Consider the following 203785-nt stretch of genomic DNA (forward strand, 5'->3'; position numbering starts at 1 on the left):
CCTGACCACCGAAGAAGGCACGATTTTCTGGTGTAACGGCCTGGCCCAGCAAATGCTGGCGCTGCGCTGGCCGGAGGATAACGGCCAGAATATCCTTAACCTGCTGCGTTATCCTGAATTTACCCGCTATCTTCGCCAGCGTGATTTCAGCCGCCCGCTGACGCTGGTGCTGAATAACCATCGCCATATTGAGTTCCGCGTGATGCCCTACAGCGAAGGGCAGTGGCTGATGGTGGCGAGGGACGTCACCCAGATGCATCAGCTGGAGGGCGCACGGCGTAACTTCTTTGCCAACGTCAGCCATGAACTGCGCACGCCGCTCACCGTGCTGCAGGGCTATCTGGAAATGATGAATGATTCGGTGCTGGAAGGCGGAGTGCGCGACAAGGCGCTGCACACTATGCAGGAACAGACGCGAAGGATGGACAGCCTGGTGAAACAGCTGCTGACGCTGTCGCGTATTGAAGCCGCTCCGGCATTGGATCTGCAGGAGAAAGTGGATGTGCCGAGAATGCTGCGCATTCTGCAGCGCGAGGCGGAAACTCTCAGCAACGGTCGCCATGAGATCCACTTCCATACCGACCCCCATCTGCGCGTGTACGGCAACGATGAGCAGCTGCACAGTGCCATTTCTAATCTGGTGTATAACGCGGTGAACCACACGCCGGACGGAACACGTATTGATATCAGCTGGCTGCGCAACACCCACGGCGCGCAGTTTAAGGTGCGGGATAATGGACCGGGCATTGCCGCCGAACATATTCCGCGCCTCACCGAGCGCTTCTATCGAGTGGATAAGGCGCGTTCACGTCAGACCGGCGGCAGCGGACTGGGGCTGGCGATTGTGAAGCATGCGCTGAGCCATCATAACGCCCGGCTGGATATCACCAGCGAGCCGAATAAAGAAACCTGTTTCAGCTTCCAGCTGCCGCCAAGGTTGATTGTGAGCGCCGAACTGGTTGAGAATGCGGTTCGTTAATCTGACGGGTTTGTTGCTATGAAAAAGCTGATGGCGCTGGCGCTGTTGCTGTTTACCTCTGTTTCCCCGGCACGCGAAGGCATGCTGGCGGGGAATTTATCCAGCGTCGGCTCCGACACCCTGGGCAATCTGATGGCGCTATGGGGTGAGAGCTTTAACCGTCAGTACCCGGGGATCAACGTGCAGATCCAGGCGGCGGGATCGTCCACGGCGCCTACCGCGCTGGCGGCCGGAGCCGCGCAGCTCGGGGCGATGAGCCGCCCGATGCAGGCGCCGGAGCGCCAGCTGTTTGAGGACAGCTACGGCTATCCGCCGCTGGCGGTGCCGGTGGCGATGGATGCGCTGGTGGTGGTGGTTAACCAGGATAATCCGCTGCCCGGGCTGAACGTGCAGCAGCTGGACGCCATTTTTTCCATTACCCGCCGCTGCGGCGCGCTCAATGTGCCTGTGACCTGGGGCGATTTAAAGCTGACGCAGCCGGGCTGGCCCGATCGCGGCCTGCAGCGCTTTGGCCGCAACTCTGCCTCCGGGACCTGGGGTTTCTTTAAGCAGCAGGCGCTGTGCAACGGCGATTTCCGCAAGGATGTCGGCGAGTATCCCGGCTCGGCGGCGGTGGTGCAGGCGGTAGCCGGTACGTTGAACAGCATTGGCTATGCCAGCGCGGGCTTTCATATCAGCGGGGTGAAAACCGTGCCGGTGGCCCGCAGCGGCAGCGACTGGATCGCCCCGACGCCGGAAAATATCCGTAGCGGACTCTATCCCTATGCTCGCCCGCTGTATATCTACGTCAATAAAGCCCCTGGTAAGCCGCTGGAGCCGCTGACGGCCGCATTCCTGCGCCTGGCGCTGTCGCCGGACGGCCAGAAGCTGGTCAGCCAGGCCGGTTATCTGCCGCTGTCACAGCAGCAGCGCGACCGCGCAATGAACCTGCTGGCGCCGTAATCCCCTCTCGGCCTGCCTTATCGCAGTTGATCCTCATCTGGAAGATGAATTTTTTTCAACTGCGATGAATTTTCCTCGTTTGCCGCTGCCCGTTTCTCATGACACTCTTACAACCAGACATATAGACATCCAGATGTCCAAAAATAACCAGTGGTAATTATTACTACCCTAAATTATGTGCCGGATGGCAGGCCAGGAGTAACCGACTATGACAACATCTACCCATTATCGCGCCGAAGTGGTTGGCAGCTTTCTGCGTCCGGCCGCGATCAAGCAGGCACGTAAACAGTTTGAAGCGGGTGAGATTGACGCCGCTGCGCTGCGTCAGATCGAAGATGCTGAAATCCGCAAGGTTGTAGAACTGCAGCGCGAAGCGGGCCTGAAGGTGGTGACCGACGGTGAGTTCCGTCGCGCCTGGTGGCATTTTGATTTCTTTGACGGTCTGGACGGCGTAGAGCGTTACGAAGCCGAGCAGGGCATTCAGTTCAACGGCGTACAGACCAAAGCGCGCGGCGTGAAGGTCACCGGTAAACTGGGCTTCAGCAACCACCCGATGCTGGAAGATTTTCGCTTCCTGCAAAGCATCAGCGGCGATGCCGTGGCGAAAATGACCATTCCCAGCCCGAGCGTGCTGCACTTCCGTGGCGGTCGTAAAGTGATTGATGCCACCGTGTATCCCGATCTTAAAGACTACTTTGACGATCTGGCGCAGACCTATAAAGATGCGATCAAAGCCTTCTACGATGCCGGATGCCGCTACTTACAGCTGGATGATACCGTTTGGGCCTACCTGTGCTCCGACGATCAGAAGCGTGAAATCCGCGAGCGCGGCGATAATCCGGAAGAACTGGCGCAGACCTATGCCCGCGTGCTGAACAAGGCGCTGGAAGGCAAGCCGGACGACCTGACTGTCGGGCTGCATGTCTGCCGTGGAAACTTCCGCTCAACCTGGATCTCGGAAGGCGGCTATGAACCGGTGGCGGAGATCCTGTTCGGCGGCGTAAATATTGATGCCTTCTTCCTGGAGTACGATAATGAGCGCTCCGGTGGCTTTGAGCCGCTGCGCTTTATCAAACCGGGCAATCAGCAGGTGGTACTGGGTCTGATTACCACTAAAACCGGTGAGCTGGAAGAGGCGGCCACGGTGGAGCAGCGGATTAAGGAAGCGACGCAGTACATTAGCCTGGATCAGATCTGCCTGAGCCCGCAGTGCGGTTTCGCCTCCACCGAGGAGGGCAACAGTCTGACGGAAGCGCAGCAGTGGGCCAAGCTTCGTCTGGTGGTGGATATCGCTAACCGCGTCTGGTAACGCTTTCTCCCCTGTCATTTTGTGTATAAGGCGCGTTTTTACGCGCCTTTTGTGCATCATGTAAGGAAAAAATGCAGAAATTAACGCCGGGTCGGATAAAAAAGATACAAATCATGTAACGCGATATTCACGTTAACTAATGATATACGCTGCCTGTTGTTATTTTTACGCTATATACTACTGCTTTTTGGATCCCGTATTGCCTTTCTCCGCTATAAACGTTTTACTTACCTCCGTTTTTTCATCATCCCCCTGCATATAGAAAATAAACAGCTCTGATTCGCTGCCCGTTCGGCTCATATACGGTGGTTTCCACTGCACTGGCTTGATTTTGCAACGTTTACCGGGCGACACAGGGGATAAACCTGACATCACGATTCAATACCAGTACAGGCAGCACCGTTCCTTATGACACATCGTTTAACTCCAAAAGATATTCTGGCGCTGGGCTTTATGACTTTTGCCCTGTTCGTAGGTGCCGGAAACATTATTTTTCCGCCGATGGTGGGTATTCAGTCCGGCGAATTTGTCTGGACCGCAGCTATCGGCTTCCTGATCACCGCGGTAGGTCTGCCGGTGATTACCGTTATTGCGCTGGCACGCGTGGGTGGGGGGATTGATGCCCTCAGCTCGCCAATCGGTAAAGCGGCCGGCGTGGTGCTGGCAACGGTCTGCTATCTTGCCGTAGGCCCACTGTTCGCCACCCCGCGTACCGCGACCGTTTCTTTCGAAGTGGGCATTGCTCCGCTGACCGGCGATGGCGCTCTGCCGCTGCTGGTGTACAGCCTGATCTACTTTGCGCTGGTGATCGGCATCTCTCTGTATCCGGGCAAACTGCTGGATACCGTCGGCCACGTGCTGGCACCGCTGAAAATCGTCGCGCTGACCATCCTGGGACTTGCGGCGCTGCTGTGGCCCGCCGGTGGCCTGGCTCCGGCCACCCACGACTATCAGCGTGCGGCATTCTCCAGCGGCTTCGTTAACGGCTATCTGACCATGGATACGCTGGGCGCGTTGGTGTTCGGTATTGTTATCGTCAACGCCGCGCGTTCACGCGGTATCGACAACGCGAAGCTGCTGACGCGCTATACGGTGATTGCCGGTCTGATCGCCGGTGTCGGCCTGACGCTGGTTTATCTCAGCCTGTTCAAGCTGGGTTCAGACAGCGCATCGATTGTCGATCAGCAGGCGAACGGTGCCGCTATTCTACATGCCTACGTGCAGCACACCTTCGGCGGTATGGGCAGCTTCTTCCTTGCCGCGCTGATTTTTGTAGCCTGTATGGTCACTGCGGTTGGCCTGACCTGCGCCTGTGCGGAATTCTTTGAAGGCCTGCTGCCTTTAACCTATCGCCAGCTGGTGTTCATCCTCGGTCTGTTCTCGATGGTGGTGTCAAACCTGGGTCTGAGCCATCTGATCCAGTTCTCTATTCCGGTGCTGACGGCGATTTATCCGCCATGCATTGTGCTGGTGTTGTTGAGTTTCACCCTGAAATGGTGGCACAAAAGCAGCCGAATCATCGCTTTACCGATGTTAGTTAGCCTGATTTTCGGTATTATTGACGCTATCAAAACCACGGAATTTAAGGCCTTGCTGCCTGGGTTTGCCCAAAATCTGCCGCTGGCGGATCAGGGACTGGCATGGTTGCCACCTTCACTGGTGATGCTGGTACTGGTAGCCGTATACGATCGCGTGTCAGGCCACCAGTCGGTTACTGCGCATCAGCAATAAGCGTTGTAAAACTTCCCCTTGCCCGATCGGGTAAGGGGTCGACAGGTATAGAGATGACAAGTTCGACACTTAAAAAGGGACTGAGCACCCGCCATATTCGGTTTATGGCCCTGGGCTCGGCAATCGGTACCGGCCTGTTCTACGGCTCGGCCGATGCCATCAAAATGGCCGGTCCCAGCGTGATTCTGGCCTATCTGATCGGCGGTGCGGTGGCGTATATTATTATGCGTGCGCTGGGCGAAATGTCGGTCAACAATCCTCAGGCCAGCTCCTTCTCGCGCTACGCGCAGGACTACCTTGGCCCGCTGGCAGGCTATATCACCGGCTGGACCTACTGTTTTGAAATCCTCATTGTTGCCATAGCCGACGTGACTGCCTTCGGTATCTATATGGGCTTCTGGTTCCCGGACGTTCCACACTGGATCTGGGTCCTGAGCGTGGTGCTGATTATCGGTGCCATTAACCTCGCCACGGTAAAAGTGTTTGGTGAGGTGGAGTTCTGGCTGTCGCTGTTCAAAGTCGCCACCATCATCATCATGATTGTGGCGGGTCTCGGCATTATTTTCTGGGGGCTGGGCAACGGCGGGCAGGCAACCGGTATCAGCAATCTGTGGACCAACGGTGGATTCTTCCCGAACGGTTGGATTGGCACCATGCTGTCGCTGCAGGTGGTGATGTTTGCCTACGGCGGGATTGAGATTATTGGTATTACCGCCGGTGAAGCGAAGGATCCACAGACATCGATTCCGCGTGCAATTAACACCGTACCGATGCGTATTCTGGTGTTCTACGTGGGCACGCTGTTTGTCATTATGTCGATTTACCCGTGGAACCAGGTAGGCACCAACGGCAGTCCGTTCGTGCTGACCTTCCAGCATATGGGTATTGCCGCCGCTGCAGCCATCCTCAACTTTGTGGTCGTCACCGCCTCGCTGTCGGCGATTAACAGCGATGTTTTCGGCGTTGGACGCATGCTGCACGGTATGGCAGAGCAGGGACATGCACCGAAAGCTTTCTCTAACGTTTCGCGCAAAGGCGTGCCGTGGGTGACGGTCATGGCCATGATGGTTGCCATGCTGTTGGCGGTGTATCTGAACTATCTGATGCCTGAGAAAGTCTTCCTGGTGATTGCTTCGCTGGCGACGTTCGCGACCGTTTGGGTGTGGATTATGATCCTGTTTTCTCAGATTGGCTTCCGTCGTACGCTGAGCGCCGAGCAGAAGAAGGCACTGGCGTTTGCGCTGCCGGGCGGGCCGTTTACCGCAACGGTTGGCATCCTGTTCCTCGTCTTTATTATCGGTTTGATCGGCTACTTCCCGGATACTCGCGTATCGCTTTACGTCGGTATTGCGTGGATCCTGCTGCTGCTGGTGAGTTGGCAGTGGGTTAAACGTCGTAATATCTGACGCGGACAAGCCGCACGAGACTTGTCGCTTAAGCGTATAAAAGCCGTTGTCCGTGAGGATGGCGGCTTTTTTATCTCTGAAAGAACGCCGACCTGTAATTGCAGGCAAAAAAAAACTCGCCGAAGCGAGTTTTTTGCAGAGCTGAAATTACAGCTTAGCGGCGTTTTCAGACAGGTATTTCGCTACGCCTTCTGGCGATGCGCCCATACCTTCTTTGCCTTTTTCCCACTGAGCTGGGCACACTTCGCCGTGCTCTTCGTGGAACTGCAGCGCGTCAACCATACGCAGCATTTCATCTACGTTACGGCCCAACGGCAGATCGTTAACTACCTGGTGGCGAACCACACCGGCTTTGTCGATCAGGAAAGAGCCACGCAGGGCAACGCCCGCGTCCGGATGCTCAATACCGTAGGCTTTCTGAATTTCACGTTTGATATCAGCAACCATGGCGTACTGCACTTCGCCGATGCCGCCTTTATCAACCGGAGTTTTACGCCATGCGTTGTGAACGAACTCTGAGTCGAATGAAACACCGACGACTTCAACGCCACGCTTCTGGAACTCAGCATAACGCTTGTCGAAAGCGATCAGCTCAGAAGGGCAGACGAAGGTGAAGTCCATTGGCCAAAAGAACACAACGGTGGCTTTACCAGCGGTGTGTTTTTTAAAGTTGAAGTTCTCTACGATCTCACCGTTGCCCAGTACGGCTGCGGCGGTAAAATCAGGGGCTGGACGAGTTACCAGGACCATATTCACTCCTGTAAAAGTAAGTTGGAAGAAGGTGACAAGATGCGGGAAGTATAAAGTGTGCATCCTGCCGCAAGCCAGCGTAATACGCCGATTATTCAGATAGGTTACGCCTATCAAAAGGTAGGGTAATACTAAAACAGTATCATACAATAACCTTTTTATTGAAAAGGGCAACCGCTAAGTGATTTATGGACTTTTTCACAATGTCTGCAGGCGCGCGCGATCCATCATCTGCGGATAAAGCTGCCAGAAAAGGTTTTCAAGTTGTTGATAATTTTCTTCAAAATCGTAATAGCTTTCGCTCAGGGCCGCCAGGCGCGGGCGTCGGCTGGCCATTCCGCGTAGGACATTTTGCAAGTAGGGCGCGGCGGCGTAACGCTCCATCCAGCGGTCGCGCCATAAGTAATGGTTAAGGGTTTGAAACCCTTCCGGCGTACCCGGCAATTGTGGCTCGATCACACTTTTAACCTGAGCCAAAAAAACTGGCAGGGAAATTTCCGGTACCAGTTTAGCCCAGTGATGTGACAGAAAATGATCCCAGATAACGTCCAGCGTAATCGGTGCCACGCGCTTCGTTTCGGCGCGAAACAGCTGCCGCGCCGCACGGACCTCGGGCAGCGAATCGGTCAGCGCATCAATGCGTCGGTGCAGGGCAATGCCCTCGGCAATCTCGGCAGGAAACTGCTGCTGCGGATTGCCGCGGATGTAATCAGCCATCAGATTGCCCAGCAGCGAGCTGTTGGCAAGCGTGGCGAGATGGAGGTGAGCGAGATAGTTCATGCCGCTACTATATCTCATTTTTACGAACCGCTACGCAACGGCGGCAGGAAAGATCAAGGGCAGGTTTAGAAGTTGCCGTTTTTCAGCTAGAATATGCGCCCTGATTTCCCTGAATGTGAATGACCATGCGCGTTGCCGATTTTTCTTTTGAGTTACCAGAATCTTTGATTGCCCACTATCCGCAGGCTCAGCGCAGCGGGTGCCGCCTGCTGTCGTTAAACGGTGAGGATGGCGCGCTGACGCACGGGGTGTTCACCGACTTACTGGATAAACTTAATCCCGGTGACCTGCTGGTATTCAACAATACGCGGGTTATCCCGGCGCGCATTTTTGGCCGCAAGGCCAGCGGCGGCAAAATTGAAGTGCTGATTGAGCGCATGCTGGATGATAAGCGCGTGCTGGCCCACGTGCGCTCGTCCAAGTCGCCGAAACCGGGCAGCGCGCTGCTGCTGGGCGAGGATGAAAGCGTGCAGGCAACCATGACCGCGCGCCACGACACGCTGTTTGAAATTGAATTTAACGACCCGCGTGCGGTGCTGGATATTCTGAACGACATCGGCCACATGCCGCTGCCGCCTTATATCGACCGCCCGGACGAGGACGTGGACCGCGAGCTATATCAGACGGTTTACAGCCAGAAACCGGGTGCCGTCGCGGCACCGACCGCCGGTTTGCATTTCGACGAGCCTCTGCTGGCCGCACTGCGCGAGAAGGGCGTGGAAACCGCATTTGTTACCCTGCACGTTGGCGCAGGAACCTTCCAGCCGGTGCGGGTGGACAGCATTGAAGACCACATTATGCATGCCGAATATGCCGAAGTGCCGCAGGATGTGGTGGATGCGGTGCTGGCCTGTAAGGCACGCGGCAATCGGGTGATCGCCGTCGGCACCACTTCGGTACGATCGCTGGAAAGCGCGGCGCAGGCCGCTGATGATGCGCTGATTGCGCCGTTCTTTGGCGATACCAAAATCTTTATTTATCCTGGCTACAACTATCAGGTGATCGACGCGCTGGTGACCAATTTCCACCTGCCGGAGTCCACGCTGATTATGCTGGTTTCCGCCTTTGCCGGTTATAAAAATACGATGCACGCCTATCAGCAGGCGGTGGCGCAGGAATATCGCTTCTTCAGCTATGGCGATGCGATGTTTATTACCCGTAATTTGCAGGCCTGCCACGAGATCCCAGGGCAGGGCTGATTTTTCCCGAGGGCAGCATCGGCTGTCCCTCTTATCACCATTAACATCGGACTGTTTCTCCGGTGGAGGCAATGTGAAGTTTGAATTAGATACTACCGACGGCCGCGCCCGTCGCGGCCGCCTGGTCTTTGACCGTGGCGTGGTGGAGACCCCGGCCTTTATGCCCGTGGGGACTTACGGCACGGTAAAAGGCATGACGCCGGAAGAAGTGCAGGATACCGGTGCGCAGATCATTCTGGGCAACACCTTCCATTTATGGCTGCGTCCTGGCCAGGAAATCATGAAGCTGCACGGCGATCTGCATGATTTCATGCAGTGGAAGGGGCCGATTCTGACCGACTCCGGCGGCTTCCAGGTTTTCAGTCTGGGTGATATTCGTAAAATCACCGAGAAGGGCGTGCATTTCCGTAACCCAATCAACGGCGACGCGATCTTCCTCGATCCTGAAAAATCGATGGAAATTCAGTACGATCTCGGTTCTGATATCGTGATGATTTTCGATGAATGTACGCCGTATCCGGCCGACTGGGATTACGCTAAGCGTTCAATGGAAATGTCCCTGCGCTGGGCGCAGCGCAGCCGCGATCGCTTTGATTCGCTTGGTAATAAAAACGCGCTGTTCGGTATCATTCAGGGTAGTGTTTACGAAGATTTACGCGATGTCTCGGTTAAAGGACTGGTGGAGATCGGCTTTGATGGGTACGCTGTGGGCGGCCTGGCGGTCGGTGAGCCAAAAGACGACATGCACCGCATTCTGGAGCACGTTTGCCCGCAGCTTCCTGAAGATAAACCGCGCTACTTAATGGGCGTCGGTAAGCCGCAGGATCTGGTTGAAGGCGTTCGTCGTGGTATTGATATGTTCGACTGCGTGATGCCTACCCGTAATGCGCGTAACGGACATTTGTTCGTCACCGATGGTGTGGTGAAAATCCGTAACGCGAAGTATAAAGATGATACGTCTCCGCTGGATGCCGAGTGTGATTGCTACACCTGTCGCAATTACAGCCGTGCCTATTTGTACCATCTCGATCGCTGTAATGAGATTTTAGGAGCGCGTCTGAATACCATTCATAATCTGCGTTACTACCAGCGCCTGATGGCGGGTTTACGTAAGGCTATTGAAGAAGGTAAATTAGAGCACTTCGTGACTGAATTTTACCAACGGACGGGGACGGCGGTTCCGCCATTAACGTCTGATAATTAAACAATGAGGGAATTTTAATGAGCTTGTTCATTTCTGATGCCGTGGCAGCTGCAGCACCATCACAGGGAAGTCCTTACTCTCTGGTGATTATGCTGGTTGTATTTGGTCTGATTTTCTACTTCATGATCCTGCGCCCTCAGCAGAAACGTGCGAAAGAGCACAAAAAACTGATGGACTCAATCTCTAAGGGTGATGAAGTACTGACCACCGGTGGCCTGGTTGGTCGCGTAACCAAAGTAGCGGAAACGGGTTATGTTGCTATCGCCCTGAACGAAACCACTGAAGTTGTGGTCAAACGTGACTTCGTAGCTGCCGTTCTGCCGAAAGGTTCGATGAAGGCGCTGTAATTTTTGATGTCCCTAAGGGAACTGCCGTGTTAAACCGTTATCCTTTATGGAAGTACATCATGCTGGTCGTCGTATTACTCGTCGGCCTGCTGTATGCACTGCCTAACCTTTATGGTGAGGATCCGGCTGTTCAGGTCACTGGCGCGCGCGGAAGCGCCGCCAGTGAGCAAACGCTGGTTCAGATCCAAAACGCATTAAAAGAAGATAATATCCAGAGCAAATCTATTGCCCTGGAAAACGGCGCTATCATGGCGCGTTTTGCTAACACCGACGTGCAGCTGCGCGGCCGTGAAGCAATTATGAAGGCTCTTGGCGAGAATTACGTTGTGGCGCTTAATCTTGCGCCGGCTACTCCGACATGGCTGACCCTGCTGAATGCCGAGCCGATGAAACTCGGTCTTGATCTGCGCGGCGGCGTTCACTTCCTGATGGAAGTCGATATGGATACCGCTCTGGGTAAACTCCAGGAGCAGAATATCGATAACCTGCGTAGCGATCTGCGTGATAAAAATATTCCTTACGTTAACGTTCGCAAAACCGATAACTACGGCATGGAAATTCGTTTCCGCGATGCGGATGCGCGTAATCAGGCAGTCAGCTATCTGACGGGTCGTCATCGTGACCTGGTTATTAGCAATAGCGGCAGCAATGCGCTGACCGCCGTGATGAGTGACGAACGTCTGCGTGAAGCCCGTGAATATGCGGTACAGCAGAACATCAACATCCTGCGTAACCGCGTTAACCAACTGGGTGTTGCTGAGCCGCTGGTACAGCGTCAGGGTGCGGACCGCATCGTGGTTGAACTGCCGGGTATTCAGGATACGGCGCGTGCGAAAGAGATCCTCGGTGCTACGGCAACGCTGGAATTCCGTCTGGTTAACACCAGCGTGGATGCCACCGCCGCCGCAAACGGCCGCGTACCGGGCGACTCTGAAGTGAAGGAAACGCGCGATGGCCAGCCGGTCGTGCTGTACAAACGCGTGATCCTCACCGGTGACCACATTACCGACTCCACCTCCAGCATGGATGAGTACAACCAGCCTCAGGTTAATATTTCCCTGGACAGCGCTGGTGGTAACATCATGTCCAACTTCACCAAAGACAGCGTCGGTAAGGCGATGGCTACCCTGTTTGTTGAATACAAAGACAGCGGGAAGAAAGACGCCAACGGCCGTTCGATTCTGGTGAAGCAGGAAGAAGTGATCAACGTTGCGAACATCCAGTCTCGCCTGGGTAACAGCTTCCGTATCACCGGCATCAATAACCCGAACGAAGCCCGTCAGCTGTCGCTGCTGCTGCGTGCCGGTGCGTTGATTGCGCCAATCCAGATTGTCGAAGAACGTACCATCGGTCCAACCATGGGTGCACAGAACATCACTCAGGGTCTGGAAGCCTGCCTGTGGGGTCTGATCGCTTCGATCATCTTCATGGTGGTGTGGTACAAGAAATTCGGTCTGGTGGCGACCAGCGCACTGCTGGCAAACCTGGTGCTGATTGTGGGTATCATGTCCCTGCTGCCGGGCGCGACGCTGACGATGCCGGGAATTGCCGGTATCGTCCTGACGCTGGCGGTGGCGGTCGATGCTAACGTACTGATAAATGAGCGAATAAAGGAAGAGCTGCGCAACGGGCGTTCCGTTCAGCAGGCGATCCATGAAGGCTATAAAGGTGCGTTCTCCAGTATCGTTGATGCCAACGTTACTACGCTGATTAAAGTTATCATTCTGTACGCAGTGGGTACCGGCTCGATTAAAGGGTTTGCTATCACCACCGCGATCGGTGTGGCAACGTCCATGTTTACCGCGATTATCGGCACCCGTGCCATCGTTAATCTGATGTACGGCGGCAAACGCATCAACAAGTTGTCTATCTGAGGAGTGCGTTGTGTCACAGGAACATAGTGTTGAACAAATGAATCACGGGCGTAAAGTCGTCGACTTTATGCGCTGGGATACGCTGGCGTTCATCATCTCTGGTCTGCTGCTGATTATCTCGGTAGCGATTATCGGTGTGCGTGGGTTTAACTGGGGGCTTGATTTCACCGGTGGTACGGTGATTGAGATCAACCTGGAAAACCCAACCGATCTGGACGTGATGCGCGAAAGCCTGGTGAAAGCCGGGTTCGCAGAACCGCAGGTGCAGAACTTTGGCAGCAGCCGTGATGTGATGGTGCGTATGTCACCGAACGAAGGCAATGCGGGCCAGGAGCTGGGCAGCAAGGTGCTGGCGGTGATTAATGACACCACCCAGCAGCATGCGACCGTAAAGCGTATTGAGTTCGTTGGGCCGACCGTGGGTAGCGATCTGGCAACGGCAGGCGGCATGGCGCTGCTTTCCGCGCTGATTGCCATCCTGTTTTATATCGGTTTCCGCTTCGAATGGCGTCTGGCGCTGGGCACCGTGCTGGCGCTGGCGCACGACGTGGTGATCACTATGGGGCTGCTTTCGCTGTTCCATGTTGAGATCGACCTGACAATCGTGGCCTCACTGATGTCGGTTATCGGTTACTCGCTGAACGATAAGATCGTGGTATCGGACCGTATTCGTGAGAACTTCCGCAAAATCCGTCGCGGATCGTCTTACGATATCACCAACGTCTCCCTGACGCAGACGCTGAGCCGTACCATTATCACCTCGGCAACGACGCTGGCGATGGTCATGATCCTGTTCGTTTTCGGCGGCGAGTTGCTGAAAGGCTTCTCCCTGACCATGCTGATCGGTATCACCATCGGTACTATCTCGTCGATTTATGTCTCTTCAGCGCTGGCGCTGAAACTGGGCATGAAGCGCGAGCATATGATCCAGCAAAAAGTGGAGAAAGAGGGCGCAGATCAGCCTTCGATTCTGCCTTAATGGTTGAACAGCCATATGGTTGAACAGCCATAAAACGAAGGGCCACATTGCGTGGCCCTTTTTTTATGGCGTACTTTCCGCCGTGGCTGACGGCGTCAGCACCACATCGTGTATCCGCACGTAGCCCAGCCGTTCCGGCGACAGACTGCTCAGCCGCAGCGACACGCTGACCTGGCCGCGCGGTAACAGCGCGCTGGTGACCTCAATTTTTTGCGACAGGCTGCTGATACTCAACGGTTGACCGGTGGCACTATCCAATTCGCCCCATTCAACCTCTGCACTGAACGGCGGCAGTGGCGCATCGCCAGTGGCATGAATATCCAGGGTGGCACGGGTGCCGTTGGCTTCAGACTGAATGTGGCTTAGCGACAGCTTCAGATCGCCCGCCTGGCTTTTGAGTATCACCCCGGTATTCGCCAGAGGCAGCAGCCAGGCACCCTGAGCGGCACCGCTGTTAAGATGCCCCTGCTGTTCCAGCGCGCTGGCCTGTCGGGTGAGCTGACGCATTTCCTTGCTCAGTTTGCCGACTTCGTTATGTAGCTGGCTGATTTTCGGCTGCGACGGTGCGCTGGAGCAACCGGCCAGCGCCAGCAGCGACGCGATCAGTGACAGTTTCAGATAACCCGTTGTCATTATTCATTTCCTTCCGATGAACATTTGCTTTTATCTTAGAGCAAAGCGGTCTGAATAGCCTGCCCCGAAAAGCTGTCTTTTGCGGTGCGGGCCGCATAAAGTCATGCAGTTTTGCGCGGCGTGGCTTTGGCAGGCGGCCTGGTTCGCGTTACACTAACCGTCAATTTCAAGGATTATCAGGACGCATCATGCATTGCCCATTCTGTTCCGCCGTGGATACCAAAGTGATCGACTCCCGTCTGGTGGGGGAAGGGACGTCGGTGCGTCGCCGCCGCCAGTGTCTGGTGTGTCATGAGCGCTTTACGACTTTCGAAGTCGCCGAACTGGTAATGCCACGCGTGGTGAAAAGCAACGACGTGCGTGAACCGTTTAATGAAGACAAGCTGCGCAGCGGCCTGATGAAAGCGCTGGAGAAGCGCCCGGTTAACTCCGACGCGGTTGAAACCGCACTCAGCCATATCAAAAGCCAGCTGCGCGCGACCGGCGAGCGAGAAGTGGCCAGCAAGTTGATTGGCAGCCTGGTGATGGACGAGCTGAAAAAGCTGGATAAAGTCGCTTATATCCGCTTCGCCTCGGTCTATCGCAGCTTTGAAGACATTCGGGAATTTGGCGAAGAGATCGCCCGCTTACAGGACTGATGCGATGCGTGATGAATTCTATATGGCGCGGGCGCTTGAGCTGGCGCGCCTAGGCTGCTTTACCACCACACCCAACCCAAACGTGGGCTGCGTTATTGTCCGTGACGGCGAAATCGTCGGTGAGGGCTATCATCGGCGCGCCGGTGGGCCACATGCGGAAGTGCATGCGCTGCGGATGGCGGGAGATAAAACCCGCGGTGCCACAGCCTATGTCACCCTCGAACCCTGCAGCCATCACGGCCGTACGCCGCCCTGCTGCGACGCGCTGATTGCCGCAGGCGTCAGCCGGGTGGTGGCGGCGATGCAGGATCCCAACCCGGAAGTGGCGGGGCGCGGGCTTTATCGTCTGCAGCAGGCCGGTATCGAGGTCAGTCACGGCTTGATGATGCAGGAAGCGGAAGCGCTGAACCGGGGTTTCCTCAAGCGCATGCGTACCGGTTTCCCCTGGGTGCAGCTAAAGCTCGGGGCTTCGCTGGACGGCCGCACGGCCATGGCCAGCGGTGAAAGCCAGTGGATCACCTCGCCTGAAGCACGACGCGACGTGCAGCGATTGCGGGCGCAAAGTTCCGCCATTCTCAGCACCAGCGCGACCGTGCTGGCCGATAACCCGTCGCTGACGGTGCGTTACGATGAGCTGGATGCCTGCACTCGTTCGCGCTATGCCGCAGAGGATTTGCGCCAGCCGGTGAGAATTATCGTCGACAGCCAGAATCGCGTCATGCCGCAGCACCGACTTATTGCACAATCCGGGGAAACCTGGCTGGCGCGTAATGAAATCGATGCGCAGTCCTGGCCGGAAAATGTCACCCAGTTTAGCGTGCCGCGCCACAATGACCGGCTCGATCTGGTCTCGATGTTTATGCTGCTGGGTAAAAAACAAATTAACAGCGTCTGGGTGGAAGCCGGGGCACAGTTTGCCGGTGCGCTGTTACAGGCTGGCGTGGTGGATGAGCTGATCGTCTATCTGGCACCGAAGCTGCTGGGGGATGCGGGCCGCGGGCTGTGCCAGCTGCCCGGGCTGGAGCGGCTGGCCGATGCGCCGGAGTTTGTCTTCAGCGACGTTCGCCAGGTGGGCCCGGATGTGCGCCTGACGCTGACGCCGCGATACCGTTGAGCTGACGGTCATCCTCCGCTGATGATTTTGCCTGCGCTTCCGTTTGCGCAAAAGCAAGCAGACGGATAAAGAGTGTGATAGAATCCGCCCCCCTGCGGGGCCAAACAGAACCCTGAAAGGAAGATTTATGAACGTTATTGAAGCTGCTGTTGCTACTCCTGATGCGCGCGTTGCCCTGGTTATTGCGCGCTTCAACAACTTTATCAACGACAGCCTGCTGAGCGGCGCGATTGATGCCCTGAAACGTATTGGCCAGGTGAAAGATGAAAATATCACCGTGGTCTGGGTTCCGGGTGCCTACGAGCTGCCAATGACCGCACGCGCGCTGGCAAATGCCGGTAAGCACGATGCCGTTGTGGCGCTGGGTACCGTTATCCGTGGCGGCACCGCTCACTTCGAATATGTGGCAGGTGAGGCCAGCTCTGGCCTGGCCAGCGTTGCCATGAACAGCGATATCCCGGTTGCCTTTGGCGTGCTGACGACTGAAAACATCGAGCAGGCCATTGAACGTGCCGGAACCAAAGCGGGTAATAAAGGTGCTGAAGCAGCCCTGACCGCACTGGAAATGATTAACGTATTAAAAGCCATCAAAGCCTGATTTAAGGGGAATTTCGTGAAACCTGCTGCTCGTCGCCGCGCCCGTGAATGTGCTGTTCAGGCACTTTACTCGTGGCAGATCTCCAAAAACGACATCGCTGATGTCGAATACCAGTTTCTGGCGGAACAGGACGTTAAAGACGTCGATATCAATTATTTCCGTGAGCTGGTCGGCGGCGTTGCAACTAACAGTGCATACCTCGACGGCCTGATGAAACCCTATTTGTCACGCCAGCTGGAAGAGCTGGGACAGGTAGAAAAGGCAATCCTGCGTATTTCTCTGTTTGAACTGAGCAAGCGTTCAGATGTTCCCTACAAAGTGGCCATCAATGAAGGGATCGAGCTGGCGAAAGTGTTCGGTGCTGAAGACAGCCATAAGTTTGTCAACGGCGTGCTGGATAAAGCCGCTCCGCAGATCCGTCCTAACCGCAAATAATCTCTCAAGAGGCCGCTAACCCGGCCTCTTATTTTTACTCCCGGAATGCACTATGGCTTGTGGCGAATTTGAACTGATAGCACGTTACTTTGATCGTGTAACAAGCTCCCGTCGCGATGTCGAAAAAGGTATTGGCGACGACTGCGCCCTGCTGAGCGTACCTGAAAAACAGTCTCTGGCGATTAGTACCGATACGCTGGTAGCTGGCATCCATTTCCTTACCGATATCCATCCGGCCGACCTCGGCTACAAAGCGCTGGCGGTGAATCTTAGCGACCTTGCTGCAATGGGCGCCGATCCCGCGTGGCTGACCCTTGCCCTGACGTTGCCGAATGTGGATGAAAGCTGGCTGGAAAGCTTCAGCGACAGCCTGTTTGAGCTGCTCGACTATTACGATATGCAGCTGATCGGCGGCGATACCACGCGTGGCCCGCTCAGCATGACGCTGGGGATCCATGGCCTTGTGCCGCAGGGCAGGGCGTTGCGTCGTTCCGGCGCGCGCATCGGTGACTGGATTTACGTCACCGGCACGCTCGGTGACAGTGCCGCCGGTCTGGCGCTGCTGCTGGGGCAGGCTGAATTGAGCGATCCCTCGGCGCATGAGGCCTTACTCAAGCGGCACCTGCGCCCGATCCCGCGTATTTTGCAGGGCCAGGCCCTGCGGGATCTGGCAACGTCGGCGATCGACATTTCCGACGGGCTGATTTCCGATCTTGGCCACGTGTTGAAGGCCAGCGACTGCGGTGCGCGGATCAATCTGGATGCGCTGCCGCTGTCAGCATCGCTGAAGCAGCACTTCAGCCCCGAGCAGTGCCTGCACTGGGCACTGAGCGGCGGCGAAGATTACGAGCTGTGCTTCACCGTGCCGGAAATCAATCGCGGCGCGCTGGATGTGGCGCTCGGCTATCTTGGCGTACCGTTTACCTGTATCGGTCAGATGGGCCCGCAGTCAGAGGGACTGGTTCTGTTGCAGAACGACAAAGTCGTGGAGTTTAACCATAAAGGATTTGACCATTTTGGCGCGTGAAAAAGATGTGGCGAAAAGCCGCCTGAAGATGAGTAACCCCTGGCATCTGCTGGCGACCGGTTTTGGCAGCGGCCTCAGCCCGTGGATGCCCGGCACCATGGGCTCGATTGCGGCGATCCCCTTCTGGTATCTGCTGAACCTGCTACCGCAGGATCTTTACGTGCTGGTGCTGCTGCTGGGGATCAGTATCGGCGTCTATCTCTGCCATCGCACCGCGAAGGATATGGGCATTCACGATCACGGCAGCATCGTCTGGGACGAGTTCATCGGCATGTGGATCACGCTGATGGCGATCCCGGTCAATAGCTGGCAGTGGGTGCTGGCGGGCTTCCTGGTGTTCCGCCTGTTTGATATCTGGAAGCCGTGGCCGATCCGCTGGTTTGACCGTAACGTCCACGGCGGCATGGGGATCATGGTGGATGACATCGTAGCCGGGATTGTTTCTGCCGCGATCCTCTACCTGGCCGGTCAATACTGGCTGATGTAATTCACCGATCGGGATGAATGTAATCCCGATTGGAAAGCCTGCCCGAAACAGGACGAAAAGATTATCGTCCTGTTTCAATACTCCTGCTATTTGTTAAATCATCACGCCATCACGCCAACAGATTAAGCTGACATCCACCTCAGACGCAGCAGGGCATGCTTACTCGAACCCAACAACCGGGTGCGGCTGATAAACGCTTTCCAGCTCGATAATCTCTTCCTGAGTCAGTTCCACTGCCGTTGCCTTAACCAGATCGGCCAGCTGTTCGCTGCGCGATGCGCCAATAATCGGCGCGCTGACCGCCGGTTTGCTCAGCAGCCAGGCCAGCGCGATCTGCGCGCGGCTGACGCCTTTGCTGTGGGCAATCGCTTCAACGCGGGCGGAAATTGCGGCGTCGTTATCTTCATTGCTGGTATACAGCGTCTGGCCGTATTTATCTGAGACTGAACGTGCGGTGGTTTCACCCCATGGTCGGGTCAGTCGTCCTCGCGCCAGCGGGCTCCACGGCAGCACAGCGATATTCTCTGCGAGGCACAGCGGATGCATTTCCCGCTCCTCTTCACGCTGGATCAGATTGTACTGGTCCTGCATGCTGACGAAGCGCGTCCAGCCGTAGCGATCGGCGGTATATAGCGCTTTGGCAAACTGCCAGGCGTACATGGAAGAGGCACCGATATAGCGTGCTTTACCCGCTTTCACCACGTCGTGCAGCGCCTCCAGCGTCTCTTCCAGCGGCGTATCGTAGTCCCAGCGATGGATTTGCAGCAGATCGACGTATTCCATGCCCAGCCGGTTCAGGCTGTCATCAATTGACTGCAAAATGTTTTTCCGCGACAGGCCGCCGGAAATATTGCTCATCGGGAAATACACTTTGGTGGCGACCACGACTTCATCGCGGCGAGCGAAGTCGCGCAGAGCACGACCGACGATCTCTTCGCTGCTGCCGTCAGAATAGCTGTTGGCGGTATCAAAGAAGTTAATGCCTGCTTCCAGCGCCTGTTTGATTAGCGGGCGGCTGCTCTCTTCCGGCAGCGTCCAGGCATGGTTGCCGCGATCGGGTTCACCATAGGTCATGCAGCCCATGCTCAGGCGTGAAACGGTCAGGTCGGTGTTCGCTAACTGAATGGTTTTCATGGCGACTCCTGCTATTTATCGTTGCGTAAGCATAGCAGGTGAGGAACTCCCCCGAAGGACGGGGGAGCACAGGATGTTTACTGCTGCAGCCATCCGGCGATTTGCTGCTGGATCCCGGCGGCATCCAGCTGGAAGTCGGTGCGGATCTCTTCCTGAGTGCCCTGGGGAATAAACACGTCCGGCAGGCCGAGGTTCAGTACCGGCACCGGTTTGCGCTTCGCCATTAGTAGTTCGTTCACGCCGCTGCCCGCACCGCCTTTAATCGCGCCTTCTTCCAGCGTAATCAGGGCATCGTGAGTCGCTGCCAGTTCCAGAATCAGCGCATCATCCAGCGGCTTAACGAAGCGCATATCCACCAGCGTGGCGTTTAACGCTTCAGCGGCAGCGGCAGCTTCCGGTAACAGGGTGCCGAAGTTGAGGATCGCCAGCTTCTCGCCCTGACGTTTCACCACTCCTTTGCCCAGCGGCAGGGAAGCCAGCGGCTCGATGGTGGCGCCGGTTCCGGTTCCGCGCGGGTAGCGCACCGCACTCGGGCCGTCCTGATAGTGATAGCCGGTGTAGAACATCTGGCGGCACTCGTTTTCATCGCTTGGCGTCATGATCACCAGGTTCGGGATGCAGCGCATAAAGGCGATATCGAATGCACCCTGATGCGTCTGACCGTCGGCACCAACGATGCCGCCGCGATCGATGGCAAACAGCACCGGCAGCTTCTGAATCGCCACATCATGGATCAGCTGATCGTAAGCGCGCTGCAGGAATGTCGAGTAGATCGCCACGACCGGGTTGTAGCCTCCAATGGCCAGACCGGCCGCAAACGTCACCGCGTGCTGCTCGGCGATTGCCACGTCGAAATACTGTTTCGGGTATTCGCGTGAAAAGGTCACCATGCCCGATCCTTCGCGCATTGCTGGGGTCACCGCCATCAGCTTTTCGTCCTGAGCGGCGGTTTCACACAGCCATTGGCCGAAGATTTTTGAATAGGACGGCAGACCTTCGGCGCTTTTAGGCAGCAGGCCGCTGGCCGGATCGAATTTCGGTACCGCGTGCCAGGTAATCGGATCCTGCTCGGCCGGGGCGTAGCCCTTGCCCTTTTTGGTCATGATGTGCAGGAACTGCGGCCCTTTCAGGGCACGCATATTGCGCAGGGTCTGCACCAGTGCCAGCACGTCGTGGCCGTCTACCGGGCCAATATAGTTAAAGCCCAGCTCTTCAAACAGCGTGCCGGGAACCACCATGCCTTTCAGGTGCTCTTCTGTGCGTTTCACCAGCTCTTTAATCGGCGGCAGGCCGGTCAGCACTTTTTTGCCGCCTTCACGCAGGCGCGCGTAGGTTTTGCCGGAAAGCAGCTGCGCCAGGCGGTTATTCAGTGCGCCAACGTTTTCGGAAATCGACATTTCGTTGTCGTTGAGGATCACCAGCAGATCGGCTTTGATATCGCCCGCATGGTTCATCGCTTCAAACGCCATACCGGCGGTAATCGCCCCGTCGCCAATAATGCAGGCGGTACGACGATCCTTGCCTTCTTTCCCAGCGGCAACGGCCATGCCCAGCCCGGCGCTGATAGACGTTGAAGAGTGGCCGACGTTCAGCACGTCGTACTCACTTTCATCGCGCCACGGGAACGGGTGCAGACCGCCTTTTTGACGAATCGTCCCGATGCGATCGCGTCGCCCGGTCAGGATTTTATGCGGATAGGCCTGATGGCCAACGTCCCACACTAACTGGTCGAAAGGCGTGTTGTAGACGTAGTGCAGCGCAACGGTCAGCTCAACAACGCCCAAACCCGAAGCAAAGTGGCCGCTGGAGCGGCTCACGCTGTCGAGCAGATACTGGCGCAGCTCATCACAGAGTTTGGGCAGGCTTTCTTTCGGTAGCAGACGTAATTCTTGCACCGTGCATGCCAGCGCCAGCGTCGGGTATTTTCCAGGTTCAAAACTCATCAGTGACTCATTATGGCTATTTATCGCGTTCAATTATGAAGCCGGCCAGCGCCCGTAACGGGGTGGTATTATAGGATTGCGCGGCCAGCGTTTCTAATGCGCTGAGAGACTCCTGATAGAGATCCCATGCTTTTGTCCGTGCTCCCTCCAGCCCCAACAGTGCCGGGTACGTGCTCTTGCCCAACTGCTGATCGGCTCCCTGCTGTTTGCCGAGCACGGCGGTATCACCTATCACATCCAGAATATCGTCCTGAACCTGGAATGCCAGCCCGATGGCACTGGCATAGCGATCGAGTGCAGGCAGAGCGCTACGGCCCCTTTCACCTGCGGCCAGCGCGCCCAGGCGCGCGGCCGAACGGATCAACGCACCGGTTTTATGGCGGTGGATCTGCTCAAGTGCAGCTAAATCACTTCGCTTACCTTCTGCGGCGAGATCCAGCGCCTGTCCACCGCACATCCCCGCGACGCCGCTGGCCTGCGCCAGTTCGGAAAGCATCGCAATGCGGAACTCTGCAGTCACGCCGGGCATTGGGGCATCGGCCAGAATGGAAAAGGCCAGCGTTTGCAGGGCATCGCCCGCCAGGATCGCCGTATCCTCACCAAATTTAATGTGGCAGGTCGGTTGCCCACGGCGCAGACTGTCGTCATCCATGGCGGGTAAATCATCGTGAATCAGGGAATAGGCATGAATGCATTCAACGGCCGCTGCAGGCGCATCCAGGGCGCTGTCATCGGCGTGCAGCATCTGTCCGGTGGCGTAAACCAGGAAAGGACGCAGCCTTTTCCCTCCTAATAATGCGCCATATTCTATGGCATTTACCAGCGGAGTGCTCTGAAAAGGCAGGGCGGCGATGAATCCCTGCAGAGCGGTATTCACGCGCTGATGGTGCGCCTGCTGTAATGCGATGAAATCCATCAGTCATTTTCCGGGGTAAAAGGCGTCAGATCGGCGTTTTTATCGTCGCTCAGCAGGATTTGTACCCGCTGTTCGGCCTGCTGCAGGGTTTGCTGGCCGGTGCGCGCCAGCTGGACGCCGCGCTCGAATTCATTCAGCGCCTCTTCCAGCGGAAGATTGCCGCTTTCGAGGCGGGTGACGATCTGTTCCAGCTGCTGCAGTGAGCTTTCAAAGCTGGCAGGCTGTTCGGATTTTTTCGGCATGTGTGATCCTGACTTGTCATAGCTATCAACGGATAATGACGTATGGTATCCGACTCGAAATGATTAGCAAAATATACCCGTCATCTTTCCATTGACCATCACGCGATATGTGCGCGGGAACAGAATAATTTTACGGTTGAGTAGCAGGCAGGCAGCAGATGAATAAGCACCTGTCGGGCAAAGATGATATACTGCTGCGCCTGAATGCAAAGGCCATGAGCCCTTTTGCAAGACCCTGATTTTACCAGCTAAGTGCCATTCGTTTCAGCACTTAATTGCCTAGCGAACCCATGCCACCATGAAGTTTATCATTAAGTTATTCCCAGAAATCACCATCAAAAGCCAGTCCGTACGCCTGCGTTTTATCAAAATCCTGACCGGAAACATTCGCAATGTACTTAAACACTACGATGAAAACCTTGCCGTGGTGCGCCACTGGGACCATATCGAAGTGCGTGCGCGCGACGAAAGCCAGCGCCCGATCATCATCGGTGAGCTGACGCGCATTCCGGGTATCCACCATATTCTGGAAGTTGAAGATCGCCCCTACACCGATGTGCATAACATCTTTGAGCAGACGCTGGAACTGAACCGCGAACGCATCGAAGGGAAATCTTTCTGCGTACGCGTTAAGCGCCGCGGCAAGCATGAATTCAGCTCGCAGGACGTAGAACGCTATGTTGGCGGCGGCCTGAACCAGCACGTGGCTTCCGCCCGCGTGCAGCTGAACCGCCCGGACGTGACGGTTAATCTGGAAATTGAAGACGACCGCCTGCTGCTAATCACCGGCCGCTTTGAAGGTATCGGTGGTTTCCCAATCGGCACCCAGGAAGATGTGCTGTCGCTGATTTCCGGTGGTTTCGACTCCGGCGTTTCCAGCTACATGCTGATGCGCCGCGGCTGCCGCGTTCACTACTGCTTCTTCAACCTGGGCGGGGCCGCTCATGAGATCGGCGTGCGCCAGGTGGCCCACTATCTGTGGAAACGCTACGGCAGTTCGCATCGCGTGCGCTTTGTGGCGATCAACTTTGAGCCGGTGGTCGGCGAAATCCTGGAAAAAGTGGACGATGGCCAGATGGGCGTGGTGCTGAAGCGCATGATGGTGCGTGCGGCCTCGAAAGTGGCCGAACGCTACGACGTACAGGCGCTGGTCACCGGCGAAGCGCTGGGCCAGGTTTCCAGCCAGACACTGACCAACCTGCGTTTAATTGATAACGCCAGCGATACCCTGATCCTGCGCCCGCTGATTTCGCACGATAAAGAGCACATCATTAATCTGGCGCGTGAAATCGGGACGGAAGACTTTGCCCGCACCATGCCGGAATACTGTGGCGTGATCTCGAAGAGCCCGACGGTGAAGGCGGTGAAGGCGAAAATTGAAGCGGAAGAACAGAACTTCGATTTCGCTATTCTTGACCGCATGGTGGAAGAAGCAACTAACGTCGATATCCGCCAGATCGCCGAGAAGACTCAGGAAGAAGTCGTGGAAGTGGAAACCGTGGCGTCGTTGGGTGCCAATGACGCGGTACTGGATATCCGCTCCAACGACGAGCAGGAAGCCCGGCCGCTTGAGGTTGAAGGCGTTGAGGTGAAATCCCTGCCGTTTTACAAGCTGGGCACCCAGTTTGGCGATCTCGATCAGACCAAAACCTGGCTGCTGTACTGCGAGCGCGGCGTAATGAGCCGTCTGCAGGCGCTGTATCTGCACGAACAGGGCTTCACTAACGTTAAGATCTATCGTCCTTAAAATACGGGATGGCAGCACGCTGTTGCCAAATCCCATCTGTCCAGCTGCGGATATCCAGATCTCTCAGAAGAATCTCGGATATCCGCGCTGCAATAAAATCACGTTCGCCAGCGTTGTTTACGCTTGATGAGTGTCATTTTGCAGTCGTATCGCCAGTCACTCAGCGAGTTGACATCAACGGATGTTGATTAATCTTTATAGTCGTAAATTCCCGCTGCCAGCACCATCTGTTCGCCAACCTCACGCGCTTTATCTTTACCTACCAGTAAATCAATCAGCTTAAGGGCGAAATCAATGGTGGTGCCCGGTGCCTGGCTGGTCAGCAGATTCACTCTTCGATCCCAGACGACGCGGCGATCCATCCATTTTCCTTCGGGAATGGTCTCTTTCAGACCCGGGAAGCCGGTCATATTGCCTACCGGGAACAGATCGTGTGGGATCAGTACGGTTCCCGGTGAGGCACACATGGCGGCTACGATGCGGCCGGACAGGTGAAACTGCCGTACCGCCTCGACCAGCAGCGGGCTGTCGCGAAAACACTCGGCGCCTTTTAAGCCACCGGGCAGAACGATGGCGTCGAACTCGTCGTCGGCCACCTGTACCAGTGGCGCATCCGCCAGCAGGCGGACTCCGCGTGAACAGACAATTTCACGATCGCCATTTTCGGCCACGCTGGCGGTGACGACGCGAATACCCGCGCGCACCAGCAGATCGATGGTGGTAACGGCTTCGGTTTCTTCACTCCCAGGTGCCAGGCAAACCAGCACCGATGCGTTCGCGGTCATAATCTTGTTCCTTTCGCTTAATAAATTCAAAAAGACGGTTGTTCTCCGGCGTTGTCAGGCCCTGGGCGCGGGCACGACGGATCACGTAGCCGTTAATATAGTCAATTTCCGTACGGCGCTGGGCGCGGATATCCTGCAGCATCGAGGAGGTGTTACCTGCGGTGCTGCGGATCACATCCATCACGTAGTCGATAAGCCATTCACGTGAGATATGCTGGCCCTCGCGTTCCATTACGGCGGCCACTTCGTTGCTGAGTGCGTCAATCTCTTCGCGGTGATCCACCAGCTCGCCGTTAGTGCAGTCGTAGTATACGGTCAGCGGATTAATCACGCAGTTCACCGCCAGCTTCTGCCACGCCGCCGAGGCAACGTTGTTGTGCCAGGCCACATCCGGCAGCGCGGCGTGCAGCGTTTCCGCAAGATCGCTCATTGCTACGGCGTCAGGGGAAATCGGACCAACGTGGGTGATCCCGGAGGCAACGTGGACCACTACCGTGCCGTCGTGCCTTGCCGCGTGTGTAGTAACGCCGCGCAGCAGCGGCTGGCGCAGCGTTTTTAGTTCATCAAGCGTACCCATACCGTTGTGCAGCAGCAGTACCGGGCAGTTCTCCGGCAGGATAAACTGCAGGTTCTTTACGGCCTCAGACACCTGCCACGCCTTTAACGTCACCAGCAGCAGATCGCTTTTGGCGAGGAAGGTCGGATCGTTAGCGATCAGTGTTTTATTGATAGTGGAGCCGTGCAAATCAATCACGTTTACAGAACAGTAAGGTTGTGGAACCCTTAACCAGCCCTGAACTTCATGTCCCTGTTGTTCAAGAGCAGCAAGCCAGATCTGCCCTAAAGCTCCGCATCCCAGTACGGTAATTTTCATTGTTCCTCCCCGCGGCGGGGTGAGTTAAACAGTTTACCCGCGCATCTGTTGATTATTATAGCTTTCAGCGTCCGCAGTTTTATTTACCCGTGGCAAGCAGGTATTATGCCTGTCACTTTAGTCTCAGGAGAATAGATCATGCCATCTTTCGATATCGTTTCCGAAATTGACATGCAGGAAGTGCGTAATGCCGTTGAAAACGCCAACCGCGAAATCGCCACCCGCTTTGATTTCCGTAACGTCCAGGCCAGCTTTGAGCTGAACGAGAAGAACGAGTCCATCAAGGTTGCCAGCGAGTCAGACTTCCAGGTGAAGCAGCTGCTGGATATCCTGCAGGAAAAACTGCTGAAACGCGGCATTGAAAATGCGGCGCTGGATGTGCCGGATGAAATCGAACACAGCGGTAAAAACTGGAGCGTCGATGCCAAAATGAAAAAAGGCATTGAGAGCGACGTGGCGAAAAAGCTGGTGAAGCTGATTAAAGACAGCAAGCTGAAGGTACAAACCCAGATTCAGGGCGATGAAGTGCGCGTTACCGGTAAGTCACGTGATGACCTGCAGGGCGCCATGGCGCTGGTGCGTAAGGGCGAACTGGGTCAGCCGTTCCAGTTTAAAAACTTCCGCGACTGATTGGCTCGCCGTTTGATGACGGCGTGATGTGCCTGCCCGCGTTCCCCACTCAGAGGGGCGGACGCGGAATAGCAAGCCGGCCCCTGTTACCGAGCCGGTTTGCGTGTAACGGCTCAAGCTTAAATCCGCACTCGAAGCGGCGTGCGGGCCTTAAGGCTGGCACCGACCCGGTGGCAGGATGGTGCATTTCGTGGTTTTGGGGCGTGTTTACGTCGCTGAAACTATCAGTTTTTCCAGCGTGGCGCGGCTGGTGACCTTACTGTCGATTTTAACGTAGGCACTTTGCTCTTCCGGCACGATAAACACCGCCGTGACGCCCGGTTCCGTTTTCAGCTTCTGCTCCAGTTCATTTTTCTCTAATGTGCAGGCGTCCAGCGTAATACGTAGGCTGCTGACGTAAGGCGGTTCCTGCATGGTGATGCTGACCACCAGCCAGATAGCGGCGATCACCGCACCCACCACAAACACGCTCTGCGCGTCGAAGTGACCGAATACCCATCCGCCCATGCTGCCCCCGATCGCCACACCGATAAACTGGCTGGTTGAGTACAACCCCATGGCGGTCCCTTTGAAGCCGGGAGGGGACTCTTTGCTGACAAGCGACGGCAGAATGGCTTCCATCAGATTAAAGCCGACAAAGAACAGCTGCACGCCGATAACCAACGTCCAGAAATGGCCGCCTGCCAGCCAGAGGACGACTTCCGCCACCAGCATCAGCGCCACGCAGAAGATAAACACGCGCTTCATCCGGCGTTTCACTTCGGCGTAAATAATAAAGGGCACTACGCTGACAAAGGCGATGAGCATGGTCACCAGGTACACTTTCCAGTGTTCGGCGGCCGGTAAGCCCGCGCGTTCAAACTGGCCCGGCAGTGCGACGAAGCTCGACATCAGTAAAATATGCAGGCAGAGAATGCCGAAATTCAGTTTTACCAGCCGGCTGTTTGCCAGCACGTCGCGGAAGCTGCCTTTCACCATGCCCGACTCGCGGTTGAGCACGTGACTGGACGCGGAAGGCACCACCAGCAGGGTGATCACAATGCCAGAGCTTGCCAGCACGGCAATCATCCAGAACAGCGCATGCAGGCCGAACGCATTGGTAATGACAGGACCCAACACCATAGCAATCGCGAAGGTGATGCCAAAGCTGATGCCGATAAAGGCCATCGCCTTGGTGCGGTTCTGTTCACGCGTCAGATCGGAGAGCAGGGCCATCACCGCGGCGGCTATCGCGCCCGAGCCCTGCAGCGCACGGCCGAGGATCACGCCCCAGATTGACGTGCTTAACGCGGCAATCACGCTACCCAGTACAAAGATGAGCAGCCCGCCCACAATCAGTGGCTTGCGGCCAATACGATCGGAAAGCAGACCGAAGGGGATCTGGAACACGGCCTGGGCTAAACCGTAGATGCCGATGGCCAGCCCGATTAACGCCTCGCTGGCGCCCTGTAAAGCCATGCCGTAAGTAGTGAGGACCGGTAAGACCATAAACATACCCAGCATACGCAGGGAAAAAACCGTCCCCAGGCCCCAGGTAGCACGAAGCTCGACCGGGGTCATTTTATTATCGTTCATTACTACCTCATGCATTTAGTGCGCATAGTTTATGTGCGAGGGGAGGGCGGGTAAAACATTACTTGCGAAGAAGTCGTAACAAAAAGAAAGGGCGCGAAATCGCGCCCTTATATCGTGATGCAGCTTTGCTTACCGGACGTAAGTCAGCAGATCTTTAGAGGCTGGGGTCATGAAATCGACGGACATCATCACGCTCAGCGCGGTGATGGCAACGATTGAAAACACGAACAGCTTACGTGCCCAAACGCGGTCGTTTGAGGTTTTGTAACCTGACAGTGCCATACCCAGCCACCAGACGCTTACCGCCGCAGCGACAACCAGATATTTATATCCGGCATAGCCACCCAGCGTCAGCATCAGTGTGGCAATCATAAACGCCAGGATATACAGCGTAATATGGTTTTTCGCCACGGAAATGCCTTTCACCACCGGCAGAACCGGAATGTTGGCTGCCTGGTAATCTTTAAAGCGGAAGATAGCAATCGCATAGGAATGCGGCATCTGCCACAGGCTAAAGATAGCCAGTAGGATCAACGCGCCGGCGTCGAACTGATTGGAAACCGCACAGTAGCCGATCACCGGAGGTGCCGCGCCGGACAGGCTGCCAATCAGGGTGCCGTAGACGGAGTTGCGCTTCATGTACAGGCTGTAAACGCCGACATAAACCACGAAACCCATCACCGCCAGCCACATGGCCAGCGGATTTGCTCCGAAATACAGCATCGCAAAGCCAGCAATACCTAAAACGGTCGCATAAACCAGACTCAGTTTCGGCGAGATGAGGCCTTTGACCATCACCCGATTCTTGGTTCTCTCCATCTTTTTGTCGATGTCGCGGTCGATGTAGTTGTTATAAACACAACCCGATGCCACCACCAGCGAAACGCCGACAAGGGTGAAGAGAAACAGGGAGTAATCAATGCTGCCTTTAGAAGCCAGCAGGAATCCCCCGATAACAGAAATTAAATTCCCGAAAATAATCCCTGGTTTTGTTACTTGCAGGTATCGCTTAATCATCACAGTAGCTCTGTTAGTGGGTCATCATGTTGTAGTTGAGGTTCCACATGATCCAGAGAGAGCCGACAACAACAATCAGGATGATGATCGCCGCGAAGACGATAGCAACCATGTTCCAGCCGCCCTCGGACTTGCTGTCCAGGTGCAGGAAGTACACCAGGTGAACCAGCAGCTGAACAACCGCACACACCAGAACCACAGTCAGCGTAACCGCTTTAGAAGCACCGCCGTCCATGACCATCCAGAACGGGATACCGGTCAGAATGATCGACAGGATAAAGCCGATCATGTATGACTTCACGCTACCGTGAGACGCGCCGCCATGTTCGTTTACAGAATGACTCATTACATGGCTCCCATCAGGTAAACAATGGTGAACACGCAGATCCAAACCACATCCAGGAAGTGCCAGAACAGGCTCAGACACATGATACGTGCGCGGTTAGTATCGTTCAGGCCACGCTTGGACACCTGGAACATCAGTACCAGCATCCAGATCAGGCCAGAGGTCACGTGCAGACCGTGGGTACCAACCAGCGTGAAGAATGCCGACAGGAAGCCACTACGATCCGGGCCGAAGCCCTCTTTGATCAGGTGATGGAATTCATAGATTTCCATCCCGATGAAGCCCACACCGAACAGGAAGGTCATGAACAGCCAGCCGAGAACGGCGCCTTTCTGACCTTTGTTCATGTTGATGACTGCAAAACCGTAGGTAATGGAGCTCAACAGAAGCAGTGCGGTTTCAACCAGTACGAACGGCAGTTCAAAGATATCTTTGCCTGCCGGGCCACCGGCGGTGTTGTTTACCATCACACCATACGTCGCAAACAGGGTTGCGAAGATGATGCAGTCGCTCATCAGATAGATCCAGAAGCCAAAGATCTTGTTGGCGCCCGCATCGTGATGCCCATGGTCCCCATGGGCGTCGTCGTGGTGTTTAGCCAGAGTTTCAGTTGACATTTTTCAGACCTGCTTTGCTAATTTCGTCAAAGTGCTGATTCTCGATTTTTTCGATTTCGGCAACAGGAACGTAGTAATCCACGTCTTCGTCAAAGCTCTTCACGATCCAGGTCACGATCATGCCCAGGAAGGACAGACCCACCAGCCACCAGATGTGCCAGATTGCGGCAAAACCAAACAGGGTAGCGAACAGAGCAATGATGATACCGGCGCCGCTGTTTTTCGGCATATGAATTTCTTCATAGTGCGTCGGCTGTTTATAAGCTTCACCTTTTTCCTTCATTTCCCAGAACGCATCGCGCTCGTGAACGTGAGGAACAACGGCGAAGTTATAGAACGGCGGTGGTGAAGAGGTTGCCCACTCCAGCGTACGCGCGCCCCATGGGTCACCGGTCAGGTCACGGTTCTGTTCACGGTCGCGAACGGAAACGTAGAACTGAGTCAGCTGGCAGGCAACACCACAGGCAATCAGCGCAGCACCGAAGGCAGCCACAACCAGCAGCGTGTGGAACTGAGGATCGATATCCTGGCTGATACGACGCGTCATACCCATGAAGCCCAGTGCGTACAGCGGCATAAAGGCAACAAAGAAGCCGATAATCCAGAACCAGAACGCACGGATACCCCATTTTTCATTCAGCGTGAAGCCGAACGCTTTAGGGAACCAGTAGGTCACCCCGGCGAAGCAACCGAATACCACACCACCGATAATCACGTTATGGAAGTGAGCAATCAGGAACAGACTGTTGTGCAGAACGAAGTCAGCACCCGGCACGGCCAGCAGAACCCCGGTCATACCACCTACGGAGAAGGTGACCAGGAAGCCAACGGTCCACAGCATCGCAGAGTGCATCTGAATGCGGCCCTGATACATGGTGAACAGCCAGTTGAAGATTTTAACACCGGTCGGGATGGCGATGATCATCGTCATAATACCGAAGAAGGCGTTAACGTTCGCACCCGCACCCATGGTGAAGAAGTGGTGCAGCCAAACGATGAAGGACAGAATGGTAATAACTACCGTTGCCCACACCAGAGAGGTGTAACCAAACAGACGCTTTTTAGAGAAGGTAGCAACGATTTCGGAGAACACACCAAAGACTGGCAGAACCAGGATGTAAACTTCCGGATGACCCCAAACCCAAATCAGGTTGACGTACATCATCATGTTGCCGCCCATATCATTGGTAAAGAAATGGAAACCAAGATAACGGTCAAGCGTCAGCAGTGCCAGGGTCACGGTCAGAACCGGGAACGCGGCGATAATCAATACGTTAGTACAGAGTGAAGCCCAGGTGAACACCGGCATTTTGAACATGGTCATGCCAGGCGCACGCATCTTCAGGATAGTAACGAAGAAGTTAATACCTGTTAATGTCGTACCAATACCGGATAACTGTAGACTCCATATCCAGTAGTCAACCCCGACTCCCGGACTGTACTCCGCGCCGGACAGTGGTGGGTAAGCCAGCCAGCCGGTCTGAGCGAATTCGCCCACGCCCAGTGACAGGTTAACCAGTACCACACCGACAACGGTGAACCAGAAGCTCAGGTTGTTCAGGAACGGGAAGGCCACGTCGCGTGCGCCGATCTGCAGAGGAACAGCAATGTTCATCAGACCAACAACAAACGGCATCGCTACGAAGAAGATCATGATCACGCCGTGAGCGGTGAAGATCTGGTCGTAGTGGTGCGGTGGCAGGAATCCGGCTTCACCGGCAGAGGCAAGCACCTGCTGGCTACGCATCATCACCGCATCGGCAAAGCCACGCAGTAGCATGACGAAGGCCAGGATGATGTACATGATACCGAGTTTTTTGTGGTCGACAGAGGTCAGCCACTCGCTCCAAAGATAGTTCCACTTACCGAAGTAAGTGATTGCAGCCACAAGCGCCATACCACCAAGAATGATGGCAGCTACCGTAATAACGATAATCGGCTCGTGAAGGGGCACTGCATCCAGTGTTAATTTACCTAACATTGTATTATTCCTCTGCTCCCGCGTGAGCGGAATGGCTCATATCCATACCTTCATGCGATGACATGTCCATGCTTCCGCCGTGATTCATCTGGAACTGATTGATCACATCCAGGAACAGACCAGGTTTCACACTTGAGAAGAATTCAACAGGGTGATTTTCGCTAGGCGCTGCCAGCTTGTTAAAATCATCCATTGTCGCGAGTGTAGAGGTTGACTCTTTCGCTTTTGCCACCCACTGCTCGAAGGTTGCTTCGTCAGGAGTCGCGATCGCTTTAAACTTCATACCAGAGAAACCACGACCACTGAAGTTCGAGGAGATACCGTTAAAGGTGCCTGGCTCATTCGCAATCAGGTGAAGCTTCGTCTGCATTCCGGCCATCGAGTAGATCTGGCTACCGAGAGTAGGAATAAAGAAGGAGTTCATCACTGAGTTAGAGGTGATTTTGAAGTTCACTGGGCGATTAGCGGGGAACGCAATCTGGTTGACGGTTGCAATACCCTGTTCCGGGTAAATAAACAGCCACTTCCAGTCAAGCGAAACAACCTGAATCTCAACGGGCTTCTTGTCAGAAACCAGCGGCTTGCTCGGTTCCAGCGCGTGGGTAGACTTCCACGTCAGAATACCAAGGAAAACAATGATTAAGATTGGAACAGTCCAGACAACGGCTTCCACTTTGTTAGAGTGTGACCAGTTTGGGCTGTATTTCGCGTTGGTGTTTGATGCCCGATATTTCCAGGCGAACACCACGGCCATCAAGACGGCGGGGATAACGACGATCATCATCAGGCCAAAAGCCGTCAGTATCAGCGAACGTTGCTCCAACGCAATCTGTCCTTTGGGATTTAACAATGCACTATCACAACCACTTAACAAAATGGTGCCTGCGATTAATGACAAAATCCCCAAACTTTTATTGTATTTACTGAGTCTCATTTAACGACCTCAATGACAAGGGCTCTATTGTCGTTTAAGTGTGGCGGCATTTTACGGGAAGGTTTCAGTACTGTAAACCTGCAACAGGTTGTGTCAGTGAGGTGTTGACGCCTTTTGCCAGGGCTGTCACATATGTTGCTGGTGGTGACAAAATATTAATGCCAGCAAGGGGTTGGAGGCAATATAACAAAATTCTATGAAAAAAACGCGGCTCAAAATCCATACGCTATAACCAGACGTTTATTGATCCAATTATTTAACAAGTCCTTATCAATTGTGTGATAATAAACGGGATAAAACTAATTACGCACCGGGTTTTAATACCTTTTATTTTAAATTATTTTGAGGATAAAACTTTTCCGCTTTGCCCTGAAAAGCTAAAAAATTTTATTTTTAATCAACTGGCAGTTGTAGTCGTAATCTGTTACATGAGGCATATCCAGGCAGGCATAACAACTGCCTGGATTTTTGTTAGTAATTTGTTATTGAAATAATTTACTTAACAAATCAAATTCACCCCTGCAAACGGCGATTTAATCGGCACTATTTGACACCCTGCGGCCCGCCAAAAAATCAAGTAACGTTCCCGCAGCAATACCTGCCAGCATCAGTAAAATCGCTATTTTTAACAACCCGGAAACAAAAGAGTCCAGCGCGGTTAAACCCGATGCGTTCAGTGCCAGACCGACCAGCCAGAGTATTAACAGCAGCAATCCCAGCAGCAGACTGCGCAGCGCCCAGCGGTAGCCGGCGGGAAAGGCGGTGCGCGGCAGGAAGTCTGGATGATTCTGTGCGTATTCAAGCGTTGAGCGGCAGCCCGCCAGCAGCAGCAGTCCGGGCAGCGCCGCCACAACCGAGAAGGCATAAAAGGTCGGCCAACCCCAGCCATCAACGAACCAGCCCGCGACCGGCCCGACATACACCCGGCCCACGGCGGACAGGGCAGAAAGCAGAGCGAACTGGGTGGCCGAAAACGATCGGTTGCACAGCGTCATCAGCAGGGCGACAAACGCCGCCGTACCCATGCCGCCGCAGAGGTTTTCCACGGTAACCGCCGCGGCCATGCTGTAGAGGTGTTTATCCGTCACCGACAGGATCCAGTAACCCAGATTGGACACCGCCTGCAAAATGCCGAACAGCATCAGCGCACGGAACAGGCTGAGGCGCTGCATTAACACCCCACCGACCAGCGCACCGACGATCGTTGCCAGTAATCCCAGCGTTTTATTGACCAGCCCAACATCGCCTGCGTCAAAGCCCACGCCGCGGATCAGGAATATGGTGGTCAGGCTGGCCGCAAAGGCATCGCCCAGCTTGTAAAGGACAATCAGCGACAGGATCAGCCACGCATTGTTGCGGTTAAAGAAGTCGCGCAGCGGCGCAACCACCGCCTGTTCCAGGTTCCTTGGCACATCAATCGTGTTATCCGGTTCCTTTGCCAGCAGGGTGGCAATGACGCCGGGCACCATCATCAGCGCCATCAGCCACCAGATTGCCTGCCAGCCGAGGTAGCGATCGGCCAGCCACAGCGCGAGTCCGCCGGAAACCAGCATCGCCAGCCGGTAACCCAGTACGCTGATGGCGGCACCGTTACCGCGTTCGGCCGCGCTGAGCACGTCGGTTTTCCACGCGTCGAAAACAATATCCTGCGAAGCCGAGCAGAAAGCGATCAGCACCGCCAGCGCCGCCAGCAGTGTCAGATCGCGTGAGGGCTGCATAAAGCCCATCATGGCGATGCCGACAATCAGCAGCAGTTGGGTGATCAGCAACCAGCCGCGTCGACGGCCAAGAAACGGTGGCGTATAGCGGTCCATCAGCGGCGACCAGAGAAACTTAAAAACGTAGGCCTGGCCGACCAGAGAGAAGAAGCCAATGGTTTTGATATCGACATTTTCTACCGCCATCCACGCCTGCAGGGTGCCGGAGGTTAATGCCAGGGGAAGGCCGGATGCGAAACCAAGTAATAAAAGGAGGGCGGAGTTGCGCCGGGTGAAGATCTGCAAATAGTGATTGGGCATACGGACCTTAAAGTCAGGCCCGCTATCCTGGCGGGCCTGCAATGATTAACGAGCGTTTTGCTTAATGAACTCGCTGACCGACGTATCCTGAGCCATATCAGAAATCACGTCACCCAGAGTGGCGTTAACCGCGTTGGTGATTTTCTCGTTGCTGGCGTTGAAGGCACCTTCCACGCTGTAGACCTGACGATAGTTTTTCACCTGCTTGTTGCCGTTTTTAGCGGTCGCAATGATCGAAATATCGGCCTTGGTAGTAATGCTGTAGCGCACGTTGCCTTGAGTCACGTCGGCATACAGATTATTCACCACGATCTGCAGGTCAACGGCACCGCTTGGGCCAACCATATAGCCACGGGCGGTCATTTGTTTCTCCAGGCTTTCCTGCAGCAGGAAGCGCAGATCGCGTGAAGGGGTCAGCGTGATTAGCTGGCCGTCACGGTTCACTTTTGCCAGCGCCTGATCGCTACGCTGGTCGGCACCGTTGATACTGATGGTGACGCCCATCAGACCTGGATCCTGCTGAGGTAATTTGATTTTTGGTGAAATATCAAGCGTATTGCTGCTTGTCGCACAGCCAGCCAGCATGAACATGGCCAGCAGAGGGAACAGTAATTTTTTTAACATGCTTATTTTCTCGATAACGTGAGTTGTATTGCTGACAAAACTCCGGCCATCATAACATCGCCTGTAGTCAGGGGAAGCCCCGATAGCGCGTAAATTCATCGCGTTGTCGCTTTTTCGGACGACTGAACGCTTGAGGCTTGGACTGCATTCAGGCTCGAGTGTTGCATGTTCGATAAGTAAAAATGTTGGCTGATTTGAAAATTTCGTTAAAGTGCGTCGGCATTGCATAAAAAACGACTAACATTTAAAGAGATGGGGCGCAGTTCTCTGCTGGAGAGGAGTTCGGGTATGATCCGTGAACAAATAGAAGAAAAGTTACGTACGGCATTTTCACCGGTGCACCTTGAGGTCCATGACGAAAGCTATCGTCACAATGTCCCTGCGGGGGCGGAAAGTCACTTCAAGGTGGTGATCGTCAGTGACAGTTTTATCGACCAGCGCTTTCTGGTGCGGCACCGTGCAATTTACGGCGTGCTGGCGGATGAGCTGGCCGGGAGTGTTCATGCACTGGCGCTGCACAGCTACACGGTGAAAGAGTGGGAAAGCCTGCAGGATACCGTACCCGCCTCGCCAAACTGTCGAGGTGCCGGTACGCTGGCCTGACCCCGCATTACCCTTCAATACCAAACGGCCTCTGGGCCGTTTTTTCGTGATAAAGCCTGAGAAAAGCCGCTTCACTCATCAATTTCTTGCGGTTTCATCGCAAAAATGTAAAAAGTAGCGTGCGTCGGGGGAGTGTGCAGCCTCGACTCGCTTAGACGTTGCCGCTATAATGCGGCGTCTATTTTTTACAGAATGTCTTCGGGACGCTTCTGTTAACAGGGAATGCGGTTCTGGCATCAGAAGCCGTCCCGGTTCTTAGATTCATTCGGTTATCGGTGTTTCCACCATAGCAGGGTGCATCTGAAGTTGACCGAGCACGTGATTTTTTGAGGTAATAAGATGCAAGCTTCAGTAGAAACAACTCAGGGCCTGGGCCGTCGCGTAACGATTACCGTTCCTAAAGACGTGATCGAAACTGCGGTTAAAAACGAGCTGGTTAGCGTAGCCAAGAAAGTACGCATCGACGGTTTCCGTAAAGGAAAAGTACCGATGACCGTTGTTGCACAGCGTTACGGCGCCTCCGTTCGTCAGGACGTGCTGGGCGAATTGATGCAGCGCAACTTCGTTGATGCGATCATCAAAGAAAAAATCAATCCGGCCGGTTCGCCAAACTACGTACCGGGCGATTACAAAATCGGTGAAGACTTCACGTTCTCTGCTGAATTTGAAGTGTATCCGGAAGTCGAGCTGCAGGGTCTGGAAGCAATCGAAGTTGAAAAACCGGTTGTAGAAGTCACTGACGAAGACGTTGACGCGATGCTGGATACCCTGCGTAAGCAGCAGGCGACCTGGAAAGAAACCGAGGCAGCAGCGGGCGCAGAAGATCGTGCAACCATCGATTTCACCGGTTCTGTAGACGGTGAAGAATTCGAAGGCGGCAAAGCCTCTGATTTCGTCCTGGCCATGGGCCAGGGTCGTATGATCCCAGGCTTCGAAGAAGGCGTTGTTGGCCATAAAGCCGGCGAAACCTTCACTATCGACGTTAACTTCCCGGAAGATTACCACGCTGAAAACCTGAAAGGGAAAGCAGCGAAGTTTGAAATCGTGCTGAAGAAAGTTGAAGAGCGTGAGCTGCCAGAATTCACCGAAGAGTTCATCAAGCGTTTCGGCGTGGCTGATGGTTCTCTGGCGGGTCTGCGTACCGAAGTGCGTAAGAACATGCAGCGTGAGCTGAAAGGCGCCGTGCGTAACCGCGTGAAGTCTCAGGCTATCGACGGTCTGGTTGCGGCTAACGACATCGACGTTCCTGCGGCCCTGATCGACGGCGAAATCGACGTGCTGAAGCGTCAGGCTGCACAGCGCTTTGGCGGTAACGAGAAGCAGGCTCTTGAGCTGCCTCGTGAACTGTTCGAAGAGCAGGCAAAACGCCGCGTAGTGGTTGGCCTGCTGCTGGGCGAAGTGATTCGTACCCACGAGCTGAAAGCTGACGAAGACCGCGTTAAAGCACTGATCGAAGAAATGGCTTCTGCCTACGAAGATCCGTCAGAAGTGATTGAGTTCTACAGCAAAAATAACGAGCTGATGAACAACATGCGTAACGTAGCGCTGGAAGAGCAGGCTGTTGAAGTCGTGCTGGAAAAAGCGAAAGTGACTGAGAAAGCCACTAACTTCCAGGAACTGATGAACCAGACCGCTCAGGCCTGATTTAGTTTTACTGGTTGTTCAACAAAAGCCCGCGGCCCTTGGCTGCGGGCTTTTGCTATTTAACGACCCGGAATCGCCTGCTTTTGCTAACAATTTGTTTATTTATTCCGCAAATTGTCGCCTGAGCCGATATTCCTGGTTAGCAGTTGATAAAAACGTTGTTATGCTTGAAATAGCGGGGCAATATCCCCAGATTGTTATCACTGGCATACGCGTTCTTCAGAGTATGCAACGATGCTATCAGGCTGATTGAGTGCTTGAGTAGCTTCGGCGGAAAGGACCGGAATCATAGTGTTCCCGATCGCTCTCAAGTAGAATCGCTGCGGAGTGTGGCCAAATGAAATGTATCAGGAGACGATAATGTCATACAGTGGCGAACGTGAATTAACTGCACCTCAGATGGCTTTAGTGCCAATGGTTGTTGAACAGACCTCTCGCGGAGAGCGCTCTTACGACATCTACTCGCGCCTGCTCAAAGAACGCATCATTTTCCTGACCGGTCAGGTTGAAGACCATATGGCTAATCTGATCGTGGCCCAGATGCTGTTCCTGGAAGCAGAGAACCCGGAAAAAGACATTCACCTGTACATTAATTCTCCTGGTGGCGTCATTACCGCAGGCATGTCAATTTACGACACCATGCAGTTTATCAAGCCGGACGTCAGCACCATCTGTATGGGACAGGCCTGCTCAATGGGCGCATTCCTGCTGACCGCAGGCGCAAAAGGCAAACGTTATTGCCTGCCAAACTCACGCGTCATGATCCACCAGCCGCTGGGCGGCTTCCAGGGCCAGGCTTCTGACATCGATATTCACGCGCGTGAAATTATCAAAACGAAACAGATGATGAATCAACTGATGGCGAAGCACACCGGCCAGAGCGTGGAAACGATTGAGCGTGATACTAACCGCGATCGCTTCCTGTCGGCGGCTGAAGCCGTAGAGTATGGGTTAGTCGATTCCGTACTGGCTCAGCGTAACTGATCTGTTTTGCCATGTATCCGTCGCCTTGCAGGCCAGACATCGTGCTGGCCTGCCGTCGCTGACCCGCCAGGGCAGTGAGTGCGACAATGAGGGGGAGTGAATGACCGATAAACGCAAAGACGGTTCGGGAAAGCTGTTGTACTGCTCTTTTTGCGGCAAAAGCCAGCATGAAGTCCGCAAGCTGATCGCCGGCCCGTCAGTGTATATCTGCGATGAGTGCGTTGATTTATGCAACGACATCATTCGCGAAGAGATTAAAGAAGTTGCGCCGCACCGCGAGCGCAGTTCCTTGCCTACGCCGCACGAAATTCGCCATCACCTGGATGACTACGTCATCGGCCAGGAGCGGGCGAAGAAAGTGCTGTCTGTGGCGGTGTATAACCACTACAAACGCCTGCGCAACGGCGATACCAGCAACGGTATCGAACTGGGTAAAAGTAACATCCTGCTGATCGGCCCGACCGGCAGCGGTAAAACCCTGCTGGCCGAAACGCTGGCGCGCCTGCTGGACGTGCCGTTTACCATGGCCGATGCCACCACACTGACCGAAGCCGGTTACGTGGGGGAAGATGTGGAAAACATCATCCAGAAGCTGCTGCAGAAATGTGATTACGACGTGCAGAAGGCGCAGCGCGGGATTGTCTATATCGATGAAATCGACAAGATTTCCCGCAAGTCGGATAACCCGTCGATTACCCGCGACGTGTCCGGTGAAGGCGTGCAGCAGGCGCTGTTGAAGCTGATCGAAGGGACGGTTGCCGCCGTGCCGCCGCAGGGGGGCCGTAAGCATCCGCAGCAGGAGTTCTTGCAGGTCGATACCTCGAAGATCCTGTTTATCTGCGGAGGTGCATTTGCCGGGCTGGATAAGGTGATTTCCCAGCGCGTTGATACCGGCACCGGCATCGGTTTTGGCGCCACGGTAAAAGGCAAAGCGGAGAAGGCGACCGAAGGCCAGCTGCTGGCGCAGGTGGAGCCGGAAGATCTGATCAAATTTGGTCTGATCCCGGAGTTCATCGGGCGTCTGCCGGTGGTGGCGACGCTGACCGAGCTGAGCGAAGATGCGCTGATCCAGATCCTGTGCGAGCCGAAGAACGCGCTGACCAAGCAGTATCAGGCGCTGTTTAACCTCGAAGGCGTGGATCTGGAGTTCCGTGATGAAGCGCTGACGGCGATTGCCAAAAAAGCGCTGTCGCGTAAAACCGGTGCGCGTGGACTGCGTTCCATCGTTGAAGGCGTACTGCTGGATACGATGTACGATCTGCCTTCCATGGAAGACGTGGAGAAAGTGGTGGTTGACGCCTCGGTAATTGAAAACAACGGCGAACCTAAACTGATTTACGGCAAGCCGGAAGCGCAGCAGGCGTCTGGCGAATAACATCAACGCCCGTCTGATAATAAAAAATGGCCCGCAGCGAAAACTGCGGGCCATTTTTACATCAGTCTTTCAGCGGAGAAATCAGACCTTGAGTTCATCCCACTGGCCGATCACGTGCGTGGCGATGCCGTAGTCGATAGCCTGTTCCGGGCTCATCCAGTAGTTGCTGTCGGTGTCTTTTTCGACTTTCTCCAGCGGCTGTCCGGTGGCTTTGCTGATCAGCTTGTTGATGCGCTCACGGGCGCGCAGCAGCTCTTTCGCTTCGATTTCAATATCTGAAACCTTACCGCGCACGCCGCCCAGCGGCTGGTGGATCATAAAGCGGGTATTCGGCAGCGAGTAGCGATTCTCTTTATCGGCCGCCAGGAAAATGGTGATCCCAGCGCTGGCAACCCAGCCTGTACCAATCACCACCACTTTTGGCTTCACGAATTTAATCATGTCATGGATGGTGTCGCCGGCTTCCACATGGCCGCCCTGGCTGTTGATAAACAGCTTGATCGGCTCATCGCCCATCTCCTGCAGGATCAGCAGCTGGGCCGTTACTTTCTCAGCCAGTTCCTGATTAATCTCGCCGGAAATGATAATAGAGCGTGACTGCAGCAGCTTATTGACTGCCAGCGCTGAGTTCTTCTCTTCCTGGCCTTTTTCTTCTTTCTTTGGCTCTTGAGGCATGCTTTACACTCCATCGGGATCTGATTAGTCACGAGAGTTTAGCATAATCAAACAGGTAGCTAAATCAACAGTCATTGCTGTGAATATTTGCGCGGCAAAACCGCGGGCCGGTGCGGACTTTTACTCCCTGTTTTGCCCTAAAATGGGCTATATTATCTGCTGATACGCGTAAATTTAGACAGCCCACTTCAGGTCTGTTTACCAAGACATGAGGTTACTGATGACAGACAAACGCAAAGACGGTTCAGGAAAGCTGCTGTACTGCTCTTTTTGCGGCAAAAGCCAGCATGAAGTCCGCAAGCTGATTGCCGGCCCGTCAGTGTATATCTGCGATGAGTGCGTTGATTTGTGCAACGACATCATCCGCGAAGAGATTAAAGAAGTTGCGCCGCACCGCGAGCGCAACTCGCTGCCTACGCCGCACGAAATTCGCCACCATCTGGATGACTACGTCATCGGCCAGGAGCGGGCGAAGAAGGTGCTGTCGGTGGCGGTGTATAACCACTACAAGCGCCTGCGCAACGGCGATACCAGCAACGGTATCGAACTGGGTAAAAGTAACATCCTGCTGATCGGTCCGACCGGTAGCGGTAAAACCCTGCTGGCCGAAACGCTGGCGCGCCTGCTGGACGTGCCGTTCACCATGGCGGATGCCACCACGCTGACCGAGGCCGGTTACGTGGGGGAAGATGTGGAAAACATCATCCAGAAGCTGCTGCAGAAATGCGACTACGACGTGCAGAAGGCGCAGCGCGGGATTGTCTATATCGATGAGATCGACAAGATCTCCCGCAAGTCGGACAATCCGTCGATTACCCGTGACGTGTCCGGTGAAGGCGTACAGCAGGCGCTGCTGAAGCTGATCGAAGGGACGGTTGCCGCCGTGCCGCCGCAGGGTGGCCGTAAGCATCCGCAGCAGGAGTTCCTGCAGGTCGATACCTCGAAGATCCTGTTTATCTGCGGCGGCGCGTTTGCCGGCCTGGATAAGGTGATTTCCCAGCGCGTAGATACCGGCACCGGCATCGGTTTTGGCGCCACGGTGAAAGGCAAAGCGGAGAAGGCGACCGAAGGCCAGCTGCTGGCGCAGGTGGAGCCGGAAGATCTGATTAAATTCGGTCTGATCCCGGAATTCATCGGGCGTCTGCCGGTGGTGGCGACGCTGACCGAGCTGAGCGAAGATGCGCTGATCCAGATCCTGTGCGAGCCAAAGAACGCGCTGACCAAGCAGTATCAGGCGCTGTTTAACCTGGAAGGCGTGGATCTGGAGTTCCGCGATGAAGCGCTGACGGCGATTGCCAAAAAAGCGCTGTCGCGTAAAACCGGTGCGCGTGGACTGCGTTCCATCGTTGAAGGCGTGCTGCTGGATACGATGTACGATCTGCCTTCAATGGAAGACGTAGAGAAAGTGGTGGTTGACGCCTCGGTAATTGAAAACAACGGCGAACCTAAACTGATTTACGGCAAACCGGAAGCGCAGCAGGCATCTGGCGAATAAATAAACAAATCTTTCCAGTCAGTTATCCGAAAAGGGGGAAATTCTTCCCCCTTTAACATTTCTGGTAACCCCAACGTTGAATCTATTCCATTCATCCCCATATACTCAAATACCTGTGGGTAAACCGCTTCTGTTAAGGATGATGCGGTTCCCCTTACCTGGCGGAAATTAAACTAAGAGAGAGCTCTATGAATCCTGAGCGTTCTGAACGCATTGAAATCCCTGTGTTGCCGTTGCGTGACGTAGTGGTTTATCCGCACATGGTCATTCCGTTGTTTGTTGGTCGCGAAAAATCCATTCGCTGCCTTGAAGCCGCCATGGATCATGACAAAAAGATCATGCTGGTCGCTCAGAAAGAAGCTTCAACGGATGAACCGGGCATTAACGACCTCTTCTCAGTCGGGACCATCGCCTCCATTTTACAGATGCTGAAACTCCCGGACGGCACGGTGAAAGTGCTGGTAGAGGGTTTACAGCGTGCTCATATCACGACTTTATCCGACAACGGTGACCATTTTGCCGCGCAGGCAGAGTACCTTGAGTCGCCGGAAATTGAAGAGCGTGAGCAGGAAGTGCTGGTACGCACGGCGATCAATCAGTTTGAAGGCTACATCAAGCTGAACAAAAAGATCCCACCTGAAGTGCTGACTTCACTCAATAGCATTGATGATGCTGCGCGCCTGGCCGATACCGTCGCGGCGCACATGCCGCTTAAGCTGGCTGACAAACAGTCCGTGCTGGAAATGTCCGACGTTAACGAACGTCTGGAATATCTGATGGCGATGATGGAATCGGAAATCGACCTCCTACAGGTTGAGAAACGCATCCGTAACCGCGTGAAAAAACAGATGGAAAAAAGCCAGCGTGAGTACTATCTGAATGAGCAGATGAAGGCCATTCAGAAAGAGCTGGGCGAGATGGACGATGCGCCTGACGAAAATGAAGCGCTGAAGCGTAAGATTGACGCGGCCAAAATGCCGAAAGAGGCAAAGGACAAAACCGAAGCCGAACTGCAGAAGCTGAAAATGATGTCGCCGATGTCGGCTGAAGCCACCGTGGTTCGCGGATACATCGACTGGATGGTTCAGGTTCCGTGGAATGCGCGCAGTAAAGTGAAGAAAGATCTGCTTAAGGCGCAGGAAACGCTGGATACCGACCACTTCGGTCTTGAGCGAGTGAAAGACCGCATCCTCGAGTATTTAGCCGTACAGAGCCGCGTCAGCAAAATCAAAGGCCCGATTCTGTGCCTGGTAGGACCTCCGGGCGTGGGCAAAACCTCGCTGGGGCAGTCCATTGCCAAAGCCACCGGACGTAAATACGTGCGTATGGCGCTGGGTGGCGTGCGTGACGAAGCGGAAATTCGCGGTCACCGCCGTACCTATATCGGTTCGATGCCGGGCAAACTGATCCAGAAAATGGCGAAAGTCGGGGTGAAAAACCCGCTGTTCCTGCTGGATGAGATCGACAAGATGTCTTCGGACATGCGAGGCGATCCGGCTTCCGCGCTGCTGGAAGTGCTCGATCCCGAGCAGAACATTGCCTTTAACGATCACTATCTGGAAGTGGATTACGATCTCTCCGATGTGATGTTCGTGGCAACGTCTAACTCAATGAACATTCCGGCTCCGCTGCTGGACCGTATGGAAGTGATCCGTCTTTCCGGTTATACCGAAGATGAAAAACTGAACATCGCCAAACAGCATCTGCTGCCGAAGCAGATTGAACGTAATGCGCTGAAGAAAAATGAAATTTCAGTCGATGACAGTGCGATCGTGGGCATTATCCGCTACTACACGCGTGAAGCGGGTGTGCGTAGCCTTGAGCGCGAACTGTCCAAGCTGTGCCGTAAAGCGGTGAAATCGCTGCTGATGGATAAATCCCTGAAGCATATCGAAATTAACGGCGATAACCTGAAAGACTTCCTCGGCGTGCAGCGCTTTGACTATGGCCGTGCTGAGAGCGAAAACCGCGTCGGTCAGGTTACCGGTCTGGCGTGGACGGAAGTGGGCGGCGATCTGCTGACCATTGAAACCGCCTGTGTGCCTGGCAAAGGCAAGCTGACCTACACCGGTTCTCTGGGTGAAGTGATGCAGGAGTCAATCCAGGCTGCACTGACCGTGGTACGTGCGCGTGCCGACAAGCTGGGCATCAACGGTGACTTCTACGAGAAGCGTGACATCCACGTTCACGTTCCTGAAGGCGCAACGCCGAAAGATGGCCCAAGTGCCGGTATTGCGATGTGTACCGCGCTGGTTTCCTGTCTGACGGGTAACCCGGTGCGTGCCAATGTGGCGATGACCGGTGAGATCACGCTGCGTGGCCAGGTTCTGCCGATCGGGGGTCTGAAAGAGAAACTGCTGGCAGCGCATCGCGGCGGAATCAAAACGGTCTTAATTCCGGACGAGAACAAGCGCGATCTGGAAGAGATCCCGGACAACGTGATTGCCGATCTTAAGATTTATCCGGTTAAGCGTATCGAAGAAGTTCTGGAGCTGGCCCTGCAAAATGCCCCAGCCGGCATGCAGGTCGTCACCGAAAAATAGTGATTTAAGATAAATCGCCATAAAACGAGGGCTGGCAGGTGAATTGTTACTTGCCAGCTTTTTTTTGTCCCGCTAAGTTAGGATGCTGTTAAGCCAGTCACCGCAACGATTGCCGATGATGCTGGCTCAACATGTTAGGTTCGCGGTCATAATAAACGACTGCACATACGTTGCTGGCAGGGTGCCAGTCACGGTGTGAAAAAATAAAAGAGGGGATGATTAGGTGAACAAGTCACAGTTGATCGACAAAATTGCTGCAAATGCAGATATTTCCAAAGCTGCAGCCGGACGCGTACTGGATGCGTTTATTGCCTCGGTTACCGATTCTCTGCAGGCTGGCGACGAAGTGGCGCTGGTAGGATTCGGCACCTTCTCCGTGCGTGAGCGTTCAGAGCGTACCGGTCGTAACCCGCAAACAGGTAAAGAAATCACTATCCCTGCGGGCAAAGTACCGGGTTTCCGTGCCGGTAAAGCGCTGAAAGACGCCGTTAACTAAGCAATATGCTGCCGTTGAAACAGATTTCTTCGGCGGAGTGAGGATCGCCAGGGCGTTCTCATGTAACATACTGGCACATCATCAGAATGATGTGCCTTTTTTTTAAGATTCAGTGACATTCGTATAATGCGGTTGTCTACAGGATGTAACTCCCTGGCGTCACTGGAGTTGCAGCAATGCATGGCGTTGCACGTCCTCGGGAACGCGGGACGATGGCGCAAGGTTTTACATTCACACTACAGCGGAGTGTTGTCACACCATGATGGACAATTTACGCGCGGCCTCGAACCATGTCGTGCTCAAAATTATACTGGGTCTGATCATCCTGTCCTTTGTTCTTACCGGCGTGGGCGGATACCTGACTGGCGGCAGTGGGGATTATGCGGCTAAGGTGAACGGTCAGGAAATCAGTCGTGCTCAGCTTGAGCGGGCATTCAGCAACGAGCGTGCGCGTCAGCAGCAGATGCTGGGCGAACAATTCTCCGCGCTGGCAGGTAACGAAGGCTACATGCAGCAGATCCGTCAGCAGGCGCTTTCGCAGCTGACCGATGAAATCCTGCTGGACCAGTATGCGAAAACAATTGGCCTCGCCATCAGCGACGATCAAATCAAGCAGGCAATCTTCACCCAGCCCGCATTCCAGACTGACGGTAAATTTGATAACGCCAAATATCTGGGCATCATTGGCAACATGGGCTTTACGGCCGATCAGTATGCGGAAGCGCTGCGCAAACAGCTGACCACCCAGCAGCTGATTAAGTCCGTAACCGGCACCGACTTTGTGCTGGGCAGCGAAAGCGATGCGCTGGCCGCGTTAATTTCCCAGCAGCGCCTGGTGCGTGAAGTGACAATTAACGTCGGTGACCTGGCGGCTAAACAGGCCGTGACGCCGGAAGAAATTGATAGCTACTACCAGCAGAACAAAAACAACTTCATGTCTCCTGAGCAGTTCCGCGTCAGCTACATCAAGCTGGATGCGGCGAGCATGCAGGGGCAGGTTAGCGAGAGTGAAATCCAGGGCTGGTATGATGAGCACCAGCAGGACTACACCCAGCCACAGCGCAATCGCTACAGCATCATTCAGACCAAAACCGAAGCGGAAGCGCAGTCGGTGCTGGATGCGCTGAAGAACGGCGGTGATTTTGCCGCGCTGGCAAAAGAAAAATCAGCCGATCCGATCTCTGCGCGTCAGGGAGGCGATATGGGCTGGCTGGAGCCGGAAACGACCCCTGACGAGTTGAAAAACTCAGGTCTGAAAGACAAAGGCCAGCTGTCAGGGATCATCAAATCCTCCGTCGGCTTTATCGTCGCTCGTCTGGATGACATTCAGCCGCAGCAGGTTAAAGCGCTGGCCGACGTTCATGATGATATTGCAGCGAAAGTGAAGCAGGAAAAAGCCGTTGATGCTTACTATAAGCTGCAGCAGAAAGTCAGCGATGCGGCTAGCAACGACACTGAGTCACTGGCGAGTGCAGAAGAAGCGGCCGGCGTTAAAGCCGTGCAAACGGGCTGGTTCAGCCATGACAGCCTGCCAGCCGAGCTGAACTTTAAGCCGGTACAGGAAGCGATCTTCAACGGCGGTCTTGCCGGGGATAACGGTGCACCTGGCCGTAACTCAGACATTATCACCGTCGATGGCGATCGTGCCTTCGTGCTGCGCATCAGCGAGCACAAGCCTGAAGCCGTTAAGCCACTGGCCGAAGTGACCGCGCAGATTACCGACACTCTGAAGCAGCAGAAAGCGCAGGCGGCAGCGAAGTCGCAGGCTGATAAGCTGCTGGCGGATCTGAAAGCCGGTAAAGGTGATGAGGCGCTGAAAGCGGCTGGCCTGAGCTTTGGTGAAACCAAGACGCTGGCGCGTACCGGGCAGGATGCGCTGACGCAGTCTGCCTTTACGCTGCCGCTGCCTGCTGCAGGAAAAGCCTCTTACGGCGTGGGTGAAGATATGCAGGGCAATGTTGTGCTGCTGGCGCTGGATAAAGTGCAGAGCGGTGAAATGCCGGCTGAACAGAAAACCGCGCTGGTTCAGGGCGTGACGCAGAATAACGCACAGATTGCCTTTGAGGCGCTGATGACTAACCTGCGTAAGGAAGCCAAAATCAAGTACGGTGCGGCGGCTCAGGCGCAGTAAGCCTCGCAAACCCACTGCAACTGATTGCAACACGAAAGGCCGCTTATGCGGCCTTTTCCATTTCTGAAATCTGCCATTTGCCGCCCTTAAAGCACTGTCGTAGGTTGGTGATGCTGTCAAACACATGGAGGAAAACAGCATGTTTAAATCAACGCTTCAGGCTCTTTCACTGGCATTTGGTATGGCGCTTATCACCCCCGCGCTGGCAGCAGGCAACGCGGAGACACCGAAGGACGTGAAGGCTGAAACCCGAACGGAAGTGAAAACGCTGGCGCCGCAGGGGGTTGGCAAGAGCGGCGAGGATGCGGGTGGGCAGGTAAGCATTAACAGTGCCAACGCACAGGAGCTGGCGGCAGCGATGAACGGCGTGGGGCTAAAAAAAGCGGAATCGATCGTCAGCTATCGTGACAAATATGGCCCTTTCAGCCAGTTGGATCAGCTCACGGAAGTTCCGGGGATTGGCAAGGCACTGGTCGAACGTAATTTAACACGAATTAAATTGTGATCCGTTTCGCGAGTCGGGCACGTCGGATGCAAAGCAGACGCTCCGGCTGCTAACCTGTTGGAGGTCATACCAGTTGGTGTGGCCTTTTTTACTCGGAGAGCGGAAGCAATGCAGACCACCATAAAAGTTCGTGGCTACCATCTTGATGTTTATCAACACGTGAATAACGCACGCTATCTGGAATTTCTCGAAGAAGCCCGCTGGGCCTGGCTCGAGGAAACCGAAGCCTTCCACTGGATGTCGACGAATCATCTGGCGTTTATCGTGGTCAATATCAACATCAACTATCGTCGGCCCGCGGTGCTCGGCGATGTCCTGCTGGTCAACAGCAAGGTACAGCAGTTGAACGGTAAAAGCGGCGTGATTGCGCAAACGGTCACGCTGCAGCCCGACGGTGAGACGGTGGCCGATGCGCTGTTAACCTTTGTCTGTATCGATCTGCGGACTCAAAAGGCGCAGCCGATGGAAGGGGAACTGCGCCAGAGGATGGAGGCGATGCTGGCGCTGAGTGAATAGAGTACGATGTTTTTACTTATTCAATTAAGCGGGATCATCTTAACTTCATCATTATTCGTTTCTTCGGCCTGTTGGCAGGGTTCACCGGGCGGGGAGCCCGGTTGACACCGCCCGTTAGACCAGGCCGGTTTTTGTTTTCATTGCCTGCATTACGGCGGTGGCATTGTGCTGGTATTCCTGCAGGCCGTTAGCCCGCAGATGGCAGGCCGCACACTCACCACAGCCGTCGCCCTGAATGCCGTTGTAGCAGGTTAGGGTTTGCTCGCGGACCAGTTTGAGCTGTTGCCAGTAGTCGGCCAGCGCCCAGGTTTCCGCCTTGTTTAGCCACATCAGCGGCGTTTCGAAGCGGATATCACGCGCCATGCCCAGTGAGACGGCCTGGTTGAGCGCTTTTACAAACTCATCTCGGCAGTCAGGGTAGCCCGAAAAATCGGTTTCACACACACCGGTAATCACCGCTTCGGCTTCCACCTGGTAGGCATAAATTGCCGCCAGCGTCAGGAAGAGGATATTGCGCCCCGGTACAAAGGTACTCGGCAGGCCGCTGCTGGCAGGATCCCACGTGGGAACCGGGATGTTATCGCGGGTCAGGCTGCTGACGGCCAGCTCATTTAGCAGGGTGACATCCAGAACCTTGTGCGCGCGGGCACCCAGCGACACTGACAGCTGCTGAGCAACGTCAATTTCCGCCCGATGCCGCTGACCATAATCAAAGGTGACACAGTGGACTTCGTCATACTGCTTGAGGGCCTGGATCAGACAGGTTGTTGAGTCCTGACCCCCGCTGAATACTACGACTGCACGTTTCATACTTGCTCTTCCTGATAATGTTCTGCCCGCTATGGTACTGCCTGCACTGGCAGAAAGGTAGTTTCACTCAGTCAATGGCAACCGGTGGCGGGATCCACGCGCGGGAAAAATCAAACCACCCCCACGCATTCAGACGGATCCCCTCGACGTCCGGCGGCGCGCTGACCTGATAGCGATAGTTGAACAACGGCGTAATGGTGGCCTGGCGCATCAGTTTCTGAAACACCGCCTGCATTGCATCGTGCCGACTGGCCGCCTCGCCGTGTTGCTGGAGTTCATTCAGCGATGCCAGCAGGTTTTGCCAGCACGGCTGGCCGATAATCGCTGGCCATAGCGGATCCAGCCGTAGCCAGCTTTCGAGGGTAAACACCGGTGCCTCACCGATCAGGCGATCGCCCATCACCAGGTCGGCCTCCGGCAGCAAGTGATAATCCTGCCAATTTTTCGCCGGGTGAAAGTGCAGCGTCAACCGACAGCCCTGTGCGGCCAGCAGCTGCTGAAGGCGAATAGCCATCGCATGCAGTTCTACCGGCAGATGATAGTGCAGGCTGAGCGTCGCGGGCAGTGCCATGTGCCTGTCGGGCTCCCACTGCGGAATTTGCCAGCCTGGCAGCATCTCACCGCTGGGCGAAATCAGCCCTTCCTCCAGCGGCAGCTGCTCTACCAGCCCCGACTGATGCACCAGCGCCATAATATGCTGTGCCTGAGCGGGGCTGAGCCCGGAGCGCTGGCCAATCGCCAGGTAACAGAATCCCAGACTGATGCGCTGGCTCACCGGCTGCAACTGGGCGAGATCCTGCTGTGCGCCTATCGCTATCTGAACTGGATGGCGGCAGCTGGTGCCGAGCTCCCGGTCAAAAAGCTGCGGTGCAATCCAGTATTCAACCGCCTGCATCAGGGGGTGGACGCCGTGATACCAGCCGTGACTTTCCAGCCTGACCAGCATCGTTGAATTGGCGACCAGCCGCCACGGGCCGGTACCGATATCCGGATTATCGGGATGGGGTAAAAGGCAGCAGACGCTGGCCAGACGGTGAGCCAGCCAGTAGTCCGCAAAGTGCAGATCGATGCGCAGGCACAGCGCATGCGCCTGCGACACGCTCTTCACGCTGGCGAGCATCCGCTCCCCGGTCGGGCTGGCAAGGATAGTTAACAGCGACTGCTGCAGCTGGTGGGCATTGACCGCTTCACCGTGATGCCAGCGCAGTTGAGGGCGCAGGAAGAAAAACCAGCTCAGTCCATCGTCGCTAATCTGCCAGTGATGGGCGAGGTCGGGAATGGCGTCGTCACCGGCCAGACGGCTCAGTCCGGAGAACACCTGCTGGGCAAGGTGCTGCTCCGCACGCCCGGCCAGCACCAGCGGCCGCAGGGGATCCAGCTTGCGGTAGTAGGGGATACGCAGGGTCGGCTGGTTATTCTGCCACTGGCCGCCAAGAAACGGCTGCAGAAGCTGGCTGAGCTGCTCGGTGGCCAGCGGCACCAGCTGCAGGGCATGCTGCGGCTGCCCCCTGTCCAACTGCTGCAGCATCATTTCGCTACGCAGCTCTTCAGGCGAACGAAAAAAGGTTACGGTTCCACGCTTGCCGCGCCCTGCGCGTGCTTCCCATCGCAGCCAGCCAGCATCCTGCCACTGATTAAGCAGTGTACGAACGTGGCGCTCACTACAAAAACAGCCGTTGGCTATTTCACTAACGCTGGACGACAGCGGCAGGCCTTCGCTGCGCTGCCAAAGCCGCTGGTATTGATTTAACCGGTTAATTACACGCATCAGCCTAAACCCGGAACAGTTTTAGAAAAGTATTCACTATTTGTTCCGTAAATACCAGGGGATACTTGCTGACAGATTAACCACCGTTGCCGGAGTGATTATGGTTCGCCTTGCCGCATTTGATATGGATGGAACGTTGCTTTTACCGACTCATGAGTTTGGGGAACAAACCTTGTTGAGCCTGAGATCGCTACAGGCGCATCCGGTACAGCTGGCCTTTGCTACCGGGCGTCACTTCCTGGAAATGCAGCCACTGATGCAGCAGCACAATCTTCCCGCCTGGTTAATCAGCGGCAACGGAACCCGGGTTCACGATGCGGCGGGGGGCCTGCTGTTCGGTTCCGATCTGCCACCGTCAGTGGCCCGACAGGTGATCCACAGCCACTGGCAGACCGAAGCCAGCCTGCACGTTTTCAACGACGACGGCTGGTTTACCGAATTTGATGAACCTGAAATTTTAGACGCGCATCAGCTGAGTGGTTTTCGCTATCAGGTTGCCGATCCGCGCACCCTGGCGGAGCATCAGGTAACCAAAATCTGCTTTCTCGGCGAGCATGAAGATTTGTGCCAGCTGCTGATCCAGCTGCGTGAAGCCCTTGGAGACAGCGCTCACCTTTGCTTCTCCGCCAGCCACTGCCTGGAGGTGCTGCCGCTGGGCTGTAATAAAGGATCGGCACTCACCCGCCTTACCGGCCATCTGCAGATTGAGATGGCGGCCTGCATGGCCTTCGGTGACGCGATGAACGATGTGGAAATGCTGAATCAGGTTGGATATGGCTTTGTAATGCAAAATGCGATGGCGCAACTGAAAGCACAGCTGCCGCATTTACCCGTTATTGGACATTGCGCGACGCAGGGAGTGTCGCATTACCTCAATCACTGGCTTAACACACCACATCTCGACTATTCCCCCGAATACTGAGACCCGTTTTCCAGTGTGCCGGACATGATGTCCGGCTTTTTTGTTTTTATTTACTGACGCAATGCTGCGGGCAAAGCCGATTCTTGTTTACGCTGTGCGCCGCGATACAGAGTCAGTAAAATCCCCATCAGGAACGGTAACAGCAGCAGTAAGGATTCGCGGCTGATACTGCTGCCGTTGAGCCAGTTTTCCAGCGCGATAGCGATCAGCGGGAATACCAGAAACACCAGCGAGGCCTGGAACGGGCGCGCAACCTGCTGCAGGGCAAAGTAGCACAGGATCCCCCCCACGCCTGCAACGAATCCCAGATAAGCGATAGCCATCAGTGCCTCAGGAGCAAACGCGTGAAAATCCGGTGATTCTCCAAGACCGGTCAGCGTCAACAGCACCCCGGCACCCAGGCAGGGAAGGGCGTTGTAGCTCAGCACGGAAATCCCGGCGCAGCGCTTTTTACACTGAACGTACATCAATGCGTGGATCAGCACCGCCGCGACCAGCGCCAGAATCCCCTTTAGCTGGCTCACCCCGTTGGCCTGGGTTTCATGCCAGAGAATGGTGCTCAGTGCGCCAAGACTGATTGCAAGCCCCAGCAGTTGCTGTAGTGACGTTTTCTCCCGCAGAAACAGCAACGACGCCGCCAGCACCGCCGCAGGCATGGTGGCGAAGATAATCGCCGCCAGGCTGGAAGAGGTGTAGCGTTCGCCGTAGATCATCAGCGTAAACGGAATCGCAAAGTAAAACAGCATGACGCACAGCTGGAAACCACGCTGCCCGACGGGAAACAGCAGCGGAGCACGGCGATAGCGGGCCAGTAGTAAGAGCAGCGGGGCGGCACAGAGGAAGCGCAGCCCGGTTGCGAAAACAGGAGGAACGGTGGCAACGGTGATTTTCATCGCCATCCACGTCGTCCCCCATGTCAGTGCGACGGCGGTAAAAAGCCCGGCAATGAGCAGGTTGCGGTAAATATTTTTGTTTATCATCATCATCCCTGAAATGGACTGGAGAGGTGTCAGATTAACTAAACCGCTGGGGAAAAGGTTGCTATAATCATGCTGCACAAACGACCAGTGAGAGAAAATTTTGCTACAAAACCCGCTTGATAAAAAAGACCGAATGCTGCTTAACCTGCTACAGCAGGACTGTATGCTTTCGCTGCAGGCGCTGGCCGACGCGGTCAGCCTGACCACCACGCCCTGCTGGAAGCGCTTGAAAAGGCTTGAGGATGAGGGCTATATTCGCGGCCGGGTGGCACTGCTTGACGGCGAAAAGCTGGGGCTGGGGCTGACGGCGTTTGTGCTGATAAAAACCCAGCAGCACAGCAGCAGCTGGTTCCAGCAGTTTGTCGCCTTAGTGCAGGCGATGCCTGAAGTGATGGGGTTTTACCGCATGGCCGGGGAATATGACTACCTGCTGAAGGTGCAGGTGGCCGATATGAAAAGCTACGACGGCTTTTACAAACGGCTGGTCAACGGCATTCCGGGCCTGATCGATGTCACTTCGAGTTTTGCCATGGAAGAGATAAAATACACCACCGCTTTGCCGGTTGCCCCCTGAACGGCAGCCGTCTTTTTTCCGGTCGATAACCAGGATATTTTGTGCGACTTTTCAGCCAGCTAAGTTGGTACTTCCTTCGCGAATGGCGGCGCTACGTGGGCGCCGTTCTGCTGCTCATCGTCATTGCGCTGCTGCAGCTTCTACCGCCCCATATTGTTGGCACAATCGTTGACGGTGTCAGCCAGCAGCAGATGAGCCATCAGCGGCTGCTGGTGTGGGTTGGCGTGATGTTGCTCACCGCCGTGGTGGTCTATTTACTGCGCTACGTCTGGCGCGTGCTGCTGTTTGGTGCGTCCTATCAGCTGGCGGTGGAGCTGCGTGAAGATTTTTATCGCCAGCTTAGTCGGCAGCATCCCGAATTCTATTTGCGTCACCGTACCGGTGACCTGATCGCCCGTGCAACGAACGACGTTGACCGCGTGGTCTTTGCCGCCGGGGAAGGCGTGTTGACCCTGGTGGACTCGCTGGTGATGGGCTGCGCCGTGCTGATTGTGATGAGCACGCAGATCAGCTGGGAGCTGACGCTGCTGGCGCTGCTGCCGATGCCGGTGATGGCGCTGGTGATTAAACGCTACGGCGATCAGCTGCATAACCGCTTCAAACTGGCGCAGGCGGCGTTCTCATCGTTAAACGATCAGACCCAGGAGAGCCTGACCAGCATACGCATGATCAAAGCCTTTGGTCTGGAAGATCGCCAGTCGGCGCAGTTTGCCGACATTGCCCGCGATACCGGCGAAAAAAACCTGCGCGTCGCCCGGGTTGATGCCCGCTTTGATCCGACGATTTACGTGGCGATTGGTCTGTCGAATCTGCTGGCGATCGGCGGCGGCAGCTGGATGGTGTGGCACGGCGAGATAAGCCTGGGCCAGCTGACCAGTTTTGTGATGTACCTCGGCCTGATGATCTGGCCAATGCTGGCGCTGGCGTGGATGTTTAACATCGTTGAGCGCGGTAGCGCGGCGTGGAGCCGCATCAAGGTGCTGCTGTCGGAAGCACCGACGGTCACCGATGGCGAGACCGTCCTGCCGGAAGGGCGCGGTGAGCTCCAGGTGGCGATCGGCGAGTTCCGCTATCCGGCAGCCGCCCAGCCGGCCCTGTCGGACATTCATCTCCGCCTGGCACCCGGCCAGATGCTGGGGCTGTGCGGCCCAACCGGATCGGGGAAAAGCACCGTGCTGAGCCTGATCCAGCGCCATTTCGATATCGGCAGCGGGGACATTCTCTATCACGATATTCCGCTCACCCAACTGCAGCTGGACAGCTGGCGCAGCCGCCTGGCGGTGGTCAGCCAGACGCCGTTCCTGTTTTCCGACACCATTGCCAACAATATTTCCCTCGGCAATCCGGGGGCCACGCAGGATGAGATCGAGCGGGCGGCGATGCTGGCATCCGTGCACGACGACATCCTGCGCCTGCCTGAGGGCTACGATACGGAAGTCGGGGAACGCGGAGTGATGCTGTCCGGCGGGCAAAAGCAGCGTATTTCTATAGCCCGCGCGCTGCTGCTCAATGCCGAAATTCTGGTGCTGGATGATGCGCTGTCGGCGGTCGATGGCCGCACCGAGCACCAGATCCTGCACAATCTGCGCAGCTGGGGCGAAGGGCGTACCATTATCATCAGCGCGCATCGGCTTTCCGCCCTGACCGAAGCCAGCGAAATTCTGGTATTGCAGCATGGCAAAATCGCCCAGCGCGGCAGCCATGAACAGCTGGCCGCAGCCAGCGGATGGTATCGCGATATGTACCGCTATCAGCAGCTGGAAGCGGCGCTGGACGAGGATGAATCAGAACAGGAGGTGCCGCATGGCGAATGACAACCGGCGGCTGTGGCCAACGCTTAAACGCCTGCTCTCCTATGGCGCGCCGTGGCGCAAATCGCTGAGTCTTGCGGTGCTGATGCTGTGGGTGGCGGCCGCGGCCGAAGTGCTGGGGCCGGTGCTGATTAGCTATTTCATCGACAATATGGTGGCGAAACATTATATGCCGCTGGGGCTGGCGGCCGGTCTGATAACCAGCTTCCTGCTGCTGCAGTTGCTGGCTGCGGCGCTGCACTACTGGCAGTCACTGCTGTTTAACGAGGCCGCCGTAGGCGTGGTGCAGCGCCTGCGTACCGACGTCATGGACGCCGCCCTGCGCCAGCCGCTCAGCGCATTTGATACCCAGCCGGTGGGGCAGATTATTTCTCGCGTCACCAACGATACCGAAGTGGTGCGCGATCTTTACGTCACCGTGGTGGCGACCGTGCTGCGCAGCGCAGCGCTGGTGGGGGCAATGCTGGTGGCGATGTTCAGCCTCGACTGGCGCATGGCGCTGATCGCCATTGCTATCTTCCCGGCGGTGCTGATCGTGATGCTGATTTATCAGCGTTACAGCACGCCGATTGTTCGCCGGGTGCGCAGCTATCTGGCAGACATCAACAACGGCTTTAATGAAGCGATCAACGGCATGAGCGTTATCCAGCAGTTTCGCCAGCAGGCGCGCTTCGGTGAGCGCATGGGTGCCGCCAGCCGCTCGCATTATCTGGCGCGGATGCAGACGCTGCGGCTGGATGGTTTTCTGCTGCGGCCGCTGCTCAGCCTGTTTTCCGCGATGATTCTGTGCGGCCTGATGCTGCTGTTTGGTTTTTCGTCGGTGGGAGCGATAGAGGTTGGGGTACTTTACGCCTTTATTAACTATCTGGGCCGCCTTAACGAGCCGCTTATCGAGCTGACCACGCAGCAGTCGATGTTACAGCAGGCGGTGGTCGCCGGTGAGCGCATTTTTGAGCTGATGGATGCACCGCGCCAGCCCTATGGCGAAGACGCACAGCCGCTGTCCAGCGGCAGCATCGCGATTCGCAATCTGACCTTTGCCTATCGCACCGGCAAGCCGGTTCTGACCGATATCAATCTGGACGTGGCCCCGCGCGATTTCGTCGCGCTGGTTGGCCATACGGGCAGCGGCAAAAGCACGCTGGCCAATTTGCTGATGGGCTACTATCCGCTCAGCAAGGGCGAGATCCTGCTGGATGGCCGCCCGCTGGAATCGCTCAGCCACGCCTCGCTGCGCCAGAGCGTGGCGATGGTGCAGCAGGATCCGGTAGTGTTGGCCGATACCTTCTTTGCCAACGTCACGCTGGGGCGGGATATTAGCGAACAGGCGGTCTGGCAGGCGCTGGAAACCGTGCAGCTGGCTTCCCTGGCGCGAAGCATGTGCAACGGAATCTACACCCGGTTGGGCGAGCAGGGGAATAACCTGTCCGTTGGGCAAAAACAGCTGCTGGCGATGGCGCGGGTTCTGGTGGCAACGCCGAAGATCCTGATCCTGGATGAAGCCACCGCCAATATTGACTCGGGTACCGAACAGGCAATCCAGAAGGCGCTGCGGGCCATACGCCAGCAGACCACGCTGGTGGTCATTGCCCATCGCCTTTCTACCATCACCGAAGCCGATACGATCCTGGTTCTGCACCGCGGGCAGGCAGTGGAGCGTGGCAATCATCAGCAGTTGCTGGCCGCGCAGGGCCGCTACTGGCAAATGTACCAGCTACAGCTGGCGGGTGAAGAGTTGGCTGCTGCAGAGAGCTGATCATTATGCAGCAGAGAATGCACCAAATTCAGGCGAAAAAATAACCATTGCCCCTGATTAATGCACTGAACCCACGCAAAACGCACCGTTAAGGTGCGTTTTTTCTATACTCCTCTTACAGGCTTTCTGTTCGCAGCATCCCATCCCAGGCTGCACCTCAGATCAACACTGACTAATCACCTGAAAACAGCCTGTTTTTCATTTCTGGCACAGCCTTTGCTTTAGTAAATCCGTGTTCGTGAAACAACCGTATTCAATACTGGAGGGGATCGTATGAAGCTGGTTACCGTGGTAATCAAACCGTTCAAACTGGAAGACGTGCGTGAAGCACTGTCATCTATCGGCATTCAGGGTCTGACCGTGACAGAAGTTAAAGGTTTTGGCAGACAAAAAGGGCATGCAGAACTTTATCGCGGAGCTGAGTACAGCGTTAACTTCCTGCCAAAAGTAAAAATTGATATTGCGATTGCAGACGACCAGATCGATGAAGTGGTTGATGTAATTAGCAAAGCCGCCTACACCGGCAAAATTGGTGACGGGAAAATCTTTGTTGCAGAACTGCAGCGGGTGATCCGTATTCGCACCGGCGAAACTGACGAAGCAGCACTGTAATTCGGGGCTAAGAATTGTGATGGGATGGGATAAAATGAAGAAACTCGCTAAGTTTGGCCTTGCCAGCATTGCTCTGTTACCGTCGCTTGCCATGGCTGCCGCTCCGGCAGTAGCGGATAAAGCCGACAACGCCTTTATGATGATCTGCACCGCGCTGGTGCTGTTTATGACAATCCCGGGCATCGCACTGTTCTACGGCGGCCTGATCCGCGGTAAGAACGTGCTGTCCATGCTGACCCAGGTGGCAATGACCTTCGCCATGGTCTGCGTTGTCTGGATGGTTTACGGTTATTCTCTGGCCTTCAGCGAAGGCAACGCGTTCTTCGGCAGCTTTGACTGGGCGATGCTGAAAGGCATTGCGCCAACGACGCTGATGGGTTCCTTCTACCAGTATATTCACGTGGCGTTCCAGGCTTCCTTTGCCTGTATCACCGTGGGCCTGATTGTTGGGGCTATTGCTGAGCGTATTCGCTTCGCAGCGGTGCTGATCTTCGTACTGATCTGGCTGACCTTTGCCTATCTGCCGATTGCACACATGGTCTGGGCGGGTGGTTTCCTGGCTCAGGATGGCGCGCTGGACTTCGCGGGCGGTACCGTTGTTCACATCAACGCCGCGGTAGCGGGTCTGGTGGGGGCTTACCTGCTGGGCAAACGTGCGGGCTTTGGTAAAGAAGCCTTCAAACCTCATAACCTGCCGATGGTCTTCACCGGCACTGCGATCCTGTACTTCGGCTGGTTTGGCTTCAACGCCGGTTCAGCAGGGACTGCGAACGAAATCGCCGGTCTGGCCTTCCTGAACACCGTCGTGGCAACGGCCGGCGCAATGCTGACCTGGACCTTCGGCGAGTGGGCACTGCGCGGTAAGCCTTCACTGCTGGGCGTCAGTTCCGGTGCGATTGCCGGTCTGGTTGCGATTACCCCAGCCTGCGGTTACGTTGGCGTCGGTGGTGCTCTGATTATCGGTCTGGTGGGCGGTCTGGCTGGCCTGTGGGGTGTGACCACCCTGAAGAAATGGCTGCGCGTTGATGACCCATGTGATGTGTTCGGTGTTCACGGCGTCTGCGGTATCGTTGGCTGTATCCTGACCGGCGTGTTCGCTTCATCTTCACTGGGCGGCGTAGGTTATGCAGAAGGCGTGACGATGGGCCATCAGGTCTGGGTACAGCTGGAAAGCGTTGCACTGACCATCGTCTGGACTGCCGTTGTCGCGTTCATCGGTTTCAAAGTGGCGGATATGATTGTTGGCCTGCGTGTTCCTGAAGACCAGGAGCGTGAAGGTCTGGACGTCAACAGCCACGGCGAGAATGCTTACAACCAGTAATCTGGTCGGGTAAGCAAAAAGAAAAGTAGTGCGCTAAAAATAAAAAAACGTGCGGGCCAATATGGCCCGCTTTTTTATTGTCTGACACTAATTTATTCGCGCTGACGAATAACGCCTTCCTGCACCGTTGAAGCCACCAGCGTTCCCTGCTGGGTATAGAACTCACCGCGAACAAAGCCACGCGCGCTGGAAGCCGATGTGCTCTCCACGCTGTACAGCAGCCATTCGCTGAGGTCGAACGGACGGTGGAACCACATAGAGTGGTCGATGGTAGCGACCTGCATCCCCGGCTCAAGGAAGCCTTTACCGTGCGGCTGAAGCGAGACCGGCAGGAAATTGAAGTCGGATACGTAACCGAGCAGATACTGATGAATGCGCTTATCTTCCGGCATGGTTCCGTTCGCGCGGATCCACAGGTGGCGATACGGCTCATCCACATGGCCTCTCAGCGGGTTGTGAAACTTCACCGGACGGATTTCAAACGGCTTTTCCGACAGGAACTTGTCGCGATAGGGCGCGGGGATATGCTGCGCGAGTTTTTGCGCGATATCATGCTCGGAGGGCAAATCGTCCGGGCCGGGAACCACCGGCATGGTTTTCTGATGCTCAAAGCCGCTTTCCGGGCCCTGGAATGAGGCGGTCATGTAAAAAATCGGTTTGCCGTTTTGAACGGCTTTAACCCTGCGGGCGCTGAAGCTGTTGCCATCCCTCAGATTTTCCACATCGTAAATAATCGCCTTCTGGCTGTCGCCGGGGCGTAGAAAGTAGCTGTGAAAGGAGTGGATAATGCGTTCGCTGGGCACGGTCTGTTTGGCTGCATAGAGCGCCTGGCCGACAACCTGGCCGCCAAAGACCTGGCGCAGGCCAAGATCTTCACTTTGCCCACGGAATAACCCCTCTTCCAGGCTTTCCAAATCGAGCAGATTTAATAAATTTTGCAGCGCCTGGCTCATGTGCGGCATCCTCTTGAAAATTTCAGTCCTCAGTTTGCGAGATCCGACCAGTTAGCGTCAACGCCTGTTTGTGGGATCTGCGCAGTTTATGCGGAAAGAATGAAAATAGCTGGTTACAGGAAAAATCCAGCAACATGTGCCAGAATTAAAGCCTGACGGGCAGTAAAGCTCTGCCCATGAACGGCATTATCGCGCCGTAGGGATTAAAAAGGAGAAGACATCCATGAAACTCTGGCTTGTATTAAGCAGTGCCGCACTTGCGGTGGCAATCTCTGGCTGTGCGGATAAAAGCAAAGATGTGCCAACACCGACACTGGGTTCGCAGGTGCAGGGTCAGCAGGCCGTGATCCAGCAGCCAAACGTGAGCGGTACGGTGTGGATACGCCAGAAAATAGCGCTGCCGCCGGATGCGGTACTGACGGTGACGCTCTCAGACGCCTCACTGGCCGATGCGCCGTCGAAAGTATTGTCACAGCGGGTGACGCGTACCGAAGGCAAGCAGGCACCGTTCCAGTTCGTTCTGCCGTTTAATCCGGCCGATGTTCAGCCCGGTGCGCGCATTCTGCTCAGTGCAGCCGTAACGGTCGATGGCAAAATGCTGTTTATTACCGATTCGGTGAAGCAGGTGGTGACCACGGGCGGCACGCGACAGGATCTGACGCTGGTCCCGGTGCCATCAATGCCGTTACAGACCCAAAGCGGCGCAGCGACCTCGGTGCCGTCAACGTCGCCAACGCAGGTGACACCTTCCTCAGCAGTTCCTGCACCGACCGCATATTGATCGGTTCTCCGAACGATGTAACGCCCCTGCGGGGGCGTTATTACGGCTTCCAGCGATAGCGCTTCAAATCGACTTTACCTTCCGGCGAAACCTCAACTCCCTCTGCTTCCAGCGCCTGTCGCTGTCGACTTAAATCATCGCCGATCAGTGATATTTCGCCCAGTCGGTTAATCACCCGATGCCAGGGAAGCTTGCTGCCCTCCGGCAGGCGTTTCAGTACGCCGCCGACCTGACGCGCAGCTCTCGGTGAGCCCGCCAGATTGGCAATCTCTCCGTACGTTGTGACGGAGCCGTAAGGAATGGCCGCGAGGATCTGAAAGATGCGCTGTCGAAAATTGTCGTGTTCTGAGTTCAGATGTTCCTCCTGAGCATAACCGTTAGCAGGTTCCTGCCACGAGTAAGGCGTCCTGCAACAGGGTGAGTATAAAGGAGGGGCGAGGATTTGTGGGTAGATTAATGGACGCTATATGGCCTCCGATGAAGGAATATCCGCCGTATTGTGCAAGAAACAAACGGTCATCGGGGGCTGGCTTGCAATTGCCCTGGGGTTCATTGATAATGCGCCTGCGCTTCGGTTATCCGAGGCCGTCAATGGGGGCCCTGTTGGTTCTCCCGCAATGCTAATTTGTGAATTCGGTCAGGTCCGGAAGGAAGCAGCCGTAACAAATGACGCGTGTGCCGGGATGTAGCTGGCAGGGCCCCCACCCAATTCTGCCGTCCAAACGCCTCCATTATATTCAGCCACGCCGATAAACCTCTGAGACAAACGTTGCAATACCCGTGTAGAACGGCATAGTTTCTCCTGTGTGATGTCATTACTAAGGAGATAAAAATGCAAAAGATACTGTTAACAGGCCTGGTGCTGTGTTCATTATCCCTTCCTGCTCTCGCGGAGGATAATGTGGGTAAAGCGTTAGACAGCAAGCTGCAAACGTGTACGGCGAATGCGGAAAATACCCTGGCATCGGTTGAATGTTACAAGGTGGGACTGGCAGGGTGGGATGCGGAACTCAATAACCAGTACCGACTGCTGTTAGCCGATCAATCAGCGGAGTTTAAGGCTGCGATGAAAACCTCGCAGGTTGCCTGGATCGCGTATCGGAATGCTTACATTAAGGCAATGCAAAGTTACTACCGACAGCAGCAGGGTACTATCTGGGGAATTATCATGTCTGAGGCACAGCTACGCATCACGCGCGATAAAGCGATTGAACTCTACAAATTACGTAAGAGTACAAACCTCGAAGGTTAATTGTGAAGCGCTGGGATTAATTAGAGTTTCAGTTCGATGCCCTGCGTATAGCAGACATCCTTTCCGTGCATTGACGGTTGATTCCAGTGAATTCTGATAGCATCTTTTCCGACGTTCTGCTGGCTGGACGTCGCCCGTTACGCCCAAACCAGCTCTGCCCACGCTACTCTATTAAAATCAAAACCATTTAAATGTCAGCGGACAAATTTCCACACGGCAACAGGGACTTTGTCATAAAGTTTATTCATGGTGAGTTCTGCAAGACGATGGTCGGCTGCTGAATAAAATATAGCCAGTTCATCATCAGATAATTCGTACTTGTTCTTTTCAATCACGCGCTCAAGAGTGTCGATAGAACGACAGCGTCTGAGGCGCATCAGATAATCAGTTTTAGTTAAAAGTTTCTCAGTCATCATTAAACCGTAAGGAGTAGTGGGTTACTAAAAGGAATGGCTGGCCTGAATTTGGCCGGGCGCACACTCTTCTGCAAAAATGTTGAACAGGCGTTTTGCTGATTTTTGCCAACGCTGAAGGTCCTGTGCATTAATGCCGTAGTTGCTGAATAACATAAAAGTATCATCGAGATAATCGTCAATCTGTCCAATCAGATCGGTATCATCAACGTGCTTGATTTTGTAATTCATAGTAAAAGCAGCAATGTGCTCAATCAGGTCATTAAGCTGCAGGTTGATGGCTGAAGTAGGGTCGTTAACCCAGCCGTGATGGCTGTCGCCTAACGTTGCCATACTTTCATCATACAGGTTTTCACACAAGAATTTCAGCTGTGCAATATCATGCCTTCTCGGTGAGTATTCGTCCATCTTTTTCCCCTCCATCGCTAGAAAAACATGCTGATTAACAGCACTTTTATACTCGGTAGGCCAGGAAGTGATAATTACTCTTCAAATGAAACATCTATTTAAAATATAACTTAGTTTCATTTTTTTGTTAACTGATTGACTGATTATTACAATTCTTCCGACATGGAGTCCTGTTCGTTGTCAATGAAATCAAACACCAATGCGCCATCTGCCAGGACAAAATTGACCGAGTTATTACTGGTTTCGTCTGAATCAATATCAAGGCAGGCATTGAAGACGTTCCAGAGGAAACTATAGTTCATTTTATAACGTGATTGCCCCAGCTCTTCCAGGGAAATAACATTCAGAGTATTCGGAACATAACGGGCATTCGGGGAATACCACATCAAGTTGCCGACCAGATCTTCCTCTATTTTCGGAATGTTCTGTTTAATTTCCTCAATTAATTCTAGTGGAGTAATGTCACTTTGACGATTTTTTAATGGTAAAGTTCTGTGCATTTTTTACTCCGAAGTTAATTATTGCTAATAAAGATGACGCATTTTTACAGCAAAACCCTAGCCTGTGTCATTCTGGTTTAGTCTATCGTTATGATTTGTCAATTGATTGTTATTTCATATTGCGCATCTTTTCTTTGAGTCGCTTCACGCTTGTTGAATTTTCTTTATATAAATCATCGCACAGTTCGTCACGGCATAATGTAATACTTAGATACATTTTAATCTTATCAATTCGCCAATTTTAGCAGTAGATTGTTGTTATGTTATAACATATTGAATGATGCTATGCGCTACCCTTCCTCTTCTTTTTCTCGATTTGGCACCCTGTTCAGCTGGCCAGCATGGTTACGAATGGCGTTAACACTCGCGCTAGTCGTGCTGCTGATGCTGATGACTGAATGGGCGGCCGCCTGATGATAACCCTGAATAAGTTAATTGTCGGCTACCAGCAGCGCGCAGTGACGCCTGAGCTGGTCGGCGAGTTTACCCAGGGCAGTATGACGGCGCTGGTTGGCGACAACGGCAGCGGCAAATCAACGCTGCTGAAAACCCTGTGTGGGATGATCCCACCGGTGAGCGGCAGTATCAGCCTGCCGACACCGCGCCCGACGATTGCCTGGCTACCGCAGCATGCTGAACTTGAAAAAACCTTTCCCCTGACCGTATTCGATCTGGTGGCGATGGGCTTCTGGCGCCAGTGCGGCTGGTTTGGCGGGATTAATCGCCAGCAGCGCAGGCAGGTGCTTGAAGCACTGGAGCGCGTCCGCATGCTGCCGTTTGTCGATGCGTCACCGGGTACGCTGTCCGGCGGCCAGTTGCAGCGCGTGCTGTTTGCCCGGCTGCTGATTCAGGATGCCGAATTACTGCTGCTGGATGAGCCGTTTAGCGGCGTCGACAGCGACACCATCGCTCTGCTGATCGAGCTACTGGCGGAGCGCCACCGCGCAGGCTGCACGCTGATTGTCGTGCTGCACGATATGGCGACGGTCGCGAATCATTTTCCTCAGGTACTGCGTTTGAAAGCGAACCACAGCGAATGGTCCTGCCGCACCTGCGGCGTCACCGGACTGAATTTTTCCCGCAGCGGGGAGGCACGAGCATGATGCTGATTGAGCCGTTTATAGAATTTGGTTTCATGCGTCGTGCGTTGGTGGCCTGTGTCGCTCTCTCACTGAGTGCAACGCCGCTCGGGGTGTTTTTACTGCTACGGCGTATGAGCCTGGTTGGCGACGCGTTATCGCACGCCGTTCTGCCGGGGGCGGCAATTGGCTATCTGATTTCAGGGCTGTCGCTGGTGGCGATGGGGATCGGCGGCGCGATTGCCGGGCTGACGGTGGCCTTGCTCTCCGGTGCGGTCAGCCGCTACACGCCGCTGCGGGAGGATGCCAGCTTTGCCGGCTTCTATCTTGGGTCGCTGGCATTAGGGGTGACGCTGGTGTCGCTGCGCGGTTCCAGCGTCGACCTGCTGCACGTGCTGTTTGGCTCCCTGCTGGCCGTTGATGCCCCCTCCATTCTACTGGTCAGCAGTATCAGCGGCATCTCTCTGCTGGTACTGGCATTAATTTATCGCCCGCTGGTGATCGATGCGTTTGACCCGACGTTTCTGGCGGCGCAGAACCGCTGGACCTCACCGCTGGTCCACGGAATTTTTCTGGTGCTGGTGGTGATTAATCTGGTTGCCGGTTTCCAGGTGCTGGGGACGTTAATGAGCGTTGGCCTGATGATGCTGCCTGCTGCCAGCGCCCGCTTCTGGAGCCGGCATCTCTCCGGCACCCTCGCAGCAGCCATGCTGCTGGCGACATTCGCAAGTTTCATCGGCCTTTGCGCCTCATTTTACCTCTCGCTGCCTGCCGGGCCTGCGGTGGTTCTGAGTGCGGCGGTGCTGTTCTTTATCTCAATTTTATTTGGACCCTGCGGCGGTATTTTTTCCGGACGCAGAATATTGTCTATGGCGAAGGAGTAAAAATATGCAGAAGTTACCTTTGGTGCTGGCCCTGTCAGCCCTCTTAACCGCCCCGGCGGTGATGGCAAAAACGGTACAGGCCGTTGCCAGCTTTAGCGTGCTGGCCGATATCGTGCAAAACGTCGGCGGTGAGCACGTAGTGGTGAAAAGTCTGGTCGGGCCGAATGGCGATCCGCACAGCTTTGAACCGACGCCAAAGGACAGTCAGTCGCTGGCTCATGCCGATTTGGTATTCGTCAGCGGCCTGGGGATGGAAGGATGGATGGATCGCCTGATTACCTCTTCTGGTTATAAAGGCCAGACCGTTGTCGCTTCCAGTGGAATCAATACGCGAAAAATGGAAGAGGATGGCAAAACGATCACCGATCCTCATGCGTGGAACAGCATGCAGAACGGCGTCGTCTACGCCACTAACGTGATGAACGCGCTGATCGCCGCCGACCCGGCCGATGCCGCCTATTTCCGCCAGCAGGGCGGTGCCTACATCGAGCAGTTGAAAAAGCTGGATAGCTGGGCGCAGCAGGAGTTTGCGCAGATCCCGCAATCCAGGCGTAAGGTCTTAACCAGTCATGATGCCTTTGGCTATTTCGGCCAGCGCTACGGCGTCAGCTTCCTCTCGCCTGTAGGATTCTCAACGGAGTCTGAGGCCAGTGCATCGGATGTGGCCGCGCTGATTACGCAGCTGAAAAAAGAGAAGATTAACGCCTGGTTTATTGAAAACCAGACCGATCCTCGTCTGGTTAAACAGATCGCCTCTGCCACCGGCGCTAAGCAGGGTGGAGAACTGTATCCGGAAGCATTAACGGAGAAGGGCGGAGAAGCGGACAGCTACGTCGCCGCATTTAAGCATAACGTCACGGCAATCGTTGCCAGCATGAAGTAAATAGCGAAGCGGATCGCCTGACGATCCGCCTTACTCCCATCGATCAGAATGTACGATGGTAGTTGATCAGCGGCAGTACCGGAACGGTAGCATTGGTCGCAATATTGATCACCCCAATCTGCAGTCCTTCAAGATGTTTGGTGGCATTAACCAGGCCAATCTGGAACGAGGTGCTGTCGGAGTAGTTGAAGGCACCAATATCCGCGTTGGTGAACCCCGTCGAGGCGTTGACGGCACCAACGTTCATACCGTTGACGTTATGGGCTACGTTAACCACGCCGATGTTTCCTCCCTGCACATCGTTTGTCCTGTTGACCAGGCCAATGTTGGCACCCTGCACGTTATGTGACATGTTGAAGGCAGCGAAGTTAACCCCCACCGTATCCTGAGACAGATTATACAGCGGCGCCAGGTTCAAACCGGTCACGTTGCCTGAGACGTTGACCAGGCCGAGGTTAATCCCCTCGATATCACCTTCACTCCAGTTGCCGAGTGCGCCAATATTGACACCTTTAGTATTGCCGCTATGGTTCAGCGCGGTGAGGTTAATCCCGGTACTGTCTTTTTGCGTCCAGTTAACCGTCGCGACGTTTATCCCATCTCTGTTTTCTGCGGTATAGTTCCCCAACAGGCCGATATTCAACCCTTTCATACTTCCCGTCTGGGTAATGATGCCGAAGTTTGCCCCCGTAACGCTTTTTGCCGCACTGTACAGACCAAGGTTAACCCCGCTCAGATCGCCCACCTTGTTTCCCAGGCCGATGTTAACACCGTTATCCCATCCGCCATGCCAGTTAAACAGACCGATAGCCATACCATTCATGCCGTTGCGAATATGCGAACCGGCAACGGCACCGAGCTGCAACCCGTTTAGCTGCTCCAGTTCACCGTATCCCAGGATCGGCAGATCAAAGCCGTTGACGGTCCCGGTATCACTGTAGAGGAAGCTTCCGTGAAAACCGTTTACCTCGTTATCATCTGGCAAATTATTGAAGGAGGAGAGTTGAATGGGGGTCGATGCCATGCTGGCCGCGGAAAACATAACGCATGACAAGGCTAATGCTAATGTTGAACGTTTCATTGTGATATCCCTATTTAATTATGATGCGTAACATTTTGAATGACAGGGTTTTATAGATTCTGTGCCACTACACAGCAGCAATCATCAAATATCGACGTTATCGTCGTGATAAGGCGATTGGATGATGATGAGCTTTATATAACTTACTGTTTTTATAGTGAATTCTTTGACATAAAATGCGGGGGGATACCGTCTTGATAAAAGGTTTTTTCACGATTAAAGCGGGTTAAATAAATGTATTTACAAGATAATTTTATTCTTGTGCAATGATATTGCTTACCAATAAAAATAAACGCATACAAAAAAGGCGAATCAATGAATGATTCGCCTCGGCATAGTACGATTATTATTAACGTTTTTTCTTTCTGCCCTGCACGGCTTTGAAGCGCGGGTTGCTTTTACATATGACAAACACCCGGCCATGGCGGCGCACGACTTTGCAATCTTTATGGCGTTTCTTGGCTGATGCCAGTGAGCTCAATACCTGCATTGGGATCCCTTACTTTTTCATGACGTTAAGAATGCCGCCAAAGCGCTGACTGAAGCGCGCTGCGCTGCCTTCTTTAGAGAAGTCTTTCTGTTTACCGGTGTAGTAAACGTGTGAGGCTGAAGACACATCCAGCGTCACGTAAGGCATGACTTTTCCTTCATGCTCGATGGTACGGTCGGTTTTGATGGTGGACCCTACCACAAAGTAAGTATCGGCCGTGGTGTCATGGAACACCACCTGACGGTAGGCAGGATGAATACCCTGTTTCATCGTTCACTCCATTTGTTATGTTATACTATAACATTAGTATGCGCCGACGCTTTTCAAATTGCAACTGCAAAAAAAAGAGGCCGCACAGGGCGGCCTCTTAATCGTTTTCGACGGATGTCGATTATTTGTGATGCTCAACCGGGTGGCTGTGCTCCAGTTCCTCTTTGTTCTTACTGAAGCGGCGACGAACCACCACGAAGAACACCGGAACGAAGAAGATAGCCAGAACGGTTGCTGTCACCATGCCGCCCATTACGCCAGTACCTACGGCGTTTTGCGCGCCGGAACCGGCACCGGAGCTGATAGCCAGCGGCAGTACGCCGAGGATAAATGCCAGTGACGTCATCAGAATTGGACGTAAACGCATACGTACCGCTTCCAGAGTCGACTCCACCAGGCCTTTTCCTTCCTTCTCCATCAGGTCCTTAGCGAACTCAACGATCAGGATGGCGTTTTTCGCCGACAGTCCTATGGTGGTTAACAGCCCCACCACGAAGTAAACGTCGTTACTCAGCCCGCGCAGGGTGGTGAAAATCAGCGCACCGACCACACCGAGCGGAACAACCAGCATCACCGAGAACGGAATTGACCAGCTCTCGTACAGTGCCGCCAGACAGAGGAAGACCACAATCAGCGAGATCGCATACAGGGCAGGGGCCTGGTTTCCTGACAGACGCTCCTGATAGGACATGCCGGTCCACTCGTAGCCGATACCGGTTGGGAGTTTTCCTGCCAGATCTTCCATCAGGTTCATGGCTTCACCCGAGCTTTTGCCCGGAGCCGGTTGGCCTAACAGCTCCATAGAAGGCAGGCCGTTATAGCGTTCCAGACGCGGTGAACCGTAGATCCACTGACCGGTGGTGAAAGTGCTGAATGGCACCATTTCACCGCTGGTGGAACGGACATACCAGTTGCCGATATCGCTTGGAAGCATACGGTAAGGGGCTTCACCCATCACGTACACTTTCTTCACGCGGCCGCGGTCGATGAAGTCATTTACGTAGGAACCGCCCCAGGTTGCAGCCAGCGTGGTGTTGATATCAGAGAGTGATACCCCCATCGCCTGCGCTTTTTCCTGGTCGATAGTCAGTTTGTACTGCGGCGTATCTTCCAGACCGTTAGGGCGCACACCGACCAGCGTATCCGAATGCTGAGCGATCATGCCCAACAGTTGGTTACGGGCTTCCGTCAGTTTTTCATGGCCCAGGCCAGCTTTATCGGTCAGCTGGAAGTCGAAACCGGTTGCGGTACCCAGCTCCACAATCGCAGGCAGGTTGAATGGAATTACCATCGCATCTTTAATAGATGACAATGCGCCCATCGCCCTGGCGGCAATCGCCGGAACTTTGTTTTCCGAACTGGCTCGCTCATCCCAGTCTTTCAGACTGACAAACGCAATACCGGTATTCTGCCCACGTCCTGCAAAGCCAAAGCCGTTTACGGTAAACACCGAGTTCACGTTGTCTTTTTCTTTGGTCAGATAGTAGTCAGTCACCTGATCCAGCACTTTCTGAGTACGTTCCTGAGTGGCACCGGCAGGCAGCTGCGCCATGGTCAGTAACACACCCTGATCCTCTTCCGGCAGGAACGAGGTTGGCAGGCGCAGGAACAGGAAAGCCATGCCGACAACAATCAGCAGGTAGATCACCAGATAACGACCGGTGCTGCGAACGATATGACCCACGCTGTCGGTATAGTGCTGGGTGCTCTTGTCGAACAGACGGTTGAACCAGCCAAAGAAGCCGGTGGTTTTACCGTGATCGCCTTTGGCAATCGGCTTCAGCATGGTGGCGCACAGAGCCGGAGTCAGGATCAGAGCCACAATTACCGACAGCACCATCGCAGACACGATGGTAATCGAGAACTGACGATAAATAACCCCGGTTGACCCACCAAAGAAGGCCATCGGAATAAATACCGCAGACAGCACCAGGGCGATACCCACCAGGGCACCCTGAATCTGCTCCATCGATTTCCGCGTGGCTTCCTTCGGCGGCAGGCCCTCTTCGGCCATCACGCGCTCAACGTTCTCCACCACCACGATGGCGTCATCCACCAACAGCCCTATCGCCAACACCATACCGAACATCGTCAGGGTGTTAATCGAATAGCCGAAGGCGCTGATGATGGCAAACGTACCCAGCAGGACGACCGGCACGGCGATTGTTGGGATCAGCGTGGCGCGGAAGTTCTGCAGGAACAGATACATCACCAGGAAGACCAGCACGATCGCTTCGACCAGCGTTTTTACCACTTCGTTAATAGAGATCTTAACGAACGGCGTGGTGTCGTACGGATAAACCACTTTCAGACCGGATGGGAAGAACGGCTCCAGTTTGGCAAGTTCGGCTTTAACGGCAGCCGCGGTGTCCAGCGCGTTAGCGCCGGTCGCCAGCTTAATCCCCAGGCCAGAAGCCGGTTTGCCGTTGAAGCGGGCGATGATCTCATAGTTCTCACCGCCCAGTTCAATCTGCGCAACATCCTTCAGGCGAACCTGCGAGCCATCGGTATTGACCTTCAGCAAAATTTTACCGAACTCATCCGCAGAGGTCAGACGCGTTTGCGCGATGATTGAGGCGTTCAGCTGCTGTCCCTTCACCGGCGGTGAACCACCCAACTGGCCTGCCGCCACCTGGGAGTTCTGCGTGTTGATAGCGCTAATCACATCCACCGGCGTCAGCTGGTAGTTGTTGAGCTTGTGCGGGTCCATCCAGACGCGCATCGCGTACTGCGCACCGAACAGCTGCGTATCGCCCACGCCCGCGACGCGACTGATTGGGTCTTTAACGTTTGACCCAATATAGTCGGAGATGTCGTTTTGCGTCATGGTGCCGTCATCATTAATGAAGCCGGCGACCATCAGGAAGCTGCTGGAGGATTTCTGAACGCGAATACCCTGCTGCTGAACTTCCTGGGGCAGCAGTGGCATGGCCAGCTGCAGCTTGTTCTGAACCTGAACCTGAGCGATATCGGCATTGGTGCCGGACTCAAAGGTCAGCGTTAGCTGCAACGTACCCGTTGAGTCACTGCTTGAGCCCATATACATCAGGCCGTCAATGCCGTTCATATTTTGTTCGATAACCTGCGTGACGGAGTCCTGCAAGGTTTTCGCATCGGCGCCAGGGTAGGTCGCGGAGATCTCGATTGCCGGAGGTGCAACGTTAGGATATTGCTCAATCGGCAGTTTCAGGATCGACAGTACGCCCGCCAGCATAATAATGATGGCGATAACCCAGGCGAAGATCGGGCGATCGATAAAAAACTTAGCCATGAATCAGTGGCTCCTGTTAAGACTTGCTTTGTTCAGACTGCGCCTGAGGCTGTGCTGCGGCTTTGGAGCTGTCTTCGCTTACTTCCTGTGGCGTTACTGCCGCACCGGGTTTGACACGCTGTAGTCCGGTGATAATAACTTTGTCACCTTCTTTCAGCCCGCCGGTCACCAGCCACTTGTCGCCGATGGCCTGGTCGGCAGTCAGATTGCGCACTTCAACCTTATTGTCTGCACCCACCACCATAGCCGTAGCCTGGCCGGTTGGGGTACGGGTCACGCCCTGCTGTGGAACCAGCAGCGCATTCGGGTTGGTGCCTTCATCCAGACGCGCACGAACAAACATGCCAGGCAGCAGGCTGTGATCCTGATTAGGGAACACGGCGCGCAGCGTGATGGAACCGGTGGTTTCATCGACGGTGACATCAGAGAATTCTAATGTACCCTTCTGCGCGTACTCGCTACCATTCTGCATTAACAGCTTAACTTCGGCCTTACCGTCGGTTTGCTGCAGCGTACCAGCGTTCAGTTCATTACGCAGACGGATAAAGTCTTCGCTTGACTGAGTGACATCGACATAAATCGGGTCCAGCTGCTGAACGGTAGCCAGAGCGGTTGTCTGGCCACTGGTCACCAGCGCACCTTCGGTAACGGAAGATTTACCAATACGCCCGCTGATAGGCGAGGTGACTTTGGTGTAAGCAAGGTTGATGCGTGCGCTTTCCACCGCGGCCTGCGCGGCCTGAACCGCTGCTGCGGTCTGGCTTTGCGTGGCAACCGCCTGGTCATAGTCCTGCTGGCTGATGTACTTGGTACCCAGTAAAGGCTTGTAGCGCTTAACGGTCAGGCTGGCAATTTGTGCATTAGCCTGGGCCTGTGCAAGATCGCCCTTCGCGCTGTCCCATGCGGCTTTGTAGGTCGCCGGGTCAATCTGATAAAGGGATTCACCCGCCTTGATGTCGCTACCTTCAACAAAATTGCGCTTCAGAATAATGCCAGAAACCTGCGGGCGAACTTCTGCGATACGGAAAGATGAGGTACGACCCGGCAGGTCGGTGGTAATTTTAAGTGGGGCACTTTTCAGCGTGACGATACCCACTTCAGGAGCCTGTTGTTGCCCGGCCTGCTGTTGCTCTTTGTTATCACATCCTGCCAGTACCAGGCTGCCTGAAAGCATCAGAACGGCCGCCAGAGGCGTTAGCCCTCTGTTTTTGTTCATAAATAAACCTCGAATGTCCGGTATCGATTGTTCAATGGATCACAAACCCATAAACCCATTGCTGCGTTTAAATTATGGTCGTGCTATGGTACATACATTCGGAAATGTATGTAAATCTACCATTTTGTAAAAACCCCACTATGGCACGAAATACCAAACAGCAGGCGCAGGAAACGCGCAATCACATTATCAATGCAGCGATCGAACGCTTTTCAGAAGTCGGCGTTTCCAAAACGTCGCTGGCTGACATTGCCGCTGCCGCTGGTGTTACGCGCGGGGCAATCTACTGGCATTTTAAAAATAAAACCGATTTGCTGAACGAAATCTGGGCACAGTCCGACTCCGTTATGGCGGATCTGGAAATTGAGTATCAATCAAAATACCCTACGGATCCACTGTCTGTTATGCGTGCAATGATACTCTATGTCTTTGACGCGACAACCAGTGACCCAAGAAGACGGGCATTGATGGAGATTATCTATCACAAATGTGAATTTGTCGGTGAAATGGCAACGCTGCAGATGATGCAGCAGAACCTCTATCTGGAATGTTATGAAAAGATAGAGGATGTTTTAAAACAGTGCATCGTGGCAAAACAGCTGCCGGATAACCTTAACACTTCACGTGCGGCCATCATCATCCGTGGCTACATCAGCGGAATTATCGAAAACTGGCTGTTTATGCCCGATAGCTTTAACCTCGCCGAAGATGCGCCACAGCTGGTCGATACGCTGATGGAAATGCTGATGTTTTGCCCCACGCTGCGCCACCCGACGCCCGACCGCTAGGCTTTTTCAGCGATTTTACGCTCGAAGTCCCGCTGAACGATCGCCAGCGCGGCCAGCACCGTTTGCGGATCCAGCCGATTTTCCTCCAGCAACATGATCAAATCGACGGCCAGCTTGACCTCTTCGGGGGCGTTTTCCAGCGACATACCATTTCCTTTTTTCAGATGCGCAAAATCTTAATCACCACGCCCATCACCAGTGCGCCAGCCAGCGCAATCAGTTCTGAGCGCACATCCATCAGCGCCAGCGAGCCAAAACCAAAATAGCTGCTGATATAGCCGCCAATCAGTGCACCTATCGTGGTCAGGACCAGCGTTGCCGTTCGTCCGCCGGGGCGGCCGGGGAAGTAGCGCCGAATAAATATACCAACCAGTAACCCAATGATTATCCAGGAAAGCAGCCCCATTTTACCTCTCCAGCCAGATTGTGCTGTTAGTATAGTTCGCCATTGCGACTAACGATCGCGCTCGCGGTTTTCAATACTGCGTTCAATGCGTTTCAGCGCCTGCAGACATCGTTGCAGGCGGCCCTCCAATGCGGCCAGTTCGCGCTGGAGCTGCTGCTGTTGCGCCAGCGTCTCCTGAACCGAAAGCAGGCTTTCGCGATCGGCAATCATCGCGCGTAGGCGGCGCTCAAATTCCTGATGCTGGGAGAGTTTCTCGTAAAGATTCTCCTTTTCCACCACCGGTTCGGCTTCGCGGCTGCGCAGCGTCTGGGTGGCCAGCTCGCGCTGTAATGCGCCCATTTGCAACACCACGCGTTCGGCCATCCAAGCGACGCGATCCGCGCGATTGTCCTGCACGCTTTGCTTGAGTTGCATCATCGTCTGCTGCACTTCCAGCAGATAATCCCCCAGCCGGGTGGAATGGCCGTGAAACAGCTGATGGTCGAAACGCGCCTTAGCCGTACGCTGGTTGGCGTGTGGCTCCACGGCGCGCGCTAACTGTGCCAGCTGAGTATCCAGCTGCTGCAGTAACCCTGCACTTTTCATGTTCTTCTCCGTGGTCGCGATTGCGATATGATAACCTGTTTACGACCTGTTTTTACGGATACGCCATGCAACGTTATATTTTATTGATTCTCGGCTGGCTGGCGATGGTGCTGGCCACCCTCGGTGTTATCCTGCCGCTGTTGCCGACCACACCTTTTCTTTTGCTGGCCGCCTGGTGTTTCGCCCGATCGTCCCCGCGTTTTCATCACTGGCTGCTTCATCGTTCGGTATTTGGTCGCTACCTGCGGCACTGGCAGCAGCATCGCGCCATGCCCCCGGGGGCAAAAAGCAGGGCGATCGTTTTTATTCTGCTGACCTTTGCTTTTTCACTGTGGATGGTGAAAATTCTTTGGGTTCGCCTGATGTTACTGGCGATCCTGTGCTGTCTGCTGGTGTTTATGGCCCGGCTGCCGGTGGTTGAGGAAGAGCAAGAAAATCGCTGATTTTCTCAAACACGGTTGCAATTGCCGGTCAGTTTGCATAGATTTGGTCGTTTTCGTGCGCGGCTTCCCTTTCTCGTTTGAATTTCACCCGACCGATCCACGGCCTGGGGAATGGAAGCTGTGCGAGTCAGATTTGTATTTACCAGGCATAACATTATGACCGCGACTGCGCAGCAGCTAGATTTTCTTAAAAACAGTATCAAAAGCATCCCGGACTACCCAAAACCGGGCATCCTGTTTCGTGATGTCACCAGCCTGCTGGAAGACCCGAAAGCGTATGCGCTGAGCATTGAGCTGTTAGTTGAACGCTACCGTAATGCGGGTATCACGAAGGTTGTGGGTACTGAAGCGCGTGGCTTCCTGTTCGGTGCACCCGTTGCGCTGGGTCTGGGAGTGGGTTTTATTCCCGTGCGTAAACCGGGCAAACTGCCGCGTCAGACTTTCTCCGAAAGTTACGAGCTGGAATACGGCACCGACCGTTTAGAGCTGCACTGCGATGCCATCCAGCCGGGTGATGTGGTGCTGGTGGTGGACGATCTGCTGGCGACCGGCGGGACGATTGAAGCGACCGTTAAGCTGATCCATCGCGCGGGCGGCACGGTGAAAGACGCTGCGTTTATTATCAATCTGTTTGATCTGACGGGCGAATCGCGCCTGAAGGCGCTGGGTCTGGACGTTTACAGCCTGGTGAACTTCCCGGGTCACTGATGATATCCGGTGGGCGGCCGTCGCTGACCCACCGTCATCCCTTCTGCCTTCTGCGCTGTTATCGTTAGCGGCTTTAGCGCTACTTATCCATTAATCCGCCGCTGAAGTATTGGAAGATCGTTTTGTACCTTCTGACTCCGTCGCTTGCCCTGCAACTCCGTCCGTTTGCGTTCCCATCGTGGCCGTAGCCGCTGCAGAACGTTTTTGTTGCCGATCGTTCGTGTCGTTTGGTTCGGTCACTTCAGGTACAGTGGTTTTCTCGTCCGCTTTTTTCTTAGCAAACGGTGAAACGGGTGCGATTGCTGGCGGCTGGTTAATCTGCAACACCGGGAGGTCCGCAAAGGTGATTTGCCGTTGGTCAACCGTGGCCAGTATTTCATCGGTACAGTCCAGTTGCCGATCGCTGCTCACCAGCGCCAGTTGAGCTGGGAAGATGGCGCCAACGTCATGTTGCTTACGCCACTTTTCTGCTTCCTCATAAATAATCTTTTTTAGCGCATCACTCACGCGGCGCTCTTCCACGCTGAACTGCCCGACCAGCGTTTCTTCTGCATGGCTCATTACGCGCTGCTGTTCTTCCTCCGATGCGTTTCGATAGCTGTTAAGTAAATCTTCCATGCCCTTCTGGAAGCCCCGGTCGATAATGTTAAGGTGCTCACGGCCGGCCTTACCTGGCGCGGACTCGGCGATGATTCGTTCCACATCCAGTAGGGCAATCTTTTCCGGCGCTCCCTGATGCTGAAGAAAAATATAGCCAAGAGCCACGAGCAGCAGAACGCTCAGTACCGCGCAAAGTATTTTCATTCGGTGTTCTCACTTAATTAAAAATTGACCAGCGGCAGGGCTGGCAGGAGTAAACGGCAGGTAGCACTGAAACCCGGTGCAGAATGCTGCTCCGGGTGAATGATGGAATGGGTGTTCAGGGGGAAGGTCATAGTCAATTTCCTTTTGACGTTATGGGTCGTATCCGATCCTTAAAAGAAGGCTAAATTCTTTAGCGAGAAGACTTCTCCGCAATATCTGGCGCTATCTTGCATATTATTTTTGTTTTTTTTTGGCTTTTAGTGTGGTGGGGTTTTTATTAAGTGGATTTAATGAAAAATAAAGGTCACCGGCGAAGGTGACCTTTTTTTACTCTATAACAACGATGGTGAGGAGTTTGCTCATAACCCTTTCACGATCGAATAATAACATTCATCTGAGTAATGAATCTGTCAAAGATAAATATGATCGGGTAATGTTTTTGTAATTTTCTACAATTAAAATATCGCCGATCACCATGTTTTACCAATATTGAACTGGAACTGCTCCGATTTATCACCGTCATACTTTTTCAGCGGCAGCGCATAGGAGAAGACCAGCGGCCCCAGCGGTGACTGCCACTGCACGGCCAGACCGGAAGAGACGCGAACCTGCGAAGGATCGCCGTAATCCGGGATCCCTGCCGCTTCGGTCTGCTCGGTGTTTTGCCACTGTGTATCCCACACCGTTCCGGCGTCGACGAACAGCGAGGTGCGCAGCGAACTGGCATAGCGATCGCCGATAAACGGCGTCGGCAGGATCAGCTCGGCGCTGACGATAGCCATCGCATCGCCGCCCACAGCATCGGTTGATTTTTCCACCGGGCAGGCTCCGTAGCTGCTTTCGCTGCCGTTGCAGCGGTAATACGCCGCCTTCGGGCCGATAGTGTTCGACGAGAAGCCACGGACGGTGCTGGAGCCACCGGCGTAGAAATTGTCATAGAAGGGCACATCGCTGCCGCCCAGTCCACCTGCATAGCCCAGTTTGGTGCGGGTTAACAGCACCCAGTTATGGCTGTCGCTGAGCGGCAGGTAGGCGCTGGCGTTCAGGGTATTTTTAAAGTAGCTGTTGCTGGATCCCGGCAGGGTGATTTTGCTGGTGAAGCTGGCACTCACGCCGGAAGTGGGGAAGAAGCCCCGGTCCAGCGAGTTATAGCTCCAGCCGATGCTGGCGAAGACATCGTTGGCGACAAAATCGGAGTCGCTGTCGCCGTCCTTAGTGACCACCGCCGGGTCGATCCCGCGCGAAGCCAGATAGCGCCAGGTGGCCAGCTGTGGCTCCATATCGGTCAGGCTGTTGTAAACATAGTCCAGCCCCAGATTCATCATGCTGTGTTCGCTGACCGGCAGGCCAAGGTTGCTGCCGAAGCCGAAGCTTTTCAGGTTATATTCCGCCAGCGAGTTATCTTCGGCGCTGTAATCGTTATAGAAAAACTTGCCGCCGAGGCTGACACCGTCCACGGTGAAATAAGGATCGGTGGCGGAGACTTCAACATAGGTCTGATAGTCGTTTTTGGTGCCGCTAAAGCTGACGCTGTTGCCGGTGCCCAGCCAGTTATCCTGCGTCACGCCGACCTGGAAACTGATACCGCTGTCGGTGCCGTAGCCGATACCGAAGTTCAGGGTGCCGGTATTGCGCTCCTTCACCTTATACACCACATCAACCTGGTCGCTGCTGCCGGGAATGCGCTGCGTTTCGGTTTCCACGCTCTCAAAATAGCCCAGTCGGTTAAGCCGCTCTTTCCCCTGTTCCACCAGATCGCTGCCCAGCCAGGCCCCTTCCATCTGGCGCATTTCGCGCCGCAGCACCGTATCACGCGAGGTGTCATTGCCGTTAAAGATAATATGGCGCACGGTAAAGCGATTACCAGCATCGACGTTGATGCGCAGCTTGACGGTTTTCGTCGCGTCATCGATCTCCGGCTGAGTCTGCACCCGAGGCCAGGCGTAGCCGTAGCGTCCCAGCAGCTTTTTGATATCATTCTCAATGCGCGTTACCTGAGCCGCGCTGTAGGTTTCACCCGGCTTGATGCGAGCAAGCTCTTCGATCTGCGCGGAATAGCCGGCCAGATTACCGCTGACTTCTGCCGACGACAGGGTATAGCGCTGGCCTTCGGTAAGATTGACGGTAATAAATAAGCTCTTTTTATCCGGCGTCATGCTGATTTGCGTGGAGTCGACGGAAAAACGGGCGTAGCCGCGATCGAGATAGAAGCTGCGCAGCGTTTCGATATCGCCCGCCAGTTTTTGCTTTTGATATTTCCGATCGCCGACCAGATTCCACCAGGGCACCTCATCGCGCAGCTGGAACTGAGAAAGCAGTTCGTCAGAGCTGAAGGACTGGTTACCGATCAGGTTAATTTGCTGGATTTTGGCGGAAACCCCTTCAGTAAACACCAGCTTGAGATCGACGCGGTTGCGCGGCAGCGGCGTGACAACCGCCTTAACGTTGGCGCTGTATTTGCCCACGCTGAAGTAGAAATCCTCCAGCCCTTTTTCGATGGAGGTTATCGTTGTGCGATCCAGCGCTTCCCCCACGCGAACGCCGGATGCCTCCAGGTTTTGCGTCAGCATGTCATCTTTTATCGCTTTATTACCGGCGAAGGTGATGCTGGCGATGGTGGGCCGCTCTTTGACCTGCACGATCAACGTCGTGCCGTCGCGAAGTACCTGCACATCCTCAAAGTTACCGCTGGCAAACAGGGCGCGTACCGTCTCGCTGAGATCCTGCGCGGAAACCGTATCACCGGTTCGTACCGGCATATTCAGCAAAACGGCACCGGGCGTAACGCGCTGCAGGCCACTAAAGGTAATATTATTTACCTTAAAGTCATCGGCACCATAGGCAGCCAGGCTACTTAATAAAAGCAATCCAGGAAAATTCTTTTTCATCGGGTTTCTGTCAGGAACCTGTATTGAACGATGGGGAACACAATAAAATTAAATCGTGTCAGTAAGTGGCGGTTGCGTTTGCCAAGCCGACTCTGTTGATAACTGACTGTATTTTATTTTTTTGATTCCCTTGTGTTTGGCTATTTTCAAAAAAATTACATCTTGCTGGGGCTTCTTTTACAGAAGGCGGGATAGCGTATTTTTTAAATTATGAGCTGACGAAAAAATAACTCTGTGAGTTTTTCATCATTAAAGCGTAAATAAACTGCCTGATTAAAATTGACTGAAAAAACATCTTTTTCCCGCTGGCGTTTTCAACAAATTTGTCGTGCGCGCTCCGCAGGGGGAACGATCCGACAGGAACCGCGACGGGCAGGAGAGGATTCTGTTATAGTATCTTCTTTTGATTCAGAACAATGATGAAGTCCGAATGAGCTATCAGGTACTGGCCCGTAAGTGGCGTCCACAAGCGTTTACTGAAGTCGTTGGGCAGGAGCATGTCCTGACCGCGCTGGCTAACGGTCTTTCGCTGGGCCGTATCCATCACGCTTATCTTTTTTCCGGCACCCGCGGCGTTGGGAAAACCTCGATCGCCCGTCTGCTGGCCAAGGGGTTGAACTGCGAGACCGGCATCACCGCCACCCCGTGCGGGCAGTGTGATAACTGCCGTGAGATCGAACAGGGCCGTTTTGTTGATCTGATTGAGATCGATGCCGCTTCGCGGACCAAAGTCGAAGACACCCGTGACCTGCTGGATAACGTGCAGTACGCACCGGCGCGCGGGCGCTTTAAAGTCTATCTGATCGATGAAGTCCACATGCTCTCGCGCCACAGCTTCAACGCCCTGTTGAAGACGCTGGAAGAGCCGCCCGAACACGTCAAATTCCTGTTAGCGACCACCGATCCGCAGAAGCTGCCGGTGACCATCCTGTCGCGCTGCCTGCAGTTTCATCTGAAAGCCTTAGATCAGGATCAGATCCGCGGTCAGCTGGAGCACATCCTGCAGGTTGAGCAGATTTCCGCCGAAACGCGGGCGCTGCAGCTGCTGGCGCGCGCCGCCGACGGCAGTATGCGTGATGCGCTCAGCCTGACCGATCAGGCTATCGCCATGGGGCAGGGCGCGGTCACCACCGTGACGGTGAACGATATGCTCGGCACGCTGGACGATGAACAGCCGCTGGCGCTGATTGAAGCGCTGGTCAGCGCGGACGGTGCGCAGGTGATGGCGCTGCTCAACCAGGCGGCCTCGCGCGGCGTGGAGTGGGAAGCGCTGCTGGTTGAAATGCTGACGCTGCTGCACCGCATCGCGATGGTTCAGCTGCTGCCCTCGGCGCTCGGCGAGGACATGGCTGTCATTGAACAGCGTCTGCGCGAGCTGGCGAGAGTGCTGCCGCCTGCTGACGTGCAGCTTTACTACCAGACGCTGCTGGTGGGGCGTAAAGAGCTGCCGCTGGCACCGGATCGCCGCATGGGCGTTGAGATGACGCTGCTGCGTGCGCTGGCTTTTCATCCTAAAGCGGTGATTGCCGAACCGGCTGCCCGCCCGGCGATCGTTGCCCAGGCCGTGCCCCAGCCTGCACCCCAGGCACCGCTGACTCCGCCGTCCGCACCGGCCGCCGCGCATACCATCCCGGATGCGCCGCCGCCTCAGGGACTTCCCGACAGCACCAGCCAGCTGCTGCAGGCGCGTACCCAGCTAATGCGGCAGCAGGGAGCGACCAAACCAAAAAAGAGTGAGCCGGCAGCGCAGGGTGCGCGGCCGGCCAGCTCTGCACTGGAGCGTCTGGCTGCCGCAACCGAACGTGGGCAGAATCGCCCGCGACAGGATGCTGCCCCCGCCGCACCGGTAAAAGAGGAAGCGTACCGCTGGAAGGCGCAGACCCCGAAGGTTGAGGTAAAAGCCGAACCGGTAGCGACGCCGAAAGCGCTGCGCAGCGCGCTGGAGCATGAAAAAACGCCGGAGTTGATCGTCAAACTGACGGAGGAGTCGCTGGAGCGCGATGCCTGGGCGGCAGAAATTGCTACCCTGACCATGCCGCGCCTGGTGCAGCAGCTGGCACTGAACGCGTGGAAAGAGGTGACGGACGGCGGCGTTTGTCTGCATCTGCGATCCAGCCAGCGGCATCTGAATTCCCCTTCTGCGCAGAAGGCGCTGAGTGACGCACTGAACAACGCCGCCGGTCATCCCATTGAATTAACCGTGGTGGAAGATGATAATCCGGCAGTGCTGACGCCGCTGGAGTGGCGGCAAAAAATTTATGAAGAGAAACTGGCGCAGGCGCGTCAGTCGATTATCGCGGATACTAATATTCAGACGCTGCGACGCTTTTTTGACGCCGACGTGGATGAAGAGAGTATCCGCCCTGTGTAACCCGCCGCATCACCGTGTTGTTGGTGTGGCCTGAGCGAAAGAGAGAGAACTTATGTTTGGTAAAGCCGGATTGGGTAACCTGATGAAGCAGGCCCAGCAAATGCAGGACAAAATGGCGCAGGTTCAGGAAGAGATCGCCAAAATGGAAGTGACCGGTGAATCCGGTGCCGGCCTGGTGAAAGTGACCATCAACGGCGCGCACAACTGCCGTCGCGTGGAAGTGGATCCAAGCCTGCTGGAAGACGATAAAGACATGCTGGAAGATCTGGTTGCTGCGGCATTCAACGATGCGGCCCGCCGCGTTGCTGAAACGCAGAAAGAGAAAATGGCCGCCGTGTCCTCCGGTATGCAGCTGCCGCCTGGCTTCAAGATGCCGTTCTGATGCAAACCAGCCCGCTCCTTGAAGCATTAATGGAGTCGCTGCGCTGCCTGCCGGGCGTTGGGCCAAAATCGGCCCAACGCATGGCTTTTCAGCTGCTACAGCGCGATCGCAGCGGCGGTATGCGTCTGGCGCAGGCGTTGACCCGCGCGATGTCCGAAATCGGACACTGTGCGGACTGCCGGACTTTCACCGAGCAGGAGATCTGCACCATCTGCGCGAACCCGCGTCGCCAGCAGAACGGCCAGATCTGCGTGGTGGAGAGCCCGGCGGATATCCATGCCATCGAACAGACCGGGCAGTTTTCCGGCCGTTACTTTGTGCTGATGGGCCACCTTTCCCCGCTGGACGGTATCGGACCGGGAGATATCGGCCTGGATCGTCTGGAGCAGCGACTGGAAAAAGAAACCATTCAGGAAGTGATCCTCGCCACCAATCCGACGGTAGAAGGCGAGGCCACCGCCAACTACATTGCCAGCCTGTGTGAACAGTATGGCGTGGAGGCCAGCCGCATCGCTCACGGCGTGCCGGTCGGCGGTGAACTGGAAATGGTGGACGGTACCACGCTGTCCCACTCCCTGGCCGGACGCCACAAGATTAAATTCTGACCATTCAAACGGCACGAATTTTCGTGCCGCCTTGAAAATCCTGCGCTTCTCCCCCATCTCTACCCTCAACGTTCATCAACCTGTTTTAGTTGAGGTAGCAATGACCATGAAAGGACAAGAGACGCGTGGCTTCCAGTCAGAGGTGAAACAGCTTCTGCACCTGATGATCCACTCACTCTATTCAAACAAAGAAATCTTCCTGCGCGAGCTGATCTCTAACGCCTCGGACGCCGCCGATAAGCTGCGTTTCCGTGCATTATCGACCCCCGATCTGTACGAGGGTGACGGCGAACTGCGCGTGCGTGTTTCTGTCGACAAGGAAAACCGTACCCTGACGCTGAGCGATAACGGCATCGGTATGCGTCGTGACGAAGTCATTGAAAACCTGGGCACCATTGCCAAGTCCGGTACCAAATCCTTCCTTGAATCGCTGGGTTCTGACCAGGCGAAAGACAGCCAGCTGATCGGCCAGTTTGGCGTGGGCTTCTACTCGGCGTTTATCGTCGCCGATAAAGTTTCCGTGCGCACCCGCGCTGCCGGTGCCGCCGCCGATGAAGGCGTATTCTGGGAGTCCGCTGGCGAAGGTGAATACACCATCGCGGACATCACTAAAGAGGATCGCGGTACCGAAATTACCCTGCACCTGCGTGAAGGCGAAGACGAGTTCCTGGATGCGTGGCGCGTGCGCAGCATCATCAGCAAATACTCCGACCATATCGCCCTGCCGGTTGAGATTGAATCCCACAACGAAGAAGACGACACCACCAGCTGGGAAAAAATCAACAAGGCCCAGGCGCTGTGGACCCGCAGCAAGTCTGAAATCAGCGAAGACGAATACAAAGAGTTCTACAAGCACGTTGCCCACGACTTCACCGACCCGCTGACCTGGAGCCACAACCACGTGGAAGGTAAGCAGGAATACACCAGCCTGCTGTACATTCCAGCCCAGGCGCCGTGGGATATGTGGAACCGCGATCACAAGCACGGCCTGAAGCTGTACGTACAGCGCGTATTCATCATGGATGACGCCGAGCAGTTTATGCCGAACTATCTGCGCTTCGTGAAGGGGCTGATCGACTCCAACGATCTGCCGCTGAACGTCTCCCGTGAGATCCTGCAGGACAGCCGCATCACGCAGACCCTGCGCAGTGCGCTGACTAAGCGTTCCCTGCAGATGCTGGAGAAAGTGGCGAAGGATGACGAAGAGAAGTATCAGAAATTCTGGCAGCAGTTCGGTCTGGCACTGAAAGAAGGCCCGGCGGAAGACAGCGCCAACATCGAGACCATCGCGAAACTGCTGCGCTTTGCTTCAACCAGCAGCGAAGGCCCGGCGCAAACCGTGTCGCTGGAAGACTACATCAGCCGCATGGTGGAAGGTCAGGAGAAGATTTACTTCATTACCGCCGACAGCTATGCCGCGGCGAAGAGCAGCCCGCACCTGGAACTGTTCCGTAAAAAAGGTATTGAAGTCCTGCTGCTCTCCGATCGCATCGACGAATGGATGATGAGCTACCTGACCGAGTTCGACGGCAAGCCGTTCCAGTCCGTCAGCAAAGCCGACGATGCGCTGAGCAAACTGGCCGACGAAGAAACCGAAGAGCAGAAGGAAGCCGAGAAGGCGCTGGAGCCGTTCGTTGAACGTGTGAAAACGCTGCTGGGCGAGCGTGTGAAAGAAGTCCGTCTGACCCACCGTCTGACCGATACTCCGGCTATCGTCACCACCGATGCCAACGAAATGAGCACGCAGATGGCCAAGCTGTTTGCCGCTGCGGGCCAGGACGTGCCGGACGTGAAGTACCTGTTCGAGCTGAACCCGGATCACGCGCTGGTTAAACGCGCCGCCGATACCCAGGACGAAGCACGCTTCGCCGAGTGGATCGAGCTGCTGCTGGATCAGGCGCTGCTGGCCGAAAAAGGCTCGCTGGAGGATCCAAACCAGTTTATCCGCCGCATGAACCAGCTGCTGCTGGGCTAATTACCGACGCGTAAGCTGAAAAGGGCCAGATAATCTGGCCCTTTTTTATGCCTCAATATCCCGCCCGGTTCAGACGCCGCCGGATGCTTCTTCCAGCAGCCAGCGGCGGAACAGAGCGATCTCCTGCTCCTCGCGGCGGGTCTCTTTCACCATCATCCAGGTGGCGCGATCCACCTCGGCAAAGCCCAGCGGCGCAATCAGCGATCCTTCCTGAATCTCTTTTCTCACCAGAATTTGCGGCGTCATGATAATGCCCATGCCGCTGCGTGCGGCCTGGATTGCCAGCGTCAGATTATCGAAGTGGCGTCCGGCCCAGAAATCGCCGCGTGCCCCGGTCTTTTTTGCCCACTCAGCCCAGGCGTGCAGCTTGGTATCGGCATGCAGCAGCGGCAGGGTGGCGAAGTCAGTTTCATAGGTGAAGCGGTTGGCGAACTCCGGCGAACAGACCGGACCAATGTAATCAACGGTGATCAGCGTGGCGGCGATATCGTCGCCAACCGGCTGCTCATGGCTGACGATCAGCAGATCGCAGTGTTCGTTACGTACGCGCTCAATGTCGACATGGGTCTGGAAGGTCAGGGCGATCTCGGCGTGGCGGCTGGTAAAACGGCTGATCCGCGGGATCAGCCACTGGGCAAGAAAACTGGGGGCGCAGGAAATCGTCAGGCTGTGCAGATTGCGCGCGCGGATCTTTTCACAGGTTGATTCAATCTCGCCGAAGGTTTGTATACAGCAGACCTTCAGCCGCTCGCCGTCCGAGGTCAACTGGACCCGGCCGCCAACCCGCAGAAACAACGGCTTATCTAACCACTCTTCCAGAAGTTTGATTTGATGGCTGACCGCGCTATGCGTCACGTGCAGTGATTGTGCAGCAAGGCTAAAGCTTTGATGCAGCGCTGCCTGATGGAAATAGCGCAGGGCGCGCAGTGAAGGTAGTCCGGACATGGCCCCATCCGTTAGAAAATCTCACATCCAGTGTCTGTTTATATCATTTTAAAGTCCAGCCGAATTTACCTACTCTGACCCCGGAGTCATCAACAGGCCCGTTGCCCTGTGAGGATATTTTCTCTTTTAACTCCATAGGCATACAGCATATTTTTTTCTTGTCAGCCCACGATTACGTACAACAGCTATGTGAAGGAAAGGAAAATGACAACTCAGTATTCCGTAAAACCACAGCTCGTAATGTTTACCGGTGGTCGCGATAGTACGCTGGCAGCGTGTTATCTGATGTTACAGGGTATCCCTGTGCACCTCTGGTCAGGAAACAGCGGATGTTCACTGCATCGTGGAATTTTAGCGCATCGCGTTGATGAATTAAGAAACCGCTTCGGTGATTTGGTCGTCGATCATACCGTTGCCGACATCAGCGGGGCGTTCCGCTCAATCGCTATTGAAAACCTGGAAAGTGACATCCTTAAGTACCGAAAAAATCTGGTGCTTTTAGGGGAAAAGCTAGCCATTCACGCACACCTTGTCGATTTCTGCCACCGCAACGGTATTAACACCATTAACGATGGTATCACCCACTATCAGATGGAATTCCCGGAGCAGCGTCAGGTGGCGAAGGCGTTTCTGGTGGAGATGATGGCTCAGTACGACATCAACTATCAGTCACCCGTCTATGAATTCGCCCAGTCGGCGGACGATGTGAAATACCGTCTGCTGCAGCTGGGCATTTCCACCAAATCGCTGGAAGGCATTAGCATTTTCGCCGATAGCTTCTCCACGCCGTCGGACGAAGTGATCCTCGCCTATCTGCGTGAAAAAGCCCCGCTGGCGCAGAACATCGTGCGTTTCCTGTCCGGTGAAACCCTGCTGACCCCGGTGCTGAAAGCCAGCGCCGTTGCCTGAGTTAAACCGCTAATCGTGGCGTAACCGGCGGGTTACGCCACGCGGAGTTTGCCATGAAAGTTATCGTTAAATGCGCAGCCATTATCATCAATCAACGCTCGCTGTTGCTGACGCGTAAACGCGGTACCAGCATCTTTATTTCCCCCGGCGGCAAGCCGATGGCTGGGGAAGATCACCTCAGCTGTCTGAAAAGAGAACTTCAGGAAGAGCTGGGCGTCCAGGTCAAAGCCTTCCGCCCGTTTGGCCTGTTCCACGGCCGGGCCGAATTTGAACAAACGGCGATTGAAAATCACGTTTATCACGTCGAAATCAGCGGGCAGCCGCGCGCGGGTTCTGAGATTGAAGAAATTGCCTGGGTGAACTACCGCCTGCCTCCCTGCGAGATCGCCGTGGGTTCAATATTCCGCGATAACGTGATGCCGCTTCTTTTCCAGCAAGAGTTAATTAATTAATGGATACCTCCTCACTCTCCCTTCAGTTACAGCAGGTCCACGGCGACCAGTTTTATAAGCGAGCGCGTATGCTGAGAGATGAACTCCGCGAAGAACTGACCCACGTCTACGGACTGGAAAAGTACGAGTTATTCTTTATCCAGTCGGTGCGGGTCGGGCTGGTGATCCTGTCCCATCTGTTTCACAAGCAGGAAACCACCCTGTGCCTGGCGCGGCATTCCCACTATCAGCCGGTCAGCGAGCTGTTTAACTTCCCCAATACCCATTTTACCGGGCCGGGAGCGGTGCCGATTATCACCCACGTCAATCCCTACACCGCCGAAGTTAACGCCCTGAAGGGCAGTAAGGGCAAAGGCGTTGTCGATGCCTCCCACAGCTTCGCGACCTGCCGCCATGCGGAACTGATCGCCGACAGCTCGATATTCGTTGCCCCGCTGCACAAGCATGCCTCTTTGACTATCGGGCTGGCGATCATTGCCCTGCGTCCGGAAGACTTCAGCACTCTGATGCGCAGTGAACTGCTGCTGTTTGAGGAATCCACCGCGTCGGATAAACCGCTGACCGAGGCGCTGGACAATCTCCGCAGCCCCGACTGGCAGCCGTTTAATATGGCCAGCGTCGGCGCCATCAGCCTGAAAGACGTGGGCGGGATGGATTTTGATTCGATCGGTGAGGCGGGTGGACCGTTTAGCTGCTTTAACGTGCCGCCACTCAGCGAAGCCCTGAAGCAGCAGGTGAAAGCGGCCGGTGCGAGCTATTTCGAGCAGACCGGCACGCTGCGGCTCTCCAGCTGGGCGCGCGGTGATGGCAGCCAGTCGATCGATATGACGGATGAAACAGAACAACAACTACGCGCCCTGTGGGAGGGGAAATGAAAAACGCACTGCCGGTGAATGGCAACCTGATTGGCATTATGGGTGGCATTATTCTCAGCACCGATTCGGTGTTTATCCGCATGATGGGCATCGAAAATTCGTGGCTGATCGTTGTGCTGCGCGGCATCTTTATGTGGGGCACGTGTCTGCTGGTCTGGCTACTATGGCGGAAAAGTCGTTCAACGTTAGGCACCCCCTGGCTGACCCAGGATAATGCGCTGTCGACGCTGTTTTTCTGCATTTCCTCGGCCTGTTTCGTCAATGCGCTGAACCGCGGCAGCGTGGCGACGGTGCTGGTGATCATCTCCTCTACGCCGTTTATTTCGTCGCTGATTTCCCGTCTGTTCTTTAAGATGCGCATCGACCGCAGCGTGATGCTGGCATCGCTGGCGGGCATTATCGGCGTGGCGGTGGTGATGTCCGGCCGCAGTGAGGGCCATAGCGGCATTGCCAACCTTTACGCGCTGGGGACGGCATTCTCCATGGCACTGGCCTTTATTTTTACCTCGCGCGTGAGCGGCGGGACGGCCGGGCTGCCTTCGCTGGGAGCGATACTGGCTTCGGTGGTGATTGCGCTGTGGTCCGGCACCGATCTCCTCGAAAGTCTGAAAATGCTGACGCCCGCGCAGTATGGCTGGTCGGTTGCCGAAGGCGCGCTGATTATGCCGCTGGCAATGGGATTGATCACATTATCGACCCGTTTTGTTTCTCCGGCCAATGCCGGGCTGTTTCTCCTGCTTGAGACGGCATTGGCTCCGCTATGGATGTATCTGTTTATGGATGAAATCCCTACTATTCATGCAGTTATTGGCGGGGCGGTCATTATTATGGCGGTGGTGTCCCAGACCGTTTATGCCCGTCGCCGGGTGGATGTACAACGCTACGCGGATGCAGGATAGCCGCGCGCTTCCTTGTGGTGGGCGGGCCATTAATGGTATGTTCATACACTTGGATAAAGTAAACATATAAGCAATTCGCAAGGGGATTTACGCAATGCGTATTATTCTGCTCGGGGCTCCGGGTGCAGGTAAGGGGACTCAGGCTCAGTTTATTATGGAGAAATACGGTATTCCGCAAATCTCCACGGGTGACATGCTGCGTGCCGCTGTTAAAGCCGGTTCGGAGTTAGGTCTTCAAGCCAAAGAGATTATGGATGCGGGTAAACTGGTGACTGATGAACTGGTTATCGCGCTGGTCAAAGAGCGTATCGCTCAGGAAGACTGCCGTAACGGTTTCCTGCTTGACGGTTTCCCGCGCACTATCCCTCAGGCTGATGCCATGAAGGAAGCGGGCATCAAAGTCGACAACGTGCTGGAGTTCGCTGTTCCAGACGAACTGATCGTTGAGCGTATTATCGGTCGTCGCGTTCACGCACCATCCGGCCGCGTTTATCACGTAACCTTCAATCCACCTAAAGTGGAAGGCAAAGACGACGTGACCGGCGAAGAGCTGACCACGCGTAAAGATGACCAGGAAGAAACCGTACGTAAACGTCTGGTTGAGTACCATCAGATGACCGCGCCGCTGATTGCTTACTACAGCAAAGAAGCCGAAGCGGGCAACACCGCGTACAACAAGATCGACGGCACGCGTAAAGTGGCCGAAGTCAGCGCTGAGCTGGCTAAAATCCTCGGTTAAGTCTGAAAGGGGTCGGATAATTCTGGTCCCCTTTTACAGCAATTGGTTTTTCCCCCGCTATTTTCCGTTAGAATGAGTCTCGTTTTCATCTCCGCTGATGCCATCAAAAGGAATAACAATGAGGCAAGATAAGCCAGGCGTACTGCTGGTCAATTTAGGCACACCAGATGCTCCGACCACATCCGCAGTAAAACGATATCTTAAGCAGTTCCTCAGTGATAAACGCGTGGTTGATACGCCGCGCTGGCTGTGGTGGCCGATTCTGAATCTGGGTATCCTGCCGATTCGATCGCCGCGCGTAGCAAAACTTTATGCTTCCGTCTGGACCGACGAAGGCTCGCCGCTGCTGGTGTTCAGCAAGCGTCAGCGCGATGCGCTGGCGGCGAAACTCGATATTCCGGTCGCGCTGGGGATGAGCTACGGCAATCCCAGCCTGAAAAGCGCCGTTGACGATCTGATGGCGCAGGGCGTGAATAAGCTGATCGTTCTGCCGCTGTATCCGCAGTTCTCCTGCTCGACGGTGGCCTCGGTGTGGGACGGCCTCAGCAGCGTGTTTGCCGGCTACCGCAGCCTGCCAACGGTGCATTTTATTCGCGACTATGCCGATCATCCGGCCTATATCGCCGCGCTGAAGGCGTCAGTCGAGCGTTCTTTCGCGCAGCACGGTAAGCCGGATTTGCTGGTCACTTCGTTCCACGGCATTCCGCAGCGCTTTGCGGATGAAGGTGACGACTATCCGCAGCGCTGCTACGACACCTTTAACGGGCTGAAAGCCTCGTTGGGTCTGAGTGACAGCGAAGCCATGCTGACCTTCCAGTCGCGCTTTGGCCGCGAGCCCTGGCTGACGCCGTACACCGATGAAACCATGCAAGGTCTGCCCGCCAAGGGCGTGAAGCACGTGCAGGTGATGAGCCCGGGCTTCTCTGCCGACTGCCTTGAAACGCTGGAAGAGATCAACGAACAGAACCGTGAATTCTTCCTGCACGCGGGCGGCACGCGGTTTGAGTACATCCCTGCGCTGAACGACGATGAAGCGCATATCGCCATGATGCTGGAACTGGTTAATCAGTACCGCTAACTGAGCAGGCGATCGGCCGTTCAGTGCCGATCGCCTCGTTGCGCAAATATGCTATGATTGCGGCCTGCTTCCCCTTCTGGTCCTGCAATTATGAAATTCCCCGGTAAACGTAAATCCAAACACTATTTCCCCGTCAGCGCGCGCGATCCGCTGTTACAGGTCGCTGAGCCGGAAAATGAGGCGGCAAATAGCTGGATAGTGGGCATTGACCAGATCCTTGTCGATATTGAAGCCAAAGTGGATGATGACTTTGTGCACCGCTACGGCCTCAGCGTCGGTCATTCGCTGGTGATTGAAGATGATGTGGCGCAGTCGCTGTATGAAGAGCTGATGCGCGATAATCTGATCACCCATCAGTTTGCCGGTGGCACCATTGGCAACACGCTGCACAACTATTCCGTTCTGGCCGACGACCGCTCCGTGCTGCTGGGCGTGATGTGCAACCACATCCAGATTGGCAGCTATGCTTACCGCTACCTGTGCCATACCTCCAGCCGCACCGACCTGAACTATCTGCAGGGCGTTGACGGCGCGATTGGCCGCTGCTTCACGCTGGTGGGCGATAACGGCGAACGCACCTTTGCCATCAGTCCGGGCATGATGAACCAACTGCGTGCGGAAAGCGTGCCGGAAGAGGTGATTGCGGGCTCATCGGCGCTGGTGCTGACCTCCTATCTGGTGCGCTGTAAGCCGGGTGAGCCGATGCCGGAAGCGACCATGCAGGCCATCCACTATGCCAAAAAGCATAACGTGCCGGTGGTGCTGACGCTGGGTACCAAATACGTCATTGCCGATAATCCGCAGTTCTGGCGCGACTTTATGCGCGATCACGTGTCGATCGTGGCGATGAATGAAGACGAGGCCTTTGAGCTGACCGGCGAGAGCGATCCGCTCCAGGCCTCGAATATTGCCCTTGACTGGGTGGATCTGGTGCTGTGCACAGCCGGACCGAACGGTCTGTATATGGCCGGGTTCACGGAGGAAGAGGGCAAGCGCACCACCCGCCATCCGCTGCTGCCCGGTGCTATCCCGGAATTTAACCAGTACGAGTTCAGCCGCGCCATGCGCCATCAGGACTGCACCGTCCCGCTGCGGATTTTCTCCCATATCGCACCTTATATGGGTGGGCCGGAAAAAATCATGAACACTAACGGTGCGGGTGACGGCGCGCTGGCGGCGCTGCTGCACGATATTACCGCCAACAACTTCCACCGCAGCAACGTGCCCAACTCCAGTAAACACGGGCGCAGCTATCTGACCTACTCCTCGCTGGCGCAGGTGTGTAAGTACGCTAACCGCGTCAGCTATCAGGTGCTGAACCAGCATTCACCGCGCCTGTCGCGTGGTCTGCCGGAGCGGGAAGACAGCCTGGAAGAGTCTTACTGGGAACGTTGATGCGGGGATAGGAAAAGCAGGGAAGGTTAAATCAGCCGATCTGCCCTCTCTGGCGTTGAGCCGATGGGATAAAAAAGGGACGATGTGAATCGTCCCTTATTACGGGCATCAGATCGGGCACTCTGCCGGCGCTTCAACCGGGTTGAGCAGGATCAGATTGAGCATGCTGTTGGCGATCTCACGCTCGCCCATCACCACGCGGTCAGCTCCGCGCTCCATAATGTAATCCACTTCATCGTCGTAGTGGGCGCGGGCGATAATTTCAATGTTAGGGCGCTTTTCACGGGCGGCGGTGACGATCTCTCCGGCCTCGTAGCCGTTCGGGATGGTCAGCAGCATCCAGCGCGCGCAGTCGAGGCGCGCCAGGTCCATGATATCGCTCCGGGCGGCGTTGCCTAATACCGCCTTAATTCCCTGCTCGCGCAGCGCTTCGACGCGCGGGCGGCTGTTTTCAACGACCACAATTGGAATACCGGCTTCCATCAGGCGGCTGCCCAGCAGGCTGCCAACGCGGCCAAAACCGACCACAACGGCGTGATTGCACAGGTCCACCGGGATCTGCTTCTCTTCTTCAATCGCCTCTTCCATGGTCTGTTCTTCAATGGTTTCGGTTTTTTCCAGATAGCGCTCGAGCACGGCAAACAGGATGGGGTTCAGCATAATCGACAGAATGGCGCTCGCCAGCACCAGATTACGACCGGTTTCCGGCAGCAGGTTCAGGGATACGCCCAGTCCGGCCAGGATAAAGGCAAATTCACCGATCTGCGCCAGGCTGACCGAAATGGTCAGCGCGGTGCGTTTCGAGTGACCGAACAGCCGCACCAGGAACAGCGCGGCAAGGGATTTACCGAAGACGATAATCGCCAGCGCGCCCAGCACCGCCAGCGGCTGCTGCACCAGAATCATCGGGTCAAACAGCATGCCGACCGACACGAAGAACAGCACCGCAAAGGCGTCGCGCAGCGGCAGCGTATCGTGGGCGGCGCGGTGGCTCAGCTCGGACTCGTTAAGCACCATACCGGCAAAGAAGGCACCCAGCGCGAAGGAGACATCAAAGAACTCGACCGCGCCGAAAGCGATACCCAGCGCCAGCGCCAGCACCGCCAGGGTAAACAGCTCGCGTGAGCCGGTTGCGGCGCTGCGGGCGAGGATCCACGGCACCACGCGGCGGCCAACCACCATCATCAGCACCATAAAGGCCACCACTTTACCGATGGTGATCACCAGATCGAGCAGCAGCAGGCCAATGCTGGCATTACCCTCTTCAAACATCCCGGCGATGGCAGGCAGCAGCACCAGCGCCAGCACCATCACCAGGTCTTCTACAATCAGCCAGCCAATCGCAATCTGCCCGCGCTGGCTGTCAATCAGCTGACGCTCTTCCAGTGCACGGAGCAGCACCACCGTACTCGCGGTGGAAAGGCACAGCCCGAACACTAATCCGGTCAGCATTGACCAGCCCATCGCCCACGAAAGCCCCATTCCCAGCAGCGTCGCCACGGCTATCTGCGCGATAGCGCCGGGAATGGCGATCGACTTTACCGCCATCAGGTCTTTCAGCGAGAAGTGCAGACCCACGCCGAACATCAGCAGGATCACGCCCAGTTCAGCCAGTTCGGGAGCAAGATTGGTATCGGCGACGAAGCCAGGGGTAAAAGGACCAGCAAGAACGCCAGCCAGCAGGTAACCAACAAGGGGAGAGATGCGCAGGCGGTTAGCCAGCATACCGAGGAGGAAGGCGAGAACTAAGCCTCCTACTATGGTGGTGATAAGCGGTGTGGTGTGGTGCATGCCTGTCTCCTTATGTATGCCTGCTCGTCATACTTCAAGTGGCAGATGCCCTGTTTGTTGCCCTGGTCACTGTGCGATCCGTGCGCCGGGCTGGGGGGCCTTCCGCTGTACTGCAACTCGAATTAATTAGAGTATAAATGTGTCCAGTTGTAAGTTTTCAGTGTATGGCATAATCCGCCCTCGCGCTTGTGTTTATTGAGACTAAGGGAAAAAAATATGAGCCATACGGTGAAATTTGTCAGTAAGTGCGATTTTACACACTTATCAGATTACAGTGCTGGTGTTACCGGAGCGTGAACCGGTGCAAAAATCAGACAATTGCACCGGTAAGGGACTATTTACGCCGGTTATCAGGCAGGAAAGCCGTAAGAATACCGAGAAGCGGCAGATAAGCGCAGATTTGGTAGACCAGTTCGATGCTGGTGTGGTCCGCCAGCAGCCCGAGCAGGGCGGCACCCAGTCCACCCATACCGAAGGCAAAACCAAAAAACAGTCCGGAAACCATACCGATACGTCCCGGCATCAGCTCCTGGGCATAGACCAGAATGGCGGAAAACGCCGAGGCCAGCACGAAGCCGATAATCACCGACAGCACGCCCGTCCACAATAAGTTCATATGCGGCAGCAGCAGCGTAAAGGGGGCCACGCCGAGAATAGAGGCCCAAATCACCCGCTTACGACCAATCTTATCGCCGATCGGGCCACCGATCACCGTTCCTGCCGCCACGGCAAACAGGAAAATAAACAGGTGGAGCTGCGCGCTTTGTACCGACAGGCCGAATTTCTGCATCAGATAAAAGGTGTAGTAGCTGCTCAGGCTGGTGAGATAGAAATATTTGGAGAAAATCAGCACTAGCAAAATGCTAATCGCAAAGGCCACCTGACGGCGCGGCAGCGAGCTGTCGGCTGGCACGGTGCTTTTTTTCGCCATGCGATTCTGCGTCTGATACCAGCGGCTGATTTGCAGCAGCACCACAATCGCCAGCAGCGCCGCCAGCGAGAACCACGCAACGTTGCCGCGACCGTAGGGCGCAATCACCAGCGCGGCCAGCAGCGGGCCAAGCGAGCTGCCAAAATTACCGCCGACCTGGAACAGCGACTGCGCCAGACCATGACGCCCGCCTGATGCCATCCGCGCGACGCGTGAGGATTCCGGGTGAAATACCGACGAACCGGTGCCGACCAGCGCGGCGGCCAGCAGAACGGTGGTGAAGCTTCCGGCCAGCGCCAGCAGGATCAGGCCAGAAAGCGTAAAGCCCATGCCGATGGGCAACGACCACGGCTGCGGATGCTTATCGGTGTAATGTCCAATCAGCGGCTGTAACAGAGACGCGGTGAGCTGATAGGTCAGGGTGATCAGGCCTATCTGCACGAAGCTGAGCGAGAAATCCGCACGCAGCAGCGGGTAGATCGCCAGAATCAGCGACTGGATCATATCGTTCAGTAGATGGGCAACGCTGATGGCACCGAGAATGCCAAAAGCCGTGCGCCGGAGGGGCGATGTCGGAGAAGAGAGCGGGGATTCACTTGCCATTAAATTAACCTGTCATCCAATTATGTTTTTATGAGTGCAGAGAAGCAAAATCACTGCAAAGCCCTCTTTTATAGCGAACAACCTTCGCGCGAGTAATTACCATTTAGAGCTATTTCGGCGCTACGGTTGCGGGGCTGTCACAAAAAGTGAATACTTTTGCTGATTATTTTGGCAGAGCTGCATTTATGCGGTTTTGTTTGCGGTTGATGAAACAAGGAGAAGTGCAGTGCCGGTATTCAATAAACGTATCTTGAGTTTGCTGACCGTGGGGCTGCTCAGCGCGCCGCTGATGGCGCAGGCATGGGTAAAAGACCGTACCTATAAATTCACCGTGTTGCATACCAACGATCATCACGGTCGCTTCTGGAACAATGAGCACGGTGAATACGGGCTGGCGGCGCAGAAAACCATGATGGATAAGATCCGTCTGGACGTGCAGTCACACGGTGGGGCGGTGCTGATCCTGTCAGGTGGCGATATTAATACCGGCGTACCGGAATCCGATCTGCAGGATGCCGAGCCTGATTTCCGCGGGATGAACCTGATTGGCTACGACGCCATGGCGATTGGTAATCACGAGTTTGATAATCCGCTGCCGGTGCTTCGCCAGCAGCAGAAGTGGGCGAAGTTCCCACTGCTCTCCGCCAATATCTATCAAAAAAGTACCGGCCAGCGCCTGTTCCAGCCCTATGCGCTGTTTAACCGTAAGGGACTGAAAATCGCGGTTATCGGCCTGACCACCGACGACACGGCCAAGATTGGCAACCCGGAAAACTTCACCGATATCGTCTTCCATAAACCGGCAACCGAAGCGAAAGCGGTGGTGGAAGCTCTGCGGGCGAAAGAAAAACCGGATGTGATTATTGCCGCGACCCATATGGGGCACTATGACAACGGTAATCACGGATCGAATGCGCCGGGCGATGTGGAAATGGCCCGCGAGCTGCCTGCAGGCTACCTGGATATGATTGTGGGTGGGCACTCACAGGATCCGGTCTGTATGGCGCAGGAGAACGTCAAGCAGGCGGACTACGTGCCGGGCACACCCTGTACGCCGGATCGCCAGAACGGCACCTGGATCGTGCAGGCCCACGAGTGGGGCAAGTACATTGGCCGCGCCGACTTCACCTTCCGCAACGGCCAGCTGAAGCTGGAACATTACGAACTGGTGCCGATCAACCTGAAGCATAAAGTCACCAACGCCGACGGCGGCACCAGCTGGGTGAACTACACGGCTGAAATCGACAAAAATCCGGCGATGATGAAACTGCTGACGCCGTTCCAGAAAAAGGGTGAAGCGCAGCTTGGGGTGAAAATTGGCAGCGTTAACGGCCACCTTGAAGGCGATCGCAGCAAGGTACGCTTCGTGCAGACCAATATGGCGCGGCTGATCCTGGAAGGACAGATTGAACGCACCAACGCCGATTTTGCGGTGATGAGTGGCGGCGGCGTACGCGACTCGATCGAAGCCGGAGACATTACTTATAAAGACGTGCTTAAGGTGCAGCCGTTTGGCAATACTCTGGTTTACGTGGATATGAAAGGCAGCGAAGTGCGCGATTATCTGGCGGTGGTGGCGAATAAGCAGGTGGATTCCGGCGCCTATGCGCAGTTTGCCCGCGTCAGCCTGATTGCCGACGGCAGCGGAGTGAGCGAGGTGAAAATTAACGGCGAACCGCTGCAGGACGATAAGGTTTACCGCATGGCCACCCTGAGCTTCAACGCCACCGGTGGCGACGGTTATCCGCAGGTCGATAAGCAGGCCAGTTATGTAAACACCGGTTTTGTCGATGCAGAGGTGCTGAAGCAATACATTCAGGGCCACTCGCCGCTGGATGCGGCGAAGTATCAGCCTGCTGGAGAAATCGTCTACAAAAAAGCAGAGTAAAGTCGGCTGCGGCAGTGGATATGGAGCACACGAGTGCTCCATATCCACACCATCAGGAAGAGGTATGAGCCTGACGGCGCTGTTCGCGCGAACGGATCAGGCGCTCGCGGAGCTTATCGTAGGCCCAGTTATAGACCACCGTGTAGGGCAGGAAGAACAGGAAAAAGCCCAGCTCAACCAGAAATGCCTGCCACAGCGTCACACCCAGCATCCAGGCCGCCAGCGGCAGACCAATCAGAATAAAGCCACCTTCAAAGCCCAGCGCATGCATCACGCGCAGCGCCAGCCCGCGCTTCACCCGCTCACGCGGGAACAGGCGATCGAACCCGGCGTTGTAAATCATGTTCCAGATCATCGCCACCGTGGAAAGCATAATAGCCAGTGCGCCCATCTGAAAAAGCGGTTTGTTCATAAGCCAGGCGGCAACGGGAGAAACGATCGCGATGGCCACCAGTTCAAAGCCTGCAGCATGATAAAAACGTTCTTTCAGTGTACGAGTGGACATATGTCCTCCAGAGTGATTAGAAAGCGTATTTTCTATCCTTTTGCTGCTAAGATAAAATGATTATCCATCGATAAAAGCGATACATCAGCGATGCGTTATTCACCGGAATCCCTTGAGGCCTTTGTACAAACTGTAGAAAGCGGTTCGTTCTCCGCTGCGGCGCGGGCGCTGCGCAAAAGTCAGTCGACGGTCAGCACCGCAGTGGCTAACCTGGAAAGCGATCTCGGGCTGATTTTGTTCAATCGTGAAGCCCGCACACCGGTACTGACCGAAAACGGCCAGCGGGTGCTGACGCAGGTCAATGCGATTCTGAATGCCGCCGCGCAGCTGGACGAACTGGCCATGCGGCTGGCGGGTGATGTCGAGCCCTGTCTACGCCTGGCGATCTCCGATTTCTGGCAGGCCGATCATCACGAGCATCTGCTGAAACGCTTTGCCAGCCGTTACCCGGATATTGAGTTTGAATGCATGATTGCCGAGGACGGCGACGTGATCGATCTGCTGCAAAGCGGCAGGGCGCATATCGGCGTGATCCGCGTGCAGGATCGCTATCCGGCGAATATCAGCCTTCGCCGGCTACAGGTGGAGGCGAAAATGGCGATTTACCTGCATAAGGATCATCCGCTGGCGCAGCAGGACAGCGTGACGGAAGCCGAGCTGCAGGGAGTCAGGCAGCTGCGGCTGAATACCTGGACTGAACAGGAACCGGTGCCGGGAGGCAAAATCTGGCTGGCGCCGTCGTATCTGCTGCTGCTGGAGATGGCGGAGCAGGGATTTGGCTGGAGCGTGCTGCCGCGCTGGCTGACCGAACAGTTTGGCCACCGGCTATTGCGCGAACTGCCGGTGGCGGGCTGGCCGCAGAATATCCGTGTGGACGTTGCCTGGTCACGGCTTTCACCGCCCGGCCCGGCGGGGCGCTGGATGATCGATCAGCTGATTAATCAGCGGCCGGATTAATCGCGTTTGGCGATATCGGCAAACGTCGCGCTCAGCAATTTTGCCAGGTCGCCTGGTGCCAGTTCGAGATCCAGCCCGCGCCTGCCGCCGGAAACATAGATCGTTGCGAAATGCTGCGCCAGATGGTCGATTACCGTCGGCAGGCGTTTTTTCTGCCCCAGCGGGCTGATGCCGCCCAGTAGATAACCGGTACTGCGCTGGGCAAACTGCGGGTCGGCCATCTCGACCTTTTTCGCCCCTAGCGCTTTCGCCACTTTTTTCAGATCGAGCTGCCCGGCCACCGGCGTGACGGCAACCGCGAGGGTTTTATTGTCGCCGTTAAGCGCTACCAGCAGCGTTTTATAGACCCGCTCGGCGTCAAGATTGAGCTTGCGCACCGCCTCGTCACCGAAGTTGGTTTCGTTGCTGTCGTGCTCGTAAGGATGCAGCGTAAAGCTTACTTTCTGTTTTTCTAAAAGTTTTACCGCCGGAGTCATCGCCTAAATCCTTCCCGTATTAACCGCGTACATGCCGCTTAAAATTGGTGAATAAAAGTACTGGAGAAAAAGTGCGCATTGAGCGACAATCTGCCCCGCGTCAGCACCCGTGCTGATAGATAACCAAAATCATAAAAAAATTCCTTATTGACTGGCCGATAGCGATATCGGCCATTTTTTTTAGCGCCCCAGCAGCTCGGGGAGATTTCCCTCACCGTAAAGATGCAGCGCGCCAACCGCCAGGACATAGCGGCCAGGCGGCAGCGCATGCAGCTGCTCGCACCATCGCTGATTGCGCTGATGCATCAATAAATCACTCAGGCTGCTGCTGAAGGTATCCGGCAGTACCGTTTTGCCGCTGCTGCCCGGCGGCGCTTCCAGCCACCAGCTGACCATCGTTTGCAGCAGCCGGGCATTGACGTGCCAGTGCTGTAACGTATCTTCCAGCAGCGTCATGCCCTCATCCGGCAGCGACTTCAGCAGCGCCAGCTGGGTTTCCGGCCCCTCAAGCTCAATGATTTTTATCTGCCGCTCTTTCGCCGCCTGCAGCAGCTGATAGTCAATGCCGCAATCGGCACGCAGGCCCAGGCGCTGTGCCTGCTGCGCCTGAAGCATCAGCGCGACCTGCCAGGCGGGCAGGGTATCGATACGCTGCAAATCGATATCCAGTTCGCCGCACCGTTTCTCCAGCTGCTGGAACCGATCCGCCGACAGGCGCTGCTCCAGCGGCGGACACTGCGCGCTGTCGCTGAACGGGGATCCACCGGCGGTAATATCCGCTTCCACAATCAGCGCATCGACAGCCTGTAGCTGGTTGAGCAGTTCTCCGGGCAGCGGAGACATATTACGCGTGCCCATATGGATACTGCCTACCAGATGCAGGTGCCGTTGGCCGAGGGAAATATCCAGCGCCGGATAACGATACTCTACCGGCCAGAGCCTGCGCGACAGCCGCCGCAGTGCGTGAATGACTTTCCCCATTATCCCTCCGCCGGATCGCGTTAATAGCCCTCATGCTAACGCGATAAGTCGCTGAGCGACAGGGCAAAACGCAGCACGCTGGCCTGCCCCGGCCTGAAACGTTAATCCTGCGGCGGGCGGAAGCGGATCAGGCGATTTGCATTGCTCACCACGGTGATGGAAGAGAGCGCCATCGCTGCACCGGCCACCACCGGATTGAGCAACGTGCCGGTCAGTGGATAGAGTATTCCGGCCGCAATCGGAATACCGCAGGCGTTATAAATAAACGCGCCCAGCAGGTTCTGCTTCATATTGCGCAGCGTGGCTTTGGCAATCGCCAGCGCATCCGCCACGGCGTTCAGGTCCTGGCGCATCAGCGTGATCGCCGCCGTTTCAATGGCAACATCGCTGCCGCCGCCCATCGCAATGCCGACATCGGCCTGCGCCAGCGCCGGGGCATCGTTGATGCCGTCACCGATCATCGCTACCTGCTGACCCTGCCGCTGTAGTTCGCTAATCGCCTTTGCTTTGCCTTCAGGCAGCACTCCGGCGATCACCCTGTCGATTCCTGCTTCCCGGGCGATGGCGTTGGCGGTGATTTCGTTATCGCCGGTCAGCATCACCAGTTGGTAGCCGCGGCGATGCAGGCGCTGTAATGCGCTGACGCTTTCCTGACGCAGCGGATCGCGGATGGCAAACAGCGCGACGATTTTCCCGTCCGCCGCCAGCAGCACCGGCGTAGTACCGTTGGCGGCATGCTCAGCCAGCGGTGTGGCAGCGTCCCGGGTATCAATCTGCTGCTGCTCCATCAGCGCCAGGTTACCCAGCAGCAGCGGCTTACCGTCGAGTATGCCGCTAACGCCGAGGCCCGGTATTGTACGAAATTGCGCAACGTCCGGCAGTGACGCCACCGCGGCGTGGTCGATAATCGCCCGCGCCAGCGGATGGCTGGAACCCTGCTCAAGGGCCGCCGCCTGGCGCTCCACGTCCGCTGCCGCCGCATCGTTGAACAAGACAACCTCAACCACGCGCGGTGCGCCTTCGGTTAGCGTGCCGGTTTTATCGAACACCAGCGTGGTCAGCGTGCTGGCGCGCTGAAGTGCATCGGCATCGCGCACCAGCACGCCAAACTCGGCCGCCCGGCCCACGCCGGAAATAATCGACATCGGCGTTGCCAGCCCCAGTGCACAGGGGCAGGCGATAATCAGCACGGTGGTGGCAATCACCAGCGTGTAGACAATCTGCGGCGCGGGGCCGATGAAATACCAGATTGCCGCACTCAGCAGGGCAATCAGAACGACCGCCGGGACAAACACCGCCGAAATTTTATCGGCCAGCTGGCCAATTTCCGGCTTGCTGCTCTGCGCCTGGCGCACCAGCTGGATAATGCGGGACAGCGTGGTGTTTTTGCCGATGGCCTGCGCGCTGAACAACACGCTGCCGTCCTGAAGAACCGTCCCCGCATGAATCGTATCGGCCGGGGATTTCTGCTGCGGGATCGCCTCACCGGTCAGCATCGCTTCATCCAGCCAGGCTTCACCCTGCACAATGGTGCCATCGACCGGCACGCGGTCACCGGTAGTGACGCGTAGCGTCATACCGAGTTGGACTTCGCTCAGCGGCAGCACGCGCTCACCGCTTTCGGTGACAACGCGGGCGGTCGGCGGCGTCAAATCCAACAGTTTTTCCAGCGCCTGCGAGGAGCGCTGGCGGGCACGCTGTTCCAGCATATGGCCGAGGTTAATCAGGCCGATAATCATCGCGCTGGCTTCGTAATAGAGGTGGCGGGCTTCCATCGGGAACCATTCAGGCCACAGATTGACGCTGATGGAGTAAAGCCACGCCGCACCGGTGCCGAGGGCCACCAGGGTATCCATCGTCGCGGTACGGTTCAGCAGGCTGCGCCAGGCGCTGCGGTAGAAATGGCCACCGGCTATTACCATGACCGCCAGCGTGAGCACGCCGATCGCCAGCCAGCCGCTGCGGTTTTCCGCAGTGAGCATCATATTGTCGCCGATCATCCCCCAGCCCATCAGCGGGATGCCGAGTGCAAGAGCCAGCGCGGCCTGCCAGCGGAAGCGGCGCGTGGCGGTCTGCGCACTCAGCTGCTGCTTCTCGCGGCGTTCGGTTTCATCTTCAATAATTTCGGCGGCGTAGCCGGCACTGCTGACCGCATCGATCAGCGTTTGCGGCGAGGCGGTGCCGAGCACCAGCGCGCTGCGCTCGGCGAGATTAACCCGCGCCTGGCTGACGCCCGGCACGTTTTGTAAGGCATTCTGTACTCGTCCTACGCAGCTGGCGCAGCTCATGCCGTCAATTAACAGCTGATAGCTGTCGCCAGCGTCGGATGCCGGAAGCTGGGAAACGGCCGCTGTCAGCGCTTCCGGCTGAGATTCTGATTCTGTCAGCGGATCAGGCTTTGGGTGGCTGTCGTCCGCTGACAGGGTTGCGTGATAGCCTGCGCCTTCCACGGCGGCAATCAGCGCTTCTGCGCTGGCGCTGCCGGTGATGCGTGCATCGTTAATCGTGACCTCGGCCTGTTCAACACCGTCCAGTTTAGACAGCGTTTCCGTTACCCGTTTAACGCAGTGGCCGCAGGTCAGGCCATCCAGCGCCAGTAGCGTGGTGTGTGACATAGAAAACTCCTTATTGCCCGGTTTGACCCGGTGCGCGATTTGCAGTAGTTATGAAGGTTAAACCTTCCATCAAGGTGAAGGTCAAGGAGCAAAAATGAATATCAGTGAGGTCGCCAGAAAAACCGGCCTGACCAGCAAAGCGATTCGCTTCTATGAAGAGAAAGGACTGGTGACGCCGCCGCTGCGTAGCGATAACGGCTATCGCACCTACTCGGCGAAACAGCTGGAAGAGCTGACGCTGCTGCGCCAGGCGCGGCAGGTGGGATTTAATCTGGACGAGTGTCGGGAAATGGTCAGCCTGCTTAACGATCCGCAGCGCCACAGCGCCGATGTGAAGGCTCGCACGCTGGAGAAGGTGAAAGAAATTGAGAGCCATATCGAGCAGCTGACGCAGATGCGTCTGCGGCTGCTCGATATGGCGGCCAGCTGCCCCGGTGATGACAGCGCGGACTGCCCGATTATCAATCACCTGGCGGGCTGCTGCACCACGAAGAAACCGGCTTAGTCCTCGCGGCGCGCCACCTGCAGGGTAATGCCCTCAACTGCCACCACTACGATATTGCAGCCCGCAGGCAGGTCTTCCGCTGCCTGCACCCGCCAGTTGCCGTCCCCGATACGCACGTGGCCAAAACCGTTGACCAGCGCGCTGTCCAGCGTCAGTCGGCGACCGATAAGCTGCTGCCCGCGCTGATTCAGCGAGGAGGGGGGCTGGCGACGTTCCCGGCGCTGCAGCCAGCGATGCCACCACAGTGCGGCGAGTACGGTGAGTACCGCGAAGCTAATCCCCTGCCACTCCCACGGCATTGGCACCAGCCATACCAGCAGTGCAACCAGTACGGCAGCAATGCCGCTCCACAGCAGATATCCGCTGGTGCCCAGCATCTCGGCAGCCAGCAGCAGGCCGCCCAGCGTCAGCCACAGCCACCAGGGATTGGCCAGCAGTTCAACCAGCATCAGCGGTTCCGCTCCGTTTTACGATCGCCCAGCAGTTCGCTGATACCGGCGATCGACCCCAACAGGCTGCTGGCATCCAGCGGCATCATCACCACCTTACTGTTGTTTGCCGCACCGATATTTTGCAGCGCATCGGTATATTTCTGCGCGACAAAGTAGTTAATCGCCTGGATATCCCCAGCGGCAATCGCTTCTGACACCATTTTCGTGGCCCGCGCTTCGGCCTCTGCACCGCGTTCGCGGGCTTCGGCAGCAAGGAATGCGGACTGGCGCTCACCCTCGGCCTTCAGGATCTGCGATTGTTTTTCTCCTTCTGCGCGCAGGATCGCCGCCTGGCGTACCCCTTCGGCTTCAAGGATATCAGCACGCTTGGTACGTTCCGCCTTCATCTGGGCGTTCATTGAGGCGATCAGCTCTGCGGGGGGCCGCACGTCGCGGATCTCGATACGGGTGATTTTCACCCCCCACGGATTGGTGGCTTCATCAACGATTTGCAGCAGGCGGGTGTTGATACTGTCGCGCTGAGAGAGCATCTCATCCAGTTCCATCGAGCCGAGAACAGTACGCATATTGGTCATGGTGAGGTTGATGATCGCCAGCTGAAGATTGCTGACCTCATAGGCCGCGCGGGCCGGATCGACCACCTGAATAAAGCAGACGGCATCGATGGTGACGCTGGCGTTATCCTTCGAAATAATCTCCTGAGAAGGAATATCCACCACCTGTTCCATCATATTAATTTTGCGCCCAACGCGGTCCATAAACGGCACCACCAGGTTTAAGCCTGGCTTTAGCGTGGTGGTATAGCGGCCAAAGCGTTCGACGGTCCACTGATAGCCCTGCGGGACAATTTTGATCCCGGACCAGACGATAATCAGCGCCAGAATGATAATGACGGGAATAACAGCAAGCATTAATAACCTCCGGATTGTTATTATCAGGGCCGATCCGCTTCAGCCCTGCCGCGACCAGTTTGCTGTATTTATGTGCGCTAGCATAGCCGCGCGGGCAATTTTTTGCCCTGCCTGCGAACGAAGTGCGAGGCGTTACGCAGGAAGGTCGATATTTTGCAGAAAATCGCGGATGGGCCCGGCCTGCTGCTGGAATAAGGAGACGATCTCCTCTACCGCTTTCCCCGCCTCATTTTTCCAGGCAAGCGAAAGCGGGGAAGGCTGCCGCTGATTGGCCACTTCGCAGCTGACTAGATGGCCGCTGCTGATGTAGCGCTGGCAGAGTTCAGCAGGCAGAAAGCCGACGCCCAGCCCCTGCAGATGGCACTCCAGCTTGCTGCTTAAATCGGGAACGATAATCTCTTTTTGACCCGGCAGCAGCCAGGCGACGCGTTTGGTGAGGTTGCGTGAGGTATCTTCAATATTAATGGCGGGCCACGCGCGGAGCTTGTCCTCATGCAGTGGCCCTTCGCTCTGGGCGAGCGGGTGGCTGGATGCCACCACAAACAGCCAGCTGATGCCGCCCAGCTCCAGCAGACTGACGTTGTTGGCCAGCGCTTCGGATCCGGTCACGCCGATCGCCAGCTGGAAATCATCGTGCAGCAGGGAATCCCACACCCCCATATACACCTGACGGGAGATAAGAAACTGGGTCAGCGGGAATTTCTGATGCAGATGCGCCAGCAGTTTTGCGACGGCCTGCGGCGAGTAGAGCAGGTTATTAATCACGATATTGACCTGGCGCTCAACGCCGTGATTAATCTGCTGCAGCTCACCCGGCATCGCGTCCAGCCAGGCCAGCCACTGTCGGCAGCGCTCCAGCAGGTGATCGCCCGCGGGCGTTAACTGAACGATGCGGGTGGTGCGCATAAACAGCTGGGTGCCGACATCCTCCTCCAGCATTTTTATCCGGTAGCTGATCGCCGCAGGGGTTTTGAACAGCGCTTCGGCCGTTTTCGAAAAGCTGTGGCTTTCCGCCACGTGGATAAAGGTACGGATAGTTTCCTGGTCAAGCACAGAGAATAGGCTCCTGATAAACGCGTTCCGTAACCGGACGGTAAACGCTAAGCCTAACAGGATAACAGCAGACGAATGATGATGCAGAGCCAGAAAAGAGTTGATGAATGTTGCAGAAAGTTGAAAGGAGCCTGCGGATAAAGCAGGCCATGCAGCAAACGGCATGACCTGCCCGGTTTACATCAGCAGTCTACATCGCGATTGCAGTCTTTCGAGTAGATGTAGCTGAACTCTTCTTTACCGACCGCGTAGCCCGCCTGCGGCACATAGGCACCCATAAAGATGTAGTCGCCTTTTTTCACCGGGATCCATTCGTTATCCAGGTTATACACGCCTGCGCCGGTCAGCACATAGGCACCGTGCTCCTGCACGTGCGTTTCCACGTAACCGTGGCTTGCACCGGGCTTGAAGGAGAGGATATGCATGTTCATATCGAAGCCCAGCTCTTTCGGCAGCAGGTCCTGCAGGGTGACGTCGCTCATCCCCTCGTAGTGAATTTTTTCGAGGTTCTTGACGTTGTCGCTGACCACGTGGGCCTCGTAGCCTTTGATGCGCTGGTAGGTCCGCTTGTAGAGGAACAGCTGGCTTGGCTGGCCGCCGTTGGTGTTCTCCAGGCGCAGCGTCACGCCCGCCGGGCAGAATAAATAGCCGCCGCTGGTCAGCGGATAGTCGGTGCTGTCGGCGGAGGCCGTGACCTTACCGTCAATCACATAGACGAAGGTTTCAACGTTTTCTCCGCCAAACCCCTGCTGGTTGCGCCCGCCGTCATGCAGGGTAACCAGATAATCCACAAAGGTTGCGCCCAGTTTTGGCGTGGCCAGAATGGTGACGTCGCAGTTTTCAAAACCGGGGATCACGTTTCTGACCAGGCCTTCAGGTGGGATCAGCGCATAGTTTTTACGTTTGATAATGGAGCGCGATGCCAGAAGGTCTGTCGGATAGCCGATCTGATTCGTAAAGTATCCCATAATCATTCTCCTTTAAAATTTAAGCGGCCACTCACCCGTGGCCGGATACCGCGTTATGCCTGTGCCGCAGTCTGACGTTTGCTTTTCTGCTTCATCAGTACGTTCACAATGAAGAAGACCAGTGTGCCCACCACCAGAATGCCAGCCGAAATATAGAAGCCCATCACCTTGGAACCGGTGTTGTCGGAAATCACCCCTGTCAGGAAGGGGGCAATCACCGAAGAGGACATGCCGAAGAAGTTAAAGACGCCAAAGCTGGTGCCGTAGCCTTTTTTCGGTGCGTTATCGGCAACGAACGAGATCATGATCGGGTCGACCGCCAGCTTGCCCAGCAGTCCGTACAGGATCAGGCTGATCAGCAGCGTGGTGGCGTCAGGTGAGATCACCGTACAGACCAGCATCACCGCCGCGCACAGCTCCAGGAAGATGATCAGCTGGACTTTTTTGTTGCGGAAACGATCCGACATGCGGCTGAAGAACAGCGCGCCCGGCACGGAAGCAAAAGCCACCAGCGCGGAGGAGAAGCCAATCGCCACACCTTCGAATCCGCGTTCCTGCTGCAGGAACGACGGCAGCCAGGTGACGATCATGTAGTAGCCGTAGCAGGTGGCGAAGTACATCACGTAGGCCGAGATCATGCGTATGCTGAACAGGCCGCTGGCTTCGTTCGTTTCTTGCGGCGCTGCGGCAGCGGTGGTGCTGGCAGGCTGACTGGCTAAATGGCTGCTGTAAGAGCCACTCTTAATCACCACGGCAAAGACGAGCGTCATAATTACCAGCAGGGCGGTGATCATAAATATCGTCAGCTGCCAGTCCATGCCCATGCTTTTCACCAGCAGGCTGGAGGCGATAAGCCCGATAGCCATCCCCAGCGCGGAGCCGCTGTTAATGATCGCCGTGGCCAGGCCGCGGCGTTCCAGCGGAATGTTTTCGGACGACAGTGAATAGGCCGATCCGTAGTAAGAGCCGCAGCCCATACCGGCCAGCAGGCTACCGACGTAAACCATGGTCAGGCTGGTGGCGTTACCGATCAGCAGCGTGGCGACGATAAACAGGCAGAAGCCCGGGATCAGCACCACTTTTTTACCAAACTTATCAACCAGAATCCCCGACGGGATCTGCATACCGGTATAGGCGAAGAAGTAGAAGCTGGCGATCAGCCCCATTTCCGCGTTGGAATGCGCGCCAATGGTGGCCTGAATTTCAGGGAAAATCGGCGTCAGGATGGTGCGGTAAATCCAGATCACCGCCCAGCCAAGGCAGAGGACAACAACGATCTTTTTCCAGTACAGCGGGTCAGATCCGTTACCGGATGCCACTTTGCTAGTGCTCACAGGCTGCCTCCCTCTTCGGTCCAGGCGAGTTGATAAAGCGTATGGGCGAGGACTTTCACCCCTTCAGCCAGGTCATCGAGATGGGTTTTTTCCGCCGGGTTATGGCTGATGCCGTCAATGCTCGGCACAAAGATCATCACCGTCGGCACGCGCGGCGAGAAAATCTGCGAATCATGGCCCGCGCCGCTGTGGATCAGGCGGTAGTTGACCTTGTTTTTCTCGCACAGATGGCTGACGCATTCGACCAGCTGTTTATCCATGGGGATCGGGGTTTCATCCATCCAGCGGTCGATCTCAATTTCAATGCCCATTTCAGCAGCGATGCGGCGCATATCCGCCTCAATCTCTTCCGTAAAGCGCACCAGCGTTCCCGCGTCGGTATGGCGGCAGTCCATCGTAAAGTGGGTAAAGCCGGGAACGACGTTAACGGTGTTCGGTTTGGGTTCGACCTTGCCGAAGGTCAGCACCAGCGGGTCGCCTTCCGCGAGGGCTTTGGTGATGGATTCGGTGCAGATGCGGCTGAAGGCATAGACCGTATCGCGGCGATAGCCCATCGGCGTGGTACCGGCGTGGTTGGATTCACCCTTCAGGCGGATATCATAGCGGCGCTGGCCGACGATGCTGGTGACGACACCGATGGTTTTGCCTTCGGTTTCCAGTACCTTGCCCTGTTCGATATGAATTTCAACGAAGGCGGCAATGTCTTTGCGCAGTGGCTGATCGTCCGCGCGGAAGTCAAAGCCCGCCTGATGCATCGCGTCAACAAAGTTCACGCCTTTGGCATCGCTGATATTTTCCACATCCTGACGGCGCGCCAGGCCGAAGATATTTTTGCTGCCCCAGAAGACGTAAGGGAAACGGCTGCCTTCCTCTTCGGCCATAGCAATCACTTCCAGCGAGCGCAGCGGCGGGCCGTAGGTGTTTCTCAGGTAGTTAGCGGCAAGGAAAGAGGCTTCAATACCGAACTGGCCGTCGAGATTGCCGCCGTTGACCACGGTGTCAATATGGGAGCCGGTCATAATGGTTTGCTCGGGGTATTTCGACCCGTGCAGGCGGGCAAACAGGTTCCCGGTTGCGTCATGTGAAGCGGCAAATCCGGCGGTTTCGAAGATGTTCTTCAGCGCTTTCTGCGCTTCCACCCACTCTTTGGTGTACAGCAGGCGCGTCATACCCCCGGTAGGATCGGCACCAATTTTGGATATTTTTCCGGAAATATCGGTTATTTCTTGTCGGAAATCTTTCATAGTTAACTTCCCGCTTGCAATCCCTGAGTAAAGTAAAGGGCGTTAAACGTACATTTAATCAGCAGCCCTGCTTTGCCCGGATTATTTATAAGACATTACGGCGATGGCGTTTATATCAACGATGCCAGCGCCGCAGTAATTTATTGCCAGAGACGTCAGCTGGCAAACGGATCTTTATGGTCGTACGATTTTTGATAAATATCGTCGGAGATCAGGTACTGATATATTTCATCTACGATGTCGATGCCGTCACGATCGCTTTCAATTTCGCGAAGATGGCTACCCTGGCCGGGATAAAGCACTTTTTCCACGCCCGGTGCCGGTTTCACTTCATTCAGCTCTTTCATGACCTGGCTGATATTTTTACGGAAGCTGCTTTCATTGGTGAAATAGCCCGGGTTCAGTACGATATGCAGCTGCCCCAGTTCGCGACCTGCGCTGAGATCGTGATACATCGAGCTGACGTGTTTGCCAAACGGCAGGCCGAGCAGCACGCCGGAAAGGATATCGACCATCATCATCAGGCCATAACCTTTCGGGCCGGCGATCGGCAGCAGGCCGCTCACGGCGAAAGGATCGGTGGTGTTTTTCCCTTCGGCATCGACGGCCCAGGTATCCGGGATCGGTGCGTTGCGGGAACGGGCGTCCAGCACTTTGCCCCACGCCTGCACGGTCGTGGCCATATCAAATGTAATGTTTTCGTCGCCTTCCGCCGGGGCAGAAAACGCAATCGGGTTGGTTCCGTAGTACACATCCGCGCCGCCGTAGGGCACGACCATCGGATCGGACTGGCAGACGGAAATCCCGATCATGCCGGCTTTCGACGCCTGCTGCACAAAGTAGGAGAGCGCGCCGCTGTGGCCGATGCGGCGAACGCCGACGACCGCCACACCGTTTTCCTTCGCCATTTCAATAGCGCGATCCATCGCCAGCTTCGATGCGACGTGCCCGGCACCGTTGTCACCGTCAAAAATCGCGCTGCAGGGACCGGTCTTTTCAAAGGTGAAGTGGGGATGATTGTTGGTGCCTCCCTTGCTGATGCGCTCAGAGTAATATTCAACTCTTACCGCTCCGTGAGAATGGATGCCGCGTGCATCAGCATGAACCAGAACATCCGCGACGATACCGGCATGTTCCTGGCTTAATCCTGCGGAATTAATTTTATTCCGAATAAGTTGATATAATTCTTGCTTAGAGACTTTCATAAATAGTCCTTTGGTTACTGCGGTTTAATTAATCCACCTCTGCGGCCTAATGTATAAAGCTGGAAGTTAAAAAATGTGATCCAGACGGGTATTATTCCATTGGTTCAAATTTTCTTTGAATATTCTCGTGATTATTAGAATATTTCTAATAAACGGGTCATTCCTTTTTCAGTGATTTTATTAATCAGACTGTTATTCGACGATTTTTTCTAACAATGGGTAAAGTGTGATAGCACTCACCTTTATCTGTCGTTTTTATTTGTAGTTTTCGGGCAGCAATAATGGCTCGAAAATAGACAGAGTATGAAAATATTTAGCCGCCGTTAATGATTGTGATGTTCACAAGATGTTTAAGGATATTACTATGGTCCATGCTTTTATCAAAAAAGGGAGTTTTCAGGACTCAGTCAGCCTGATGCTAATTTCCCGTAAACTCAGCGAGTCCCCACGCGTTGATGAAATATCGGTGATGATGGGGACACCCGCGAACAAATCCCTGCTGGAAGCCACCGGCTTCTGGCACCCCCAGTTTAATGACGCCACCCCGAACGATATCTGCGTGGCGATCAAAGCTGACTCCTCAGACGAATCGATCACCTCAGAGATTGTCGACGAACTGGATGCCGCCCTGAAGGCGATTGCCCAGGGCCAGCAGGGCGGTAAACGTCTGCTCAAGGCCCGCAGCTGGCGCACCGCACGGCAGAAGCTGCCCGATGCCAATCTGGTGCTGATTTCGATTGCCGGTGAATATGCCGGACAGCTGGCCGATCAGGCGCTGGACGACGGCTGCAACGTGATGATGTTTTCCGACAACGTCAGCGTGGAGCAGGAACGCGCACTGAAAACCAAAGCCAGCGAGAAAGGGCTGATTGTGATGGGCCCGGACTGCGGCACCGCCAGTATCGCCGGTGCGCCGCTGGCGTTTGCCAACGTGGCCCCCAAAGGCTGCATCGGCATTATTGGCGCATCGGGCACCGGTATTCAGGAGCTGACCTCGCAAATTACCCTCGCAGGGCAGGGCGTTTCTCACGCAATCGGCCTCGGCGGGCGCGATCTGACCGCTGACATCGGCGGCATCAGCGCCCTCAGCGCCCTGCGCATGCTGGCCGCCGATCCACAGAGCAAGGTGCTGGCATTCGTGTCTAAACCTCCTGCGGAAGCGGTGCGTACGCGGGTAATTGCCGAAATGAAAACCCTCGGCAAGCCGGTGGTGGCACTGTTCCTGGGCGCGAAAGCCGCGCAGAAGCAGGATGGCAATATCACCTTCGCCGCCACGCTGGATGAGGCCGCACGCCTTGCCGCCATGCTGGGGCACGTGCAGCAGATGGCCGAACAGCAGCCTGCGGTGTGCGGCGGAAAGATTTCCGGTCTGTACGCGGGTGGGACGCTGGCCGCAGAGTGCGCGATGCTGCTGGCCGACCGTCTCGGCGTTGAAGCCGACAGCAGCCACCATCACGGTTCCATGCTGAACGCCGACGGCCATCGCATCATCGATATGGGCGACGACTTCTATACCCAGGGCAAACCGCATCCGATGATTGACCCGTCGACCCGCAATCAGGAAATCGCCCGTCTGAGCCAGCAGACGCAGGTCAGCGTGCTGCTGCTGGATGTGGTGATCGGCTACGGTGCGCAGCAGGACCCGGCAGGGTCGATGGCGGCCGAGGTGAAGCGCCTGCGTGAAAAGCGCGGTTCGGCTCATCCGCTGGCGGTGATCGCCACCGTCACCGGCACAGAACAGGATCCCCAGCAGCGCTCAGCGCAGATCGCCATCCTCCACGAGGCCGGGATCGCGGTGATGAATTCGCTGCCGGAAGCGGTTGAGCTGGCGGGTTATTTGACCGCCCCGCAGCCTGTTCCGTCATCCGAGCCGGTTCCCGCGCTGTTGAACGGCGTATCGGTGATCAACGCAGGCCTGCGCAGCTTTGCGGAAGACCTGCAGACTAACGAAATTTCAGTGGTTCACTATCAGTGGGCTCCGGTTGCCGGCGGCAACCAACGTTTAGCTAACATACTGAAAAAATTAAAGTAAGGGATTGATATGTACGATTCTATTGAACAAGCCAACGCCGCGGTGATTGCCCGTATTCGTGAAGCCCGTCCACACTGGATTGACGTTGATTTAGCGAAAAAACTGGTCCCTGAACTGAATCAGGGCAGAACGCTGCTGCACGCGGGTCCGCCGGTGACCTGGCAGGAGATGAGCGGCCCGGTTCGCGGAGCCTGTATCGGAGCCTGCCTGTTTGAAGAGTGGGCCAGTGATGAACAGCAGGCGCTGGCGCTGCTGGAGAACGGCGAAATCAAATTTGTCCCGTGCCACAACGTCAGTGCCGTGGGCCCAATGGGCGGCATCACCTCCGCCCATATGCCGATGGTGGTGGTGAAAAACCACACCCACGGCAACTTTGCCTACTGCAACCTGAACGAAGGCATCGGCAAAGTGATGCGCTTCGGTGCCTACGGTCCGGACGTGCAGGAACGCCACCGCTGGATGCGCGACTCGCTGACCCCAATTCTGAAAGACGTGCTGGCGACCTTTGCTGACGGTATCGATCTGACCGCGTTGATGGCCCAGGCCATTACCATGGGTGACGAATTCCACCAGCGTAATATCGCCGCTTCCGCGCTGCTGATGCGCCAGCTGGCACCGAAAATCACCCTGCTGGATCGCGATAAGGCCGAGCTGGGCCGCGCGATGCACTTCCTCAGCATCACCGATCAGTTCTTCCTCAACCTGGCGATGGCCTACTGCAAGGCGGCGATGGATGCCGGTGCGGATATCAAAGAGGGCACGATCGTCACGGTGATGACCCGCAACGGCAAAAACTTCGGCGTTAAGATCAGCGGCATGGGCGATCGCTGGTTCACCGCGCCGGTGAATACCCCGGAAGGTCTGTTCTTCTCCGGTTACAGCCAGGCCGATGCAAACCCGGATATCGGCGACAGCGCAATCACCGAAACCTTCGGTATCGGCGGTGCGGCGATGGTTGCAGCACCTGGCGTGACCCGCTTTGTCGGTGCGGCAGGCGGCATGACGGCCGCCACCGAAATCTCCGAAGAGATGGCGGAAATCTTCCTTGAGCGCAACATGATGCTGCAAATCCCAACCTGGGATTTCCAGGGAGCCTGCCTGGGCCTGGACGCGCGCCGAGTCGTCGAAACCGGTATCACGCCGCTGATCAACACCGGCATTGCCCACCGTGAAGCGGGCGTTGGCCAGATCGGCGCGGGTACCGTACGTGCGCCGCTGGGCTGCTTTGAAAAAGCGATTGAAGCGCTGGCTGAAGAGCTGGGCATCACCGGTTAAGTCAGTACTAGCCGGTTAACCAGGGGGAGGAGATATGCAGAGTATTGCGCTGGCCGTCAGCCGTCATGCCACAGAGGACTTCGGTCCACTGCGCTGCATCGGCCATTTTCGCAACGCCATCAATCTCCTCACCCCCGGTCAACAGCTGCTGACGCTGCACCGGGAAGGGCGCGGACTCAGTCCGATGGGCTGGGAAATTGCCGATGAAGACTTTGACGATTTCTCCGATGAGCTGGTGGAGTCCCCGGCGTGTGAGCTGACGCCTGAAGGGGTCGTGCTGGCGGATATCTGTCTTTGCCCGCCGGAACATCGCACGGATCTGCATCTGTCGCGCACGGGGCAGATCGCTACGGCTCCGCTGGACGCGATGCTGGCCGCCACCACGGCGGAAACCGGGTTATTTGGTCGCCTGGATCGCCTCATCACTCCGCCTTTTAACGCGGAAGTCCTGCAGATGCAGCAGCAGTTCCGTGGGTGGCTGCAGGGCGAAAGCGTTGACTGGAGCAGCGTGCTGGGTAAAGGCCCGGGCCTGACGCCGGGCAACGATGACACGGTGCTGGGGATGCTGCTGTGCGCCTGGTTCGATCGGCGTATTGACGTTCCCCGGCTACCCGCATTCTTTGCCGCCAGCCGTCCGCTGGATGAGCTGACCACGCTTGTCAGCGTCAACTATTTACGGTTTGCCGCGCAGGGGATTTTCGCTTCGCCGCTGCAGCGGTTTGTGGCTGCGCTGTCCGGCGAGCATTCGCTGCCCGCTGCCGTTGACGAGCTGCTGGCAATCGGCCACTCCTCCGGCGTGGATACGCTGCTGGGCATCTGGTCCGGGGCCAGAGTTATCAACGGTCTTTATTAAACTTGCAGGAAAAATCGCTGCCGGACGCGCTCCGGCAGGGCTTCCTGTTCCCTGAATTCAGAGAAAACAGAGGTTGGAATGGAAACGTTAGTGATTGCTCTGGGGGGCAACGCCCTGTTACAGCGTGGCGAAGTGCTGTCCGCTGAGAACCAGTATCGCAGTATTTCCCTTATCGCCGATGCGGTTGGCAAGCTGGCGAAAAAGTACCGTATCGCCATTGTGCACGGCAACGGCCCACAGGTCGGGCTGCTCGCCCTGCAGAATCTCGCCTATCGCGACGTACCGCCTTATCCGCTGGATATTCTGGTAGCGGAAAGCCAGGGGATGATTGGATATATGCTGGCGCAGCAGCTGTCGGCGTATCATCCATCGCAGCCGGTTTCCACGCTGCTGACCCGCGTGCTGGTAGACAGCAATGACCCGGCCTATCAGCAGCCGAGCAAGTTTATCGGCCCGGTTTATCAGCCGTCGCAGCAGCAGGAGCTGGAGCAGAAATACGGCTGGAACATGAAGCTGGACGGCAGCTATCTGCGCCGCGTGGTTCCGTCGCCGGAACCGAAGAAAATTATTGATATCGAGGCGATTAACCTGCTGATGGCGAAAAATCATATCGTCATCTGCAACGGCGGTGGCGGCGTGCCGATGGTTGCTGAGGGCGACAGCCTGGTGGGCAGCGAGGCGGTGATCGATAAAGATCTGGCTTCGGCGCTGCTGGCGGAAGCGCTGGATGCCGATCATCTGGTGATCCTCACCGACGCGGATGCGGTCTATGAGCACTGGGGAACGCCGAAGCAGCGCGCGATCCGCTCCGCCACCACCGCCGAACTGGCACCGATGGCGGTTAACGACGGCGCGATGGGGCCAAAAATCACGGCGGTCAGCCGCTTTGTGCAGCGCAGCGGCAAAGTCGCGCACATCGGCGCACTGAAGGACATCGACGCCGTGCTGGCAGGAACGGCGGGGACGTTAGTGACCCCGTAATCGTGTTATCAGGAATCAGGATGGGCCTTTGCGCCCGTCATACCAGGGAGTCTGGCTATGCAAACAACAAAAAATGAACGGGTCCCGTACTGGATTAAAACCGTTATTATTTTCTTCCTCGGCTGGGTGGTGATTTACGCCGCACGTTCGGTGCTCAGCCCGGTGATGCCGCAGATCGAGACCGAATTCGGCCTGTCTAAAAGCCAGCTGGGCTTAATCAGCAGCCTGTTCTTTCTCGCCTACACCCTGCTGCAGGTGCCCGCCGGAATGCTCGGCGACCGGTTAGGTAGAAAGCGCATTCTGGTCAGCGGTTTTATGCTGTTTACGCTGTTTATGGCCGCCATCAGCATTTCACCGACCTTCCTGATTTTTATGCTGCTGTGGATGCTGACCGGGGCATCGCAGGGCGTGTACTACGGCCCGCAGTATGCGCTCTCTTCCGAAGCCATTCCGAAAAAGTGGATCACCCTCGGCAGCGCGGTGATCGGCAGCGGCATGTCGTTTGGTATCGCGCTGGGTTATTACCTCTCCAGTTTTATGATCGAGCATTACCATACGACGTGGAAGATGCCGTTCCTGGCGATGGCGCTGCCGGTACTGATCGTGGCGCTGCTGATGCTGGTGTTTATCCGTGAAAAAGCACCGGCACCGGAGGCTAATCCTGCTGCCGGAGCAGAAAAGAAAGGCGACTTCAGGTTTAGCGATCTGTTTAAAAACCGTAACCTGCTGATGGCCTACATCACCATCTTCTGCTCGATTTACGGCTTCTTCGTCATCATCACCTGGCTGCCTTACTACCTGCAAAAAGAGCGTGGGATGGATATTGTGCATGCCGCGGGCATTGCCTCGATCGTGCCGTGGATTTCGGTATTGGGGACGCTGATTTGCAGCTATATTTCCGACAGACTGGGCCGCCGGAAACCCGTTGTGCTGTGCATGCTGCCGTTCTCGCTGCTGGCGATTTTCGGCATCGTCTACTCCTCCAGCGAGGCGGCGCTGATCGGCGTGCTGGTGCTGTACGGTTTCATCGGCAAAATCAGCCTTAACCCGGTGCTGATTGCGCTGGTGGCGGATAACGCGCCGCGCGCCGCGCTGAGTACCGCCTTCGGCCTGTACAACTTCTTCGGTATGGCGGCATCGATCTTCGCCCCTTATGTCACCGGATTCATTGCCGACAGCACCGGATCGCTGAATGCGGGCTTCTATTTTGCTGCAATGATCACCGTGGTGGGATTTGTGGCGATGCTGTTCGTGAAGGAAGGGAAGCGGGTTTAGCCATTCTTAAAGAGGCTCATCGCAGGATGAGCCTCTGAATGCCGATCAATACAGCAGGGAATAAAGCTGACGGCGATATTTGCTGGCCAGCGCATCGCCGGTGCCCAGCGCCGCAAGGATTTCCTGCAGGATTTTACGCGCCTGACCGTCCGCCGCGCCGAGATCTTTCTTCAGGTGAACGAACAGCAGATCCAGCGCCTCTTCGTTACGGCCGACCTGATGCAGCTGGATCGCCAGTTGGGTTGCCAGTGAAGCGTCTTCCGGGTTCTCGGCGATCTGCTGCTGTAGCTGCTGGATCTCCGGGGTATCCGCCGCCTGTTTCAGCAGATCGATCTGCGCAATCAGCCCCTGGTAGCGGCTGTCCTGATCCTGCAACGGCACCACTTTCAGTACGGCTTCGGCTTCGTCACTGCGGTTCAGTTCAATCAGCACTTCAGCCAGCAGAAAACCGATCTCGCTACGCTGATTGCTCAGCTGCCAGGCATCCTTGAGCAGCGGCAGGGCATCCAGCATGTTGCCTTCGTCCATCAACTGCATTGCCTGCTGCGCCTTCAGCTCTTCTTCCTTCGGCAGCACTTTTTCCAGCAGCGCGCGGACGGCTTCTTCCGGCTGCGGCCCCTGGAAGCCGTCAACCGGCTGGCCGTTCTGGAACAGATACACGGTTGGGATAGAGCGCAGGCCAAACTGCTGCGCTACGGCAGGCTCTGCATCACAGTCCAGCGTTGCCAGAATAAACTGACCGGCATATTCCTGCGCCAGGCGTTCCAGCAGCGGCGTCAACTGCTGGCAGTGCTGGCTTCTCCCGGACCAGAAGTAAAACAGCACGGGAACCTGCATTGACTGTTCCAGCGTCTGGTGCAGGTTGGTTTCATTAATTTCAACAATCGCAGCGTGTGGTGCCATGAATTCGTCTCTTTTCACATGAGTTTCTTAGTGTATTGGGGCAGACCGGCGGGCTTCAAGGTCTACCGTCTAATTCTGCCGTAAAAACCAGTCCAGCATCCGGCCCGGCAGCAGCCGTCGCAGCACGGTCATCGCCCAGGTCACCAGCGTCACCGGATAGCGCAGGCGCGGGTACTGACTTTCCAGCGCGTGATGCAGCTTCGGTAAAATCGCCTCTGGTGGCAGGGTAAATCGGGCGGCGATGCCCGGGTTTTTCACCGGCTTATCCTGCTGTGCCTGGCTGACGTTATCGGTAAATCGGGTGCTGATTGGCCCCGGTTCAATCAGGCTGACCCGCACGCCGCTGCTGTGCAGCTCCATACGCAGCGCATCGGACCAGGCCTCCAGCGCATATTTACTGGCGGCGTAAGCACCACGGCCCGGCGTGGAGATTAGCCCCAGCACCGAGCTGGTGTTGACAATGCGGCCGCTACCGCTGGCAATCAGCGCGGGCAGCAGCAGTATCGTCAGCTGGTGGGTGCCGAACAGATTGGTGGAAAACTGACGTTCCAGCTGTTCGCGGGTCACGGACTGCAGCGGGCCGTACTGGCCAAAGCCGCCGTTGTTGAACAGTCCGAACAGTCTGCCCTCACACAGCGTGAGGATCTCCGCCGCTCCGCGCTCCACGCTTTCCGCATCATCCAGATCGAGCAGCACGCCGCTAAAGCCCAGTGCGTTCATCCGCTCCACATCCTGCGGCTTGCGGCAGGCGGCAATCACATGATAGCCGCGACGCAGCAAATCGCTGGCCGCCGCCAGGCCAATCCCACTGGAACTGCCGGTTATTACGATAGATTTTTGCATAACTTTACCTGTCGGGACGTTCGCAGTCGGGTTACTCATGGTTAACTAAAGGAGCCAATTGTTTCGCCATCAGGTCGGCGATAAACGACTGAGCGGCAGGGGCCGGATGAATCCCGTCATCCTGCATCCATTCCGGTTTCAGATACACCTGCTCCATAAAGAACGGCACCAGCGGAATGCTGTTGCGTTCCGCCAGCTGCGGATAGATCGCGGCAAACGATTCGGTATAGCGACGACCATAGTTGGCGGGCAGGCGAACCTGCATCAGCAGCGGCTGTGCCCCGGCGGCTTTAACCTGCTTAATGGCGCTGTCGAGATCCTGCTCAAGCTGCTTAGGCGGGAAGCCGCGCAGGCCGTCATTGCCACCCAGTTCAATCAGCACCCAGCGGGGCTGATGTGTTTTCAGTAAAGCGGGCAGACGCGCAACGCCCTGGGCCGCGGTATCACCGCTTATGCTACCGTTAACGATAGCGGGTGATTTTTGCCATTTATCATTGAGTAACGCAGGCCATGCGGCACTGGCGGACATGCGGTAACCGGCGCTGAGGCTGTCGCCCAGCACCAGCAGCGTATCCGCCGCCGTCGCGCGCAGCGTCATCAAAGCCAACAGCAACAGGAAAGGGTAATGCCAGCGGAAAACATTCTTGAAGTTCATCGTCTTAGTAAGTCCGTCGGTCAGGGTGAGCATCAGCTTTCCATCCTCACCGGAGTTGAGCTGGTTGTCAAACCGGCTGAAACTATCGCCCTGATCGGCGAGTCGGGTTCAGGGAAATCGACGCTGCTCGGCATTCTTGCCGGTCTGGATGATGGTAGCGAAGGGGAAGTGATGATGCTGGGTCAGCCGCTGCACAGCATGGATGAAGAACAGCGTGCAGAGCTTCGGGCAAAAAATGTCGGCTTCGTTTTCCAGTCGTTCATGCTGGTACCGACGCTGAACGCGGTGGAAAACGTACAGCTTCCGGCGCTGCTGCGCGGTGAGAATGACCGCCAGAGCCGGGAGCAGGCGGCACAGCTGCTGGGCCAGCTCGGACTGGGTCAGCGCCTCAGCCACCTGCCCGCCCAGCTTTCCGGCGGGGAGCAGCAGCGCGTGGCGCTGGCTCGCGCCTTTAACGGCCGCCCGGCGCTGCTGTTTGCCGATGAGCCGACCGGAAACCTGGACCGTAAAACCGGCGACCGCATTGCCGATCTGCTGTTTTCCATGAACCGTGACCTCGGCACCACGCTGGTGCTGGTGACACACGATGAACAGCTGGCGGCGCGTTGCGATCGTCGCCTGCGGCTGCGCGACGGCAAGCTGTGGGAGGAGTCATGATCTGGCGCTGGTTCTGGCGCGAGTGGAAATCGCCCTCGCTGCTGATTGTCTGGCTGGCGCTGACGCTGGCGGTGGCCTGCGTGCTGGCGCTGGGTTCGCTCAGCGACCGTATGGAAAAAGGGTTAACCCAGCAAAGCCGTGATTTTATGGCGGGTGACCGCACATTGCGCAGCTCGCGCGAGGTGCCTGCTGAATGGCTGGAGCAGGCGCGCAGCGACGGGCTGCAGGTAGGGCGCCAACTGACCTTTATGACCATGACCTTCGCCGGCGATACGCCGCAGCTGGCGTCGGTGAAAGCGGTCGATGACGCTTATCCAATGTTCGGCCAGCTGTCAACCGAACCGGCCGGGTTAAAACCAGCGGCGGGCACCGTGCTGGCCGCGCCCCGGCTGCTGGCGCTGCTCGAGCGTAAAAGCGGCGACAATCTTGACGTCGGCGATGCCACGCTGCGCATCGCTGGGGAGGTCACTCAGGAACCGGATGCCGGATTCAATCCGTTCCAGACCGCGCCGCGCCTGTTGATGAACCTGGCCGACGTGGAGAAAACCGGCGCTGTGCAGCCGGGCAGTCGCCTGACCTGGAATTATAAGTTTGCCGGCAATCCGCAGCAGCTGGCGCGCTTTGACGGCTGGATCGCCTCGCGGCTGACGCCGGACCAGCGCTGGATCAGCGTGGAAAACTCGGATGATGCGCTGGGTAAATCCATGCAGCGCGCCCAGCAGTTCCTGCTGCTGTCGGCGCTGCTGACGCTGATGCTGGCGATTGCCGCCGTGGCGGTGGCGATGAGCCACTACTGCCGCAGCCGCTACGATCTGGTTGCCGTGCTGAAAACCCTGGGGGCGAATCGTAAGGCGTTACGCAAGCTGATTGTCGGACAGTGGCTGGCGGTACTGTTTTTGGCGGCGGTGTGCGGTGGGGCGATCGGCATGGGGTTTGAGGCGCTGCTGCTGCGCATGCTGCGCCCGGTGCTGCCCGGTGAACTGCCTGCCGCCAGCGGCTGGCCGTGGCTGTGGGCGGTGGGCTCGCTGTTTGTGATTTCGCTGCTGGTTGGCCTGCGGCCGTATCGCCTGCTGCTGGCAACCCAGCCGCTGCGCGTGCTGCGTCGCGACGCGGTAGCGAATATCTGGCCGTTGAAAATCTATCTGCCGCTTATGGCGCTGGTGGTGGTGGGGCTGCTGGCCCTGCTGGTGGGCGGCAGCACGCTGCTGTGGGCGCTGGTGGCGGGCATTGTGCTGCTGTCGCTGCTGCTGGGCGCTGTGGGCTGGGGCGGACTGCTGTTGCTCAGGCGCCTGACGCTGCGTAATTTGGCGTTTCGCCTGGCGGTAAACCGCCTGCTGCGGCAGCCGTGGACCACCCTGAGCCAGCTGGCCGCATTTTCGCTGTCGTTTATGCTGCTGGCGCTGCTGCTGGTGATGCGTGGCGATCTGCTGGATCGCTGGCAGCAGCAGCTGCCGCCGGGTAGTCCGAACTATTTCCTGCTGAATCTGACCGCGCAGCAGGTGCCGCAGGTGAAAACCTTCCTTGAACAGCATCAGGTGAAGCCGGAAACGTTCTATCCGGTGGCCCGCGTGCGGCTGACCGGGATCAATCAGCAGGCGGTCGATCCGAAGCTGGACGAGTCGCTGAACCGCGAGCTGAATCTGACGTGGCAAAGCGATCTTCCCGATCACAATCCGCTGACCGCAGGCAGCTGGCCGCCGAAGGCCGGGGAAACCTCGATGGAGGAGGAACTGGCGGGAAGGCTGGGGGTGAAGCTGGGGGATACGCTGACCTTTACCGGCGATACCCAGGACTTTACGGCGAAAATTACCAGCCTGCGGAAGGTGGACTGGGAAAGCCTGAAGCCGAACTTTTTCTTCATCTTCCCGCCGGGGGCGCTGGATGCGCAGCCGCAGACCTGGCTGACCAGCTTCCGGCTGGACAATAACAACGCGCTGCTGGTGCAGCTCAACCGCGAGTTTCCTACGCTGAGCCTGCTGGATATCGGCAGTATTCTGCGGCAGATCGGGCAGGTACTGGCGCAGGTAAGCCAGGCGCTGGAAATTATGGTGGTGCTGGTAACCGCCTGCGGCGTACTGCTGCTGCTGGCGCAAATCCAGGTCGGCATGCGCCAGCGGCGGCAGGAACTGGTGGTGTATCGTACATTGGGCGCGGGCAAAAAGCTGCTGCGCGGCACGCTGTGGTGCGAGTTCGCGCTGCTTGGCGTAGTGTCCGGCGCGGCGGCTGCAATCGGTGCGGAAGCGGCCCTGTGGGGACTACAGCGAAAAGTGTTCGACTTCCCGTGGCAGCCGGATTTCGTGCTGTGGCTGGTGCTGCCGCTGACCGGTGCGCTGCTGCTTTCCCTGTGTGGCGGCTGGCTGGGCGTGCGGTTGCTGAAGGGCAGGGCGCTGTTCCGGGGATATGAGGCGGGGTGAGATCGTCGCGTCGGTCACTGCCGGGCCGGTATTTACGCCGACCGGTGGGTGCCCTGGCCTGGCGGGTCCTCGCGCCGCGTTGCGGTCCCTTCACTTCGTTCGTCAGCCTGTCGGACCAGCGCAAACCTGACCGACACCGATACGCCCGACGGCGATCTTCCCGCGACACAAACCCGACACCGATTAGCAGGATTCAGGGGTAACAGCCATAAAAAAACGGACCTGAAAAGGTCCGTTTTTCTTAACCAGCAAACCTCAGCAAAAAAGCAATCAGCTCAGCTTCTCAACCGCCCAGGCAATCCCGCTGGCGTACTCTTCCGGCAGCATCGGTACCAGCGCTTTCAGCGCGTCGCTTAATGCTGCGGTGCTGACGTCGGAAAGATTCAGGTGGCCGACCTTACGGCCCGGACGCACTTCTTTATCGTACCAGTGCAGATGCACCAGCGGCTGCTGCAGCCAGTCCAGATTCACGTCGGTACCGATCAGATTCACCATCACCGCCGGGCTGGTGACGACCGGCTTCGGCAGCGGCAGATCGAGGATCGCCCGCAGGTGCAGTTCGAACTGACTGATCGATGCGCCGTTCTGCGTCCAGTGGCCGCTGTTGTGCACGCGCGGGGCCAGCTCGTTGATCAGCAGACCTTCCGGCACCACGAAGCACTCCATCGCCATCACGCCGACGTAGTTCAGCTCGTTCATGATGGCTGACAGCATCTGCTCGGCCTGCTGCTGATGGGCAGCATTGACCACCGGCAACATGACGCTGGTGCGCAGAATACCGTCCTGATGCAGGTTATGGGTCAGCGGAAAGAACACCGTGCTGCCATCGTGACCGCGCGCGCCGACCAGCGACACTTCGCCGGAGAAGTTAATGCCGCGCTCAACGATGCATTCACCGTAGCACTCTTCCGGCAGCGAGCCGGTTTCGGTCGCGCGCAGGCGCCACTGGCCGCGCCCGTCGTAGCCACCGGTACGGCGCTTCACGATCGCCAGTTCGCCGAGGGTGGTAAATACCTGTGGCCACTGGTCGGCGGCGGAAAGCAGCTGCCAAGGCGCGGTAGCCAGGCCTAGCCGGTCAAGCAGCTGTTTTTGCGTCAGGCGGTCAGCCAGCTGGGGGAAAATATCGCGGTTAACGAAGGCGTTATGGCCTGCCAGTTCGCGAGTCAGCGCGGTTTCCGGCCAGCGTTCGATTTCAGCGGTAATCACACTGGCGGCAATCGGTAGCGCTTCCGGTTCCGCATCCAGCCCGACCGGATAAACGGCGATACCCAGCGGTTCTCCCGCCTGGCGCAGCATGCGCCCCAGCTGGCCGTTGCCTAATACGCAAACCGGTTTCATGCATCACCCCGTGGATCCGGGTTGTTCAGCACTTCATCGGTCTGGGACTGACGCCATGCCGCCAGGCGCGTTGCCAGTTCGGCATCGTGCAGGGCAACAATCTGTGCCGCCAGCAGGGCCGCGTTTGCCGCTCCGGCTTTACCAATCGCCAGCGTACCCACCGGAATACCGCGCGGCATCTGCACGATGGAGTAAAGGCTGTCGACGCCGCTCAGCGCCGCGCTCTGCACCGGTACGCCCAACACCGGAACCAGCGTTTTGGCCGCCAGCATACCCGGCAGGTGGGCCGCGCCGCCTGCGCCTGCAATAATCACCTGATAGCCGTTATCCGCAGCCTGTTCGGCAAAGCTGAACAGCTTGTCCGGGGTACGGTGGGCAGAAACTACTTCACAGTGGAAGGGAACGTCCAGGCTGGTGAGGATTTCCGCTGCAAACTGCATGGTTGCCCAGTCACTTTTGGAACCCATAACAATAGCAATGCGGGCCGGTGCGGCGTTAGATGACATGCGGGGCTGACTCCTGTGATTTTAAAACGTCACCGTAGTAACCCTGGGGCTACCCGATGGGAAGGGCTGAGAGAATAGCATGAGTCAGCGGCAAGGAAAACGGTTGCGTAGCGGATTATAGGGCCATCTCAGGGCAATATTTTGATTCAGAACGGGAAGGAAATCAGCGTCGTCTCGTCTGCACTGACTTTAATCATCGATCCCTGCTCGTGCCAGGCGCCCAGAACGATTCGTTCAGCCGCAGAGCCATCAACGGTCAGCTGATGTACCGCCGGGCGATGGGTGTGCCCGTGGATCAAAATCGGCGCATGATGGCGATGCATGGCCGCCACAACCGCCTGCTGATTCACATCCATAATTGCCATATCTTTGCTGTTGTTCGCCTGTTTGCTTCCGGCGCGCATTTTCACCGCAATACGCTGGCGAATAGACAGCGGCAGGGTGAGGAACAGCCTTTGCAGCCAGGGCTGGCGAACCTTGGCGCGGAAACGCAGATAGCCCACGTCGTCGGTACAAAGCGTGTCGCCGTGCATAATCAGCACACGCTTACCGTAAAGATCCAGCAGCTGCTCTTCCGGCAGCAGGGTCATGCCTGCGGCGCGGGCAAAGCGTTTGCCGACCAGGAAATCGCGGTTGCCGTGAATAAAGAAGCAGGGGATGTTGAGCTGGCGCAGGGCCTGAGCGACTTCCGCATGCAGCGGATTCGGATCGTCGTCGCCAATCCAGGCTTCAAACAGGTCGCCGAGAATATAGAGGGCGTCAGCATGCTGCGCTTCCCGGCGTAAAAAATGAAGAAAACCGGCAGTAATTGCCGGTTCCTCAACGCACAGATGGATATCTGCGATAAACAGCGTGTGCGACATTATTACTCGCTGACGGTAACTTTCTGGATGATCACGTCGTCTTTTGGCACGTCCTGGTGCATGCCGCTGCGGCCGGTAGAAACGGCTTTGATTTTCTCAACCACGTCCATACCTTCAACCACTTCAGCGAACACGCAGTAACCCCAGCCCTGCAAGCTTTCGTCACGGAAGTTCAGGAAGTCATTGTCGGCAACGTTAATGAAGAACTGAGCGGTAGCAGAGTGAGGAGCCTGAGTACGCGCCATCGCCAGGGTGCCTTTGGTGTTCTTCAGGCCGTTGTTCGCTTCGTTGCGGATCTCGTCTTTGGTGTTTTTCTGCTTCATGCCAGGTTCGAAACCGCCGCCCTGAACCATAAAGCCGTTAATTACACGGTGAAAAATGGTGTTGTCGTAGAAACCTTCACGGCAGTACTCCAGGAAGTTTTTTACGGTTGCCGGCGCTTTGTCATCAAAAGTTTTGATTACGATATCGCCGTGGTTAGTCTGGAAAGTGACCATATTTTCATCCTGTCAGGGTTAGAGTATTAAGAATGCGCGTCGGGAGGATGGACAAATGTCCGCTCCAGGCGACAGACGGCTCTTATATCACAAAATGTGATGGCGAGTCAGCCCTGCTGCATAACAACATCCCTGCTATAGCGATACCTGGCGTAGCGCTGGCATGAAAAATGCGTCAGAATACGGGATTATCATTTTTATTATTAACCCCGCACACGCCTAAAACGGAATGTCTCAATGCTAAAGATTTTCAATACCCTGAGTCGTCAAAAAGAGGAATTTAAACCTATTCATGCCGGTCAAGTTGGCATGTACGTGTGCGGCATTACCGTTTATGACCTCTGTCACATTGGACACGGCAGGACCTTTGTGGCGTTTGACGTGGTGTCTCGCTATCTGCGTTACCTTGGCTATTCACTGAAGTACGTGCGTAATATCACCGATATTGATGACAAGATTATCAAGCGCGCCAACGAAAACGGCGAAACGATTGGTGAACTGACCGACCGCATGATTGCCGAAATGCACACCGATTTTGCCGCGCTGAACATTCTGCCGCCGGACCTGGAGCCGCGTGCGACACGCCATATTGATGAAATCATCGAGCTGGTGAGCACGCTGGTCGCCCGCGAGCATGCCTATGTCGCCAGCAACGGCGACGTGATGTTCTCCGTAGACAGCGATCCGACCTACGGCTCTCTGTCACGCCAGGATCTGGAGCAGCTGCAGGCCGGTGCGCGCGTGGAAGTGGCGGATGTGAAACGCAATCCGATGGACTTCGTGCTGTGGAAAATGTCCAAGTCCGACGAGCCGGGTTGGGCATCGCCATGGGGTAACGGTCGTCCGGGCTGGCACATTGAGTGCTCGGCGATGAACTGCAAGCAGCTGGGTCACCACTTCGACATTCACGGCGGCGGCTCGGATCTGATGTTCCCGCACCATGAAAACGAAATTGCCCAGTCCACCTGCGCCCATGATGGCCCGTACGTGAACTACTGGATGCACTCCGGCATGGTGATGATTGATCGCGAGAAGATGTCTAAATCGCTGAACAACTTCTTTACCGTACGCGACGTGCTGGCGCATTACGATGCGGAAACCGTGCGTTACTTCCTGATGTCCGGCCACTATCGTAGCCAGCTAAACTACGGCGAAGATAACCTGAACCAGGCGCGCGCGGCGCTGGAGCGCCTGTACATCGCAGTGCGTAATACCGATGCATCGGCCACGCCTGCCGGTGGTGAAGCCTTTGAAGCCCGCTTCCGTGAAGCGATGGATGACGACTTCAACACGCCGGAAGCCTACTCTGCGCTGTTCGACCTGGCGCGTGAAGTTAACCGCCTGAAGTCAGAAGATAAAGCCGCAGCCGATGGACTGGCTGCCCGCCTGCGTCATCTGGCCGGCGTGCTTGGCCTGCTGGAGCAGGATCCTGAGCTGTTCCTGCAAAGCGGAGCACAGAGCAACGATGATGAAGTCGCCGAAATCGAAGCGCTGATCAAAATGCGCATCGACGCGCGTAATGAGAAGAACTGGGCGCAGGCCGACGTGGCCCGCGACAGGCTGAACGAGATGGGCATTGTCCTTGAAGATGGCCCTGCCGGGACCAGCTGGCGTCGTAAGTAACGCCTCACTCCGGGCCAGCAATCGCTGGCCCGTTTCATTCAGGGATGCGTGACTATGATCCGTCAGTTTGCCCTCACTAACTATCGCTCCATCCGTCATCTTGAGTTTGAACTCGGTCAGTTGAATGTCATCAGCGGACCCAACGGCTGCGGCAAATCCAACCTGTATAAAGCGGTGCGTCTGCTGCATGAAGCGGCATGCGAACGCCTGTCGCTGGGGCTGGCACAGGACGGTGGCATTCAGAAGGCGATGTGGGCGGGCGGAAAGCGGCCCGGCGAACGCAACAGCGAGCTGAAGCGTATGGTGCTGGCGGTTGAAATGAGCGACTTCGACTATCAGTTGGAAATTGGCTTTCCCGAGCCGCTGATCAGCCTGTTTAACCTCGACCCGCTGGTGAAAAAAGAACAGCTGTGGCTGAGCGGCCACCGACGCCGCCGATCGGCGCAGCTGCTGGAGCGCAATAATCAGACTGCGTTTCTGCAAAATATTGACGGTGAAAGAGTGGCTTACCCGGCCTCGCTGCACGCGGAAGAATCGGTGTTTGCTCAGCTGGCGGAGCCGCATCTTTATCCAGAGGTGTCGCAGGTGCGTGAGAGTCTGCGCGGCTGGCGTTTCTACCACGAATTTGCCGTGTGGCCCGGTAGCGCGCTGCGTGCGCCGCAGGTGGGCATTCGCTCACCGGTGCTGGCCCATGACGGCAGCAACCTGGCTGCCGCCTTTGAAACGATTCGCGAACGCGGGCACAGCGAGCTGCTGTTCTCGACCCTTGAGCGGGCGTTTCCCGACTGTCGCTTTGAAGTAGACGCGCAGGGCGGGCGTTTTCAGCTGCTGATGCATCGCCAGGGTATTCTGCGGCCGCTGGAATCCGCCGAACTGTCCGATGGCACGCTGCGCTTTCTCTGCCTGGTGGTGGCGCTGCTCAGTCCGCGTCCGCCCGCATTTATGGCATTAAACGAACCGGAGAACAGTCTGCATCCCGATCTGTTGCCCGCGCTCGCCGAGCTGATCGCCGAAGCCAGCCGCTACAGCCAGCTGTGGGTAACCAGCCATTCTCCGCTGCTGGCTCAGCTGATTGCTGAACACGCCGAGGTGCGACACTACCAGCTGGGCCAGGTAGATGGCGCAACGGTGATAAGCGATGGCGCCGTCTGAGCTGCATCGTTCCGGTTACCTGGCTTTAGCTGCCCGGCTGGCGCTGTAGATTGCCAGCAGCGGTGCCAGTGCAAGCACGCCAAACAGTACGCGCGAGGCGCTGATTGCCCCCTCGGTACCACCCGGCACGTTCAGCCCGCCCATATTCGCCAGCATGCCGGAAAGCGCTGCGCCCAGCGCGGTAGCGAATAGCTGAACGGTAGAAATTGAGGTGGCGGCGGCGTCCTGATCTTCTGCCGGGGTCACCTCCAGCACTCGGGTCAGCAGATGCGGCCAGCCGATGCCAATACCGAATCCCACCAGCAGCAGCGCCAGCGAGATCGCCACCAGCAGCGTGATGCCCTCGGTGCTCTGTACCGGCGTTGCTAGCGACAGCATGACCATTCCAGCCAGCACCAGCACCGGGCCGATAACAATCGCCAGCGTAATACGCTTGCCCTGCCAGCCGGAGCTCCACACCTCGGCCAGCGTCCAGCCTGCCGCCATCAGGGCCGCCAGATAGCCTGACATCAGCGGAGACTGTCCGTGCAGGTGCTGGAGGAAGTAGGGGACAAAGGTTTCACTGGTCATACCGATGACCAGCAGGCCAATGGTCAGATACAGCATCAGCAGCGGTGAATGAAGGCGCAGCGCATTGCGCGGCAGAAGGCCAGCGTCGCCTTTCAGTTCACGACGTACCAGTATCGCCACCAGAAAGATCGCGACGCCAACCCCGAGCAGGTTATAGCTCAGCTCCACTTTGGTGCTGCCGAGGCTGATGGCCAGCACTGCCGCCGTCAACAGCAGCAGTTGGATACCCGGCAGCGGTGCGGCAGGCCCGCGATCCTGAGCGTCGGCGGGCAGCGCACGCCAGATAAGCCAGGCGTACAGCAGCGATATCGGCACCAGGAAGCCAAACGCCATTCTCCAGGCGTTGATATCGGCAAAGATACCGCCAATTGCCGGGCCAACCAGCGTGGCAACGCCCCACATGCCCGACACCAGGGCAAAGGCGCGCGGCCAAAGCGATTTCTCAAACACTTCGTAGATCATCGCGTAGCCCAGCGCGAACAGGAAACCGCCGCCCAGCCCCTGCACGGTTCGGCCCAGCAGCATCACCAGCATCGAGGGAGCCAGGGCGCACAGCAGGCTGCCTGCAAGGAACAGCGCGATGGCAATCATATAGGCCCCGCGCGCCCCGGTGCGGTTCAGGGTACGGCTGGTCAGTGCTGAACCGAGGATTGAGGCAACCACAAATAGCGTGGTGTTCCACGCATACAGATTCAGCCCGCCGATCTCCTGAACGACCGACGGCAGCACTGTGGTGGCGATATAGATATTGATGGCGTGCAGCGCAACGCCGCCGGAAAGTGCAGCCGAGCGTGCGGCATTCTGACCGGAGAGAAGATCTCCCCAGTTCCTTTCATGCGATGACATAGTGACTCCGTGAGGCATAATGGTTATTCGCTCAGATGTTGTCGGCCGCACAGCTCTGAGGTAAATTAATAAAACAAGAAAACACTTGGAATATTAGTGGGGGTATAAAAATCTTGTCAACGGAACCTTCACATGAAGAGCACTTATCGACATCACAGCGGCTGCTTCATCTGCTGAAAACCCGTGGTCCACAGCAGGCTGCTGAAGCGGGTAAGGTGTTAGGAATGACCGCAGAGGCCGCGCGCCAGCAGTTCAACAAGCTGGCGGCGGAGGGACTGGTTGCCGCTTTCTCGGAGTCACGAGGCGTGGGCCGACCTTCGCAGTTCTGGCAGCTGACGGCGAAAGGGCAGAAGCAGTTCCCGGATACCCACCCCGAGCTGACCGTTCAGCTGCTGGAAATCGTCAGAGAATCCTTCGGTGAGCAGGGGATCGATCTGCTGATTGAAAAACGTGAAAAGAAAACCCGCGAGTTTTACCGGCATGAACTGGCTGCGCTTGGCGGTTTAACCGAACGTGTCGCGAGGCTGGCGGAGATCCGCTCTGCGGAAGGATATATGGCGGAGTATGAGGCGCTGGATGACGGCAGCCTGCTGCTGATTGAAAATCATTGCCCCATTTGCGCGGCGGCAACGGTCTGTCAGGGTTTTTGTCGGGCGGAACAGGCCATTTTTAGTGAAGTGCTGCAAGCCGACGTGGTACGGGTTGAACATATTCTTAGCCAGGCGCGTCGCTGCGCTTACCGGGTACAGTCCTGGCTCGAATAACGGTTGGAGGCAACCGACCTGCGGGAAGCAGGCCGGTTAAAGGGGATTATTTCGCCCCTGTAAAATCAATCACCATGCGGCCAACGATGGTGCCGCTTTCCATTTCGTGGAAGATGGTGTTGATATCCTCCAGAGGACGGCGGGTGACTTTCGGTAATACTTTACCTTCGGCGGCAAACTGGAAGGCTTCGGCGAGATCTTCACGCGTACCGACCAGCGAACCGACGACCTGAATACCGTCCAGCACCAGCCGCGGGATGTTCAGGCTCATCGACTCCGGCGGCAGGCCAACGGCCACAATACGCCCACCGGCACGCATGGCATCCACCGCTGAGTTAAAGGCCGCTTTGGCAACGGCGGTGACCACCGCGGCATGAGCGCCGCCAACACGTTCCTGGATCAGCTTCGCTGCGTCTTCAGTGCGCGAGTTGATCACCATATCCGCGCCCATATCCTTCGCGAACTGCAGCTGCGAATCGTTGACGTCAACGGCAATCACCTTGGCGTTAAAGACGTTCTTCGCGTACTGCAGCGCCAGATTGCCCAGCCCGCCAAGGCCGTAGATCACCAGCCATTTACCCGGCGCGATGCCGGAGACCTTCACCGCTTTATAGGTGGTGACCCCGGCGCAGGTTACGCTGCTGGCTGCCGCGGAGTCCAGGCCGTCCGGCACTTTCACCGCATAGTCAGCCACCACGATGCACTCTTCTGCCATGCCGCCGTCGGTGGTGTAGCCCGCGTTGATCACTTCACGGCACAGGGTTTCATTACCGCTGTTGCAGTATTCACAGTGACCGCAGCCCTTAAAGAACCAGGCCACGCTGGCGCGGTCGCCCGGTTTCAGCGACGTAACGCCCGGGCCAATTTCTTTGACGACGCCAACGCCTTCGTGACCAAGAATAATCCCGGTTTTATCACCGAAATCACCGTTTTTAACGTGCAGGTCGGTGTGGCACACGCCACAACAATCCATTTTTAATAGCGCTTCACCGTGCTTGAGTGGGCGGAGGGTCTTTTCGACAACGTTCACTTTATGATCGTGTGTGATTACAGCAGCTTTCATGCTTTACCTCTTCCGTTTTTAACAGGGGATAAGGAAGGGTAACGCCTGCTGTCGGCAATTTATTGATATAAATCAACTATCAACGGGGTAATCATTTGTGGGTAGGAGAATGGAGAAATGTTGAACGGGTTGCCGTAAAAATGCACTACGGATCTGTGCTCCGGCATGAAAAAAGCCGCTATCCTGGGGAATAGCGGCTTAACAGGGTCAACGGGAGAATGTTCGCCCGTTTAGTCACTCTACTGAGCGTCAGGCGGTAACGGTAACCTGGTTGCCATCGAATTCGACGGTCTGACCGGCAACAATTTTGCAGCGCTTGCGGGTTTCCACCGCGCCGTTGACGGTCACGTAACCGTCGGCAATCAGGGATTTAGCCATTGCGCCGCTTTCAACCCAGCCTTCCAGTTTCAACAGATCGCAGAGATCCACATGTGGGTGATCGCCAAGGGAAAAGGTTGCCATTATTCTACTGCTCCATCATCGCTGCCTTCACAGGCCTGCAGGGTATTCTGAATCAGGGTGGCCACGGTCATCGGACCGACACCGCCCGGAACCGGGGTGATGTAGGAAGCGCGCTCGGACGCGGCTTCAAATTCCACGTCGCCGACCACTTTGCCGCTTTCCAGGCGATTGATGCCGACATCGATCACAATCGCGCCTGGCTTAATCCACTCACCGGGAATAAAACCGGGTTTGCCAACCGCAACCACCAGCAGGTCGGCGTGCTCCACGTGGTGACGCAGATTTTTGGTGAAGCGGTGGGTCACGGTGGTGGTGCAACCGGCCAGCAGCAGCTCCATACTCATCGGGCGACCGACGATATTCGAGGCTCCGACCACCACGGCATTCAGGCCGAAGGTGTCGATATTGTAACGTTCCAGCAGCGTCACGATGCCGCGCGGCGTGCACGGGCGCAGCTTCGGCGCACGCTGGCACAGGCGACCAACGTTATAAGGGTGGAAACCGTCCACATCCTTCGCCGGAGAGATATGCTCCAGCACCTTCACGTTATCAATGCCGGCCGGCAGCGGCAGCTGCACCAGAATACCGTCAATCGCCGGATCGTTGTTCAGCTCGGTAATCAGGTCCAGCAGTTCGGCTTCGCCGGTCGTTGCGGGCAGATCGTAAGAGCGAGACAGGAAGCCCACCTCTTCACAGGCACGACGTTTGCTGCCGACATAGATTTGCGACGCCGGGTTCTCACCCACCAGAACTACGGCCAGGCCAGGCGCACGTTTACCGGCCGCCAGACGCTGCTGTACTTTTTCCGCAACCTCTTGTCGCACCTGCTGCGCAATCGTTTTACCGTCAATAATTTTTGCTACCATCAGAGAGGGGATCCATCTGTGTTGAGTTAAATCGGGGATTGGCTCTATTTTGTCAGAAGCGGGCGCTGCTGTCAGGCGGAGATTGGCAGGATATCGTTCATTACTTCGTCATCGGGTAGTGAAAGGCGGTAAAATCGTTGACTAAGCGGAGGTTGACCGTATAATCCGACCCACTCACCGTGCGCCCTTAGCTCAGCTGGATAGAGCACCGGCCTTCTAAGCCGTAGGTCACAGGTTCGAATCCTGTAGGGCGTGCCATTAAATTTCAAGTCGTTATCCCATTCTTCATCCAGCCTGTTTCCTTCCTTTTTTCGTAATCACGTCATCATCAAAAAATTAGCCTATTACAGCGCTATTGCCTTGTCATTTTTCACGCTCTTTCATCGTGCCTTTAGTAACATGTGTCCGATCGCTCACTTCATTTACGGCGTATATAAAACACGCATATCATAAGATTTATTTCAATATAAAAATCGTTACTCATTTGATGTGAAAAAAATTTACATTTCTGTTTTCACTACATACTATGTGGGTATGATAACCCTCTGTTAATTTTTATTGATTAAAATTCATAATAATCAATATTTTAATGATTTATTTTCATGGTGGAAAAATTTAGGATGTTGCTAGCCTGGATTTCAATAGCGACTCACACGCTAAATGTGAGGGTGGTATTTCTGAATGAGAGCTGTAGATATGCTAAAAACCATTAGAAAAAAAGAATATTCGGAATGGGTGGTTCGTAACAGCCTTTACTGGATGAGTGCCATTACTCACTGGAAGCTTGATGGGGACGATCGGGATTGGATCGTGTCATTTAAATCGTCTGGTGATGAAGTTGAGTTCGAGTTTGAACGGCTGTTGAACGATTACAAGCTCAGAGAGCAACTGCAGGCACATACGGGCCCGGTCAGGACTGCAATCATCGACAATGTCCTGAGGAGCATTGATTCGAGACTTGCACAATGAATACGATGCCATTCAACTTTGACCGTTTGTCTAATGGCAACGTCTTTATCAGCAACCTTGCGGGCTTCCACAGCTTCGTCGATAACACCGAGCTTAATTTCCTGGCGGAAAATAACTTCCCGGCGGAGCATCACACTGCCAGACTTCTCGAGAGTCGGTTGTTTATCGCTGACGATGCTACTAAGTCTGTGTCACAAGCCTCGCTCAGTTCGGCCTTCGCCAGGCGGCTGATGAATGAGCTGGCCGTTCGGCCCATTTTCATGATTGTGCCGACTCTCAGATGCGATCATACCTGCAAATATTGCCAGGTTAGCAGAGCATCGGCCTCCGCTGACGGCTACGATCTTGACCCTGAACTGATACCGCAGATCATCACCGCGATTAAGAAGCTTGGCACCGCACCCTATAAAATCGAAGTGCAGGGTGGCGAACCACTCCTCAGATTCGATCTTGTCCAAAAAATCTATGAAGAATGTGAGAGTGCATTAGGCATTGATGCTTTCGAAATGGTTATTGCGACGAGCCTGTCTCTGCTTGATACCCGAATTGTTGCCTGGGTTAAAGAACGGAACATCACCTTTTCCGTCTCGCTTGATGGCAACGAGGCTATCCATAATAAGAACCGTATTCTTACCGACTTTAAGGCGCACTCTAAAGCCGTTACGGGTATTCAGAAAATCACAGAGGAGCTTGGAACAGGCAGGGTCGCAACGGTGACCACGGTGACTAAAGAGCTGACAAAAGAGCCCGCCTCAATAGTTGAGGCTCACCTGTCTTTAGGGCTGACCGATATGTTTATCAGGCCTGTCAGTCCCTATGGCTTTGCCCAGAAGCAGAGCTTCACTTTCTCAATGCCTGAGTATTTCGAGTTTTATCGAGAATTGATGCAGGAAGTGCTGCTGCAGAATCAGAAGGGCGTTCCTCTCGTAGAGCACTCGGCCTCTATTCATCTTAAGCGAATTTTCAATCCGGGCTTCAGCGGCTATGCAGATTTGAAATCACCCAGCGGTCTGGTATTGAACTGCATCCTCTTCAATTATGACGGTAAAGTCTACGGCAGTGACGAAAGCCGTATGCTTCAGAAAGTCAATCCGGAAGCAGATTTCAGTGCCGGAGAATTTGCCTCGTTATCTTTTAGTCGCAACGCGTACTATCGCTCCTCTCTGGCATCCTCATTTAACTTTGCCATGCCAGGTTGTGATACCTGTGCCTATCAGCCGTTCTGTGGCGCCGATCCTTGCCAAAACATCAGCGTTTATGGCGAACCCGTTGGAGACAAAAGTCGATCTACCTTTTGTCAGTACCATAAAGGTATGTTCCGTTTCCTGCTGGATGAGATCTCTCAGGATGGGCCGATGGCAGAAATGCTCAAAGGATGGGCTTATGTCTGAGGTACTGAGAAACGATATTTTCCGGTTTTCATCAGAACTACCCGTTCAGCAGGGATTCTATCGCCTGTGCAAATTCAAGCCCGAAAATCCGCAGTTCTATCTGCCAAATTTGCTGATCACTGAAACTCAGCTCGATTCACCGCTATCCGCTTATTTTGTAGATTCCGTGACGAGCAAAGTACTTTTCGATGCCATCGATGATGGTGATATAGGGATCGTTAATAACGGCAATATGCTCAGAGTGATTTTGTCCCGCAGAGCTAACCATAATACGGTCCTGGTCACTGAGCGATGTAACAACGGCTGCCTGTTTTGTTCCCAGCCCCCTAAAACGGGAAACGATGACTGGCTCCTGAACCAGTCGGCACTCGCGATTGCCTCTTTCTCTTTAAACGGTGTTGTTGGAGTGAGCGGAGGTGAGCCCCTGCTCTATGGCGATGACTTCCTGCACTTTCTCGATTTTATTATTGAAAATTCGCCTGAAACTGCCCTGCACGTTTTAACAAACGGGCGAAATTTTGCGGATGTTAGATTTACCCAGAGGATGAAAGAACGCAGTGAAAAGATGCGAATCACCTTTGGCATACCGCTTTATTCCTCCAGACCATCCGTGCATGACTATCTGGTGGGAAGCGAGGGAGCATTTAATGAGACTGTCAGAGGGCTAATTAATGCGGGGAACTCAGGGATTAACATTGAACTGAGGATCATCCCAACACGGGCTAACTATAACGAGCTGGATAGCATCGTAGAGTTCGCTGGCCGGGTGTTCTCAAACATTAACCAGATTTCCCTGATGGGGCTGGAATCGACAGGATGGGCCCGCAAAAACTGGTCATCAATCTTTATTGAGCATGACATTTATAGCGACAATATTCTTTCTGCTGTGGACAGCGCTTACAGGTCAGGCATTCCGCTTACCATTTTCAATTATCCATTGTGTCATCTTCCTGAAAGAGCATGGCAGTTTTCCACTCAGTCCATCTCCGATTGGAAGAATTACTATCCCCAGGAATGTGATACATGCACCCGGAAGTCTTCCTGTGCGGGCTATTTCAGTTCATCAAAAGGACGTTTTCATCAACCCCCGAGACCAATAATATGAAAAAGTTTAATTTCGCAGCCCTGCTTCCCGGATTTTTGGCTCTGAATAACTCTGTCTGGGCGAGTGATGCATCTACAGGAGCTAATGATTTACCCAGAATGGCTCTCAATGAACATGACATGGTGATAGCCCCGCTGAATACTGAGGTGCCGTTTTATATTGCAGGGCACCGCAGTCACAGCTCTCATCGCAGCCACAGTTCTCATCGTTCTTCATCAGGCGGTGGCTATTATGGTGGCAGCACGCCTTATTACCCTAAAACGTACAGTTCACCGAGTTCTTCTGGCACTTCAGGTTCAACAACGGGTTCGTCACCCTCTCCGTCATCGGCTCGTTCGCTTCGTTCTAATAACATTGATACCTCCACGACCACGAATTCAGCTGGAGTGAACGGAAGTACCCGTGCAAGTAATGGACTGACTTCGGATGCTGAAAAACGTAAACGTTTGATCATGCGAGTGCAGTTTGCGTTACTCGACAGGGGATTCTACAACGGGAATATAGACGGGAGTATGGGGCCTGCAACACGAACGGCAATCAAAAATTACAGGGTGGCGAATGGCTTACCGACTCCGGTAAGAGAGACTCTGGATACGCAGTTATTGAATTCGTTGAATATTCTGGCCCGATAAAATCAGGCTATGTGCGGATTTCGATCTGACTTGTGCACTCAGAGCTCTGGACGTAATTCTTTTTGCCTGTTCCCTGCCTTAGTTCGCTCAATGACCGGTAGCGCGAGGGAAAGCTGGGGCAGACGTAGAAAGAAAAACGGTGCTGATACACCGTTTTTCACAGCGCTCAAACCATCAAGCCTTAGCCCCGATCGCTGTTACCGGCTTGCCATCCTGTTTAATCTCCGGACGCACCGAATACATGATCGCCACAGAGACAAACAGCGATACCGCCATCAGCACAAATGACAGGCTCGGGTTACCGGTCAGGCCGTTCAGTAAGCCCACCAGCCAGGCTCCGGTAAAGGCACCCAGCGCACCAAAACTGTTGATCAGGCCCATTGATACACCGGCCACGCTTTTCGGCAGCAGTTCGGGGATCAGCGCAAAGAACGGACCGTAAGGCGCGTACATACAGGCGGCGGCAAGAATTAACAGCCCGTAGGAGATCCAGAAGGAATCGCTGCCCAGCAGCCACGAACCGGTGAAGGCCAGGCCCGCGACCAGCAGCAGCGGCCAGACAAACAGCTTACGGTTCTGAATTTTGTCAGACAGGGTCGAAACGATCAGCATCAGCACGATCGCCGCCAGGTAAGGCACGGCGGCCAGCCAGCCAACGGAGACGATATCGCGATTGGCGCCTGCCTTAATAATGGACGGCATCCACATCATGAAGCCGTAAACGCCAATGCTCCAGAATACGTGCACCAGGCACAGGCAGATTACGTTGCGTGAGGTAAAGGCTTCCCGGTAATTTTTCACCGGCTTGATGTCCTGCTGCTCGGCGGCCATCGCCTGCTCTAAATCGCGTTTCTCATTCGCTGACAGCCACGACACTTGCGACGGCTTATCGCGCACTGCCCACCACCAGAAAAAGGCCCAGGCCACAGCCGGGATACCTTCGATGATAAACATCTCGCGCCAGCCCCAGGCCTGAATCAGATAGCCGGAGAGAATCGACATCCACAGCACGGTCACCGGATTGCCGAGTATCAGGAACGTATTGGCCCGCGAGCGTTCACCCTTAGTAAACCAGTTGCTGATAAAGATCAGCATCGCCGGCATCACCGCCGCTTCCACCACGCCGAGCGTAAAGCGGATGATCATCAGCATCGGGATATTGGCCACCAGGCCGGTTGCGGCGGCAAGCACACCCCAAAGCAGCAGGCTGACAAACACCAGCTTGCGAACGCTGCGTTTTACGGCATAAACCGCGCCGGGAACCTGAAAGAAGAAGTAGCCGAGGAAGAACAGGGCACCTATCAGTGATGAAATATTCTTTGTAATCCCCAGGTCTTTATCAATACCGGCGGCGGCGGCAAAACCGTAGTTGGCGCGGTCAAGATAGGCAAGGCTGTAGGTAATGAATATCACCGGCATTAAATAGAGCCAACGCTTTTGCGATAGTTTGACGTTTTTATTCATTGGGCATCCTGGTATCAAATAACGTTTATATTCGTTTTAACGGCAGACGGTCATCACTGTTACCGATAACAGTAATTAAGATTACACAACGGATGCGCGACAAACAGCGCGGTCGAGGAATTTAAAACAGAGTTGTGATACCGCTTAAAAAGTTTGGAACATGGATAAGTAACATGCGGAAAGTGGGATTACGCAGAAGGGCGCATCAACCATACAACAGCGCCGCCAGCGCAATCAATGCGGGAATCGACTGCACGTAGAGGATTTTGCGGCTCGCCGTCGCCGCCCCATAGATCCCGGCAATCATCACGCAGCTGAGGAAAAACAGCTTAAACTGGAAACCGCCTTCACCAAGCCACAGCCCCCATAGCAGACCGGCGGCCAGAAAGCCGTTGTACAACCCCTGATTTGCCGCCAGCACGCGGGTGCTGCGGGCAAACTCTTCACTCAGGTTAAACGCCCGGCGGCCGGTCGGGGTATCCCACAGAAACATCTCCAGGATCAGGATATAGAGATGTATTGCCGCCACGAGGGCGATCAGCGTATTGGCTAGCATGGCGGATACCTCAGTGAAAGAATATCTTCAGAAAAAGTATAGGTAACTTCCAGTTAATCATTCAGTCTTCTGAATTTTCAGACGCTGGCCCCGTGGGATATCTGGTGCCGTATGCTTTATATATTTGCTTCACCTGCGGATTATCCAGATTTTCATAGGCCATACCTTCCTTATCCAGTCCATCCAATCCTCTGATTCCACTTATCATATTCGGCCAATTTTCTCGGCTATCGATCTCCACGACCAGGGGGCTCAGATAGCGATAAAGGTGGCCTTTGAATGGCTCTTTGATTTCTGCACTCAGAGCCTGAAGATAATCATCTTTATTTGTTTTCGACCAGTCGATAGTGAAGTTAGCTCGCCAGGAGAGTTCCATAAAAACCAGCAAAATAGTACGCCCATTACCATCCAGGAAAGGATGCGAAAATGCCAGTTGCCCCATGACTTCTCCCGGCCGCTCTTTGAACCGGGTTTTATTTGCAGCAAGCCTGAGTGCGTAATCGACAGACATTCTTATTGCGTGGGGATGTTCGAAAATGGTGGCGTTCTCGTCTTGGAGTGCTCCTTTGAAAACGGCTAAGTGCGGCACCAGTTCGTTACGATCTTTACCCGCCCAGGGATAACAATCAGAGAAGAGTATTTCATGGACGTTGAGGACGGTTTCGTAGTCGATTGTCCGCCGAGAGGCGAGTAGATCCAAGGCATCTTCAATACTGAGTTCGAAACAGATATGCTCAAAGTTTTTCACTTCTGCGGCATCTTTCAGTCTCCGGAAATTCCGGATATAGCCAGCGGTATCGAAATCGTTGAAGGGATCGAAGATCATCCGGCAGCTTTATTATAAAAGTCTTTCTTTTCGTGGAGATACTCATCCTGAAAGCTGAGCGCTTCCGACTTACTCAGAATGCCTTTTCGTTTAAGATTCACCAGTAGCTGTTCGATGTTGTCCAGTTGAACATCATCCCCGGCCAGGCGCGTAATGGCTACGGCCATGCGGCTAAAACCGTCACGTCCTGCTGTAACATTATGAGATTGAGCTAATCTGCGGACTTGATTAGCAACACTGATTTTAGCTGTTTTGGTCATCGAAGAGCCCTCGCATGTTGGTTTAATTATAACAGCCTGTGGTTACGCTGTCTCTCAAAGGCAGTGCACGCTTTGTCTCTGGGGGGTGGGTTTAATCACTTCACCGATTCATAGCGACCTGTAAAAATAAATATCACCAATCTCACAATTCCCAATATTCCACTTCCGCTTAAATCCCGCCAAAAATAAGCGCCACATCACAGTTATCATAACTTTTGAGAAGTAAGTCTCATTTTATTATCCGCAATAACAAGTGGTTTCCCCCTGGCGGAGGAAACCGGTTCTCTTTTCGCTTTCGTGAATCCGCTTATTATGTTGCCAGGACATGCTGAAGACAAAAGTGGAGACGTCGCAATTATGTTGATCGCCAGAGAGAACATTTTTCTGAATAAGCATTTTAGTAGTAAGGGGGAGATTTTTCAGTTTCTGTCGCAGCAGGCGGTTGAGCAGGGCTGGGCGGCGGATGCAGAAAAAATAGAGGCGGATCTGTGGGCACGCGAAAATCAGTATTCCACCGGCTTTGAAGGCCAGATTGCCATCCCGCATGCCAAAACGGTCAACGTGACCGAGGCCGGGGTGATCTTTATCCGCCTGCAGCAGGCGCTGGACTGGGAAAGCCTGGACGACAGCCCGATAAAAATCGTCTTCGGTCTGTTCGTACCGGAATCCGGCGCGAAGCTGCTGCACTTAAAAATCATCAACAGCCTGGCCAGCCAGATCGTCGAAGACGATTTTCGTCAGCAACTGTTTGATGCCCATAGCGAAGATGAACTATTCAGCTACATGCAGTCGCGTGTGGTCATTGAGGAAGACGCATGAATATTGTCGGAGTCACGTCCTGCATTGCTGGCCTGGCGCATACGCCCATGGCGGCAAAATCGCTGGAGAAAGAGGGCGCAAAACTGGGCCACAGCGTCAAAGTGGAACAGCAGGGCGCCATGGGGATGATGAACAAGCTTTCCCCGGCGGACATTAGCGCGGCCGATTTCGTGCTGATTGCCGCCGATCGATCGATAGAAGAAGAGGAGCGCTTTGAAGGCAAAATAATAATCCGGGTAAAAATTGGCCAGTGCGTCAGCCACGCCGCTGAAGTGATAAAAAAATGCGTCGCCGCCGTTGAAGAACGTAAAAATAAATAACTCTGGTGATCTATGAAAAAATTAATGGTGGATATTAAGAACCATCTGATGACGGGTATTTCCTTTGCCCTGCCGGTCATTATTGCCGGCTCACTGATGGTGGCCGTAGCAAAAATTATCGGCATTGCTTTTGGTGCCTCAGATCTGAATCAGTTTGCCGACGTGCAGGGAATTAAAAACTGGCTGTACCAGACTCAGGAAATCGGCTTCAAAATAATCGGGCTGATGAATTATATCCTCGGTGCCTATGTGGCCTATTCCATCGCCGGGAAAAAAGGGCTGGCGGCCGGTTTTACCGCCGGGCTGATTGCCTCCATCACCGGATCCGGCTTCCTCGGCGCGGCGATCGGCGGCTTGCTGGCGGGCTACTCCTCCGACTGGGTGGCGCGCAAGGTGCGCATCACCGGCTCGGCGGCGACGTCGGTGCCGCTGATTATCCTGCCGTTTATCACCGTCGGCCTGCAGGTGCTGGTGATGCTGCTGCTGCTGGGCGATGCCCTGAGCTGGCTGAACAGTTCGCTGATGTCCTGGGTGCAGGAAATGACCAAAGACGGCACCAGTACCGTGGTGCTGGCGGCGGTGCTCGGCGGCATGATTTGCTTCGACCTCGGCGGCCCGGTGAATAAAGCGGCGTGGGGTACGGCGAATGTGCTGTTCCTCAGCGGCGTGTATCTGCCCGCTATCCTGGTCAACGTGGCAATTATTATCCCGCCGCTGGGCTATGCCGCCGCACGTTTCCTGCGCCCGGCCAACTACAGCCAGACGCTGAAAGAGGCCGGTAACGGCTCGGTGATTATGGGCATCCTCGGCATCTCCGAAGGGGCGATCCCTTTCACGCTGAAAAACCCGGCGCGCCTGATCCCGCTTAACGTCTTTGCCGGTATCGCCGGTGCCATGACCGTGGCCCTGCTGAAAGCCTATCCGATTATGCCTCCGCTGGGCGGGCTGTATGGCGGCTTTACCGTCGGTAACGCCTGGGCCTACTTCGCCGGTGCGCTGGTCGGCACGCTGGTTATCGCCTTCGGGGCCAACCTGCTGGTGAACTTTAACGATGAGCCGACGGGCAGCGCGCAGGCCGATGACTTTGCTGCGGACAGTATCGAAATCAAATTTGATTAATGACCCGAGTGGTTTAGGGACGACGTAATGACCAAGAAAACCGTACATGTTTATACCCACACGCACTGGGACCAGGAGTGGTACTTCACCACCTCGCGCTCGCGTATTTACCTGTTCAGCCATATTAAAAATGTGCTGCGCGTGCTGGAAGATAACCCGGATTTCCCCAGCTACCTGCTGGATGCGCAAAGCTCGTTGATTGAAAGCTATCTGCAGTGGGCACCGGAAGATCGCGAGCGTCTGTATCACCTGATTGCTGAACAGCGCCTGATTACCGGTCCGTGGTACACCCAGACCGACCAGCTGGTTATCCATCAGGAATCCGTGGTGCGCAACCTGTATTACGGTCAGCGCATAGCCGCCGAGGCCGGTCACAGCCTGCCGCTCGGCTACGTGCCGGACTGCTTCGGCCAGGGCGGCAACATGCCGCAGATTTATCGTCAGTTCGGCATCCGCCACGCGCTGTTCTGGCGCGGCATTGCCGATAACACCCTGCATGAAACCGAGTTTCTCTGGCAGGGCGATAACGGCGATAAAGTCTTTGCCGTGCAGATGCCGTGGGGCTACCACTACGGCGGCCTGATTGACGAAACGCCGGCCACCATGAAGGCGTTTCTCGACGAGAAAATGGCGCCGATCGAAGCCCGCAGCGCACGCCAGCATCTGCTCTATCCGCACGGCTTCGATCAGGCTCCGGTGCGGGAAAACCTGCCGGAGCTGGTGCGTTCGTTTAATGAATGCGACAGTGCCCGCCACTACCAAATCAGCAGCCCGCTGGAGTTTGTGCAGGCGGTGGAGAATGAATCTGCCGGGGAAGTTCGCGTGCTGCAAGGGGAACTGACCGAGGGCAAACACTCCCGCGTGCACAAAACCATCTTCTCCTGCCGCGCCGACCTCAAGCTGCTGAACAACGAGGTGGAAGCGCTGCTGGTCAACACCCTGGAGCCGGTCTTGGCCATCGGTCGCGGCCTGGGCCATGACTATCCGGCGCGCATTGTGGCGGATATCTGGAAGCTGATGTTCTATAACGCCGCGCACGACAGCATCGGCGGCTGCAACAGTGACGACACCAACCGCGATATCGCCTTCCGCTACAAGCAAGCGCGCGATCTGGCGAACAACCTGCTGGAGTCGGCCACACGGCAGATCAGCATCCGCATTCCGCGCGAGCACGACTACAGCTTTACCGTGTTCAACCCGCTGCCGAATCCGGTCACGCAGCAGATCGCCTTCGAGGCGTGGCTGCCCGGCCTGCCGTTCACCCTGCGGGATGCCGACGGCAATGCGCTGCCGTGCGTAATTGAAGAGCAGGAAGATCTGACCCAGTACGTGCTGAATCAGACCATCCGCCTGAACCCGGGCAAACCGTATCACCGCCCGGAAAAGGTGTTCCGCACCCGACTGACGGTGGCCGCTCGCGATCTTCCGGCGCTGGGCTACACCCGCTGGCATCTGGACTTCTCCGCCGACGGCATCAGCCCGCGCCGGGAGGATGCAGAAACGGTGATTGAAAACGCGGCCTACCGTATTGAGGTAGAGAGCAACGGCCTGCTGGCGATTACCCACAAGGTCAGCGGCAAGCGCTATCAGCGGCAGATGCTGCTGGTGGAAAACGGTGACGACGGCGACTCCTACAACTACTCGCCGCCGCGCAAGGACATGTTCATCACCTCGGAAAATACGCTGGTGCAGGCCCGCCGTCAGCGTGACGATCTGCGCCAGACGCTGCATCTGGAGTATCTGCTCTCGGTACCGGCCAGCCTGGAAGAGCGAGCGCAGGGCATTGCCAGTTCACCGATGAAAGTGGCGGCGACCGTCAGCCTGCAAGACGACGATCTGATCCGCTTCAACGTTGACGTGGAAAATGATGTGCTGAGCCATCGCCTGTGCGTACACTTCGCCACGGACATTCTGGCCAACGTTTCCTGCGCCGATCAGCTGTTTGGCGTGGTGACTCGCCCGGTGCAGCTCAGCAACGCGCTGGCGGTGTGGGAAGAAGAAAACTGGCACGAGAAGCCGATCGCCATCGAACCGATGCAGAGCTACGTCAACCTGCACGACGAGCATCACGGTTTCACTCTGCATACCAACGGCGTGCGCGAGTATGAAATCGTCGGCGACGGCTTTGATACCATCGCCGTGACCCTGTTCCGCACCTTCGGCTATATGGGCAAAGAAAACCTGCTGTACCGCCCGGGCCGCGCGTCCGGCGAGTCGGTGATTGCCACGCCGGATGCCCAGCTGCTCGGATCGCTCTCGTTCAGCTTCGGCTGGCGCATCCACAGCGGCAGCTTCAATCAGGGGCAGCACGCAAGGGTATCGAAGCAGCTGCTGACCACCTTCCCGGTGTATCAGGACAGCGACTTCCTCAACGGACGACTGCGCTTCTGCCTCAACGATGAGGTGCGCGACTACCCGGAAACGCTCAGCCTGTTCAGCCTGCCGCACGGGGAGAACGATGCACTGGTCAGTACGGTGAAATGCGCCGAGCAGGACGCGGGCTACATCGTCAGGCTGTACAACCCGCAGTTGGAGCAGGCCGTCGCTTTGCCGGATCTGACGAATGCCCGCCCGGTGATGCTGGATGAACGTACGCCGATGCCGGTACGCCAGCAGCTGCAACAGAATGATGTCCAGACGCTGTCTATCACCAGGGATTAAGAGAGAACTATGAGACTGTTCACCAATAAACGGGTCAGAGATATTTTCGTACAGATTGCCAAAGGTCCGGCGACGCAGGCGTTTCTTGCCAAAGAAATGAACGTGTCAACGCGCACCATTCGCAGCGATCTGAAAGAGTTAAGCGATATCATCCCCCGCTACGGCATCAGTCTCCTCTACGATCGCAAAACGGGGTTTGAGGTAAAATTCGATGACCCCGCCAGCTATCATGCCCTGCTGGAAGAGTCCGACAGACCGGTTAACCAGACGCGATCCGCCGCGGATCGTAGAAAGCAGCTGATGGCGCTGCTGCTGCGTCAGCAGGGCGTTGTTTCGCTGGAAGCGCTGGAGTCGGACTGGTTTATCAGCATCTACAGCCTGAAAAACGACGTGGCGCTGCTGAAACGCCACTTCGCCTTCTATCAGATTGCCATTAACGCGGTGGGTAACGAACGGCTGAGGATCTCCGGGGATGAAGTGAATATCCGCCGCTGTATTTACGATCACCTGCTGCGCTCAACGGAAACGGAAAGCGATTACCGCGAGCTGTTTGCGGCCGCCAGCGGGTTTTCTGAAATCAAAACCGCGCTAAGCCAGCTGCTGGTGAATAACCAGCTGCGCTTCAGCGATGTGAACCTGCGATCCTTTACGCTGTGCTGCGGTATTGCGCTGGAGAGAATGCGCGGCGGCAACTGGCTGCTGGATTACGATTTCAGCCAGTGCGAAATCCTGTGGAAGCCCGTCGCGCGGCAGGTGCTGCAACTGCTGCTGCCGGATGAGCACGCCAGCGTGCCGACGGGTGAAGTGGACTATATGGCGATGAACCTGTCGGCATTCTGCTCGGTGAACGGCGACAGCGATCTGCCGGACCACTGCTACGATGCCGAACTGACGGTGATGAACCATTTTTTAAGCTACGTCAGCTCCGTCTGGTACTGCGACGTCAGCTACGACGAGCAGTCAAAAAAGAACCTGCTGAATCACATCAAGGCGATGCGCACCCGGGTGAATCACGGCATCACCATTATCAACCCGCTGCTGGATCAGATTAAGCGCCACTATCCGCTGATGTACGAAATGACCCTGACCGCCTTCAGCGAACTGGATAATTTTTTCACCGGCAGGCTGAGCGACGATGAGATCGGTTATCTGGTGATGCACATCGGCGCGGTGCTTGAAGATACGCTCTACCAGCATCAGGGCAGTGCGGTCAGCGCGCTGATCGTCAGCGATCAGGGCATGGCCTCCACGCGGATCGTCTGCCAGCGGATCGTGCGTATGTACCCCAACATGGCGATTGGCGAACCGATCTCCGTTCAGCAGTATAAGGCGCTGGAAAACATCGCCGAAGACGTGGTGATTAGCATGGTGCCGGTGGCGGAGAAAAACCGGAAGGTGATTAATCTGCCCGCGCTGCCGGAGCGCTGGCAGCTGGAGAACATCAAATACTACCTGACCAATCATCGCTCTCCGGCGGATACGGTGATGAACTATTTCTCACCTGCGCATTTCTTTATCTTCGAGCAGTCCGAGCATAACAAGGACTCGCTGATTGAATTTCTTGCCAGGCGGCTGGAGTCCACCGGTAAAGTGGACGCCCGTTACTTGCCGTCGGTGGTGGAGCGTGAGGCGCACGCCTCCACGCTGCTGGCGGATAAAATCGCCATTCCTCACCCGATGGGGCTGGTGGCCTCCACCACCCAGGTGACCGTAGCGGTATTCCCGCAGGGCATCGAATGGGATGCGGGGAAAGTGGTGAAATTAGTTTTCATGCTGGCAATCAGTGAAGACGCCTTTGTCGATAGTATGATTATTTATGACTATCTGACCAATATTCTCGATGATGACATTATCGATAAATTAAGCGCGTCCGGCACCTTTGCCGATTTCATGTGTTTATCCGGGAGGTATTTCATCTAAAAAAGAAAGGCAGAGTCATAAATGTTGATGGCAAATTAAATAATAAAAACCCAATCCGATTAAAATAAGAAAGGATTTAATAATGAAATTTAATCATTATCTCTGTAGCCTGTTCCTGTTTTCCGTTCCGGCTCTTTCTGCAATTACCGTGGATACGCCGGAAGGCAGCCTGAAGTTTTATGGCGACGTGGAGTTTAACGTGGATGCCGCGAGTAAAACCGGCCAGTTAACGTCGCTGCGCACTAATTCGGGCAATAACTGGAATGCCGGCAATACCGAACGCTGGGACGTCAACGGCCGTATTTTACTCGGCGTGGACGGGTATCGCAGCGTGGCGAATAATAAGTTTGCCGGATTCACCGTGCAGCCGCTGGCCGATCTCTCCGGCAATATGAATCTTGACGATGCCGCTTTCTTCTTCGGTCAGGAAAAAGACTGGAAGGTGAAAGTGGGGCGCTATGAAGCCTTCGATATGTTCCCGCTTAATCAGGATACGCTGATTGAGTACTCCGGCAACACGGCAAACAACCTCTACGACGACGGCTTCGGCTACATTTATATGATGAAAGAGGGCCGTGGCCGCAGCAGCGCCGGTGGCGCTATCCAGCTGAGCAAAACGAGCGGGCCGTTCTACTTTGAGCTGAACACCTTCGCCAGCGACGGCACCAAACTGTTCCAGGATCAGGCCTATCACGGCAACGCGCTGGAGAATAAAAAGAACGTTATCTATCTGCGTCCGATCGTTGCCTATACGGTAAATGACGTCACCGCCGCCATCGCCATGGAAACCAACGTGGTGAGCAATGCCTACGGCTACAACGACGCTAACGGTAACTTTAACGACCAGTCAAAACGTAACGGCTACGGTGCCACCTTCAGCTGGAACGGGCAAAAATCTAACCCGGACGACGGGGTAGTATTTAACCTCAGCACCGCCTATCTGGATGCCACCGACGAGAAAGACTTCAGCGCCGGAACCAACGCCCTGTGGCACGATTTTGAGCTGGGCTATATTTACGCGAAAAACGACGTGCAGAAATTTAACTTCGCCAATACCGATATCGTTAACGCCAGCGAAGTGATTCTGGGTAAATATGATATTCACACCGTGCACGCCTCGTACCGTATTCGCAACGTGATGGAAATGGATAACTTCGATGTTTATTTAGGTGCCTACTGGTCCAGGCTGAGCATGGATAATGAACAGGGTGATGATAAAGACCGCTATGGCGCGCGCGTAAGATTTAAATATCACTTCTAATTAAAGTAACCATTTTCCCGTGCGCGCTGTTAATCAGTGCAGGATGCCTGCTGTCTGAATAATGGCGGCGCACGGGGATATATTTCACAGCAGGAGACGTTATGCATTATCTCGGTCTGGATATTGGCGGCACCAAAATGGCGGCGGTGGTGATGAATGCCTCCGGCGAGGAAATAGCCCGCTACCGACGCACAACGGTAAAAAGCGACTATCCGGCGTTTATTGCTGAGCTGTGCGATTTCGTGGCGGAAATACGTTCGCAGAGCCAGCAACCGTTAGCGATTGGCATGGCGCTGCCCGGCGGTATTTCCCCCGCCAGTGGCAAAATCAAAAATTCCAATATCCTGGTGCTCAACGGCCAGGATCTGAAAACCGATCTCGAACAGCGGCTGGGCACCACGGTGGTGATAGCCAACGACGCCAACTGCTTTGCGCTGTCGGAAGCCTGCGATGGCGCAGGAAAGGGCGCAGAGGTGGTGTTCGGCATCACCCTTGGCACCGGCTGCGGCGGCGGGATGTCGGTGAAGCAGCAGATATTTACCGGGGCGTGGGGCAACGCGGCGGAGTGCGGACATATCACCCTGCCGGACTACACCGAGCAGCAGGATGGCCCGCTGGCAATCTGCTACTGCGGCAGGCAAAACTGCGTGGAGTCATTTGTTTCCGGCACCGGGCTGGCGGAGCGCTATTTCCGGCTGACCGGCGAGCAGCGCACGGCTCCGGAGGTTATCCGGCTGGCGCAGCAGGGCGATCTCCCGGCGCTACAGCAGGTCGCGCGCTTCAAGAGCCAGTTGGCGCGGCTGCTGGCGACGATCGTTAATATCGTCGATCCGAACGTGATTGTGCTCGGCGGCGGGCTGTCGAATGAGCCACTGCTGCTGGAAGGGCTGGCGGAAGCCACCGGCGAGCGGGTGTTTACCGACCGGTTCCTCACCCCGATCGTGGTGGCTCAGCACGGCGACAGCAGCGGTATGCGCGGCGCGGCCTGGCTGGCTATTCGCTCGCAGACTGACCGTTCTTTTGCAGGCTGACGGTTCTCTTGCCGGACGGTTAATGGTTCACTGGCCGGCCGGCCGACTGCTCGCTCGCGGCGGCGGCATAGCTTAGAACAATGACGAATTTGCGTTCGGGCAGAAACAGGGTAGTGATATCGTTTTACTCAGCCAAAGGAGCACGCGGTGAGTCACGGAAACCTGGCAACGCTGGCAGCAGATTTACCCACCGTCTGGCGGTCAACCGTCCTGGGCGGCGTGGGCAACGCCAATATCAAACTGATCAAAATGGGTGGCGAGGGGATCCCTGAAGAATCCCACACCGAATTTGATGAACTGCTGGTGGTTATCGACGGTGAAATGCCGCTTATCGTCGGGGATAAGACCGTCTTCCTCAACGCCGGTGACTATTACCTGATCCCGGCGGGTGCACCTCACCGCGTTCCGCCGGGCAGCTATGGCACGTTGCTGCTGGTGGATCGGGAGTAATGCGTTAACACAGGATCTCAGGATCCGGCTAACAGCTCATGCCTTGCCGCTACAGCCAGGAAGTGGCTGCGATCGCGGTAAACGTCTGGTCGATCTTTAACACGGTTATCGATGCGATAGATTAACGTGTCAGGTAGCGCAATATTAAGCCGCTGCTGCTTGCCTTCAAATGCTGACAAATCAACGTCAATGACAAACCAGGAATCATAGTCTGCATACTCGCTATCGCGTGAGTAGGTCAGATATCCTGCGTCCTTAATCTGCTCAACGGAAAACTTACCGCTAAGCACCATATCCTCAATGGTGAGTAAAATAGCTTCGCGTGCCATTGACGCAATCTCACTTTGCGTATCGGCGGCGGAGAAGCATCCGTAACCATAGGCCGAAAACGCCGGAACAATTATGCCGTATGCCGTGCTGTCATCTTGAGGCGTTTCGACACCAACAGAAAAAAACATATTACCTCCTGTAGTGAGACATTAAATTCCCGCCATTTTTCTTATGGATCTGAGCGTGCCAGGTGGTAGATCTTTTTTAGGATGTGGCACCGGGAAGGTTTTTCCGGTGACAGGCGACCACCATATCTGATGACTTCCTCCATTATGTCGCTTGAGCTCACATCCGGCGGCGGCTAACTCCCTGATCAAGTCCGACGATTTCATTTGCCCTCCTGGCTTTTTTATAATTATGCACACATATACACACATGTAAAATCCATTATGTGTGATTCTTGAGCCTGTTGGATGACAGCAGCACTGACAACGGCCTTAATTTATCTCGCCGTTATTTCACTTCCGCCGCCTGATTCCCCTGCCGCGCCAGCGTGCGGGCGAGGATGGTTGAGTAAAGCGGCTGGCCGCCGAGGAACTGCGCCACCAGCGTGGCACCCAGGCAGGTGATAATCATCGGCAGGATCAGCTGATAGTTATTGGTCATCTCCAGCACCAGCACAATCCCGGTCAGCGGCGCGCGCACCGAAGCGGCGAACAGCGCGCCCATTCCGGCGATGGCGAACGTCGCGGGCTGGAGCGCATACAGCGGGAAAAACTGCGACATCGCCAGACCGAAAGCGGTGCCCAGCACCGTTCCCAGGGCCAGCATCGGGGCAAAAATCCCGCCGGGCGCGCCGGAGGAGAAGCACAGTAGGGTGGTCAGCAGGCGCAGAACAAAAATTAGCAGCAGCATCTGTAACGAGAACGTACCCGGGGCGACTTCTGGGATCAGCAGGTTGCCGCCCCCGACGATGGCCGGAAACAGCAGCGTCATCACTCCGCAGGCACCACCGAGGATCGCCCCGGTGACCACCACTCGCCAGATCCGGCGCTGATAAATCCGCGCGTAGAGATCCTGCATCACGAAAATCAGTTTGTTAAACAGCACGCCGACTGCGCCGAACAGCACGCCAAGCAGCAGATACAGCCACAGCGTCGGTACCGGTGCGTCCGCCAGCTGGCCGACATCAATAATAGGCCGACCGCCGTTAAACAGCTGGAAGACGATGCTGGCCATAATCACGCCGATAAACACCGCCTTAATCGAAATCAGGTTGTAGCGGAACTGCGGGCGCATTTCTTCCAGAATAAACAGGATCCCGGCCAGCGGTGCGTTAAACGCGGCGGCCAGACCGGCGGCGGCACCGGTGGCCAGCAGCGAGTGGCGGGCTTCGCCGCTTTTCAGCCGGAACAGGTCAAACACCATGCGGCCAATATTGCCGCCGAGCTGCACGGTTGGCCCCTCTCGCCCCAGCACCATACCGGCCCCCAGCGTGCCCAGCCCGCCGAAAAACTTCACCGGGATCACCCGCCACCAGCGAACCGGGCGCAGCTCCTCCAGCGCGCCCTCAATTTCCGGAATACCCGAACCGCCCGCTTCAGGCGCAAAGCGGCGGACCAGCCAGTATCCCACTGCCGCCAGCGCTGCCGAAACGGCAAAGGCGCAGAGGTAAAGCGGCCATCCCGGCAGCACGTCGGCGGTCAGGTTGACGGTGCGCCAATGCTGGATCGCCTCCACCGCTCTGGCGAAAACCACGCCCACCAGGCCAACCAGCGTGCCGACCACGGCGGCGGAAATCAGCACCGCGACCGGCGTTTTATCCCGATTGAGTAAGGCCCGAAACATCCGGTAGCGGGCGGGAGGCGACTGCGGCACATTGACGACGGAAGCGGGTTCGTGGCTCATGGTAGGGGCAAGGTTGCTGAAAGATGCTCAGAATTCTAGACCGACTGCCCGTGCGTTACAAAGGTTACGCCCGGAACTTAATCAACCGGCCGTTCCAGTGTCGCAATCGCCGCGAATATGCATAATCTTGCTATTTTCAACGCTGTCCGCTATGTGGAATTTTTTTTCTAATCTGAATGTTTTTTGAAATGAAATCCTTGTTAATAGCGAAAAGTTATGATGCGGTTACCCGTAACGTTTTCAATATTATCCTCATTAGTTACCCAGTTAAGCAAAAAAAACATGGTTAATCATGCAGTAATAGTGACTTCGTGTAATGAAATGTAAAGTCGAAAATTTGAATATTAATGAAACTAAATGGTCATTTTGTGATTTGTGTAGAATTTTGATTCCGATTTGGGTGCTATGTTATCAGCAGGTAAAAAACTGAAGAGTGATGAAACTTGCTGAGATGATGAGCGTTGGGCTAAACGCCCTGCACCACTAAGTCGGACGCGGTGAAGGTAGAAAGGAACCTGAATCGATGTCGTTGACCCTCCCTGTGTGAACCATACGGTCGGAGATCGAAACGGTCTGGCGAGCGGTATGTGGTGGCGTGCATCAAATATATTCTCTCAGCATCACCACTGAATGACTGTATTAACGTTTGATGATTGAAATTGAATAAAGAGTACCAGAGGGAGTAATAATAATTTTCATTGCCGTGCCAGGTTGGTTATTTCGTATTTTTATTATTAAATAGAACCGTTTACCCTGCTTAAAAGCGTCAGGATTATTCGTCACCTCATTTCATGGGGCGGTGAGGTATCACTTTTTTTAAATTTCCTGATGTTTTAAAAGTAATTTAATGAAAGGATAAATATATGTCTTTGTTGATGAATCTGAATACGCAACAACGAAAACGATTACATCAGATAACCTTAGTCGCAACATTCGGTGGCCTGCTGTTTGGCTATGATACCGGGGTGATTAACGGTGCCTTTTCTTCATTAAAAGAGAACATGGCCCTGACGCCGGACACCGAAGGCCTGGTGATGAGCGTGCTGCTGATCGGTGCCGCACTCGGCAGCATCGGCGGCGGTAAAATGGCTGACTTCTTCGGCCGCAGAAAGTACCTGATTTATCTCTCCTTTGTCTTCTTTATTGGCGCCATCTTATCCGCCGCCGCCCCGAACGTAACCAGCCTGCTTATTGCCCGATTTATTCTTGGTTTTGCCGTGGGGGGAGCCTCGGTAACCGCACCAACCTTTATCTCGGAAGTGGCGCCGACGGAAATGCGCGGCAGGCTAACCGGGTTAAATGAAGTCGCCATCGTGATTGGCCAGCTTGCCGCCTTTGCGGTCAATGCGGTGATCGGCCTGATCTGGGGGCATTTGCCGGAGGTCTGGCGCTATATGCTACTGGTGCAGGCGCTGCCGTCTATCTTCCTGTTAATCGGCATGTGGCGCGCACCGGAAAGTCCGCGCTGGCTAATCAGTAAAAACCGCCGGGAAGAAGCGCTGGCTATTCTGAAACAGATCCGTCCTGAAGCCCGCGCGGTGCAGGAATACCAGGACATCATCACCTTAATCGAGATTGAAAAAGAGAAGAAGCTGCACACCCAGAGTGCCACCTCGGTGATCTTCAGTACGCCGTGGATTATGAAACTGATTCTGGTGGGGATCGCCTGGGCCGCCCTCCAGCAAACCACCGGCGTCAACGTCATCATGTACTACGGGACGGAAATCCTCAAAACCGCCGGTTTCTCTGAGAAAATGTCGCTGATCTGTAACGTGCTGAACGGCGTCTTCTCCGTCGGCGGGATGATTTTTGGCGTGATGTATCTGGTTGATCGCTTCAAACGTAAAACGCTAATCGTTTACGGTTTTGCGCTGATGGCGACACTACACCTGATTATCGCCGGTGCTGACTACTTCCTCGTCGGTGATATGAAAGCGACGGTTATCTGGCTGCTGGGTGCGATCTTCGTGGGCGTGATGCAGGGCACCATGGGCTTCCTGACCTGGGTCGTTCTGGCTGAACTGTTCCCGCTGAAAGTTCGCGGTCTGTCGATGGGTATCTCAGTATTCTTTATGTGGGTAATGAACGCGATCGTCAGTTATCTGTTCCCGGTACTGCAGGCAAAACTGGGACTGGGTCCTGTCTTCCTGATCTTCGCCGTTATTAACTATCTGGCCATTCTGTTCGTCGTCAAGGCACTTCCGGAAACCTCCAACAAGTCGCTGGAGCAGCTGGAAGAAGAACTGTCTGCCGGAAACTGATAGCGTGATAGTGTGGATTTAATAAAAGGAGGCGGACTATGATTGATATTATTACCGTTGATAACCTGCATCTTGGACGGCAGGCAAAAAATAAAGCCGAAGTGTTAGAGATGGCCGGTAAAGAGTTTAAAGCGAAAGGGTATGTGAGCCAGGACTGCGTTGCGTTTCTCAATGAAAGGGAACGTCAGGTTTCGACTTTCCTGGGCAACGGCATCACCCTGCCACATTTACCGAAGTCCGAAAACCATATCATTGTGAAAACCGGCATTGAGATATTCCAGTTCCCGGACGGTGTGATCTGGGATCGGAATAACGTAATGTTTATTGCAATTGGCGTCATAGCGAAAGAGAAAGAACATATCGATGTCCTGCGCGATGTGGCCTCAATCTTTAGCGACGAGATTATCTCTAATGCACTATCATTAATTTCCAGTGAAAAAGATTTCCTGAGAATTCTTAACCGGAAATAATGTTCTCACCCATAGATACGTTGCGTATCTATGGGTGTTCTTCCCTCAGTTCATACCAATGCCGATTAATGTATTCACCAGCCCTGCGGTCATCAGTACCACACCGGGTACCAGGAAGTTCAAATCTTTCTTGCTGTAAAATTGCGTCATTAAGCCCAGTCCGACCGCAAACATCGGCAGGGAAATGATGGAAAATGTCGACATGCTGGCTCCTTTCTCTCTTGAGAATAATCCTATACTGACTTTCCTGTTTTGCCACCCCAATTAAAAAATAATTATCATTCGCTATGGGGCGTTTATCTAACTATCAACAGGTTAATGGATTTTAATTTTTGTTATTTCGGCTGAAAACCTTAGCGTTGCTGATCACTCAGTCAACCGATACTGCTGAAGCCTGGCTCCCTAATGTCGCATGGCGTCATTTTTGCATCTTCACTGCACTTTCCTCCTGGGCATTCGCCGGCCGGTTGTGGCTGCGGAATGTTTTTATACCCTGGTCTGGCATTGAATCGCCGTGCGCACGCGCAACATTGCACGGTTTTGCACGCCGTGATGCGTAATTTAGGAAGTTTCTGGCAATTTCAATCTTCACCGGGCGGTGAAAAGCGTGTGGTCATCGCGGATTTTGCCTCGGGCGCCATTTTCTCAGGTGTATTACGTTTACGCAGCACGAATAATCTTAAATCGATAAAAGTCGTCAGCTGGCAGGCGCGGGATCGGGACAGACAAAAGCTCACCGATCCTCAAATTTACCGGGAGTAGAGGAATCAGGAAGCTGAACGCTTACGCGGTTTCTTAACCGGTGCTATCGGCGTAACCGCAGTCACTTCACTCTCCACCCAGCCATCGTCCAGCCGGGTTTTCAGCGTATCGCCAGGATGCAGCTGCTGCGTTTTCTTCACCACCTGACCATCGGCCGCGGTCGTCACGCTGAAACCGCGTGCCAGTGTGGCCAGCGGACTGACGCCCTCAAGCTGAGCCGCCAGATTGCTGAAGCGCTGCTTGTTGCCGTTAAGCTGCTGCTGCATCGACTGCTGCAGACGATACTGCCACTGCTGAAGCTGCTGGCGCAGACGCTCCACGCGCATCTCCGGGCGAATAGCATTCAGCCGCTGCTCCGCACGCTCCTGCTGGCGAACGGCCTGACGCACCTGCAGCTGCACGGCATCATCCAGACGACGGCGCAGCTTAATCAGCGCGGTCTGCTGCCGGGCAAGCTGTAACTGCGGGTGCTGCTGCTGAAGTCGATGATGCAGGCGGGTAAAGCTGCGCTGCTGCTGCGCGAGATAGTAGTCCATCGCCATCTCCAGCCGCTGCTGTTGGGACTGAAGCTGGCGTAACAGCTCAATCTGATTGCGGCTGACCAGTTCGGCTGCCGCAGAAGGCGTTGGCGCACGCAGGTCAGCGACAAAATCGGCGATGGTCACGTCGGTTTCATGGCCGACTGCGCTGACGATGGGAATGCGGCTGGCAAAAATCGCACGCGCCACGCGCTCGTCGTTAAAGCTCCACAGATCTTCCAGCGAACCGCCACCGCGACCGACGATCAGCACATCACACTCGCCCCGGGCATTGGCCAGCTCAATCGCGCGGACAATACCGGCAGGCGCTTCAGCACCCTGAACCTGCGTTGGATAAATCACCACCGGCAGGGAAGGGTCACGACGATGCAGCACGCGCAGCACGTCGTGCAGTGCGGCACCGCTGGCGGAGGTGATCACCCCAACCTGGCGGGCCGGATCGGGCAGCGGCTGCTTGTGAATCTGTTCGAAAAGCCCTTCCGCCATCAGGCGCTGCTTCAACTGCTCAAACTGCTGCTGCAAAAGTCCGTCACCGGCAGGCATCATGCTCTCAGCAATCAGCTGATAGTCGCCACGGGGTTCATACAGCGTGATGGTGGCACGCACCAGCACCTGCTGACCATTCTGCGGCCGGAAGTCAACGCGGCGGTTGCTGTTGCGGAACATCGCGCAGCGCACCTGCGCGCCATCGTCCTTCAGCGTGAAGTACCAGTGGCCGGAAGAGGGCTGGGAAAAATTGGAGATCTCAGCGCTCAGCCACACCTGGCCCATCTCCATCTCCAGCAGCTTACGCACTGTAGTATTGAGACGGCTAACGGTAAAAATATTGGCGGTTGGCGGTAGCGACATGTGATGAAGATCAAATTTTAAATCAGGAGGTTAATTAACCGATACTACATGGCTGAACGAAGGTTTCAAGAGTTTTTATTAAAAAGTACTGGAGGCAATCGATTACGGCCTGTATAATGCCGCGGCAATATTTTACAAGTTCTCATTCACCCTGAGGTTGAGATATTGCCATGCTAAGAATCGCTAAAGAAGCCCTGACATTCGACGACGTTCTGCTCGTTCCTGCTCACTCCACAGTGTTACCGAACACTGCCGACCTCAGCACCCAGCTTACCAAAACTATTCGTTTGAATATTCCGATGCTGTCCGCTGCTATGGATACCGTGACCGAAGCCGGTCTGGCCATTGCGCTGGCGCAGGAAGGTGGCCTGGGCTTTATCCACAAAAATATGTCTATCGAGCGCCAGGCGGATGAAGTTCGCAAGGTGAAAAAACACGAAAGCGGCGTAGTCACTGAACCGCAGACCGTGCTGCCAACCACCGCGCTGAGCGAAGTGAAAGCCCTGACCGAGCGCAACGGCTTTGCCGGCTACCCGGTTGTTAACGGCGAAAACGAACTGGTGGGCATCATCACCGGTCGTGACGTTCGCTTCGTAACCGATCTGTCTCTGCCGGTTTCTGCCGTGATGACGCCGAAAGAGCGCCTGGTGACGGTGAAAGAAGGTGAGGCCCGCGAAATCGTTCTGCAGAAAATGCACGAAAAACGCGTTGAGAAAGCGCTGGTAGTGGATGACAGCTTCCACCTGCTGGGCATGATCACCGTTAAAGACTTCCAGAAAGCCGAGCGTAAACCTAACGCCTGTAAAGACGAACACGGTCGCCTGCGCGTCGGTGCTGCCGTCGGTGCCGGTGCCGGTAACGAAGAGCGCGTAGATGCGCTGGTAGCGGCAGGTGTTGACGTGCTGCTGATTGACTCCTCTCACGGCCACTCTGAAGGCGTGCTGCAGCGTATTCGCGACACCCGTGCGAAATACCCTGACCTGCAGATCGTTGGCGGCAACGTTGCGACCGGAGCCGGTGCGCTGGCGCTGGTTGAAGCGGGCGTGAGCGCGGTGAAAGTCGGTATCGGCCCTGGCTCTATCTGTACGACCCGCATCGTGACCGGCGTGGGAGTACCGCAGATTACTGCCGTTTCCGACGCGGTCGCCGCGCTGGAAGGGACCGGTATTCCGGTTATCGCCGACGGCGGCATTCGCTTCTCTGGTGATATCGCCAAAGCTATCGCTGCCGGTGCCTCTGCGGTGATGGTTGGCTCCATGCTGGCGGGTACCGATGAAGCACCTGGCGAAATCGAACTTTACCAGGGCCGTTCATTCAAGTCCTACCGCGGTATGGGTTCCCTGGGCGCGATGTCTAAAGGTTCTTCAGACCGTTACTTCCAGACCGATAACGCCGCTGACAAACTGGTGCCGGAAGGGATCGAAGGCCGCGTGGCCTACAAAGGTTTCCTGAAAGCAATCGTGCATCAGCAAATGGGCGGCCTGCGCTCCTGTATGGGCCTGACCGGCTGTGGTACTATCGACGACCTGCGTACCAAAGCGGAATTTGTTCGCATTAGCGGTGCCGGGATTCAGGAAAGCCACGTTCACGACGTGACCATTACCAAAGAGTCCCCGAACTACCGTATGGGTTCCTGATTAACCCTGCACTGTGCGCCCGGCTTAGCCGGGCGTTTTACTTCCCGTATTTTGAATTACATCGCCCTGGAATAGCCAATGACGACGGAAAATATTCATAAACACCGCATTCTGATCCTCGATTTCGGTTCACAGTATACTCAGCTGGTTGCGCGCCGCGTGCGTGAGCTGGGCGTGTACTGCGAACTGTGGGCGTGGGACGTAACCGAAGAGCAGATCCGCGGTTTTAAACCGAGCGGCATCATCCTCTCCGGCGGCCCGGAAAGCACCACCGAACACGGCAGCCCGCGTGCGCCGGACTACGTGTTCAACGCCGGTGTACCGGTGCTGGGCGTATGCTACGGCATGCAGACCATGGCAATGCAGCTGGGCGGCGCGGTTGAAGGTTCTAACGAGCGTGAGTTTGGCTATGCGCAGGTAGAAGTGAAAACCCAGAGCGCGCTGACCCGCGATATCGAAGACGCCCTGAGCGCCGCCGGTAAGCCGCTGCTGGACGTCTGGATGAGCCACGGCGACAAAGTCACCGCGATCCCATCCGACTTCGTGACCGTTGCCAGCACCGATACCTGTCCGTTTGCCATTATGGCCAACGAAGAGAAGCGCTTCTACGGCGTGCAGTTCCACCCGGAAGTAACCCATACCCGTCAGGGCCAGCGTCTGCTGGAGCGCTTTGTGCGCGATATCTGCGAGTGTGAAGCGCTGTGGACCCCGGCGAAGATTATCGAAGATGCCGTTGAGCGCCTGCGCGAGCAGGTTGGTGAAGATAAAGTGATCCTCGGCCTGTCCGGTGGCGTTGACTCTTCCGTGACCGCGATGCTGCTGCACCGCGCAATTGGCGATCGCCTGACCTGCGTCTTCGTGGATAACGGCCTGCTGCGCCTGAACGAAGCCGAGCAGGTGATGGAAATGTTCGGCGACCACTTTGGTCTGAACATCATCCACGTTGAAGGCGAAAAGCGCTTCCTGGACGCGCTGGCGGGTGAGAACGACCCTGAAGCTAAACGTAAGATCATCGGTCGCGTGTTCGTTGAAGTGTTCGACGAAGAAGCGCTGAAGCTGGAAGACGTGAAGTGGCTGGCACAGGGCACCATCTATCCGGACGTGATTGAGTCGGCGGCATCCGCCACCGGTAAAGCGCACGTCATCAAATCTCACCACAACGTGGGCGGCCTGCCGAAAGAGATGAAGATGGGCCTGGTTGAACCGCTGCGCGAGCTGTTCAAAGACGAAGTGCGTAAAATCGGTCTGGAGCTGGGCCTGCCGCACGCGATGCTGTTCCGTCATCCGTTCCCGGGCCCGGGTCTGGGTGTGCGCGTACTGGGCGAAGTGAAGAAAGAGTACTGCGACCTGCTGCGCCGTGCGGATGCTATCTTCATTGAAGAACTGCACAAAGCCGATCTGTACAACAAAGTCAGCCAGGCTTTCACCGTCTTCCTGCCGGTTCGTTCCGTGGGCGTGATGGGCGATGGCCGCAAATACGACTGGGTTGTTTCCCTGCGTGCGGTGGAAACCATCGACTTTATGACCGCACACTGGGCGCACCTGCCGTATGACTTCCTCGGCCGCGTTTCCAACCGTATCATCAACGAAGTGAACGGCATCTCCCGCGTGGTTTACGATATCTCCGGTAAACCACCGGCCACGATTGAGTGGGAATGATTCCTGGCTAATTCTTAGCAAGTCACTGTTTTAGATAATATAAAAAGCCTCTGTTGTTACAGGGGCTTTTTTATTAAATGCGATTCGATGTTAAGCGCACACCCGCAGCTCTGGTGATTTCCGTCAGCGTTTTGATAGTTGGATTACCTTCATTAGATAGAGCCCGGTAGATATTCTGGCGTGCAAGACTTGAGCGCCGTGATATTTCGCCAACTCCTCCACGAGCTTCAACCACACGGCGAAGAGCGGTAAGAAATGCGGATACGCCACCTTCTTCATAAATGTCCTCTAGTGCGGTTTGTAGGTAAATTTCAGCGTAGGAAGGATCGGCGCGAAGCTCCTCAATAAACAGCGCATCGCGGTCTACTGCGGGCGGAAAGTTTTGAGCATCCTGAGTTAATACTGTGTCTGCTTTAGTATTGGCTGTCATTCTATTGTCCTTATTTCTTGAACGGCTTCCTTGTAACTTCTAAGTTACGCACTGAGTATAATCATCATACCTCTTGATGATCAATTGCTAACCCACCCTTCAACTCAAATCCACATCCTTCCAGCCAAAAATCCACGTGATGACAAACCCGCTCAGGTAGGCGATGAGAAGACCCGCCGCGTAAACCGCCATGCCGGTATAAATCCCCTCGTTAGAGGTCATCAGCGGCAGCGTAACCAGCCCGGACGGGCCGAACACGGTGTTCATGCCAATCGGTAGCCCCAGCCATGCCACCAGGCCGATAAAGAAGCCGCCGCAGGCACCGCCCAGGCAGGCGGTGACAAAAGGTTTGACCCGAGGCAGCGTGACGGCGTAGATCAGCGGTTCGCCGATGCCCAGCAGGCCGGGAATAATCGCGCCTTTCACCTGCTCTCGGGTGGCTGAGTGCCTGGCCGAGCGGAAGTACAGCGCCAGCGCGGCACCGACCTGCCCACCGCCGGCCATCGCCAGAATCGGGAACAGGGAGTTGAAGCCCTGGGCATCCATCAGCGCAAAATAAACCGGGATAAAGCCCTGATGCACACCGAAAACCACCGCAATCAGGAACAGCCCCGCAAGAATAGCGCAGCCAAACGGGTTGCCGTTCAGGTTCAGAAACAGCCACGACATGCCCTTAAACAGCTCGCCGCCAATAGGCATAATTAAGGTAAAGGTGATTGCGCCGGTAATAACCAGCGTCAGCAGGGAAGTGAGGATCATGTCGAGATTGTCGGGGATAACGCGGCGGAGCTGCTGTTCAATCCACGCGCCGAGAATTGAGGCAATCAGCACGCCAATAATATTCCCCCGGGGATCGATACTCATGCCAAAAAAGTTATCGATCCCGGAGAAGTAGCCCACCGTTGCCTGGGGGCTGTAGCCCAGCACGAACAGGGAGGCAATAATGGCGCCGTTTACGCCGGTTCCGCCAAAGGCCTTCTGCGCGTTATAGCCAATCAGTATCGGCAGGAAGGTAAACAGTCCCTTGCCGAAAACTTTCATGTAACCGACGATCTGCACCAGAGTAGCGTTCTTCTCCGCGGCATTCGCCAGCAGGCTCTGTTCAATCAGTGTCGCAAACCCCAACAGCATCCCGGCGGCAATAAAGCCCGGGATCAGCGGCGTGAAGATTGTGGCGAACTTAGCCAGAAACTGATGCACGGCGCTGGTTTGCCCGGCTTTGATCTTCTGCTTATTATCGCGAGCCACCGTTCCGACTTCAGGATTTGCAAAACCACTATCCACACCGCTGGCCAGCATAGCATTCATCATTTCAGCGGCGGTTTGCGCTTTTCCGGGGCCGAGAACGATTTGCAGCTGGTCTTCGGTATTAATCACGCCGAGCACCCCCGGTAGTGCTTTCAGTCTTTCGTGCTCAACCAACTGGTCATTGTTTAGCGTCAGACGCAGGCGGGTCATGCAGTTCCCACAGGCCCGAATGTTATCAGTACCGCCGACCCGCTGCAGGATCTCGGCAATCAGCTGGTGCGTAATCTTAGCCATAAATCGTTCTCCGTCTTGACCGCACGTCAGGCGCTGGCCAGTGATTCCATATAGGGATGATTTTTACGATAAACAGTACTAAAAAATGTGCGCGCGTTTATGATTTGAAGATAAAAGCCAGAAGTATCAGGTGAGTGTAGACCAGGAAGTGCAATGTCCCCAGGGAAAGTCGGTTAATTACGGAGCAGCCATCAATGAGTGATAACTTTAGTTAAATAATGGGCGTAAAATATCCCTCACTCCCTGATCGTAAATAGGCAGGTTTATGTGAAGCGCTGAAATTTACGCCTTGCCGGTTATCTGGAATCCATTATTTCTGCTTAAAATTAACACTTAAATATTCAGGGTTAATCTGAACAGGTACATTTTTTTTGATTAATTTATTTTTATTTGAATGAATAATTAATCATGGCATTTACACTGATTTACGTTTGTTTATGCATTTTTTATTCATTAAAGTGAATATAAATGAGCTTTTAGCCCGTTTTTCAGGGTGTTGGTGGTTATGGTTAAGTGCATAAAAGGGTGTTTTTATGTGGCAATTTTGTTAATGTGCGCCCCAATGGATGCTTTCTTACCGCCAAGATGCCGCGCTGCCAGATGCAGATGGGCAGGAGATTATTAGGAATGTGTACTCGTATACGCGATCCTGGAAATTGACGTTTCCGCTACAGAGAACCCGCTAGGAATCTTGAGTGCCGCTCACAATATCAGTGAATGTCGGCCGGAAACGCACGCCCAGAGATAGCCGGGAACTCATTTTTTAAATTCCTGAAAAGCTAATGTTGATTATATCAATACTGGCTGTGGATCCCCTTTTCTATTTTTAGGTTAAGACGTATTTCTATTTTTTGTGACAGGTGATGGGCTTCACCAGATATCTGTATTTAGCAAAAGCACCGGGCGATTCGATGATGTTCACTGCGCATCACCCACCTCAGATTAATTTAACAGGTTGCCGCTCAGGGAAAAGTTGAATACCTGTTTTTTATAAGGAATGTTTATTAAATGAATATCACCAGAAGAAAATTTTTAATCGGTGGTGCAGCCGTTGTTGCCGTCGGTGGTGCCGGGATCCTCACGCCGATGCTGACTCGTGAAGGTCGGCTGATCCCTGGAAAACCGCGCACAGGTTTTGTCGACGGTCTCAACGGACCGCTGCCAAAGCAGGCTGATGTGGTGGTTATAGGAGGAGGGATCCAGGGGGTGATGACCGCAATCAATCTGGCTGAGCGTGGTCTGTCGGTGGTGGTGGTGGAAAAAGGGAACATTGCCGGTGAGCAGTCGAGCCGTTTTTATGGTCAGGTGATGACATATAAAATGCCGGATGCCACATTCCTGCTGCACCATATGGCGAAGCAGCGCTGGCGCGAGATGAATGCCAAAGTGGGTGCCGATACCAGCTATCGTACTCAGGGCAGGGTTGAAGTTCCTCTGGATGATGAAGATTTAGCACACGTCAGACAGTGGATCGACACCAAACATAAAGAAGTCGGTTCTGATATCCCGTTCAAAACCCGCATCATTGAAGGCGGCGAGCTGGGCAAGCGCTTAAAAGGTGCAACTTCCGAATGGAAAATTGCCGGATTTGAGGAAGATTCCGGTAGCCTCGATCCTGAAATCGCTGCCTTCGTGATGGCTGAATACGCGCTGAAGATCGGCGTGAAAATTTACACCAACTGTGCTGCAAGGGGTGTTGAAACCCAGGGCGGGGCGATTTCAGATGTGGTAACCGAGAAGGGTGCGATCAGAACGTCGCAGGTTGTGGTCGCCGGTGGGGCATGGTCACGACTGTTTATGCAAAATCTGAATGTCAATGTACCGACGCTGCCAGCCTACCAGTCGCAGCAGCTGATCAGCGGCGCGCCGGGTGCGCCGGGCGGTAACGTTGCGCTGCCAGGCAATATTTACTTCCGCGAACAGGCAGACGGCAGCTATGCAACCTCGCCGCGCGTGATTGTTGCCCCGGTTGTGCAGGAATCCTTTATGTACGGTTATAAGTATCTGCCGCTGATGTCCCAGCCGGACTTCCCGGTGCACATCTCCCTCAACGAGCAGTTGATTAACACCTTTATGCAGCCAAAACACTGGGCGCTGAATGAAGTGTCGCCGTTCGAGAAATATCGCGATATGACCGCAGCACCGGACGTGCCGGAGCTGGAAAGTTCGCTGGAGAAACTGAAAGCGGAGTTCCCGGCGTTTAAAGATTCGAAACTTATCGATCGCTGGAGTGGTGCGATGTCGATTGCGCCGGATGAGGACCCAATCATCTCCGTGGTGAAAGAGTACCCGGGCATGGTGATCAACACCGCTACCGGCTGGGGTATGACGGAAAGCCCGGTGTCGGCAGAGATAACCGCCGATCTGCTGCTGGGCAAGACGCCGGTGCTGAATCCTGAGCCATTCAGCCTCTATCGTTTCTAACGATGTAATCGCTGATGAAGCCGGACGCTTTTCCAGGAAGACAGCGTCCGGCTTAAAAAGCGCTATTGCGCAGGAGCGAACCGTTATCTGCGCTTAACCGTGCAGGCTTAGCCCCTTAATCACCTTATCCACAATCTTTTTCGGCCCGCGTACGCCCAGCCCCACCAGATTTAAACTGTCTGCATCTTCGGCCATAAACACCTCGCGATTAGCCTCATCATGGCCGGTTGCAAACATCGCATGCACATAGGGGATCAGGGTTAACTCGCGCTCCAGCCCTTTGCGATGCGCCGTCTGCAATCCATCGATATCCGCTGCAAAAATCAGCATCGGCTGGCCGGACATATTGCCGTACTGGCGGCCTTTTGCATCAACGTAGGGTGCGCCCATGATTTCGGGTGCGGTGGCGGCAATTCCCGTAGCCAGGAATGCCACAACGTTTAAACGCTGCCAGGTGGGAAGATCGTTACGCACGATAAAGGCGATTTTTGTATCAAACATCGGTAGCCGTTCTCCGGTCATCTTTAAGGGACGACATCATCAAAGATGACGGGCAGATCGGTCTAGAACGTTTGTGCAATGGCGCTGATAGCCGGCGGGAGACAGGCGATAAGCTCGCTGGAACCAGCGGCCCATATGGCTCTGGTCGGAAAAACCGACCTGTGAGGCCACCCGCGCCGGTTCAATGCCCTGAGCCAGCAGCCCCCGCGCGGTGCGCAGCCGCAGCCGTACCAGGTAAGCGTGTGGCGACTGGCCGAAGGCCTTCTTGAACTGACGGGTCAGGCGAAAGCGATCGAGACCGGCCTGCAGGGAAAGCTCATCCAGCCCGATATCCAGCGGCATGTGGGCATGAAGATAGTCGCGCAGCTGATACATTCGCATCAGCGAATCATCAAGGCCGGCGGTTGGCCTGTCACCGATATGGCGGGAAAGCAGATAAAGCAGATGATCCAGCGTCTGATCGCGAGCCAGGCGACCTTCCTGATAATGAACGGCAAAAAAAGCCTGCTGAATAGCTGTGATTAACTGTGAATCCTCGGTGAGGGTATGGCGAAACGCGGCTTCAATCACCGAGACATCGCCCAGGCCTCGACGCTGCATCATCTCCGTGACCCAGCTTTGCGGCAGATAGAGCATCACGTAAGTGAAGCCATCGACATCCGGCGCGTGGCCGTCGTGAACGGCACCGGGTTCGATAAGGATCGCGCGTCCCGGCTGGCTGGTATGCAGAGTGCGATGGCAGTTAAATCGCTGAAGGCCCTGCATCGTTACGCCGACCAGCACTTCGTCATGATCGTGCGGATCGTAGGCATGGCCACGAAAATGCGCGTTGATACTTTCTATACCGGTCTCGTCATCACGACGGAAGTTGACCCAGTCGCTACTGGCACCCGTATTGTCCGGCGTATTCATCAGATAACTCCTCGCACTGTGCCATCATATCTATTAAGAAAAGAGGCCGTCAGGCCTCATCCTGCCATCGATCGGGGAAGCCGTCCACCAACTGTCAAGGTATGTAATAAGCACGGACCGGCAATAGACGGCCCTCCGCTTTTATGTCAATTTAGCGACAGATGCTGCAATTTTGTCCTGCATCACTCCGCAAACGTTCAGTACCCCTCCTGCACATTCCTGGCTTGACGCTGAGCGTTCTCACGCCCGGAATCATGCGGAAACGAAGTGGAATGTGAAATTTTGTTCGCTGTATTCACCCTGAACTGATAAAGGAGTTGGCCATGCTGCCACTGAAAGCGCTGAGTCTGATAATTCTGTGCATTATGCTGCTGTCGCTGGGCGCCAGTCTGGCACAGGCAACCCACCACGCGGAGTCAGCCGGGCAGGGCTGGTGGTCGGCGCGGCGTGATTCCTCCGGGATAGCTCCCGATCCGGCCCGGCTGGCTAATCTGGCGATTGTGCAGGTCTATGTGGCACCCACCTATGGCTGGAAAGGTAAGGTGGCGGTGCATCCCTGGATTATCTTTAAGCGTGCGGGTGAAACCCATTTCAGCCGCTACGAAGTGATTGGCTGGGGTAATGGCGACAAAGTCAGGCTGAACGCCAACCCGCCGGATGGATTCTGGTATGGCGCAAAGCCCCGCCTGCTCGTGGAGCATCGAGGCCCGGCGGCAGAGGCAATGATCCCGAAAATTCAGGCGGCAATTGCCTCTTATCCCTGGCCACAGACCTACCACGCCTGGCCGGGTCCTAATAGTAATACTTTCCTTGCCCATATAGGACGCGAAGTGCCCGATCTGCAGCTTGATATGCCAGCAAACGCGGTAGGTAAAGATTTCCGCTCCCTGCTTAATCCTGTTGGGCTGCCGCCTTCAGGACGTGGCCTGCAGGTGTCTCTGCTCGGCCTTGCCGGTATAACGCTGGGCGCTGAAGAGGGAATTGAGATCAACATTCTGGGGCTGAACCTGGGGCTGGAATTTGCCCCGCTGCGCCCGCGACTGCCTTTTATCGGTGGGATCGGTGGCGATAATCTACAAAGCGACCGCCTGCACAACTAACGATACCCTTCTTATCCTTGCTCTTCTCTTTGCTGTGGCTGGTGAAATTTTGCGAGCCAGCCCGCAGCGACATGCTGGTCAATGTAAATCCCCCTTCGTGTTTACGGCAGCGGTCCAGATGCCGACGGTTCGCTCTGGTTTTTTTAATTCATACCTGGCAGAGTTGGGGAAAGAATAGTGTGGTTGTCGATTGACAACCCAAATTCCCGAGGGCAGTATGGAGGAACGGATGGATCGACATTGTCATGCCATAAAAGAAATTGAAGCCGTACTCAGGTACGCCGAAGGAGAGGGCTGGCATGTGGTCAGCAAAGGCGGGCATGCATGGGGAAAAATGTATTGTCCGTGGAACAGCGTAGCCTGTCGGTGTGGGGAATTTTGCATTTGCTGCATCTGGAGCACGCCCAGGAATGCCGTCAATCATGCCAGACAGCTCAAGCGAGTCGTTGAGCACTGCACTTTTCGTCAGCAGTATGAGGCACAATCAGGAAGAGGAACGCCATGGAATACACATTTACATTGAAGTATCAGCTGTCAGAGACAGCCGGTGATACTGATGAGCTGGTTGAAAAACTGGCACAGGCTGGCTGCGATGATGCGCTGATTGGGTTAGGGATCCCTGGGCGCATCGCACTGGAATTTATTCGAGAGGCCGAGTCCGCGCATCAGGCCATTTACAGCGCGATGCAGCAAATTGCGGCTGTGTTAGGCAACGCGGTGCTGTTTGAGGTTTCACCGGATTATGTTGGGTTGACCGACGTGGCCGATCTTATCGGTGTTTCCCGGCAAAATATGCGCAAACTGATGATGGCGCATCATCTGACTTTCCCTGCACCGGTGCATGAAGGTTCAACGGCCTTCTGGCACCTTGCCGATGTCCTGTCGTGGCTGGAAGGGCGAGGCAGCTATAGCCTGCCCGTAGGCGTTCAGGAGGCCGCTCTGGTGGCATTAAGTATCAATCTGCTCAACCAGAAGCGGCGTTACCGACAGGAATAAGTCACCGGAATGCCGGTCATTACCGGCCATGAGGTTATCAGGCTGTCGCTTCTTTCTCTGCCAGATATTCTCTGACCATTTCGTCAAACGAGGCATTGGCCTTGAAGCCGAGACGGCGTGCGTAGTCGGCATGGAAATCGCCGGGCCAGGAGTTGACGATATTGATAATCGCCTGGTCCGGCTGATGGCTGATGCGGGCAACGACATCATCTCCTGCAATACTCCGCAGCGAACCGATCATTGTTTCAACGGTTACCGCCAGGCCGCACAGATTGATGACGCGGCCCTGGTCCAGCTTATCGCCATCAAGTTCATGGCCATGGATGAGTGCAGTAACGGCTTTATCCGGCGACATCAGCCACAGGCGGGTATCAGTGCTCACCGGGCAGTTTGCCGCTTCGCCGTTCAGCGGTTCGCGAATGATGCCGCTGGCAAAGCTGGATGCGGCAGCGTTCGGCTTACCGGGGCGTACGACGATGGTTGGCATACGCAGGCTGCGGCCATCCAAGAAGCCGCGACGGCTGTAGTCCGACAGCAGCAGGTCGTTCATGGCTTTCTGCGTGCCGTAGGAGCTTTGCGGCATCCACACCTGCTCATCCGGCACTTTTTCCGGCAGTTTGCCGCCGAACACCGCTACCGAACTGGTGGTGACCAGGCGAATACGCTGCGGTAACGCGCGCAGTCGCTCCATAATCTGGCGAGCGGCATCAACGTTGATTTTCATGCCAAGATCGAAGTCCTGTTCGGCCTGTCCGGACACAATTGCCGCCAGATGGAACACGCTGTCGGTCTCTTCGTTAATCAGAGTAGCCAGCTCGGTCGGGTTGCTGATATCGCCGCAGACCACTTGCAGGCGCGGATCGTTAATGCCGGTCAGCGGCGCGATATCAAAAGCGGTAATCCGCGAGATGTCCTGCGACTGGCCCTGGCGATTAAGCAGTGAACCTTTAGCCAGCAGCGCCTTAACCAGTTTTTTTCCCAGGAATCCGGCGGCACCGGTGATGACGATATTCATAATTTTTCCTCGTTAGAATTAGCGGTTAACAATACGGCCAGGGATCAGGAAGATCGCCGCAGCGCCGACAAACAGCGTGCAGGAGATGATCAGCATGCCGGTCAGGGTTGAATGAGTCAGGTCGGCCAGGAAGCCCATCAGATAAGGCGCAACAAAACCGGCCAGGTTGCCGAAGGAGTTAATCAGGGCGATTCCCACGGCGGCCATCGTACCGCCGAGGAAGGCAGTCGGCAGGCTCCAGAACAGCGGCAGCGTACTCAGGCCGCCGGCTGCGCCGAGGGTCAGGCCAAACATGGCGATCCACAGGTTATCGGCATAGAGTGCGGAGATAACCATCCCCACGCCGCTCATGATGGCAATCACGGCCAGATGCCAGCGTCGCTCACGGTGCTTATCCGCGCTGCGGGAGGCGACAATCATGGTGACAATGGCGGCGGCGTAAGGAATGGCCGTCAGCAGACCAACCGTGAAGACATCCTCAACCCCGGCGTTACGTACCAGTGTCGGCAGCCAGAAGCTGACGGTATAGAAACCGGCAATCAGGCAGAAGTAGATCAGGGTCAGCAACCACAGCTTACCATTGCGCAGCACCGCACCCAGGCTGGCCTGCTCCAGCGGCGAATCTTCTACCGCATCTTCCTGCACGCGGGCGTTCATGATCGCTTTCTCGTCGGCAGTCAGCCATTTCGCATCGTTAATACGATCGGGCAGCATTTTTAAGACCAGCAGGCCAACCAGCAGAGACGGCGTACCCTGCAGAATGAACAGCCACTTCCAGCCGGCAAGGCCGTGCATATTATGGAAATGTTCCATAATCCAGCCCGAAATCGGGCCGCCCAGCAGGCCGGAAAGCGGTACGGCGGCGGCAAACAGCGCGAACATCTTTCCACGACGGTAGGACGGAAACCAGAAAGAGAGGTAAAGGATCACCCCGGGATAGAAGCCGGATTCGGTCAGACCGAGCATAAAGCGCACGGCATAAAACTGAAACGGCGTGGTGACCAGTGCGGTAAGCGGGGCAATTACGGCCCAGCTTGCCAGCAGCGCGGCCAGCAAACGCCGCGCGCCGAAGCGCTGCAGCACGATATTGCTGGGCACCTGGAAGAAGAAGAAGCCAATAAAGAAGATACCCGCCCCTAATCCGTAAACGGTTTCGGAAAATGACAGGTCGTTCGACATTTGCAGCTTGGCAATACCGACGTTGATACGATCGAGGTAAGCAAAGATATAGCTGATCATCAGGATCGGTAGAATACGCCAGACGGCTCGTCTCCACGCGTTTTCCTCTCGATCGCTAATAGGGCCGCTGAGCGACTGTGCCGATGTTTGCATATTCATTATTTATCCTTCGTGTAGGGAAGAGTCAGAGGAAAATCCGTTCTTCAGGTAATGAAACGACGATCCTGCGGCTCCGGTTGAATATTCATCCGGCGATCGGGAACGTTAATTATGGTGAAGCTTTGTTATTTTTTGTTAGATTAGCGGCGAAAATGAATTTGATCTGCGTGATAAGTCACATTACAGACCATTAATTATCATTTTATAACAGTTTTAAGGTGAGAAACGGCAATCCCCCGCAGATAAAACGGGGGGAAGGGCTTAGTGAAGAAGAAAAATGGTGGCGAGTCCGAGGAAGATAAAGAAGCCGCCGGTATCGGTCAGAGCGGTGATCAGCACGCTGGATCCCACGGCGGGGTCGCGCTTAAATTTGGTCATCAGCAGCGGTATCAGCACGCCCATCAGCGCCGCGAGCAGCAGATTCAATACCATTGCCAGCATCATCACGCCACCCAGCGCCGCATTGCCGTACATGGCCCAGGTCACGCCGCCCATGATCCCACCCCAGAACACCCCGTTGATCAGCGCAACGCCGAGTTCACGTGCAATCAGGAACGAGAAGTTGCCGGGTTCAACCTGATGCAGCGCCAGCGCGCGAACAATCATGGTAATCGTCTGATTGCCGGTGTTGCCACCGATCCCGGCTACGATAGGCATCAGCGTTGCCAGCGCCACCAGCTGTGAGATGGTGTCCTCAAACAGGCCAATCACCCGCGAGGCGATGAACGCGGTGCAGAGGTTAATCGCCAGCCAGGTCCAGCGGGTACGTACCGCTTTTTTCACCGGCGCAAAGACATCTTCATCCGGATTCACCCCCCCCATTTTGCGGATATTGCTGTCGTTCTCATCATTGACCAGGTCAATCACATCCTCAACGGTCACGCGCCCGATAAGTTTGCCCTTGGCATCAATAACGGCGGCGGAGATCAGGTTATAACGTTCAAACGAACCCGCTGCATCTTCGGCTTTGTCATCAATCAGAAAGGTGGTCGGGCTGTTGTTCATTACCTGATGAACTTTTTTATCCGGCGTATTCAGCAGAATTTCCGTCAGCGGCAGTTCGCCCTGCAGGGTGTTATTTTTGTCGGTAACAAAAAGCTTATCGGTGCCTTCAGGAATGATTTTTCTGCGGCGCAAAAAACGCTGTACGGCGGCGAGGGTCACATCCGAACGCACCGTGACCAGATTAAAGTCCATGATGCGGCCGACCCGATCGCGGTCAAAATGCATGACGTCCAGCACGCGCGATCGCAGGTTTGGCGCGAGCGAGGTCAGCAGTCGGCCGGTTAAATCTCTTGAAAGATAGCGCGCTAAATAAGCCTGTTCGTCGATATCAAGCGGTTCGATGGCACGCAGCAGGTCGCGGTCACTCATCTCCTCAATCAGGCTTTCCCAGACGCTTTCAGAGACTTCAACCAGCACCTGGCCGCGGCGATCGTTGCCAATCAGGCTCCACAGCGCCAGACGCTCCTCTCCCGGCAGGGCTTCCAGAAGGTCGGCAATATCCGCAGCGTGGAGCAGGGGCAGGGTGTGCTTGATCTCGTTAATCTGTTCGCGGTGGGCTTCGGCTTCGGCCGCGGACTCTTGCAGCGGGTGGCCCAGCAGGGTATCAACCAGATCTTTATCGTTGAGCAGCAGGTTAAGAAGGCGGCCACGAATTTCAGCCAGTTGTTGAACATGGGAAAGGGCTGACATACAACGTCCTTTAATCTGGCGATGAACAGGCAATGTGAGGTTATAGCTTAGTCGATTTAAGCCACGGAGGAAGCGGCAGACGCAAACGACAGCCTGCTACATAAACCGCCCGGATGCGGCTAATTATCTTTTACGGCACTGACGGCTGTGGCGGGGGCGGCTTTTTTCTGCTGATGATGTTCTATCGCACCAGGCACCACGTAAATCAGTCGTCCTATCAAAATGATAAAACTGACGAACAGGATGATACGGGTCATTGTTCCGGTTTTTTGACGTTTTCGAAATGACATAGCGTTGTGCACGCACTTTATCCAGTAAGACCCTGACGGGCGATGATTGATTTAGACACAGCACAGCGCTCAGGTCAATGGCTGCTGGCATTGGGCGGATGTGGCCTAAATATTTTGTGTATTTAAATACTTATTCAACGACAGAATCAACTCCCGAAAGGGGGGAGTTGTAGTAACATTGACAGTAATCAACCCGCGGTCATATATTCAACATACAATAGCACCAGGGCATTATTCATTATTATCAACCTGACTTATTGTTACCGAAACTTTCAAAGCCTGCACAGCTCGTTTAAAGCACATTACAAAAATGACTAAATCTGTTTTTTTTAAAAAGTTTTCAGCCCGATTCTGGGGCCTGCCTCTGCTGTTGTCGCTGGTTATGCTGCCGCTGGCCTCTGCGCTTTCTGTGCGTTTATGGCTTCCTGAAGGGTATGTTTACCTGATCTACCTCCCCCTGGCATTGATGATAGCGCTCCTGATGGTGTTCAACTGGGCGGCGCTGCCGGGGATCGCTCTTGCGTTGAGCTGGTACTATTTTCACCGCTACACGCCGCTGCAGGCGGCCATAATCATTGCCGTGTTTCTTATCACGCTGTCGATGTGCTGGGGCGGATACAGCCTGCAGTCAAACCGAAGCTGGCGTGCGGGGAAGGGCGAGCTACGGACGGTCGCCGTGCGGTTGTTCTGGCTGGCCTTTGCCATGCCAACGCTGTTTATCGTGCTGCTGCAGATTGTCACGCCGATGAACATCTTGCCGTTGACCAATTCGATATTTTCCAGCGATCCTTTCTCCATCCACACCCTGCTTAACTACCAGTCGGCCATGCTGGCCCTGCTGGCCACCGCGCCGCTGTTTTATTTTGCGCTGCGGATAATCCGTAAACCCCTCTTTTTCTATACGCTACGGCGGCGCTGCCGTAATCAGTTTGCCCCCAGCGTGACCGTCAGGGAGTGGATGCTGTGGCTGAGCCTTGTACTGTTTTTACTGCTGATGCTGACCCAGTTTGGTAACACGCAGGAAAATCTGTTAGCGACCGATTACGGCATTCCTCTGCTGCTGCCGCTGATGCTGTGGGCCGCCACGCGTTTTGGCTATCTGTTTACTTCCCTGAGCTGGGGGATATTGCTGATTGTGCTTTATCAGCTTCGCGACCGCTATTTGAGCCCGACAACCGAGGGATATCATCTTGCGGTGATCTCAGCGAATCTGCTGGTCTTTACGCTGGCCATTCTGATGATGTCGGCTATCAGTACGCGCCAGCGTCGGCTGCTGGATAAGGCCCGGCGCATGGCCCTGACCGATCCGGTTATCGGGCTACCTAATGTCCGCGCCCTGAGTCAGGTACTGACTAACCATGCCGGAGCGGTGCTGTGTTTCCTGCGAATTCCCGATCTTGACCGTCTGAGCCGCACGTATGGTTTGCAGCTACGTATTCAATACAAGCGCAGTCTGGCCGAGCATCTGAAACCCTGGCTGCTGCCATCAGAGAACGTTTACCAGCTTCCCGGATTTGATCTGGCGCTGCGGCTGGAGCATTCCGCGAATCTGGCGCGCATCGAGAGCCTGGAGGCCCGGCTGAAAGATTATCATCTGAGCTGGGACGGTCTGCCCATCCATCCAGACGTGGGCATCAGCTACTGCAGCGTGATGCCGCCAGTAAACTATCTGTATGAACTGCTGGGCGAAATGAGCGCAATGGCGGAGATTGCCCTGCACAGCGGGCATGCGGAAAACCTGCAGCAGAAGGACACGGTGCCGGTGCAGCGTCAGTTAACCGAGAAGCTGGCGATGCTGCAGGACATTCAGTTGGCGATGCAGAGCGGCGGCTTCTATCTGATGACGCAGAAAATCCACGGCATGCGCGGGGATGATTACCATGAAATCCTGCTGCGGATGGTGAACTCGCAGGGCGAACATCTCAAACCCGCCCAGTTTATTCCTGTGGTGCAGGAGTTCGGCCTGACGTGGGAAGTCGATCGGCTGGTGCTGGATCAGGTGCTGGTGTTTATCGATCGGCATCGTGAGCAGCTGCCGGGGATCCGCTTTGCGGTCAACCTGTTTGCCGCCACGCTGTGCCGACCTCAGCTGGCAGCGGAAATTGCCGCCCGCCTGAAGGCCAGCAATATCGAACCCTGGCAACTGATTATTGAAGTCGCCGAGTCGCCGATGCTGAGTGATTACAGCTGGGGAAATCGCACTATCGCCCAGCTTCGTCAGCTGGGATGCCGGGTGGCGATCGACGATTTTGGTACGGGCTATGCCAGCTATTCCCGCCTGAAGCAGGTGCAGGTGGATATGCTGAAAATCGACGGCAGCTTTGTGCGTAATATGCTGCAGAGCAGCCTGGATTATCAGATCATTGAGTCAATCTGCGTGGTTGCCCGTTTAAAGCGCATGCAGATTGTCGCCGAGTATGTGGAAACGCACGAAGTCGCCATGGCACTGCGTAAGCTCGGCGTGGATTATTTACAGGGATTTATTATCGGCATTCCGGAACCGCTGGCAAACCTGGTCGCGGCACCGGAAGATGCGCGGTAATCAGTCTTTAACGCTGGCCTTCTGCGCCAGAATGGTGGCGAAGCGCAGCGAAATCCGCTGACCATTTTCGTCGGTTTTATGCAGCTGACCGACGTTTTCGTTGTACTTGATAATGTGCCATTTGCGGTAGTAATCGCTCAGCTCACCGGATTTAAAGGCGAACGGAAAACCGAGGGTGCAGGGATAATCAGGGGTGTCCATTGCCGCGACGATCAGGTTAAAACCGTTTCTGGTCGTGCTGGCCTGCATATCTGCAATCAACTGCGGAATGGTTTCCGGCTGCAGAAACATCATCACCACCGTCGACAGCACCATGTCATAGGAACCGTTGAAACGCAGGGTGTTGAGGTCGTGCTCGGCGGTGCGGATGCCGGTCAGATTTTCGGCGGTAATAATGTCATTCAGCCTCGTCAGGCTGGCGGTATTTTTATCCCATGCCGTGACGTCAAAGCCGTGATTGTTGAGATAAAGGCTGTTGCGGCCGTTGCCGCAGCCCACATCCAGCGCGTTCCCGCCTTCCAGATACGGTATTGCGGCAACGATTTCAGAGTGGGGCGGCGTAAGCTGGTACTTTTCCGCGAAGAAGTTATCGGGTCTTATCATCGTGTTGATTCTTATATCCGTAAAAAAGGGTTCAGGCCGGCCTGAACCCCAGTTAAGCATTAACCCACTGCGTTATTGCTCTTCCTGTATCGTCAGTTGCCAGCCGGTGACGTCGTTCCAGTAGCTCTGCTCGCGCTCCAGATCCAGCTGAACCAGGTTGTTCTGGCTGAAGTAATCACGCGGGAACGTCAGCGTCCAGTGACCATCATCGGTTTGCAGTTGCAAATCGCTGGGGCGGGTAGTGGCCTGGCGCTGATTGTTCAGCAGCGTTCCGAGGCGCAGCAGGAAGACCAGCGGCAGGAACTGCTTGCGTTTGAACAGCGTCAGGCGCGGCATTTCGTCCACTTTTACCGCTTTCCGGTGGAAGCGTACCAGCGTTGCCAGCAGGGATTGTTGATCCTGGTTAAACCCCGGCATGTTGGTGTGTTGCAGGATATACGCCGAATGGCGATGCATACCGCTGTGGTTAATAGTCAGCCCCACTTCATGCAGCATTGCAGCCCACTTCAGCAGCGCGGCCAGTTGCGGATTCTCCAGCTTTGGATTCTGCTCGCGCCACTGTTCAAACAGCTGCTCCGTGGTCTCCAGCACCCGACGAGCCTGGTCGCTGTCGATCGCGTAGTGGTTCGCCAGGCTTTGCGCCGTGCGGCTGCGAATGTCCTGATGACGGAAGCGGCCTTCCATCTCATACAGCACGCCTTCACGCAGCGCACCGTCGGAAAGGCGCAGTTCACGGATTGCCAGCGCATCAAACACACCGCAAAGGATCGCCAGGCCGGGCACAAAGACCCCTTTGCGCTCTTCTGACAGCCCCGGCAGGCTCAGAGCATCGAAAGACTTATGCTTGATCACCTCGTCATACAGCTTTTCCAGCCGCTCAGGGGTAATCAGCTTGTCCTTTTCGCCCATCGCCACCAGCACTTCGCAGGCGGCTTTAATGGTGCCGGATGCGCCCAGCGCATACTGCCAGCCCATCAGACGATACTGCCAGGCCAGGGTTTCCAGCTTTTGCGCCGCAGCCAGCCGCGCGCGGCGGAAGGCTTCTTTGCTGATGGTGCCGCCGGGGAAATAGAGGTTGGCAAAGCTAACGCAGCCCATACGGCGGCTTTCAACCAGCCGGGGCTCGAAGTCTTCCCCAATCACCATCTCGGTCGATCCGCCGCCGATGTCGATGACCAGCTTGCGGCCTTTTTCGGGCTGGGTGTGTTCTACGCCCATAAAGATCAGGCGGGCTTCTTCGTGGCCCGAAATCACTTCAATCGGGTAGGGTATCACTTCCGCAGCGCGCTGCAGGAAATCCTCGGCATTCACCGCCTGACGCAGCGTATGCGTGCCAACAATGGTCACGTTGCTCGGGCTGAACCCCTGCAGGCGTTCAGCAAACAGCGCCAGGCAGCTCAGGCCGCGCTGGATGGCTTCTTCACTCAGCACGCTATTGCTGTCCAGGCCATCGGCCAGATGAACCCGCTGCTTCAGGCGACCCAGAACCTGCATGGCACCGTCCACTACGCGGGCAATCACCATGTGAAAACTGTTTGAACCGAGGTCGATAGCGGCAAGTTCCTGCGGTTTAGGCGTACTTTTATGGGATATTGGCATAGTTGTGTCAGTCAGGTTGCTCAAGAGATTTAATATAATCGTAAATGGCCAGCTGCGCGCGAACCTTGCGGCGGTTGCCGCGTGGCACATAGCGGTTGCTCAGTTCTTTATCGACATAACGGGCCTTCAACGTATCACTTAACAGAATGGCGATAATATCCAGCACACGCTGTTTCAGAATAGGATCAAGAATGGAGACGGCCACTTCGATACGGTAATCAATATTTCGCGTCATCCAGTCAGCGGAGGAGAGGAAGACCTTTTTATCGCCGCCGTTATCAAAAATATAGACGCGATCGTGTTCCAGGTAGCGGTCAACGATACTGATCACGCGAATATTTTCGCTGATGCCTTCCAGATCGGGGATCAGGGAGCACATTCCGCGCACCAGCAGATTAACCTTCACGCCGACGCTGGAGGCCGTATACAGGCGATCGACCAGGCCTTTATCCACCAGGTTATTGATCTTCAGGGTAATGCCCGCCTGAATACCGTTCTGCGCGTTGGCGATTTCCGCATCAATCAGCTGATACAGCATCTTGCGCGAGTTCTGCGGCGACACCATCAGATGCTCAAAACTGACCGGGCGATACGGGTTTTCAATAAAGTTGAAGACCCGGCGCACCTCATTAGTGATACGCGCATCGGCGGTCAGCAGCGAGTAGTCGGTGTAAATCCGCGCGGTTTTTTCGTTGAAGTTACCGGTGCCGATATGGGCGTAGCGAACAATTTCGCCGTTCTCGCGGCGTGAAATCAGGAACAGCTTGGCGTGGATCTTCAGGCCCGGCGCGGAGAAAATCACGTGTACGCCGGCTTCGGTCAGGCGTTTGGCCCAGTGAATATTGGCTTCTTCATCGAAGCGGGCCTGCAGTTCTACCACCACCGTGACTTTCTTACCGTTGTAGGCGGCATGGATCATCGCATCCATGATGCGTGAGTGTTTTGCCACGCGGTAGATGTTGATCTTGATGGCTAACACTGCGGGGTCAAACGAGGCCTGGCGCAGCAGCTCCAGTACGTGCTCGAAGGTGTGGTACGGATAGTAGAGCAGCACATCGCGGTTGCGAATGGCGTCGAAGCCGTTACGGAAGCGGTCAAACCAGATGTGGCGCAGCTGCGGCAGCGGTTTATTGACCAGGTTCGCTTTACCGACGTTAGGGAAGCCGATGAAGTCCTTGAAGTTATGATAGCGACCGCCGGGAACGATCGAGTCATAGTTGGAGATGTTCAGCTTTTTACGCAGCAGCTCAACCATCGCATCGGGCATGTCGCGCTGATAAACAAAACGCACCGGCTCGGCGGTCAGACGCTGTTTCAGACTGGAAGACATCAGCTCCAGCAGGCTGGACTCCATCTCGTTGACCAGATCGTATTCCGCATCGCGGGTCATCTTCATCGAATACGCGTTCAGCGCATCGTAATCAAAGAAGCCGCGGAAGATATCGCCCAGACAGTAGCGCAGGATGTTATCCAGCAGGATCATCGGCTTGCGGCGGCGAGGCGTTTCCGGTGGCAGGTTAACGAAGCGCGGGACCTTGTCTGACGGTATTTCCAGCAGCGCATAGCGGAACTCTTCGCCGCGAATGATTTCCACCGCCAGATAGGTGTAGTCATCCTTAAGGAAATCAATCAGGTCGGTGTCTTCGTTAATCAGGATTGGCGTAATGTGCTGGCGCAGCTGGTGTTTGAAGTAGTGGCGCAGCCAGCTTTGCTGATTGGGGGAAAGCTGGCGTTCGTTAATCAGGAAGATCTGATTACGCGCCATTTCCAGCAGCAGGTCGTTATACAGACTGTCGAACTCCTGGTCTGCCTTCAGCACGCGCGCCTGAATTTTTTTCAGCAAGTGGCGTGGCGTGCTGGGGGAACCCTGTTCTTCACCGATCAGAATGCGACGTTTTAAATCGGCAAAGCGAACCTTATAGAATTCTTCCAGGTTATTGGAATAGATACCCAGAAAACGCATGCGCTCAATCAGCGGGTTAGTTTTATCAGCGGCTTCCTGTAGCACACGTTCATTAAAGGACAGCCAGCTTAATTCTTTTTCTATGTAAAGCTTTTCCTGACCCATTTTTACTCCGTTCGGCCGATTCAGGATGAAGATATCCATTGTTCTGCAACATTATGGCGAGAGTATGGCAACAATGTCCAACGCCAGGTGTATGACAGTTTTGTGACAGGGAAGGCGGGGAAGCCCCGCTATGGCGGGCATATGTCATTGTATCGCACTGTCTAATTGTCTTATTAACCGCTTACGGGCAACATAGCGGCTTTACAGCAAAATGGAAAACAGACCAGGTATGATCGACAACCCGATTCCCGTACACGATAACGCCCGCAGCCGACGATTTGCCGATCGTCTGACCCGGCGCGTGGTGACCGCGTGCGGGGTCGCAATCCTTCTGGTGATGCTATTGCTGTTTTTCTGGCTTATCTGGGTGGTAATACCGTTATTTTCCGCACCGGGTTTCCAGAATGCCGGTGAGATTAGGCTTGAGCAGCCCGGACAGTCGGTAGCACTGGGAACGGATAAGGTGCAGCGCTGGGGCTGGCGCATTGATCAAGAAGGCCGCGGCCAGTTTATTGCTCTGGAAGCGCAGAATGCGACTCAGCCGCAGCCAAAGTTGGATCAGCACCCTCAGTCACCGTCTGAACCGCCGCTGCAACTTCAGCCCCAGACGCTGCTGGCGGGGCCGGTTCGCGCTGCCTCCAGCGCCGATAATCTGACAACGCTACTGCTCGATAACAGCGGCAGTATGCTGCTGGTGCGCCCTGATTTCAGCACACCGCAGAAGCCGCAGTGGACGTTTCCACTGGGAGACGTGCCCATTGCCTCCGGCGATGCCCGGGCTGGGCAAATCAGCGTGGCGCAGAGCGCAGAAACCCGCTGGGTTGTCGCGCTGGCAGGGGCTGACGGCGTTTCGCTGTGGCAGCTGCAGCCACAGCAGCCTGCCCAAAACACCCGTTTAGCGCTCAGCAATGTGAATCAGCTGCTGCTCTCACCCGATGGCGAGCTGCTGTTTACCCTTTCCGGCTCCCAGCTGCGTGTCTGGAAGCTGGGAGAGGGCGCGCCCAGGCTGCGTGATGCGGTGACGCTGCCGAGACCAGCCAAAACGCTTGCGCTGCTCAGCGGCGGCAGCTCTCTGCTGGTCGCGGACGAGCAGGGAGTCTCGCAGTGGTTTGATATTGCCAGCGCCGATGGGCCTCACCTCCGCCCTATCCGCGCCTTCGACGGCGCCCGCTGGCAGCCCCTGCTGTTCAGTGAGGCTCATCGCCGCGTCTTCGCCACGCTCAGCCCGCAGGGCGAGCTGAAACTGTACGCCAGTAAACAGCAGGGCGCGATCCTGACCCGACAGCTGTCGGCTGGCATTCAGCGCGCGCAGTTCTCACCGGAAGGTGACGGACTGCTGGTGGAGCGTGACGGCCACTGGCAGCACTTCCGCCTGCAGAATCCGTGGCCGGATATCAGCTGGCGCAGCCTGTGGCAAAAGGTCTGGTATGAAAACTATCCAGAGCCGGATTACGTCTGGCAGTCGACCTCGGCTAATGACTATTACCAGGGGAAGTACAGCCTGGTGCCAATGGTGGTGGGCACGCTGAAAGCGGCGGCGCTGGCGATGCTGTTTGCCACTCCGCTGGCGCTGGCGGCGGCGATGTATACCGCGTGGTTTATGTCCCCCCGGCTGCGGCGCTGGGTGAAACCGGCCATTGAAATGATGGGCGCGCTGCCCAGCGTGGTGATTGGGCTGATTGCCGGACTGTGGCTGGCCCCAAGGCTTGGCGACAAGCTGTCGGGCGTAATGCTGCTGCCGCTGATGCTGGCGGCGGTGCTGCTGCTGTGCAGCTGGGGGCGGCAGAAACTGCCGCCGCGCTGGCGCAGACGCTGGCTGACCGAAGGGCGCGAGGTGGTGGTTCTGCTGCCGCTGCTGCTGTTGACCGCCTGCTTCTGCCTGTGGTTTGTGCCGCTGGTCGAGCAGGCCATCTGGGGGCAGGTCTGGGCCGATCGTCTCAGTTCGGGCTATCAGCAGCGCAATCTGCTGGTAGCCGGGGTGGCGATGGGCTTTGCGCTGGTGCCGCTGATCTTCACGCTGGCGGAAGATGCAATCTTCAGCGTTCCCGCCTCGCAGGGGCAGGGCTCGCTGGCGCTGGGGGCCACACAGTGGCAGACCCTGACCCGCGTGGTGCTGCCCGGTGCATCATCGGGTATTTTTGCCGCGCTGATGATTGGCTTTGGCCGGGCTTTGGGCGAAACGATGATTGTACTGATGGCCACCGGCAACACGCCGGTCACCGATGGCGGCCTGCTGCAGGGGCTGCGCTCGCTGGCGGCGAATGTGGCCGTTGAGATGCCCGAAGCGGCGGCAGGCAGCGCGCACTACCGAATTCTGTTCCTCTCGGCGCTGGTGCTGCTGGTATTCACGCTGGTGGTGAATACCATTGCGGAAATGGTCCGTCAGCGGCTGCGCCAGCGCTACAGCCAGCAGGAGGTGCAGGGATGATGAACGCGGAACGCAACAACCATCGCTGGCGCTGGCTGACCGGCGGTGCCGTCGCCGTCAGCCTGCTGGTGTTTATGCTGCTGATAGCCCTGCTGGCCTGGCAGGGGCTGCGCTATTTCTGGCCGCAGCCGGTAGCGCTGTTTACTATCAGCACGCCGTCGGGGGAACAGCAGCTGCTGGGAGAAGTCGCCGGGCAGCAGCAGGTCTCCCGCCAGCAGCTGGAAGCCAGCGGTCAGCCGCTGCCGCCGAACCTGCCGGAAACCGTGACCCGCTACCTGATTAAAACCGGCAACCGCGACTTTGCCGCGCCGGATTTCCGTACCATTCTGTCTGCGGAAATCGTCAACCGCTCTACGCCAGGCCCGGTAATTGTGCTGCAGCGACTCAGCGGCGGCAATGCCTATGGCTGGTTTGAAGGCCTGCAGGAAGGCGGCCAGATGCTGATGGCGCGCGATCTGAACCAGACCCTGCAACAGCGTTTGGTGCAGGCACGCCAGCATATCGCCGAAGCGGGAAAGCTGCGCCGGGTGTCCATGGCGCGGCTCAATACCCAGATTGCTGCGCTGGAAAAGCAGCGTAGTAAACAGATAGCCCGTCAGAGTTTTAATGCGCAGGCGCAGTCGGTCTACGAGGCCGACCGTGCAGAGCTGCAGCGGCAGTTTGCCCGCTACGCATCGCGCCTCTCAGCGCTGCATGCCGAAAGCAACAGCACCGTATTGCTGCTGCGCGATGCCGGCGGTACCACGCATCGCATACCGCTGGCGCAGATCGTTTCCGCCTGGCAGCCAAATACCCTCAGCTTCTGGCAGAAATGGCAGCACTTCGGTCAGCAAATCTGGCATTTTGTCAGCGACAGCAGCGGTGACGGCCAGCGCGACGGCGGGGTATTCCCGGCCATCTTCGGCACCATACTGATGGTGCTGCTGATGTCGGTGGTGGTGATGCCGCTGGGGGTGATTGCGGCTATCTGGCTGCACGAGTACGCCGGACGCAATATGCTGACCCGGCTGGTGCGCATCGCGGTGGTGAATCTGGCAGGTGTGCCGTCAATCGTTTACGGCGTGTTTGGCCTGGGCTTCTTTGTCTGGCTGATGGGCGGCAGCATCGACCGGTTATTCTTCGCCAGCACGCTGCCAAATCCGACCTTCGGTACGCCAGGTCTGCTGTGGGCGTCTCTGACCCTGGCGCTGCTGACGCTGCCGGTGGTGATCGTTGCCACCGAAGAAGGGTTGTCGCGTATTCCGCCCGCGCTGCGGCAGGGTTCGCTGGCGCTGGGTGCCACGCAGGCGGAAACGCTGTGGCATGTGACTCTGCCCCTGGCGGTGCCGGCGATGCTGACGGGACTGATCCTGGCCGTGGCGCGCGCCGCCGGGGAAACCGCGCCGCTGATGCTGGTCGGGGTGGTCAAAATGGTGCCCGAGTTGCCGATTGATTCACTGTTCCCCTATCTGCACCTCGACCGTAAATTTATGCACCTTGGTTTTCAGATTTACGATCTGGCATTCCAGAGCCCGAACGCCGAGGCCGATCGCCCGCTGGTGTTTGCCACGGCGCTGTTACTGGTACTGCTGATCCTGGGATTAAACCTGGTGGCGATGATACTTCGCCATCGTCTGCGCGAGCGCTACCGTGCGCTGATGCACTAATACGGGATGGTTATGGCTGTCATATTTGAAGATGCGGACACCGCGCTTGAGCTGGATAATCTGAGTTTGTGGTACGGGGCGAAACCGGCCCTGAATAATATCAGTCTGCGGATACCGAAAAATCGTATCACCGCGCTGATCGGCCCCTCCGGCTGCGGTAAGTCGACGCTGCTGCGCTGCTTTAACCGCATGAACGATCTGATTGATAACTGCCGCGTGGAAGGCGACATCCGCCTGCAGCAGCAGTCTATTCTCGGCCCCGATCGCGATCTGTCCGTACTGCGTCGCCGGGTGGGGATGGTGTTCCAGCGGCCTAATCCGTTCCCCAAGACCATCTATGACAATGTGGTTTACGGCCTGCGCCTGCAGGGGATCCGCGATCGACGGGTGCTGGATGAAACGGTAGAGCGTGCGCTGCGTGCGGCAGCATTGTGGAGTGAAGTGAAAGATAACCTGTGGCAGAACGCACTGACGCTCTCCAGCGGGCAGCAGCAGCGTTTGGTGATCGCGCGTGCCATCGCCATTGAGCCGGAGATCCTGCTGCTGGATGAGCCAACATCCGCGCTGGATCCGATTTCAACGCTGGTGATTGAAGAGCTGATGAGCACGCTGAAACAGCACTTCACGCTGGTGCTGGTAACGCACAACATGCAGCAGGCCGCACGCGTTTCCGACTATACCGCGTTTATGCATCAGGGGAGCGTGGTGGAGTTTGGGCTGACCGACGATCTGTTTACTGCGCCACGGCAGCGCAAGACCGAAGACTACATTACCGGTCGGTTTGGCTAAAAAGAAGGGCGGAAAATAGCCCGCCCTGTATCACTTATTCGAAAGCATGCCCTTCGGCAGGCAGCGGCTGACCATCCAGCCAGGCGCTGTCGTCGCGCATCGCCAGGCGGCCCTCAACGAACCAGCTGACCACCAGCGGATAGATCGCGTGTTCCTGATGCTGAACGCGCGCGGTCACATCCGCCTCGGTGTCTTCACTGAATACCGGCACCTTCGCCTGTAAAATAACCGGGCCGCCGTCCAGCTCTTCCGTCACAAAATGAACGGAGGTGCCGTGCTCGTCATCGCCATTCTCAATTGCCTGGCGGTGCGTGTGCAGCCCCGGGTATTTCGGCAGCAGGGAAGGGTGAATATTCAGCATGCGTCCGGCGTAACGCTGCACGAACGCCGGGCTGAGAATACGCATATAGCCGGCCAGTACCACCAGATCGGGGGCATAAGCATCGATTTCCAGCATCAGTTGACGATCGAACGCTTCACGATCGGCAAACTGCGAAGCCGCCAGCGCATGAGCCGGTACGCCCGCTTCACGCGCGCGCTCCAGGCCAAAGGCATCGGCTTTGTTGCTGAATACGGCAGCTACGCTGCCGTTAATCCGCCCCTGCTGACAGGCATCCAGAATTGCCTGTAGGTTGCTTCCATTCCCGGAAACCAGCACGACTATACGTTTCATGAATTGATGACCACACGCTCTTCAGAATCAGAAGCTTTGATGGTACCAATTTTCCAGGCTTTTTCACCCGCATCGTTCATCAGCTGTACGGCTTTATCCGCTTCAGCCGCGCTCAATGCGATCACCATGCCCACGCCACAGTTAAAGGTGCGGTACATTTCGTGACGGCTGACGTTACCGGCCTGCTGCATCCAGCCGAATACCGCTGGCCATTCCCAGCTTGACTCTTCCAGCACCGCCTGGGTGTTGTCCGGCAGAACGCGCGGGATGTTTTCCCAGAAGCCGCCGCCGGTCAGGTGGGCGATGGCGTGCACGTCAACCTGCTCAATCAGACTGAGGATGTTTTTCACGTAGATGCGGGTTGGCGCCAGCAGGTGGTCGGAAAGGGATTTGCCTTCCAGCTGGGTGGTTTCCGGGTCGGTGTTGCTGACTTCCAGAATTTTACGCACCAGCGAGTAGCCGTTTGAGTGCGGGCCGCTGGAGCCCAGCGCGATCAGCACGTCACCGTCGGTCACTTTGCTGCCGTCGATGATTTCGGATTTCTCGACCACGCCGACGCAGAAGCCCGCCACGTCGTAATCTTCACCGTGGTACATGCCTGGCATTTCAGCGGTCTCGCCGCCGACCAGCGCACAGCCAGACTGTGAACAGCCTTCTGCGATGCCGGTGATCACGCTGGCTGCGGTATCCACATCCAGTTTGCCGGTTGCATAGTAGTCGAGGAAAAACAGCGGCTCTGCGCCCTGTACCACCAGATCGTTAACGCACATCGCGACCAGATCGATACCGATCGTGTCATGGCGCTTCAGGTCCATCGCCAGACGCAGCTTGGTGCCAACGCCGTCAGTGCCGGAAACCAGAATGGGTTCACGGTATTTTTGCGGCAGCGCACAAAGGGCACCGAAACCGCCCAGTCCACCCATGACTTCAGGGCGGCGGGTCTTTTTCACTACGCCTTTAATACGGTCGACTAAAGCATTACCAGCATCGATATCTACGCCGGCGTCTTTATAGCTGAGAGAGGTTTTGTCGGTCACTGCGAAATCCCCACGCGTTTGCGGTTGGTGGTGTGGTGGTAAAAATAAAGCGCCGTAATTCTACCAGTGCAGGCAAACGTTTGCGAGTGCCATCTTAACGCACATTGCGGATAGGTGAATTTTAGCGAATCCTGACAAGGATTGCCGCGATTAACTAAACTATTGCACGAAGTCATATGGCGCTGCGGATAAATGGCGCTATAATCTCGCGATTTTTTTTTGCTGCTTAACACTCCGGGAGTACAACAATGAAGATCGTGGAAGTCAAACACCCGCTGGTCAAACATAAACTGGGTCTGATGCGTGAGAACGACGTAAGCACCAAGCGTTTTCGTGAACTCGCGTCAGAAGTGGGAAGCCTGCTGACCTATGAAGCGACTGCCGACCTGGAAACCGAGACGGTGACCATCGAGGGCTGGAACGGCCCGGTGCAGATCGAACAGATCAAAGGTAAGAAGATTACCGTTGTGCCAATCCTGCGTGCCGGTCTGGGCATGATGGAAGGCGTGCTGGAGCACGTACCGAGCGCACGTATCAGCGTGGTCGGCGTCTACCGTGACGAAGAGACGCTGGAGCCGGTACCGTATTTCCAGAAGCTGGTTTCCAATATTGAAGAGCGTATGGCGCTGGTCGTTGACCCGATGCTCGCCACCGGTGGCTCTATGATTGCCACTATCGATCTGCTGAAAAAAGCGGGCTGCACCAGCATTAAGGTGCTGGTTCTGGTGGCGGCACCGGAAGGCATTGCCGCGCTGGAGAAAGCGCACCCGGATGTTGAGCTGTACACCGCATCGGTGGATCAGGGGCTGAACGACAAGGGGTACATTATCCCTGGCCTCGGCGACGCCGGCGATAAGATCTTCGGTACTAAGTAAAGTATGTTCCAGGCTATCTTACTTGCCATTTTGAACCCGGGCAGTGCTCATAATCCTCACGTACTTAGTGTACGCTCCGGTTATTGCGCGCTGGCCGTGTCCAAACTGCCTGCGACGATAACGCCTGGCCTGTCAGTCCCTTATGGTGGATGTAATTCTACTGTGAGATATTTTTTTAGTATCAAGCCGACCGCAGAGTCGGCTTTTTTATGGCAAACATATCAAGGGGTAGTGAAACATGACGCGTCGCGCAATAGGCGTACACGAGCGGCCACCGCTGCTGCAAACCATTCCACTCAGCTTCCAGCACCTGTTCGCGATGTTCGGTGCCACGGTGCTGGTGCCGATTCTGTTCCACATCAACCCGGCCACGGTGTTGCTGTTTAACGGTATCGGTACGCTGCTGTACCTGTTTATCTGTAAGGGTAAAATTCCGGCCTACCTCGGCTCAAGCTTTGCCTTTATCTCCCCGGTACTGCTGCTGCTGCCGCTGGGATACGAAGTGGCGCTGGGCGGCTTTATCATGTGCGGTGTGCTGTTCTGCCTGGTGGCGCTGATTGTTAAAAAAGCCGGTACCGGCTGGCTGGACGTGATGTTTCCTCCGGCGGCGATGGGGGCCATCGTTGCGGTAATCGGTCTGGAACTGGCGGGCGTGGCCGCGAATATGGCCGGCCTGCTGCCTGCCGACGGCACCTCTCCCGACAGCAAAACCATCATCATCTCGATGGTGACGCTGGGCGTGACGGTGTTTGGTTCCGTGCTGTTCCGCGGTTTCCTGGCCATTATTCCGATTCTGGTCGGGGTACTGGCCGGTTATGCCTTATCCTTCTTTATGGGCATCGTTGACTGGACGCCAGTACGCGAGGCGCACTGGTTTGCGCTGCCGACGTTCTACACCCCGCGCTTCGAGTGGTACGCCATCTTCACTATCCTGCCCGCTGCGCTGGTGGTGATTGCCGAGCACGTCGGGCATCTGGTGGTCACGGCCAATATCGTGAAGAAAGACCTGCTGAAAGATCCCGGCCTGCACCGTTCAATGTTTGCTAACGGTATCTCCACCGTCTTCTCCGGCTTGTTCGGTTCAACGCCTAACACCACCTACGGCGAGAATATCGGGGTGATGGCCATTACCCGCGTCTACAGTACCTGGGTGATCGGCGGTGCGGCGATTCTGGCGATTCTGCTCTCCTGCGTCGGTAAACTGGCGGCGGCGATTCAGGCCGTGCCGGTGCCGGTGATGGGCGGCGTATCGCTGCTGCTGTACGGGGTGATTGGCGCGTCAGGTATTCGCGTACTGATTGAATCGAAAGTGGATTACAACAAAGCGCAGAACCTGATCCTGACCTCGGTGATCCTGATTATTGGCGTCAGCGGCGCGAAAGTGCACATCGGTGCCGCCGAGCTGAAAGGCATGGCGCTGGCAACGATTGTGGGCGTCGGCCTGAGCCTGATCTTCAAAGTTATCAGCCTGATGCGCAAGGACGAAGAGATTATCGACGTGGTGGATGAACGCAGCGACGTGAAGTAACGCTGCCGTCTGAATTTCTGCTGCCCCCTTAACGACACCCGGCGATCCGGGCCGTTAAGGGGGTGCTTTTCTTTTAGTAATTTACTGCAGCTCGCTCTGCTGCACGACAACCCAGTTCATCTCGGCATTCGGCGTTACGCCCGCCGCTTTCTGGTCGACAACGGCTTTCTTCAACAGCGCCTGCAGGGCGTTATGCGTTTTCTCGCTGCGGTTAATCCACAGGCGCATCCCTGATTTCTCCACATCAACGCTGTTCAGTAGCATATAGGTATCGGAATACAGGGTATCGCCACCGGCCAGAATCGGTTTACGCCACTGATCGATATACGCTAGAACGGTTGCCGCTTTTCCCTCAAACCAGGTCGTAGGCGCCACGACGTAAGGGGTCAGCACCAGGTTGTTGTTGGCCTTGGGCCGATAGTTCCCTTCGCGGATCTGCCTGCGCGATGTCGTCAGCTGGCCCGTTTTGGGATCGCGCAACAGCAGATTTACCCCAAGCACGTTTTCCGGCTTAACGTTATAGCCGTATTGCGGATCGCTGACGATAGCGCGCGCCAGTTCCTCCTGCGCGGCGCTGACGATATACACCCGAATGCCGTTTTCCTGCAGTTTGCTGAACAGTTCCTGCATGCCGGGCAACACTTTAGGCGGATAGACTACGGCCGAAATCTGCTGCTGGTTCTGCGTTTTAACCACCCGCACCGGCTTTTGTTCTTTCATCATTTCATCGACATAGCCTTTCAGCTGGCCGACGGTGAAGCCTGAAAAAACCTGCGCTGCCCACGGGTAGCAGACCAGATCGTCCATGGTACACAGCCGGTGATAGTAGCTGTAAAGGCTCTCGGGCGCGCCGGGCTGGTCCTCAAACGGGATTAGTTTGAGGGAAGGATCCAGATGCTCACGCGTCAGATAACCGTGATTTTCCATCCACGGAATCAGTGACTCTTCCAGATCGTGCTGCCAGGTGGTGTTGTCGAGATCAAAAACGGCGAACGCATGCTGGTTGGCATGCCGTTCAATCAGCTGGGTTAACTGCTTCGCCTGGGGGGCTGGCCAGTGTGTAAGATCGGTGGCCTGAGCGGCGCTGATCAGGGAACAAACGATGCCGGACAGCATGATGCTGCGGCGCAGCGGGGGGATCATAAACATAAAACGCTCCTTGTTTATTATCGGGATCGATAACGGATAAAACCAACCTTCAGTATATTTTTCTCGCTGGGGACGACAACCGTCGATCCAGCCAAAATGCGCCGATCCGTCCATTGGCTTTACGTTTCATGATCGCCGATAAGTTGTGTTAAACTTTTCGTGATTTCTGCAAGCGTAAACCCTGAGGTGATTCTGAACACGCCGGCACAGCTTTCACTGCCACTTTATTTGCCCGATGACGAGACCTTTGCCAGCTTCTGGCCTGGTGAGAATCCGTCCCTGCTGGCCGCGCTACAGAGTGCTTTGCACCAGGAACACGGCAGTTACTTCTACTTCTGGTCCCGTGAGGGTGGAGGGCGAAGTCATCTGCTGCATGCGGCCTGCGCTGAGCTGTCAGCGGCCGGAGAAGCCGTGGGCTATGTTCCCCTGGATAAACGCACCTGGTTTGTCCCTGAGGTACTCGATGGCATGGAGCAGCTGGCGCTGATCTGCATTGATAATATCGAATGCATTGCCGGAGATGAGCCGTGGGAAATGGCGATCTTCGACCTCTACAACCGCATTCTCGAAACCGGTAAAACCCGCCTGCTGATCACCGGCGATCGCCCCCCTCGTCAGCTCAACCTCAAACTGCCCGACCTGGCTTCGCGCCTCGACTGGGGGCAGATCTACAAACTTCAGCCGCTGTCCGATGAAGATAAGCTCCAGGCGCTTCAGCTGCGCGCGCGCCTGCGCGGTTTTGAACTGCCGGAAGACGTGGGCCGCTTCCTGCTGAAGCGGCTGGATCGTGAGATGCGCACCCTGTTTCTGACGCTCGATCAGCTCGATCGCGCTTCGATCAGCGCGCAGCGCAAGCTGACCATTCCGTTCGTTAAGGAAGCGCTGGATCTCTGACCTTTTGGGGCGCAAGATTTTCTCGCAGGCCTCATTAATGCATGTAATAAGCCGGGCGATTGAAGGATTTCCGGCACCTGAATGCACGTAATCAGGCGGGCGATTACAGGATCTCCAGCACCTGCTCAGGCGGCCTGCCAATTCTGGCCTGGCCGTTAGCCACCACAATCGGGCGCTCAATCAGCTTCGGATGAGCGATCATCGCCGCCAGCAGCTCATCTTCGCTCAGCGCCGGATTATCCAGCCCTGCGGATTTATATTCCTCTTCTTTATGGCGCATCAGCTGGCGTGCGCTGCTGAAACCCAGCTGTTTAAGCAGCGCTCTCAGCATTGCGGCATCCGGCGGCGTGTCCAGATAGCGGATCACCTGCGGCTGAATGCCGCGATCTTCCAGCAGCGCCAGCGTTTCGCGGCTCTTGGTACAGCGCGGGTTGTGGTAAATCTGTACATCAGTCATTGCATCTCCTCCGGCCTCTTTATGGTGGGCCTGCTTTATCTTTTTTGATACTGACGGAAGCGTTCCTGCAGCTGCCGAAGCTGATCGATACGCGCATCGTAGCGCGCCTGCTTCAGGCTGCCGAGCGGCACCTGGGAACTGGCACTGCTCAGGCTGCGAATCGCCTGATCGAGCTGCCCGGCAAGCGCCAGCCCTTCGGCCCTGGCTGCCTGTTCTTCATCCGACAGCCCCTGAGCCGCCGACGCCTGGGCCAGTAAATCCCAGCCGTTCGGATCCTCTTTATTGGCCCAGGTATAGCGATACAGCACCTTGCTGGCGTTGGCGGGCTGCTTCGCTTCCACGTAAGCATTGGCCAGATTGAGCTGCAGCACCGGATTGCTGCCGCTGGCTTTAATCGCCACCAGACGATTGATCGCCTGCTGCGGCTGGTTAAGGCCGATGTCGATATCGGTAATAATATCCAGATACCAGACGTTATCCGGCTGCTTTGCCAGCAGCGGGGCAATAATGTTTTTCGCCCCGGCATAGTTTTTCGCTTCCAGCATCTGCACCGCTTTACCGTACTGCGCGGCCGCCTGCTCGCGGCTGTTCCCTTTAGAGAGCGAATCCAGCAAATCTTCGGTCAGTTGATTCTGCCCGGTAGAAAACATCCCCAGCGCCCTGACCTTGGCCATATAAAAGTCCTGTGACGACTGCACCACCACCGGCTTCATCTGATTGGCGCGGTTGCGGGCGTCGGACAGTCGGCTGTCGGGGAGCGGGTGAGTTAACAGGATTTCCGGCGGCTTGGAGGAAAAACGTGACTCGTCGGCCAGCTTTTGCAGGAACGAAGGCATCGCTTCCGGATCGAACCCGGCGCGTTGCAGCACCTGGATACCGATGCGATCGGCTTCCTGCTCGTTTTGCTGCGTAAAGCTGATAATTCCCTGCTGGGTACCCGCGAGTGTCCCGCTCAGCGCGGCCATACCCGCCTGCGGACTGGCCATCGCCAGCAGAATGGAACCCAGCGCGCCGACCCACGTCAGCGGTGCGTTACGCTGCTGCTCTTCCATGGCGCGCGCCAGATGGCGCTGGGTGACGTGCGAGATTTCATGCGCCATCACCGAGGCCAGCTGACTTTCGTTATCGCTGTAGCGGAACAGGGCGGAATGCAGCACGACGTTGCCGCCAAAGAACGCAAAGGCGTTAATTTCGTCGTTGCGGATCAGGAAAAAATGGAACGGTGTTTTCACCGACCAGGCATGAGCAACCAGCCGCTGACCGAGCTGATTGATGTATTGATTCATTAACGGATCGTTGATGATTGGCGCACTGGCACGCAGCTGGCGAACATAAAAGTCCCCCATTGCCAGCTCCTGATTAACCGACAGCGTACCCCCGGCAGTCGTACCAATATCCGGCAAATTGTCAGTGGTATCGGCCCAGACTGGCGCAGCGCCACCGGCCAACAGGGAGATAACCAGCGAAGCAAGCAGGCTTTTCTTCAATTGGTTGAACATAGGTAAACCCTAACAAGGACGTCCAGTTTTTGACCGGCAGGATGCCGAAATGTTCTGCAAAGGGTGAAAACTCCGCACCCATCGACATCTTAACCAGTGACCGGGGCGAATGAAATGGTAAACCGAGGGAAGTGTTGCGCTTAGCGCTGAATGGCGGGTAGTGGACTGGTAAGCAACGTTGCTAATAATTAATTCAGGGCGCGGGCGTTAGAATATTCCCAAAACAACTGGGAGGTGTACAATCGTAGCGTGCTTTACCAGGGCATATCTCGCACTTTTAAAGAAACGCGCATAAAAACTAAAAGGCGCTAAAAAAATGAAATTATTCACCATGGTGAATCCATGTTAAGGCAATTGCGCCCTAAGGCGGATTTGCGCACGCTGATCACGCTGCTGGCCGTGGCAAGTATTGTTATCACGCTGGCAAATTCGCTGTACGCCAGCTGGCGCGTGCAGCGTGATGTGCTGATCGGTAATACGCTGGAATCGAACCGGGTCTATGCCACCAAGCTGGCGGCAACCTCGGAAGTGTTCTTCCAGCTGGCTCAGTCACAGCTCTCCTACAGCGCCAAAATGCTGGAAGGGGGACTGGATAATGACACGCTGCTGCAAAAGGAAGTCGATCGCCTGCGTGAGCAAACCAGCAGCTTTAACTCAGTGGTGATCGTCGATGCCAACGGCTGGGTGAAGGCTATTTCCCCGGAGTCGCTGATGCTGAAAGGCATGAGGCTGACCTCTTCTGCCGCCAAACAGGCGCTGACCCAGCGCAAGCCGATGATCAGCGATCCGACGATCTCCGCCGCCAATAACCTGCTGGTGTTTATCTCCTGGCCGGTGTGGTCGAAAACCGGCGGCTATCTTGGCTACGTTGGCGGATCGATTTATCTGAAAAAGAAAAGCATTCTTAACGCCCTGCTGGGCGAGCAGTTTTACCGCGATGGCTCTTCGCTTTACGTGGTGGATGCGGGCAATCAGGTGCTTTATCACCAGGATCATAATCTGATTGGTAAAACCATCGCGCCGATTATTGACGATGAACAGCGAAACAAAGACAGCAACGGTTCCCTGCAGCTGAACGGTGATGGCGGTCAGGCAATGCTGGCGGGCTATGCGATTGTCCCGGCTTCAGGCTGGATGATTGTGGCGATGAAACCGAAAGACGCGACGCTGGCTCCGCTGAACAGCCTGCTGCTACAGGTGCTGAAACACTCCGTGCCGTTTGCGCTGCTGACGCTGATCCTCGCGCTGGTGCTGGCCCAGCGTATTGCCCTGCCGCTCTGGCAGCTGGCGCGTAAGGCCAGTCAGATGGACACGAACGATGCATCCCGGGAAATTAGCGGCATTCGCTCCTGGTATTATGAAGCCTCGCAGATCAAACGGGCGATGCTGGCCGGTATCGGGCTGATGCAGGACAAGATCGGACGGTTGAAGAGCGAGGTACAGACCGATCCGCTGACCGGGCTGCTCAACCGGCGCGGTCTGAACGCCGTACTGGAATATTTTCTCGCCACGCAGCAGTCTTTCGCCGTGCTGGCGCTGGATATCGACTACTTTAAACGGGTTAACGATACCTTCGGCCACGACGTCGGCGACGATGTGATTGAAAACGTTGCCCGTCAGCTGGAATTCGGTGCGCGGCAGACCGATGTGATCTGCCGCAACGGGGGCGAAGAGTTTCTGATGATCCTGCCCGCCACCGACAGCGAAACCGCACTGGCGATTGCTGAACGGGTACGCAGGCGCATTGAAATTCAGGTTCTGGACCGGGTGGGCAGTATTACCATCTCGATTGGCGTCGCCTTCTGGACGCCGGAGATGAAAACCATGGAAAACACCTTTAAGCAGGCCGATGAAGCCCTGTATCAGGCCAAAAACGCCGGTCGTAACCGGGTGATGACTCTGCAAAAAACGGCCGTGCAGCCGGAAGTTGTTCATTCAGCTTCGTATTGATTTTGACTCCCGCCCCGCCGAGCAGCGAGGGCGGTGAGTTTCAGTTACACTCACCTCATCTTTCCAAGGCAAGGACTCCTTATGCTGGAACTTTTACTGCAGTGGTATCGTCGTCGTTTTACTGACCCGCAGGCCATTGCCCTGCTGGCGATCCTGCTGGCAACGTTCTGCATCCTGTTTTTCTTTAACGGCCTGCTGGCCCCGCTGCTGGTGGCGATTGTGCTGGCCTATCTGCTGGAGTGGCCCACGGTCCGGCTCGAACGGCTGGGATGTTCCCGCAGCTGGGCGACCACGCTGGTGCTGATCGTCTTTGCCGCGCTGCTGTTGATTTTGCTGCTGGTGGTGGTGCCGGTTGCCTGGCAGCAGGGGATCAATCTGACCCACGAACTGCCCAGCATGCTGACCCGCCTCTATCAGTTTGCCACTCGTCTGCCGGAGCGGTTCCCGACGCTGATGGATGTCGGCATCATCGATATCGTGGTGGAAAACCTGCGCAGCCGGCTGAGCGGGCTGGGCGATCAGGTGGTGAAATATTCTCTGGCCTCGCTGGTGGGGCTGATGACGCTGGCGATCTATCTGGTGCTGGTGCCGCTGATGGTTTTCTTCCTGCTCAAAGACAAAGAGCAGATGCTGAATGCCATTCGTCGGGTGCTGCCGCGCAACCGCGGGCTGGCGGGGCAGGTCTGGCTGGAGATGAACCAGCAGGTTTCCAACTATATTCGCGGTAAAGTGCTGGAAATGGTGGTGGTCGGTATTGCCAGCTGGATAGGCTTTCTGGCGATTGGCATGAACTACGCGCTGCTGCTGGCGGTGCTGGTCGGCGTTTCGGTGCTGATCCCGTATATCGGCGCGATGGTGGTGACCATCCCGGTGATTGGCGTGGGCCTGGGGCAGTGGGGGCTGACCGGTGACTTCTGGACCATGATGATTATCTACCTGATTATTCAGGGGCTGGATGGCAATATTCTGGTACCGGTGCTGTTCTCAGAAGCGGTCAATCTGCATCCGCTGGTGATCATTCTGTCGGTGGTGATTTTTGGCGGGCTGTGGGGTTTCTGGGGCGTGTTCTTCGCCATTCCGCTGGCGACGCTGATTAAAGCGGTGGTGCATGCCTGGCCGGACGAACTGTACAAAGAGTAATGACAGGGCGGGCCGCTATCGGCCCGCCCTTATAATCCGCTATCGTCAGCCGCGTTGAATCAGGCGGTTTTCAGATAATCCATCACGATGTCGTGGTGGTTGCTGGTTTTGAAGTCGTCAAAGACCGTCTCAACCTTGCCGTCAGCGCCAATCAGGAAGCTGGTGCGATGGATCCCGTCATAGGTTTTCCCCATAAAGGTTTTTTCGCCCCAGATACCAAACTGCTCGCAAACCGCATGGTCTTCGTCGGACAGCAGGGTGAAATTAAGCATCTCTTTTTCAACAAAGCGGGAGAGCTTCTCGGGTTTATCCGTGCTGATACCCAACACTTCAACGCCGGCTTTCTTCAGCTCATCCATGCTGTCACGCAGCCCGCACGCCTGTACGGTACAGCCCGGCGTCATCGCTTTCGGGTAGAAATAAACCAGAACGCGCTGCCCCTGGAAGTCGGCCAAATTAACTTGCTCGCCATCCTGATCGGGCAGGCTAAATTTCGGTGCAATATCACCGGCTTTCAGTGGATTCATCACTACACTCCGTTTTTTATCATTTATGCTGTGGGCTAATTAAAACAGGTTCTTTCCACGGTGGTGGACGGACCATTCAGGCATCGTGGTGCGAAACCGCCTTAATAGTGCCCTGAGCATGAAGTTCTGTACATAGGCGGTTAAACGCCTGCTCGATAAATGAAGCATCCTGACTGGCAGGACTGTGTGCCGTCATCTGAATATAGAGCAACGGTGGCTGATTATCCTGGGCCGGCTGCGTTCTTGAGGCCAGCTCCGCAATATTCATCTGATGCGAATCAAACAGATCGGTGAAGCGCTCAATAATATGCGGCGAATCCACCACTTCAACCTGAACCCACACCGTGGCCGGCATCGGCGACCGTGCGCCGGCGCCGGTGCGTTTCATCACAATCAGCAGTTCCAGCTCTGCGCCCTTCAGCGGCAGCGTGGACTCAATCAGCGTAATCGCATTCCAGCTACCGGAGAGCAACATAATAAAGGTGAACTCTTCGCCGAGCATCGCCAGCCGACTGTCCTCAATGTTGCACCCGCAGCTGCTGACGTGGCGGGTAATGGTATTGACGATTCCGGGGCGGTCAACGCCAAGTGCGGTGATAACAAGGTGGTGCTCGGGTGACTGCGGCAAAATCATGCTTCCTGTCTAAATGCTAATAACCATAAGGTAAACATAAAAAAAACTGCTGACAAGGGCCTGAGCCGCCTTGTCCGCTTGCTTTTAATGCTCGGTCAAACGTACCATGAAGCACTTGTTTGTCGAGGGGATCGCCAATGTTTACGGGAAGTCTTGTAGCACTCGTTACGCCAATGGATGACAAAGGTAATGTCTGCCGTGCGAGTCTGAAAAAACTGATTGATTATCATGTTGCCAGCGGTACATCGGCAATTGTTTCTGTAGGAACCACCGGTGAGTCCGCCACCCTGAGCCATGATGAGCATGGCGACGTGGTACTGATGACGCTGGAGCTGGCCGATGGCCGCATTCCCATCATCGCCGGAACCGGCGCGAACGCCACTTCTGAAGGCGTCTCTCTGACTAAACGTTTCGAAAAATCCGGCGTTGTCGGCTGCCTGACCGTGACGCCGTATTACAACCGTCCTACGCAGGAAGGGCTGTATCAGCACTTCAAAACCATCGCGGAAAGCACCGATTTGCCGCAGATGCTGTACAACGTGCCGTCGCGCACGGGTAGCGATCTGCTGCCGGAAACCGTTGGCCGCCTGGCGAAAATTAAAAATATTATCGGAATCAAAGAGGCGACCGGGAACTTATCGCGGGTAAGTCAGATCCAAGAGCTGGTTGATGAAGATTTCGTGCTGGTTAGCGGCGATGACGCGACGGCACTGGACTTCATGCATCTGGGTGGACACGGTATCATCTCCGTAACGGCGAATATCGCCGCGCGCGAAATGGCAGAGCTTTGTGCTCTGGCACAGCAGGGTAACTTTGCTGAAGCGCGCCGCCTTAACCAGCGCCTGATGCAGCTGCATCAGAAGCTGTTTGTTGAACCCAATCCTATTCCGGTGAAATGGGCCGCGAAAAAGTTAGGATTAATAGCAACCGATACGCTGCGTCTGCCAATGACGCCGCTGACCGATGCCGGTCGTCCGGTTGTAGAGCAGGCTCTTAAAAACGCCGGCCTGCTGTAAATCTAGGGAGAATTGATGGCTTACTCAGTACAAAAGTCCACGGTCGCGAAAGTGGTGGGACTGTCGTTAGTGATGCTGCTGGCAGCATGTTCTAACGATCAGCGTTACAAGCGTCAGGTTAGCGGTGACGAATCCTACCTGCAGGCAGCCGATCTTAGCGATCTGCACGCACCTGCTGGCATGATCCTGCCGCTGCAAAACGGTGAATTTGATATCCCGAACGTCAGCGATAAAGGGCAGGTGGGTAAGCAACTTGATATTCGTCCACCGGCGCAGACTCTGGCGTTGATGAACGGTACCCGTACCCAGTTTGCCGGTAACACCGGGACGCTGCTGCTGGATTCACGCACCGGTTCAATCTGGCCACAGATTGTCAGTGCCGTGCAGTCCTACAACTATCCGATTGTCGACCGTCAGGACGCCGCTCAGACGTTGACCACCGATTGGGTGCAGTGGAACCGTGCTGATGAAGACAATCAGTACCGCGGTCGTTACCAGCTGAGCGTGCAGCAGCAGGGCTATCAGCAGGTGCTGAACGTTAAGCTGCTGGAGCTTGAGCAGGAAGGCAAAACCGTTACTGCGCCGATCCAGCTTCAGCGCTACACCGCGCAGATGCTGAACGACATCAGCACCAAACTGGATAAAATCGAAACCACTCGTGAAGATGCTGCGGCAAACCGCAGCGTGACGCAGATCGATGTGCAGAGCGGTGCCGATGATACCGGCCTGCCAAACCTGATCGTACGTGCGCCGTTCAACGCCGTATGGCAGCGCCTGCCGGCCACGCTGAAGCGTGTAGGCATGGAAGTGACCGACAGCAACCGCTCGCAGGGTAGCCTGAACGTCACCTACAAGGCACCGGGCAGCAGTACCTGGGATGCGCTGGGCGCGAAAGATCCGGAGCTGACCAACGGTAACTACAAACTCCAGATCGGTGACCTGGATAACCGTAGTAGCCTGCAGTTCCTCGATCCGAAAGGACATCCGCTCACGCAGTCACAAAACGATGCGCTGGTCGCCGTGTTCCAGGCGGCGTTTAAGTAAATCCGAAGGCCGGGAATCGCTCCCGGCCTTTTTATTTGCCGCTGCGTAAACGATTGCTTCGGTTTTTTACGCGCAGAACATATAATTCGCCCGGCAAAAAATTTTTAGCGGGCTGCCGCAGGCGGCCCGGACAGTAATCGTTCTCTACCCCGCAGATTTTCAGGGGATACACGTTGGAGTTAAACAAGATGCAAAAGAAAGCTGAGTTGTATCGCGGCAAAGCGAAAACCGTTTACAGCACCGAAAACCCGGATCTGTTGGTACTCGAATTCCGTAATGATACGTCAGCGCTGGACGGTGAGCGTATCGAACAGTTTGATCGTAAAGGAATGATTAACAACAAGTTCAATTATTTCATTATGACCAAGCTGCAGGAAGCCGGAATCCCAACCCAGATGGAAGCCCTGCTCTCGGATAACGAAGCGCTGGTGAAAAAACTGGATATGGTGCCGGTTGAATGCGTGGTGCGTAACCGTGCTGCCGGTTCACTGGTGAAGCGTCTGGGCGTTGAAGAGGGCCTGATCCTCGATCCGCCATTGTTTGACCTGTTCCTGAAGAACGATGCCAAACACGATCCGATGATCAACGAATCCTACTGCGAAACTTTCGGCTGGGTCAGCAAAGAAAATCTGGCGAAGATGCGCGATCTGACTTACAAAGCCAACGACGTGCTGAGCAAGCTTTTTGCGGATGCGGGCCTGATCCTCGTGGACTTCAAGCTGGAGTTCGGTCTGTACAAAGGCGAAGTGGTGCTGGGTGATGAGTTCTCCCCGGACGGCGCGCGCCTGTGGGATAAAGAGACCCTGAACAAGATGGACAAAGACCGCTACCGTCAGAGCCTTGGTGGCCTGATCGAAGCGTATGAAGAAGTGGCGACCCGTCTTGGCGTGAAGCTGGACTGATCCGCGTCGGGGGGCATCGCCCCTGAAACCGTGTGCTACCTTTAAGGCCAGGTTTACCTGGCCTTTTGCATTCTCCCTGTCTGAACGTCACTTTTCTGGTTTTCCGCCTGCCGCCCGACTAAAATCGACATATTCAATGTGATTACCTTTTACAGACAAGAGGCCGCCTATGCGCTGGCAGGGACGTCGCGAGAGCGACAATGTGGAAGATCGCCGCAACCAGTCCGGTTCGGCAGGCGGCGGTGGCATTCGGCTGCCGCGCGGTAAGGCGGGCATTATCCTGCTGGTGGTTGTCGTGGGTGCGGGCTTCTTTGGCTATGACCTGACGCCGCTGATAACCGGTGACGGCAGTTCATTAACGCAGTCAACCAGCCAGCAGCGGGTGGGCGCTAACGATGATGAAGCCGCAAAGTTCAGCCGCACTATTTTTGCGCTGACCGAAGACACCTGGCAGCAGCTGTTTAAGCAGATGGGCGAAACCTGGCGCCCGCCGACGCTGGTGATGTACCGTGGACAGACGTCGACCTCCTGCGGACGCGGGCAATCGGCGATGGGGCCGTTTTACTGCCCCGCCGACAGCAAAGTCTATATCGACCTCTCTTTCTACGATGAGATGAAAACTAAACTCCACGCCGGTGGCGAATTTGCTCAGGGCTACGTCATCGCCCATGAGGTCGGCCACCACGTGCAGCATCTGCTGGGTATCGACAGCAAAGTGCGTCAGATGCAGCAGGGCGCCAGTCAGACCACCGTCAATCAGCTGTCGGTAAAAATGGAACTGCAGGCCGACTGCTTCGCGGGCGTCTGGGGCCACTATATGCAGCAGGAAAACGTACTGGAAACCGGCGATCTGGAGTCTGCACTGAACGCCGCCGAGGCCATTGGTGACGATCGCCTGCAGCAGCAAAGCCAGGGCCGCGTGGTGCCGGACAGCTTCACCCACGGGACGTCGAAGCAGCGCTACAGCTGGTTTAAAAAGGGCTTCGACAGTGGCGATCCCGGCCAGTGCAACACCTTTGCGGGCTGATCGCGGGTGACGGCAACGGAAGCCACCGCACAGCTGCTGCGGCAGGGCTGGCGACGCTTGCTGGTGCTCAGCGGCGACGCGCTATGGGCGGAACAGCAGGCCACTCGCTGGATAAACCAACTCCCCGGCGACTGGCTGTGGGTGGGCGAAACGCCGCGTAGCGAATTGCACTGCCTGCCTGGTGCGATGCGCACGCTGCTGGGGCGGGAATTTCAGCACGCGGTATTTGATGCGCGCGCGGGATTTCACGCCGAAGCGCTGGCCGCGCTGGCAGGCACCCTGAAAGCGGGCAGCTGGCTGCTGCTGCTGCTGCCGGAGTGGCAACGCTGGCCGCTTCAGGCGGACGCCGACGCACAGCGCTGGAGCGAGAGTGACGCTCCCCTCACCAGCACGCGCTTTGTGCGACGCCTGCAGCATCTTCTGTTGGCCGATGACCGCGTTGCGGTCTGGCATCAGCATCAGCCGTTTAGCCTTCTGCCGCTGGCCGATAGCACCGCCTGGCGCACCGACGGTCAGCAGCAGTTGCGGATCCTCGATGACTTACTGCACAGCGCGCCGGGCATTTCCGTACTGACGGCACCGCGCGGGCGCGGGAAGTCCGCGCTGGCGGGAATGCTGGCTGCCCGCTGGCGGGGGCGCTGCCTGGTCACCGCCCCCGCCAAAGTTTCAACGGCGGTGCTGGCCGATTTCGCCGGTGACAATTACGCCTTTATTGCCCCGGACCGCCTGCTGGACGAAGCCGGGCAGCATCAGGCCGACTGGCTGCTGATTGATGAAGCCGCCGCCATTCCCGCACCGCTGCTGCGGCAGCTGGTCGCCCTGTTTCCCCGCGTGCTGCTCACCACCACCGTACAGGGCTATGAAGGGACCGGGCGCGGTTTCCTGCTTAAATTCTGCGCCTCGCTGCCGCAGGTGAAGCACTATCAGCTGGATGCGCCGCTGCGCTGGGCGGAAAACGATCCACTTGAGGAGTTGATCGCCGAAGCGCTGCTGTTTGACGATGCGGAGCCACCGGTGATGCAGGGGGATATCGTGTATCAGACGCTGGAACAGGACGACTGGACGCGTCAGCCCGAGCGTATGGCCGCCGTCTATCAGCTGCTGACCAGCGCCCACTATCGCACCTCGCCGTTGGATCTGCGCCGGATGATGGATGCGCCGGGCATGCATTTTACCGCTGCCCTTCAGGGCGAAACCGTGCAGGGCGCGCTGTGGGCCGTTGATGAGGGCGGGCTTTCTGTCGAACTGGCCTGGGCGGTGTGGGCGGGATATCGCCGCCCGCGCGGCAATCTGGTAGCGCAGTCGCTGGCAGCGCATGCCGGGCTTCCCGAAGCGGCACAGCTGCGGTCGCGGCGCATTAGCCGGATTGCCGTCAGCGCTCAGCGGCGTGGGCAGGGCTGCGGCCAGCGGCTGATCGCTCTCTGCCGCGAGCAGGGCAAGAGGCTGGATTTCCTGTCGGTAAGCTTTGGTTTCACCGCCGAGCTGTGGCAATTCTGGCAGCGCTGCGGCTTCCAACTGGTACGCGTTGGCACCCAGCGCGAAGCCAGCAGCGGCTGCTATGCGGCGATGGCGATCCTGCCGCTGAGCGAAGCGGGTCAGGCACTGGTGGCGCGTGCCGCCCTCAGGCTTGAGCGCGAGGGCTACTGGTTAAGCCATCTGGTGGAAGATCAGACCCTGCCGCTCAACTGCCAGCAGGGCGCTGGTCAGCTGGATGAGGACGACTGGCGCGAGCTGGCGGGATTCGCCTGGGCCCATCGGCCGTTTGAGGCCAGCCTTGCCGCGCTGGGGCGGCTGGCACAGCGAGTGCCGAAAAGCGTACCGCTGCTCTGTGCCGCGCTGCTACAGCGGCAATCCTCCGCGGAAATATGCCGCCAGCATCGCCTCGCCGGGCGTAAGGCACTTCTATTAGCATGGCGTTCTGAAGTTCAGCGGGCGCTGGCAATGATTGATGCCGGGCGGGCGGGAAGCTGGCAGCAGCGGGTGAACTTGTTGCAATAAATCCAACATCTCTGTCAAAAATCTGCCGTTTTCTCCACCGGTAAGAGGCGTATGATCGCTCTACCGAATAAGGAGAGCACCATGAAATATGACCACGTTGTAGTACATAGCCCGTCGCTTCCTGCCACTCAGCTGTTTTTACTGTTTCACGCAGCCGGGGATAAACCGGTGGCGATGGCACAGATCGGTGGCGAGTTTGCGAAAGCTTTTCCACGGGCGCAGGTGGTCAGTATTGGCGCGCCCGAGCCGGACCACCAGTGGTTCGATGCGTCAGGCGGTGAAGATGAGTCTGCGCGCGTTGGCGAAGCCCTGCCCGGTTTTATTGACGCCGTGCGTCAACAGCAGCAGCAGAACGGCGTGCGGCCAGAAGCCACCGCGCTGATCGGTTTCGCCCAGGGCAGCACAATGATCCTGGAGGCCGTTGCCCGGCACCCGGATCTGGCCGGACGAGTGGTGGCGTTCAGCGGTCGCTATGCGGCTTTACCGCAGAAGGCGAGTACGCGGACCACTATCCACCTGATCCACGGTGATAACGACGTGACTGTTCCGCTGACGCATGCGGTTGATGCGCAGGAGCGATTAACGGCTATTGGCGGTGACGTGACGCTGGATATCATTGACGATCTGCCACACGCGGTTGACGACCGGGCCATGCAGCTGGCGATTGAGCGCCTGCAGTTTACCGTACCGCGCCGCTACTTTGATGAAGCGCTCGGCGGCGGCCGACCGGGTGATGATGATGTGATTGCGCTGATGTGATGCTTTCAGTCAGGCCTGATGGCCTGGCTGGATTTATTTAGTTTCGCTTATCATGGCTTCACGAAGAATTTTATTAATACGGGTCTGGTAGCCGGGACCCTGACTTTCAAGCCAGTGAATCACATCGGCATCAATGCGTACTGTTTTCTGCACTTTACGAGGACGGTAAAATCTACCGCGTTCCGCTGTAGCCCACTCATTATCCGAGAGAACGGGAGCATCCTGGCAGTTAATATCTTCATCCTTGGCCTGCAGTAATCGATCAATTTGATGCTGCTTGGTTACCATTGCTCGTACCTCTTAATCTCTTTTGACACGGCTTTGCGGGCGGAGATGATTCGAATGCGATTATCACGGTCGGTGCTGACAACCAACAGCAGCGTACAGCCTCTGACTCTTCCAGGATGCTGCCATCTTTCTTCTTCGTAGTTCTCCGTGTAATCCCTGACCGAAAGGATATCGCGGTCGTCAAAGACTTCGCAGGCCATTTCAAAACTGACGTTATGTTTGTGCAAATTCTGCCTGGCTTTTTCGATATCCCACTCATAGGGGTACCCATTGTGCATGTGTAAAATGGACATCCTTGCTCCATGTAACAACATTCCTTGTATCTTGAGTATTGCAGTCGGTAGTGGTTAGCTACCACTACCTGAAGCAGGGTGAATTTGGAACATCCCTAAGGGAAAACCCTGAGCTAC

191 protein-coding genes, 1 tRNA gene, 1 other RNA gene and 1 other annotated feature (1 of these 194 only partly in view) are annotated in these 203785 nt (G+C 55.8%); of the genes, 104 read left to right on the forward strand and 89 right to left on the reverse strand.

All coding sequences use genetic code 11. From position 1 onward, the window contains the following. From phoR to proY, 5 genes are all read left to right on the forward strand, one after another. Window positions 1-979: the 3' portion of a phosphate regulon sensor histidine kinase PhoR gene (phoR, locus tag EC836_RS17960; protein ID WP_123335635.1), read on the forward strand. Its footprint begins 335 nt before the window's first position; the window shows 979 of its 1314 coding nt (coding positions 336-1314); its start codon lies beyond the left edge, outside the window; it ends in the stop codon at window positions 977-979. Window positions 980-997: 18 nt separating this feature from the next. Beyond that, a complete protein-coding gene (locus EC836_RS17965) occupies window positions 998-1921 on the forward strand; it encodes a PstS family phosphate ABC transporter substrate-binding protein (RefSeq protein ID WP_123335637.1) in 924 nt (307 codons plus the stop codon). Window positions 1922-2129: 208 nt separating this feature from the next. After that, entirely contained in the window at window positions 2130-3230 is a 1101-nt protein-coding gene (locus tag EC836_RS17970; protein WP_123335639.1) for a cobalamin-independent methionine synthase II family protein, read from the forward strand. Window positions 3231-3638: 408 nt separating this feature from the next. Beyond that, a complete protein-coding gene (brnQ, locus tag EC836_RS17975) occupies window positions 3639-4961 on the forward strand; it encodes a branched-chain amino acid transport system II carrier protein (RefSeq protein WP_105590767.1) in 1323 nt (440 codons plus the stop codon). A gap of 53 nt (window positions 4962-5014) precedes the next feature. Beyond that, window positions 5015-6367 carry a proline-specific permease ProY gene (gene proY / locus EC836_RS17980; protein ID WP_123335641.1) on the forward strand — a complete coding sequence of 451 codons (1353 nt, stop codon included), beginning with the start codon at window positions 5015-5017 and terminating at the stop codon, window positions 6365-6367. 147 nt (window positions 6368-6514) lie between these two features. On the opposite strand, the gene EC836_RS17985 is transcribed toward proY, so the two are convergent. Continuing rightward, complete coding sequence (locus tag EC836_RS17985) at window positions 6515-7117, reverse strand: peroxiredoxin C (RefSeq protein WP_056233921.1); 603 nt, start codon at window positions 7115-7117, stop codon at window positions 6515-6517. 198 nt (window positions 7118-7315) lie between these two features. Continuing rightward, window positions 7316-7897, reverse strand: a complete 582-nt coding sequence (locus EC836_RS17990) for an ACP phosphodiesterase (protein ID WP_123335644.1) — start codon at window positions 7895-7897, stop codon at window positions 7316-7318. A gap of 125 nt (window positions 7898-8022) precedes the next feature. Between EC836_RS17990 and queA the strand changes: the two genes are divergently transcribed. The 5 genes from queA to secF all read left to right on the forward strand — a co-directional run bounded on the left by queA (window position 8023) and on the right by secF (window position 13500). Further along, window positions 8023-9096 carry a tRNA preQ1(34) S-adenosylmethionine ribosyltransferase-isomerase QueA gene (gene queA, locus EC836_RS17995; protein WP_123335971.1) on the forward strand — a complete coding sequence of 358 codons (1074 nt, stop codon included), beginning with the start codon at window positions 8023-8025 and terminating at the stop codon, window positions 9094-9096. A 73-nt stretch (window positions 9097-9169) separates the two neighbouring features. Next, complete coding sequence (gene tgt / locus EC836_RS18000; protein ID WP_123335646.1) at window positions 9170-10300, forward strand: tRNA guanosine(34) transglycosylase Tgt; 1131 nt, start codon at window positions 9170-9172, stop codon at window positions 10298-10300. Between the two features lie 17 nt (window positions 10301-10317). Continuing rightward, window positions 10318-10647, forward strand: coding sequence for a preprotein translocase subunit YajC (yajC, locus tag EC836_RS18005; protein WP_056233931.1), 330 nt, complete (start codon window positions 10318-10320; stop codon window positions 10645-10647). A 26-nt stretch (window positions 10648-10673) separates the two neighbouring features. After that, window positions 10674-12521, forward strand: coding sequence for a protein translocase subunit SecD (secD, locus tag EC836_RS18010; protein WP_123335647.1), 1848 nt, complete (start codon window positions 10674-10676; stop codon window positions 12519-12521). Between the two features lie 37 nt (window positions 12522-12558). Further along, window positions 12559-13500 carry a protein translocase subunit SecF gene (gene secF / locus EC836_RS18015; RefSeq protein ID WP_370348172.1) on the forward strand — a complete coding sequence of 314 codons (942 nt, stop codon included), beginning with the start codon at window positions 12559-12561 and terminating at the stop codon, window positions 13498-13500. 63 nt (window positions 13501-13563) lie between these two features. Here the strand turns inward: secF and EC836_RS18020 are convergent, their stop codons facing one another. Next, window positions 13564-14133: a DUF3251 domain-containing protein gene (locus EC836_RS18020; protein ID WP_123335651.1), complete on the reverse strand. Its 570-nt coding sequence runs from the start codon at window positions 14131-14133 to the stop codon at window positions 13564-13566. Window positions 14134-14321: 188 nt separating this feature from the next. Here EC836_RS18020 and nrdR point away from each other — a divergent pair, with 188 nt between their 5' ends. The 6 genes from nrdR to pgpA all read left to right on the forward strand — a co-directional run bounded on the left by nrdR (window position 14322) and on the right by pgpA (window position 18432). Further along, entirely contained in the window at window positions 14322-14771 is a 450-nt protein-coding gene (nrdR, locus tag EC836_RS18025; protein WP_123335653.1) for a transcriptional regulator NrdR, read from the forward strand. A 4-nt stretch (window positions 14772-14775) separates the two neighbouring features. Further along, the gene (gene ribD / locus EC836_RS18030) at window positions 14776-15885 is read left to right on the forward strand and encodes a bifunctional diaminohydroxyphosphoribosylaminopyrimidine deaminase/5-amino-6-(5-phosphoribosylamino)uracil reductase RibD (RefSeq protein ID WP_123335655.1); all 1110 of its coding nucleotides are present in this window, start codon (window positions 14776-14778) and stop codon (window positions 15883-15885) included. Between the two features lie 127 nt (window positions 15886-16012). Next, complete coding sequence (ribE, locus tag EC836_RS18035) at window positions 16013-16483, forward strand: 6,7-dimethyl-8-ribityllumazine synthase (protein ID WP_123335657.1); 471 nt, start codon at window positions 16013-16015, stop codon at window positions 16481-16483. Between the two features lie 15 nt (window positions 16484-16498). After that, window positions 16499-16918, forward strand: coding sequence for a transcription antitermination factor NusB (nusB, locus tag EC836_RS18040; protein WP_105590778.1), 420 nt, complete (start codon window positions 16499-16501; stop codon window positions 16916-16918). A 52-nt stretch (window positions 16919-16970) separates the two neighbouring features. Beyond that, the gene (gene thiL, locus EC836_RS18045; protein WP_123335659.1) at window positions 16971-17945 is read left to right on the forward strand and encodes a thiamine-phosphate kinase; all 975 of its coding nucleotides are present in this window, start codon (window positions 16971-16973) and stop codon (window positions 17943-17945) included. Next, entirely contained in the window at window positions 17926-18432 is a 507-nt protein-coding gene (pgpA, locus tag EC836_RS18050; protein WP_199735230.1) for a phosphatidylglycerophosphatase A, read from the forward strand. The genes thiL and pgpA overlap by 20 nt, the downstream gene beginning before the upstream one ends. A 159-nt stretch (window positions 18433-18591) precedes the next feature. On the opposite strand, the gene EC836_RS18055 is transcribed toward pgpA, so the two are convergent. The 4 genes from EC836_RS18055 to xseB all read right to left on the reverse strand — a co-directional run bounded on the left by EC836_RS18055 (window position 18592) and on the right by xseB (window position 22667). After that, the gene (locus EC836_RS18055; protein WP_123335663.1) at window positions 18592-19566 is read right to left on the reverse strand and encodes an aldo/keto reductase; all 975 of its coding nucleotides are present in this window, start codon (window positions 19564-19566) and stop codon (window positions 18592-18594) included. 77 nt (window positions 19567-19643) lie between these two features. After that, complete coding sequence (gene dxs / locus EC836_RS18060; RefSeq protein WP_123335665.1) at window positions 19644-21509, reverse strand: 1-deoxy-D-xylulose-5-phosphate synthase; 1866 nt, start codon at window positions 21507-21509, stop codon at window positions 19644-19646. Between the two features lie 16 nt (window positions 21510-21525). After that, a complete protein-coding gene (ispA, locus tag EC836_RS18065; RefSeq protein WP_123335667.1) occupies window positions 21526-22425 on the reverse strand; it encodes a (2E,6E)-farnesyl diphosphate synthase in 900 nt (299 codons plus the stop codon). Then, window positions 22425-22667 (reverse strand): exodeoxyribonuclease VII small subunit, encoded by a 243-nt coding sequence (gene xseB, locus EC836_RS18070; protein WP_123335669.1) that lies wholly within the window; start codon window positions 22665-22667, stop codon window positions 22425-22427. The genes ispA and xseB overlap by 1 nt, the downstream gene beginning before the upstream one ends. A gap of 298 nt (window positions 22668-22965) precedes the next feature. Here xseB and thiI point away from each other — a divergent pair, with 298 nt between their 5' ends. Continuing rightward, window positions 22966-24414 (forward strand): tRNA uracil 4-sulfurtransferase ThiI, encoded by a 1449-nt coding sequence (thiI, locus tag EC836_RS18075; protein ID WP_123335671.1) that lies wholly within the window; start codon window positions 22966-22968, stop codon window positions 24412-24414. A 188-nt stretch (window positions 24415-24602) separates the two neighbouring features. Here thiI and yajL read toward each other — a convergent pair whose 3' ends face one another. Further along, window positions 24603-25199: a protein deglycase YajL gene (yajL, locus tag EC836_RS18080; RefSeq protein ID WP_123335673.1), complete on the reverse strand. Its 597-nt coding sequence runs from the start codon at window positions 25197-25199 to the stop codon at window positions 24603-24605. Beyond that, the gene (gene panE, locus EC836_RS18085; RefSeq protein WP_123335675.1) at window positions 25153-26073 is read right to left on the reverse strand and encodes a 2-dehydropantoate 2-reductase; all 921 of its coding nucleotides are present in this window, start codon (window positions 26071-26073) and stop codon (window positions 25153-25155) included. Before panE ends, yajL begins: the two co-directional genes overlap by 47 nt. A 138-nt stretch (window positions 26074-26211) precedes the next feature. On the opposite strand from panE, the gene EC836_RS18090 reads away from it, so the two are divergent. Then, on the forward strand, window positions 26212-26703 hold the full coding sequence (locus EC836_RS18090; protein WP_123335677.1) for a YajQ family cyclic di-GMP-binding protein: 492 nt from the start codon (window positions 26212-26214) through the stop codon (window positions 26701-26703). Between the two features lie 207 nt (window positions 26704-26910). On the opposite strand, the gene EC836_RS18095 is transcribed toward EC836_RS18090, so the two are convergent. The 8 genes from EC836_RS18095 to EC836_RS18130 all read right to left on the reverse strand — a co-directional run bounded on the left by EC836_RS18095 (window position 26911) and on the right by EC836_RS18130 (window position 35815). Next, window positions 26911-28278 (reverse strand): MFS transporter, encoded by a 1368-nt coding sequence (locus tag EC836_RS18095; RefSeq protein ID WP_123335679.1) that lies wholly within the window; start codon window positions 28276-28278, stop codon window positions 26911-26913. A 129-nt stretch (window positions 28279-28407) separates the two neighbouring features. Then, window positions 28408-29295: a heme o synthase gene (gene cyoE, locus EC836_RS18100; RefSeq protein WP_123335681.1), complete on the reverse strand. Its 888-nt coding sequence runs from the start codon at window positions 29293-29295 to the stop codon at window positions 28408-28410. A gap of 13 nt (window positions 29296-29308) precedes the next feature. Then, the gene (locus tag EC836_RS18105; RefSeq protein ID WP_105590791.1) at window positions 29309-29641 is read right to left on the reverse strand and encodes a cytochrome o ubiquinol oxidase subunit IV; all 333 of its coding nucleotides are present in this window, start codon (window positions 29639-29641) and stop codon (window positions 29309-29311) included. Continuing rightward, complete coding sequence (locus EC836_RS18110) at window positions 29641-30258, reverse strand: cytochrome o ubiquinol oxidase subunit III (protein ID WP_123335683.1); 618 nt, start codon at window positions 30256-30258, stop codon at window positions 29641-29643. Before EC836_RS18110 ends, EC836_RS18105 begins: the two co-directional genes overlap by 1 nt. Beyond that, window positions 30248-32239, reverse strand: a complete 1992-nt coding sequence (gene cyoB, locus EC836_RS18115; RefSeq protein WP_123335685.1) for a cytochrome o ubiquinol oxidase subunit I — start codon at window positions 32237-32239, stop codon at window positions 30248-30250. The genes EC836_RS18110 and cyoB overlap by 11 nt, the downstream gene beginning before the upstream one ends. 4 nt (window positions 32240-32243) lie before the next feature. Beyond that, window positions 32244-33173, reverse strand: coding sequence for a cytochrome o ubiquinol oxidase subunit II (cyoA, locus tag EC836_RS18120; protein WP_123335687.1), 930 nt, complete (start codon window positions 33171-33173; stop codon window positions 32244-32246). A 533-nt stretch (window positions 33174-33706) separates the two neighbouring features. Then, entirely contained in the window at window positions 33707-35191 is a 1485-nt protein-coding gene (gene ampG, locus EC836_RS18125) for a muropeptide MFS transporter AmpG (RefSeq protein WP_123335689.1), read from the reverse strand. A 45-nt stretch (window positions 35192-35236) separates the two neighbouring features. Then, a complete protein-coding gene (locus EC836_RS18130; protein WP_123335691.1) occupies window positions 35237-35815 on the reverse strand; it encodes a lipoprotein in 579 nt (192 codons plus the stop codon). A 288-nt stretch (window positions 35816-36103) separates the two neighbouring features. Here EC836_RS18130 and bolA point away from each other — a divergent pair, with 288 nt between their 5' ends. The 4 genes from bolA to clpX (EC836_RS18150) all read left to right on the forward strand — a co-directional run bounded on the left by bolA (window position 36104) and on the right by clpX (EC836_RS18150) (window position 40421). Then, window positions 36104-36418 carry a transcriptional regulator BolA gene (gene bolA / locus EC836_RS18135; protein WP_105590797.1) on the forward strand — a complete coding sequence of 105 codons (315 nt, stop codon included), beginning with the start codon at window positions 36104-36106 and terminating at the stop codon, window positions 36416-36418. Window positions 36419-36757: 339 nt separating this feature from the next. Continuing rightward, window positions 36758-38062, forward strand: a complete 1305-nt coding sequence (gene tig, locus EC836_RS18140) for a trigger factor (protein WP_123335693.1) — start codon at window positions 36758-36760, stop codon at window positions 38060-38062. Between the two features lie 360 nt (window positions 38063-38422). Next, on the forward strand, window positions 38423-39046 hold the full coding sequence (clpP, locus tag EC836_RS18145) for an ATP-dependent Clp endopeptidase proteolytic subunit ClpP (protein WP_123335696.1): 624 nt from the start codon (window positions 38423-38425) through the stop codon (window positions 39044-39046). Between the two features lie 100 nt (window positions 39047-39146). Further along, window positions 39147-40421, forward strand: a complete 1275-nt coding sequence (gene clpX / locus EC836_RS18150) for an ATP-dependent protease ATP-binding subunit ClpX (RefSeq protein ID WP_123335698.1) — start codon at window positions 39147-39149, stop codon at window positions 40419-40421. 81 nt (window positions 40422-40502) lie between these two features. Here the strand turns inward: clpX (EC836_RS18150) and EC836_RS18155 are convergent, their stop codons facing one another. Continuing rightward, a complete protein-coding gene (locus EC836_RS18155) occupies window positions 40503-41096 on the reverse strand; it encodes an ATP-dependent Clp protease proteolytic subunit (RefSeq protein WP_123335700.1) in 594 nt (197 codons plus the stop codon). A gap of 220 nt (window positions 41097-41316) precedes the next feature. Between EC836_RS18155 and clpX (EC836_RS18160) the strand changes: the two genes are divergently transcribed. From clpX (EC836_RS18160) to EC836_RS18185, 6 genes are all read left to right on the forward strand, one after another. Continuing rightward, a complete protein-coding gene (clpX, locus tag EC836_RS18160) occupies window positions 41317-42591 on the forward strand; it encodes an ATP-dependent protease ATP-binding subunit ClpX (RefSeq protein WP_123335702.1) in 1275 nt (424 codons plus the stop codon). Between the two features lie 188 nt (window positions 42592-42779). Continuing rightward, window positions 42780-45134 (forward strand): endopeptidase La, encoded by a 2355-nt coding sequence (lon, locus tag EC836_RS18165; protein WP_123335704.1) that lies wholly within the window; start codon window positions 42780-42782, stop codon window positions 45132-45134. A gap of 223 nt (window positions 45135-45357) precedes the next feature. After that, complete coding sequence (gene hupB / locus EC836_RS18170) at window positions 45358-45630, forward strand: nucleoid-associated protein HU-beta (protein ID WP_123335706.1); 273 nt, start codon at window positions 45358-45360, stop codon at window positions 45628-45630. A gap of 259 nt (window positions 45631-45889) precedes the next feature. Beyond that, entirely contained in the window at window positions 45890-47761 is a 1872-nt protein-coding gene (ppiD, locus tag EC836_RS18175; protein WP_123335708.1) for a peptidylprolyl isomerase, read from the forward strand. 139 nt (window positions 47762-47900) lie between these two features. Then, window positions 47901-48266 carry a helix-hairpin-helix domain-containing protein gene (locus EC836_RS18180; RefSeq protein ID WP_123335972.1) on the forward strand — a complete coding sequence of 122 codons (366 nt, stop codon included), beginning with the start codon at window positions 47901-47903 and terminating at the stop codon, window positions 48264-48266. Between the two features lie 108 nt (window positions 48267-48374). Next, window positions 48375-48782, forward strand: coding sequence for a thioesterase family protein (locus EC836_RS18185; RefSeq protein ID WP_123335710.1), 408 nt, complete (start codon window positions 48375-48377; stop codon window positions 48780-48782). A 114-nt stretch (window positions 48783-48896) separates the two neighbouring features. Here the strand turns inward: EC836_RS18185 and queC are convergent, their stop codons facing one another. Beyond that, window positions 48897-49592, reverse strand: coding sequence for a 7-cyano-7-deazaguanine synthase QueC (gene queC, locus EC836_RS18190; RefSeq protein WP_123335712.1), 696 nt, complete (start codon window positions 49590-49592; stop codon window positions 48897-48899). A gap of 67 nt (window positions 49593-49659) precedes the next feature. Then, window positions 49660-51360, reverse strand: coding sequence for an SgrR family transcriptional regulator (locus EC836_RS18195; protein ID WP_123335714.1), 1701 nt, complete (start codon window positions 51358-51360; stop codon window positions 49660-49662). A 100-nt stretch (window positions 51361-51460) separates the two neighbouring features. On the opposite strand from EC836_RS18195, the gene cof reads away from it, so the two are divergent. Then, window positions 51461-52282 carry an HMP-PP phosphatase gene (gene cof, locus EC836_RS18200; RefSeq protein WP_123335716.1) on the forward strand — a complete coding sequence of 274 codons (822 nt, stop codon included), beginning with the start codon at window positions 51461-51463 and terminating at the stop codon, window positions 52280-52282. A 50-nt stretch (window positions 52283-52332) separates the two neighbouring features. Here cof and EC836_RS18205 read toward each other — a convergent pair whose 3' ends face one another. Beyond that, entirely contained in the window at window positions 52333-53262 is a 930-nt protein-coding gene (locus tag EC836_RS18205; RefSeq protein ID WP_233599358.1) for a DMT family transporter, read from the reverse strand. A 100-nt stretch (window positions 53263-53362) separates the two neighbouring features. On the opposite strand from EC836_RS18205, the gene EC836_RS18210 reads away from it, so the two are divergent. The 5 genes from EC836_RS18210 to amtB all read left to right on the forward strand — a co-directional run bounded on the left by EC836_RS18210 (window position 53363) and on the right by amtB (window position 59336). After that, on the forward strand, window positions 53363-53836 hold the full coding sequence (locus tag EC836_RS18210) for an Lrp/AsnC family transcriptional regulator (protein ID WP_123335720.1): 474 nt from the start codon (window positions 53363-53365) through the stop codon (window positions 53834-53836). 41 nt (window positions 53837-53877) lie between these two features. Further along, window positions 53878-55650 carry a SmdA family multidrug ABC transporter permease/ATP-binding protein gene (locus EC836_RS18215; RefSeq protein WP_123335722.1) on the forward strand — a complete coding sequence of 591 codons (1773 nt, stop codon included), beginning with the start codon at window positions 53878-53880 and terminating at the stop codon, window positions 55648-55650. After that, entirely contained in the window at window positions 55640-57403 is a 1764-nt protein-coding gene (locus EC836_RS18220; protein WP_123335724.1) for a SmdB family multidrug efflux ABC transporter permease/ATP-binding protein, read from the forward strand. The genes EC836_RS18215 and EC836_RS18220 overlap by 11 nt, the downstream gene beginning before the upstream one ends. A 273-nt stretch (window positions 57404-57676) precedes the next feature. Further along, on the forward strand, window positions 57677-58015 hold the full coding sequence (glnK, locus tag EC836_RS18225; RefSeq protein WP_105590813.1) for a P-II family nitrogen regulator: 339 nt from the start codon (window positions 57677-57679) through the stop codon (window positions 58013-58015). 19 nt (window positions 58016-58034) lie between these two features. Beyond that, on the forward strand, window positions 58035-59336 hold the full coding sequence (amtB, locus tag EC836_RS18230; protein WP_199735232.1) for an ammonium transporter AmtB: 1302 nt from the start codon (window positions 58035-58037) through the stop codon (window positions 59334-59336). Window positions 59337-59428: 92 nt separating this feature from the next. Here amtB and tesB read toward each other — a convergent pair whose 3' ends face one another. Continuing rightward, complete coding sequence (gene tesB / locus EC836_RS18235; RefSeq protein WP_123335726.1) at window positions 59429-60289, reverse strand: acyl-CoA thioesterase II; 861 nt, start codon at window positions 60287-60289, stop codon at window positions 59429-59431. Between the two features lie 223 nt (window positions 60290-60512). Between tesB and EC836_RS18240 the strand changes: the two genes are divergently transcribed. After that, the gene (locus EC836_RS18240; protein WP_123335728.1) at window positions 60513-61070 is read left to right on the forward strand and encodes a YbaY family lipoprotein; all 558 of its coding nucleotides are present in this window, start codon (window positions 60513-60515) and stop codon (window positions 61068-61070) included. A 40-nt stretch (window positions 61071-61110) separates the two neighbouring features. On the opposite strand, the gene EC836_RS18245 is transcribed toward EC836_RS18240, so the two are convergent. Beyond that, the gene (locus tag EC836_RS18245) at window positions 61111-61425 is read right to left on the reverse strand and encodes an MGMT family protein (RefSeq protein ID WP_123335730.1); all 315 of its coding nucleotides are present in this window, start codon (window positions 61423-61425) and stop codon (window positions 61111-61113) included. Window positions 61426-61671: 246 nt separating this feature from the next. Here EC836_RS18245 and ffs point away from each other — a divergent pair. Together ffs and EC836_RS18255 are read left to right on the forward strand one after the other, a co-directional pair. After that, window positions 61672-61768, forward strand: an RNA gene (gene ffs / locus EC836_RS18250) — signal recognition particle sRNA small type. A gap of 134 nt (window positions 61769-61902) precedes the next feature. Beyond that, a complete protein-coding gene (locus EC836_RS18255; RefSeq protein WP_123335732.1) occupies window positions 61903-62322 on the forward strand; it encodes a lysozyme inhibitor LprI family protein in 420 nt (139 codons plus the stop codon). A gap of 194 nt (window positions 62323-62516) precedes the next feature. Here the strand turns inward: EC836_RS18255 and EC836_RS18260 are convergent, their stop codons facing one another. The 3 genes from EC836_RS18260 to EC836_RS18270 all read right to left on the reverse strand — a co-directional run bounded on the left by EC836_RS18260 (window position 62517) and on the right by EC836_RS18270 (window position 63643). Beyond that, on the reverse strand, window positions 62517-62735 hold the full coding sequence (locus tag EC836_RS18260) for an HHA domain-containing protein (protein ID WP_123335977.1): 219 nt from the start codon (window positions 62733-62735) through the stop codon (window positions 62517-62519). A gap of 27 nt (window positions 62736-62762) precedes the next feature. After that, window positions 62763-63143 carry an Hha toxicity modulator TomB gene (tomB, locus tag EC836_RS18265; RefSeq protein ID WP_123335733.1) on the reverse strand — a complete coding sequence of 127 codons (381 nt, stop codon included), beginning with the start codon at window positions 63141-63143 and terminating at the stop codon, window positions 62763-62765. 146 nt (window positions 63144-63289) lie between these two features. Next, window positions 63290-63643 carry a hypothetical protein gene (locus tag EC836_RS18270; RefSeq protein WP_123335735.1) on the reverse strand — a complete coding sequence of 118 codons (354 nt, stop codon included), beginning with the start codon at window positions 63641-63643 and terminating at the stop codon, window positions 63290-63292. Window positions 63644-64056: 413 nt separating this feature from the next. Between EC836_RS18270 and EC836_RS18275 the strand changes: the two genes are divergently transcribed. From EC836_RS18275 to EC836_RS18285, 3 genes are read left to right on the forward strand one after another with little or no spacing between them, the layout of a single operon-like run. Next, complete coding sequence (locus EC836_RS18275; RefSeq protein WP_123335979.1) at window positions 64057-64746, forward strand: metal ABC transporter ATP-binding protein; 690 nt, start codon at window positions 64057-64059, stop codon at window positions 64744-64746. Beyond that, entirely contained in the window at window positions 64743-65606 is an 864-nt protein-coding gene (locus EC836_RS18280; protein WP_123335737.1) for a metal ABC transporter permease, read from the forward strand. The genes EC836_RS18275 and EC836_RS18280 overlap by 4 nt, the downstream gene beginning before the upstream one ends. Window positions 65607-65610: 4 nt before the next feature. After that, window positions 65611-66489, forward strand: a complete 879-nt coding sequence (locus EC836_RS18285; protein WP_123335739.1) for a metal ABC transporter substrate-binding protein — start codon at window positions 65611-65613, stop codon at window positions 66487-66489. A gap of 43 nt (window positions 66490-66532) precedes the next feature. On the opposite strand, the gene EC836_RS18290 is transcribed toward EC836_RS18285, so the two are convergent. From EC836_RS18290 to EC836_RS18310, 5 genes are all read right to left on the reverse strand, one after another. Then, window positions 66533-67513 carry an LA_2272 family surface repeat-containing protein gene (locus EC836_RS18290; RefSeq protein WP_233599360.1) on the reverse strand — a complete coding sequence of 327 codons (981 nt, stop codon included), beginning with the start codon at window positions 67511-67513 and terminating at the stop codon, window positions 66533-66535. A 406-nt stretch (window positions 67514-67919) separates the two neighbouring features. Beyond that, window positions 67920-68060, reverse strand: a complete 141-nt coding sequence (ykgO, locus tag EC836_RS18295; protein ID WP_123335743.1) for a type B 50S ribosomal protein L36 — start codon at window positions 68058-68060, stop codon at window positions 67920-67922. Window positions 68061-68069: 9 nt separating this feature from the next. Beyond that, window positions 68070-68330 carry a type B 50S ribosomal protein L31 gene (locus EC836_RS18300; protein ID WP_123335745.1) on the reverse strand — a complete coding sequence of 87 codons (261 nt, stop codon included), beginning with the start codon at window positions 68328-68330 and terminating at the stop codon, window positions 68070-68072. A gap of 121 nt (window positions 68331-68451) precedes the next feature. Further along, complete coding sequence (gene acrB, locus EC836_RS18305) at window positions 68452-71601, reverse strand: multidrug efflux RND transporter permease subunit AcrB (protein WP_123335747.1); 3150 nt, start codon at window positions 71599-71601, stop codon at window positions 68452-68454. A gap of 16 nt (window positions 71602-71617) precedes the next feature. Further along, on the reverse strand, window positions 71618-72817 hold the full coding sequence (locus tag EC836_RS18310) for an efflux RND transporter periplasmic adaptor subunit (RefSeq protein ID WP_123335749.1): 1200 nt from the start codon (window positions 72815-72817) through the stop codon (window positions 71618-71620). A gap of 140 nt (window positions 72818-72957) precedes the next feature. On the opposite strand from EC836_RS18310, the gene acrR reads away from it, so the two are divergent. After that, a complete protein-coding gene (gene acrR / locus EC836_RS18315; RefSeq protein WP_123335752.1) occupies window positions 72958-73605 on the forward strand; it encodes a multidrug efflux transporter transcriptional repressor AcrR in 648 nt (215 codons plus the stop codon). On the opposite strand, the gene rsmS is transcribed toward acrR, so the two are convergent. The 3 genes from rsmS to priC are packed head-to-tail and all read right to left on the reverse strand — an operon-like array spanning window position 73602 to window position 74596. Continuing rightward, window positions 73602-73751 (reverse strand): pleiotropic regulatory protein RsmS, encoded by a 150-nt coding sequence (rsmS, locus tag EC836_RS18320; protein ID WP_123335753.1) that lies wholly within the window; start codon window positions 73749-73751, stop codon window positions 73602-73604. The genes acrR and rsmS overlap by 4 nt on opposite strands. 14 nt (window positions 73752-73765) lie before the next feature. Further along, window positions 73766-74011 carry a hypothetical protein gene (locus EC836_RS18325; RefSeq protein ID WP_123335755.1) on the reverse strand — a complete coding sequence of 82 codons (246 nt, stop codon included), beginning with the start codon at window positions 74009-74011 and terminating at the stop codon, window positions 73766-73768. 48 nt (window positions 74012-74059) lie between these two features. Next, window positions 74060-74596, reverse strand: a complete 537-nt coding sequence (gene priC, locus EC836_RS18330) for a primosomal replication protein PriC (protein WP_123335757.1) — start codon at window positions 74594-74596, stop codon at window positions 74060-74062. 65 nt (window positions 74597-74661) lie between these two features. Between priC and EC836_RS18335 the strand changes: the two genes are divergently transcribed. Together EC836_RS18335 and apt are read left to right on the forward strand one after the other, a co-directional pair. Further along, window positions 74662-75039 carry a DUF454 family protein gene (locus tag EC836_RS18335; RefSeq protein ID WP_123335759.1) on the forward strand — a complete coding sequence of 126 codons (378 nt, stop codon included), beginning with the start codon at window positions 74662-74664 and terminating at the stop codon, window positions 75037-75039. A gap of 156 nt (window positions 75040-75195) precedes the next feature. Further along, complete coding sequence (apt, locus tag EC836_RS18340; RefSeq protein WP_123335761.1) at window positions 75196-75747, forward strand: adenine phosphoribosyltransferase; 552 nt, start codon at window positions 75196-75198, stop codon at window positions 75745-75747. A gap of 90 nt (window positions 75748-75837) precedes the next feature. On the opposite strand, the gene EC836_RS18345 is transcribed toward apt, so the two are convergent. Then, the gene (locus EC836_RS18345) at window positions 75838-76551 is read right to left on the reverse strand and encodes a hypothetical protein (protein WP_123335762.1); all 714 of its coding nucleotides are present in this window, start codon (window positions 76549-76551) and stop codon (window positions 75838-75840) included. 470 nt (window positions 76552-77021) lie between these two features. Beyond that, entirely contained in the window at window positions 77022-79439 is a 2418-nt protein-coding gene (bamA, locus tag EC836_RS18350; protein ID WP_123335764.1) for an outer membrane protein assembly factor BamA, read from the reverse strand. Window positions 79440-79869: 430 nt separating this feature from the next. On the opposite strand from bamA, the gene dnaX reads away from it, so the two are divergent. From dnaX to htpG, 4 genes are all read left to right on the forward strand, one after another. Next, complete coding sequence (dnaX, locus tag EC836_RS18355) at window positions 79870-81810, forward strand: DNA polymerase III subunit gamma/tau (protein WP_123335767.1); 1941 nt, start codon at window positions 79870-79872, stop codon at window positions 81808-81810. Continuing rightward, window positions 81146-81207 (forward strand) — a sequence feature (DnaX frameshifting element). It overlaps the preceding gene by 62 nt. A gap of 52 nt (window positions 81811-81862) precedes the next feature. After that, window positions 81863-82192 carry a YbaB/EbfC family nucleoid-associated protein gene (locus tag EC836_RS18360; RefSeq protein ID WP_123335769.1) on the forward strand — a complete coding sequence of 110 codons (330 nt, stop codon included), beginning with the start codon at window positions 81863-81865 and terminating at the stop codon, window positions 82190-82192. After that, window positions 82192-82797: a recombination mediator RecR gene (gene recR / locus EC836_RS18365; RefSeq protein ID WP_105590836.1), complete on the forward strand. Its 606-nt coding sequence runs from the start codon at window positions 82192-82194 to the stop codon at window positions 82795-82797. The genes EC836_RS18360 and recR overlap by 1 nt, the downstream gene beginning before the upstream one ends. A gap of 106 nt (window positions 82798-82903) precedes the next feature. After that, window positions 82904-84772, forward strand: a complete 1869-nt coding sequence (htpG, locus tag EC836_RS18370) for a molecular chaperone HtpG (RefSeq protein WP_199735234.1) — start codon at window positions 82904-82906, stop codon at window positions 84770-84772. Between the two features lie 69 nt (window positions 84773-84841). On the opposite strand, the gene EC836_RS18375 is transcribed toward htpG, so the two are convergent. Then, entirely contained in the window at window positions 84842-85717 is an 876-nt protein-coding gene (locus EC836_RS18375) for a LysR substrate-binding domain-containing protein (protein ID WP_123335771.1), read from the reverse strand. 204 nt (window positions 85718-85921) lie between these two features. On the opposite strand from EC836_RS18375, the gene EC836_RS18380 reads away from it, so the two are divergent. From EC836_RS18380 to EC836_RS18410, 7 genes are all read left to right on the forward strand, one after another. After that, a complete protein-coding gene (locus EC836_RS18380; protein WP_123335772.1) occupies window positions 85922-86626 on the forward strand; it encodes a hypothetical protein in 705 nt (234 codons plus the stop codon). A 53-nt stretch (window positions 86627-86679) separates the two neighbouring features. Beyond that, window positions 86680-87078, forward strand: coding sequence for an NUDIX domain-containing protein (locus tag EC836_RS18385; protein ID WP_123335773.1), 399 nt, complete (start codon window positions 86680-86682; stop codon window positions 87076-87078). Further along, on the forward strand, window positions 87078-87953 hold the full coding sequence (locus EC836_RS18390) for a DUF6024 family protein (protein WP_123335774.1): 876 nt from the start codon (window positions 87078-87080) through the stop codon (window positions 87951-87953). The genes EC836_RS18385 and EC836_RS18390 overlap by 1 nt, the downstream gene beginning before the upstream one ends. After that, window positions 87950-88852, forward strand: a complete 903-nt coding sequence (locus EC836_RS18395; protein ID WP_123335775.1) for a DMT family transporter — start codon at window positions 87950-87952, stop codon at window positions 88850-88852. Before EC836_RS18390 ends, EC836_RS18395 begins: the two co-directional genes overlap by 4 nt. Window positions 88853-88946: 94 nt before the next feature. Next, on the forward strand, window positions 88947-89591 hold the full coding sequence (gene adk, locus EC836_RS18400; RefSeq protein WP_123335777.1) for an adenylate kinase: 645 nt from the start codon (window positions 88947-88949) through the stop codon (window positions 89589-89591). 118 nt (window positions 89592-89709) lie between these two features. After that, entirely contained in the window at window positions 89710-90669 is a 960-nt protein-coding gene (gene hemH / locus EC836_RS18405) for a ferrochelatase (protein WP_123335779.1), read from the forward strand. Window positions 90670-90759: 90 nt separating this feature from the next. Then, window positions 90760-92064 carry an inosine/guanosine kinase gene (locus EC836_RS18410; RefSeq protein ID WP_123335782.1) on the forward strand — a complete coding sequence of 435 codons (1305 nt, stop codon included), beginning with the start codon at window positions 90760-90762 and terminating at the stop codon, window positions 92062-92064. A 108-nt stretch (window positions 92065-92172) separates the two neighbouring features. Here the strand turns inward: EC836_RS18410 and ybaL are convergent, their stop codons facing one another. Both ybaL and EC836_RS18420 read right to left on the reverse strand, forming a co-directional pair. After that, complete coding sequence (gene ybaL, locus EC836_RS18415; RefSeq protein ID WP_123335785.1) at window positions 92173-93855, reverse strand: YbaL family putative K(+) efflux transporter; 1683 nt, start codon at window positions 93853-93855, stop codon at window positions 92173-92175. Between the two features lie 334 nt (window positions 93856-94189). Then, window positions 94190-95389 carry an MFS transporter gene (locus EC836_RS18420; protein ID WP_123335786.1) on the reverse strand — a complete coding sequence of 400 codons (1200 nt, stop codon included), beginning with the start codon at window positions 95387-95389 and terminating at the stop codon, window positions 94190-94192. Window positions 95390-95678: 289 nt separating this feature from the next. Here EC836_RS18420 and ushA point away from each other — a divergent pair, with 289 nt between their 5' ends. Then, window positions 95679-97277, forward strand: a complete 1599-nt coding sequence (gene ushA, locus EC836_RS18425; protein WP_304466149.1) for a bifunctional UDP-sugar hydrolase/5'-nucleotidase UshA — start codon at window positions 95679-95681, stop codon at window positions 97275-97277. A 52-nt stretch (window positions 97278-97329) separates the two neighbouring features. On the opposite strand, the gene EC836_RS18430 is transcribed toward ushA, so the two are convergent. Next, a complete protein-coding gene (locus EC836_RS18430) occupies window positions 97330-97782 on the reverse strand; it encodes a multidrug/biocide efflux PACE transporter (RefSeq protein WP_123335790.1) in 453 nt (150 codons plus the stop codon). Window positions 97783-97872: 90 nt separating this feature from the next. Between EC836_RS18430 and EC836_RS18435 the strand changes: the two genes are divergently transcribed. Further along, window positions 97873-98739 (forward strand): LysR family transcriptional regulator, encoded by an 867-nt coding sequence (locus EC836_RS18435; protein WP_123335792.1) that lies wholly within the window; start codon window positions 97873-97875, stop codon window positions 98737-98739. Here the strand turns inward: EC836_RS18435 and ybaK are convergent. The 3 genes from ybaK to copA all read right to left on the reverse strand — a co-directional run bounded on the left by ybaK (window position 98736) and on the right by copA (window position 102811). Then, entirely contained in the window at window positions 98736-99215 is a 480-nt protein-coding gene (ybaK, locus tag EC836_RS18440) for a Cys-tRNA(Pro)/Cys-tRNA(Cys) deacylase YbaK (RefSeq protein ID WP_123335794.1), read from the reverse strand. The genes EC836_RS18435 and ybaK overlap by 4 nt on opposite strands. 180 nt (window positions 99216-99395) lie before the next feature. Further along, window positions 99396-100196, reverse strand: coding sequence for a TraB/GumN family protein (locus EC836_RS18445; RefSeq protein ID WP_123335797.1), 801 nt, complete (start codon window positions 100194-100196; stop codon window positions 99396-99398). Window positions 100197-100297: 101 nt separating this feature from the next. Continuing rightward, the gene (gene copA, locus EC836_RS18450) at window positions 100298-102811 is read right to left on the reverse strand and encodes a copper-exporting P-type ATPase CopA (protein WP_123335798.1); all 2514 of its coding nucleotides are present in this window, start codon (window positions 102809-102811) and stop codon (window positions 100298-100300) included. A gap of 94 nt (window positions 102812-102905) precedes the next feature. Here copA and cueR point away from each other — a divergent pair, with 94 nt between their 5' ends. Continuing rightward, complete coding sequence (gene cueR, locus EC836_RS18455) at window positions 102906-103316, forward strand: Cu(I)-responsive transcriptional regulator (protein WP_123335801.1); 411 nt, start codon at window positions 102906-102908, stop codon at window positions 103314-103316. Here the strand turns inward: cueR and EC836_RS18460 are convergent. From EC836_RS18460 to allD, 7 genes are all read right to left on the reverse strand, one after another. Beyond that, complete coding sequence (locus EC836_RS18460; RefSeq protein ID WP_123335803.1) at window positions 103313-103765, reverse strand: NfeD family protein; 453 nt, start codon at window positions 103763-103765, stop codon at window positions 103313-103315. The two genes, cueR and EC836_RS18460, sit on opposite strands and share 4 nt — an antisense overlap. After that, on the reverse strand, window positions 103765-104679 hold the full coding sequence (locus EC836_RS18465) for an SPFH domain-containing protein (RefSeq protein ID WP_123335805.1): 915 nt from the start codon (window positions 104677-104679) through the stop codon (window positions 103765-103767). Before EC836_RS18465 ends, EC836_RS18460 begins: the two co-directional genes overlap by 1 nt. Before the next feature lie 132 nt (window positions 104680-104811). Further along, on the reverse strand, window positions 104812-105732 hold the full coding sequence (allS, locus tag EC836_RS18470; protein ID WP_123335807.1) for an HTH-type transcriptional activator AllS: 921 nt from the start codon (window positions 105730-105732) through the stop codon (window positions 104812-104814). A gap of 182 nt (window positions 105733-105914) precedes the next feature. Further along, window positions 105915-106700, reverse strand: a complete 786-nt coding sequence (allE, locus tag EC836_RS18475; RefSeq protein WP_123335809.1) for a (S)-ureidoglycine aminohydrolase — start codon at window positions 106698-106700, stop codon at window positions 105915-105917. A 53-nt stretch (window positions 106701-106753) separates the two neighbouring features. Beyond that, the gene (locus tag EC836_RS18480; protein WP_233599361.1) at window positions 106754-108034 is read right to left on the reverse strand and encodes an MFS transporter; all 1281 of its coding nucleotides are present in this window, start codon (window positions 108032-108034) and stop codon (window positions 106754-106756) included. Further along, the gene (gene allC / locus EC836_RS18485) at window positions 108031-109278 is read right to left on the reverse strand and encodes an allantoate deiminase (RefSeq protein ID WP_123335811.1); all 1248 of its coding nucleotides are present in this window, start codon (window positions 109276-109278) and stop codon (window positions 108031-108033) included. The genes EC836_RS18480 and allC overlap by 4 nt, the downstream gene beginning before the upstream one ends. A gap of 155 nt (window positions 109279-109433) precedes the next feature. Next, window positions 109434-110483, reverse strand: coding sequence for an ureidoglycolate dehydrogenase (gene allD, locus EC836_RS18490; RefSeq protein ID WP_123335813.1), 1050 nt, complete (start codon window positions 110481-110483; stop codon window positions 109434-109436). Between the two features lie 364 nt (window positions 110484-110847). Between allD and EC836_RS18495 the strand changes: the two genes are divergently transcribed. The 5 genes from EC836_RS18495 to EC836_RS18515 all read left to right on the forward strand — a co-directional run bounded on the left by EC836_RS18495 (window position 110848) and on the right by EC836_RS18515 (window position 116899). Then, the gene (locus tag EC836_RS18495) at window positions 110848-112515 is read left to right on the forward strand and encodes an acyl-CoA synthetase FdrA (protein WP_123335815.1); all 1668 of its coding nucleotides are present in this window, start codon (window positions 110848-110850) and stop codon (window positions 112513-112515) included. 9 nt (window positions 112516-112524) lie between these two features. Beyond that, window positions 112525-113790, forward strand: coding sequence for a DUF1116 domain-containing protein (locus EC836_RS18500; protein ID WP_123335817.1), 1266 nt, complete (start codon window positions 112525-112527; stop codon window positions 113788-113790). Between the two features lie 34 nt (window positions 113791-113824). Continuing rightward, window positions 113825-114643 (forward strand): DUF2877 domain-containing protein, encoded by an 819-nt coding sequence (locus EC836_RS18505; protein WP_123335819.1) that lies wholly within the window; start codon window positions 113825-113827, stop codon window positions 114641-114643. A gap of 78 nt (window positions 114644-114721) precedes the next feature. Further along, window positions 114722-115624 (forward strand): carbamate kinase, encoded by a 903-nt coding sequence (locus EC836_RS18510; protein ID WP_123335821.1) that lies wholly within the window; start codon window positions 114722-114724, stop codon window positions 115622-115624. 57 nt (window positions 115625-115681) lie between these two features. Further along, window positions 115682-116899, forward strand: coding sequence for an MFS transporter (locus EC836_RS18515; protein ID WP_123335823.1), 1218 nt, complete (start codon window positions 115682-115684; stop codon window positions 116897-116899). A 45-nt stretch (window positions 116900-116944) separates the two neighbouring features. Here EC836_RS18515 and EC836_RS18520 read toward each other — a convergent pair whose 3' ends face one another. The 3 genes from EC836_RS18520 to tesA all read right to left on the reverse strand — a co-directional run bounded on the left by EC836_RS18520 (window position 116945) and on the right by tesA (window position 119300). After that, the gene (locus EC836_RS18520) at window positions 116945-117802 is read right to left on the reverse strand and encodes a co-chaperone YbbN (protein WP_123335825.1); all 858 of its coding nucleotides are present in this window, start codon (window positions 117800-117802) and stop codon (window positions 116945-116947) included. A 69-nt stretch (window positions 117803-117871) separates the two neighbouring features. Further along, window positions 117872-118645 (reverse strand): SDR family oxidoreductase, encoded by a 774-nt coding sequence (locus EC836_RS18525; RefSeq protein WP_123335827.1) that lies wholly within the window; start codon window positions 118643-118645, stop codon window positions 117872-117874. A 31-nt stretch (window positions 118646-118676) separates the two neighbouring features. Continuing rightward, window positions 118677-119300 carry a multifunctional acyl-CoA thioesterase I/protease I/lysophospholipase L1 gene (gene tesA / locus EC836_RS18530; RefSeq protein ID WP_123335829.1) on the reverse strand — a complete coding sequence of 208 codons (624 nt, stop codon included), beginning with the start codon at window positions 119298-119300 and terminating at the stop codon, window positions 118677-118679. On the opposite strand from tesA, the gene ybbA reads away from it, so the two are divergent. Both ybbA and ybbP read left to right on the forward strand, forming a co-directional pair. Then, complete coding sequence (gene ybbA / locus EC836_RS18535) at window positions 119271-119957, forward strand: putative ABC transporter ATP-binding protein YbbA (RefSeq protein ID WP_123335831.1); 687 nt, start codon at window positions 119271-119273, stop codon at window positions 119955-119957. The genes tesA and ybbA overlap by 30 nt on opposite strands. Then, window positions 119954-122371 carry a putative ABC transporter permease subunit YbbP gene (gene ybbP, locus EC836_RS18540; RefSeq protein WP_123335833.1) on the forward strand — a complete coding sequence of 806 codons (2418 nt, stop codon included), beginning with the start codon at window positions 119954-119956 and terminating at the stop codon, window positions 122369-122371. The genes ybbA and ybbP overlap by 4 nt, the downstream gene beginning before the upstream one ends. Window positions 122372-122641: 270 nt before the next feature. Here the strand turns inward: ybbP and purK are convergent, their stop codons facing one another. The 4 genes from purK to ppiB all read right to left on the reverse strand — a co-directional run bounded on the left by purK (window position 122642) and on the right by ppiB (window position 125575). Further along, complete coding sequence (gene purK / locus EC836_RS18545; protein WP_123335835.1) at window positions 122642-123709, reverse strand: 5-(carboxyamino)imidazole ribonucleotide synthase; 1068 nt, start codon at window positions 123707-123709, stop codon at window positions 122642-122644. Continuing rightward, window positions 123706-124215 carry a 5-(carboxyamino)imidazole ribonucleotide mutase gene (gene purE / locus EC836_RS18550; RefSeq protein WP_123335838.1) on the reverse strand — a complete coding sequence of 170 codons (510 nt, stop codon included), beginning with the start codon at window positions 124213-124215 and terminating at the stop codon, window positions 123706-123708. The genes purK and purE overlap by 4 nt, the downstream gene beginning before the upstream one ends. Before the next feature lie 146 nt (window positions 124216-124361). Continuing rightward, window positions 124362-125078 (reverse strand): UDP-2,3-diacylglucosamine diphosphatase, encoded by a 717-nt coding sequence (lpxH, locus tag EC836_RS18555; protein WP_123335840.1) that lies wholly within the window; start codon window positions 125076-125078, stop codon window positions 124362-124364. A 2-nt stretch (window positions 125079-125080) separates the two neighbouring features. After that, window positions 125081-125575, reverse strand: a complete 495-nt coding sequence (gene ppiB, locus EC836_RS18560) for a peptidylprolyl isomerase B (protein ID WP_123335842.1) — start codon at window positions 125573-125575, stop codon at window positions 125081-125083. A gap of 237 nt (window positions 125576-125812) precedes the next feature. Between ppiB and cysS the strand changes: the two genes are divergently transcribed. Further along, window positions 125813-127198, forward strand: coding sequence for a cysteine--tRNA ligase (cysS, locus tag EC836_RS18565; RefSeq protein WP_123335844.1), 1386 nt, complete (start codon window positions 125813-125815; stop codon window positions 127196-127198). 54 nt (window positions 127199-127252) lie between these two features. Continuing rightward, entirely contained in the window at window positions 127253-128350 is a 1098-nt protein-coding gene (locus tag EC836_RS18570; protein WP_123335845.1) for an AAA family ATPase, read from the forward strand. A 15-nt stretch (window positions 128351-128365) separates the two neighbouring features. Here the strand turns inward: EC836_RS18570 and EC836_RS18575 are convergent, their stop codons facing one another. Then, a complete protein-coding gene (locus tag EC836_RS18575) occupies window positions 128366-129766 on the reverse strand; it encodes an MFS transporter (protein ID WP_123335847.1) in 1401 nt (466 codons plus the stop codon). Window positions 129767-129879: 113 nt separating this feature from the next. Between EC836_RS18575 and EC836_RS18580 the strand changes: the two genes are divergently transcribed. Continuing rightward, window positions 129880-130530, forward strand: coding sequence for a metalloregulator ArsR/SmtB family transcription factor (locus tag EC836_RS18580; RefSeq protein ID WP_233599362.1), 651 nt, complete (start codon window positions 129880-129882; stop codon window positions 130528-130530). 46 nt (window positions 130531-130576) lie between these two features. Here the strand turns inward: EC836_RS18580 and adhP are convergent, their stop codons facing one another. The 3 genes from adhP to folD form a co-directional block, all read right to left on the reverse strand. Beyond that, window positions 130577-131593 (reverse strand): alcohol dehydrogenase AdhP, encoded by a 1017-nt coding sequence (adhP, locus tag EC836_RS18585; protein ID WP_123335851.1) that lies wholly within the window; start codon window positions 131591-131593, stop codon window positions 130577-130579. Between the two features lie 249 nt (window positions 131594-131842). Continuing rightward, a complete protein-coding gene (gene ybcJ / locus EC836_RS18590) occupies window positions 131843-132055 on the reverse strand; it encodes a ribosome-associated protein YbcJ (protein ID WP_105590893.1) in 213 nt (70 codons plus the stop codon). Further along, window positions 132055-132921 (reverse strand): bifunctional methylenetetrahydrofolate dehydrogenase/methenyltetrahydrofolate cyclohydrolase FolD, encoded by an 867-nt coding sequence (folD, locus tag EC836_RS18595; protein WP_123335853.1) that lies wholly within the window; start codon window positions 132919-132921, stop codon window positions 132055-132057. The genes ybcJ and folD overlap by 1 nt, the downstream gene beginning before the upstream one ends. Before the next feature lie 181 nt (window positions 132922-133102). Here folD and EC836_RS18600 point away from each other — a divergent pair. The 5 genes from EC836_RS18600 to hxsA all read left to right on the forward strand — a co-directional run bounded on the left by EC836_RS18600 (window position 133103) and on the right by hxsA (window position 137018). After that, window positions 133103-133179: transfer RNA gene (locus EC836_RS18600), tRNA-Arg, on the forward strand. Window positions 133180-133602: 423 nt separating this feature from the next. After that, window positions 133603-133890, forward strand: a complete 288-nt coding sequence (hxsD, locus tag EC836_RS18605) for a His-Xaa-Ser system protein HxsD (protein ID WP_233599363.1) — start codon at window positions 133603-133605, stop codon at window positions 133888-133890. Next, complete coding sequence (gene hxsB / locus EC836_RS18610) at window positions 133887-135281, forward strand: His-Xaa-Ser system radical SAM maturase HxsB (protein ID WP_123335855.1); 1395 nt, start codon at window positions 133887-133889, stop codon at window positions 135279-135281. The genes hxsD and hxsB overlap by 4 nt, the downstream gene beginning before the upstream one ends. Beyond that, the gene (gene hxsC, locus EC836_RS18615; protein ID WP_123335857.1) at window positions 135274-136386 is read left to right on the forward strand and encodes a His-Xaa-Ser system radical SAM maturase HxsC; all 1113 of its coding nucleotides are present in this window, start codon (window positions 135274-135276) and stop codon (window positions 136384-136386) included. The genes hxsB and hxsC overlap by 8 nt, the downstream gene beginning before the upstream one ends. After that, on the forward strand, window positions 136383-137018 hold the full coding sequence (hxsA, locus tag EC836_RS18620) for a His-Xaa-Ser repeat protein HxsA (RefSeq protein WP_123335859.1): 636 nt from the start codon (window positions 136383-136385) through the stop codon (window positions 137016-137018). Before hxsC ends, hxsA begins: the two co-directional genes overlap by 4 nt. 174 nt (window positions 137019-137192) lie before the next feature. Here the strand turns inward: hxsA and EC836_RS18625 are convergent, their stop codons facing one another. The 4 genes from EC836_RS18625 to EC836_RS18640 form a co-directional block, all read right to left on the reverse strand. Next, the gene (locus EC836_RS18625; protein WP_233599364.1) at window positions 137193-138482 is read right to left on the reverse strand and encodes an MFS transporter; all 1290 of its coding nucleotides are present in this window, start codon (window positions 138480-138482) and stop codon (window positions 137193-137195) included. Between the two features lie 205 nt (window positions 138483-138687). Further along, window positions 138688-139038 (reverse strand): DUF1304 domain-containing protein, encoded by a 351-nt coding sequence (locus tag EC836_RS18630; protein ID WP_123335861.1) that lies wholly within the window; start codon window positions 139036-139038, stop codon window positions 138688-138690. A 61-nt stretch (window positions 139039-139099) separates the two neighbouring features. Next, window positions 139100-139864 (reverse strand): Fic family protein, encoded by a 765-nt coding sequence (locus tag EC836_RS18635; RefSeq protein ID WP_123335863.1) that lies wholly within the window; start codon window positions 139862-139864, stop codon window positions 139100-139102. Next, the gene (locus tag EC836_RS18640) at window positions 139861-140124 is read right to left on the reverse strand and encodes a hypothetical protein (protein WP_123335865.1); all 264 of its coding nucleotides are present in this window, start codon (window positions 140122-140124) and stop codon (window positions 139861-139863) included. Before EC836_RS18640 ends, EC836_RS18635 begins: the two co-directional genes overlap by 4 nt. A gap of 357 nt (window positions 140125-140481) precedes the next feature. On the opposite strand from EC836_RS18640, the gene EC836_RS18645 reads away from it, so the two are divergent. The 8 genes from EC836_RS18645 (at window position 140482) to EC836_RS18680 (ending at window position 149705) form a co-directional block, all read left to right on the forward strand. After that, complete coding sequence (locus EC836_RS18645) at window positions 140482-140943, forward strand: PTS sugar transporter subunit IIA (RefSeq protein WP_123335868.1); 462 nt, start codon at window positions 140482-140484, stop codon at window positions 140941-140943. Beyond that, entirely contained in the window at window positions 140940-141263 is a 324-nt protein-coding gene (locus EC836_RS18650) for a PTS fructose transporter subunit IIB (RefSeq protein ID WP_123335870.1), read from the forward strand. The genes EC836_RS18645 and EC836_RS18650 overlap by 4 nt, the downstream gene beginning before the upstream one ends. A 12-nt stretch (window positions 141264-141275) precedes the next feature. Next, window positions 141276-142382 (forward strand): PTS fructose transporter subunit IIC, encoded by a 1107-nt coding sequence (locus tag EC836_RS18655; protein ID WP_123335872.1) that lies wholly within the window; start codon window positions 141276-141278, stop codon window positions 142380-142382. Between the two features lie 27 nt (window positions 142383-142409). Next, on the forward strand, window positions 142410-145043 hold the full coding sequence (mngB, locus tag EC836_RS18660) for a mannosylglycerate hydrolase (protein ID WP_123335875.1): 2634 nt from the start codon (window positions 142410-142412) through the stop codon (window positions 145041-145043). 9 nt (window positions 145044-145052) lie between these two features. Continuing rightward, window positions 145053-146963 (forward strand): transcription antiterminator, encoded by a 1911-nt coding sequence (locus EC836_RS18665; RefSeq protein ID WP_123335877.1) that lies wholly within the window; start codon window positions 145053-145055, stop codon window positions 146961-146963. 82 nt (window positions 146964-147045) lie between these two features. Then, window positions 147046-148224, forward strand: a complete 1179-nt coding sequence (locus EC836_RS18670; protein ID WP_123335879.1) for a carbohydrate porin — start codon at window positions 147046-147048, stop codon at window positions 148222-148224. A gap of 101 nt (window positions 148225-148325) precedes the next feature. Next, the gene (locus tag EC836_RS18675; RefSeq protein WP_123335880.1) at window positions 148326-149255 is read left to right on the forward strand and encodes an ROK family protein; all 930 of its coding nucleotides are present in this window, start codon (window positions 148326-148328) and stop codon (window positions 149253-149255) included. 147 nt (window positions 149256-149402) lie between these two features. Continuing rightward, a complete protein-coding gene (locus tag EC836_RS18680; RefSeq protein ID WP_233599365.1) occupies window positions 149403-149705 on the forward strand; it encodes a cupin domain-containing protein in 303 nt (100 codons plus the stop codon). Window positions 149706-149722: 17 nt separating this feature from the next. Here EC836_RS18680 and EC836_RS18685 read toward each other — a convergent pair whose 3' ends face one another. The 3 genes from EC836_RS18685 to clcA form a co-directional block, all read right to left on the reverse strand. Further along, on the reverse strand, window positions 149723-150163 hold the full coding sequence (locus tag EC836_RS18685; protein WP_123335882.1) for a type II toxin-antitoxin system HicB family antitoxin: 441 nt from the start codon (window positions 150161-150163) through the stop codon (window positions 149723-149725). Window positions 150164-150184: 21 nt separating this feature from the next. After that, the gene (locus tag EC836_RS18690) at window positions 150185-150367 is read right to left on the reverse strand and encodes a type II toxin-antitoxin system HicA family toxin (protein WP_123335884.1); all 183 of its coding nucleotides are present in this window, start codon (window positions 150365-150367) and stop codon (window positions 150185-150187) included. 121 nt (window positions 150368-150488) lie between these two features. Beyond that, window positions 150489-151823, reverse strand: a complete 1335-nt coding sequence (gene clcA / locus EC836_RS18695) for a H(+)/Cl(-) exchange transporter ClcA (protein WP_199735240.1) — start codon at window positions 151821-151823, stop codon at window positions 150489-150491. Between the two features lie 923 nt (window positions 151824-152746). Here clcA and EC836_RS18700 point away from each other — a divergent pair. Together EC836_RS18700 and EC836_RS18705 are read left to right on the forward strand one after the other, a co-directional pair. After that, entirely contained in the window at window positions 152747-154144 is a 1398-nt protein-coding gene (locus EC836_RS18700; RefSeq protein WP_123335888.1) for a sugar porter family MFS transporter, read from the forward strand. A gap of 38 nt (window positions 154145-154182) precedes the next feature. Next, complete coding sequence (locus EC836_RS18705) at window positions 154183-154614, forward strand: PTS sugar transporter subunit IIA (protein ID WP_123335890.1); 432 nt, start codon at window positions 154183-154185, stop codon at window positions 154612-154614. 45 nt (window positions 154615-154659) lie between these two features. Here the strand turns inward: EC836_RS18705 and EC836_RS24745 are convergent, their stop codons facing one another. Beyond that, entirely contained in the window at window positions 154660-154818 is a 159-nt protein-coding gene (locus EC836_RS24745) for a hypothetical protein (protein ID WP_158612803.1), read from the reverse strand. Between the two features lie 201 nt (window positions 154819-155019). Between EC836_RS24745 and EC836_RS24650 the strand changes: the two genes are divergently transcribed. Next, window positions 155020-155376 carry a hypothetical protein gene (locus tag EC836_RS24650; protein WP_148050388.1) on the forward strand — a complete coding sequence of 119 codons (357 nt, stop codon included), beginning with the start codon at window positions 155020-155022 and terminating at the stop codon, window positions 155374-155376. Window positions 155377-155381: 5 nt separating this feature from the next. Here EC836_RS24650 and xseA read toward each other — a convergent pair whose 3' ends face one another. Next, window positions 155382-156764 carry an exodeoxyribonuclease VII large subunit gene (xseA, locus tag EC836_RS18710; protein ID WP_123335892.1) on the reverse strand — a complete coding sequence of 461 codons (1383 nt, stop codon included), beginning with the start codon at window positions 156762-156764 and terminating at the stop codon, window positions 155382-155384. Between the two features lie 170 nt (window positions 156765-156934). On the opposite strand from xseA, the gene guaB reads away from it, so the two are divergent. Continuing rightward, window positions 156935-158401 carry an IMP dehydrogenase gene (guaB, locus tag EC836_RS18715; protein WP_123335894.1) on the forward strand — a complete coding sequence of 489 codons (1467 nt, stop codon included), beginning with the start codon at window positions 156935-156937 and terminating at the stop codon, window positions 158399-158401. A gap of 78 nt (window positions 158402-158479) precedes the next feature. Beyond that, entirely contained in the window at window positions 158480-160060 is a 1581-nt protein-coding gene (guaA, locus tag EC836_RS18720) for a glutamine-hydrolyzing GMP synthase (RefSeq protein ID WP_123335896.1), read from the forward strand. A 73-nt stretch (window positions 160061-160133) separates the two neighbouring features. Here the strand turns inward: guaA and EC836_RS18725 are convergent, their stop codons facing one another. Then, window positions 160134-160490, reverse strand: a complete 357-nt coding sequence (locus EC836_RS18725; RefSeq protein WP_123335898.1) for a DNA-binding protein — start codon at window positions 160488-160490, stop codon at window positions 160134-160136. Between the two features lie 99 nt (window positions 160491-160589). After that, entirely contained in the window at window positions 160590-162032 is a 1443-nt protein-coding gene (gene murP / locus EC836_RS18730) for a PTS N-acetylmuramic acid transporter subunit IIBC (protein WP_123335900.1), read from the reverse strand. 1008 nt (window positions 162033-163040) lie between these two features. Here murP and EC836_RS18735 point away from each other — a divergent pair. Next, on the forward strand, window positions 163041-164456 hold the full coding sequence (locus EC836_RS18735) for an FAD-binding oxidoreductase (RefSeq protein ID WP_123335902.1): 1416 nt from the start codon (window positions 163041-163043) through the stop codon (window positions 164454-164456). A gap of 93 nt (window positions 164457-164549) precedes the next feature. Here EC836_RS18735 and EC836_RS18740 read toward each other — a convergent pair whose 3' ends face one another. Together EC836_RS18740 and EC836_RS18745 are read right to left on the reverse strand one after the other, a co-directional pair. After that, complete coding sequence (locus EC836_RS18740) at window positions 164550-164957, reverse strand: DUF2000 domain-containing protein (RefSeq protein WP_123335904.1); 408 nt, start codon at window positions 164955-164957, stop codon at window positions 164550-164552. 39 nt (window positions 164958-164996) lie between these two features. Next, on the reverse strand, window positions 164997-165869 hold the full coding sequence (locus EC836_RS18745; RefSeq protein ID WP_123335906.1) for an AraC family transcriptional regulator: 873 nt from the start codon (window positions 165867-165869) through the stop codon (window positions 164997-164999). A gap of 323 nt (window positions 165870-166192) precedes the next feature. Between EC836_RS18745 and EC836_RS18750 the strand changes: the two genes are divergently transcribed. The 3 genes from EC836_RS18750 to EC836_RS18760 all read left to right on the forward strand — a co-directional run bounded on the left by EC836_RS18750 (window position 166193) and on the right by EC836_RS18760 (window position 167965). Next, complete coding sequence (locus tag EC836_RS18750) at window positions 166193-166969, forward strand: DUF3750 domain-containing protein (RefSeq protein WP_123335908.1); 777 nt, start codon at window positions 166193-166195, stop codon at window positions 166967-166969. A gap of 229 nt (window positions 166970-167198) precedes the next feature. Further along, window positions 167199-167492, forward strand: a complete 294-nt coding sequence (locus tag EC836_RS25010; RefSeq protein WP_123335910.1) for a hypothetical protein — start codon at window positions 167199-167201, stop codon at window positions 167490-167492. Then, window positions 167471-167965 (forward strand): AlpA family transcriptional regulator, encoded by a 495-nt coding sequence (locus EC836_RS18760; RefSeq protein WP_123335912.1) that lies wholly within the window; start codon window positions 167471-167473, stop codon window positions 167963-167965. The genes EC836_RS25010 and EC836_RS18760 overlap by 22 nt, the downstream gene beginning before the upstream one ends. Before the next feature lie 37 nt (window positions 167966-168002). Here EC836_RS18760 and denD read toward each other — a convergent pair whose 3' ends face one another. The 3 genes from denD to mgtE all read right to left on the reverse strand — a co-directional run bounded on the left by denD (window position 168003) and on the right by mgtE (window position 172013). Continuing rightward, on the reverse strand, window positions 168003-168980 hold the full coding sequence (gene denD, locus EC836_RS18765; RefSeq protein ID WP_123335914.1) for a D-erythronate dehydrogenase: 978 nt from the start codon (window positions 168978-168980) through the stop codon (window positions 168003-168005). Window positions 168981-168998: 18 nt separating this feature from the next. After that, window positions 168999-170318, reverse strand: a complete 1320-nt coding sequence (locus EC836_RS18770) for an MFS transporter (RefSeq protein WP_123335916.1) — start codon at window positions 170316-170318, stop codon at window positions 168999-169001. A gap of 261 nt (window positions 170319-170579) precedes the next feature. Beyond that, window positions 170580-172013, reverse strand: a complete 1434-nt coding sequence (gene mgtE / locus EC836_RS18775) for a magnesium transporter (RefSeq protein ID WP_123335918.1) — start codon at window positions 172011-172013, stop codon at window positions 170580-170582. 600 nt (window positions 172014-172613) lie between these two features. Here mgtE and EC836_RS18785 point away from each other — a divergent pair. Then, window positions 172614-174845 (forward strand): EAL domain-containing protein, encoded by a 2232-nt coding sequence (locus tag EC836_RS18785; protein ID WP_123335922.1) that lies wholly within the window; start codon window positions 172614-172616, stop codon window positions 174843-174845. Here the strand turns inward: EC836_RS18785 and tehB are convergent, their stop codons facing one another. From tehB to ppk1, 3 genes are read right to left on the reverse strand one after another with little or no spacing between them, the layout of a single operon-like run. Next, window positions 174846-175508 (reverse strand): tellurite resistance methyltransferase TehB, encoded by a 663-nt coding sequence (tehB, locus tag EC836_RS18790; RefSeq protein WP_255416852.1) that lies wholly within the window; start codon window positions 175506-175508, stop codon window positions 174846-174848. A gap of 12 nt (window positions 175509-175520) precedes the next feature. Beyond that, on the reverse strand, window positions 175521-177047 hold the full coding sequence (gene ppx, locus EC836_RS18795; RefSeq protein ID WP_123335927.1) for an exopolyphosphatase: 1527 nt from the start codon (window positions 177045-177047) through the stop codon (window positions 175521-175523). A 7-nt stretch (window positions 177048-177054) separates the two neighbouring features. Continuing rightward, on the reverse strand, window positions 177055-179115 hold the full coding sequence (gene ppk1 / locus EC836_RS18800) for a polyphosphate kinase 1 (protein ID WP_123335989.1): 2061 nt from the start codon (window positions 179113-179115) through the stop codon (window positions 177055-177057). Between the two features lie 211 nt (window positions 179116-179326). Here ppk1 and EC836_RS18805 point away from each other — a divergent pair, with 211 nt between their 5' ends. The 3 genes from EC836_RS18805 to pstB are packed head-to-tail and all read left to right on the forward strand — an operon-like array spanning window position 179327 to window position 183978. Then, complete coding sequence (locus EC836_RS18805; RefSeq protein ID WP_123335929.1) at window positions 179327-181543, forward strand: ABC transporter permease subunit; 2217 nt, start codon at window positions 179327-179329, stop codon at window positions 181541-181543. Then, complete coding sequence (pstA, locus tag EC836_RS18810) at window positions 181543-183189, forward strand: phosphate ABC transporter permease PstA (protein WP_123335991.1); 1647 nt, start codon at window positions 181543-181545, stop codon at window positions 183187-183189. Before EC836_RS18805 ends, pstA begins: the two co-directional genes overlap by 1 nt. 12 nt (window positions 183190-183201) lie before the next feature. Continuing rightward, window positions 183202-183978: a phosphate ABC transporter ATP-binding protein PstB gene (gene pstB, locus EC836_RS18815; RefSeq protein ID WP_123335931.1), complete on the forward strand. Its 777-nt coding sequence runs from the start codon at window positions 183202-183204 to the stop codon at window positions 183976-183978. Window positions 183979-184012: 34 nt separating this feature from the next. Here the strand turns inward: pstB and purN are convergent, their stop codons facing one another. Next, a complete protein-coding gene (gene purN, locus EC836_RS18820) occupies window positions 184013-184651 on the reverse strand; it encodes a phosphoribosylglycinamide formyltransferase (RefSeq protein ID WP_123335933.1) in 639 nt (212 codons plus the stop codon). Continuing rightward, the gene (purM, locus tag EC836_RS18825) at window positions 184648-185688 is read right to left on the reverse strand and encodes a phosphoribosylformylglycinamidine cyclo-ligase (RefSeq protein ID WP_123335935.1); all 1041 of its coding nucleotides are present in this window, start codon (window positions 185686-185688) and stop codon (window positions 184648-184650) included. Before purM ends, purN begins: the two co-directional genes overlap by 4 nt. A gap of 248 nt (window positions 185689-185936) precedes the next feature. Between purM and upp the strand changes: the two genes are divergently transcribed. Continuing rightward, on the forward strand, window positions 185937-186563 hold the full coding sequence (gene upp, locus EC836_RS18830) for a uracil phosphoribosyltransferase (protein WP_105593251.1): 627 nt from the start codon (window positions 185937-185939) through the stop codon (window positions 186561-186563). 238 nt (window positions 186564-186801) lie between these two features. Continuing rightward, a complete protein-coding gene (gene uraA, locus EC836_RS18835) occupies window positions 186802-188091 on the forward strand; it encodes a uracil permease (RefSeq protein WP_123335937.1) in 1290 nt (429 codons plus the stop codon). Window positions 188092-188172: 81 nt separating this feature from the next. On the opposite strand, the gene EC836_RS18840 is transcribed toward uraA, so the two are convergent. Next, on the reverse strand, window positions 188173-189240 hold the full coding sequence (locus EC836_RS18840; RefSeq protein ID WP_233599366.1) for an HAD family hydrolase: 1068 nt from the start codon (window positions 189238-189240) through the stop codon (window positions 188173-188175). Between the two features lie 186 nt (window positions 189241-189426). Between EC836_RS18840 and hda the strand changes: the two genes are divergently transcribed. Further along, window positions 189427-190134 carry a DnaA inactivator Hda gene (gene hda, locus EC836_RS18845; RefSeq protein WP_123335939.1) on the forward strand — a complete coding sequence of 236 codons (708 nt, stop codon included), beginning with the start codon at window positions 189427-189429 and terminating at the stop codon, window positions 190132-190134. Between the two features lie 103 nt (window positions 190135-190237). Here hda and arsC read toward each other — a convergent pair whose 3' ends face one another. Together arsC and EC836_RS18855 are read right to left on the reverse strand one after the other, a co-directional pair. Further along, on the reverse strand, window positions 190238-190591 hold the full coding sequence (arsC, locus tag EC836_RS18850; RefSeq protein ID WP_123335941.1) for an arsenate reductase (glutaredoxin): 354 nt from the start codon (window positions 190589-190591) through the stop codon (window positions 190238-190240). Between the two features lie 35 nt (window positions 190592-190626). Further along, window positions 190627-192090: a M48 family metallopeptidase gene (locus EC836_RS18855; protein WP_123335943.1), complete on the reverse strand. Its 1464-nt coding sequence runs from the start codon at window positions 192088-192090 to the stop codon at window positions 190627-190629. Between the two features lie 342 nt (window positions 192091-192432). Here EC836_RS18855 and EC836_RS18860 point away from each other — a divergent pair, with 342 nt between their 5' ends. Together EC836_RS18860 and EC836_RS18865 are read left to right on the forward strand one after the other, a co-directional pair. Further along, window positions 192433-194040: a sensor domain-containing diguanylate cyclase gene (locus EC836_RS18860; RefSeq protein ID WP_123335945.1), complete on the forward strand. Its 1608-nt coding sequence runs from the start codon at window positions 192433-192435 to the stop codon at window positions 194038-194040. A gap of 81 nt (window positions 194041-194121) precedes the next feature. Further along, window positions 194122-195180 carry an AI-2E family transporter gene (locus tag EC836_RS18865; protein WP_123335947.1) on the forward strand — a complete coding sequence of 353 codons (1059 nt, stop codon included), beginning with the start codon at window positions 194122-194124 and terminating at the stop codon, window positions 195178-195180. 59 nt (window positions 195181-195239) lie between these two features. On the opposite strand, the gene bcp is transcribed toward EC836_RS18865, so the two are convergent. Both bcp and EC836_RS18875 read right to left on the reverse strand, forming a co-directional pair. Then, a complete protein-coding gene (bcp, locus tag EC836_RS18870) occupies window positions 195240-195707 on the reverse strand; it encodes a thioredoxin-dependent thiol peroxidase (protein ID WP_123335949.1) in 468 nt (155 codons plus the stop codon). A 76-nt stretch (window positions 195708-195783) separates the two neighbouring features. Further along, window positions 195784-196335: a glycine cleavage system transcriptional repressor gene (locus EC836_RS18875; protein ID WP_123335995.1), complete on the reverse strand. Its 552-nt coding sequence runs from the start codon at window positions 196333-196335 to the stop codon at window positions 195784-195786. Between the two features lie 143 nt (window positions 196336-196478). On the opposite strand from EC836_RS18875, the gene dapA reads away from it, so the two are divergent. The 6 genes from dapA (at window position 196479) to ypfH (ending at window position 203087) form a co-directional block, all read left to right on the forward strand. Next, on the forward strand, window positions 196479-197357 hold the full coding sequence (gene dapA, locus EC836_RS18880) for a 4-hydroxy-tetrahydrodipicolinate synthase (protein ID WP_123335951.1): 879 nt from the start codon (window positions 196479-196481) through the stop codon (window positions 197355-197357). Window positions 197358-197372: 15 nt separating this feature from the next. Beyond that, window positions 197373-198401, forward strand: coding sequence for an outer membrane protein assembly factor BamC (bamC, locus tag EC836_RS18885; RefSeq protein ID WP_123335953.1), 1029 nt, complete (start codon window positions 197373-197375; stop codon window positions 198399-198401). Window positions 198402-198589: 188 nt separating this feature from the next. Beyond that, window positions 198590-199303, forward strand: coding sequence for a phosphoribosylaminoimidazolesuccinocarboxamide synthase (gene purC, locus EC836_RS18890; protein ID WP_123335955.1), 714 nt, complete (start codon window positions 198590-198592; stop codon window positions 199301-199303). A gap of 169 nt (window positions 199304-199472) precedes the next feature. Then, window positions 199473-200330, forward strand: a complete 858-nt coding sequence (locus EC836_RS18895; RefSeq protein WP_123335957.1) for a neutral zinc metallopeptidase — start codon at window positions 199473-199475, stop codon at window positions 200328-200330. A 6-nt stretch (window positions 200331-200336) separates the two neighbouring features. Further along, window positions 200337-202328, forward strand: a complete 1992-nt coding sequence (locus tag EC836_RS18900; RefSeq protein ID WP_123335959.1) for a tRNA(Met) cytidine acetyltransferase TmcA — start codon at window positions 200337-200339, stop codon at window positions 202326-202328. Between the two features lie 81 nt (window positions 202329-202409). Continuing rightward, window positions 202410-203087, forward strand: a complete 678-nt coding sequence (gene ypfH, locus EC836_RS18905; protein ID WP_123335961.1) for an esterase — start codon at window positions 202410-202412, stop codon at window positions 203085-203087. Between the two features lie 33 nt (window positions 203088-203120). On the opposite strand, the gene EC836_RS18910 is transcribed toward ypfH, so the two are convergent. Both EC836_RS18910 and EC836_RS18915 read right to left on the reverse strand, forming a co-directional pair. Further along, complete coding sequence (locus tag EC836_RS18910; protein WP_123335963.1) at window positions 203121-203375, reverse strand: BrnA antitoxin family protein; 255 nt, start codon at window positions 203373-203375, stop codon at window positions 203121-203123. After that, window positions 203369-203668, reverse strand: a complete 300-nt coding sequence (locus EC836_RS18915) for a BrnT family toxin (RefSeq protein WP_199735238.1) — start codon at window positions 203666-203668, stop codon at window positions 203369-203371. The genes EC836_RS18910 and EC836_RS18915 overlap by 7 nt, the downstream gene beginning before the upstream one ends. Window positions 203669-203785 lie beyond the last annotated feature (117 nt).

Origin of the sequence: Erwinia sp. JUb26 (genome assembly GCF_003751505.1) — a bacterium.
Taxonomy (GTDB): Bacteria; Pseudomonadota; Gammaproteobacteria; order Enterobacterales; family Enterobacteriaceae; genus Erwinia.

Bases quoted from the DNA above. Each gene is read 5' to 3' on its own strand.
- adhP (WP_123335851.1), bottom strand. From the start codon at position 131,593: ATGAAAGCTGCTGTAATCACACACGATCATAAAGTGAACGTTGTCGAA.
- EC836_RS18705 (WP_123335890.1), top strand. From the start codon at position 154,183: ATGATTGATATTATTACCGTTGATAACCTGCATCTTGGACGGCAGGCA.
- EC836_RS18770 (WP_123335916.1), bottom strand. From the start codon at position 170,318: ATGAATATGCAAACATCGGCACAGTCGCTCAGCGGCCCTATTAGCGAT.
- EC836_RS18255 (WP_123335732.1), top strand. From the start codon at position 61,903: ATGCAAAAGATACTGTTAACAGGCCTGGTGCTGTGTTCATTATCCCTT.
- EC836_RS18655 (WP_123335872.1), top strand. From the start codon at position 141,276: ATGAAAAAATTAATGGTGGATATTAAGAACCATCTGATGACGGGTATT.
- allE (WP_123335809.1), bottom strand. From the start codon at position 106,700: ATGGGATACTTTACGAATCAGATCGGCTATCCGACAGACCTTCTGGCA.
- allC (WP_123335811.1), bottom strand. From the start codon at position 109,278: ATGAAAGATTTCCGACAAGAAATAACCGATATTTCCGGAAAAATATCC.
- EC836_RS18865 (WP_123335947.1), top strand. From the start codon at position 194,122: ATGCTGGAACTTTTACTGCAGTGGTATCGTCGTCGTTTTACTGACCCG.
- bolA (WP_105590797.1), top strand. From the start codon at position 36,104: ATGATCCGTGAACAAATAGAAGAAAAGTTACGTACGGCATTTTCACCG.
- bcp (WP_123335949.1), bottom strand. From the start codon at position 195,707: ATGAATCCACTGAAAGCCGGTGATATTGCACCGAAATTTAGCCTGCCC.
- EC836_RS18515 (WP_123335823.1), top strand. From the start codon at position 115,682: ATGCAAACAACAAAAAATGAACGGGTCCCGTACTGGATTAAAACCGTT.
- queC (WP_123335712.1), bottom strand. From the start codon at position 49,592: ATGAAACGTGCAGTCGTAGTATTCAGCGGGGGTCAGGACTCAACAACC.
- EC836_RS17970 (WP_123335639.1), top strand. From the start codon at position 2,130: ATGACAACATCTACCCATTATCGCGCCGAAGTGGTTGGCAGCTTTCTG.
- clpX (WP_123335698.1), top strand. From the start codon at position 39,147: ATGACCGATAAACGCAAAGACGGTTCGGGAAAGCTGTTGTACTGCTCT.
- thiI (WP_123335671.1), top strand. From the start codon at position 22,966: ATGAAGTTTATCATTAAGTTATTCCCAGAAATCACCATCAAAAGCCAG.
- EC836_RS17965 (WP_123335637.1), top strand. From the start codon at position 998: ATGAAAAAGCTGATGGCGCTGGCGCTGTTGCTGTTTACCTCTGTTTCC.
- EC836_RS18105 (WP_105590791.1), bottom strand. From the start codon at position 29,641: ATGAGTCATTCTGTAAACGAACATGGCGGCGCGTCTCACGGTAGCGTG.
- dxs (WP_123335665.1), bottom strand. From the start codon at position 21,509: ATGAGTTTTGAACCTGGAAAATACCCGACGCTGGCGCTGGCATGCACG.
- folD (WP_123335853.1), bottom strand. From the start codon at position 132,921: ATGGTAGCAAAAATTATTGACGGTAAAACGATTGCGCAGCAGGTGCGA.
- ybaK (WP_123335794.1), bottom strand. From the start codon at position 99,215: ATGACTCCGGCGGTAAAACTTTTAGAAAAACAGAAAGTAAGCTTTACG.
- nrdR (WP_123335653.1), top strand. From the start codon at position 14,322: ATGCATTGCCCATTCTGTTCCGCCGTGGATACCAAAGTGATCGACTCC.
- EC836_RS18270 (WP_123335735.1), bottom strand. From the start codon at position 63,643: ATGCACAGAACTTTACCATTAAAAAATCGTCAAAGTGACATTACTCCA.
- EC836_RS18805 (WP_123335929.1), top strand. From the start codon at position 179,327: ATGGAAAACAGACCAGGTATGATCGACAACCCGATTCCCGTACACGAT.
- htpG (WP_199735234.1), top strand. From the start codon at position 82,904: ATGAAAGGACAAGAGACGCGTGGCTTCCAGTCAGAGGTGAAACAGCTT.
- ybbA (WP_123335831.1), top strand. From the start codon at position 119,271: ATGCCAGCGGAAAACATTCTTGAAGTTCATCGTCTTAGTAAGTCCGTC.
- EC836_RS18570 (WP_123335845.1), top strand. From the start codon at position 127,253: ATGATCCGTCAGTTTGCCCTCACTAACTATCGCTCCATCCGTCATCTT.
- EC836_RS18500 (WP_123335817.1), top strand. From the start codon at position 112,525: ATGTACGATTCTATTGAACAAGCCAACGCCGCGGTGATTGCCCGTATT.
- thiL (WP_123335659.1), top strand. From the start codon at position 16,971: ATGGCTTGTGGCGAATTTGAACTGATAGCACGTTACTTTGATCGTGTA.
- EC836_RS18445 (WP_123335797.1), bottom strand. From the start codon at position 100,196: ATGGGGAAAGTCATTCACGCACTGCGGCGGCTGTCGCGCAGGCTCTGG.
- EC836_RS18300 (WP_123335745.1), bottom strand. From the start codon at position 68,330: ATGAAACAGGGTATTCATCCTGCCTACCGTCAGGTGGTGTTCCATGAC.
- ybbP (WP_123335833.1), top strand. From the start codon at position 119,954: ATGATCTGGCGCTGGTTCTGGCGCGAGTGGAAATCGCCCTCGCTGCTG.
- upp (WP_105593251.1), top strand. From the start codon at position 185,937: ATGAAGATCGTGGAAGTCAAACACCCGCTGGTCAAACATAAACTGGGT.
- ppk1 (WP_123335989.1), bottom strand. From the start codon at position 179,115: ATGGGTCAGGAAAAGCTTTACATAGAAAAAGAATTAAGCTGGCTGTCC.
- yajL (WP_123335673.1), bottom strand. From the start codon at position 25,199: ATGACCGCGAACGCATCGGTGCTGGTTTGCCTGGCACCTGGGAGTGAA.
- EC836_RS18055 (WP_123335663.1), bottom strand. From the start codon at position 19,566: ATGAAAACCATTCAGTTAGCGAACACCGACCTGACCGTTTCACGCCTG.
- EC836_RS18520 (WP_123335825.1), bottom strand. From the start codon at position 117,802: ATGGCACCACACGCTGCGATTGTTGAAATTAATGAAACCAACCTGCAC.
- EC836_RS18325 (WP_123335755.1), bottom strand. From the start codon at position 74,011: ATGGGGCTGCTTTCCTGGATAATCATTGGGTTACTGGTTGGTATATTT.
- tig (WP_123335693.1), top strand. From the start codon at position 36,758: ATGCAAGCTTCAGTAGAAACAACTCAGGGCCTGGGCCGTCGCGTAACG.
- EC836_RS18360 (WP_123335769.1), top strand. From the start codon at position 81,863: ATGTTTGGTAAAGCCGGATTGGGTAACCTGATGAAGCAGGCCCAGCAA.
- copA (WP_123335798.1), bottom strand. From the start codon at position 102,811: ATGTCACACACCACGCTACTGGCGCTGGATGGCCTGACCTGCGGCCAC.
- EC836_RS18505 (WP_123335819.1), top strand. From the start codon at position 113,825: ATGCAGAGTATTGCGCTGGCCGTCAGCCGTCATGCCACAGAGGACTTC.
- EC836_RS18155 (WP_123335700.1), bottom strand. From the start codon at position 41,096: ATGCCTCAAGAGCCAAAGAAAGAAGAAAAAGGCCAGGAAGAGAAGAAC.
- guaB (WP_123335894.1), top strand. From the start codon at position 156,935: ATGCTAAGAATCGCTAAAGAAGCCCTGACATTCGACGACGTTCTGCTC.
- ppiD (WP_123335708.1), top strand. From the start codon at position 45,890: ATGATGGACAATTTACGCGCGGCCTCGAACCATGTCGTGCTCAAAATT.
- ybaL (WP_123335785.1), bottom strand. From the start codon at position 93,855: ATGCACCACACCACACCGCTTATCACCACCATAGTAGGAGGCTTAGTT.
- cyoA (WP_123335687.1), bottom strand. From the start codon at position 33,173: ATGAGACTCAGTAAATACAATAAAAGTTTGGGGATTTTGTCATTAATC.
- purC (WP_123335955.1), top strand. From the start codon at position 198,590: ATGCAAAAGAAAGCTGAGTTGTATCGCGGCAAAGCGAAAACCGTTTAC.
- allD (WP_123335813.1), bottom strand. From the start codon at position 110,483: ATGAAAGTCTCTAAGCAAGAATTATATCAACTTATTCGGAATAAAATT.
- cysS (WP_123335844.1), top strand. From the start codon at position 125,813: ATGCTAAAGATTTTCAATACCCTGAGTCGTCAAAAAGAGGAATTTAAA.
- EC836_RS18020 (WP_123335651.1), bottom strand. From the start codon at position 14,133: ATGACAACGGGTTATCTGAAACTGTCACTGATCGCGTCGCTGCTGGCG.
- EC836_RS18895 (WP_123335957.1), top strand. From the start codon at position 199,473: ATGCGCTGGCAGGGACGTCGCGAGAGCGACAATGTGGAAGATCGCCGC.
- ypfH (WP_123335961.1), top strand. From the start codon at position 202,410: ATGAAATATGACCACGTTGTAGTACATAGCCCGTCGCTTCCTGCCACT.
- purN (WP_123335933.1), bottom strand. From the start codon at position 184,651: ATGAAACGTATAGTCGTGCTGGTTTCCGGGAATGGAAGCAACCTACAG.
- arsC (WP_123335941.1), bottom strand. From the start codon at position 190,591: ATGACTGATGTACAGATTTACCACAACCCGCGCTGTACCAAGAGCCGC.
- amtB (WP_199735232.1), top strand. From the start codon at position 58,035: ATGGGATGGGATAAAATGAAGAAACTCGCTAAGTTTGGCCTTGCCAGC.
- EC836_RS18725 (WP_123335898.1), bottom strand. From the start codon at position 160,490: ATGACAGCCAATACTAAAGCAGACACAGTATTAACTCAGGATGCTCAA.
- hxsA (WP_123335859.1), top strand. From the start codon at position 136,383: ATGAAAAAGTTTAATTTCGCAGCCCTGCTTCCCGGATTTTTGGCTCTG.
- EC836_RS18395 (WP_123335775.1), top strand. From the start codon at position 87,950: ATGAAAAACGCACTGCCGGTGAATGGCAACCTGATTGGCATTATGGGT.
- EC836_RS18275 (WP_123335979.1), top strand. From the start codon at position 64,057: ATGATAACCCTGAATAAGTTAATTGTCGGCTACCAGCAGCGCGCAGTG.
- EC836_RS18670 (WP_123335879.1), top strand. From the start codon at position 147,046: ATGAAATTTAATCATTATCTCTGTAGCCTGTTCCTGTTTTCCGTTCCG.
- ribD (WP_123335655.1), top strand. From the start codon at position 14,776: ATGCGTGATGAATTCTATATGGCGCGGGCGCTTGAGCTGGCGCGCCTA.
- EC836_RS18665 (WP_123335877.1), top strand. From the start codon at position 145,053: ATGAGACTGTTCACCAATAAACGGGTCAGAGATATTTTCGTACAGATT.
- ykgO (WP_123335743.1), bottom strand. From the start codon at position 68,060: ATGCAGGTATTGAGCTCACTGGCATCAGCCAAGAAACGCCATAAAGAT.
- EC836_RS18310 (WP_123335749.1), bottom strand. From the start codon at position 72,817: ATGAACAAAAACAGAGGGCTAACGCCTCTGGCGGCCGTTCTGATGCTT.
- EC836_RS18260 (WP_123335977.1), bottom strand. From the start codon at position 62,735: ATGACTGAGAAACTTTTAACTAAAACTGATTATCTGATGCGCCTCAGA.
- pstA (WP_123335991.1), top strand. From the start codon at position 181,543: ATGAACGCGGAACGCAACAACCATCGCTGGCGCTGGCTGACCGGCGGT.
- EC836_RS18280 (WP_123335737.1), top strand. From the start codon at position 64,743: ATGATGCTGATTGAGCCGTTTATAGAATTTGGTTTCATGCGTCGTGCG.
- mgtE (WP_123335918.1), bottom strand. From the start codon at position 172,013: ATGTCAGCCCTTTCCCATGTTCAACAACTGGCTGAAATTCGTGGCCGC.
- EC836_RS18385 (WP_123335773.1), top strand. From the start codon at position 86,680: ATGAAAGTTATCGTTAAATGCGCAGCCATTATCATCAATCAACGCTCG.
- EC836_RS18640 (WP_123335865.1), bottom strand. From the start codon at position 140,124: ATGACCAAAACAGCTAAAATCAGTGTTGCTAATCAAGTCCGCAGATTA.
- murP (WP_123335900.1), bottom strand. From the start codon at position 162,032: ATGGCTAAGATTACGCACCAGCTGATTGCCGAGATCCTGCAGCGGGTC.
- EC836_RS18750 (WP_123335908.1), top strand. From the start codon at position 166,193: ATGCTGCCACTGAAAGCGCTGAGTCTGATAATTCTGTGCATTATGCTG.
- ispA (WP_123335667.1), bottom strand. From the start codon at position 22,425: ATGGATTTCATCGCATTACAGCAGGCGCACCATCAGCGCGTGAATACC.
- EC836_RS18465 (WP_123335805.1), bottom strand. From the start codon at position 104,679: ATGCTTGCTGTTATTCCCGTCATTATCATTCTGGCGCTGATTATCGTC.
- hxsC (WP_123335857.1), top strand. From the start codon at position 135,274: ATGTCTGAGGTACTGAGAAACGATATTTTCCGGTTTTCATCAGAACTA.
- EC836_RS18630 (WP_123335861.1), bottom strand. From the start codon at position 139,038: ATGCTAGCCAATACGCTGATCGCCCTCGTGGCGGCAATACATCTCTAT.
- EC836_RS18240 (WP_123335728.1), top strand. From the start codon at position 60,513: ATGAAACTCTGGCTTGTATTAAGCAGTGCCGCACTTGCGGTGGCAATC.
- EC836_RS18205 (WP_233599358.1), bottom strand. From the start codon at position 53,262: ATGATAAACAAAAATATTTACCGCAACCTGCTCATTGCCGGGCTTTTT.
- EC836_RS18745 (WP_123335906.1), bottom strand. From the start codon at position 165,869: ATGAATACGCCGGACAATACGGGTGCCAGTAGCGACTGGGTCAACTTC.
- secF (WP_370348172.1), top strand. From the start codon at position 12,559: ATGAATCACGGGCGTAAAGTCGTCGACTTTATGCGCTGGGATACGCTG.
- EC836_RS18625 (WP_233599364.1), bottom strand. From the start codon at position 138,482: ATGAATAAAAACGTCAAACTATCGCAAAAGCGTTGGCTCTATTTAATG.
- EC836_RS18675 (WP_123335880.1), top strand. From the start codon at position 148,326: ATGCATTATCTCGGTCTGGATATTGGCGGCACCAAAATGGCGGCGGTG.
- xseB (WP_123335669.1), bottom strand. From the start codon at position 22,667: ATGCCGAAAAAATCCGAACAGCCTGCCAGCTTTGAAAGCTCACTGCAG.
- EC836_RS18130 (WP_123335691.1), bottom strand. From the start codon at position 35,815: ATGTTAAAAAAATTACTGTTCCCTCTGCTGGCCATGTTCATGCTGGCT.
- ppiB (WP_123335842.1), bottom strand. From the start codon at position 125,575: ATGGTCACTTTCCAGACTAACCACGGCGATATCGTAATCAAAACTTTT.
- EC836_RS18525 (WP_123335827.1), bottom strand. From the start codon at position 118,645: ATGCAAAAATCTATCGTAATAACCGGCAGTTCCAGTGGGATTGGCCTG.
- hxsD (WP_233599363.1), top strand. From the start codon at position 133,603: ATGAGAGCTGTAGATATGCTAAAAACCATTAGAAAAAAAGAATATTCG.
- hemH (WP_123335779.1), top strand. From the start codon at position 89,710: ATGAGGCAAGATAAGCCAGGCGTACTGCTGGTCAATTTAGGCACACCA.
- acrR (WP_123335752.1), top strand. From the start codon at position 72,958: ATGGCACGAAATACCAAACAGCAGGCGCAGGAAACGCGCAATCACATT.
- cof (WP_123335716.1), top strand. From the start codon at position 51,461: ATGGTTCGCCTTGCCGCATTTGATATGGATGGAACGTTGCTTTTACCG.
- EC836_RS18410 (WP_123335782.1), top strand. From the start codon at position 90,760: ATGAAATTCCCCGGTAAACGTAAATCCAAACACTATTTCCCCGTCAGC.
- EC836_RS18860 (WP_123335945.1), top strand. From the start codon at position 192,433: ATGTTAAGGCAATTGCGCCCTAAGGCGGATTTGCGCACGCTGATCACG.
- EC836_RS18345 (WP_123335762.1), bottom strand. From the start codon at position 76,551: ATGAAAATACTTTGCGCGGTACTGAGCGTTCTGCTGCTCGTGGCTCTT.
- tehB (WP_255416852.1), bottom strand. From the start codon at position 175,508: ATGCTTAACTGGGGTTCAGGCCGGCCTGAACCCTTTTTTACGGATATA.
- EC836_RS18095 (WP_123335679.1), bottom strand. From the start codon at position 28,278: ATGAACGATAATAAAATGACCCCGGTCGAGCTTCGTGCTACCTGGGGC.
- EC836_RS18495 (WP_123335815.1), top strand. From the start codon at position 110,848: ATGGTCCATGCTTTTATCAAAAAAGGGAGTTTTCAGGACTCAGTCAGC.
- EC836_RS18690 (WP_123335884.1), bottom strand. From the start codon at position 150,367: ATGAAATCGTCGGACTTGATCAGGGAGTTAGCCGCCGCCGGATGTGAG.
- EC836_RS18700 (WP_123335888.1), top strand. From the start codon at position 152,747: ATGTCTTTGTTGATGAATCTGAATACGCAACAACGAAAACGATTACAT.
- ribE (WP_123335657.1), top strand. From the start codon at position 16,013: ATGAACGTTATTGAAGCTGCTGTTGCTACTCCTGATGCGCGCGTTGCC.
- EC836_RS18110 (WP_123335683.1), bottom strand. From the start codon at position 30,258: ATGTCAACTGAAACTCTGGCTAAACACCACGACGACGCCCATGGGGAC.
- ppx (WP_123335927.1), bottom strand. From the start codon at position 177,047: ATGCCAATATCCCATAAAAGTACGCCTAAACCGCAGGAACTTGCCGCT.
- EC836_RS18375 (WP_123335771.1), bottom strand. From the start codon at position 85,717: ATGTCCGGACTACCTTCACTGCGCGCCCTGCGCTATTTCCATCAGGCA.
- glnK (WP_105590813.1), top strand. From the start codon at position 57,677: ATGAAGCTGGTTACCGTGGTAATCAAACCGTTCAAACTGGAAGACGTG.
- xseA (WP_123335892.1), bottom strand. From the start codon at position 156,764: ATGTCGCTACCGCCAACCGCCAATATTTTTACCGTTAGCCGTCTCAAT.
- clpP (WP_123335696.1), top strand. From the start codon at position 38,423: ATGTCATACAGTGGCGAACGTGAATTAACTGCACCTCAGATGGCTTTA.
- cueR (WP_123335801.1), top strand. From the start codon at position 102,906: ATGAATATCAGTGAGGTCGCCAGAAAAACCGGCCTGACCAGCAAAGCG.
- proY (WP_123335641.1), top strand. From the start codon at position 5,015: ATGACAAGTTCGACACTTAAAAAGGGACTGAGCACCCGCCATATTCGG.
- rsmS (WP_123335753.1), bottom strand. From the start codon at position 73,751: ATGTCGCTGGAAAACGCCCCCGAAGAGGTCAAGCTGGCCGTCGATTTG.
- EC836_RS18735 (WP_123335902.1), top strand. From the start codon at position 163,041: ATGAATATCACCAGAAGAAAATTTTTAATCGGTGGTGCAGCCGTTGTT.
- EC836_RS18645 (WP_123335868.1), top strand. From the start codon at position 140,482: ATGTTGATCGCCAGAGAGAACATTTTTCTGAATAAGCATTTTAGTAGT.
- tesA (WP_123335829.1), bottom strand. From the start codon at position 119,300: ATGAACTTCAAGAATGTTTTCCGCTGGCATTACCCTTTCCTGTTGCTG.
- EC836_RS18910 (WP_123335963.1), bottom strand. From the start codon at position 203,375: ATGGTAACCAAGCAGCATCAAATTGATCGATTACTGCAGGCCAAGGAT.
- EC836_RS18740 (WP_123335904.1), bottom strand. From the start codon at position 164,957: ATGTTTGATACAAAAATCGCCTTTATCGTGCGTAACGATCTTCCCACC.
- yajC (WP_056233931.1), top strand. From the start codon at position 10,318: ATGAGCTTGTTCATTTCTGATGCCGTGGCAGCTGCAGCACCATCACAG.
- cyoE (WP_123335681.1), bottom strand. From the start codon at position 29,295: ATGATTAAGCGATACCTGCAAGTAACAAAACCAGGGATTATTTTCGGG.
- EC836_RS17990 (WP_123335644.1), bottom strand. From the start codon at position 7,897: ATGAACTATCTCGCTCACCTCCATCTCGCCACGCTTGCCAACAGCTCG.
- EC836_RS18575 (WP_123335847.1), bottom strand. From the start codon at position 129,766: ATGTCATCGCATGAAAGGAACTGGGGAGATCTTCTCTCCGGTCAGAAT.
- dapA (WP_123335951.1), top strand. From the start codon at position 196,479: ATGTTTACGGGAAGTCTTGTAGCACTCGTTACGCCAATGGATGACAAA.
- EC836_RS18290 (WP_233599360.1), bottom strand. From the start codon at position 67,513: ATGGCATCGACCCCCATTCAACTCTCCTCCTTCAATAATTTGCCAGAT.
- pstB (WP_123335931.1), top strand. From the start codon at position 183,202: ATGGCTGTCATATTTGAAGATGCGGACACCGCGCTTGAGCTGGATAAT.
- mngB (WP_123335875.1), top strand. From the start codon at position 142,410: ATGACCAAGAAAACCGTACATGTTTATACCCACACGCACTGGGACCAG.
- EC836_RS25010 (WP_123335910.1), top strand. From the start codon at position 167,199: ATGGATCGACATTGTCATGCCATAAAAGAAATTGAAGCCGTACTCAGG.
- EC836_RS18840 (WP_233599366.1), bottom strand. From the start codon at position 189,240: ATGTTTATGATCCCCCCGCTGCGCCGCAGCATCATGCTGTCCGGCATC.
- EC836_RS24650 (WP_148050388.1), top strand. From the start codon at position 155,020: ATGTCGCATGGCGTCATTTTTGCATCTTCACTGCACTTTCCTCCTGGG.
- bamA (WP_123335764.1), bottom strand. From the start codon at position 79,439: ATGAAAAAGAATTTTCCTGGATTGCTTTTATTAAGTAGCCTGGCTGCC.
- EC836_RS18510 (WP_123335821.1), top strand. From the start codon at position 114,722: ATGGAAACGTTAGTGATTGCTCTGGGGGGCAACGCCCTGTTACAGCGT.
- acrB (WP_123335747.1), bottom strand. From the start codon at position 71,601: ATGGCTAAGTTTTTTATCGATCGCCCGATCTTCGCCTGGGTTATCGCC.
- EC836_RS18435 (WP_123335792.1), top strand. From the start codon at position 97,873: ATGCGTTATTCACCGGAATCCCTTGAGGCCTTTGTACAAACTGTAGAA.
- tomB (WP_123335733.1), bottom strand. From the start codon at position 63,143: ATGGACGAATACTCACCGAGAAGGCATGATATTGCACAGCTGAAATTC.
- EC836_RS18760 (WP_123335912.1), top strand. From the start codon at position 167,471: ATGGAATACACATTTACATTGAAGTATCAGCTGTCAGAGACAGCCGGT.
- clpX (WP_123335702.1), top strand. From the start codon at position 41,317: ATGACAGACAAACGCAAAGACGGTTCAGGAAAGCTGCTGTACTGCTCT.
- EC836_RS18855 (WP_123335943.1), bottom strand. From the start codon at position 192,090: ATGTTCAACCAATTGAAGAAAAGCCTGCTTGCTTCGCTGGTTATCTCC.
- denD (WP_123335914.1), bottom strand. From the start codon at position 168,980: ATGAATATCGTCATCACCGGTGCCGCCGGATTCCTGGGAAAAAAACTG.
- dnaX (WP_123335767.1), top strand. From the start codon at position 79,870: ATGAGCTATCAGGTACTGGCCCGTAAGTGGCGTCCACAAGCGTTTACT.
- EC836_RS18180 (WP_123335972.1), top strand. From the start codon at position 47,901: ATGTTTAAATCAACGCTTCAGGCTCTTTCACTGGCATTTGGTATGGCG.
- EC836_RS18220 (WP_123335724.1), top strand. From the start codon at position 55,640: ATGGCGAATGACAACCGGCGGCTGTGGCCAACGCTTAAACGCCTGCTC.
- priC (WP_123335757.1), bottom strand. From the start codon at position 74,596: ATGAAAAGTGCAGGGTTACTGCAGCAGCTGGATACTCAGCTGGCACAG.
- brnQ (WP_105590767.1), top strand. From the start codon at position 3,639: ATGACACATCGTTTAACTCCAAAAGATATTCTGGCGCTGGGCTTTATG.
- EC836_RS24745 (WP_158612803.1), bottom strand. From the start codon at position 154,818: ATGTCGACATTTTCCATCATTTCCCTGCCGATGTTTGCGGTCGGACTG.
- purE (WP_123335838.1), bottom strand. From the start codon at position 124,215: ATGTCATCTAACGCCGCACCGGCCCGCATTGCTATTGTTATGGGTTCC.
- lpxH (WP_123335840.1), bottom strand. From the start codon at position 125,078: ATGTCGCACACGCTGTTTATCGCAGATATCCATCTGTGCGTTGAGGAA.
- EC836_RS18785 (WP_123335922.1), top strand. From the start codon at position 172,614: ATGACTAAATCTGTTTTTTTTAAAAAGTTTTCAGCCCGATTCTGGGGC.
- bamC (WP_123335953.1), top strand. From the start codon at position 197,373: ATGGCTTACTCAGTACAAAAGTCCACGGTCGCGAAAGTGGTGGGACTG.
- EC836_RS18090 (WP_123335677.1), top strand. From the start codon at position 26,212: ATGCCATCTTTCGATATCGTTTCCGAAATTGACATGCAGGAAGTGCGT.
- EC836_RS18185 (WP_123335710.1), top strand. From the start codon at position 48,375: ATGCAGACCACCATAAAAGTTCGTGGCTACCATCTTGATGTTTATCAA.
- ushA (WP_304466149.1), top strand. From the start codon at position 95,679: ATGGCGCAGGCATGGGTAAAAGACCGTACCTATAAATTCACCGTGTTG.
- EC836_RS18460 (WP_123335803.1), bottom strand. From the start codon at position 103,765: ATGCTGGTTGAACTGCTGGCCAATCCCTGGTGGCTGTGGCTGACGCTG.
- EC836_RS17985 (WP_056233921.1), bottom strand. From the start codon at position 7,117: ATGGTCCTGGTAACTCGTCCAGCCCCTGATTTTACCGCCGCAGCCGTA.
- recR (WP_105590836.1), top strand. From the start codon at position 82,192: ATGCAAACCAGCCCGCTCCTTGAAGCATTAATGGAGTCGCTGCGCTGC.
- ybcJ (WP_105590893.1), bottom strand. From the start codon at position 132,055: ATGGCAACCTTTTCCCTTGGCGATCACCCACATGTGGATCTCTGCGAT.
- uraA (WP_123335937.1), top strand. From the start codon at position 186,802: ATGACGCGTCGCGCAATAGGCGTACACGAGCGGCCACCGCTGCTGCAA.
- queA (WP_123335971.1), top strand. From the start codon at position 8,023: ATGCGCGTTGCCGATTTTTCTTTTGAGTTACCAGAATCTTTGATTGCC.
- EC836_RS18430 (WP_123335790.1), bottom strand. From the start codon at position 97,782: ATGTCCACTCGTACACTGAAAGAACGTTTTTATCATGCTGCAGGCTTT.
- clcA (WP_199735240.1), bottom strand. From the start codon at position 151,823: ATGTTTCGGGCCTTACTCAATCGGGATAAAACGCCGGTCGCGGTGCTG.
- EC836_RS18635 (WP_123335863.1), bottom strand. From the start codon at position 139,864: ATGATCTTCGATCCCTTCAACGATTTCGATACCGCTGGCTATATCCGG.
- panE (WP_123335675.1), bottom strand. From the start codon at position 26,073: ATGAAAATTACCGTACTGGGATGCGGAGCTTTAGGGCAGATCTGGCTT.
- hxsB (WP_123335855.1), top strand. From the start codon at position 133,887: ATGAATACGATGCCATTCAACTTTGACCGTTTGTCTAATGGCAACGTC.
- tesB (WP_123335726.1), bottom strand. From the start codon at position 60,289: ATGAGCCAGGCGCTGCAAAATTTATTAAATCTGCTCGATTTGGAAAGC.
- guaA (WP_123335896.1), top strand. From the start codon at position 158,480: ATGACGACGGAAAATATTCATAAACACCGCATTCTGATCCTCGATTTC.
- EC836_RS18915 (WP_199735238.1), bottom strand. From the start codon at position 203,668: ATGTCCATTTTACACATGCACAATGGGTACCCCTATGAGTGGGATATC.
- EC836_RS18390 (WP_123335774.1), top strand. From the start codon at position 87,078: ATGGATACCTCCTCACTCTCCCTTCAGTTACAGCAGGTCCACGGCGAC.
- EC836_RS18380 (WP_123335772.1), top strand. From the start codon at position 85,922: ATGACAACTCAGTATTCCGTAAAACCACAGCTCGTAATGTTTACCGGT.
- EC836_RS18650 (WP_123335870.1), top strand. From the start codon at position 140,940: ATGAATATTGTCGGAGTCACGTCCTGCATTGCTGGCCTGGCGCATACG.
- cyoB (WP_123335685.1), bottom strand. From the start codon at position 32,239: ATGTTAGGTAAATTAACACTGGATGCAGTGCCCCTTCACGAGCCGATT.
- EC836_RS18335 (WP_123335759.1), top strand. From the start codon at position 74,662: ATGCAACGTTATATTTTATTGATTCTCGGCTGGCTGGCGATGGTGCTG.
- adk (WP_123335777.1), top strand. From the start codon at position 88,947: ATGCGTATTATTCTGCTCGGGGCTCCGGGTGCAGGTAAGGGGACTCAG.
- purK (WP_123335835.1), bottom strand. From the start codon at position 123,709: ATGAAACCGGTTTGCGTATTAGGCAACGGCCAGCTGGGGCGCATGCTG.
- EC836_RS18685 (WP_123335882.1), bottom strand. From the start codon at position 150,163: ATGTTTTTTTCTGTTGGTGTCGAAACGCCTCAAGATGACAGCACGGCA.
- ampG (WP_123335689.1), bottom strand. From the start codon at position 35,191: ATGCCCAATCACTATTTGCAGATCTTCACCCGGCGCAACTCCGCCCTC.
- EC836_RS18420 (WP_123335786.1), bottom strand. From the start codon at position 95,389: ATGGCAAGTGAATCCCCGCTCTCTTCTCCGACATCGCCCCTCCGGCGC.
- apt (WP_123335761.1), top strand. From the start codon at position 75,196: ATGACCGCGACTGCGCAGCAGCTAGATTTTCTTAAAAACAGTATCAAA.
- EC836_RS18285 (WP_123335739.1), top strand. From the start codon at position 65,611: ATGCAGAAGTTACCTTTGGTGCTGGCCCTGTCAGCCCTCTTAACCGCC.
- EC836_RS18195 (WP_123335714.1), bottom strand. From the start codon at position 51,360: ATGCGTGTAATTAACCGGTTAAATCAATACCAGCGGCTTTGGCAGCGC.
- lon (WP_123335704.1), top strand. From the start codon at position 42,780: ATGAATCCTGAGCGTTCTGAACGCATTGAAATCCCTGTGTTGCCGTTG.